The sequence below is a fragment of the Streptomyces sp. NPDC050315 genome, assembly GCF_040655775.1.
GTDB lineage: Bacteria > Actinomycetota > Actinomycetes > Streptomycetales > Streptomycetaceae > Streptomyces.
The window spans coordinates 115343-346028 of sequence record NZ_JBFAKN010000008.1 but is presented as its reverse complement, the minus strand read 5'-3'; the positions used below and the strand labels follow the sequence as shown (position 1 = coordinate 346028).

General features: G+C 71.5%; 195 protein-coding genes and 4 pseudogenes (2 of these 199 cut by a window edge). 82 read left to right on the top strand and 117 right to left on the bottom strand.

Annotated features, from left to right (window positions below; translation table 11 throughout):
• Together AB0I82_RS28910 and AB0I82_RS28905 are read right to left on the bottom strand one after the other, a co-directional pair.
• Positions 1 to 508: the 5' portion of an NADP-dependent oxidoreductase gene (locus AB0I82_RS28910; RefSeq protein WP_363260313.1), read on the bottom strand. It extends 416 nt beyond the left edge of the window; 508 of the gene's 924 nt are visible here — the first part of the coding sequence; the start codon lies at positions 506 to 508; its stop codon lies beyond the left edge, outside the window.
• 71 nt (positions 509 to 579) lie between these two features.
• Positions 580 to 2589 carry a DUF5107 domain-containing protein gene (locus AB0I82_RS28905; protein ID WP_363260312.1) on the bottom strand — a complete coding sequence of 670 codons (2010 nt, stop codon included), beginning with the start codon at positions 2587 to 2589 and terminating at the stop codon, positions 580 to 582.
• Between the two features lie 208 nt (positions 2590 to 2797).
• Between AB0I82_RS28905 and AB0I82_RS28900 the strand changes: the two genes are divergently transcribed.
• Entirely contained in the window at positions 2798 to 3133 is a 336-nt protein-coding gene (locus AB0I82_RS28900) for a DUF6204 family protein (protein ID WP_363260311.1), read from the top strand.
• A gap of 24 nt (positions 3134 to 3157) precedes the next feature.
• On the opposite strand, the gene AB0I82_RS28895 is transcribed toward AB0I82_RS28900, so the two are convergent.
• On the bottom strand, positions 3158 to 3751 hold the full coding sequence (locus AB0I82_RS28895; RefSeq protein WP_363260310.1) for a GNAT family protein: 594 nt from the start codon (positions 3749 to 3751) through the stop codon (positions 3158 to 3160).
• A gap of 84 nt (positions 3752 to 3835) precedes the next feature.
• Positions 3836 to 5326, bottom strand: a complete 1491-nt coding sequence (locus AB0I82_RS28890; RefSeq protein WP_363260309.1) for a CoA transferase — start codon at positions 5324 to 5326, stop codon at positions 3836 to 3838.
• Between the two features lie 377 nt (positions 5327 to 5703).
• Between AB0I82_RS28890 and AB0I82_RS28885 the strand changes: the two genes are divergently transcribed.
• Positions 5704 to 6927 (top strand): cytochrome P450, encoded by a 1224-nt coding sequence (locus AB0I82_RS28885; protein WP_363260308.1) that lies wholly within the window; start codon positions 5704 to 5706, stop codon positions 6925 to 6927.
• Between the two features lie 172 nt (positions 6928 to 7099).
• Positions 7100 to 7306 carry a ferredoxin gene (locus AB0I82_RS28880; RefSeq protein ID WP_363260307.1) on the top strand — a complete coding sequence of 69 codons (207 nt, stop codon included), beginning with the start codon at positions 7100 to 7102 and terminating at the stop codon, positions 7304 to 7306.
• 22 nt (positions 7307 to 7328) lie between these two features.
• Here the strand turns inward: AB0I82_RS28880 and AB0I82_RS28875 are convergent, their stop codons facing one another.
• Together AB0I82_RS28875 and AB0I82_RS28870 are read right to left on the bottom strand one after the other, a co-directional pair.
• Positions 7329 to 9215 (bottom strand): CocE/NonD family hydrolase, encoded by a 1887-nt coding sequence (locus tag AB0I82_RS28875; RefSeq protein ID WP_363260306.1) that lies wholly within the window; start codon positions 9213 to 9215, stop codon positions 7329 to 7331.
• Between the two features lie 109 nt (positions 9216 to 9324).
• Positions 9325 to 10155, bottom strand: a complete 831-nt coding sequence (locus AB0I82_RS28870; protein WP_363260305.1) for an alpha/beta fold hydrolase — start codon at positions 10153 to 10155, stop codon at positions 9325 to 9327.
• 65 nt (positions 10156 to 10220) lie between these two features.
• On the opposite strand from AB0I82_RS28870, the gene AB0I82_RS28865 reads away from it, so the two are divergent.
• The gene (locus tag AB0I82_RS28865; protein ID WP_363260384.1) at positions 10221 to 10574 is read left to right on the top strand and encodes a MerR family transcriptional regulator; all 354 of its coding nucleotides are present in this window, start codon (positions 10221 to 10223) and stop codon (positions 10572 to 10574) included.
• 10 nt (positions 10575 to 10584) lie between these two features.
• On the opposite strand, the gene AB0I82_RS28860 is transcribed toward AB0I82_RS28865, so the two are convergent.
• The 4 genes from AB0I82_RS28860 to AB0I82_RS28845 all read right to left on the bottom strand — a co-directional run bounded on the left by AB0I82_RS28860 (position 10585) and on the right by AB0I82_RS28845 (position 15894).
• On the bottom strand, positions 10585 to 11523 hold the full coding sequence (locus AB0I82_RS28860; protein WP_363260304.1) for an LD-carboxypeptidase: 939 nt from the start codon (positions 11521 to 11523) through the stop codon (positions 10585 to 10587).
• Positions 11524 to 11575: 52 nt separating this feature from the next.
• Positions 11576 to 13591, bottom strand: coding sequence for a prolyl oligopeptidase family serine peptidase (locus AB0I82_RS28855; protein ID WP_363260303.1), 2016 nt, complete (start codon positions 13589 to 13591; stop codon positions 11576 to 11578).
• A 64-nt stretch (positions 13592 to 13655) separates the two neighbouring features.
• Entirely contained in the window at positions 13656 to 15056 is a 1401-nt protein-coding gene (locus tag AB0I82_RS28850) for a M20/M25/M40 family metallo-hydrolase (RefSeq protein ID WP_363260383.1), read from the bottom strand.
• A gap of 4 nt (positions 15057 to 15060) precedes the next feature.
• Complete coding sequence (locus AB0I82_RS28845) at positions 15061 to 15894, bottom strand: M55 family metallopeptidase (protein ID WP_363260302.1); 834 nt, start codon at positions 15892 to 15894, stop codon at positions 15061 to 15063.
• A gap of 143 nt (positions 15895 to 16037) precedes the next feature.
• Here AB0I82_RS28845 and AB0I82_RS28840 point away from each other — a divergent pair, with 143 nt between their 5' ends.
• Complete coding sequence (locus AB0I82_RS28840; protein ID WP_363260301.1) at positions 16038 to 16469, top strand: protein phosphatase; 432 nt, start codon at positions 16038 to 16040, stop codon at positions 16467 to 16469.
• A 34-nt stretch (positions 16470 to 16503) separates the two neighbouring features.
• Here the strand turns inward: AB0I82_RS28840 and AB0I82_RS28835 are convergent, their stop codons facing one another.
• Complete coding sequence (locus AB0I82_RS28835; RefSeq protein ID WP_363260300.1) at positions 16504 to 17136, bottom strand: LysE family translocator; 633 nt, start codon at positions 17134 to 17136, stop codon at positions 16504 to 16506.
• Positions 17137 to 17256: 120 nt separating this feature from the next.
• Here AB0I82_RS28835 and AB0I82_RS28830 point away from each other — a divergent pair, with 120 nt between their 5' ends.
• Positions 17257 to 17709, top strand: coding sequence for an Lrp/AsnC family transcriptional regulator (locus tag AB0I82_RS28830; RefSeq protein ID WP_363260299.1), 453 nt, complete (start codon positions 17257 to 17259; stop codon positions 17707 to 17709).
• A gap of 66 nt (positions 17710 to 17775) precedes the next feature.
• On the opposite strand, the gene AB0I82_RS28825 is transcribed toward AB0I82_RS28830, so the two are convergent.
• From AB0I82_RS28825 to AB0I82_RS28795, 7 genes are all read right to left on the bottom strand, one after another.
• Positions 17776 to 18183 carry a DUF779 domain-containing protein gene (locus AB0I82_RS28825; protein WP_363260298.1) on the bottom strand — a complete coding sequence of 136 codons (408 nt, stop codon included), beginning with the start codon at positions 18181 to 18183 and terminating at the stop codon, positions 17776 to 17778.
• Entirely contained in the window at positions 18183 to 19700 is a 1518-nt protein-coding gene (gene adh, locus AB0I82_RS28820; protein ID WP_363260297.1) for an aldehyde dehydrogenase, read from the bottom strand. Before adh ends, AB0I82_RS28825 begins: the two co-directional genes overlap by 1 nt.
• Positions 19701 to 19872: 172 nt before the next feature.
• On the bottom strand, positions 19873 to 21141 hold the full coding sequence (locus AB0I82_RS28815) for a GAF domain-containing protein (protein ID WP_363260296.1): 1269 nt from the start codon (positions 21139 to 21141) through the stop codon (positions 19873 to 19875).
• A 169-nt stretch (positions 21142 to 21310) separates the two neighbouring features.
• Positions 21311 to 22036: a class I SAM-dependent methyltransferase gene (locus AB0I82_RS28810; protein ID WP_363260295.1), complete on the bottom strand. Its 726-nt coding sequence runs from the start codon at positions 22034 to 22036 to the stop codon at positions 21311 to 21313.
• 134 nt (positions 22037 to 22170) lie between these two features.
• On the bottom strand, positions 22171 to 24633 hold the full coding sequence (locus tag AB0I82_RS28805) for a SpoIIE family protein phosphatase (RefSeq protein ID WP_363260382.1): 2463 nt from the start codon (positions 24631 to 24633) through the stop codon (positions 22171 to 22173).
• A 417-nt stretch (positions 24634 to 25050) separates the two neighbouring features.
• Positions 25051 to 27450 (bottom strand): MFS transporter, encoded by a 2400-nt coding sequence (locus tag AB0I82_RS28800; RefSeq protein ID WP_363260294.1) that lies wholly within the window; start codon positions 27448 to 27450, stop codon positions 25051 to 25053.
• Between the two features lie 258 nt (positions 27451 to 27708).
• On the bottom strand, positions 27709 to 28152 hold the full coding sequence (locus AB0I82_RS28795; RefSeq protein WP_363260293.1) for an SRPBCC family protein: 444 nt from the start codon (positions 28150 to 28152) through the stop codon (positions 27709 to 27711).
• A 158-nt stretch (positions 28153 to 28310) separates the two neighbouring features.
• Between AB0I82_RS28795 and AB0I82_RS28790 the strand changes: the two genes are divergently transcribed.
• Together AB0I82_RS28790 and AB0I82_RS28785 are read left to right on the top strand one after the other, a co-directional pair.
• Complete coding sequence (locus AB0I82_RS28790) at positions 28311 to 29351, top strand: Rv2578c family radical SAM protein (protein WP_363260292.1); 1041 nt, start codon at positions 28311 to 28313, stop codon at positions 29349 to 29351.
• 42 nt (positions 29352 to 29393) lie between these two features.
• Positions 29394 to 29921 carry a GNAT family N-acetyltransferase gene (locus AB0I82_RS28785; protein WP_363260291.1) on the top strand — a complete coding sequence of 176 codons (528 nt, stop codon included), beginning with the start codon at positions 29394 to 29396 and terminating at the stop codon, positions 29919 to 29921.
• 8 nt (positions 29922 to 29929) lie between these two features.
• Here AB0I82_RS28785 and AB0I82_RS28780 read toward each other — a convergent pair whose 3' ends face one another.
• Positions 29930 to 30535, bottom strand: coding sequence for a HEAT repeat domain-containing protein (locus tag AB0I82_RS28780; RefSeq protein WP_363260290.1), 606 nt, complete (start codon positions 30533 to 30535; stop codon positions 29930 to 29932).
• 361 nt (positions 30536 to 30896) lie between these two features.
• Between AB0I82_RS28780 and AB0I82_RS28775 the strand changes: the two genes are divergently transcribed.
• The 9 genes from AB0I82_RS28775 to pssA all read left to right on the top strand — a co-directional run bounded on the left by AB0I82_RS28775 (position 30897) and on the right by pssA (position 41910).
• Positions 30897 to 32723 (top strand): 3-hydroxyacyl-CoA dehydrogenase family protein, encoded by a 1827-nt coding sequence (locus tag AB0I82_RS28775; protein ID WP_363260289.1) that lies wholly within the window; start codon positions 30897 to 30899, stop codon positions 32721 to 32723.
• Positions 32724 to 32838: 115 nt separating this feature from the next.
• Positions 32839 to 33642, top strand: coding sequence for a TetR family transcriptional regulator (locus AB0I82_RS28770; protein WP_363260287.1), 804 nt, complete (start codon positions 32839 to 32841; stop codon positions 33640 to 33642).
• Positions 33643 to 34063: 421 nt separating this feature from the next.
• A complete protein-coding gene (gene ccrA / locus AB0I82_RS28765; RefSeq protein WP_363260286.1) occupies positions 34064 to 35401 on the top strand; it encodes a crotonyl-CoA carboxylase/reductase in 1338 nt (445 codons plus the stop codon).
• A gap of 106 nt (positions 35402 to 35507) precedes the next feature.
• A complete protein-coding gene (locus AB0I82_RS28760) occupies positions 35508 to 37559 on the top strand; it encodes a protein meaA (RefSeq protein WP_363260381.1) in 2052 nt (683 codons plus the stop codon).
• Positions 37556 to 38530, top strand: coding sequence for a CoA ester lyase (locus AB0I82_RS28755; protein WP_363260285.1), 975 nt, complete (start codon positions 37556 to 37558; stop codon positions 38528 to 38530). The genes AB0I82_RS28760 and AB0I82_RS28755 overlap by 4 nt, the downstream gene beginning before the upstream one ends.
• A gap of 5 nt (positions 38531 to 38535) precedes the next feature.
• On the top strand, positions 38536 to 39057 hold the full coding sequence (locus AB0I82_RS28750) for a MaoC family dehydratase (protein ID WP_103834584.1): 522 nt from the start codon (positions 38536 to 38538) through the stop codon (positions 39055 to 39057).
• Positions 39058 to 39059: 2 nt separating this feature from the next.
• On the top strand, positions 39060 to 40265 hold the full coding sequence (locus tag AB0I82_RS28745; RefSeq protein ID WP_363260284.1) for an acyl-CoA dehydrogenase family protein: 1206 nt from the start codon (positions 39060 to 39062) through the stop codon (positions 40263 to 40265).
• Positions 40266 to 40433: 168 nt separating this feature from the next.
• Positions 40434 to 41081: a phosphatidylserine decarboxylase gene (locus tag AB0I82_RS28740; protein WP_031060608.1), complete on the top strand. Its 648-nt coding sequence runs from the start codon at positions 40434 to 40436 to the stop codon at positions 41079 to 41081.
• Positions 41068 to 41910, top strand: a complete 843-nt coding sequence (pssA, locus tag AB0I82_RS28735; RefSeq protein WP_363260282.1) for a CDP-diacylglycerol--serine O-phosphatidyltransferase — start codon at positions 41068 to 41070, stop codon at positions 41908 to 41910. Before AB0I82_RS28740 ends, pssA begins: the two co-directional genes overlap by 14 nt.
• A 293-nt stretch (positions 41911 to 42203) precedes the next feature.
• On the opposite strand, the gene AB0I82_RS28730 is transcribed toward pssA, so the two are convergent.
• Positions 42204 to 43328 carry a glycerate kinase gene (locus tag AB0I82_RS28730; RefSeq protein ID WP_363260380.1) on the bottom strand — a complete coding sequence of 375 codons (1125 nt, stop codon included), beginning with the start codon at positions 43326 to 43328 and terminating at the stop codon, positions 42204 to 42206.
• Positions 43329 to 43551: 223 nt separating this feature from the next.
• On the opposite strand from AB0I82_RS28730, the gene AB0I82_RS28725 reads away from it, so the two are divergent.
• A complete protein-coding gene (locus tag AB0I82_RS28725) occupies positions 43552 to 44658 on the top strand; it encodes an ADP-ribosylglycohydrolase family protein (RefSeq protein WP_363260281.1) in 1107 nt (368 codons plus the stop codon).
• A 12-nt stretch (positions 44659 to 44670) separates the two neighbouring features.
• Here AB0I82_RS28725 and AB0I82_RS28720 read toward each other — a convergent pair whose 3' ends face one another.
• A complete protein-coding gene (locus AB0I82_RS28720) occupies positions 44671 to 44883 on the bottom strand; it encodes a hypothetical protein (protein WP_363260280.1) in 213 nt (70 codons plus the stop codon).
• 77 nt (positions 44884 to 44960) lie between these two features.
• Here AB0I82_RS28720 and AB0I82_RS28715 point away from each other — a divergent pair, with 77 nt between their 5' ends.
• Positions 44961 to 45458 carry an NUDIX hydrolase gene (locus tag AB0I82_RS28715; RefSeq protein ID WP_363260279.1) on the top strand — a complete coding sequence of 166 codons (498 nt, stop codon included), beginning with the start codon at positions 44961 to 44963 and terminating at the stop codon, positions 45456 to 45458.
• A 42-nt stretch (positions 45459 to 45500) separates the two neighbouring features.
• Here the strand turns inward: AB0I82_RS28715 and AB0I82_RS28710 are convergent, their stop codons facing one another.
• Together AB0I82_RS28710 and AB0I82_RS28705 are read right to left on the bottom strand one after the other, a co-directional pair.
• The gene (locus tag AB0I82_RS28710) at positions 45501 to 46004 is read right to left on the bottom strand and encodes a methylated-DNA--[protein]-cysteine S-methyltransferase (RefSeq protein ID WP_363260278.1); all 504 of its coding nucleotides are present in this window, start codon (positions 46002 to 46004) and stop codon (positions 45501 to 45503) included.
• A 26-nt stretch (positions 46005 to 46030) separates the two neighbouring features.
• Positions 46031 to 47536, bottom strand: coding sequence for an AlkA N-terminal domain-containing protein (locus tag AB0I82_RS28705; protein WP_363260277.1), 1506 nt, complete (start codon positions 47534 to 47536; stop codon positions 46031 to 46033).
• 168 nt (positions 47537 to 47704) lie between these two features.
• On the opposite strand from AB0I82_RS28705, the gene AB0I82_RS28700 reads away from it, so the two are divergent.
• On the top strand, positions 47705 to 50224 hold the full coding sequence (locus AB0I82_RS28700) for a SpoIIE family protein phosphatase (RefSeq protein WP_363260276.1): 2520 nt from the start codon (positions 47705 to 47707) through the stop codon (positions 50222 to 50224).
• Positions 50225 to 50351: 127 nt separating this feature from the next.
• The gene (locus AB0I82_RS28695) at positions 50352 to 51785 is read left to right on the top strand and encodes a sugar porter family MFS transporter (protein ID WP_363260275.1); all 1434 of its coding nucleotides are present in this window, start codon (positions 50352 to 50354) and stop codon (positions 51783 to 51785) included.
• A 47-nt stretch (positions 51786 to 51832) separates the two neighbouring features.
• On the opposite strand, the gene AB0I82_RS28690 is transcribed toward AB0I82_RS28695, so the two are convergent.
• From AB0I82_RS28690 to AB0I82_RS28650, 9 genes are all read right to left on the bottom strand, one after another.
• A complete protein-coding gene (locus tag AB0I82_RS28690) occupies positions 51833 to 52354 on the bottom strand; it encodes an O-acetyl-ADP-ribose deacetylase (RefSeq protein ID WP_363260274.1) in 522 nt (173 codons plus the stop codon).
• Positions 52351 to 53760, bottom strand: coding sequence for an NAD(P)/FAD-dependent oxidoreductase (locus AB0I82_RS28685; protein ID WP_363260379.1), 1410 nt, complete (start codon positions 53758 to 53760; stop codon positions 52351 to 52353). Before AB0I82_RS28685 ends, AB0I82_RS28690 begins: the two co-directional genes overlap by 4 nt.
• Positions 53761 to 53817: 57 nt before the next feature.
• Complete coding sequence (locus tag AB0I82_RS28680) at positions 53818 to 54702, bottom strand: inositol monophosphatase family protein (protein WP_363260273.1); 885 nt, start codon at positions 54700 to 54702, stop codon at positions 53818 to 53820.
• 187 nt (positions 54703 to 54889) lie between these two features.
• Positions 54890 to 56755: a gamma-glutamyltransferase gene (locus AB0I82_RS28675; RefSeq protein WP_363260272.1), complete on the bottom strand. Its 1866-nt coding sequence runs from the start codon at positions 56753 to 56755 to the stop codon at positions 54890 to 54892.
• 68 nt (positions 56756 to 56823) lie between these two features.
• Entirely contained in the window at positions 56824 to 57855 is a 1032-nt protein-coding gene (locus AB0I82_RS28670) for an oligopeptide/dipeptide ABC transporter ATP-binding protein (protein WP_363260271.1), read from the bottom strand.
• Positions 57852 to 58910, bottom strand: coding sequence for an ABC transporter ATP-binding protein (locus AB0I82_RS28665; protein WP_363260270.1), 1059 nt, complete (start codon positions 58908 to 58910; stop codon positions 57852 to 57854). Before AB0I82_RS28665 ends, AB0I82_RS28670 begins: the two co-directional genes overlap by 4 nt.
• Complete coding sequence (locus tag AB0I82_RS28660; protein WP_363260268.1) at positions 58907 to 59836, bottom strand: ABC transporter permease; 930 nt, start codon at positions 59834 to 59836, stop codon at positions 58907 to 58909. Before AB0I82_RS28660 ends, AB0I82_RS28665 begins: the two co-directional genes overlap by 4 nt.
• Positions 59833 to 60789, bottom strand: coding sequence for an ABC transporter permease (locus tag AB0I82_RS28655; protein ID WP_363260267.1), 957 nt, complete (start codon positions 60787 to 60789; stop codon positions 59833 to 59835). Before AB0I82_RS28655 ends, AB0I82_RS28660 begins: the two co-directional genes overlap by 4 nt.
• Positions 60786 to 62285, bottom strand: a complete 1500-nt coding sequence (locus AB0I82_RS28650) for an ABC transporter substrate-binding protein (RefSeq protein ID WP_363260266.1) — start codon at positions 62283 to 62285, stop codon at positions 60786 to 60788. Before AB0I82_RS28650 ends, AB0I82_RS28655 begins: the two co-directional genes overlap by 4 nt.
• Before the next feature lie 446 nt (positions 62286 to 62731).
• Between AB0I82_RS28650 and AB0I82_RS28645 the strand changes: the two genes are divergently transcribed.
• The 9 genes from AB0I82_RS28645 to AB0I82_RS28605 all read left to right on the top strand — a co-directional run bounded on the left by AB0I82_RS28645 (position 62732) and on the right by AB0I82_RS28605 (position 76434).
• Entirely contained in the window at positions 62732 to 63853 is a 1122-nt protein-coding gene (locus AB0I82_RS28645; RefSeq protein ID WP_363260378.1) for an amidinotransferase, read from the top strand.
• A 127-nt stretch (positions 63854 to 63980) separates the two neighbouring features.
• A complete protein-coding gene (locus AB0I82_RS28640) occupies positions 63981 to 65048 on the top strand; it encodes a biotin/lipoate A/B protein ligase family protein (RefSeq protein WP_363260264.1) in 1068 nt (355 codons plus the stop codon).
• A gap of 413 nt (positions 65049 to 65461) precedes the next feature.
• A complete protein-coding gene (locus AB0I82_RS28635; RefSeq protein ID WP_363260263.1) occupies positions 65462 to 66931 on the top strand; it encodes an FAD binding domain-containing protein in 1470 nt (489 codons plus the stop codon).
• The gene (gene xdhB / locus AB0I82_RS28630) at positions 66928 to 69318 is read left to right on the top strand and encodes a xanthine dehydrogenase molybdopterin binding subunit (RefSeq protein WP_363260262.1); all 2391 of its coding nucleotides are present in this window, start codon (positions 66928 to 66930) and stop codon (positions 69316 to 69318) included. Before AB0I82_RS28635 ends, xdhB begins: the two co-directional genes overlap by 4 nt.
• A gap of 1 nt (position 69319) precedes the next feature.
• The gene (xdhC, locus tag AB0I82_RS28625; RefSeq protein WP_363260377.1) at positions 69320 to 70132 is read left to right on the top strand and encodes a xanthine dehydrogenase accessory protein XdhC; all 813 of its coding nucleotides are present in this window, start codon (positions 69320 to 69322) and stop codon (positions 70130 to 70132) included.
• A 275-nt stretch (positions 70133 to 70407) separates the two neighbouring features.
• Positions 70408 to 70911, top strand: coding sequence for a nucleoside deaminase (locus tag AB0I82_RS28620; RefSeq protein WP_363260261.1), 504 nt, complete (start codon positions 70408 to 70410; stop codon positions 70909 to 70911).
• A 285-nt stretch (positions 70912 to 71196) separates the two neighbouring features.
• Positions 71197 to 73365 (top strand): hypothetical protein, encoded by a 2169-nt coding sequence (locus AB0I82_RS28615; protein ID WP_363260260.1) that lies wholly within the window; start codon positions 71197 to 71199, stop codon positions 73363 to 73365.
• A gap of 5 nt (positions 73366 to 73370) precedes the next feature.
• Positions 73371 to 74990 carry an ABC transporter substrate-binding protein gene (locus AB0I82_RS28610; protein WP_363260259.1) on the top strand — a complete coding sequence of 540 codons (1620 nt, stop codon included), beginning with the start codon at positions 73371 to 73373 and terminating at the stop codon, positions 74988 to 74990.
• A gap of 964 nt (positions 74991 to 75954) precedes the next feature.
• On the top strand, positions 75955 to 76434 hold the full coding sequence (locus AB0I82_RS28605) for a hypothetical protein (protein WP_363260258.1): 480 nt from the start codon (positions 75955 to 75957) through the stop codon (positions 76432 to 76434).
• Between the two features lie 16 nt (positions 76435 to 76450).
• Here the strand turns inward: AB0I82_RS28605 and AB0I82_RS28600 are convergent, their stop codons facing one another.
• From AB0I82_RS28600 to AB0I82_RS28590, 3 genes are all read right to left on the bottom strand, one after another.
• Positions 76451 to 78061, bottom strand: a complete 1611-nt coding sequence (locus AB0I82_RS28600; RefSeq protein ID WP_363260257.1) for an aldehyde dehydrogenase (NADP(+)) — start codon at positions 78059 to 78061, stop codon at positions 76451 to 76453.
• A gap of 63 nt (positions 78062 to 78124) precedes the next feature.
• Complete coding sequence (gene kdgD / locus AB0I82_RS28595; RefSeq protein ID WP_363260256.1) at positions 78125 to 79066, bottom strand: 5-dehydro-4-deoxyglucarate dehydratase; 942 nt, start codon at positions 79064 to 79066, stop codon at positions 78125 to 78127.
• 64 nt (positions 79067 to 79130) lie between these two features.
• On the bottom strand, positions 79131 to 80303 hold the full coding sequence (locus tag AB0I82_RS28590; protein WP_363260255.1) for a mandelate racemase/muconate lactonizing enzyme family protein: 1173 nt from the start codon (positions 80301 to 80303) through the stop codon (positions 79131 to 79133).
• A gap of 123 nt (positions 80304 to 80426) precedes the next feature.
• On the opposite strand from AB0I82_RS28590, the gene AB0I82_RS28585 reads away from it, so the two are divergent.
• From AB0I82_RS28585 to AB0I82_RS28570, 4 genes are all read left to right on the top strand, one after another.
• Positions 80427 to 81302, top strand: a complete 876-nt coding sequence (locus AB0I82_RS28585; protein WP_363260254.1) for a LysR substrate-binding domain-containing protein — start codon at positions 80427 to 80429, stop codon at positions 81300 to 81302.
• 255 nt (positions 81303 to 81557) lie between these two features.
• A complete protein-coding gene (kdgD, locus tag AB0I82_RS28580; protein ID WP_363260253.1) occupies positions 81558 to 82481 on the top strand; it encodes a 5-dehydro-4-deoxyglucarate dehydratase in 924 nt (307 codons plus the stop codon).
• Positions 82482 to 82680: 199 nt separating this feature from the next.
• Positions 82681 to 84027 carry a glucarate dehydratase gene (gene gudD / locus AB0I82_RS28575; RefSeq protein WP_363260252.1) on the top strand — a complete coding sequence of 449 codons (1347 nt, stop codon included), beginning with the start codon at positions 82681 to 82683 and terminating at the stop codon, positions 84025 to 84027.
• Between the two features lie 42 nt (positions 84028 to 84069).
• Positions 84070 to 85407: a gluconate:H+ symporter gene (locus AB0I82_RS28570; RefSeq protein ID WP_363260251.1), complete on the top strand. Its 1338-nt coding sequence runs from the start codon at positions 84070 to 84072 to the stop codon at positions 85405 to 85407.
• A gap of 79 nt (positions 85408 to 85486) precedes the next feature.
• On the opposite strand, the gene AB0I82_RS28565 is transcribed toward AB0I82_RS28570, so the two are convergent.
• Positions 85487 to 86491: a TIGR03842 family LLM class F420-dependent oxidoreductase gene (locus AB0I82_RS28565; RefSeq protein ID WP_363260250.1), complete on the bottom strand. Its 1005-nt coding sequence runs from the start codon at positions 86489 to 86491 to the stop codon at positions 85487 to 85489.
• Positions 86492 to 86565: 74 nt separating this feature from the next.
• Positions 86566 to 87972 (bottom strand): dihydropyrimidinase, encoded by a 1407-nt coding sequence (hydA, locus tag AB0I82_RS28560; RefSeq protein ID WP_363260249.1) that lies wholly within the window; start codon positions 87970 to 87972, stop codon positions 86566 to 86568.
• Between the two features lie 271 nt (positions 87973 to 88243).
• On the opposite strand from hydA, the gene AB0I82_RS28555 reads away from it, so the two are divergent.
• Positions 88244 to 88438 (top strand): hypothetical protein, encoded by a 195-nt coding sequence (locus tag AB0I82_RS28555; RefSeq protein WP_363260248.1) that lies wholly within the window; start codon positions 88244 to 88246, stop codon positions 88436 to 88438.
• 76 nt (positions 88439 to 88514) lie between these two features.
• Here AB0I82_RS28555 and AB0I82_RS28550 read toward each other — a convergent pair whose 3' ends face one another.
• The 3 genes from AB0I82_RS28550 to AB0I82_RS28540 form a co-directional block, all read right to left on the bottom strand.
• Entirely contained in the window at positions 88515 to 90788 is a 2274-nt protein-coding gene (locus AB0I82_RS28550; protein ID WP_363260246.1) for a terpene synthase family protein, read from the bottom strand.
• A gap of 170 nt (positions 90789 to 90958) precedes the next feature.
• The gene (locus AB0I82_RS28545) at positions 90959 to 92569 is read right to left on the bottom strand and encodes a M4 family metallopeptidase (RefSeq protein WP_363260245.1); all 1611 of its coding nucleotides are present in this window, start codon (positions 92567 to 92569) and stop codon (positions 90959 to 90961) included.
• 271 nt (positions 92570 to 92840) lie between these two features.
• On the bottom strand, positions 92841 to 95093 hold the full coding sequence (locus AB0I82_RS28540) for an excinuclease ABC subunit UvrA (RefSeq protein ID WP_363260244.1): 2253 nt from the start codon (positions 95091 to 95093) through the stop codon (positions 92841 to 92843).
• Between the two features lie 63 nt (positions 95094 to 95156).
• Here AB0I82_RS28540 and AB0I82_RS28535 point away from each other — a divergent pair, with 63 nt between their 5' ends.
• The gene (locus AB0I82_RS28535) at positions 95157 to 96158 is read left to right on the top strand and encodes a WYL domain-containing protein (protein WP_363260243.1); all 1002 of its coding nucleotides are present in this window, start codon (positions 95157 to 95159) and stop codon (positions 96156 to 96158) included.
• 17 nt (positions 96159 to 96175) lie between these two features.
• Here AB0I82_RS28535 and AB0I82_RS28530 read toward each other — a convergent pair whose 3' ends face one another.
• From AB0I82_RS28530 to lpdA, 3 genes are all read right to left on the bottom strand, one after another.
• Positions 96176 to 97006: an endonuclease gene (locus AB0I82_RS28530; protein ID WP_363260241.1), complete on the bottom strand. Its 831-nt coding sequence runs from the start codon at positions 97004 to 97006 to the stop codon at positions 96176 to 96178.
• A gap of 128 nt (positions 97007 to 97134) precedes the next feature.
• Positions 97135 to 97359: a hypothetical protein gene (locus AB0I82_RS28525; RefSeq protein ID WP_363260240.1), complete on the bottom strand. Its 225-nt coding sequence runs from the start codon at positions 97357 to 97359 to the stop codon at positions 97135 to 97137.
• A 97-nt stretch (positions 97360 to 97456) separates the two neighbouring features.
• Positions 97457 to 98860, bottom strand: coding sequence for a dihydrolipoyl dehydrogenase (gene lpdA / locus AB0I82_RS28520; protein ID WP_363260239.1), 1404 nt, complete (start codon positions 98858 to 98860; stop codon positions 97457 to 97459).
• Between the two features lie 604 nt (positions 98861 to 99464).
• Here lpdA and AB0I82_RS28515 point away from each other — a divergent pair.
• Complete coding sequence (locus tag AB0I82_RS28515) at positions 99465 to 99872, top strand: ATP-binding protein (protein ID WP_363260238.1); 408 nt, start codon at positions 99465 to 99467, stop codon at positions 99870 to 99872.
• 132 nt (positions 99873 to 100004) lie between these two features.
• On the opposite strand, the gene AB0I82_RS28510 is transcribed toward AB0I82_RS28515, so the two are convergent.
• Positions 100005 to 101051, bottom strand: coding sequence for a Ku protein (locus tag AB0I82_RS28510; RefSeq protein WP_363260237.1), 1047 nt, complete (start codon positions 101049 to 101051; stop codon positions 100005 to 100007).
• A 71-nt stretch (positions 101052 to 101122) separates the two neighbouring features.
• Here AB0I82_RS28510 and ligD (AB0I82_RS28505) point away from each other — a divergent pair, with 71 nt between their 5' ends.
• A complete protein-coding gene (gene ligD / locus AB0I82_RS28505; RefSeq protein ID WP_363260235.1) occupies positions 101123 to 102016 on the top strand; it encodes a non-homologous end-joining DNA ligase in 894 nt (297 codons plus the stop codon).
• 71 nt (positions 102017 to 102087) lie between these two features.
• Here the strand turns inward: ligD (AB0I82_RS28505) and ligD (AB0I82_RS28500) are convergent, their stop codons facing one another.
• The 4 genes from ligD (AB0I82_RS28500) to AB0I82_RS28485 form a co-directional block, all read right to left on the bottom strand.
• Positions 102088 to 103047, bottom strand: a complete 960-nt coding sequence (ligD, locus tag AB0I82_RS28500; protein WP_363260234.1) for a non-homologous end-joining DNA ligase — start codon at positions 103045 to 103047, stop codon at positions 102088 to 102090.
• 209 nt (positions 103048 to 103256) lie between these two features.
• Positions 103257 to 104564 carry an aspartate aminotransferase family protein gene (locus tag AB0I82_RS28495; RefSeq protein WP_363260233.1) on the bottom strand — a complete coding sequence of 436 codons (1308 nt, stop codon included), beginning with the start codon at positions 104562 to 104564 and terminating at the stop codon, positions 103257 to 103259.
• The gene (locus AB0I82_RS28490) at positions 104561 to 105403 is read right to left on the bottom strand and encodes a nitrilase-related carbon-nitrogen hydrolase (protein ID WP_363260232.1); all 843 of its coding nucleotides are present in this window, start codon (positions 105401 to 105403) and stop codon (positions 104561 to 104563) included. The genes AB0I82_RS28495 and AB0I82_RS28490 overlap by 4 nt, the downstream gene beginning before the upstream one ends.
• A 176-nt stretch (positions 105404 to 105579) precedes the next feature.
• Positions 105580 to 106842 (bottom strand): hypothetical protein, encoded by a 1263-nt coding sequence (locus tag AB0I82_RS28485; protein ID WP_363260231.1) that lies wholly within the window; start codon positions 106840 to 106842, stop codon positions 105580 to 105582.
• A 211-nt stretch (positions 106843 to 107053) separates the two neighbouring features.
• Here AB0I82_RS28485 and AB0I82_RS28480 point away from each other — a divergent pair, with 211 nt between their 5' ends.
• Together AB0I82_RS28480 and AB0I82_RS28475 are read left to right on the top strand one after the other, a co-directional pair.
• Positions 107054 to 107491, top strand: a complete 438-nt coding sequence (locus AB0I82_RS28480; RefSeq protein WP_363260230.1) for a MarR family transcriptional regulator — start codon at positions 107054 to 107056, stop codon at positions 107489 to 107491.
• A 3-nt stretch (positions 107492 to 107494) separates the two neighbouring features.
• Positions 107495 to 108049 (top strand): isochorismatase family protein, encoded by a 555-nt coding sequence (locus AB0I82_RS28475; protein ID WP_363260229.1) that lies wholly within the window; start codon positions 107495 to 107497, stop codon positions 108047 to 108049.
• Between the two features lie 18 nt (positions 108050 to 108067).
• On the opposite strand, the gene AB0I82_RS28470 is transcribed toward AB0I82_RS28475, so the two are convergent.
• Together AB0I82_RS28470 and ggt are read right to left on the bottom strand one after the other, a co-directional pair.
• On the bottom strand, positions 108068 to 109534 hold the full coding sequence (locus tag AB0I82_RS28470) for an amidase (protein ID WP_363260228.1): 1467 nt from the start codon (positions 109532 to 109534) through the stop codon (positions 108068 to 108070).
• A gap of 68 nt (positions 109535 to 109602) precedes the next feature.
• Positions 109603 to 111423: a gamma-glutamyltransferase gene (gene ggt, locus AB0I82_RS28465; protein ID WP_363260227.1), complete on the bottom strand. Its 1821-nt coding sequence runs from the start codon at positions 111421 to 111423 to the stop codon at positions 109603 to 109605.
• A 219-nt stretch (positions 111424 to 111642) separates the two neighbouring features.
• Here ggt and AB0I82_RS28460 point away from each other — a divergent pair, with 219 nt between their 5' ends.
• On the top strand, positions 111643 to 113223 hold the full coding sequence (locus AB0I82_RS28460; RefSeq protein WP_363260226.1) for a CocE/NonD family hydrolase: 1581 nt from the start codon (positions 111643 to 111645) through the stop codon (positions 113221 to 113223).
• A 23-nt stretch (positions 113224 to 113246) separates the two neighbouring features.
• Here AB0I82_RS28460 and AB0I82_RS28455 read toward each other — a convergent pair whose 3' ends face one another.
• From AB0I82_RS28455 to AB0I82_RS28440, 4 genes are read right to left on the bottom strand one after another with little or no spacing between them, the layout of a single operon-like run.
• On the bottom strand, positions 113247 to 114104 hold the full coding sequence (locus AB0I82_RS28455; protein ID WP_363260225.1) for an amino acid ABC transporter permease: 858 nt from the start codon (positions 114102 to 114104) through the stop codon (positions 113247 to 113249).
• Complete coding sequence (locus AB0I82_RS28450; RefSeq protein ID WP_363260224.1) at positions 114101 to 114745, bottom strand: amino acid ABC transporter permease; 645 nt, start codon at positions 114743 to 114745, stop codon at positions 114101 to 114103. The genes AB0I82_RS28455 and AB0I82_RS28450 overlap by 4 nt, the downstream gene beginning before the upstream one ends.
• A 40-nt stretch (positions 114746 to 114785) precedes the next feature.
• Entirely contained in the window at positions 114786 to 115685 is a 900-nt protein-coding gene (locus AB0I82_RS28445; RefSeq protein ID WP_363260223.1) for a glutamate ABC transporter substrate-binding protein, read from the bottom strand.
• Positions 115686 to 115700: 15 nt separating this feature from the next.
• Complete coding sequence (locus AB0I82_RS28440) at positions 115701 to 116444, bottom strand: amino acid ABC transporter ATP-binding protein (RefSeq protein WP_363260222.1); 744 nt, start codon at positions 116442 to 116444, stop codon at positions 115701 to 115703.
• Between the two features lie 153 nt (positions 116445 to 116597).
• Between AB0I82_RS28440 and AB0I82_RS28435 the strand changes: the two genes are divergently transcribed.
• Positions 116598 to 117353, top strand: coding sequence for a GntR family transcriptional regulator (locus tag AB0I82_RS28435; protein WP_363260221.1), 756 nt, complete (start codon positions 116598 to 116600; stop codon positions 117351 to 117353).
• A gap of 22 nt (positions 117354 to 117375) precedes the next feature.
• On the opposite strand, the gene AB0I82_RS28430 is transcribed toward AB0I82_RS28435, so the two are convergent.
• Positions 117376 to 117816: a DUF6278 family protein gene (locus AB0I82_RS28430; RefSeq protein WP_363260220.1), complete on the bottom strand. Its 441-nt coding sequence runs from the start codon at positions 117814 to 117816 to the stop codon at positions 117376 to 117378.
• A 178-nt stretch (positions 117817 to 117994) separates the two neighbouring features.
• Here AB0I82_RS28430 and AB0I82_RS28425 point away from each other — a divergent pair, with 178 nt between their 5' ends.
• Positions 117995 to 119782 carry an SGNH/GDSL hydrolase family protein gene (locus tag AB0I82_RS28425; RefSeq protein ID WP_363260219.1) on the top strand — a complete coding sequence of 596 codons (1788 nt, stop codon included), beginning with the start codon at positions 117995 to 117997 and terminating at the stop codon, positions 119780 to 119782.
• 42 nt (positions 119783 to 119824) lie between these two features.
• Here AB0I82_RS28425 and AB0I82_RS28420 read toward each other — a convergent pair whose 3' ends face one another.
• The 6 genes from AB0I82_RS28420 to AB0I82_RS28395 all read right to left on the bottom strand — a co-directional run bounded on the left by AB0I82_RS28420 (position 119825) and on the right by AB0I82_RS28395 (position 125109).
• The gene (locus AB0I82_RS28420; RefSeq protein ID WP_363260218.1) at positions 119825 to 120604 is read right to left on the bottom strand and encodes an exodeoxyribonuclease III; all 780 of its coding nucleotides are present in this window, start codon (positions 120602 to 120604) and stop codon (positions 119825 to 119827) included.
• Between the two features lie 61 nt (positions 120605 to 120665).
• Positions 120666 to 121301, bottom strand: a complete 636-nt coding sequence (locus AB0I82_RS28415) for an MBL fold metallo-hydrolase (protein ID WP_363260376.1) — start codon at positions 121299 to 121301, stop codon at positions 120666 to 120668.
• Between the two features lie 77 nt (positions 121302 to 121378).
• A complete protein-coding gene (locus AB0I82_RS28410; RefSeq protein ID WP_363260216.1) occupies positions 121379 to 121717 on the bottom strand; it encodes a rodlin in 339 nt (112 codons plus the stop codon).
• Positions 121718 to 121874: 157 nt separating this feature from the next.
• Complete coding sequence (locus tag AB0I82_RS28405; protein ID WP_363260215.1) at positions 121875 to 123164, bottom strand: alpha/beta fold hydrolase; 1290 nt, start codon at positions 123162 to 123164, stop codon at positions 121875 to 121877.
• A gap of 209 nt (positions 123165 to 123373) precedes the next feature.
• Entirely contained in the window at positions 123374 to 123991 is a 618-nt protein-coding gene (locus AB0I82_RS28400; protein ID WP_363260214.1) for a hypothetical protein, read from the bottom strand.
• Entirely contained in the window at positions 123988 to 125109 is a 1122-nt protein-coding gene (locus AB0I82_RS28395; protein ID WP_363260213.1) for an ROK family glucokinase, read from the bottom strand. The genes AB0I82_RS28400 and AB0I82_RS28395 overlap by 4 nt, the downstream gene beginning before the upstream one ends.
• A gap of 344 nt (positions 125110 to 125453) precedes the next feature.
• Here AB0I82_RS28395 and AB0I82_RS28390 point away from each other — a divergent pair, with 344 nt between their 5' ends.
• Entirely contained in the window at positions 125454 to 125687 is a 234-nt protein-coding gene (locus tag AB0I82_RS28390) for a chaplin (protein WP_363260212.1), read from the top strand.
• Positions 125688 to 125772: 85 nt separating this feature from the next.
• On the opposite strand, the gene AB0I82_RS28385 is transcribed toward AB0I82_RS28390, so the two are convergent.
• The gene (locus tag AB0I82_RS28385) at positions 125773 to 126435 is read right to left on the bottom strand and encodes a hypothetical protein (protein WP_363260210.1); all 663 of its coding nucleotides are present in this window, start codon (positions 126433 to 126435) and stop codon (positions 125773 to 125775) included.
• 132 nt (positions 126436 to 126567) lie between these two features.
• Between AB0I82_RS28385 and AB0I82_RS28380 the strand changes: the two genes are divergently transcribed.
• Entirely contained in the window at positions 126568 to 127542 is a 975-nt protein-coding gene (locus AB0I82_RS28380) for an NAD(P)/FAD-dependent oxidoreductase (protein WP_363260209.1), read from the top strand.
• Between the two features lie 20 nt (positions 127543 to 127562).
• Here AB0I82_RS28380 and AB0I82_RS28375 read toward each other — a convergent pair whose 3' ends face one another.
• Entirely contained in the window at positions 127563 to 128279 is a 717-nt protein-coding gene (locus tag AB0I82_RS28375; RefSeq protein ID WP_363260208.1) for a TetR/AcrR family transcriptional regulator C-terminal domain-containing protein, read from the bottom strand.
• A gap of 74 nt (positions 128280 to 128353) precedes the next feature.
• On the opposite strand from AB0I82_RS28375, the gene AB0I82_RS28370 reads away from it, so the two are divergent.
• Entirely contained in the window at positions 128354 to 129997 is a 1644-nt protein-coding gene (locus AB0I82_RS28370; protein WP_363260207.1) for a CocE/NonD family hydrolase, read from the top strand.
• Positions 129998 to 130000: 3 nt separating this feature from the next.
• On the opposite strand, the gene AB0I82_RS28365 is transcribed toward AB0I82_RS28370, so the two are convergent.
• From AB0I82_RS28365 to AB0I82_RS28340, 6 genes are all read right to left on the bottom strand, one after another.
• The gene (locus AB0I82_RS28365; protein ID WP_363260206.1) at positions 130001 to 130981 is read right to left on the bottom strand and encodes an NADP-dependent oxidoreductase; all 981 of its coding nucleotides are present in this window, start codon (positions 130979 to 130981) and stop codon (positions 130001 to 130003) included.
• 170 nt (positions 130982 to 131151) lie between these two features.
• On the bottom strand, positions 131152 to 132000 hold the full coding sequence (locus AB0I82_RS28360; protein ID WP_363260205.1) for an ATP-binding cassette domain-containing protein: 849 nt from the start codon (positions 131998 to 132000) through the stop codon (positions 131152 to 131154).
• Positions 131997 to 133067, bottom strand: a complete 1071-nt coding sequence (locus tag AB0I82_RS28355; RefSeq protein WP_363260204.1) for an ABC transporter permease — start codon at positions 133065 to 133067, stop codon at positions 131997 to 131999. The genes AB0I82_RS28360 and AB0I82_RS28355 overlap by 4 nt, the downstream gene beginning before the upstream one ends.
• Positions 133064 to 134077, bottom strand: a complete 1014-nt coding sequence (locus tag AB0I82_RS28350; RefSeq protein ID WP_363260203.1) for a sugar ABC transporter substrate-binding protein — start codon at positions 134075 to 134077, stop codon at positions 133064 to 133066. The genes AB0I82_RS28355 and AB0I82_RS28350 overlap by 4 nt, the downstream gene beginning before the upstream one ends.
• A 107-nt stretch (positions 134078 to 134184) precedes the next feature.
• Positions 134185 to 135183, bottom strand: a complete 999-nt coding sequence (locus AB0I82_RS28345; protein WP_363260202.1) for a sugar ABC transporter substrate-binding protein — start codon at positions 135181 to 135183, stop codon at positions 134185 to 134187.
• Between the two features lie 88 nt (positions 135184 to 135271).
• The gene (locus AB0I82_RS28340) at positions 135272 to 136045 is read right to left on the bottom strand and encodes a GntR family transcriptional regulator (RefSeq protein ID WP_363260201.1); all 774 of its coding nucleotides are present in this window, start codon (positions 136043 to 136045) and stop codon (positions 135272 to 135274) included.
• Positions 136046 to 136256: 211 nt separating this feature from the next.
• On the opposite strand from AB0I82_RS28340, the gene AB0I82_RS28335 reads away from it, so the two are divergent.
• The 4 genes from AB0I82_RS28335 to AB0I82_RS28320 all read left to right on the top strand — a co-directional run bounded on the left by AB0I82_RS28335 (position 136257) and on the right by AB0I82_RS28320 (position 143791).
• The gene (locus tag AB0I82_RS28335) at positions 136257 to 136649 is read left to right on the top strand and encodes a CU044_2847 family protein (protein ID WP_363260200.1); all 393 of its coding nucleotides are present in this window, start codon (positions 136257 to 136259) and stop codon (positions 136647 to 136649) included.
• Positions 136650 to 138908: a trypsin-like peptidase domain-containing protein gene (locus AB0I82_RS28330; protein WP_363260198.1), complete on the top strand. Its 2259-nt coding sequence runs from the start codon at positions 136650 to 136652 to the stop codon at positions 138906 to 138908.
• A 162-nt stretch (positions 138909 to 139070) separates the two neighbouring features.
• Entirely contained in the window at positions 139071 to 139970 is a 900-nt protein-coding gene (locus AB0I82_RS28325) for an AAA family ATPase (RefSeq protein WP_363260375.1), read from the top strand.
• Positions 139971 to 139975: 5 nt separating this feature from the next.
• On the top strand, positions 139976 to 143791 hold the full coding sequence (locus AB0I82_RS28320; protein ID WP_363260197.1) for an SAV_2336 N-terminal domain-related protein: 3816 nt from the start codon (positions 139976 to 139978) through the stop codon (positions 143789 to 143791).
• Positions 143792 to 143827: 36 nt separating this feature from the next.
• On the opposite strand, the gene AB0I82_RS28315 is transcribed toward AB0I82_RS28320, so the two are convergent.
• The 5 genes and pseudogenes from AB0I82_RS28315 to AB0I82_RS28295 all read right to left on the bottom strand — a co-directional run bounded on the left by AB0I82_RS28315 (position 143828) and on the right by AB0I82_RS28295 (position 149025).
• Positions 143828 to 144703 carry a transporter substrate-binding domain-containing protein gene (locus tag AB0I82_RS28315; protein WP_363260196.1) on the bottom strand — a complete coding sequence of 292 codons (876 nt, stop codon included), beginning with the start codon at positions 144701 to 144703 and terminating at the stop codon, positions 143828 to 143830.
• A gap of 107 nt (positions 144704 to 144810) precedes the next feature.
• A pseudogene (locus AB0I82_RS28310) lies at positions 144811 to 146012 on the bottom strand (cytochrome P450).
• Positions 146013 to 146168: 156 nt separating this feature from the next.
• Positions 146169 to 147200, bottom strand: coding sequence for a 4-hydroxy-2-oxovalerate aldolase (dmpG, locus tag AB0I82_RS28305; RefSeq protein ID WP_363260195.1), 1032 nt, complete (start codon positions 147198 to 147200; stop codon positions 146169 to 146171).
• The gene (locus AB0I82_RS28300; RefSeq protein WP_363260194.1) at positions 147197 to 148165 is read right to left on the bottom strand and encodes an acetaldehyde dehydrogenase (acetylating); all 969 of its coding nucleotides are present in this window, start codon (positions 148163 to 148165) and stop codon (positions 147197 to 147199) included. Before AB0I82_RS28300 ends, dmpG begins: the two co-directional genes overlap by 4 nt.
• A complete protein-coding gene (locus AB0I82_RS28295; RefSeq protein ID WP_363260193.1) occupies positions 148162 to 149025 on the bottom strand; it encodes a fumarylacetoacetate hydrolase family protein in 864 nt (287 codons plus the stop codon). The genes AB0I82_RS28300 and AB0I82_RS28295 overlap by 4 nt, the downstream gene beginning before the upstream one ends.
• A gap of 169 nt (positions 149026 to 149194) precedes the next feature.
• Here AB0I82_RS28295 and AB0I82_RS28290 point away from each other — a divergent pair, with 169 nt between their 5' ends.
• Complete coding sequence (locus AB0I82_RS28290) at positions 149195 to 149920, top strand: IclR family transcriptional regulator (RefSeq protein WP_363260192.1); 726 nt, start codon at positions 149195 to 149197, stop codon at positions 149918 to 149920.
• A 134-nt stretch (positions 149921 to 150054) separates the two neighbouring features.
• Here the strand turns inward: AB0I82_RS28290 and AB0I82_RS28285 are convergent, their stop codons facing one another.
• Together AB0I82_RS28285 and AB0I82_RS28280 are read right to left on the bottom strand one after the other, a co-directional pair.
• On the bottom strand, positions 150055 to 150726 hold the full coding sequence (locus AB0I82_RS28285) for a bifunctional 4-hydroxy-2-oxoglutarate aldolase/2-dehydro-3-deoxy-phosphogluconate aldolase (protein ID WP_363260374.1): 672 nt from the start codon (positions 150724 to 150726) through the stop codon (positions 150055 to 150057).
• 298 nt (positions 150727 to 151024) lie between these two features.
• Positions 151025 to 151450 carry a ribonuclease domain-containing protein gene (locus AB0I82_RS28280; protein ID WP_363260191.1) on the bottom strand — a complete coding sequence of 142 codons (426 nt, stop codon included), beginning with the start codon at positions 151448 to 151450 and terminating at the stop codon, positions 151025 to 151027.
• A 161-nt stretch (positions 151451 to 151611) separates the two neighbouring features.
• Between AB0I82_RS28280 and AB0I82_RS28275 the strand changes: the two genes are divergently transcribed.
• The 3 genes from AB0I82_RS28275 to AB0I82_RS28265 all read left to right on the top strand — a co-directional run bounded on the left by AB0I82_RS28275 (position 151612) and on the right by AB0I82_RS28265 (position 153234).
• Complete coding sequence (locus tag AB0I82_RS28275; RefSeq protein ID WP_363260190.1) at positions 151612 to 152238, top strand: XRE family transcriptional regulator; 627 nt, start codon at positions 151612 to 151614, stop codon at positions 152236 to 152238.
• Positions 152239 to 152267: 29 nt separating this feature from the next.
• Entirely contained in the window at positions 152268 to 152438 is a 171-nt protein-coding gene (locus AB0I82_RS28270; protein WP_363260188.1) for a DUF6126 family protein, read from the top strand.
• A 142-nt stretch (positions 152439 to 152580) separates the two neighbouring features.
• Complete coding sequence (locus AB0I82_RS28265; RefSeq protein WP_363260187.1) at positions 152581 to 153234, top strand: transcriptional regulator; 654 nt, start codon at positions 152581 to 152583, stop codon at positions 153232 to 153234.
• A gap of 88 nt (positions 153235 to 153322) precedes the next feature.
• On the opposite strand, the gene allB is transcribed toward AB0I82_RS28265, so the two are convergent.
• Together allB and AB0I82_RS28255 are read right to left on the bottom strand one after the other, a co-directional pair.
• Positions 153323 to 154657 (bottom strand): allantoinase AllB, encoded by a 1335-nt coding sequence (gene allB, locus AB0I82_RS28260; RefSeq protein WP_363260186.1) that lies wholly within the window; start codon positions 154655 to 154657, stop codon positions 153323 to 153325.
• A gap of 277 nt (positions 154658 to 154934) precedes the next feature.
• The gene (locus AB0I82_RS28255; protein ID WP_363260185.1) at positions 154935 to 155687 is read right to left on the bottom strand and encodes an aspartate/glutamate racemase family protein; all 753 of its coding nucleotides are present in this window, start codon (positions 155685 to 155687) and stop codon (positions 154935 to 154937) included.
• 377 nt (positions 155688 to 156064) lie between these two features.
• Between AB0I82_RS28255 and AB0I82_RS28250 the strand changes: the two genes are divergently transcribed.
• On the top strand, positions 156065 to 156865 hold the full coding sequence (locus AB0I82_RS28250; protein ID WP_363260184.1) for an IclR family transcriptional regulator: 801 nt from the start codon (positions 156065 to 156067) through the stop codon (positions 156863 to 156865).
• A gap of 92 nt (positions 156866 to 156957) precedes the next feature.
• Here the strand turns inward: AB0I82_RS28250 and AB0I82_RS28245 are convergent, their stop codons facing one another.
• Complete coding sequence (locus AB0I82_RS28245) at positions 156958 to 157278, bottom strand: DUF5955 family protein (protein WP_363260182.1); 321 nt, start codon at positions 157276 to 157278, stop codon at positions 156958 to 156960.
• 510 nt (positions 157279 to 157788) lie between these two features.
• On the opposite strand from AB0I82_RS28245, the gene AB0I82_RS28240 reads away from it, so the two are divergent.
• Together AB0I82_RS28240 and aceB are read left to right on the top strand one after the other, a co-directional pair.
• Positions 157789 to 158382 (top strand): nucleotidyltransferase family protein, encoded by a 594-nt coding sequence (locus AB0I82_RS28240; RefSeq protein WP_363260373.1) that lies wholly within the window; start codon positions 157789 to 157791, stop codon positions 158380 to 158382.
• A 236-nt stretch (positions 158383 to 158618) separates the two neighbouring features.
• Positions 158619 to 160250, top strand: a complete 1632-nt coding sequence (gene aceB, locus AB0I82_RS28235) for a malate synthase A (protein WP_363260181.1) — start codon at positions 158619 to 158621, stop codon at positions 160248 to 160250.
• Positions 160251 to 160512: 262 nt separating this feature from the next.
• Here the strand turns inward: aceB and AB0I82_RS28230 are convergent, their stop codons facing one another.
• The 9 genes from AB0I82_RS28230 to AB0I82_RS28190 all read right to left on the bottom strand — a co-directional run bounded on the left by AB0I82_RS28230 (position 160513) and on the right by AB0I82_RS28190 (position 169435).
• Entirely contained in the window at positions 160513 to 161904 is a 1392-nt protein-coding gene (locus AB0I82_RS28230; protein WP_363260179.1) for a nucleobase:cation symporter-2 family protein, read from the bottom strand.
• A gap of 138 nt (positions 161905 to 162042) precedes the next feature.
• Complete coding sequence (locus tag AB0I82_RS28225; RefSeq protein WP_363260372.1) at positions 162043 to 163449, bottom strand: nucleobase:cation symporter-2 family protein; 1407 nt, start codon at positions 163447 to 163449, stop codon at positions 162043 to 162045.
• 343 nt (positions 163450 to 163792) lie between these two features.
• Positions 163793 to 165193 (bottom strand): 8-oxoguanine deaminase, encoded by a 1401-nt coding sequence (locus tag AB0I82_RS28220; RefSeq protein WP_363260178.1) that lies wholly within the window; start codon positions 165191 to 165193, stop codon positions 163793 to 163795.
• A 44-nt stretch (positions 165194 to 165237) separates the two neighbouring features.
• Positions 165238 to 166641, bottom strand: a complete 1404-nt coding sequence (locus AB0I82_RS28215; protein ID WP_363260177.1) for a nucleobase:cation symporter-2 family protein — start codon at positions 166639 to 166641, stop codon at positions 165238 to 165240.
• 90 nt (positions 166642 to 166731) lie between these two features.
• Positions 166732 to 167664 carry a factor-independent urate hydroxylase gene (gene pucL / locus AB0I82_RS28210; RefSeq protein WP_363260176.1) on the bottom strand — a complete coding sequence of 311 codons (933 nt, stop codon included), beginning with the start codon at positions 167662 to 167664 and terminating at the stop codon, positions 166732 to 166734.
• 5 nt (positions 167665 to 167669) lie between these two features.
• Positions 167670 to 168095, bottom strand: a complete 426-nt coding sequence (gene uraH / locus AB0I82_RS28205) for a hydroxyisourate hydrolase (protein ID WP_363260175.1) — start codon at positions 168093 to 168095, stop codon at positions 167670 to 167672.
• Positions 168092 to 168604: a 2-oxo-4-hydroxy-4-carboxy-5-ureidoimidazoline decarboxylase gene (gene uraD / locus AB0I82_RS28200; protein WP_030252595.1), complete on the bottom strand. Its 513-nt coding sequence runs from the start codon at positions 168602 to 168604 to the stop codon at positions 168092 to 168094. The genes uraH and uraD overlap by 4 nt, the downstream gene beginning before the upstream one ends.
• Positions 168605 to 168779: 175 nt before the next feature.
• Positions 168780 to 169160 (bottom strand): helix-turn-helix domain-containing protein, encoded by a 381-nt coding sequence (locus tag AB0I82_RS28195; protein WP_363260174.1) that lies wholly within the window; start codon positions 169158 to 169160, stop codon positions 168780 to 168782.
• Positions 169157 to 169435: a hypothetical protein gene (locus AB0I82_RS28190; protein WP_363260173.1), complete on the bottom strand. Its 279-nt coding sequence runs from the start codon at positions 169433 to 169435 to the stop codon at positions 169157 to 169159. The genes AB0I82_RS28195 and AB0I82_RS28190 overlap by 4 nt, the downstream gene beginning before the upstream one ends.
• 136 nt (positions 169436 to 169571) lie before the next feature.
• On the opposite strand from AB0I82_RS28190, the gene AB0I82_RS28185 reads away from it, so the two are divergent.
• From AB0I82_RS28185 to AB0I82_RS28170, 4 genes are all read left to right on the top strand, one after another.
• The gene (locus AB0I82_RS28185) at positions 169572 to 170417 is read left to right on the top strand and encodes a TIM barrel protein (RefSeq protein WP_363260172.1); all 846 of its coding nucleotides are present in this window, start codon (positions 169572 to 169574) and stop codon (positions 170415 to 170417) included.
• Positions 170418 to 170457: 40 nt separating this feature from the next.
• A complete protein-coding gene (locus tag AB0I82_RS28180) occupies positions 170458 to 171987 on the top strand; it encodes a thiamine pyrophosphate-binding protein (protein WP_363260171.1) in 1530 nt (509 codons plus the stop codon).
• Positions 171988 to 172192: 205 nt separating this feature from the next.
• Entirely contained in the window at positions 172193 to 173665 is a 1473-nt protein-coding gene (locus AB0I82_RS28175) for a catalase (RefSeq protein ID WP_363260371.1), read from the top strand.
• Positions 173666 to 174122: 457 nt separating this feature from the next.
• Positions 174123 to 174839: a hypothetical protein gene (locus AB0I82_RS28170; protein WP_363260370.1), complete on the top strand. Its 717-nt coding sequence runs from the start codon at positions 174123 to 174125 to the stop codon at positions 174837 to 174839.
• Here AB0I82_RS28170 and AB0I82_RS28165 read toward each other — a convergent pair.
• From AB0I82_RS28165 to AB0I82_RS28125, 9 genes and pseudogenes are all read right to left on the bottom strand, one after another.
• Positions 174823 to 175206, bottom strand: a pseudogene (locus AB0I82_RS28165) (amino acid permease); the annotation flags it as partial. The gene AB0I82_RS28170 and the pseudogene AB0I82_RS28165 sit on opposite strands and share 17 nt — an antisense overlap.
• Positions 175207 to 175563: 357 nt before the next feature.
• Positions 175564 to 175746, bottom strand: a pseudogene (locus AB0I82_RS28160) (amino acid permease); the annotation flags it as partial.
• A 335-nt stretch (positions 175747 to 176081) separates the two neighbouring features.
• Complete coding sequence (locus AB0I82_RS28155; RefSeq protein WP_363260170.1) at positions 176082 to 177083, bottom strand: proline racemase family protein; 1002 nt, start codon at positions 177081 to 177083, stop codon at positions 176082 to 176084.
• Positions 177083 to 178021, bottom strand: a complete 939-nt coding sequence (locus AB0I82_RS28150) for a dihydrodipicolinate synthase family protein (RefSeq protein WP_363260169.1) — start codon at positions 178019 to 178021, stop codon at positions 177083 to 177085. Before AB0I82_RS28150 ends, AB0I82_RS28155 begins: the two co-directional genes overlap by 1 nt.
• Complete coding sequence (locus AB0I82_RS28145; protein WP_363260168.1) at positions 178018 to 179556, bottom strand: FAD-dependent oxidoreductase; 1539 nt, start codon at positions 179554 to 179556, stop codon at positions 178018 to 178020. Before AB0I82_RS28145 ends, AB0I82_RS28150 begins: the two co-directional genes overlap by 4 nt.
• Complete coding sequence (locus tag AB0I82_RS28140) at positions 179553 to 179933, bottom strand: (2Fe-2S)-binding protein (RefSeq protein ID WP_363260167.1); 381 nt, start codon at positions 179931 to 179933, stop codon at positions 179553 to 179555. Before AB0I82_RS28140 ends, AB0I82_RS28145 begins: the two co-directional genes overlap by 4 nt.
• Complete coding sequence (locus AB0I82_RS28135) at positions 179930 to 181162, bottom strand: FAD-binding oxidoreductase (protein ID WP_363260369.1); 1233 nt, start codon at positions 181160 to 181162, stop codon at positions 179930 to 179932. Before AB0I82_RS28135 ends, AB0I82_RS28140 begins: the two co-directional genes overlap by 4 nt.
• A gap of 128 nt (positions 181163 to 181290) precedes the next feature.
• Positions 181291 to 181899, bottom strand: coding sequence for an XRE family transcriptional regulator (locus tag AB0I82_RS28130; RefSeq protein ID WP_363260166.1), 609 nt, complete (start codon positions 181897 to 181899; stop codon positions 181291 to 181293).
• 229 nt (positions 181900 to 182128) lie between these two features.
• Entirely contained in the window at positions 182129 to 182932 is an 804-nt protein-coding gene (locus AB0I82_RS28125; RefSeq protein WP_363260165.1) for a glucose 1-dehydrogenase, read from the bottom strand.
• 90 nt (positions 182933 to 183022) lie between these two features.
• On the opposite strand from AB0I82_RS28125, the gene AB0I82_RS28120 reads away from it, so the two are divergent.
• From AB0I82_RS28120 to AB0I82_RS28110, 3 genes are read left to right on the top strand one after another with little or no spacing between them, the layout of a single operon-like run.
• Entirely contained in the window at positions 183023 to 183391 is a 369-nt protein-coding gene (locus AB0I82_RS28120) for an MmcQ/YjbR family DNA-binding protein (RefSeq protein ID WP_363260164.1), read from the top strand.
• Between the two features lie 48 nt (positions 183392 to 183439).
• The gene (locus AB0I82_RS28115; RefSeq protein WP_363260163.1) at positions 183440 to 184048 is read left to right on the top strand and encodes a TetR/AcrR family transcriptional regulator; all 609 of its coding nucleotides are present in this window, start codon (positions 183440 to 183442) and stop codon (positions 184046 to 184048) included.
• Entirely contained in the window at positions 184045 to 184845 is an 801-nt protein-coding gene (locus AB0I82_RS28110; protein WP_363260162.1) for an MBL fold metallo-hydrolase, read from the top strand. Before AB0I82_RS28115 ends, AB0I82_RS28110 begins: the two co-directional genes overlap by 4 nt.
• Here the strand turns inward: AB0I82_RS28110 and AB0I82_RS28105 are convergent.
• A complete protein-coding gene (locus AB0I82_RS28105; protein ID WP_363260161.1) occupies positions 184828 to 186534 on the bottom strand; it encodes an AMP-binding protein in 1707 nt (568 codons plus the stop codon). The genes AB0I82_RS28110 and AB0I82_RS28105 overlap by 18 nt on opposite strands.
• 396 nt (positions 186535 to 186930) lie before the next feature.
• Here AB0I82_RS28105 and AB0I82_RS28100 point away from each other — a divergent pair, with 396 nt between their 5' ends.
• From AB0I82_RS28100 to carB, 11 genes are all read left to right on the top strand, one after another.
• The gene (locus tag AB0I82_RS28100; protein WP_363260160.1) at positions 186931 to 187680 is read left to right on the top strand and encodes an SDR family NAD(P)-dependent oxidoreductase; all 750 of its coding nucleotides are present in this window, start codon (positions 186931 to 186933) and stop codon (positions 187678 to 187680) included.
• Positions 187681 to 187762: 82 nt separating this feature from the next.
• Entirely contained in the window at positions 187763 to 188797 is a 1035-nt protein-coding gene (locus tag AB0I82_RS28095; RefSeq protein ID WP_363260159.1) for an Inducer of phenazine A, read from the top strand.
• A gap of 196 nt (positions 188798 to 188993) precedes the next feature.
• Positions 188994 to 191216 carry an iron-containing redox enzyme family protein gene (locus AB0I82_RS28090; RefSeq protein ID WP_363260158.1) on the top strand — a complete coding sequence of 741 codons (2223 nt, stop codon included), beginning with the start codon at positions 188994 to 188996 and terminating at the stop codon, positions 191214 to 191216.
• Between the two features lie 128 nt (positions 191217 to 191344).
• Positions 191345 to 193183, top strand: a complete 1839-nt coding sequence (locus AB0I82_RS28085) for a carbamoyltransferase (protein WP_363260157.1) — start codon at positions 191345 to 191347, stop codon at positions 193181 to 193183.
• 78 nt (positions 193184 to 193261) lie between these two features.
• Positions 193262 to 193411 carry a hypothetical protein gene (locus AB0I82_RS28080; protein WP_363260156.1) on the top strand — a complete coding sequence of 50 codons (150 nt, stop codon included), beginning with the start codon at positions 193262 to 193264 and terminating at the stop codon, positions 193409 to 193411.
• A gap of 53 nt (positions 193412 to 193464) precedes the next feature.
• Complete coding sequence (locus AB0I82_RS28075) at positions 193465 to 194418, top strand: TauD/TfdA family dioxygenase (RefSeq protein ID WP_363260155.1); 954 nt, start codon at positions 193465 to 193467, stop codon at positions 194416 to 194418.
• A 100-nt stretch (positions 194419 to 194518) separates the two neighbouring features.
• A complete protein-coding gene (locus AB0I82_RS28070; RefSeq protein ID WP_363260154.1) occupies positions 194519 to 195772 on the top strand; it encodes an ATP-grasp domain-containing protein in 1254 nt (417 codons plus the stop codon).
• 156 nt (positions 195773 to 195928) lie between these two features.
• A complete protein-coding gene (locus tag AB0I82_RS28065) occupies positions 195929 to 196219 on the top strand; it encodes a hypothetical protein (protein WP_363260153.1) in 291 nt (96 codons plus the stop codon).
• Positions 196216 to 197481, top strand: coding sequence for a biotin carboxylase (locus AB0I82_RS28060; RefSeq protein ID WP_363260152.1), 1266 nt, complete (start codon positions 196216 to 196218; stop codon positions 197479 to 197481). The genes AB0I82_RS28065 and AB0I82_RS28060 overlap by 4 nt, the downstream gene beginning before the upstream one ends.
• Positions 197463 to 198635, top strand: a complete 1173-nt coding sequence (carA, locus tag AB0I82_RS28055) for a glutamine-hydrolyzing carbamoyl-phosphate synthase small subunit (RefSeq protein ID WP_363260151.1) — start codon at positions 197463 to 197465, stop codon at positions 198633 to 198635. The genes AB0I82_RS28060 and carA overlap by 19 nt, the downstream gene beginning before the upstream one ends.
• Positions 198628 to 201933, top strand: a complete 3306-nt coding sequence (gene carB, locus AB0I82_RS28050; RefSeq protein WP_363260150.1) for a carbamoyl-phosphate synthase large subunit — start codon at positions 198628 to 198630, stop codon at positions 201931 to 201933. Before carA ends, carB begins: the two co-directional genes overlap by 8 nt.
• Before the next feature lie 106 nt (positions 201934 to 202039).
• On the opposite strand, the gene AB0I82_RS28045 is transcribed toward carB, so the two are convergent.
• Both AB0I82_RS28045 and AB0I82_RS28040 read right to left on the bottom strand, forming a co-directional pair.
• Positions 202040 to 202687 carry a LysE family translocator gene (locus tag AB0I82_RS28045; protein WP_363260149.1) on the bottom strand — a complete coding sequence of 216 codons (648 nt, stop codon included), beginning with the start codon at positions 202685 to 202687 and terminating at the stop codon, positions 202040 to 202042.
• Between the two features lie 9 nt (positions 202688 to 202696).
• A complete protein-coding gene (locus tag AB0I82_RS28040) occupies positions 202697 to 203248 on the bottom strand; it encodes a hypothetical protein (protein ID WP_363260148.1) in 552 nt (183 codons plus the stop codon).
• 161 nt (positions 203249 to 203409) lie between these two features.
• Here AB0I82_RS28040 and AB0I82_RS28035 point away from each other — a divergent pair, with 161 nt between their 5' ends.
• Positions 203410 to 204747, top strand: a complete 1338-nt coding sequence (locus tag AB0I82_RS28035; protein ID WP_363260147.1) for a PLP-dependent aminotransferase family protein — start codon at positions 203410 to 203412, stop codon at positions 204745 to 204747.
• 42 nt (positions 204748 to 204789) lie between these two features.
• Here AB0I82_RS28035 and AB0I82_RS28030 read toward each other — a convergent pair whose 3' ends face one another.
• Positions 204790 to 205833 carry an FAD-dependent oxidoreductase gene (locus tag AB0I82_RS28030; protein WP_363260146.1) on the bottom strand — a complete coding sequence of 348 codons (1044 nt, stop codon included), beginning with the start codon at positions 205831 to 205833 and terminating at the stop codon, positions 204790 to 204792.
• Positions 205834 to 206605: 772 nt separating this feature from the next.
• Between AB0I82_RS28030 and AB0I82_RS28025 the strand changes: the two genes are divergently transcribed.
• Entirely contained in the window at positions 206606 to 207424 is an 819-nt protein-coding gene (locus AB0I82_RS28025) for a LuxR C-terminal-related transcriptional regulator (protein ID WP_363260144.1), read from the top strand.
• A gap of 15 nt (positions 207425 to 207439) precedes the next feature.
• On the opposite strand, the gene AB0I82_RS28020 is transcribed toward AB0I82_RS28025, so the two are convergent.
• The 7 genes from AB0I82_RS28020 to AB0I82_RS27990 all read right to left on the bottom strand — a co-directional run bounded on the left by AB0I82_RS28020 (position 207440) and on the right by AB0I82_RS27990 (position 214028).
• Positions 207440 to 208396 (bottom strand): hypothetical protein, encoded by a 957-nt coding sequence (locus tag AB0I82_RS28020; RefSeq protein WP_363260143.1) that lies wholly within the window; start codon positions 208394 to 208396, stop codon positions 207440 to 207442.
• A gap of 1 nt (position 208397) precedes the next feature.
• The gene (locus AB0I82_RS28015; protein WP_363260142.1) at positions 208398 to 209639 is read right to left on the bottom strand and encodes an ATP-grasp domain-containing protein; all 1242 of its coding nucleotides are present in this window, start codon (positions 209637 to 209639) and stop codon (positions 208398 to 208400) included.
• Positions 209636 to 211165 carry an FAD/NAD(P)-binding protein gene (locus tag AB0I82_RS28010; RefSeq protein ID WP_363260140.1) on the bottom strand — a complete coding sequence of 510 codons (1530 nt, stop codon included), beginning with the start codon at positions 211163 to 211165 and terminating at the stop codon, positions 209636 to 209638. The genes AB0I82_RS28015 and AB0I82_RS28010 overlap by 4 nt, the downstream gene beginning before the upstream one ends.
• A gap of 11 nt (positions 211166 to 211176) precedes the next feature.
• A complete protein-coding gene (locus AB0I82_RS28005; protein WP_363260139.1) occupies positions 211177 to 211500 on the bottom strand; it encodes an AzlD domain-containing protein in 324 nt (107 codons plus the stop codon).
• Positions 211493 to 212212: an AzlC family ABC transporter permease gene (locus AB0I82_RS28000; protein ID WP_363260138.1), complete on the bottom strand. Its 720-nt coding sequence runs from the start codon at positions 212210 to 212212 to the stop codon at positions 211493 to 211495. Before AB0I82_RS28000 ends, AB0I82_RS28005 begins: the two co-directional genes overlap by 8 nt.
• A gap of 80 nt (positions 212213 to 212292) precedes the next feature.
• Positions 212293 to 213390: a pyridoxal phosphate-dependent aminotransferase gene (locus tag AB0I82_RS27995; RefSeq protein ID WP_363260137.1), complete on the bottom strand. Its 1098-nt coding sequence runs from the start codon at positions 213388 to 213390 to the stop codon at positions 212293 to 212295.
• Entirely contained in the window at positions 213387 to 214028 is a 642-nt protein-coding gene (locus AB0I82_RS27990) for a 2OG-Fe dioxygenase family protein (RefSeq protein ID WP_363260136.1), read from the bottom strand. The genes AB0I82_RS27995 and AB0I82_RS27990 overlap by 4 nt, the downstream gene beginning before the upstream one ends.
• A gap of 497 nt (positions 214029 to 214525) precedes the next feature.
• On the opposite strand from AB0I82_RS27990, the pseudogene AB0I82_RS27985 reads away from it, so the two are divergent.
• Positions 214526 to 215805: pseudogene (locus tag AB0I82_RS27985) on the top strand (glycosyltransferase family 2 protein); the annotation flags it as partial.
• Positions 215806 to 215807: 2 nt separating this feature from the next.
• Complete coding sequence (locus AB0I82_RS27980; protein WP_363260135.1) at positions 215808 to 216398, top strand: hypothetical protein; 591 nt, start codon at positions 215808 to 215810, stop codon at positions 216396 to 216398.
• Positions 216399 to 216597: 199 nt separating this feature from the next.
• On the opposite strand, the gene AB0I82_RS27975 is transcribed toward AB0I82_RS27980, so the two are convergent.
• The 3 genes from AB0I82_RS27975 to AB0I82_RS27965 all read right to left on the bottom strand — a co-directional run bounded on the left by AB0I82_RS27975 (position 216598) and on the right by AB0I82_RS27965 (position 219660).
• The gene (locus tag AB0I82_RS27975) at positions 216598 to 217074 is read right to left on the bottom strand and encodes an SUKH-3 domain-containing protein (protein WP_363260134.1); all 477 of its coding nucleotides are present in this window, start codon (positions 217072 to 217074) and stop codon (positions 216598 to 216600) included.
• A gap of 121 nt (positions 217075 to 217195) precedes the next feature.
• On the bottom strand, positions 217196 to 217990 hold the full coding sequence (locus AB0I82_RS27970) for a hypothetical protein (RefSeq protein ID WP_363260133.1): 795 nt from the start codon (positions 217988 to 217990) through the stop codon (positions 217196 to 217198).
• 128 nt (positions 217991 to 218118) lie between these two features.
• The gene (locus AB0I82_RS27965) at positions 218119 to 219660 is read right to left on the bottom strand and encodes an AMP-binding protein (protein ID WP_363260132.1); all 1542 of its coding nucleotides are present in this window, start codon (positions 219658 to 219660) and stop codon (positions 218119 to 218121) included.
• A 246-nt stretch (positions 219661 to 219906) separates the two neighbouring features.
• Between AB0I82_RS27965 and AB0I82_RS27960 the strand changes: the two genes are divergently transcribed.
• Together AB0I82_RS27960 and AB0I82_RS27955 are read left to right on the top strand one after the other, a co-directional pair.
• Positions 219907 to 220791: a LuxR C-terminal-related transcriptional regulator gene (locus AB0I82_RS27960; protein WP_363260131.1), complete on the top strand. Its 885-nt coding sequence runs from the start codon at positions 219907 to 219909 to the stop codon at positions 220789 to 220791.
• A gap of 102 nt (positions 220792 to 220893) precedes the next feature.
• Complete coding sequence (locus AB0I82_RS27955) at positions 220894 to 222591, top strand: SpoIIE family protein phosphatase (protein WP_363260130.1); 1698 nt, start codon at positions 220894 to 220896, stop codon at positions 222589 to 222591.
• Between the two features lie 33 nt (positions 222592 to 222624).
• On the opposite strand, the gene AB0I82_RS27950 is transcribed toward AB0I82_RS27955, so the two are convergent.
• The 6 genes from AB0I82_RS27950 to AB0I82_RS27925 all read right to left on the bottom strand — a co-directional run bounded on the left by AB0I82_RS27950 (position 222625) and on the right by AB0I82_RS27925 (position 229738).
• Complete coding sequence (locus AB0I82_RS27950; protein WP_363260129.1) at positions 222625 to 222786, bottom strand: hypothetical protein; 162 nt, start codon at positions 222784 to 222786, stop codon at positions 222625 to 222627.
• Between the two features lie 107 nt (positions 222787 to 222893).
• Positions 222894 to 224087: an XdhC/CoxI family protein gene (locus tag AB0I82_RS27945; RefSeq protein WP_363260128.1), complete on the bottom strand. Its 1194-nt coding sequence runs from the start codon at positions 224085 to 224087 to the stop codon at positions 222894 to 222896.
• Between the two features lie 64 nt (positions 224088 to 224151).
• Positions 224152 to 225594, bottom strand: a complete 1443-nt coding sequence (locus tag AB0I82_RS27940) for an NCS2 family permease (RefSeq protein WP_363260127.1) — start codon at positions 225592 to 225594, stop codon at positions 224152 to 224154.
• Positions 225595 to 225825: 231 nt separating this feature from the next.
• A complete protein-coding gene (locus AB0I82_RS27935) occupies positions 225826 to 228210 on the bottom strand; it encodes a molybdopterin cofactor-binding domain-containing protein (protein ID WP_363260126.1) in 2385 nt (794 codons plus the stop codon).
• A 2-nt stretch (positions 228211 to 228212) separates the two neighbouring features.
• Positions 228213 to 228845, bottom strand: coding sequence for a (2Fe-2S)-binding protein (locus AB0I82_RS27930; protein WP_363260125.1), 633 nt, complete (start codon positions 228843 to 228845; stop codon positions 228213 to 228215).
• Positions 228836 to 229738 carry a xanthine dehydrogenase family protein subunit M gene (locus tag AB0I82_RS27925; RefSeq protein ID WP_363260124.1) on the bottom strand — a complete coding sequence of 301 codons (903 nt, stop codon included), beginning with the start codon at positions 229736 to 229738 and terminating at the stop codon, positions 228836 to 228838. Before AB0I82_RS27925 ends, AB0I82_RS27930 begins: the two co-directional genes overlap by 10 nt.
• A gap of 221 nt (positions 229739 to 229959) precedes the next feature.
• On the opposite strand from AB0I82_RS27925, the gene AB0I82_RS27920 reads away from it, so the two are divergent.
• Positions 229960 to 230686, top strand: the start of a protein-coding gene (locus AB0I82_RS27920) for a PucR family transcriptional regulator ligand-binding domain-containing protein (protein ID WP_363260123.1). 941 nt of this gene lie beyond the right edge of the window; the window shows 727 of its 1668 coding nt (coding positions 1-727); its start codon is at positions 229960 to 229962; the stop codon falls past the right edge of the window.

The window sequence follows — 230686 nt, the reverse complement described above, 5'->3', positions numbered from 1 at the left end:
CCTGCGCGACCGCGATCTGCACGGCGAACGCGCCGACGCCGCCCGCCGCGGCGTGCACCAGCACGGTGTCGCCGCTGCCCACGCCCAGCCGCTTCAGCGCCTGATACGCCGTGAGCCCGGCCAGCGGCACGCCCGCCGCCTGCTGCCAGTCCAGCGCCGCGGGCTTTCGCGCGAGGGTGCGCACCGGGGCCGCGACCAGCTCGGCGAAGGTGCCGTGCTGGACCTCGTCCTTGCGTACGTATCCGAACACCTCGTCCCCGACGGCGTACTCCGTCGCGTCCGCGCCGACCGCCTCGACGACGCCGGACACGTCCCACCCGGGGATCAGCGGGAAGTGCACATGCATGATCGGGTCGAGGTAACCGGCGAGGATCTTCCAGTCGACCGGATTGACACCGGCCGCCTTCACCCGGATCAGGACGGAGTCGGGCGCGACCTTCGGGTCGGGCTGGTCGGTGAGTTCGAGGACGTCGGGGTCGCCGTAGCTGTTCGCGGTGATTGCCTTCATATCGCGGTGAACGAATGTCCCCGCCTGATCATTCCGTTCGTCGCTCGGGTGGGTGAAACGCACACGCCCTTTCAGGCCGGGCGCATCCGGTACTCGTACCGCTCCGGGAGCGGATGGGCGGCGCGGGCCCGGGCGCATACCTCGTCCGTGACCGGGCCGTCGCCGGCAGACAGTCGTTCGGCGATTGCATACCAAGTGTCGCTGAGAGTCTCGTCGCCCTCGCGGAGGTCCGCGACCTCGAAGCCTTCGTCGAAGACCGCGCGGGCGCCGGTCGCGTCGCCCTGTGCGAGCAGGACCTGTGCAGTCAGCAGGCGGAAGCGGCCGCGTGCGCGGTCCGCCGGGCTCAGCCGGGCAAGGACGGCGGCCGCTTCATCGGCGCGGTCCGCCGCGATCAGCGCGGGCACCGCCTCGCGAGCGAGCGCGGGCAGTACGGTGCGCCGCACCTCCGCGGTGCCCTCGGCCGCGCACGCGACGGACTCGGCGTACCGCTGTGCCGCCCGGGCCGTCTCCCCCGCCGTGGCCTCCGCGACCGCCAGGCAGTACAGCGGCCAGCAGCTCCGGCCGCGGGAGAGCGCGCGTTCCCAGCTGCGGACGGCCTGGGCGCGGTCGCCCGCGTGCCACTGGGCGATGCCGAGGTGCAGGTCGGCCGTGGCGCCCGGCCGCGCGGACTCCAGCAGGTCGCGCCAGGCCGGGGCGACCAGTGACGGGCCCGGTACGCCCGGCTCGTCGGGGAGATCGCCGGTGCGCAGCAGCTCCAGCCAGGGCCGCTGTTCCTCGCCCAGGGTGTCCTCGCTGAACGGCGTGCCCGGCAGGTCGTACCCGGCGCGGGCCACCTCCAGCGCGCCCCAGCCGGAGCCGGTGGCGAGCCGCTCCTTCGGTTCGAGGTCAGCGTACGGCCGCCAGGCGGCGTACGCGGCGGCTACCTCGGCGCGCGGCAGTACCGCTTCGAGCCGTTCCGCGACCTCACCACGGGCCGCGCTCCAGTCCGCCCCGTGCACCGTTCCCGGGTCCGTGGCCAGCGGCCCGTACGCCTCCAGCCACGCGAACTCCGCGCCGCCTTCGAGCGGTACGTGCTCCAGTTGGGTGCGCGCCAGCCCGGCCTGGATCTCGGCGTACCCGGGCGTGCCCGGCTCGGTCAGCCACTCCTGCCAGTGCCGCCCGGCCCGGCCGGCGCCCCACAGGAAGAGCTTGCGGCCGCACAGCGTGTCGGTGGAGGTGTGCACGAGGCCGTGGCCCTCGGCGTCGAGGGCGGCGATCCAGGGGCGGTCGCCGGGCGCGATCTCGTAGAAGTAGTCGGCGGGGTACTCGCTGCGCAGCGGGTACGTGCGGTCGGCGCCGCCGGACTCGGGGACCGGGACGCGGCGCAGCGTGCGCTCGTACCCGAAGTGCCACGCCTCGTCGGCGGGGGCGAGGACGCGGGTGCGCTCGTCCTCGGGGACGGCGATGTTGGACCACCAGTAGACGGGCGCGGTGTGGTGGTGGGGATTCTGTATGCGAACGCCCACATACAGAAAATCGGATCCGTCCGGGAGCCAGAGATCGACCTGGAACGGCAGATCGCGCAGCCGCTCCCACTCCCACAGGCGCAGCATCTCCCCGCCGTCCGGCGCGGGCACCCGCGCGGCGTGCACGGGAGCGCAGGAGAGCGTGGTGTGTCCGGTAGCGCCGATGTTCCATTCGATGCCGCCGGAGAACCACGCGCCGTTGAGCGCAAAGTCGGCGGGCTGGAACACGGGGTTGCGGTAGAGCAGTTCGCGTCCGGTGGGCTTGTGGTGCAGCGAGTGGACGCGGCCGCCGAGGCCCGGCAGGACAGTGGCGCGCAGCCGGTCGTTCTCGATCACGAGCGCGTCGAGGTCGGTGGGGGTACGGCCGCGGCCGTAACCGTCCCTGCGGCGTACGGGCAGCAGGGAGTCCAGTGGCCGGTAGGCGAGCTGCCGGGCCATGTCGGCGGGCACGCCCGCGTCCTCGGGGACGGTGATGCGGTGCACGTCACGGGGGCCGGCCAGCGCGGGCAGCGGGTTGTCGGGGCCGACGGCCGCCGCGGGCAGGGAGAGGGTGGTGCGTCGCACACTCGTGGCCACAGCGCCTCGCAGTCGGACCGGGCCGCCCCGTTCACGGCGGCCGTCTGGTGACCATGGAACCTTCTCCCAGCCGTGCTGAACAGGGCGTCCTCCGGTCAGGGTTGCGCAAAAACAATTCGGACGACAGGACGAAGGAGGATGGTGAATGCTGACCCCGTACACCGTATGACGCAACGCTGCGGTTCCGACGAAGGCGAGGACGGACGAGATGGCCACCGAGCACACCTACCGCGTGATCGTGCGCGGCAAGTGGGACGGGCTGACCGAGGAGGCCAGGGCGCGGCTGCGGGCCGAGGCCGATGAACAGGGCCTGACGCAGCTGCAGTTCACGCCCGAAGGGTCACTCGCGTGCGACCCCTCGATGACGTCCTTCGCATACCGGTACGTCGTCGTCTCGGACGCGGCGGACGGCGAGGAGATGGCGGCCGCGCTCGCCGAGGAGAAGGCCGAGCACGCGCTGCGCGCCGCCGGGTACGGCTACCGCGACCTGCGCTCCTCGGCCACGGACATGGACACGATGAAGGTCAACCGGAAACGGCGCTGAGGGGGCGGGCCGACGGTGCGGGGATCACGGGCCTTCCGGGGCCATCATCTCGCTGGTGATGGCCCAGCGTTCGTGGTCCCGCCAGGCCCCGTCGATGAAGAGGAAGTCGGGCGAATAGCCCTCTTTGCGGAAGCCGTTGCGGTGGGCGAGCGCGATCGAGGCGGTGTTCTCCGGCTGCACGTTGACCTCGATGCGGTGCAGGCCGAGCGGCCCGAAGGCGTACCGCAGGATCAGCTGGAGCCCCTCGCTCATCAGCCCGCGGCCCGCGGCGTGCGCGAAGGCACCGTAGCCGGCGGCGCCGCAGCGGAAGCCGCCGTGCACGATGTTGTTGATCGTGAGGTAGCCCGCGATCCGGCCGCCGTCCTGGAGGGCGCAGATCAGGAAGCCCGCGCGCGAGGGGTCCTGCAACCGGTCGTAGTACGCGTCGTAGGACGACTCGTCGGCGGGCGGGAAGAGCCAGGGCCGGTGCAGCTCCACGCTCTCCCGCGCCCGCGCGGTGAACTCCGCGCGGTCCGTCGGCCGGAACGGCCGGATGCCCACGCGGTGGCCGCGCGCGAGGTACGGGTCGGGCTCCTCCGCGGCGACGGACGCGGGCGCGGGGTGTCGATCGTCGGCCATCGTCGGATGATATCGGTCAGGTGTGCGAGGTGCGGCGCTGTGCGTTCAGGGGGCGCGTCACTGGAGTCGCGCGTTCGCGTCCCCTCACCACCACTCAGGCGCGTCGCTGCCCCAATTGCTCGGCGGGCGCGACCAGTTGACCGGCCCGTCGGCGAAGGAGACGGGCGGCAGGGCGTGCCGCAGACGGCCCATGGGGCTGTCGACGTCGGCGAGCCGGACCTCCGGGTCGTACGCGTCGGAGAGCCGGGCCTCCGGGTCGTACGCGTCGGAGAGCCCGGCCTCCTGGTCGTACGCGTCGGCGGCGCCCTCCGTACCGGGGGCGCGCCGCGGCAGTACGTCGGTGAGCAGCGCGGCAGTCTGTGTGAGGGCGAGCGTCGCCAGCCGGGAACCGCCCGTACGGGACCGCTCGGTGAGCGCCCGCAGTACGGCGGCGGCCAGCAGGTAGCCGGTGGCGTGATCCAGCGCCTGGGCGGGCAGGACGCCGGGCGCGCCGTCGGCCGCCGCCTCGGTCACGGCGATGCCGGTGGCTGCCTGGACGAGGCTGTCGAAGCCGCGGCGGTCGCCCCACGGGCCGTAGTCGCCCCAGGCGGACAGCCGCGCGACAACGATGCCGGGGCGGCGTTCGGCGAGCGCTTCGGGGGCCAGCCCGAAACGGTCCAGGGCGCCCGGCCGGTAGCCGGTGACGACCACATCGGCGAGCGCCAGCAGCTCCTCGAAGGACGCCCGCCCGGCCCGCGCGCCGAGATCCAGTACGGCGGAACGTTTCCCGAAGCCGGTGTCGCCGTGCGTGTCCCGGCTCTCCGGCAGGCCGGGTGCGTCGATGCGCAGCACGTCGGCGCCGAGCAGCGCGAGCGTACGGGTGGCGACCGGCCCGGCGAGCACCCGCGTCAGGTCCAGTACGCGCAGCCCGGCGGCGGGCAGCAGCGGGTCGCCGGCCAGGCCCGGCGGCCGGACCGGCGGCGTGGCGGTGCCGAGCGGCGCGAGGGTGAGCAGCGGGCGGCGGGCCACGGCGGCACCCTGGGGATGGGCGGCCCACTCCTTCGCGTCCCGTACGGCGACGGCCAGGCCGCCCGCCGCGTACACCGTCTCCTCGACGTCCTTGGCGCTCCGGCCCGCGAGCTCGGCCGCGAGCGCCTCGGGCCCGGCATCACCGGGCAGCCCGAGGGCGGCGAGCAGGCGGTCGCGGTGGTGCGGGTAATTGGCGTGCGTACGCAGTCGACCGTCGGCGGTGTGCCAGAAACCGGAGAGCGGCGCGAAGGCCGTGGGTGCCCGGCCGTCGATGCGCAGATGGCGCTCGCTGAGGAAGGCGGTGGCCACGGCGCCGTTGTCGACGGTCACGGCGGGGACGGGGCCGCCGGTACGGGTTGCGGCGAGTTCCGCGCCGGCCAGCGCGCAGACCGCGACGGCCGTCCTGGCCAGGTCCATGACCGGCAGCCGAGCGGGCAGCAGCCCGCGCGCACCGCCGTACCGCACCCGCCCGGTCAACCCGGCCGGCCCGCCGAGCGCCGCCCAGACCAGGGCCGCCGTGTCACCCCTATACCCCGCGCCACCTCGATACCCCGCGTCGTCGTTCATGCCGCCAGTGTGGCACTGAGTGCCACCCGCGAGAAGAGCACCGCTCGGAGCGACGCGCGCCGCCCCCGGCCGCGCGTGCCCCTCTACGGCCCTCGGTACCGGATCGGCGCGAACCGCACGCCGCGCCCGGCACTTCTCGGCCACCCCGGGCCCGGCCGGGCAGCGCCGCGGAGGAGCGGCGGCCTCCGCCGGGCCGCCCTCCGGGCATCCCGGCCGCCCACCCCGCTGCAGTACGCCCAGCTCAGCCGCCCCCTAGCAGACGCGCCGGCCAACTTGTGTCAGTAACCGCCACTTGGCCGAACTTCGCATAGTGGTTTCCCCTGAAATGACATGAAATGAGAAGTGGCACACCCGAGTTAGCGCACCGGAGGTACGCCGTGTCGGAAGCCATAACGCAAGCGGTCGCGGAAACCGTCCAGTTTCCGCAGGACCGTGCCTGTCCCTACCACCCGCCCACCGCCTACGCACCCCTGCGCGACCAGGGGCCGCTCTCCCGTGTCCAGCTCTACGACGGCCGGGAGGTGTGGATGGTGACAGGGCACGCCGAGGCGCGCGCCCTGCTCACCGACCAGCGCCTGTCGTCCGACCGGCTGAACCCCGACTTCCCGATCCCCAGCGCCCGCTTCGAGGGGTTTCGCGACGAGGAGCGCAAGAGCCGTACCACGCTCCTCGGGGTGGACGATCCCGAGCACAACGTTCAGCGGCGGATGCTGATCCCCAGCTTCGGCCTGAAGCGGATCGCGGGGATGCGCCCGCGTATCCAGCAGATCGTCGACCGGCTACTGGATGACATGGTGGCCGCCGGGCAGCCGGCCGAGCTGGTCTCGGCGTTCGCCCTGCCCGTACCGTCCATGGTCATCTGCGAGCTGCTCGGCGTGCCGTACGCCGACCACGAGTTCTTCGAGGACGCGTCGCGCCGTCTGCTGCGCGGCCCGACCGCGGACGACTCCCGGAAGGCCCTGGACGACCTGGAGGAGTACTTCGGCGAACTGATCACCCGGAAGGAGGACGAGCCGGGCGACGGGCTGCTGGACGAGCTGATCGCCGACCGGCTGCGCACCGGCGACCTGCCGCGCGACGAGCTGGTCAGCATGGCGATGATCCTGCTGGTGGCCGGGCACGAGACGACCGCCAACATGATCTCGCTGGGCGTGTTCACACTGTTGCAGCAGCCGGAGAAGCTGGCGGCGCTGCGCGCGGATCCGTCGCTGATGCCCACCGCGGTAGAGGAGCTGCTGCGGTACCTCTCCATCGCGGACGGGATGATGCGGGTGGCGACCGCGGACATCGAGGTCGGCGGCGTGACGATCGAGAAGGGCGACGGCGTGGTGTTCTCCACCTCGCTCGTCAACCGTGACGCCGCGGCGTACGAGTCGCCGGACGAGCTGGACTGGCACCGCTCCGCGCGGCACCACGTCGCCTTCGGCTTCGGCATCCACCAGTGCCTGGGTCAGAACCTGGCCCGCGCCGAGCTGGAGATCGCGCTGCAGTCGCTCCTCGACCGCTTCCCCGGCCTCCGCCTCGCGGCGCCCGCCGAGGAGATCCCGTTCAAGCCCGGCGACACCCTCCAGGGCATGGTGGAACTCCCCGTCGCCTGGTAGCAGTCGACCGACAATTGCCGACCGACAGTTGCCGACCGGCAATTGCATACCGCTCACCGCACCACCGCACCACCGGAGCCGGCCCCGTCCCCGACACGGCAGCACCACCTCCGCGCCGGGCCGGCCCCTCCCCTCCTCCCCCACAAGCCACTCACGGACTCAGGGACAGACCATGCCGACCACCCAGCACATCAGCATCGACACGGACCGCTGCATCGGCTCGGGGCAGTGTGCCCTCACCGCGCCCAAGACCTTCACGCAGGACGACGACGGCTTCAGCGCGCTGCTCCCGCACGCCGAGGACGCCCCCGCCGACCCCCTCGCGCGCGAGGCAGCCCGCGCCTGCCCGGTACAGGCGATCACGGTCGCGGAGGACTGAGAGTCCGGCCCGGTCCGCCCGACTACCGCTCCGCCAGCGGGAGTTCAAGCGTGCCCGTGTCCTCGGGCGCGCTGGTCACCGTCACCGGCTTGATGCCGCGATTGCCGTAGTACGCCGTGTCGCTCGCCGCGATGACGAACCGCAGGCGATGGCCGGGCTGGTAGCGGTGCACGATGGCCGGCAGCTCGACGGTGAACGGGCGGGTCACGTCCGGCACCCGCGCGGGCGCCACGAGCCGGTGCACGAGCGTCTTGGAGCCGTCGGGCGCGATGTCGTACAGCTTGGCGAAGAGCACGAGCTTGTCGGCCGCGTCGCCGGAGTTCTGCACCCGTTCGGTGCGCGGCGAGACGACCTTCAGGGTCGCCTTCGGGGCACCCACCACATCGACGGGCGCGCCCTCGACCGGCTCGGAGGTCCAGCCCAGGTGGGTCCCCTTGAGGTCGTACGGCTCGGGATCCTTCAGCCCGATGAGCCCGGCCAGCGAGCTCTCCGAGTGGCTGGTGGGCAGCAGCGCGTTGCGGTACTCGCGGCTGCCGCGCGCCACCTTCGACCGGTTGTCGACGAGCTTGCCGTCGCCGGAGAGGTACAGCTTCCAGGCGTCGCCGCTCGCGGGGAACGTGGCCGATGTGCCGTACGTCTGCCCGGCCGGCATCCAGTCCCGGTAGTAGGCGAACGCGGGGCCGGTGTCGGTGCCCTTCTTGTGCTGGAGGTAGCGGTCGAACCAGGCCAGGATGCGCTGGCCGACGTAACTGGTCTCCAAGTTCCCCTCGGCGAGGTTGAGTTCGCCGGAGGCCGGGTCGGTCATGCCGCCACTGTGGCCCCAGGACTGCCAGATCATCTTGGCCTCGGTGCCCTGCTCGGTGAGCGTCCGGTACGTGGCCGCCGCCTCGTTGAGGTTGAACAGCGTGTCCGCCTGACCCTGGACCAGCAGGGTCGGCGCCTTCACGGACTTCAGGTACGAGACGGGGCTGACGCTGCGCGCGTAGTCGAGGATCGACTGCTTACTGTCGTCCGTATACCGGCCCGAGTCCAGCCAGCGCTTGGTCTCGCACGCCTTGGCGACGAAGTGCAGACAGCCGGCGCCGCCGAGCCGGGACGGATCCAGGCTCGGGTTGAGCAGCCCCTGGGCCTCGCCTATGAGGAAGAATCCGTTGGTCCACTGGTGTTTGTATGCACCAGGGACATCGTTGCTGACGCTGCCCGACGGCTGGTCGGCGTTGTTGGGGTCCAGGGCGTACGCCAGGTCGTTCCAGGTGATCAAGGGGACGAGGGCGTCCACGCGGTGATCGACGGAGGCAGTGGCCATCTGTATCGCACCGCCGTACGAGCCACCGATCATGCCGACGCGCGGATCGGCGCCCTTCGCACCGGCCGCCCCTGCGGCCCTCCCGCCGGTCCCCGCGGCCTTCTCGCCGATCCCCGCAGCCTTCCCGTCCCCGCCGTCCTTCGTCACGTAGTCGACGCGGGTGCCGTCATCCGCCGTGCGCGCACCGGCGAGGAAGTCGATCAGCTGACTGGCCGCCTGACCGTCGATCCGCGGGTCGTCGAGCGAGATCGGGCAGCCGGACTTGCCGAAGCCCAGACCGGAGTAGGCCAGACCGACGTAGCCGCGCTCGGCGAAGGCGCGGGCGGTGGCGGCGGTCGAGCCGTCCGCCTTGCTGCCGCCGAAGCCGTTGGTGGTCAGGACGGCGGGGGCGGGGTGTGCCGCGTCGACGCCGGCCGGGCGGTAGAGATCGGCGTCCACCGTGCAGTCGCGGTCACCGGCCCGCACGGTCAGCTTCACGGCGGTGACCTCATACGGATCGGCGGCCGCCGCCGGCGCCGCGAGCGCGAGGGGGCTTGCCAGGGAGACGGCCGCCAACAGGGCGAGGGACGTGCGCAGAACGGGGCGGGACACTGCTGGGTACACGCTGACCTCCACAGAGACACGCCATACCTACCAGTCAGTACGGCGCGCTCATGGTCCGGCATGCATTTCGGACATGTCAACGGAGTTGACAAGAGTTATTACCGGCGAGTCAGTTACCGCTGGTCACAGGAGAGTTGGCCATCGCGGAAACAGCGGGGAGAGCGCCGAGAAACGCCCGGACGTGCCGCAGCCACGTCGCACGGTCGACCGCATTCAGAATGTGGGCGGCACCCGGCAGTTCGATCAGTTCGGCACCCGCGATGCCGGCCGCCAAGCGGTACGAGCTGTCGGGGAGGACCAGCCTGTCGCCCATCGGGGCCACCACCAGCGTGGGCGCGGCCACCTTTGCGAGGTCTGCCCGGACGTCCACCCGGGACACCAGATCGAAGTGGTCCACCATCCCGGGCGGCATCCCGTCCAGGGTGCGTTCCACCAGCGCGTCGAGGTCGGAGGGCGCCAGCTCCGCCAGGTCCGCCCGTGACAGGCACGAAACGCAGGCGAGCCGGGCCACGTCTTCCCAACGGCCCGCAGCAGCAAGGGACTTGATGAGCTGCGCCGCCAGCGCCAGGACCGGGTCCGCGACGGGGAACCCGGCGGTGAGGACGAGCGCCCTGACCCGCGCGGGATGCCGGGTGGCGACCCGTACGGCCACGGCGCTGCCGAGCGACTCGCCGAGTACGGCGAACGACTCCTGCCCGGCCGCGACGGCGGTGGCGACCAGTTGGTCGGCGAGTTCGTCCAGTTCCAGGGGTTCGGCGGCCACTGGGGAGTCGCCCGCGCCCGGGTAGTGCGGGCCGATGAGGGTGTAGTCGCGGGCGAGGTCGTCGAGGACCAGGCCGAAGTTGCCGGCGATGCTGCCGCCGGCGCCGTGCGCGAGCAGCAGTGCGGGACGCTCAGCGTTCACGCCGATGTTCATGTCGGTGTTCACGTCGGTATTCATGTCGATGACGCTAAACTCTGACATCCATGTCAGAGTCAAGTCGCGGCACCGGGGGGCCGAACCACGTGCGGATGAAGGAGATGGTCCGACGCACGGGCGTCCACGAGCGGCTGCTGCGCTACTACGAACAGCAGGGGCTGCTGGCACCGCAGCGGCTGCCGAGCGGCTACCGGGTGTACGACGAGTCGGACGTGGAAACGGTGCACCGTATCCGCTCCCTGCTGGCGGCGGGCCTCACGACCTCGCTGATCGCAGAGGTACTGCCCTGCGTCCGTACGGACGACGGCCGCCTCCTTCCCACCTGCCCGGATCTCGTCGCCCGACTGGAGGAGGAAAGGGAGCGGATCAGCCGGGCCATCGGCGAGCTGCAGGCGTCCCGCGCGATGCTCGACACGGTCATCGCCGCGAAGCCCAGTTGAGGCGGCTGCGTCAGGTCAGCGGCGGTGCGTCCAACGTCAGCGTGCCGGCGTCCGCGTCCAGCCACGCCCGTACACCCAGGGGTACTGTCAGCGCCGAGTCCCCGTGGCCGAAGCCGAAATCCTCGACCACGGGCACGCCGAGACCGCTCAGCCGGTCCATGAGCACCGCACGCACCCGCTCGTACGGGCCGCAGCGTGCCCAGGAGCCGAGCAGGACGCCGGTCGCGCCGGTCAGCGTGCCGGAGCGGAGCAGTTGGGTGAGCGCGCGGTCGATGGCGTACGGCGACTCGCCCACGTCCTCCAGCAGCAGGAGACCGCCGGCCGCGTCCGGGCGCGCGTCCGGTGTGCCCGCCTCGCTCGCCAGCAGTGCGAGGCAGCCGCCGAAGGTGACGCCGTGCGCCCGGCCCGGCACCAGCGTGCGCGCCGAGTGGGGAGCCAGGGTCGTGACGGCCGGATCCTCGGGGGTGAAGAGCGTGCGCCGCAGGTGGTCGCGGGTCGGCTCGTCCTTGAGGAAGATCTCGCCGGCCACCGCGGGGCCGTGCAGCGTCGCCAGCCCGGCCCGCAGCGCGAACGCCTCGTGCAGGACGGTCACATCGCTGAAGCCGATCAGCGGCTTGGGCGGCGCCGCCCGTATCGCTTCCCAGTCCAGCAGGTCGACCATGCGCTGGGCGCCGTACCCGCCGCGTGCGGCGAACACCGCGGCCACCGCCGGGTCGCACCAGGCGTCCTGAAGGTCGCGGGCGCGGCAGTCGTCCGGCGCCGCCAAGTACGCCAACTCCCCGTGTCCGGCGCGGACATGAGGCGCCAGTACCGGGTCGAGGTCCCAGCCGCGCAGGATGTCCAGGCCGGCGTCCAGCCGCTCGGGGGCGACCGGGCCGCTGGGCGCGACGACGGCCACCCGGTCGCCGGGCCGCAGCCGGGGCGGCCGGGTCCCCTGCCGTACGGTCACCGGCGTACCCCCGTCGCCTCGCGCCCTGTCGCCGGCCTGCCCGGCCCACCCCTCATTTGCCCAGTTCCAGCGTCGGTACGTCCGTCCGCGCGATGCCGAAGGTCTGCGCGTACAGGGACAGTTCGGCCTCGACGGCGCGCACGATCGTGTCCTCGCGGCGAAAGCCGTGGCCCTCGCCCTCGAAGGACAGGTACGCATGCGGTATGCCGCAGCGGGCGACCTCGGCGAGGAACCGCTCGGCCTGCGCGGGCGGGCAGATCACATCGTCCAGGCCCTGGAGCAGCAGGAACGGCGCGGAGATCCGGTCCGCCTGGTGCAGCGGCGAGCGGTCACGGTACCGGTCGGGGACCTCGGCGAGCGGGCCGACCAGGGACTCCAGGTACTGCGACTCGAAGTCGTGGGTCTCGCCGCCGGCCCAGGCCGTCAGGTCCAGGACCGGATAGCTGATCGTGCCGCAGGCGTAGAGATCGGTGCCGGTCAGCGAGGCCGCGGTGGTCCAGCCGCCGGCACTGCCGCCCCGGATGGCGAGCCGGGAGCGGTCGGCCGTGCCCTCGTCGGCCAGCGCCCGGGCGACCGCGGCGCAGTCCTCGACGTCCACCACGCCCCACTGCTCGCGCAGCCGCTCGCGGTACTCCCTGCCGTACCCCGTCGAGCCGCCGTAGTTGACCTCAGCGACGCCGAAGCCGCGTGAGGTGAAGTAGGCGATCTCCAGGTCGAGGACGAGCGGGGCGTGGCCGGTGGGGCCGCCGTGCGCCCACACCACGAAGGGGGCGGGCTCGCCGTCCGGCGGGGCGTGGGTGGGGCTGTGCGGCGGGTAGACGTGGGCGTGAATGTCCCGGCCGTCCGGGCCGGTGAATGTGCGGATCTGCGGCTCGGGGTAGTACGCCGGGTCGAGCGCGTCGACGTGCCGGGCGGCGATCACCCGGGAGCGGCCGGTCAGCGTGTCCAGCTCGACGATCTCGTACGAGCTGCGCGGACTGGCGGCGATGCCGATGACGCGGGTGCCGTGCACGGCGAGCGAGGGGGCCCACTCCGTCCATGGTCCGGCCGCGTCGACCAGCTCGCCGGCGACCGGATCCAGTATGCCGAGACGGTTCGTGCCGTGGCCGTGGAGCGTGGCGATCGTGCCGCCCTCCAGCGGCAGGAACCAGCGCAGGCCCACCTTCCACAGCGGCCCGCCGAACTCCTCCTGCCGGGCGGGATACAGGCGTCGGCCGGGTGTCGTACTGCCGTCCGCTCCCGCGCCCGCAGCCAGGTCCGGGTCCGCGCTCCGCAGCTCCCACCAGCCGTCGGCGTCCGAGACGTACAGCAGCGAGCCGTCCGCCGCCCACTCGATCTGCGCGACGGCCTCCTCGGCGCCGCCGACCAGGGCGCGGGCGCCGGTGAACGCGCCGTCCCCGGTCACCTCGGCGACCATGACGACCGTGCCGTCCCAGGGCATACGGGGGTGGTCCCAGGCGATCCAGGCGGCCCGGCCGCCGTCCGGGGAGAGCCGCGGACCGGTGACGAAGCGGTGCCGGTCGTCGCTCAACTCCCTTATCGCACCCCGGTTTTCGGCGGCCGAGCCGTCCAGGGGTACGGCGGCGAGCACCCGGCGCACGTCCGTGGGCCCTTCGCCCGTGAACTCCTCCAGTACGCACCACACTTCGCCCCGGTCGGGCAGCACGACCGGGTCCACCCACCGCAGGCCGCCGCCGACGGCGGAGACCGGGGTGAGCGGGCGCGGCTCGCCGCCGCCGTCCGGCGCGTACGCGTACAGCCGCTGGTCGGCGAAGTGGACGAAGACGACGAGGGGCGCGCCGTCCGCGTCCAGGGCGCCGGCCCAGGGCTGGCCGCCGTACTCGATGACCCGGCTGCGGACGTTCCACGGCGGGGGCAGCACCGACTGCTCCGCGCCCTCCGGCGTGCGCCGGACGAGCGCCCGGCGGCCGCCCTCCTCGGGGCGCGGCTCGGTCCACCACACCTCGTCGCCCACCACGCCGAGGTACTCGGGGCGGCCGTCGTGGGCGGCGACCAGCCGGGCGTCGATGGGCGACGGCCAGGCTCCGTAGGGCGCCGTGGTCACCATGGCGGTGTCCTCTCAGTCCGTTCGGTCCGTTCGGTCCGTGTCAGCGGGGCCCGGCCCGGGGCGGTCACCCCGTGCTGTGCACCAGGAAGTCGTCCAGTACCCGCACTCCGAAGTGCAGTGCCTCCACCGGCACCCGTTCGTCGACGCCGTGGAAGAGCGCCTGGTAGTCGAAGCCCTCGGGCAGCTTGAGCGGCGAGAAGCCGTACCCCTGGATGCCCAGCCGGGAGAACTGCTTGGCGTCCGTGCCGCCCGACATGCAGTACGGCACGACCTTGGCCTGCGGGTCGAAGCGCTCGATCGAGGCGCGCATCGCGGCGTACGTGGGCCCGTCCACCGGGGCCTGCAGCGCCACCTCGCCGTGGTGGAACTCCCACTCCACATGGGGTCCCGTGAGCCGGTCGAGGGTGGTGCGGAACTCCTCCTCGCCGCCGGGCAGCACCCGCCCGTCCACGAAGGCGGTGGCGCTCCCCGGGATCACATTGACCTTGTAACCGGCGTCCAGCATCGTCGGGTTGGCGCTGTTGCGCACGGTCGGCGCCACCAGGTCGGCGGCCGGGCCGAGCGCGGCGAGCAGCGCGTCGACGTCGTGCGCGAGAACGTACGGGTCGGTGGCGTCCAGCCGGGCCTCGACGCCGTGCAGCGCGGCCAGCTCGCGCAGCGCGGCGCGGACGGTGGGGGTGAGCCGCACCGGCCACACGTGCTCGCCGATGCGGGCGATGGCGGCGGCGAGCCGGCTGACCGCATTCGCGCCGTTCACCTTCGAGCCGTGACCCGCCGTGCCCGTCGCCGTCAGCTTCAGCCAGGCCGTGCCCCGCTCCCCCGCCGCGATGGGGTACAGCTGCATGCCGTCCCCGGCGTGGAAGGTGAAGGCGCCCGACTCGCTGATGCCTTCCGTGCACCCCTCGAAGAGGCCCGGGTGCTCGTCGGCGAGGAAGCCGGAGCCGTCCTCGGCGCTGGCCTCCTCGTCCGCGGTGAAGGCGAGCACGATGTCGCGCCGGGGGCGGACGCCGGCCCGCGCCCAGGCGCGTACGGCGGCCAGCACCATCGCGTCCATGTTCTTCATGTCGATCGCGCCGCGGCCCCAGACCACGCCGTCCTGAATCTCGCCGGAGAACGGGTGCACGCTCCAGTCGTGCGGCGCGGCGGGCACCACGTCCAGATGGCCGTGCACCAGCAGCGCGTCGGCGCCCGGGTCGCTGCCCTCGATACGGGCAACGACGTTCGTCCGGCCCGGGCTGCGCTCCAGGAGGGTCGGCTCGATGCCCGCCTCCGCCAGCCGTTCCGCGACGTACTCGGCGGCCGGGCGCTCCAGGCAGTCGCCGTTTCCTCGGTTCGTGGTGTCGATGCGGATCAGCTCGGAGGTGAAGCGGACCACCTCGTCCAGCGCCTGGGCATCCACCGCGCTGTCCTGCCGGATGCCCGGCGCGGGTCTTTCGCCCGCGAGCGCGTCCTCCACATCGATCATCTGCTCAGCCATACTGCTCCTCCACATGGGACGAGACGAGGGTGGTGACCGCTTTGAAGCAGCGGATACCTTCGTACATGTTCGCGCTCTCGTAGCTGACGCGGCGGGTGCCGCTGCGCTCCACACCCGGGACGCAGGTCGCGGCGCCCACCAAGTGCTCGGCGTCGAACTCCACTTCCACGGTGAACGGGCCGCGCCGTATGGGCTCGTGCCGCCGCGCCAGCGCCGCGGCTTCCCGGGCCGCGGCCCGGATGTCGGCGGCCGTGCGCGCGGGCGGCCGGCAGACCGCCGCATACCGTGACACATAGTCCTTCACTGCGATGCCCCGCGCCCCGGGCGCGTACCCCTTGGCGTCCTCGCACGTCCGGTCGTCGCCGGTCACCAGGACCACCGGCACGCCGTACTCCGCGACCACCAGCGAGTTCAGATAGCCCTCGCTCGCCGGGGTCCCGTCGACCCAGACGCCGGTGATCGAATTGGCGAGGTAGGTGTGCGCCAGCACGCCTTCCGTACCGGCGCCCGTGTGATAGCCGACGAAGGCTATGCCGTCCACATCGCCGTGCTGCACGCCCTCGACCATGCTCAGCGACTTGTGCCGCCCCGTCAGCATCTGCGCCCGCTCGTCCAGCTGCTCCAGCAGCAGATTGCGCATCGTCCAATGCGCCTCGTTCACGAGCACGTCATCGGCACCGCCGTCGAAGAATCCGGCGATCGCCGCATTGACGTCGGAGGTGAACATGTGACGGCAGCGCTCCCACTGACTCGTCCCCGGCAGCACATCCGCAGGCCAGGTCACGCCGGTGGCGCCTTCCATGTCCGCGGAAATGAGGATCTTCATGAGCCGCACGTTACGCGACCGCGCAGGCTCCGACCATGCCTGTGGATAACTCCGGAGGTCCAGACCGATGGCGGTGCCCGGAGCCGTGCGGCGAAGGCGGTGAGCACCGCCTGCGGGGCGACTCGCGCCAGTACGGTGAGTGGGTGAACGAGACGTGGAACGAGGGCGGTACGGGGGTGCTTCGGCTGCCGTCCGGGCGGCTGGTGCGGGGGCGCGGACTGCGGCGGCCGCTGCCGACCGGGCCGCTGCCGTCGTACGCCGTGTACCTGCTCGGCAAGGAGCCGCCCGAGGTGCCGTGGGAGGCGCGGTGGCTGCGCTGGCCGGACTTCTGGCTGCCCCGCGACGGGCGGCAGCTCCGGGCGGCGCTCGGCGAGGCATGGGACCGGGCCGGCGCCGAACGGGTCGAGCTCGCGTGCGACGGCGGCCGGGGGCGCACGGGGACGGCGCTGGCATGCCTCGCCGTACTGGACGGCGTACCGCCGGAGCGTGCGGTGGAGTTCGTGCGCCGGAACTATGACCGCCATGCGGTCGAGACGCCGTGGCAGAAACGGTACGTCCGGCGCTTCGCCCCGTGAGCCGGCTGAGTCGTCCGAGCCTTCCGAGCCGTCGTCAGGCCAGGCGCTCCACGAGCAGGAAGGCCCCGATCACGATCATGGCGGCGCCCGAGACGCGGGTGACGGCGCGGGCGACGACCGGCCGGGCGCGCAGCACGGTACGGGCCAGCACGCCGACGCCCGTGTAGACCGCTCCGCAGTTTGCCATGTGCACCAGGCCCAGTACGGCGATCTGCGCTGCCAGGGGCCAGCCGTTCCCGCTGTCGTGAGCGGCGGCGAACTGCGGGAGCAGGGCGATGTACAGCAGCAGCGCCTTGGGGTTGAGGCCGCTGATGCCGGCGCCCTTGAGGAGCCGGGCGCCGGGAGCCGCGCCGGCGGGGACCTCGGACGGGTCGGCCGACGCGGGCGCCGCGGGCCGTATCAGAGTCATGATGCCGAGCCACATCAGGTACAGGGAGCCGAGCACCGTCAGGGCGGTGAGCACCGACGGGTTGCTCGCGACCACGGCCGCCAGGCCGGCGACGACCACCAGGGTGAGTCCCGCATAGCCGAGCATCAGGCCGCCGACCGCCGGCAGGACGGACCGGTCACGCAGGCCGGCGGTGATCGCGTACGCCCAGTCCGCGCCCGGTACGAGGACGAGGAGGACGGACACGGCCCAGAAGGCGGCTATGGAGCTGGCGGCCATGAAGTGGTTCTCGCTGGTTCTCTCTGTTCGGACGGGCCGAAAGGGAGAATAGACGCGAGGGCGCGGAAAGTGTTTCCCGATAGTGTCGCTACACGAGGTGACACTGGAAGGATTTTCCCCATGGACGACTTGGACCGGATAATTCTTGCCGAGCTGCAGGAGGACGGGCGGCTGACCGTCACGGAGCTGGCGGGCCGGGTGGGGCTCAGCCTCTCGCCGTGCCACCGCCGGCTGCGCGAGCTGGAGCGCAGCGGCGCGATCCGGGGCTACCGCGCGGTCGTGGACGCCGAGGCGGTCGGGCTGAAGTTCGAGGCGCTCGTCTTCGTGACCATGCGTCAGGAGGACCGCAGCACCGTCTCCGCCTTCGAGGAGGCGGTCGCGGACATCCCTCAGGTGCTGCAGGCGCAGCGCCTCTTCGGCGACCCGGACTACCTGCTGCGCATCGTCAGCGCCGACCTGCCGGCCTTCCAGCGGCTGTACGACGAGAAGCTGGCGACGCTCCCGGGGGTGCAGCGGCTCAGCTCCACGCTCGTGATGAAGCATGTTGTATACGAACGACCGCTGCCTGCATAACGTACGCGCGCAACGTATGCGGCCGCGCAGCCCGAAGGCCGCGCGGCCGCATACGAAGGCGGGCCCTCAACCGGACGTGTCGGCCCCCGTGGGGAGCGGCGGCTCGGCCTCGATGTCCGCCAGCTCCTCGTCGGTCAGCAGCCGGGAGCGGACCAGGAACCGTACGCCCTCGGGTGCCTCCAGCGAGAAGCCGCTGCCCCTGCCCGGCACCACGTCAATGGTGAGGTAGGTGTGCTGCCAGTAGGCGAACTGGTCGGCGCTCATCCAGATGGGCACGTCGTCGTGGAAGACGTGGCCCAGGAGGACATCGGCTCCACCGACCTTGAACTCACCGCGCGGGTAGCACATCGGCGCGCTGCCGTCGCAGCAGCCGCCCGACTGATGGAACATCACCGGACCGTGCGTCTCCGTCAGCCGCCGCACGAGATCCTCGGCGGCCGGCGTCAGGTCGACGCGCCTGGTGAGGCCGCCCATCAGAAGAACCCGAGCTTCTTCGCCGAGTAGCTGACCAGCAGGTTCTTGGTCTGCTGGTAGTGGTCGAGCATCATCTTGTGGTTCTCCCGGCCGATGCCGGAGTTCTTGTACCCGCCGAACGCCGCGTGCGCGGGGTAGGCGTGGTAGCAGTTGGTCCACACCCGGCCCGCCTTGATCTCGCGGCCGAGGCGGTACGCGGTGTTGCCGTCCCGGGTCCACACGCCGGCGCCCAGCCCGTACAGCGTGTCGTTGGCAATCTTCAGGGCCTCGTCGACCGAGTCGTACGTGGTCACCGAGACGACCGGACCGAAGATCTCCTCCTGGAAGATCCGCATGTCGTTGGTGCCGCGGAAGATCGTCGGCTCGATGTAGTAACCGCCCTCGTGGCCGGGGACGGTGCGCGAGGAGCCGCCGGTGACCAGCTCGGCGCCCTCCTTCTTGCCGATGTCGATGTAGGAGAGGATCTTCTCGAACTGGTCGTTGCTGGCCTGCGCGCCGATCATCGTCGCCGGGTCCAGCGGGCTGCCACTGACGATCGCCTTGGTCCGCTCGACACAGCGCGCCATGAACTCGTCGTAGATCGACGCGTGGATCAGCGCGCGGGAAGGACAGGTGCAGACCTCGCCCTGGTTGAGCGCGAACATCACGAAGCCCTCGACGGCCTTGTCCAGGAAGTCGTCGTCGGCGGCCGTGACGTCGGGCAGGAAGATGTTCGGGCTCTTGCCGCCCAGCTCCAGGGTGACCGGAATGATGTTCTCGCTGGCGTACTGCATGATCAGGCGCCCGGTCGTGGTCTCGCCGGTGAACGCCACCTTGGCGATCCGCGGGCTGGAGGCCAGCGGCTTGCCCGCCTCCACGCCGAAGCCGTTGACGATGTTGACCACGCCCGGCGGGAGCAGATCGGCGATCAGGTCGATGAGGACCAGGATGCTGGCGGGGGTCTGCTCGGCGGGCTTGATGACCACGCAGTTACCGGCCGCGAGCGCGGGCGCCAGCTTCCAGGTGGCCATCAGGAGCGGGAAGTTCCACGGGATGATCTGGCCGACGACGCCGAGCGGCTCGTGGAAGTGGTACGCGACGGTGTCGGCGTCGATCTCGGAGATCGAGCCTTCCTGGCCGCGTACGGCGCCGGCGAAGTAGCGGAAGTGGTCCACGGCCAGCGGCAGGTCGGCGGCCAGGGTCTCGCGGACCGGCTTGCCGTTCTCCCAGGTCTCGGCGACCGCGAGCTTTTCGAGGTGCTCCTCGATGCGGTCGGCGATCTTGTTGAGGATGTTGGCGCGCTCCGTGGTGGAGGTGCGGCTCCACTTCTCGGCCGCCGCGTGCGCGGCATCCAACGCGAGGTCGACATCGGCCGCCGTGGACCGCGCGACCTGGGTGAACGTACGGCCGTCCACCGGTGAGGGGTTGTCGAAGTACTGGCCGTTCACCGGCGCGACCCAGTCGCCGCCGATGAAATTGTCGTAGCGCTGCTTGAAGCTGACGATGCTGCCTTCTGTGCCGGGCTGCGCGTACACCATTGTCGGCGCTCCTAGGGGAGTACGGATGAAGTGCGGGTGCGGCACACCTTCACGCGGGGAGGTTGGCGAAAGGTTGGCGTCGGCGTCACCTCGTGTTGTCCGTATGCGATATGGGGTCTGCGGTCTGCGGTCTGCGGTTGTCGTCCAGTCGTCGTCGGTCGCCGGTCGTCGTTCAGTCGCGGAGGGCGGTGCTCAGGCGGCCCGCCGCGAGGGCTCGGCGGGGGTCGTGCGGGGGCAGGACGTGCAGCGCGTGCTGGTGGATCTCGGCGTCGTGCGGGGCGCGGGTGCCGTAGGCCAGGGCATGTTCCGGTACTGCGCTGGTCAGGACGGCCTCGCGGACCGCGACCTCCAGGTGCTCGCGCCAGGCGAGGATGCCCGGCGCCTCGGACTGCGGCAGCAGCGGACCGCTGTACCGGGTGAGCGCGCCCTCCGTATCGCCCGCCGCCAGCGCCCGCAGTACCTCGACGGCGTCGCAGTGCACCGAGGTGGTGAGGGCGTACTTGCGGGTGGTGATCGCGCCGCCGAGGGCGCGGCGCAGGTGGGAGACCTCGGCCTTGAAGGTGGAGGCGGTGACCGGGCGTTCTCCGTACAGCGCGTCACGGAGGCGTTCGGGGGTGTAGCCCGCCGGTTCCAGTGCGAGCAGGGTGAGGATCTCCAGCTGGCGGGGACGCAGCCGCAGCCGGGCACCGGCGCGCACGGCCTGCCCGGCGCCCAGGCAGGTCAGCCGCACACCGTCCGCGGCGGCCGCGCCGGCCCCGCCGCCCGCGGTACGGGAGCGACCCGCGCCCAGATCCGCCCGCAGCCGCGTCTCGATCGTCGACACCAGACTGCGTACGGTCGACATCGCCAGCGGATGCGAGCGGTCCCAGGTGGTGGAGAGGTCCAGTACGCCGAGGATGCGGCCATCGGGGGCGTGGATCGGGGCGCAGTAACAGGCCCAGCCGTGCAGCGCGGCGACCAGGTGTTCGGCGGAGAAGACGGCGCTGGGGCGGCCGGTGCGCAGCGCGAGGGAGAGGGCGTTGGTGCCCATGGCGGGCTCGTCCCAGCGGCCGCCTGGCGCGAAGTTGACCTGCTCGGCGCGGCGTCGCATGACGCGGCCGCCGCAGGTCCACAGGAGGGTGCCGGACTCGTCGGTGACCCCGGCGACGAAGCCGGCGTCGTCCGCGATGCTGTTCAGCTCGGCCGCGAGATCGCTGACCGGGCGGCGCAGCGGCGAGTCGGCCCAGCGGGGGCGTACCTCGCCGCCGTCGGTGACCGGGGCGCTGACGGCGCCGGGGTCGACGGTATGCAGTGAACGGACCCAGGAGTCGGTCACCTCGGGGCGCAGCGGCGCCGTCCCGGCCGGCGCCCGCCGGGCCGCGCGCAGCTCCGGTACCCAGCGGGACCATTCGCTCTCCAGCGCGGCCCTGCGCCGCCGGAGGTCACTGCGCACTGCTGGCATCGGCGTCCCGCACCTCGTCGTCTCCAGTTGGACCACCGGTCAGCACCGCCCGCCCGTACCACCGCCCAGTACCACCGGCCCACCGTAAGAAGCCCTGCCAAAAATAGTGCGTACCGTGCGCGCGGCACAGACCCCGTGACCTGCCCGCCCCACGCCGCCGCACGCCGCCTCACGCCACCCGTGGTCTCGCCACCAGCCAGTTGGTGGGGATCTCGACCGGGGTGCCATCGGGGCGGGTCTCGGTGGTGATCAGCGGGAGGCGGCCGGAGCCGGTCGTCTCCAGGCCGTGGCCGGCCAGCAGGTCCGGTATGACGCCGTCGGCCATCTCGGCGGGCGCTATGCCGTGCGAGAAGATCGCGCGCACCTTGGCCGGCGGGCCCTCCGGGCGTTGCGCCAGGGACATCAGGACGCCCTTGGCGTCCTCGGACAGCTCGACGAGGAAGAGCCGGCCGCGCTTGCCGAGGAGGTGGGCGATGTTCGCGACGATGCGGGGCCGTTCCTCGGGGGCGCATTGGTGCAGTACGCCGCGCACGTAGACATTGGCATCACCTACGTCGTCGTGCAGCGCCCGTATCTGGTCGGCGTCCGCCGCGTCCGCCTGGCGGAATTCGGCCACCCCCTCCGGGTCCTCGCGACGAGCCCGGTCAATCGCGGACGCCGATACGTCGATACCGATCGCGCGGGGGAAGTGTTCAGCCAGAAAGCGTGTCTGGGTGCCGTTCCCGCAGCCGAGGTCGACGACCGGGAGGGCAGGGTCGAAGTGCTCGGCGAAGAACGGGAGATGGCGGGCGACCGCCAGTGCCGGTGCCGCGTCCCAGAAGACCTCGCCCTCGCCCGCCGGCGCGTCGCGCCAGAAGCCTTCCCACGCCGTCGAATTGTGGCTCGTTGCGCTCATGGCCAATTGCTACTGCCGGGGCTCGGCCAGGCGCAAGAGTGGTAACCGTTCTTTCAGGAGCGATGACCGCTCCGTCACCTGATGTTCGAACGTGTTGCGCGCCGCACGCACCAACGGGATGCGTGCCGCAGTGGCTACCGGGATCCGCGCCGCGTCCGCGGCAACGACTGCTCGAACCACACCGTCTTGCCCGTCGACGTCCGGCTCGTACCCCACTCACGGGCCAGCCGGCTCACCACCCGCAGACCGCGCCCGAACTCGTCCTCGTCCCCCACGCTCAGCAGCTGCGGCAGGCTGTGATCGTCGTCCGACACCTCGCACAGCAGCGCGTCCGTACGCACCAGGCGCAGCACGACATGCTCGGTGTGGGCGTGCCGTACGGCGTTGGTGACGATCTCGCTGACCAGCAGCTCGGCGGTGTCCGCCGCCGATTCGAGGCCCCAACGGGAGAGTTGGGCGCGTACCAGCAGCCGGGCCCGGGAGACCTCGCGGGCCTCGATGGGCAGCCGCCACTCCGCGACGTCCGCGCGCTCGATGCCGTTCAGCCGGGCCATCAGCAGCGCCACGTCGTCCTTGCGGCCGCCGCGCCCCTTGTTCAACGTCGTGGCGAGCGCGCGGATGATCGTGTCGCAGGCCTCGTCCATGGAGGCGGCCGGGTGCGCGGCGGACTCCGCGAGCGCCGCGAGCCCGACGCCGATGTCCTCGCCGCGCACTTCGACCAGCCCATCCGTGCAGAGCACCAGCCGGTCACCGGGCGCGACGGGCACGGTCACCGCGTCGAACGGCACGCCGCCGACGCCGATCGGCGCGCCCGTCGGCAGGTCGAGCAGCTCGCTGCGGCCGTCGGCGGCGCGCACGATCACCGGCGGGATGTGTCCGGCGTTGGCGAGGGTCAGTTGGGACTCGATCGGGTTGTAGACGACGTACAGACACGTCGCGAGGTAGTTGTCGCCGAGGCGCTGGGCGAGGTCGTCCAGGCTGCGCAGCAGCTGCGCCGGCGGCATGTCGATGGCGGCCATCGTCTGCACGGCCGTCCGCAACTGGCCCATCATCGCCGCGGAGTTCAGCCCGTGGCCCATGACGTCGCCGACCACCAGTGCCGTACGGGAACCGGGCAGCTTGATCGTGTCGAACCAGTCGCCGCCGACCCGGCCGAGGCGGGTGCCGGGCAGATAGCGGGTGGCCGTGTCGCAGCCCGCCATCCGGGGCTCGATGTGCGGGAGCATGCTGTCCTGCAGCGTCTCCGCGACGTTCTCCTGATACGTGTACATGCGGGCGTTGTCGAGCACGAGGCCCGCACGCGCGGCCAGTTCGGCGCCCGTGACCCGGTCCATGTCGTTGAATTCCGTACGCTCCGGGTGGCGCAGCAGGATCATGAAGCCCAGTACGACGTTCCGCGCCTTCAGGGGGACGACCAGCATCGAGCGGAGGTTGATCAGCGGGCTGATGTCGCGCTTCTCGAACTGCGCGGCGATGGCGTTGCCCATCTCCTCGCTGATGCGCGGGATGAGCACCGGCTCGCCCGTGGTCATGCACTGGAAGAACGGCGTGTGGGCGGGGAACGGCATGGACTCGCCGACCGGCACCACGTCGTCCCAGCGGCCCGGCTCGTCGTTGTGCTCCACCGCGACGCGGTGCCACATCGTCGTCGTGTCCGGCGGGCCGTCGGGGAAGCCCTCACCGGCGATGACCTGCTCGCGCAGATACGTGCCCGCGACATCGGTGAAGCGCGGTACGACCGCCTCGCTGACCTCCTGGATCGTGCGGGCCAGGTCGAGGGAGGAGCCGATGCGGCCGCTGACCTCGTTCAAGAACTCCAGGCGCTCGCGGACCGCGGCGTATTCGAGGTCCGACTCCAGTTCGGCGGCGGCCGCCGCCGCGGTCTGCGGGTCGGTGGCCGCGGAGGCGGTACGCAGCAGCCGCGCACGCCGCTCGACGCGCCGCGGCACGCCCCAGTCCGGCGTGACCGGAAAGCGCTCCTGCTGGCTGATCTCCAGGACGGGATAGCCCAGTTCGAGTACCTGGGAGACGATGCGGGCGCTCTCCTGCGGGCTCATGCTCGGCAGGATCTCGGGCAGCCGCCGGGCGAGGTCGTGGGATTCGGGGAAGTCCGTGTGCAGGGCGAAACCCGGCGCGAATCGCTCGCGCTCCCGCTCGCCCGCGCCCTCATCCGCGCTCTCGCCGTGCAGCTGCCCGGCGTCGGCCGCCAGCACCAGCAGCCGCTCCTCACCCGGTCCGACCAGGGGATACGCCCACCACAGTATGTCGACGCGGCCGCGCTCCGGGTCCGTCGTACGGGCCCGACCGGCCCGCGGGAACGACGTCTCGCCGCCGAGCGAGGACTCCAGGTCGGGGCCGTGCGGGTCCTCGGCGCCGACCGCGCTGTGCCATTCGTCGGAGCCGAGCGCACCCGAGACGGGCATCAGGTCCACGGCGGGCGCGCCCACCGCCTCCTCGCGCGCGGGCCCGAAGAGCCGGCGTGCGCCCCGGCTCCAGTGGGAGACCAGACCACGGGCGTCGACCACGACGACGGCCAGCGGGATCCGGCCGGGCTCAGGGTCCCGCGGCGCAGGCACCCCTGGTGCCGCGCTCACCATGTCGTCGCCGTGCGACGGGCCACGCTCCATGGGCGGTTGCTCCTTCGTACGCGTACGCATGATCTGCGTCCCGCTACCACGGTACGGCCACGCGCTGCCGGACGGGGCGCATTCCGCGAACTGCGGCACCCGGGGCGCAGGCCGTACGGCCTCGCATTACTCCCGGGCGACCGTGCTTGCTCGGCACTCCGCACCCCTCCCTGTGGCCCCATGGACGACGGTCGCCCATGGGCACGGGACCGTAGCGGAAAGGAGCGCCGCGCGGTGGCCGCGGACGCAGGAGGGTGCATATTTCCGCCTTGTGCGCGCCGCGGATGCGCGTGCACTCGGGGAGCACGCGCGCCCGCGAGCGCACCCGGCCGCGCCCTCGGGAGCCATCGCTGAAAAACCCTCAGAAGCGGCCTTCCGGCCCAGGAGTCAGTCCTCGTGGCCCAGTTGGAGGTCGCGCTCCGTGCGGCCGCCGCCCGCGACCTGGAGGACCGTGGCGACCGGCGGATAGCCCGCGGCGATGACGGTGTACTCGCCGGCCGCCAGGTCCACGAACCGGAACAGACCGTCGGGCCCCGTGGTCGCGGTGTCCACGACGTTGCCGCCCGCGTCCAGGAGCGTGACCCGGGCGTCCTCAACGGGGCGTCCGCCACCGGCCCTTACGGTGCCGCGCAGCACGGCGCCGCCCGCCAGTTCGACGTCCTGCCGGGTCTCGCGGGACGCCTGGACGGTCACCGGGAGCGCGGCGGGCCGGAAGGCGGGGGCGCTGGAGGCGAGCGTGTACTCGCCCGCCACCAGCTCGCCGATCACGTACCCGCCCTCACGCCCGCTGCGGGTCGTCGCCACGACCTCGCCGCGTACGTCCGTCAGCGTCACCATGGCGTCGCGTACGGGTGTGCCGTCGGCCGTGGTGACCGTGCCCGCGAGCCGTCCCGCGCCGCCGAGGACCACGTCCAGGTCGACCGGCCGGTCCCCGACCGTGACGCTGACGGCCTGCGGCTGGTGGCCGCCTGCGGAGGCGATCAGTACGTACGCGCCGGTGCCCGGGGTGCTCAGCGCGTACCGGCCGTCCTCGCCGGTCGCGCCGCGGCCGATCTGGCGGCCGGAGACGTCGATGAGGGTGAGCGCGGCGCGTGGGACGACGGACCCGTCGTGGTGCTGCACGGTGCCGCAGACGGGCACGCCGGCCGGGGCATACGGCGCAGCGGCGGGCGCGGTGCGGGCGGCGGGGACGGTCGCGACGGCCTCCGCGCTCCCCTCGCCGAGTGTGCTGTGCGGGCCGTGCGGGGAGTGGGGGGCGTGGGTCACCAGGGGGTTCTCCTTGAGGAAGAAGGCGAGCAGTAGCCCGAGGAGGAGCACGGGCACGAGGTAGGGGAAGGGGCCGGGCACGGCCTGTACGTATGCGGCGACGGGGCCGTCGTGCAGCGGTCCGGGCAGGGTGAGGCGGCGGGCCGCCCGCTCGGCCGGGACGGCGGCCAGGAGGGCGGCGAGGACGGCCACGCCGGCGCTGCCGCCGAGCTGCCGGATGTACGCGCCGGGGGCGGTGGCGCGGCCGGTGCGCCGGGCGGCGCGCCGTACGGCGTGCGCGAGTACCGGGAGGACGAAGCCGAGTCCGAGGCCGAGGATGGCCGTCCAGAGGCCGTATGTGGCGCGGCCAGTGTCGGCGCGGAGGTGGGCCAGGAGCCACATGCCCTCGGCGGCGAGGGCGCAGCCCAGTACGGCGAAGATCCGGTGGTGTCCGGTACGGCCGATGAGGCGCGCCGCGACGGCGGCGGCGAGCGCGGCGCCGCCCGTGAGGGGCAGCATGAGCAGCCCGGCCTCGGTGGCCGGGGCACCACCGGGCGCGTGCGGGAAGGCCGGGAGGTGGGCCGCGGCCCCGTACAGCGCGATACCGAGGGCGGCGCCGACCGGGCCGGTGATGCGGAAGGCCGGGTCGCGGAGGAGGCCGGGCGGCAGGATCGGTTCGGCGGCGAAGTGTTCGACGGCCACGAAGAGCAGGGCGCTGCCGAGCGCGCCGCAGCCGAGCCCGAGGACGATCCGCGAGTCCCAGGCGTACTCCGTACCGGCCCAACTGGCCAGCAGGGACAGGCAGGTGGCGAGGACGGCGAGCAGCAGGACGCCGAGGACGTCCGGCTGCGGGCGGCGGTCCGTCCGGGGCAGCCGCAGCGCGACGGCCAGGACGAGGAAGACGGCGAGCCCTACTGGGACGTTGAGTGTGAAGCACAAGCGCCAGGAGGCGTGGTCGGCGAGGAGGCCGCCGAGCACCGGGCCCGCGGCGGCGGCGAGCCCGAAGACGGCGGCGGCCAGCCCGAGGGCGCGTCCGCGCGCACGCGCCGGTACGAGAGCGGCGAGGGCGGCCTGTACGCCGGCCACGACCCCGCCGGCGCCGAAGCCCTGGACCGCGCGGAAGGCGGTCAGTTCGCCCATCGTGTGCGCCTGTCCGGCCGAGGCAGCACCGGCGACGAAGACCAGGAGCGCGAGGAGGAGGGCCGGCTTGCGGCCCAGGTGGTCGCCGAGCCTGCCGAGGAGCGGCAGGCCGAGGGCGGCGGCGAGGAGGTACGACGTCACCGGCCAGGACATCCGGCCCGGCGCGCGCAGTTCGCCGGCGATCTCCGGGAGCGGGGCGGCGACGATCGTCAGGCCGAGCGCCGCGAGCAGCAGCGCGGGCAGCAGGCCGAGGAGCAGTACGGGACGGAAGCGGCGGGGTCCGGGCCGCTCCTGCGCGTGACCGGGCTCGGGTGGGCCGCCGGTGTCCAGTACGGCCGTCACCGCTCCGGTCGCCGGCGGTCCGGACCTCTCGTCCGGCTCCGCCAGGGTGGTCCCGCCCACGTGCTGCTCCCCTCGTCACGCCTGTGCCGCGCCCTGTTCTCGCATCGGGCGACAACTGCGATCAAGCGTGAGGAAACGGCGCGTTCGTGGCGGGATCACCCGTCAACGGCCGTACGGGGGCGCCCTATCGGGCCCTCATCAGGGCTTTAACCTCCGGAGCACGGGTGGTCCGCGTCATGCGGGCACGACGGGAAACCACCCGATCCGGTGAGCGCTCAAGCCTCTTTCAGCGGCTCACTTCTCCGTGTGCGCCGCGGCTCACTTCTCCGCGTGCGCCGCGAGGTTGGTGAGGATCGCGTCGTAGATCCGGCCGAGGCCCTTGGGCGCGAAGGTCCGCTCGAAGAAGCCGCCGACGCCGCCCGCGCCCTGCCAGGTGGTGGTGACGGTGACCCGGGCGCGGTTCTCGCCCGCCGGGGTGACGGTCCAGGTGGTCACCATCGAGGAGTTGCGGTCCTTCTCGACGAGCTGCCCGTCGGCCGGCTCATCGACCTCCAGCAGGCAGTCGCGGACGCGCTTGCTGGTCGCCTGGAGCTTCCAGTGCACCAGGGTGCCCTTGCCGTCGCCGCCCTCGCGGACCTCGTACTCGCTGAAGTGCTCGGGCAGCAGCTTCGGGCGGGTACCGGAGTAGTCCGCGAGCGCGTCGAAGACGTCCTCCGGCTTCGCCGCGATCTCCCGCTGCGTGGTGGCTTCGACCTGGCCCATGTGTGCTGCCCTCCGGTGCTCGCTCGCTGGTCGTGCGCTGTGCGGGGCAAGCCAACCACTCCGGCGCGGCGCGCCCAAATCCGGGTTGACAGCATTGACGGGAACACCTGTTCTATTATCTCGAGCGGGGGCCCCGGCACCACCCAGGAGGAGGCGCGATGCGCTGGAACAACTTGAGCGAGCAGACGGCGGACCCCTCGGGCCCGGCGCGCACCGCCGCGCTCTTCGGTACCGACGTAGTGAGCCGGATCATCGACACCCCCGAGTTCGCCGGGGTGACCTTCCACGAAGTACGCGCCCGTTCGATCGTGAACCGGGTCCCGGGCGCCTCCCGTATGCCGTTCGAATGGACGGTAAACCCATACAGAGGGTGCACTCATGCCTGTGTGTACTGCTTCGCCCGGCGCACCCACAGCTATCTCGACCTGGACACCGGCCTCGGCTTCGACAGCCAGATCGTGGTGAAGGTGAACGCGCCGGACCTGCTGAGACGCGAGCTGTCCGGCAGACGCTGGCGCGGCGACCACATCGCCATGGGCACGAACGTCGACTGCTACCAGCGGGCCGAGGGCCGGTACCGGCTGATGCCCGGCATCATCGAGGCTCTCCGCGAGCACGCGAACCCCTTCTCCATCCTCACCAAGGGCACGCTCATCCTCCGCGACCTGGACCTGCTGCGCGCGGCCGCCGAGGTCACCGATGTCGGCATCTCGATGTCCGTCGGCTTCCTGGACCGCGAGCTGTGGCGCACGGTCGAGCCCGGCACACCGTCCCCGGAGCGCCGCCTGGACACGGTCCGCACCCTGACCGAGCACGGCATCGGCTGCGGCGTCCTGATGGCCCCGGTCATCCCCTTCCTGGGCGACCACCCCGACCAGCTGCGCGCCACCGTGCGGGCCATCGCGGCGGCCGGCGCGTCCTCCGTGACACCCCTGGTGCTGCATCTCCGCCCGGGCGCCCGCGAGTGGTTCATGACCTGGCTGACGGAACACCACCCCCACCTGGTGCCGCGCTACGAGCGCCTGTACGCGGGCGGCGCCTACGCCCCCAAGTGGTACCAACGCCGCATCACTCGCCAGGTCCACGACCTGGCCACCGAATACGGCATCGGCCCGTCCCGCCCCGCAACGCACCGGCGCATCCCGCCCCAACGCACCCCCGCCGCCCCCGAGGTGCCCACTCAGCTCACTCTCCTGTAAAAGCGCGACTTTGCGGCCGGGGCAGTGACCTAGCCTGCCCGCATGGAGGGACTGCGGATACGTGAGATGACCGAGGACGACATCGGCGCGGTCTGTGCCGTCCGGGTCCGCGGCTGGCAGTGGGCTTACGCGGGCCTGGTGCCGCAGGCGTACCTCGACGGGCTGGACATCGCCGAAGAGACCGAGCGGCGCCGGGAGTTCTTCGCCCGTGCCCCCGCCGGGGTGGTCAACCTCGTCGCCGAGCACGCCGGCTCGGTGACCGGCTGGGCCGCTCTGGGGCCGTACCGCGACGAGACGACCGGCCACCGGGACCCCGCGCACGCGGAGCTGTACGCCCTCTACGTGCGCCCCGAGCACATCGGTACCGGGGTCGGCCGCGCCCTGATGGCCGCCTGCCTCGACCGCACCCGTGAGGACGGCTGTACCGACGTGCGCCTGTGGGTGCTCCGCTACAACGCTCACGCGCGCCGCTTCTACGAGCGGGCCGGCTTCGCCCCCGATGGGGCCGAGGAGTCCTTCGAGCTCGCCGGCGCCCTCGTACCGGAGGTGCGCTACGCGCGCACCCTGTAGCGCCGCGCTCAGCCGGTCCCCGGGGCCAGTCTCGCCAGGGACGCTGCCGCCGCGGCTGCCAGGCGGGGGTGGTCCAGGGCCGTGGTGAGGGCCGGGACGGCTCGGCGGTCGCCGAGGGCGCCCAGGCCCTCTACGCAGGCCAGGGCGACGCGCCAGTAGGGGGTGTGCGGGGTGAGGAGGCGTTCGAGGGTGGAGATCAGGGCGGGGACGGATTCGGGGGCGCGGAGGTCGGCGAGGAGGCGTACGGGGTGGAGCGCGTAGGCCGTGCGGAGGGGGTTGGTGGCGAGGGCCGCGGCGGCGCGGGCCGTGCGCGGGTCGCCGAGGCGGGCCAGGGCGTGCGCGGCGGTGGCGCAGCGGACCGGGTCGCGGTAGTTGAGGAGCAGGACGAGGGTCTCGAAGGCGCGGCGGTCGCCGGCGCAGCCGAGGGAGAAGGCGGCGATCTCGCGGGTCCACAGGGGCCGCTCGACGGCGGTGAGCATGCGCGCGAGCTCCTCGCGGCCCGCGGGGGTGTTCTTACGGGCGAGCGCGAGCAGGCGTTCGTAGGTGACGAGATCGGCAGGTGACTGCAGCTCTCCTCGTACCCGGTCGGTCAACTCGTGGAATCGGTCTTCCATTTGCGATGCTCCTCCCCCGCCGCCTCGGCGTGGCCCGCGCCACAGATTAATTCCCCCATTCCCCCCTGGCGCTCGCCATTACCCGGCGGTTAATCTGCCGGTACGAGCAGCACCCCTGCTCCGGCGGCCTGGTGACGCAGCCGCCATGAGTGAAGTCGGTTCGGCACCGCACAGCACGACATCAGCGGAGTGACCGGCAGTGGCCCCGGGACAGGGCCCGCCGCGCAGCTCCTTCCGTACACGCCCCTCGACCGTGGCCCTAGATGGCGTCGACCGCATCGACCGCGGCGACCACGTGTGCGCTCACCCTCAGTCGTCACTTCTCCCCTGCCCGCAGGGGAACACCCTCAGGAGTCTCGCGATGGGCCTCTCGTCCACCCCTGATTCGCCCCTGTCCCCCGCCACCGCCGCCTCCGGTATCGCCACCGTCGCCGTCGTCGGCCTCGGCACGATGGGTACCGGCATCGCCGAGGTGCTCGCCCGCGCCGGCCGCGAGGTCATCGGCATCGACATCGACGACGCCGCGGTCCGCCGCTCGGTCACCGCCCTGGAGGCGTCCACCGCCCGCGCCGTGCACCGCGAGCGGATCACCGAGCGCGAGCGGGCCGATGTGCTGGCCCGGTTCCGTACCTTCTGCGATCTGCAGGCCGCCGCCGAGGCGGATCTGGTGATCGAAGTGGTGCCGGAGGACTACGAGCTGAAGCGGCAGATCATCAACGCCCTGGACGGCATCGTCCGCCCGGACGCCGTGCTGGCCACCGGCACCAACTCCCTCTCCGTGACCCGGCTGGCCGCCGACTCGCAGTACCCCGAGCGCGTGCTCGGTCTGCACTTCTTCAACCCCGCGCCGGCCATGAAGCTGGTCGAGGTGGCCTCCTCCGTGCTGACCGCGCCCACGGCCGTGGCCGCCGTCACCGAGCTCGCCCGCGAGCTGGGCAAGGACCCGATCGCGGTGGGCGACCGCCCCGGCTTCGTCGCCGACGGCCTGCTCTTCGGGTACCTGAACCAGGCCGCCGCGATGTACGAGTCGAGGTACGCGACCCGTGAGGACATCGACGCGGCGATGCGCATGGGCTGCGGGCTGCCCATGGGGCCGCTCGCGCTGCTGGACCTCATCGGCATCGACACCGCCCGTACGGTGCTGCAGGCGATGTACGCGGCCTCGCACGACCGGCTGCACGCGCCGGCGCCCATCCTCGGCCACCTCGCCGAGGCGGGGCTGACGGGCCGCAAGGCGGGCCGCGGCTTCTACACGTACGAGGCGCCGGGCTCCGCGACCGTCGTGGCGGACGCGGCCACTCCGGCCGCGGCCGGGGAGCAGGCCGGGGCCCGTACGGTCCGCAGCGTCGGCGTGGCCGGTTCCGGGACGATGGCGAGCGGCATCGCCGAGGTCTTCGCGAAGGCCGGTTACGAGGTCGTGCTCGCCGCGCGCAGCCAGGAGAAGGCGGAGAAGGCCAAGGCACGGATCGAGAAGTCGCTGGGCCGGTCGGTGGCCAAGGGCCGGATGACCGAGGAGGCGCGGGACGCGGCGCTCGCCGCGATCACCCCGGCGGGCTCGCTGGACGCCTTCGCCGAGGTGGATCTGGCCGTCGAGGCGGTGGCCGAGGACCTGGAGATCAAGCAGCAGCTGTTCGGGACGCTGGACAAGGTCTGCAAGCCGGGCGCGGTGCTGGCCACCACGACCTCCTCGCTGCCGGTCGTGGCCTGCGCGCGGGCGACCTCGCGGCCGCAGGACGTCATCGGTATGCACTTCTTCAACCCGGCGCCGGCCATGAAGCTGGTGGAGGTCGTCCGTACGGTGCTGACTGCAGACGATGTGCAGTCGACCGTCCGCGCCGTGTGCGCCAAGGTCCGCAAGCACCCGGTGGACTGCGGCGACCGGGCGGGCTTCATCGTGAACGCGCTGCTCTTCCCGTACCTGAACAACGCGATCAAGATGGTCCAGGAGCACTACGCCTCGCCGGACGACATCGACGCCGCGATGAAGCTGGGCGGCGGCTACCCGATGGGCCCGTTCGAACTGCTCGACGTGGTGGGCCTGGACGTCTCGCTGGCCATCGAGAAGGTGCTGCACGCGGAGTTCCGCGACCCGGGCCTGGCCCCGGCGCCGCTGCTGGAGCACCTCGTCGCCGCGGGCTGCCTCGGGCGCAAGACCGGCCGCGGCTTCCGTGAGTACGCCAAGCGCTGACGGGGGTGGCTGGGGCGGGCTGCTGGAGCCGGGAGGCGGCCCTCCCGCGGCCTCCTGGCCGCCCGTCCCCCGGGCGAATGGCGCAGGCCGCGGGATTATGAAGTACCGTCCCCACATGTCCCAGCCCGCTCGTACGCAGCCTTCAGACGGTCCCGACACCACGACGCCCGGCTCGCGCCGCGCGGCCGCCCAGCGGCTCAAGATGCGCCGCGAATTGGCGGCGGCGGCGATGGAGCTGTTCGCGACCAAGGGCTACGAAGCGACGACCGTCGACGAGATCGCCGCGGCGGCCGGCGTCGCGCGGCGGACGTTCTTCCGCCACTTCCGCTCCAAGGAAGAGGCGATCTTCCCCGACCACGACGACACCCTCGTACGGGCCGAGGCCGTGCTGGACGCGGCGCCCGCGCACGAGAACCCGCTGGACACGGTGTGCCGCGGCATCAAAGAGGTCATGCGGATGTACGCGGCCTCGCCGGCCGTGGCCGTGGCCCGTTACCGCCTGACCCGCGAAGTACCCACGCTGCGCGAGGCGGAGATCGCCTCGGTGGCCCGGTACGAACGGCTCTTCACGCGCTATCTGCTGGGGCACTTCGACGAGGGCGCGCACCGCGAGGGCAACGACGATCCGCTGCTCGCGGAGGTCGCCGCGTCCGCGGTGGTCACCGCGCACAATCACGTACTGCGGCGCTGGCTGCGGGCGGGCGCGCAGGGGGACGTGGAGACGCAGCTGGACCACGCCTTCGCGATCGTCCGCGAGACGTTCGGCACGGGCATCGGGGCCGGCCGTACGCCCGCGGGGCGGCCGCCCGCCGCGACGGCGGCCCGGGAGGGCGAGGTACTGGTGACGGTGGCCCGTACGGACGCCCCGCTCAGCGAGGTCATGCGCACGATCCAGAAGGCGCTGCGCGAGCACAAGTGACGAACGACCGGAGCGCCGTCACGTCCTGGACGTGACGGCGCTCCGCTATGCGACCCATCAGTAACAAACATCACGCAGGACCGCCCCGCGGTACCGGATCGTCCGGTTTTGCGGGGCTTTTTGTTGCTCATGCGTGCCGCACGGATGACATCTGAGAGAAATTGTTGGCACCGAGTGCCTTGCCGGCTGGCACGCGGTGTCATACGTTGATGTTGTCCGGGCGGCCGGTGCACCCGATCTTCGGCGTACCGGTTGTCCCCGCGAACCACTGGTCCGCGCGCCCGGATGCCTGCGTCACAGGCAACCTCCCGCGCACACCCGCGCCTGCCGAGCACCACACAGCCGAACCGACGGCACCGCCTTCGCACCACCCCCGACGTTCCCTCAAGCCGTTCCAAGCGCGCTTCGCCGGAGGCACACCGTGAACCACATTCTTGACGCGATCACCGCACCGGACAGCACCCGCGAGGACTTCGCGAATCTGTCCATCCCCGAGTCGTACCGCGCGGTCACCGTGCACAAGGACGAGGCCGACATGTTCGCCGGCCTCCCCAGCCACGAAAAGGACCCGCGCAAGTCGCTGCACGTCGAAGACGTGCCGGTGCCGGAGCTGGGCCCGGGCGAGGCCCTGGTCGCCGTCATGGCGTCCTCGGTCAACTACAACTCCGTCTGGACCTCGATCTTCGAGCCGCTCTCGACCTTCGGCTTCCTGGAGCGCTACGGCAAGCTCTCGCCGCTCGCCAAGCGCCATGACCTGCCGTACCACGTCATCGGCTCCGACCTGGCCGGCGTCGTGCTGCGCACCGGCCCCGGCGTGAACTCCTGGCACCCCGGCGACGAGGTCGTCGCGCACTGCCTCTCCGTCGAGCTGGAGTCCTCCGACGGCCACAACGACACGATGCTCGACCCCGAGCAGCGCATCTGGGGCTTCGAGACCAACTTCGGCGGCCTCGCCGAGATCGCGCTCGTGAAGTCGAACCAGCTGATGCCCAAGCCGGACCACCTGAGCTGGGAGGAGGCCGCGGCCCCGGGCCTGGTGAACTCCACCGCCTACCGCCAGCTGGTCTCCCGCAACGGCGCCGGCATGAAGCAGGGCGACAACGTCCTGATCTGGGGCGCAAGCGGCGGCCTGGGCTCGTACGCCACCCAGTTCGCGCTGGCCGGCGGCGCCAACCCGATCTGCGTCGTCTCCAGCGAGGACAAGGCGGAGATCTGCCGGAAGATGGGCGCCGAGGCGATCATCGACCGCAAGGCCGAGGGCTACAAGTTCTGGAAGGACGAGCAGACCCAGGACCCGCGCGAGTGGAAGCGCTTCGGCAAGCGCATCCGCGAACTCACCGGCGGCGAGGACATCGACATCGTCTTCGAGCACCCCGGCCGCGAGACCTTCGGCGCGAGCGTCTACGTCACCCGCAAGGGCGGCACCATCACCACCTGCGCCTCCACCTCCGGCTACATGCACGAGTACGACAACCGCTACCTGTGGATGTCCCTGAAGCGCATCATCGGCTCCCACTTCGCCAACTACCGCGAGGCATGGGAGGCCAACCGACTGATCGCCAAGGGCAAGATCCACCCCACGCTGTCCAAGACGTACTCCCTGGAGGAGACCGGCCAGGCCGCGTACGACGTGCACCGCAACCTCCACCAGGGCAAGGTCGGCGTCCTCGCGCTGGCCCCCGAGGAGGGCATGGGCGTGCGCGACCACGAGAAGCGCGCGAAGCACCTCGACGCGATCAACCGCTTCCGCAACGTCTGAAATCCCCAGGGGCTGACCAGACATGACTGAGCGTCAGAACGCGGCTACGCCGGAGGGCGCGCCGGTGCCGAAAGAGACGAAGACAAGGGAGCGGAGCGACCGCGGGCTGAGGAACGTCGGCACCGGCTCCCAGCGCCCTCCGGCGGAGCCGCAAAAGGGCAGGGACCGTCCGTGGCTGATGCGGACATACGCGGGACACTCGACCGCCGAGGCGTCCAACGAGCTGTACCGGCGTAACCTCGCCAAGGGCCAGACCGGCCTGTCGGTCGCGTTCGACCTCCCGACGCAGACCGGTTACGACCCCGACCACGTGCTCGCCCGCGGCGAGGTCGGGCGGGTCGGGGTCCCGGTCTCCCACCTCGGCGACATGCGCCGGCTGTTCCAGGACATCCCGCTGGAGCAGATGAACACCTCGATGACCATCAACGCCACCGCCATGTGGCTGCTGGCGCTGTACGAGGTGGTCGCCGAGGAGCAGGGCGCGGACATCTCCAAGCTGTCGGGGACGACGCAGAACGACATCGTGAAGGAGTACCTGTCCCGGGGGACGCACGTCTTCCCGCCGGGGCCGAGCCTCCGGCTGACGACCGACATGATCACGTATACGGTCGCCCATATCCCGAAGTGGAACCCGATCAACATCTGCAGCTACCACCTGCAGGAGGCCGGGGCCACGCCGGTGCAGGAGATCGCGTACGCGATGTCCACCGCCGTCGCGGTGCTGGACGCCGTACGGGACTCCGGGCAGGTGCCGGCGGAGAAGTTCGGCGACGTCGTCGCGCGGATCTCCTTCTTCGTGAACGCGGGCGTCCGCTTCGTCGAGGAGATGTGCAAGATGCGCGCCTTCGGCCGCATCTGGGACAAGATCACGCGTGAGCGGTACGGCATCGAGAACCCCAAGCAGCGCCGCTTCCGGTACGGCGTCCAGGTCAACTCCCTGGGCCTGACCGAGGCGCAGCCCGAGAACAACGTCCAGCGCATCGTCCTCGAAATGCTGGCCGTGACGCTCTCCAAGGACGCGCGGGCACGTGCCGTCCAGCTCCCGGCCTGGAACGAGGCGCTGGGCCTGCCCCGCCCCTGGGACCAGCAGTGGTCGCTCCGTATCCAGCAGGTCCTCGCGCACGAGTCGGACCTGCTGGAGTACGAGGACATCTTCGTCGGCTCGCACGTCATCGAGGCCAAGGTGGACGCGCTGGTCGAGGAGTGCCTGGCCGAGATCGACCGGATCCAGGAGATGGGCGGCGCGATGGCCGCCGTCGAGTCCGGCTACCTGAAGTCCCAGCTGGTCGCCTCGCACGCGGAGCGGCGCGGCCGGATCGAGGCCGGCGAGGAGAAGATCGTCGGCGTCAACTGCTACGAGTCCACCGAACCCAACCCGCTCACCGCCGACCTGGACACCGCCATCATGACGGTGGACCCGGAGAACGAGGCGCGGGTCGTGCAGGCGCTGCACGAGTGGCGGGACTCCCGGGACGAGCACCGGGCGCAGGAGGCCCTCTCCGCGCTCAAGAAGGCGGCGGCCGGGGACACCAACCTCTTCGCGGCCACTCTGGAGTGCGCCAGGGCCGGTGTGACGACCGGGGAGTGGGCCTGGGCCCTCCGGGACGTCTTCGGCGAGTTCCGGGCGCCCACGGGCGTCTCCAGCGCTCCGCTGGCGGTCGCGGCCGAGCAGGGCACCCCGCTCGCCGCCGTCCGCGAGAAGGTCGCCCGTACCGCCGCGGAGCTCGGCAGCGGAAAGCTGCGCCTCCTGGTGGGCAAGCCGGGCCTGGACGGGCACAGCAACGGGGCCGAGCAGATCGCCGTACGGGCCCGTGACGCGGGCTTCGAAGTGGTCTACCAGGGCATCCGGCTGACCCCCGAGCAGATCGTCTCGGCGGCCGTCGCCGAGGACGTGCACTGCGTCGGCCTGTCCATCCTCTCCGGCTCGCACGCCGAGCTGGTGCCGGACGTGCTGGCCCGGCTGCGCCGGACCGGTGTCGACGACATCCCCGTCATCGTCGGCGGCATCATCCCCTCGGCGGACGCGGCAGCGCTGCGCGAGGCCGGTGTCGCCGCCGTTTTCACCCCGAAGGACTTCGGTATCACGGAGATCATCGGCCGTATCGTCGACGAGATCCGTACCGCGAACAAGCTCGATCCCCTGGAGGTCCCCGCATGACCAGCCCTGCCACCCCGGTCAACCGGCTTCGCCCCCGCCGCTCCTGCCTCGCGGTCCCGGGCTCCAACCCGCGCTTCCTGGAGAAGGCCCAGGGCCTCCCCGCCGACCAGGTCTTCCTGGACCTGGAGGACGCCTGCGCGCCGCTCGCCAAGCCGGACGCCCGGCACAACATCGTGAAGGCGCTGAACGAGGGCGACTGGACCGGCAAGACGCGCGTGGTGCGGGTCAACGACTGGACCACCCACTGGACGTACCGGGACGTCATCACGGTCGTCGAGGGCGCGGGCCCGAACCTGGACTGCATCATGCTGCCCAAGGTGCAGGACGCCCAGCAGATCGTCGCGCTGGACCTGCTGCTGACCCAGATCGAGAAGACGATGGGCTTCGAGGTCGGCCGGATCGGCATCGAGGCGCAGATCGAGAACGCGCAGGGCCTCAACAACGTCAACGAGATCGCGCAGGCGTCGCAGCGCACCGAGACGATCATCTTCGGCCCGGCCGACTTCATGGCGTCCATCAACATGAAGTCCCTGGTCGTCGGCGAGCAGCCGCCCGGCTACCCGGCGGACGCCTACCACTTCATCCTGATGAAGATCCTGATGGCGGCCCGCGCCAACGACCTCCAGGCGATCGACGGTCCCTACCTGCAGATCAAGAACGTGGACGGCTACCGCGAGGTCGCGGGCCGCGCCGCCGCGCTGGGCTTCGACGGCAAGTGGGTGCTGCACCCCGGCCAGGTCGAGGCCGCCAACGAGGTCTTCTCGCCCTCCCAGGAGGACTACGACCACGCCGAGCTGATCCTCGACGCGTACGAGTGGTGCACCTCCGAGGCGGGCGGCAAGAAGGGCTCCGCGATGCTCGGCGACGAGATGATCGACGAGGCCAGCCGCAAGATGGCGCTGGTCATCGCGGGTAAGGGACGCGCCGCCGGCATGCAGCGCACTAGCAAGTTCGAGGCTCCGGAGGCGTAAGCGCGATGCAGTTCGGCCGCACCTACGAAGAGTTCACCGTCGGCGACGTGTACAAGCACTGGCCCGGCAAGACGGTCACCGAGTACGACGACCACCTCTTCTGTCTGCTCACCATGAACCACCACCCGCTCCACATGGATACGAACTACGCGGAGCAGACGACCGACTTCGGCAAGAACGTGGTGGTCGGGAATTACATCTACTCGCTGCTGCTGGGCATGTCCGTCCCGGACGTCTCGGGCAAGGCGATCGCCAATCTCGAAATCGAATCGCTGAAGCACGTGGCGCCGACCTTCCACGGCGACACGATCTACGGCGAGACGACCGTGCTGGACAAGACGCCGTCGAAGTCGAAGAACGACCGCGGCATCGTGTACGTCGAGACCAAGGGCTACAAGCAGGACGGCACGCTCGTCTGCGTCTTCCGGCGCAAGGTGATGGTGCCGACGGCCACGTACATCAAGGAGCGCGGCGGCGAGCAGCCCGGCCGCCCCGAGCTCCGGACCCCTGCCGCGAAGGAGAAGTAGCCATGGCGCGTCTCGCACAGACCGAGGGTCTGACGGACATCCAGCGGGAAATCCTCTCCACGGTCCGCGATTTCGTGGACAAGGAGATCCTTCCGGTCGCGACCGAGCTGGAGCACAAGGACGAGTACCCGACGCAGATCGTCGAGGGCCTCAAGGAACTGGGCGTCTTCGGGCTGATGATTCCCGAGGAGTACGGCGGCCTCGGCGAATCGCTGCTGACGTACGCGCTGACGGTCGAGGAAATCGCCCGCGGCTGGATGTCGGTGTCCGGCATCATCAACACCCACTTCATCGTGGCGTACATGCTCAAGCAGCACGGCACGCAGGAGCAGAAGGACTACTTCCTGCCGAAGATGGCGGCCGGTGAAATACGGGGCGCCTTCTCGATGTCGGAGCCGGCGCTGGGGTCCGACGTGTCGGCCATCAGCTCCAAGGGCGTGCGGGACGGCGACGAGTACGTCCTCAACGGCCAGAAGATGTGGCTGACGAACGGCGGTTCGTCCACGCTGGTCGCCGTCCTCTGCAAGACGGACGAGGGCCACCCGGAGGGCACGGCCCCGCACAAGTCGATGACGACCTTCCTCGTGGAGAAGGAGGCCGGCTTCGGCGAGGTCCGCCCGGGACTCACCATTCCGGGCAAGATCGAGAAGATGGGCTACAAGGGCGTCGACACGACCGAGCTCATCATGCAGGACCTCCGGATCCCGGCGAATCGCGTGCTCGGCGGCGAGACCGGACGTGGTTTCTATCACATGATGGACGGCGTCGAGGTGGGCCGAGTGAACGTCGCGGCGCGTGGCTGCGGCGTCGCACAGCGTGCGTTCGAGCTGGGTGTGGACTATGCCCAGCAGCGGCATACCTTCGGCAAACCGATCGCAAAGCATCAGGCCATCCAGTTCAAATTGGCCGAAATGGCGACAAAGGTCGAGGCGGCCCATGCGATGATGGTCAACGCCGCCCGCAAGAAGGACTCCGGTCAGCGGAACGACCTGGAGGCGGGCATGGCGAAGTACCTCGCCTCCGAGTACTGCAAGGAGGTCGTGGAGGACGCCTTCCGCATCCACGGCGGCTACGGCTTCTCCAAGGAATATGAAATCGAACGCCTGTACCGTGAGGCGCCCATGTTGCTCATCGGTGAAGGTACCGCTGAGATCCAGAAAATGATCATCGGGCGCCGGCTACTCGAGGAGTACCGCATCCAGGGGTGAATGTCCGTTTCGGGGTGTTTTCTTCGAGAAGAAGATCACACCCCGTCACCGGACTTCGGCCACGGATTGGCGTTGGCTCTTGGCCAGTTGCCGCTCGCACCCGATAGCATCCCCGGAAAGCCGCCGTCCCCCATCCCTACGCGGCATCCTCCGCTACGAAGGTCATCCATGCCCCACAGCCAATCCTCTGCACACCGCGGTCGCGTCCGCCTCGCGCGCGGAGCGTCGCCGTGGCTCCTGCCGACCGTCGCAACGGCAGCGGTCAGCCTGGCCCGCTCCCGGCGCTCGGGACGCTGGGCCGCCGTCGCCGTGCCCGCCACCGCCCTGGCGGCGGGCATGCTGTGGTTCTTCCGCGACCCCGAGCGCGACATCGCTCAGGGCCGCGTCATTTCCCCGGCCGACGGCGTGGTGCAGAGCATCATGCCGTGGAAGGACGGGCGCACCCGCGTCGCGATCTTCATGAGCCCGCTGAACGTCCACGTGAACCGCGCGCCGCTGGCCGGCACGGTCACGTCCGTCGAGCACATCCCCGGCGGCTTCGTTCCGGCGTTCAACAAGGAGAGCGAGAACAACGAGCGGGTGGTCTGGCACTTCGACACCGAGATCGGTGACGTCGAGATGGTGCAGATCGCCGGTGCGGTGGCCCGCCGCATCGTTCCGTACGTCCCGGAGGGCACCAAGGTCGAGCAGGGCGAGCGCATCGGTCTGATCCGCTTCGGCTCGCGCGTCGACGTGTACCTGCCCGAGGGCGTCGAGGCCGCCGTCGAGGTCGGCCAGGCCACCACAGCGGGGGTGACTCGTCTTGACCGTGATTGATCCCGATACCCAGGCGGGCTGGGCGGCCGAGGAGGAGGACGACGACATGCCGCTGTCGACGCGGCTGTCGATAGCGGACACGCTCACCCTCGGCAACGCGATCTGCGGCTTCATGGCGGTGTACTTCACCACCACCGGCGTCCTGATCCCGCACCTGACGGGCACCGAGGACGGCGGCATGGCGCGGCACAGCGCCGCCATGGCGGTCATCCTCATGCTGCTCGCCTCGGTCTTCGACCTGTTCGACGGCCTGGTCGCGCGCAAGCTGCGGGCCTCGGCGATGGGGGCCGAGCTCGACAACCTCTCCGACCTGATCAGCTTCGGCCTGGCACCCGCGTACTTCGTGGTGACCTGGGGCATGGTCGCCTCCGACGCGAACCAGCGGGTCTCGGTGGTCGCGGCGGTGGTGGTGCTGCTGGCGGTGATCCTCCGCCTCGCCCGCTTCTCCTGCGTGACGGTGCCGAACGGCATGTTCCAGGGCATGCCGAGTCCCTTCGGGGCGCTGACGGTCGTGGCGATCGTCCTGCTGGAGCTGCCGTTCCTGCCGACGCTCCTCGCCATCATCGGCGTGGCGTGGCTGATGGTGAGCCGGGTGGAGTACCCGAAGCCGCGGGGTCGCCTCGCGGTCGCGATGCTCTCCTGGATCGTGGCGAGCATGGCCATGCTCGCGGCGTGGGCGCTGGACGCGCCGGCGGGCCAGCTGCTCCTGCAGACGGGGTGCGCGCTGCAGGTCGTGACGGGCGCGATGATCCCGCTCTTCGCTACGGCTCGGCGGGTGAACACGTTCCGGGACAACCGCCGCGAGGCCAGGGCAGCGCAGCTGCCGTAGTTCCGGCGGCGGGTGGCCGACGTACGGAAGGCCCGGTACGAACCTTGGGTTCGTACCGGGCCTTCCGCATACCCAGCCCGTCCGGCGTTTGAGGACGAGCCCGGAGGGCGATCCGGGGGTCCAGGGGCGCAGCCCTGGTTTCGGGAAGGGGCGGGTCCGGGGCATCGTTCCCAGTCCCGGGCCGCCCGCACGGGGCTCCGCCCCGGACCCCGCTCCTCAATCGCCGGAGGGGCTTGATTTCCGCTGCGGCGCCGCTGTGGTTGCTCGCGCAGTTCCCCGCGCCCCTGATGGGGCTAGGCCAGGAAGTCCCGTGCCAGCGACTCCGCCGCCTGCTCAAGGAGCGGGCCCGCCTCGGCCATACAGCGGGCCGGGTCCGGCTCCAGGGCCGTCAGCGGGTACGCCCGCTCGATCCCGGCCTGGAGAAGCGCCGACGGCGGCAGGAGGAGGCGGCCGCAGACCGCCACCACGGTCAGCCCCTTCGCGCGGGCCGCCGCCGCGACGCCCGCCGGCGCCTTGCCGTGGAGCGTCTGCTCGTCCAGCGAGCCCTCGCCCGTGATCACGAACGTGGCCCGCTCCAGCGCGGGCCCGAAGCCCAGCACGTCGAGCATGACGTCGATGCCGGGCCGGAACGTCGCACCGAGGCCGACCAGCGCCCCGTACCCGATGCCGCCCGCCGCGCCCGCGCCCGGCGCCAGCGCGTACTCGGCGGCCTTCGGCCCCACCGCCGCCTCCAGCACCTTCGCGTAGTGCGCCAGCGCCGCGTCCAGCGTGGCGACGTCCGCCTCGCTCGCGCCCTTCTGCGGGCCGTAGACCGCGGGCGCGCCCTTCGGGCCGGTCAGCGGGTTGTCCACGTCGCTGGCCAGCACGATCTCCGTGGTGGCCAGGCGCGGGTCGAGGCCGCTGAGGTCGGCGGTGGCGAGGCCGGCGAGCGGCCCGCCGCCGGGCGCGACCGGCTCCCCCGCGCGGTCCAGGAAGCGCGCCCCGAGCGCCGCGAGCATCCCCGCGCCGCCGTCGTTCGTGGCGCTGCCGCCGACGCCGAAGACGATGGAGCGGGCGCCCGCGTCCAGCGCGGCGAGCAGCAGCTCCCCGGTGCCGTACGTGGTGGCCGTCAGCGGCGCGAAGACGCCCTCCGGGAGGTGCTGGAGGCCCGATGCCTCGGCCATCTCCACCACGGCCGTACCGTCGGCGCTCAGCGCGAACGTGGCCGTGACGGGCTCCCCTATGGGCCCGGTGACCCGCGCCTCGTGCCGGGTGAATCCGGCGGCCAGCGCCGCCGCGACCGTGCCGTCCCCGCCGTCCGCGACCGGGACGGCCGCCACGGAGAGGTCCGGTACGGCGCGCCGCAGCCCGGCCGTGACGTGCTCGGCGACCTGGACGGCCGTCAGCGAGCCCTTGAACTTGTCCGCGGCGATCAGCACGTGTGCCTGTGCTGTGTCTGTCCTTGCTGCGTCCGCCACCCTGTTTCCCCTTGCTTCCGAACTGGCAGTCGCGCCGCTGTGACCCTATCCGGCGCGGGACCCGGAGAACAGAGCATAGTTTTCCGAGAAGCGGATTTACGATACCGCGAAGCGGATATTCGTATCCGCAGGTCGGCGTGTTGTCACCGCACGCGCCGCCGCGCGCTTCGGTACACCTGTACGCATGACGCCGCCGCAGAGCAGTACGCCCACCGACGCCGCCCGGCCGCCCGGCCTCGCCGACCGGATCCACGGCGGCTGGCTCGGCCGGATCGCCGGGAACATGCTGGGGAAGCCCGTCGAGCACGGCGACCTGTGGACCCGCGAGCGCATCGACCAGTACCTGCGCCGGACGGGCGCGCTGCCGCTCACCGACTACCTCCCCCCGCCGCCGACCGCCGAGGACGCCGAACAGCTGCGGCCGGAGTGGCGGAGCTGCGTACGCGGCCGGGTCGATGGCAGCTGCCGCGACGACGACATCGACTACTCCGTGCTGGTACTGGACCTGCTGGAGACCCACGGCACGGACTTCAGCACCGAACAGCTCGGCACCCTATGGCTGAGCCGACTGCCGTACCTGCAGACCTTCACCGCCGAGCGGGCCGCGTACCGCAACCTCGCCACCGGCATCCGGCCCCCGCTCGCCGCCACCACCGACAATCCGTACCAGGAGTGGATCGGCGCGCTGATCAGGGCGGACGTGTACGGCTGGGTGTCGCCGGGACAGCCGCGCAGGGCGGCCTCGCTGGCCCGCCGGGACGCGGTCCTCTCGCACACCGGCAACGGCGTGTACGGCGCGATGTGGGCGGCCGCGCTGATCGCGGCGGCCTTCGAGGCGAGCGGGCCGCGCGAGGCCGTGGAGGCGGCGCTGGCCCGTATCCCCGCGGGCAGCAGGCTGGCGCGTACGGTCCGGCACACCGTGGCGCTGTACGAATCGGGCGTCGCCTGGGCGGACACGCTCGCCGAGATCGAGCGCGAGGTCGGCCATCTGCACTGGATCCACGTGGTCCCGAACGCCGCCGTCCTCACCGCCGGACTCCTCTACGGCGAGGGCGACTTCACCTCCACGATCGCGCTGACCGTACGCGGTGGACTGGATACAGACTCCAACGGCGCGACGGCCGGGTCGGTGGCGGGCGTGCTGTGCGGCGCGGCGGCGATCCCGCCCCAGTGGACGGAGCCGCTCCACGACCGCCTGCGCACCGCCGTCTTCGGCTTCGACGGCATACGGATCAGCGAACTGGCGGCGCGGACGTACCGGTTCGCCGCCGGGAGTGGGGCGCCGGAGTGACCCGGCCGGACCTCAACTCGCCGGTTCCGTCTGGTGGTACGTCTGGTGGGCGGTCCGGCCGTCCGACGTGGTGCTGACGTGCTCCAGCACGTCCTCCAGCAGATCCACGTCGCCGATGCGCACCAGCGATCCGGTGTTCGGGCCGGTGACGACGTGGGGTGCGGCGCCGCCCGTCACGGCGAACGCCGCCACCAGGCCGAACACTGCATACACCGGGCGTCTCATCGTGGTGCTCCGTCCGTCGGTACGGGTAGGACCCATGGTGCCAACAGCGCCTGCCGCGAAGAGGTTACGCTCGCGGGGTGACCTTGGATTACGCCGCTTACATCGCAAGCCTGCCCCGGGTGCTCGCGGGCGCCGGCACCGTCTTCCGCGACGCCGCCGGGCGCGTCCTGATCGTCGAGCCCAACTACAAGGACACCTGGATGCTGCCCGGCGGGACGGTGGAGTCCGACCAGGGCGAGTCGCCGCGGCAGGCGGCCCGCCGGGAGACCGCCGAGGAGATCGGGCTGGACATCGAGCCGGGCCGGCTACTGGCCGTGGACTGGGTGCGCGGCCCGGGGCGGCCGCCGCTGGTGTCGTACCTCTTCGACGGCGGCGTACTGGACGAGGAACGGCTCGCCGCGATCACCCTCCAAGAAGAAGAGCTGCTCTCCTGGCGCCTGGTGGACCCGGCGGAGCTGGGCGGCTATGTGGACGGGCCGCTGGGGCTGCGGCTGGGCGCCGCGCTGGACGCGCTGGCGGACGGCCGCGGACCGGCCGAGCTGGAGGACGGCGTACCGCCGGGTCGCCCGGCGTAGGACGCGTCTTCCGGATCAGCCCGGATCGGCCCGCGGCCGTCGTCACGCGGCCGTCGCCACCTCCCTCTCGAAGTCGAGCAGCCGGCGCTTGCGGTCCAGGCCGCCGCCGTAGCCGGTCAGGCCGCCGCCCGCGCCGACGACGCGGTGGCACGGCACGATGATCCCGACCGGGTTCTTGCCGTTGGCCAGCCCCACCGCGCGGGCGGCCGACGGCTTGCCGAGCCGGCCGGCCAGCTCCCCGTACGAGAGCGTCTCGCCGTACGGGATGTCGCACAGCGCCGCCCACACGCGCTGCTGGAACGGCGTGCCGTCGAGGCGGAGCGGCAGGTCGAAGGCGGTCAACTCGCCGGCGAAGTACGCCCGCAGCTGCCGGATCGCGGTGCCGAAGGGCTCGGCCGCCGGCTCCTCCGGGTGCCCGAAGGTCTCCTGCGGCGGCCGGTGCCGCTGGTCGGTCATGTACAGGCCGGTGAGTGCGCCGTCGCGGGCGACGAGCGTGAGCGGCCCGACCGGCGTCCCGGTCATGACGGTGTACGTGCGAACGGACATGAGTGATCCCCCAGTTGTCATGGGTCTCAGTGGGTGGGGAGGTGGTTGATCGGGTGGTCGTCGGTGGCCCAGAGGTACTGGACCGCGTACGCGCGCCAGGGGCGCCAGGCGGCGGCCCGGGCGAGCAGCGCGGCCGGGGTGCCGGGCAGCCCCAGGCCCTGCGCCGCGCGGCGCATGCCGAGGTCGGTGGCGGTGAACGCGTCGGGGTCGCCGAGCGCCCGCATCGCGATGCACTCGACCGTCCAGGGCCCGAAGCCGGGCAGCGCGGCGAGGCGCGCGCGGGCCTCCTCGCGGTCGCTGCCGGGGCCGAGCTGCAGATCGCCGTCGGCCAGCGCGGCGACCAGGCCGGTGAGGGTGGCGCGCCGGGTGCGCGGCATCGCGAGGGTCTCCGGATCCAGCTCGGCCAGCGCGGCCACGCTCGGGAAAAGGTGGGTGAGGCCGCCTTCGGGGTCCTCGATCGGCTCCCCGTACGCGGCGGCCAGCCGACCCGCGTGCGTACGCGCCGCCGCCGTCGACACCTGCTGCCCGATCACCGCCCGTACGGCGAACTCGTCCGCGTCCACGGTGCGCGGCACCCGCCGCCCCGGCGCCTTGGCGATCAGCGGCGCCAGTACCGGGTCGTCCGCCAGCAACGCGTCGACCGCCTCGGGGTCGGCGTCCAGGTCGAGCATCCGGCGGCAGCGGGCGATGGCCCCGGCCAGGTCGCGCAGATCGGTCAGGGAGAGCCGGCAGTCGATGTGTTCGGGGCGCGGGGTGAGCGCCACGATGCCGTGTCCGTACGGGAGGCGCAGGGTGCGGCGGTACGCGCCGTCCCGCCACTCCTCCACGCCGGGGACGGCGGTGGCCGCGAGATGCCCGAAGAGGTTGTCCGGGCAGAGCGGCTTACGGAAGGGGAGGCGGAGGGCGAGGGTGGTGAGCGCCGGTGCGTCGCCGGTGCCGCCGGTGCCGCCGTCAACGGGCCGTGCTGCCGGCCGGGCGCGCTGCCGCAGCTCGCTCGGTGACAGTGCGAAGACCTCCCGCACGGTGTCGTTGAAGGTCCGGATGGAGGCGAATCCGGCGGCGAATGCGATCTCCGCCATCGGCAGCGCGCTGGTCTCGATGAGCAGCCGCGCGGTCTGGGCGCGCTGGGCCCGGGCGAGGGCGAGCGGCCCGGCGCCCAGCTCGGCCAGCAGCTGGCGTTCGACCTGCCGCGGGCTGTACCCGAGGCGCGCGGCCAGCCCCGGTACCCCGTCCCGGTCCACCACCCCGTCGCCGATCAGCCGCATCGCCCGCGCGACCGCGTCGGCCCGCTCGTTCCACTGCGGGGAGCCGGGGCTGGCGTCGGGCCGGCACCGCTTGCAGGCCCGGAAACCGGCCTGCTGCGCGGCGGCGGCGCTGGGGTAGAAGCGCATGTTCGCGGGCTTGGGAGGGACCACCGGGCAGCTGGGCCGGCAGTAGATCTTCGTCGTGGTGACGGCGGTGAAGAACCACCCGTCGAAACGGGCGTCCTTGGACTGCACGGCGCGTACGCACCGCTCGGTGTCGGTGTGCATGCCTCAAGGATTTCGCAGGCGACGCCCGGTGGCTGGCGAAAATCCGACATGGACGTACGAGGGCCGGGCCCGCTCCGGGTTCGGCCGTGCGCAGTACGTCGAGGGAGACCCGGGCGACCCCGCTGCCGCATGATGGAAAGGTGTCATAACGGGACAGGACGGCTGAACATGGCAGCGGACAGCACAGTGGACAGGCCGGGAGCCCGGAAGGCCGGCTCCGGCGAGTGGTCGGCGTCGCTCGACATCGCGTCGGCCGCTGCCCTGCTCCTGGACGCCCGGGGACGGGTGGAGAGCTGGTCGGAGACGGCCCGGCGGCTGCTGGGCCGGGCCGCCGCCGAGGCCGTCGGGCGGCCCGCCGCCGAGCTGCTCGCCCCGGACGACGCGGCGCGGCTGCCCGCGCTCGCCGCGGAGTGCCGGGCGCACGGCAGCTGGTCGGGGCTGCTGTCGGCGCGCCGCGCGGACGGCGGCCGGGTCGGTGTCCAAGTACAGGCGTCCCCGGTGACCGACCGTACGGGGCAGGAGCACTGGCTGGTCCTCGCGGCCGAGGCGCCGCCCCTGCACGGCTGGGAGATGAGCCGGGGCGTGCTGGAGCGGATGGTGGACCAGTCGCCCATCGGCATGGCCATCGTGGACACCGATCTGCGGTTCGTGTGGTCCAACACGGCGCTGGAGCAGTACGGCGGCGGGCCCGCGGCCGAGCGCATCGGGCGGCGGCTGGGCGACGTCCAGCCGGGCCTGGACACCGAGGCGCTGGAGGCGCAGATGCGGCGGGTGCTGCACAGCGGCGTACCGATCACCGGTTATGAGCATGTCGGACGGATACTGGCCGACCCGCAGCACGAACGCGCCCAGTCGATGTCTTTTGTGCGTCTGGACGACCACGAAGGCCGCGCGATCGGCGTCTGCTACACCGTCATCGACGTCACCGAGCGCTACCGCTCCCGGCACCAGCTCGCCCTGCTGGACCGGGCGAGCGAGTACATCGGCCGCACCCTCGACGTCATGCAGACCGCCCAGGACCTCGCGGACATCGCGGTCCCCGAGCTCGCCGACTTCGTCACCGTCGACCTGCTGGACTCGGTGGTCAGGGGCGAGGAGCCGCAGCCGGGCCCGGTCGCGGACGCGGACACCGTGCCGCTGCGCCGCGGCGGCCAGCGGTCGCTGCGCGAAGGCGTACCGGAGGCGGTGGTACGGATCGGCGACCTGGCCACGTACCACGCGTGGTCGCCGCCCATCCGCTGCCTGGCCGGCGGGCAGTCGTGGCGGGCCGCACGCCTGGACCCGCTCGCGCCGGAATGGGCGGCCGACATTCCCGGTGGGCGGCACGAGCACTTCATGGAGCTGGGGCTGCACACGGCACTGGTGGTACCGGTCCGGGCGCGCGGCACCACGATGGGCGTGGCCACCTTCTTCCGTACGCAGCACGACGAGCCGTTCAGCGCGGACGATCTGCGCCTGGCGGAGGAATTCGTCGCCAGGGCCGCGGTCTGCATGGACAACGCCCGCCGCTACACCCGCGAGCGCGAGGCGGCCCTCACCCTGCAGCGCAGCCTGCTGCCGCACAGCGTCCCCGAGCAGAACGCCGTCGACGTGGCCTCCGCGTACCGCCCGGCCAACGAGCTGGGCGACGTCGGCGGCAACTGGTTCGACGTACTCCCGCTGTCCGGGGCGCGGGTGGCGCTGGTGGTGGGCGATGTGCCGGGCCACGGCATCGATGCCGCCGCCACGATGGGCAGGCTGCGTACGGCAGTACAGACCCTGGCGGCACTCGACCTGCGGCCCGAGGAACTGCTGGCCCACCTCGACGACCTGGTGGGCCGGGTGACGCGGGAGGCGACGAACGGCGGGCCGGACGCGAAGGCCCCGGCGCTGGGCAGCAGTTGTCTGTATGCGGTGTACGACCCGATCGCGCTGACCTGCACCATGGCCGGTGCGGGCCATCCCGCGCCCGCCCTGGTCGCGCCCGATGGCACGGTCACCCTCGCGGAGCTGCCGGCGGGTCCGGCCCTCGGTGTCGGCGGCCTGCCGTTCGAGTCCGTGGAGCACCGGGTCACCGAGGGCACCGGGCTGGCGCTGTACACCGCCGGACTGACGTCCGGTGCCGCGCCGGGGCCCGGCGGGGGTACCGGTACCGAGCGGCTGCTGTCCGCCCTCGCGGCACCCGAGCGGTCGGCCGAGCGGTCGCCCGAGCAGTCGCTCGACGCACTGTGCACGCAGGTCATCGAGGAGCTCGTACCGGCGCGGCCGCAGGACGACGTCACGCTGCTGCTGGCCAGGACGCGCGCGCTGGACCCCGCCCGGCACGCCTCGTGGGACCTGCCCACCGACCCGGCGACCGTCGCCGAGGCGCGGGCCACCACCACCCGGCAGCTGGCGCGCTGGGGCCTGGACGAGCTCGCCTTCACCACGGAGCTGCTGGTCAGCGAGCTGGTCACCAACGCGATCCGGTACGGGGACGGACCCATCCGGCTGCGGCTGATCCTGGACCGGGTGCTGACCTGCGAAGTCTCCGACGGCAGCAGCACCTCGCCGTATCTGAGGCACCCGAACACGACGGATGAAGGCGGTCGCGGGCTCTTCCTGATCTCCCAGTTCACCGAGCGCTGGGGCACCCGCTACACCACCGAAGGCAAGGTCATCTGGACGGAACAGACCCTCACCGAGGGTGAGGACGGGCTTACGCCCTGACAGCAACAGCGACCGGCACAAGCAGTGTCTTCTTTTACAGCATGTCTTTGCAACATTCTATTGACAGGACATTTGGACAACGACCATCTTACTGCCCACGGAAGTCGACCCACGGCAGGAGACGGCCATGAACGTGACGGACGGTGCCTCGGCACGCCCCGCACCACCGCCCGCCCTCGGCGGCGACGCACCACGGCCCGTACGCCGTCGGCTGCGCGTCATCACCCTCATCGCGACCTTCGGCGGACTGCTCTTCGGATACGACACGGGCGTCATCAACGGCGCCCTGCCGTACATGAAGGACGACCTCGGGCTCACCCCCTTCACGGAGGGCCTGGTCACCAGCTCGCTGCTGCTCGGCGCCGCACTCGGCGCCGTGGCCGGCGGCAAGCTGTCCGACGCACGGGGACGCCGTCGCAACATCCTCGTCCTCGCCGTGCTGTTCTTCGTCGGCGCCCTGGGCGCGACGCTCGCGCCGAACACCGAGGTCATGATCCTGGCCCGCTTCGTGCTCGGCCTCGCGGTCGGCGGCGCGTCCGTGACCGTGCCCGTCTACCTGGCGGAGATCTCGCCCGCCGAGCGGCGCGGCGGCCTGGTCACCCGTAACGAACTCATGATCGTCAGCGGCCAGCTGCTCGCCTTCACCTCCAACGCGGTCATCGCCCGCCTGGGCGGCGAATCCGGCGGCGTCTGGCGCTGGATGCTCGTCCTCGCGACCATCCCCGCCGTCGTCCTGTGGTTCGGCATGCTGGTCATGCCGGAGAGCCCGCGCTGGCTGGCCGCGCAGGGCCGATTCAACGACGCCTTCGAGGTGCTGAAGCAGGTCAGGTCCCAGCAGCGGGCCGAGGCCGAGCTGAGCGAGGTCTCGGCGCTCGCCGTCAAGGACGAGCAGGAGAAGATCGGCGGCTGGAAGGACCTGCGGGCAACGCCCTGGATCCGCCGACTGATGTGGGTGGGCTTCGGCATCGCCGTCGTCCAGCAGATCACCGGCGTCAACACGATCATGTACTACGGCACCCAGATCCTCACCGACGCCGGGTTCGCCGCGGACAGCGCGCTCACCGCGAACATCGCCAACGGCGTGATCTCGGTGCTCGCCACCTTCGTCGGCATCTGGCTGCTGGGCCGCACGAACCGCCGCCCGATGCTGATGGCCGGTCAGCTCGGCACGACCAGCGCGCTCCTGCTGATCGGCATCTTCTCCATGACGCTGCCCGCGGGCGACGGCCGCGCGTACGCCGTCCTCGCCATGACCGTCACCTTCCTCGCCTTCCAGCAGGGCGCGATCTCCCCGGTCACCTGGCTGATGCTCTCCGAGCTCTTCCCGATGCGGATGCGCGCCTTCGGCATGGGTGTCGCGGCCGTGGTCCTGTGGCTGACCAACTTCGCGATCGGCCTGGTCTTCCCCTCCATGGTCGCCGGCCTCGGAGTCTCCGGCACGTTCTTCCTCTTCGTCGCCCTCGGCGTCCTCGCCCTCGCCTTCGTCAAGCGCTACGTGCCCGAGACGAAGGGTCGCACCCTGGAGGCCCTGGAGCGGGAGCTGCAGGAGCGGTACTCGTAGTCGGTCCAGCCGGGCGGCGTTCGTAGTCAGTCCAGTTGGGCGGTTAGTCAGCCCAGTCGGGCGGCGAAGGCCTCGTACGCCCGCTCGTCGAAGAGGACGAACCGCACCTCGTCCACGGTGGTGTCCGTGTTCAGGACCGCCTCGACGGCGATCCGCGCCGCGTCCTCCAGCGGCCAGCGGTACACGCCCGTCGAGATGGCCGGAAAGGCGACCGTACGGGCCCCCAGATTGGCCGCTACGGCAAGCGACTCCCGGTAGCAGGAGGCGAGCAGGGCGGAACGGTCCTCCTCGCGGGAGTACACCGGCCCCACCGTGTGCACGACCCAGCGGGCCGGCAACTCGCCCGCCGTGGTGGCCACCGCCTGACCGGTGGGCAGCCCCCGCCCATACCGGGACGCCCGCAACGCCCGGCACTCCTCCAGAATCCGCGGCCCACCCCGCCGGTGGATCGCCCCGTCCACTCCCCCGCCGCCCAGCAGCGAGGAGTTGGCGGCGTTGACGACGACGTCCACGTCCTGCTCGGTGATGTCACCGAGGACGAGCGTCAGCCGCGGGGCACCGGTGCTCACCGTGTCTCCCTGATGCGCCGCCAGGCCGCCTTGGCGGCGTTGTGGCCGCACATGCCGTGGACGCCGCCGCCCGGTGGGGTGGCCGAGGAGCAGAGGAAGACGGCGGGGTGGGAGGTGGTGTACGGGATGCGGCGGGGCTTGGGGCGGAGCAGGGTCTGCAGGCCGGAGAAGGCGCCGACACCGATGTCGCCGCCGACGTAGTTGGCGTTGCGCGCGGCCAGTTCGGGCGGGCCCGCGGTCGCTCGGGCGAGGACGAGGTCGCGGAAGCCGGGCGCGAAGCGCTCCAGCTGGCGCTCGATGGCGTCGGTGAGGTCGCCCGTCCAGCCGTTGGGGGCGTGGCCGTACGCCCAGAACGTGTGCTTGCCCTCGGGGGCGCGGCTGGGGTCGATCAGGCTGGGCTGGGAGGTGATGAGGAACGGGCGCTCGGGGGCGCGGCCCTCATGGGCGTCGCGCAGCGCGCGGCCGATGTCGCCCTCGGTGGGGCCGACATGGACCGTACCGGCGCGGCGGGCCGCCTCGCTCGTCCACGGGACGGGGCCGGACAGCGCGTAGTCGATCTTGAAGGCGGAGGGGCCGTAGCGGTACGAGCTGAAGGCGTTGCCGAGCCCCGCGATACGGGCCAGCGCCGTCGGCGAGGTGTCGAAGATGTACGCGCGGGCGGGCGGCAGGTCGTCCAGGCGCTTGACTTCGTAGTCCGTGTGGATCACGCCGCCCTGGTCACGGAGGTACCCGGCGAGCGCGTCCGGGATGGCCTGCGAGCCGCCGCGGGCGATGGGCCAGCCGTACGCGTGCGCCGCGAGCATGAAGGTCAGGGCGATGGCGCCGGTGGCGATGCCGGTGAGCGGGTGGATGACGTGCGCCGCGCAGCCGGCGAAGACGGCGCGCGCCTTCTCGTCGTGGAAGCGGCGGTTCAGCACGGCCACCGGCGGGATGCCGGCCAGGCCGAAGCGGGCGAGGGTCACCGGGTCGCGCGGGAAGCCCTCGAAGACGCCGCGCATCATGTCGCGCGCGAGCGTGTCCCACTTGCCGCGGAAAGGCTCGACCAGGCGGCGGTACGGTCCGGCGTCACGGACGCCGAAGGACCGCGCGGTCTCGCCCACGGAGCGGGACAGCACGGCGGCGCTGCCGTCCGGGAAGGGGTGCGCCATGGGGAGCTCGGGGTGCAGCCACTCCAGGCCGTAACGCTCCAGGGGGAGGTCGCGGAAGGCGGGCGAGCCGATCCCGGTGGGGTGCACGGCCGAGCAGGGGTCGTGCCGGAAGCCGGGGAGCGTCAGCTCCTCCGTACGCGCGCCGCCGCCGATCGTGTCGCGGGCTTCGAAGACCTCGACGGACATGCCCCGGCGGGCCAGTTCGACCGCTGCCGTCAGGCCGTTCGGTCCGGCTCCGATCACCACGGCATCGAGCATCGTCGGCACCTGCGCCACTCCCCTCGTATCGATCCTCCGCGTCCTCCGCGTCGAGGATCAGTCGGCGGCTGAGCCCGTGTCACCTGCAACTGAGCCGGTGTCACCTGCCAGCACGTCGAGGATACGCCGGGCGGTGGCCGCGTCCCGCGCCGCGGTGAACGGCAGAGTGTTGCCCCCGGATATCCGGAACGGGGCGCCGGAGAGGGTCATGCTCACACCGCCCGCCTCCCGGACGAGCAGCAGGCCCGCCGCGTGATCCCACGCGTTCTCCCACGTGAACGCCGTGGCCTCCAGCGTGCCGCGGGCGACGGCCAAGTACTCCAGGCCCGCCGAGCCGCAGGGGCGGGGCGCGATGCCCTCGCAGACCAGGCCGGACAGCGCGCGCTTCTCGGCGACGGTGGTGAAGTCGTGGTGCGACATGGCGACTTCGAGGGTCTTGCCCTCGTGCGGCGAGCCGGCGCGGAGCCGGCGGCCGTTCAGCCGGGCGCCGCCGCCGCGCACCGCGACGGCCATCTCCTCCAGCGCCGGGGCGTACGTCCAGGAGGCCAGCAGCTCGCCGCGGTGGGCGAGCGCGACCAGGGTCGCGAAACCGGGGTCGCCGTGCACGAACTGCCGCGTGCCGTCGACCGGGTCCACGATCCACACGGGCGCGTCGCCCTTCAGCGCGTCCAGCACCGCGGGGTCGGCGTGCACCGCTTCCTCGCCGACCACGGCCGAGCCGGGCAGCAGGGCCGTGAGGGAGGCCGTGAGGTGCTCCTCGGCGCGCTGGTCGGCGATGGTGACCAGGTCGTGCGGGCCGTTCTTCTCCACCACCTCGTGGGCGGCGAGCTGCCGGAAGCGTGGCAGGACCTCGGCCGCCGCGGCCTCACGGACGGCCTTCTCGACGGCGTCCAGGTCGACGGCCGCGAGCACGGCCTCCGCGGTCGCAGCCGGGCCCGTCATGTCCGCGGTGTCCGCCCTGTCCGTCCTGTCGTCGTTGTTTGCAGGAATCGCAGGAATTGCTTCGATCATGTCTCCATGGAAGCACGGACCACTGACACGGCACCTGGCGTCCAGATGAACCCCAGGTGCACGCGGTCGGCCGTGAACGGTAAGTGTGACGGTCCGTGATCAGTCGTGCCGGGGCGGGTCAGCGCCCCACGGCGTATCCCTGCATTCCCCGCGGGTTCGCGGCGCCGGACAGTACGCCGGTCTCCGGGTCACGCGCGACCGCGCACAGCCGGCCCTCGGACCAGGCGTCACCCACGGTCACGTCATGGCCGCGCTCCCGCAGCCCCTCGATGACCTCCTCGCCGACACGGGACTCCACCGTCACGCTCCCCGGACGCATCGCGCGCGGGAAGAAGGAGCCGGGGAAGGAGTCGGTGTGCCAGTTCGGGGCGTCGATCGCGCCCTGGAGGTCGAGGCCGCCGCGTACGGGCTCGCGCAGCGTCGCTGCCAGGAAGAAGTGCAGCTGCCACTGGTCCTGCTGGTCACCGCCCGGCGTGCCGAAGGCCATCACCGGCACCCCGTCGCGCAGCGCCAGGGAGGGGGTGAGGGTCGTGCGCGGGCGGCGGCCCGGGGTGAGGGAGTTGGGCAGCCCCTCCTCCAGCCAGGCCATCTGCAGCCGCGTACCGAGCGGGAAGCCGAGGCCCGGGATCACCGGGTTGGACTGGAGCCAGCCCCCGGAGGGCGTGGCCGAGACCAGGTTGCCCCAGCGGTCGACGATGTCGATGTGACAGGTGTCGCCACGGGTGGCTCCGCTGCGGTCGACCTCCGGGGCGACGGCGGCCTTGCCCGCGCCCCCCGTACCGGTCGCGACGGTCGGCTCGCCCGCGCCGCTTCCGGACACACCGAGCGCATCGAAGCCCTGCTCTCCGGAGGCCACGGCGACGGCGTGCTTACTGAGGCGCGGGGCGCGGCCCCCGGGGCGGCCGGGGCGCAGCTCGTACGAAGCGGTGCCGTCGATCAGCGCCCTGCGCTCCGCGTTGTAGCTGGCCGAGAGCAGGGTCCCCACCGGTACGTCGGCCGCGCCCGCGCCGTCCGCGTCGCCGTACCACGCCTCGCGGTCGGCCATCGCGAGCTTGGTGCCCTCGACGAGGGTGTGGACGTACTCGGCGCTCCCGTAGGCGGGCAGCTCTTCGGGGAGCAGCGCGAGCTGCTGGAGGAGGGCCGGGCCCTGCGACCAGGCGCCCGCCTTGGCGACGGTCCAGCCGTTCCAGTCGTACGTGACCGGCTCCTCGTACGTGGCCCGGAAGGCGGCGAGGTCGTCGCCCGTGAGCGTGCCGGCGTGCCGCTCTCCGGAGGTGTCCATGGCGGGGCGCGCGGCGAAGGCGGCCATCGCCTCGCCGATGAAGCCCTCGCGCCAGATGCGGCGGGCCGCGTCGATCTGCGCCTCGCGGCCGGGGCCCGCCGCCTCGGCCTCGCGGACCAGCCGCTCCCAGGTGGCGGCGAGCGGCTCGTTCCGGAGGAGGCCGCCGGGGGCCACGGAGCGGCCGCCGGGCAGGTAGATCTCGGCCGAGCTCGGCCACTCGCCCTCGAAGAGCTCGCGGACGGTCTCCACGGTTTCGCCGACGCGTTCGACGGCCGGGTGGCCGTTGCGTGCGTACCCGATGGCGTACGAGAGGACCTCGGCGAGCGTCTTCGTACCGTGGTCCCGGAGCAGCACCATCCAGGCGTCGAACGCGCCCGGTACGGCGGCGGCGAGCGGGCCCGTACCGGGGACGAGGTCCAGGCCGAGCGAGGTGTAGTGCGCGACGGTGGCGCCGGCCGGGGCCGGGCCCTGGCCGCACAGCACCTGAACGGGGCCGCCGGCCGGGGCAAGGATGATCGGGACCTCGCCGGCCGGGCCGTTCAGGTGCGGCTCGACGACGTGCAGGACGAAGCCGGCGGTGACCGCGGCGTCGTAGGCGTTGCCGCCGCGCTCCAGGACCGCCATGGCGGACTGGGAGGCCAGCCAGTGGGTGGAGGAGGCCATCCCGAAGGTTCCCTGGAGGGTGGGGCGGGTCGTAAACAAGGTTGCTCCTGTTCGTGGCTCGGTGCGGGTGCGGTGTGGCGCGCCGGGATCGCCCTGCGGGCTCGTCCTCAAACGCCGGACGGGCTTGATTTGGCCGGGCCTGGCGTCGCCAAGTGGCAGGAAACCCTGCGGCCCCCCGGTAGCCCCCGTAGCTCCGGTACTTCCGTACGGCAGCGGTCCACCGCCACCGGGCAGCGCGTATGGAAGTGGCAGCCCGGGGGTGGGGACAGCGGGCTCGGGAGGTCGCCGTGCAGGACGATGCGTTCGCGGGTGCGCTGGAGGGTGGGGTCCGGCACCGGGGCCGCCGACAGCAGGGCCTGCGTATACGGGTGCAGCGGGTCGGCGAAGAGTTGAGACGTCGGGGCCTCCTCGACGATCCGGCCCAGGTACATCACGGCAATGCGGTCGGCCAGGAATTCCACGGCCGCCAGGTCATGCGTGATGAACAGGCAGCCGAAGCCGCGGTTCCGCTGCAGGTCGGCGAGGAGGTTGAGGACGGACGCCTGTACGGAGACGTCCAGGGCGGAGGTCGGCTCGTCGGCGATCAGCAGGTCCGGGGCGACGGAGAGCGCGCGGGCGAGGGAGATGCGCTGGCGCTGGCCGCCGGAGAGCTCGTGCGGGTGCCGGTCCGCGTGTTCGGGGCGCAGCCCCACCTGGCCGAGCAGCTCCTCGACGCGGCCCCGGAGGCCGGACCTCGGTACCAGGCGGTGCAGCCGCAGCGGCTCGGCGACGATCTGCCCGATCGTCATGCGCGGGTCCAGCGAGGAGGACGGGTCCTGGAAGACCAGGTGCATGTCGGTACGGAGCGGGCGCAGGGCGCGGCGCGAGAGGTGGGTGATGTCAGTGCCCTTGAGGGCGACGCGGCCGCCGGTCGGCTCGTCGAGGCGGACCACGCAGCGCCCGACCGTGGACTTGCCGCTGCCCGACTCCCCCACCAGGCCGAGTACTTCGCCGCGCTCGATAGTCAGGCTGACGCCGTCGACGGCGCGTACGGTGCCGCCGGAGGCGGTGAAGTGCCGCTCCAGGTCGCGCACTTCGAGTACGGGGGCGGTGTCGTTCCCGGCTCCACGTGGGGCCGGGACCTGCTGTGCGGCGCTCATCGGGCGGCCTCCTCGTGCCCGGCGGAGGGCGTGGCTGCGGGCGCGGTGACGGGGTGCCAGCACGCCACCCGGTGGCCGGACTCCGGTGTCAGCGGCGGCCGAGCCGCCCTGCACCGTTCGTCGGCGTGCGTGCAGCGGTCGGCGAAGGTGCAGGCGTCCGGCTGGGCGGTCAGGCTCGGTACCAGCCCGGGGATCTCCGGCAGCTGGCGCTTCCCTTCCTGGCCCGGCCGCAGCACGGCGCCCAGTAGGCCGCGCGTGTACGGGTGCCGGGGCGCGGCGAACAGCTCGTCCACCGGGGCCTGTTCAACGGCCCGGCCCGCGTACATCACCAGCACCCGGTCCGCCGCGTCGGCGACCACGCCCAGGTCGTGGGTGATGAGGACGAGGGCGGTACCGAGGCGTTCGCGCAGCGACTGGAGTACTTCGAGGATGCCGGCCTGGACGGTGACGTCCAGCGCGGTGGTCGGCTCGTCGGCGATGAGGACGGCCGGGTTGCAGGCCACCGCGATGGCGATCATGACGCGCTGCCGCATACCGCCGCTGAGCTGGTGCGGGTACTCCGCCACGCGGCGCTCCGGCGCGGGGATGCCGACCAGGCCGAGCAGTTCGACAGCCTTCTCCTTCGCCTCCTTACGGGTCAGGCCCTGGTGGCGGCGGAGTACCTCGCCGATCTGGCGGCCGACGGTGAGGACCGGGTTCAGCGAGGTCATCGGCTCCTGGAAGATCATCGCGAGGTCCTTGCCGCGGACCTTCGCCAGCTCCTTCTCGTCCGCCCCGGCCAGCTCCCGGCCGCCGAGCCGGACGGACCCGGTGACGGTCGCGGTCGGCGGCAGCAGGCCCATGACGGCCATGGAGGTGACGGATTTGCCGCAGCCGGACTCGCCGACGATGGCGAGGACCTCACCGGGCGCCACGTCGTACGAGAGGGAGTCGACGGCGTGCACGGTACGGCTGTCGGAGCGGAAGGAGACGGACAGGTCGCGGACGCTCAGTACGGGCGTGCGGGGCGCGTCGGGCGTGCCGGGCGCCTCGGATGCCTGGTGCGGGGTGCTCATCGGGTGCCTCCGCGGGGGTCGAGGACGTCGCGCAGTCCGTCGCCGAGCAGGTTGAAGGCCAGCGTCGCGGCGACGATGGCGAGGCCGGGGAAGACCGCCATCCAGGGCGCGGGGCCGAGGAAGGGCTGGGCGCCGGCGAGCATCACGCCGAGCGAGGGGGCCGGGGGCTGGACGCCGAGGCCGAGGAAGCTGAGCAGCGCCTCGCCGATGATCGCGGCGGGGATGCCGACGGTGGCCTGGACGATCAGTGCGGAGGTGGCGTTCGGGAGGATGTGCCGCGCGAGTACGGTGCCGTCGCCACCGCCGTTGACGATCGCGGCGCCCACGTAGTCCAGGTGTTTCAGGCGCAGCGTCTCGGCGCGCGCGATGCGGATGACGGCCGGTACCTGAGAGATCCCGATGGCGAGCGTGGCGTTGAGCAGCGACGGGCCGAGGACGGCCGCCAGGCCCACCGCGAGGACGAGGAAGGGGAAGGCGAGCAGGGTGTCGGTGAGCCGGGAGACCGCGGAGTCGGCGTACTTGCCGTAGTACCCGGCGGCCAGGCCCAGCGGTACGCCGATGAGGAAGGCCAGTACTACGGCGAGCAGGCCCACCTGCATGGACGCGCGGGCGCCGTAGATCACCCGGGAGAGCTGGTCGCGGCCGAGGTCGTCGGTGCCGAGCCAGTGCGCCCAGGAGGGCGGCGCCAGTGCGGCGTCGAAGTCCGGCCCTGCGGGGTCGTACGGCGCGAGCAGCGGGGCGCAGAGCGCGGCCAGTACGAAGACGGCGGCGATCACTGCGCCGGTGAGGGCGAGCCGGTTCCTGCGCAGGGCGCGCAGCCGGGTGCGCAGGGTGCCGGGGCGCGGTGCGGCGGCGGCCGGGGCGAGCGGCGCGGCGGGCACGGCCGGGGTGTCCGCGGTGGCCGGGGTGTCCGGGGTGGCGGTCATCGGGCGGCGCCTCCGAGCCGGATGCGCGGGTCGATGACCGAATACAGCACATCGACCGCGAGGTTGACGAGGATGTAGGCGGCGGAGGTGCACAGCACCACGCCCTGGAGCATCGTGTAGTCGCGGGTGAAGACCGCGTCGATGGTGAGCTTGCCGAAGCCGGGCAGAACGAAGATCTGCTCGGTGACCACGGCGCCGGAGATGAGATGGCCGAGCTGGAGGCCGAGCACGGTCACGACCGTCACCAGGCTGTTGCGCAGCGCGTGCCCGCCGATGACCTGACGGCGCGACAGCCCCTTGGCCCGGGCGGTACGCACGTAATCCGCGGAGAGGTTGTCGAGCATCGCGCCGCGGGTCTGCCGCATCACGACGGCCGCGAGCCCGGAGCCGAGGACGACGGCCGGCAATACCATCCGCCGTAGATTGTCGACCGGATCCGTGCCGAAGGGTACGTATCCGGAGGCCGCGAAGACCGGTACGGCGATCGCGAAGGCGAGCACGAGGACGATGCCGAGCCAGAAGGTGGGGACGGAGAGCCCCAGCAGGGCGATGGCGTTGGCCAGCCACTCCGTCGCCTTCCCGCGCCGCACGGCCGCCAATACGCCCGTCCCGATACCGAGGACGACCGCCAACAGGAGGGACAGCGCGGCCAGTTCGAGCGTGACAGGGAGGGCGCTCAGGATCGAGTCCAGTACGGGCAGGCCGGTGCGGGCCGAGGTGCCGAGGTCGCCGGTGAGGGCGTGGCCGACGAACCGCCCGTACTGGATCACGATGTTGTCGTTCAGCCCGTACGCCTCGCGGATCGCTGCCAGCGCCTCGGGGCTGCGCTCCTCCCCGGCCAGCGCGAGGGCCGGGTCGCCGGGCAGCGCACGGATCCCGGCGAAGACGACGACGCTGACGAGGAAGAGCGTGATGACCGATTGCCGGAGCCGGGTGAGAAGGTATCTGCTCATCGGGCGTACCCCGCATCCTTGACGCGCACCAGGCCGTCGCCGTAGACCCGCACGCCCGCCACGTCCTTCCGTGCCACGACGTAGTTCTTCTGCCGGTAGAGGTAGATCAGCGCGTACTGGTCGCGTATACGGTCGGCGAGTTGCGTGTATACGCGGGCGCGGCCCGCCCGGTCGGCGGTGGTGCGGCCCTCGGCGATCAGCCGGTCGATCGCCGGGTCGGAGATGCCGTACGTGTTCATGGCCCCGGCCGTGCCGACGAAGGAGGCGATATTGCCGTCCGGGTCGAGCCGCCCGGACCAGCCGCTGACGTACGCGTCGAACTGCCCGGCGTCGGTCTCCTCCAGGAGCGTCGCGTACTCCATGGGCCGCAGCCGTACATCGAAGCCGGCCTCGCGCGCCATCGCCTGGATCACCTGGCCGAGGCGACTGTCCTCGGGCGAGGTGGAGACCTTCAGCTCGATCGGCACGGGCAGCGTGACGCCCGCCTCCTTGAGCAGCTTCTTCGCGCGCGGCAGGTCGCGCTCCGGGCAGTCGGCGGCCCCCGGCGCGATGGCCGACTCCGGCGAGACGGGGCCGCAGGCCGGCTCGTACATGCCCTGGAAGACCACCTTGTTGATCAGCCTGCGGTCCAGCGCGAGCGCGAAGGCTTCACGGACGCGCGGCTCGCGGGCGAGCACCGTGCGCAGCTTCCCGGGCTTCTCCCCCGTCCCGTGCACATTGCCGATGTTGAAGCCGAGGCCCTGGTAGCCGAGCGAGGGCGAGTTGAAGAGCTGGAGCTGCGGCTCGGTGAGCGAGCTCCGCACCTCCACGGGGCCCATCTGGTCGCCGACCTGGACGTCGCCGGAGCGCAGGTTCGCCAGCCGGACGCTGCCGTCGGTGATGGTCTTGTAGACGACGCGGTCCAGGTGGACCTTGTCCGCGTCGTAGTACCGGGGGTCCTTGGCGAGCACGATCCGGTCGCCCGCGACGCGTTCGACGTACTTGAACGGGCCCACGCAGGAAGGGTGGTTGGTGAAATTCTTGCCGTACTTCGCGAGCGCGCGCGGGGACATGACCATCCCGGCGCGGTCGGCGAGGACGCCGGTGAGCGGGACGTATGGCGTCTTCAGTCGGATGCGGACGGTATACGGTCCGCTGGCCTCGGCCTTGACCAGTGGGCCGAGTTCGGTGGCGCGGGCCGAGCCGGGGAGGGTGCGGTGGCGCTCCAGGGAGCGGGCGACGGCGGCCGCGTCGAGGTGGGTGCCGTCGCTGAACGTCACGCCGCGGCGGACCGGGACGGTCACGGTCCGGCCGTCGTCGGAGGTCTTCGGCAGGGCCGTCGCCAGCTGCGGCACGACCTTGCCCGCGCGGTCGGTGTCGTACAGCTTCTCGCACATGCCGGCGAAGACGGTGCGGCCGACGAGGGTCTGCGCGAGGGTCGGATCGAGCTTGTCGGGGTCGGACTTGAGGGCGACGGTGAGCGTGCCACCGTCCCGTACGGGGCGCGAATCGGTCATCCGGACCCCGCCCACTTCGGTGGCGGCGGAGCTGAGCGATCCGCACCCCGCGGCGCTGATCATCAGCCCAACTGCCAGGGGAACAGCAGCTCTTCGGCGCACGTGGCCCTACCTCCCGAACGATCAGCAAGTACGCATCCGCATCGCGAACGATCACCAGGAACGAATGCAGCAGACCGTATTTCGCATACAGACGACCGGCAAGAGGCCGTCCCGGATCTTGGGGAAGTTTCTGGTTCTCGGCTCCGGCTGCCCGTGACCAACATGCGGGTTGTCTTGGCCTGACGATCCCCTCCATAGTGGCCGGAAGCCAGGCAGACAGGTCAGCAAGCGGTTCGACTCGTGTACTGCGAAAGGCGGTTGAGCATGGCGGTACCGCAGAAGCCCAGCATGTCGGCGGCACCAACCGACGACGAACTCGCCCGCACCTCGACTGCGGACCACGCGTGATACCGGCGCCCTCGCCCGAGAGCGAGAACACGACACCTCTCGTTTCGCCGGTCAACTCACACAACGAATGGGATCCGCTGGAGGAGATCATCGTCGGCCGCCTCGACGGCGCGACGATCCCCTCCCACCACCCGGTGGTGACATGCAACGTCCCACCCTGGGCGGCGCGGCTGCAAAGGCTTGCCGCCGGCTTCAAGTACCCGCGCATACTGATCGAGTCGGCACAGCACGAACTCGATCAATTCGTCGCCCTCCTGCAGTCCCTCGGCGTGACGGTCAGGCGCCCGGACGCGGTCGACCACAGAAGGCGCTTCAGCACCCCCGACTGGTCGTCGCGCGGCTTTTGCAACACCTGTCCGCGTGACAGCATGCTCGTGATCGGCGACGAGATCATCGAGACCCCGATGGCGTGGCCGTGCCGCTATTACGAAACCCACTCCTATCGCGGGGTCCTCAAGGATTACTTCCAGCGCGGCGCGCGCTGGACGGCGGCGCCGAAGCCGCAGCTCACCGACGAACTCTTCGAGGCGGATTTCCGTGTCCCCGGGTCCGGTGATCCCATGCGCTACATCCTCACCGAGTTCGAGCCGGTGTTTGATGCCGCGGATTTTGTACGCGCGGGACGCGACCTGTTCGTCACGCGAAGCAACGTCACCAACCGCATGGGCGTCGACTGGTTGCGCCGTCATCTCGGACCTGGCTATCGCATCCACGAGATCGAGAGCCGCTGCCGCACGCCCATGCACATCGATACAACATTCATCCCCTTGTCGCCGGGCAAGGCGCTGGTCAATCCCGAGTACATCGACATCGACCGGCTGCCCGACATCCTGAGTTCATGGGACATCCTGGTCGCCCCCGAACCCAATCCGCTCGACGAGCGCTTGCTGAAGATCACCTCGCTGTGCGGCAAGTGGCTCAGCATGAACGTCCTCATGATCGACGAGAAACGGGTGATCGCGGAGCGGCATCACACCGACATGCTGCGCGCCCTCGAAAAATGGGGCTTCGAGCCCATCCCCTGCGACCTGCTGCACTACGCCCCATTCGGCGGCTCATTCCACTGCGCAACCCTCGATATCCGCCGCCGCGGCACGCTGGAATCGTATTTCCCCTGACCGACGACCCACGCCACCTCCCCACTCCTCCGCATCGCCCCCTTTGCCGGGAATGACGGCCTCGGCGATACGGTTGACCGGGCGGTCGGCCGGTCGGACGGCCGCGGAGACGTGGAGGGTGAGCGCCGTGCAGAGCAGGCATCACGGTGAGTACAAGGTGCCCGGCGGCAAGCTGGTCGTCGTCGATCTGGAGGTCGCGGACGGCGTGCTGCGCCACGTCCGGGTCGCCGGCGACTTCTTCCTAGAGCCGGACGACGCGCTGCCCGCGATCAACGCGGCCCTGGAGGGCGCGCCCGCCGACACCGGCACCCGGGGCCTGGCCGACCGCATCGAGGCCGCGCTGCCGGAAGGCGTCGCCATGATCGGCTTCACTGCGGAGTCGGTCGGCGTCGCGGTCCGCCGGGCCGTCGCCCAGGCCACCGACTGGACCGACTACGACTGGCAGATCATCCACGAGCCGCCGCAGGAGCCCGCGCTGCACATGGCGCTGGACGAGGTACTGACCACCGAGGTCGCCGAGGGCCGGCGCCCGCCGACGCTCCGCGTCTGGGAGTGGGACCGCCCCGCCGTGATCATCGGCAGCTTCCAGTCGCTGCGCAACGAGGTGGACCCCGCGGGCGCGGAAAAGCACGGCATCACGGTCGTCCGCCGGATCAGCGGCGGCGGCGCGATGTTCGTCGAGCCCGGCAACACCATCACGTACTCCCTCTGCGTCCCCGAGTCCCTGGTCCACGGCCTGACCTTCGCGGAGAGCTACGCGTACCTCGACGACTGGGTGCTCGGGGCGCTCGGCGACATGGGGATCAACGCCTGGTACAAGCCGCTCAACGACATCGCGACGAACGCCGGCAAGATCGCCGGCGCGGCCCAGAAGCGCATCGTGGCGGGCTCCGGCGCCGTCCTGCACCACGTGACCATGTCGTACGACATCGACGCGGACAAGATGGTCGAGGTGCTCCGTATCGGCAAGGAGAAGCTCTCCGACAAGGGCACCACCAGCGCCAAGAAGCGCGTCGACCCCCTCCGCCGCCAGACCGGCCTCCCCCGCTCCGAGGTGATCACCCGCATGATCACCTCCTTCCGCACCCGCTACGGCGGCACGGACGGCACGGTCACGGCGGAGGAGTTCACCCGGGCCCGCGCACTGGCGACCACCAAGTTCAGCTCCCCGGAGTGGACGACCCGGGTGCCGTAGGACGCGGGGGCCGTAGCGCCAAACCTGTAAACGCGCTCGGGTCTTGACCGATGGTTCTGCGGCAACGTAGCGTCAAGTGCACCGACTCGTGACTCGTGGGCTGCTGGAAGGAGGCGAAGTCGAATGTCGTCCATCTTCGACCTGAATCGCCTCGTTCGCCGGGCCGCCTGGGTTCCGGGTCGTGTTGCACACGGCTGCTGAGCAGCCGCTTTTCCGGTAGTGCCCCTTTTGCGGCCCCGGCATCTTCTTTCTGTCACCGCCTGCGGTACGTCGCGCGCTGATCAGCGCTGCGGGTTCTTGCGCTGCGCGATTTTACGCTGCGGTTTTTTGAGCTGTGCCATCTCGAAATAGAAAGCTCCTGAAATGGCGACTAGGACAACCATATCGACCGCGTGCCGAAATGAGGATGTGCCATGGTAGCGGCGCGGATCACGGTCAACGGGAAAGAAACCCCCATTTCACCGGCTGCACCCCACACCACGGTGCTGGATTTCCTGCGCGAGCGTGGACTCACCGGCACCAAGGAGGGCTGCGCCGAGGGTGAGTGCGGCGCCTGTTCGGTCCTGGTGGCCCGTCCCGGGGTGAACAAGCCCACTGACTGGGTGGCGGTCAACGCCTGCCTGGTCCCGGCCGCGGCGCTGGACGGCCAGGAGGTCATCACCTCCGAGGGTCTCGCCACCGCCGGCGAGCCCGGCACGCCGCCCACGCTGCACCCGGTGCAGGAGGAGATGGCGGTCCGTGGTGGATCCCAATGCGGTTACTGCACACCGGGGTTCATCTGCAGCATGGCCTCCGAGTACTACCGGCCCGACCGCTGCGCCCACGCGGAGTCGGACGGGGCCCACGAGGTCGACGGCGAGCACGGGCCGAACGGCTTCGATCTGCACTCGCTGAGCGGAAACCTGTGCCGCTGCACCGGTTACCGTCCGATTCGCGATGCCGCGTTCGCCGTGGGGGAGCCCGCCGAGGACGATCCGCTGGCGCAACGTCGCGAGCAGTCCCCGCCGGAGCCGGTCGCCACTGAGTACGCCCAGGACGACCGGGTGTTCGTACGGAAGAACACCCTCGCCGAGACGCTGCAGTTGCTGCGCGAGCGGCCCGACGCGGTCGTCGTCGCCGGTTCCACCGACTTCGGCGTCGAGGTGAATATCCGGTCCCGGCGGGAGGATTGCGTCGTCGCCATCGACCGGCTGCCCGAATTGCGGGAGCTGCGCGTCGAAGACGACTTCATCGAGGTCGGCGCCGCGCTGTCGCTCACCGAGATCGAGCGCAAGCTCGACGGTGAAGTACCGCTTCTCGCCGAGCTGTTCCCGCAGTTCGCCTCCCGGCTCATCCGTAACGGTGCGACCCTCGGCGGCAACCTGGGGACCGGCTCCCCCATCGGTGACAGCCCGCCGGTGCTGCTCGCGCTGGAGGCGTCGTTGGTACTCGCCGACGCCGACGGTGAGCGGGTGGTCCCGCTGGCCGACTACTTCACCGGTTACCGGCAGAGCGTGCGCCGCCCCGACGAGCTGATCCGCGCGGTGCGCATCCCGCTGCCGCTGTCGCCGGTCACGGCCTTCCACAAGATCGCCAAGCGGCGCTTCGACGACATCTCCAGCGTCGCGGTCGGCTTCGCGCTCGACATCGAGGGCGGGATCGTCCGCAAGGCACGCATCGGCCTGGGCGGCGTCGCCGCGACGCCGATCCGGGCACTCGCCACCGAGGCGGCCCTGGAGGGCAAGCCGTGGTCGGCGGAGACCGTCGAGGCCGCGGCCCGGGTGCTGCGCGGCGAAGGCACGCCGATGAGCGACCACCGCGCCAGCGACCTCTACCGTTCCGCGATGCTCGGCCAGAGCCTGTTGAAGCTGCACGCCCAGACCACCGAGGCGGTGTCGTCATGAGCCATCTGTCCGAGCGTCCCGAGAAGCCCGTCGTCGGTGTCCCGATGCCGCACGAGAGCGCCGGCCTGCATGTCACCGGTACCGCGCTCTACACCGACGACCTGATTTACCGCACCAAGGACGTACTGCACGCCTACCCGGTCCAGGTCATGAAGGCGCACGGCCGGATCACCGCGTTGCGTACCGAGCCCGCGCTCGCCGTGCCCGGTGTGGTCCGTGTGCTGACCGGCGCGGACGTGCCCGGTGTCAACGATGCCGGAATGAAGCACGACGAGCCGCTCTTCCCCGACGAGGTCATGTTCCACGGCCACGCGGTCGCCTGGGTGCTCGGTGAGACCCTGGAGGCGGCCCGGCTCGGTGCGGCGGCCGTCGAGGTGGAGCTCGACGAGCAGCCCGCCCTGATCACACTGCAGGACGCGATCGAGGCCGGCAGCTATCACGGCGCCCAGCCCCTGATGGAGACCGGTGACATCGACGCCGGCTTCGCCGACTCCGCGCACGTCTTCACCGGTGAGTTCCAGTTCGCCGGCCAGGAGCACTTCTACCTCGAGACGCACGCGGCGCTCGCCCAGGTCGACGAGAACGGGCAGGTGTTCATCCAGAGCAGCACCCAGCACCCCTCGGAGACCCAGGAAATCGTCTCGCATGTGCTCGGTGTGCCCAGCCACGAGGTGACGGTGCAGTGCCTGCGGATGGGCGGTGGCTTCGGCGGCAAGGAGATGCAGCCGCACGGCTTTGCCGCCGTCGCCGCGCTCGGCGCCAAGCTGACCGGCCGCCCGGTCCGGTTCCGGCTCAACCGGACCCAGGACCTGACCATGTCCGGCAAGCGGCACGGCTTCCACTCCACGTGGAAGATCGGCTTCGACGCCGAAGGCCGCATTCAGGCCCTCGACGCCACGCTGACCGCGGACGGCGGCTGGAGCCTGGACCTGTCCGAGCCGGTCCTCGCCCGCGCGTTGTGCCACATCGACAACACGTACTGGATTCCCAACGCGCGCGTCGCCGGCCGCATCGCCAAGACCAACACCGTCTCCAACACCGCCTTCCGCGGCTTCGGCGGACCGCAGGGCATGCTGGTGATCGAGGACATGCTCGGCCGCGTCGCACCACAGCTCGGCCTGGACCCGATGGAGCTGCGCAAGCGTAACTTCTACCGGCCGGGCCAGGGCCAGGAGACCCCGTACGGCCAGCCGGTCAATCACCCCGAGCGGATCGCCGTCACCTGGCAGCAGGTGGAGGAGAACGCGAACATCGCCGAGCGCAAGCGCGAGATCGCGGCCTTCAACGCCGCGCACCCGCACACCAAGCGGGCGCTCGCCATCACCGGCATCAAGTTCGGCATCTCCTTCAACCTCACCGCCTTCAACCAGGGCGGCGCCCTGGTGCTGATCTACAAGGACGGCTCCGTCCTGATCAACCACGGCGGTACGGAGATGGGCCAGGGCCTGCACACCAAGATGCTGCAGGTGGCCGCGACCACGCTGGGTATCCCACTGCACAAGGTGCGCCTCGCCCCGACCCGTACGGACAAGGTGCCCAACACCTCGGCGACCGCGGCCAGTTCGGGTGCGGACCTCAACGGTGGTGCGATCAAGAATGCCTGTGAGCAGCTGCGCGAGCGCCTGCTGCAGGTGGCCGGGTCGCAGCTGGGTGCCAACGCCTCGGACGTACGCATTGTCGAGGGTGTCGCCCGCGCCCTGGGCAGCGACAAGGAGCTGGCCTGGGACGACCTGGTGCGCACCGCGTACTTCCAGCGCGTCCAGCTCTCCGCGGCGGGCTACTACCGCACCGAGGGCCTGCACTGGGACGCCAAGACATTCCGCGGCTCGCCGTTCAAGTACTTCGCGTACGGCTCCGCCGCGACCGAGGTGGAGGTGGACGGCTTCACCGGTGCGTACCGCATCCGGCGCGTGGACATCGTGCACGATGTCGGCGACAGCCTCTCCCCGATGATCGACATCGGTCAGGTCGAGGGTGGCTTCGTACAGGGCGCGGGCTGGCTGACGCTGGAGGACCTGCGTTGGGACACCAGTGACGGTCCGAACCGCGGTCGGCTGCAGACGCAGGCGGCGAGTACGTACAAGCTGCCGAGCTTCTCGGAGATGCCCGAGGAGTTCAACGTCACGCTCCTGGAGAACGCCACCGAGGAGGGTGCGGTCTTCGGGTCCAAGGCGGTGGGTGAGCCGCCGCTGATGCTGGCGTTCTCGGTGCGCGAGGCGTTGCGGCAGGCCGCCGCGGCGTTCGGACCCGCCGGAGTCAGTGTGGAGCTCGCCTCCCCGGCGACTCCGGAGGCGGTGTACTGGGCCATCGAAGCAGCCCGCAGCGGGGACACGGGGAGCAGTGGCACCGAGGCCCCCGTCACTGCGAGCGCCTTGAGCAATGCCTGACATGACCTGGGTGGCCGCGGTCGCGCGGTTGCGGGCCCGCCAGGAGACCGGCGTGCTCGTGACCGTCGCGACCGTGCGCGGCCACGCTCCCCGCAAGGCCGGTGCCAAACTCGTCGTGGGCCGGACCGAGACGTGGGGCTCGATCGGCGGTGGCAACATCGAGGCCGTCGCGATCGACCGGGCCCGCGAGCTGATCGATTCGGCCGGTCCGGAGCCGGAGCTGATGGACTTCGCCCTCAACGACAAGGTCACCAGTAAGCACGGTGTGCAGTGCTGCGGCGGAGCCGTCAGTGTGCTGCTCGAACCGCTGCCGGTGGTCCCGGCGGTGGCGATCTTCGGCGTCGGACACGTCGGCTACGAGCTGGCGCGCATTCTGGCCCGCCATGACATCGATCTGCACCTGATCGACTCCCGTCCCGACATGCTCACGGACGAGCGGCTCGACGTGTTGCATACGGACGCGGTGGCACAGGTACACGTGCACCACACGCCGCTGCTGCCCGAAGAGGTGCTCGCGGAGCTGGCACCCGGCACCCACGTCCTGATCATGACGCATGATCACGCCGAGGATGCCGCGCTGTGCGATGCGGCCCTGCGCACCCCCGAGCTCGGTTCGATCGGGCTGATCGGGTCGGCTGCCAAGTGGGCGCGGTTCCGCAAGCGTCTGTCCACCGAGGGCGGCCACGACGACGCCACCATCGACCGGATCAAGACCCCGATCGGCTTGCCCGAGATCACCGGCAAGGAACCGGCCACGATCGCGGTGAGCGTCGCGGCGGACCTGCTCCTGACCTTCGCACAGGACCGCGCCTGATCGACTCCTGACCGGTCACTGATCAGTTCCTGATCGTCTCCTGGCCGGTTCCCGACTGGCTCCTGTAGGAATCAACGAAGATCGAGTTTCCGTCGGCCTGTGCTTTCATGCCTTCCCACCCTGGCTGGATCTGGTCACTGCCGGTGTACTTGTCGTCAAGTCGCGAAGCTTCAGGGCGCGTTGCGACGCGGCACCACATGCCGTCCCGCCTGCACCTTTTCCGCAGGCGGGACAGCACGCCACATCCACCCTCTCGCTTCGCGAAGGAGCACACCATGACCGCTCAGGCCCAGGAATCCAACGGCCAGGACGTCGAGCAGACCTGGATGCAGCAGGCAATCCTGCTGGCCACCAACAGCGTGGCCAACGGCGGCGGCCCCTTCGGCGCCCTGGTCGCCAAGGACGGCGAGGTCGTCGCCACCGGAAACAACCAGGTCACCGCGACCCTGGACCCCGTGGCGCACGCCGAGGTCACCGCACTGCGCAACGCCTGCAAGGAGCTGAACACCTTCTCGCTCGAAGGCTGCACCCTGGTCACCTCGTGCGAGCCGTGCCCGATGTGTCTGTCCTCCTCGCTGTGGGCGCGCGTCGACCGGATCATCTACTCCGCCGACCGGCACGACGCCGCGGTGGCCGGCTTCGACGACCGCAAGTTCTACGACCTCTTCGAGAAGAAGCCCTCTTCGATGTGGCCCATGGCGATCCAGCACCTGGACCTGCCCAACCGCACGGCGCCGTTCGACGCGTGGCTGGCCAAGGCCGACCGCATCGACTACTGACGAGCAATCCCAGCACGCCGGGCTCCCGGATCTCGATCGGGGGACGGTGGCCGGGAAGGCCGCTCCGGACGACCCGGGGCGGCCGTTTCCGTGTCGCCTGTGCCGACACCCAACGACACTCCCTCGGCCGACGCACTGCGACTGTTGGCCTCCGCTCTCTTCCCCCTGGGCCTCATTACCCCGAAGAATGGGTGCGCGTTCCACGCGTTCCACTAGCCTCTCTCCGACACACCGGTCTCGGTCACCCGTTCGCGGGCGGGAGAGCACTCCATGGGGGAGGAGTCCGTGCGTGATGATCTGGGGTTCGAGAAGCTGCTCAGTGAGGAGGGCTTCTTCGCGCGCCTCTTCGGGCGGTCGCCGTCGGGCGGCGGGCGGGAGCCGCTGTACGGCCCCGACCTTCCGGTGGTACTGCTCACCGGCGGCCCCGGCATGGGCAAGGGGCGGCTGCTGCGTGCGGTGCGGGATCGGTTCGCCACCAAGGTGCCGGTGATCTATCTCGACACCGGCTCGCCGGTGTACGCGGACCGGGCGGAGCCGGAGCCGGGCGCCCGCTCCGATGCGACCGAGGCCCTGGCCGAGGTCGCCCGGCGGCTGTGCACCTGGCAGGGTACGGGCGGCTCGTTCGCGTTCCCCCGGCTCTTCGCGGGCCTCGCGGTGATCGCGACCGGCGCCGCGGAGGGCACCCCCGAGGCGGTCGCGACCGAGGTCGAACGGTACGAGGAGCTCCCCCAGAGGGGGCGCCTCCGCGGCCTGGGCGGCGGCGACTTCTGGCGGGGAGTGATCCGCGGAAGCATCCGTAACCTGCTCACAACCCTGTCCGGGCAGGGGCTCGACCCGTACTCAGCGGCGGTGAGCAACGCACTGCTCGACGCCCTCTTCGAGCGCCTCGCGCCCCGCGGCAGGGTGGAACTGGAGCGCATTTACGGCGCGTATCCCGGCGCGGCCGGCCAGCCCAAGCACGGGCTGAGCAATCTCGCCGCCGACTTCCAGGCCGGCGGCGAGGCACGGGAACTGGCCGAGGGCTTCCTCTTCCGGGCGCTGCGCGAGGACCTCGAAGCGGCGTACGCCTCGGTGGTCGGCCGGCTGAGCAGGGTCGGCCGACCGGGGCTGCTGCTGGATCACGCGGTATCGCCACTGGGCGAGCGGCTGCTGCGGGCCGTGCTCAGCGACCGCCGGGGCGGGCAGCGCGACCGCGTGGTGATCGTGGGCACCGCGCTCCGGGCGGACGGCGGCGCCTTCCTGCACGGCGGCCTGCCGCCGGAGGAGGTGGTACCGCCCGCGGAGTTCCGGCCCGCCAACGGTGGCCCGCCCGCCTGGGCCCGGCGCACGGACACAGGCCCTGACCGGGCGCCGCTGGCCGACGGAGTACTGCTGCTGCGGATGCCGTTCCTCACCGGTGACCAGCTGCGCCAGGAGACCGAGCGCCGGCAGACGCGCGCGGAGCCGGAGGGCGGCGCGAACCGCCGCCGCATCGACGCCGCCGTGGCGCGGCTGAGCGGCGGGCGGCCGCACACGGTGATCCGGCTCGCCACCGCTGCCGCGTCTTTCCGGATGCCCGAGGACGCCAACGACCGGGACCTGCTGGCCGCCCCGCTGCTGCTCCCCGGCGACGGCACCACCGAGCGGCCGGTGACGGAAGTACTGCTCCAGGAGCTGATCCTGGACCAGCTGCCGGTCGGACTGCCGAGCGAGCACCGCGACCAGTGGCTGGACCTGCTCACACACCTGTCGGTGGCACACGACGAGGAGTGCGCCGACGTCCTGCTGAGACACCATCAAGCAGGCCGCGTGCACCACTTGACGGTGCATCACGTCTCCCAGCTGCTCACCGACACCGGATGGCCCAGCTGCGAAAGACACTTCATCGGGGACTTCGGGCTGCGTCAGATGCTGGTGCACCGGCTGTACGGGCTGCGCCCCGGCGCAGCCGCCTGGTACGCCGACCACCACCTGCTGCGGGACCATTACGCACTGCGCGCGGCGGCGGGCGAGGAGACGCGCGGCGGCGCGTTCCGCTCGGTGACGGCACACCGCATGAACCACCATCTCGTCTCCGGCGGTGCGGACGACGTGGCCCGCCATCTGGCCGCCACGCTGCCCGGGCGCCCCGAGGAGTGGTGCGCGGAGCTGCTGGAGATCGCCCAGGCGCCGTATCCCGGCAGTGCGGACGGCCGGCGGGAGCGCGCCCAGGGCCTGGTGGCGGTGGAGGGACCGGCGCTGCGCCGCACCGTCGATCAACTGCTGCACGCGGTGTGGCTGTGCGAGGAGCGGACCAGGCCGACCGGAAAGGAGACGGCCCGCACGCTGGCCAAGCTGCTGGAACTCCTCTCGATCATGGAGTTCGACGGCGCGGGACAGCTCAGCAGGACGGCGACCTATTGGAGCGGCCTGGCGGCGAACGAGCAACCGTTGCTGCGCTGCACCTGCACGGAGCAGCTGGGGCGAAGGAGATAACGGGGATGCCCATCTGGAAGAAGATCCTCTACGCGCTGCTGGGCGTGGGTGCGCTGGCCGGGTGCGTGTGGCTCGCGGTACTCATCACCCACAAGCTGGACACCTGCACCGAAGGAATCGAGCGGGTCGGTGACGAGTGCATCGGCGTCAACGGTGAAGGCTACGACTTCGGCACACCGGAGATCCGCGATGTGGCCCGGGCCATCGCGGCCCAGAACAAGAAGATCGACGGCCAGCCGCACGTCACGGTGGCGGTGATGCTGCCGCTCCAGTCGGACAGGCCGGCGCTGCGCCGACAGATGCGCAGCGACCTGCAGGGCGCTTACCTGGGGCAGCGGCAGGCCAACGAGGGCGAGGGCGAGCCGCCGAAGATCCGGCTGGTGCTGGCCAACCCCGGCCGGGACTACAAGCAGCAGGAGCAGGTCGTGGACACCCTGCTGCGCATGGCCGACTCACCCGAGGACCGGCTGCGCGCCGTCACGGGCTTCAACCTCAGCCTCGGCGACACCGAGAAAGCCGTCGCGCGCCTGACGAAGCACAAGATCCCGGTGCTCGCCTCCCGGATCAGCGGCGACCGGATCGCCAACGAGGACCGTACTGACGGGACGGCGAAACTACGCTTCCCCGGCCTCGCCCGGATCATCCCGACCAACCACGACGCGGCCCAGGCGCTGGCCAACTTCAACGGCGAACGGGGCCGGGAGAACCGCCGGACGGTACTGGTCTACGACCAGCGCAAGGACGGCTACAGCGAATCGCTGGCGAAGGCGTTCAGCGGCATCAAGGAGAAGGGCCCGGCCGGGCCCGCCGCGATGCCCTTCGAGTCACCGGCCATCGACGAGGCGGGCTCGACCGGCAACCAGTTCGCGCAGACGGCCAACAACATCTGCGACTCCGGCGCCGACACCGTGTACTTCGCGGGCCGCACACTGCACCTGCGGATCTTCGCACTCAAGCTCGCCCAGGTGGACTGCAAGAACCGGCACTACACCATCGTCAGCGGCTCCGACGCCGCCTCGCTGCGACAGGCCATGACGGAGCAGAACTGGGCACAACTGCGCGGCGCCGACGGAAGGCCGAAGGTGACGGTGCAGTACGCGGCGCCCGCGCATCCGGACGCCTGGCGCACCGAGCTGGCCAAATGGAACCGGAAGTGGGAGGCGGACCACGACCGCAAGCCCACCGATGCGGACCTCCCCCAGTACCTCACCGAGCCACTGGCGGCCCTGGACACCCTGAAGAAGCGGATCGAAGCCACGCGCAGCGAGGGCGTACGACTCGGCTCCGACCCGAACCTCCAGGACTCCCGCACGATGCTGGTGTACGACGGCCTCCTCACCATCGGCAAGGCGCTGCACCAGGCCCAGAAGGGCGGCGCCGAGGCGGTCCCGAGCCGCGAGGACGTCGGCAGGCAGTGGTCCCTGCTCCAGTCCCGCCACCGGGTCCGCGGCACAAGCGGCCTGATCTGCCTGACCAGCGGCGGCAACGCCTACGACAAACCGGCCGCCGTAGTCCAACTGGACCCGGGCCAAAAGGGCCTGGGCCAACTGAAGTTCGTCGGCCTCGGCTGGCCCACGGGCCACGAACAGCCGAAGAACTGCGTGATTCCCAGCAGTGCTCCCTAGCACTCCTCAGCCCTCTGGCATCACTACCCTGCATGGGTGCTTTCCTACGACGAGTTGACGCCACCGGAACGTGAGTTGTGGGACGCGTTCCCCGAGGGGCGCCGAGTGGATCTGCGCACGGGTACGCCCGAGCGGGACAGTGTTGCCGGGGGTGGGCAGTGGGGGCCTGAGCGTACGGTACGAGCCACCGTGCTCGCGGCACTGCTGCTCGGCGCCAACTCCGCGCAGCCCGGTGCGGTTGCCTCGTTGACACTTGTCGGCGCGCGGATCTCCGGCCGGCTCAACCTGGCCGGCGCGGAGATCGGCCACCCGGTCTGGTTCGAGGACTGCTGGTTCGAGGAGCGCGTGAACCTCTACGGGGCTGCCGCACGGACGATCGCGATCATGAGCAGCCACGTGCCCGGTCTCGAACTCGGGTCGGCGCGCATCGAGGGACGCCTCGCCCTGAACCGCTCGACGGTAGAGTCCGGCCCCGCCTCCCCCTATCACCGGGACATCACCGCCCTGTCCCTCACCAACACACATGTCACGGGCGGCGTCATCCTCAACAACACCGAGTTGAGAGCCCCTGGTGGGTGGGCTCTGGCGGCCGGTGGCCTGGTCAGCGAAGGGGGCATGTTCTGCAGGGACGACTTCGTCGCGCACGGTGAAGTACGGCTGCTGGGCGCGCAGTTGACGGGCGGACTGTTCATGCAGGGCGCCCGGCTGGAACGCCCGGGCCCGCGCGGAGTCACTCTCGTCCTCGACAACGCCGTGACCTCGACGCTCAATTGCTCCGGAGGCTTCACCGCCAACGGCACCGTACGCCTCCGCGGCGCCCAGATCTCGGACAACCTGACATTCGAAGGAGCGGTCCCGAACGGGCCGCCCAACGGCGAAGGGTCGGCCCTGGTCGCCATGCTGATGCAGGCCGTGGACTTCGACCTCAATCTCGCCCGGCCGCCGTCCGGCCCGGACCCACCGTGTGGCGTGGATACAACGCAGCCCCGGCTACAGCCCGCGACCGTACGAGCAGCTGGCGAGCTGGTATCGCAACGCCGGCCACGACGACGACGCCCGCCGAGTACTCCTGGCCAAACAACGCCACCGCCGCCGCACCCTGTCCCCAGCCACCCGTGCCTGGGGACACCTACTGGACGTGACCGTCGGCTATGGCTACCGCCCCTGGCTGGCCGGTATCTGGCTCCTCATGCTCACCCTGCTCGGCACACTGACCTTCGCCACCCACTCCCCCACCCCCGTAAAGCCCGGCGAAAGCGCACCGTTCCAACCTCTCGTCTACACCCTCGACCTCCTGATCCCCATCGGCGGCCTGGGCCAACGCACAGCCTGGTACTGGCCGGACGACACCATCCAATGGCTCGCCTACCTACTGATCGCCTTCGGCTGGGTACTGACCACGGCCGTCATCGCGGGCGTCACTCGCGCCCTGCAGAAGAACTAGCAGGCCGAGGGACCTGTCAGCTCAACGCAAGCGTGCCGTCGATGCGGCGGGGGATGGTGTACGGGTTGTCGTCCTGGAGGGGCGGAGGGAGGAGGGGGGCGGGGAGGTTCTGGTAGGCGACGGGCCGGAGGAAGCGGTCGATGGCGAGGGAGCCGACGGAGGTGGTGCGGGGGTCGGAGGTAGCAGGGTGGGGGCCTCCGTGGACCATGGCGTGGCCTACTTCGACGCCGGTGGGCCAGTTGTTGAACAGGACGCGGCCGGCCCGGCGTTCGAGGAGCGGGAGTAGGGCGCGGGCGTCTTCGAGGTCCGTGTCGGCGGTGTGCACGGTGGCGGTGAGCTGGCCCTCCAGGGCGCGGATGACGTCGGTGACGTGCTTCAGGTCGCGGCAGCGGATCAGCAGTGCGGCGGCGCCGAACATCTCGTGCTGCAGCTCGGGATCGGCGCAGAAGTCGTCGCCGTCGACCGACATGAGTACCGCTTGACCGGCGCTGGCGGTGGCGGGCAGGCCGCCGCGGGCCAGGACGCGGACGCGGGGGTGGTTGCCGACTGCCTCGGTGCCCTGCCGGTAGGACTCCGCGATGTGCGGGGTGAGCATGGTGGCACCGGCGTTGGTTTCGACGTTGTTGGCCGCCTGCGTCGCGAAGGCATCGAAGTCGTCGCCGTCGATGGCGATGACCAGTCCTGGGTTGGTGCAGAACTGGCCTGCGCCCAGCGCGAGCGACTCCGTGAACGCGTCGGCGAGTTCGTTGGGACGTGCGGCGAGCGCGCCGGGCATGAGGACGACGGGGTTGATGCTGCTCATCTCGGCGTACACCGGGATGGGGTGGCGGCGCTCGGCGGCGGCCCGTACCAGGGCGCGGCCCGCCGTACGGGAGCCGGTGAAACCAACGGCCTGGATGTGGGGGTCGGTCACCAGCCGGGTGCCGGTGTCGTGTCCCGCCCCGACGAGGAGGGAGAAGACCCCTTCGGGCATACCGGTGTCGGTGATGGCGGCGCGGATGGCGCGGGCGGCCAGTTCGGAGGTACCGAGGTGGGCCTCGTGGGCCTTGACGACGACGGGGCAGCCGGCTGCCAGCGCAGAGGCCGTGTCGCCACCGAGTACGGAGAAGGCGAGCGGGAAGTTGCTGGCGCCGAACACGGCGACGGGGCCGAGCGGGATGCGGCGCTGCCGGATGTCGGGGCGGGGTTGGGGGCTGCGGTCCGGCTGGGCGGGGTCGATGCGGGCACCGTGCCAGCTGCCCTCGCAGAGGACGTCGGCGAACATGCGGAGTTGGTTGGTGGTGCGGACCACCTCGCCTGCGAGACGGGCGGCGGAGAGTCCCGTTTCGAGCTGGGCGCGTTCGACGAGGGCATCGCCGGCCAGGGTCAGGTGGTGTGCGATGCGCTCCAGGAACCGGGCGCGCTGCCGGGGGTCCGTGGCGCGGTAGGCGTCGAAAGCCTCGTCGGCGAGTCGGCAGGCCCGGGCGATGTCTTCGGGGGAGGCCGTGGGGTAGGCGGGGTCGAGCTCGTCGCCGGTGTTGGGGTTGCGCGAGCGGATGCCAGTACCGGTGGCGGTGATGGGCTCGGCGCCGATGAACATCATGCCCTGCGGCTGGCCATCGGGGGCGTGGGCGGGTGTTGCGGTCACTGGGAGTGCGTCTTTCTGTACGTGTACGGGGGGGGCGGCGCGGGAGGGTGAGGGTGCGTCAGATCAGGCGGCTGCGGTCGGCAACTTGCCGATCAGAGCAGTCAGTTCGGCGAGTTCGCTCTGCGTGAGGTCGGTGAGCGGGGGCCGTACGGGCCCTGCGCTGTGGCCCGTCGCGGTCATGCCGGCCTTGACGATGCTGACCGCGTAGCCGGGCTGCCGGTTGCGGATTTCGGTGTAGGGCAGGACGAAGTCCGTGAGCAGGGTGCGCACGGTGTCGTGCCGGCGCGCGCGGACGGCGTCGTAGAACTTCAGGGCGAAGTCGGGGAGGAAGTTGAAGATGGCCGATGAGTACGTGGTGACGCCGAGTTCGAGGTACGGCAGGGCGTAGGTCTCCGCGGTGGGCAGGCCGCCGACGTAGGTGAGGCGATCGCCGAGTTGGGTGTGGATGCGGGTCATGGCGTCGATGTCGCCCGTGCCGTCCTTGTAACCGATGAGGTTGGGGCAGGTGTCGGCGAGGCGGGCGAGCATGTCGGCGGTGTAGGTGGCGTTGGCGCGGCCGTAGACGATGACGCCGAGGGAGGTCGCACGGCATACGGCTGCCACGTGCTGGGCGAGCCCTTCCTGCCCGGCCTCGGTCAGGTAGGGCGGGAAGAGCAGGATGCCGTCGGCTCCCGCGCGCTCGGCGGCCTCGGCGTACTCGATCGCCGTACGGGTGCCGTAGCCGGCCGGGGCGAGGATGGGCGTACCCTCGGGCGCCGCCTGGACCGCCGCGGTCACCACCTGCTCGGTCTCGGCGGCGGTCAGGGAGAAGAACTCGCCGGTGCCGCCCGCGGCGAACAGGCCGCCGACCTCGTACTTCGCCAGGCGCTCGATGTTGGCGCGGTAGGCGCCCTCGTCGAAGGAGAGGTCGTCGGCCGTGAAGTGGGTGACGGGGAAGGAGAGCAGGCCCGAGCCGATGCGCCGGCCGAGCTCTGCAGGGCTGAAGGACGGGCTGAAGGACGTCATCCGTGAACTCCGCTGTGGGTGTGAGGTGGGAGGTGTCGCTGTCGTGGGGTCGCCCGGCGGGCGATCAGGGCCGCTTGCCCGCCTCATGCGTCGCCTGCGTCCAAGCGCGGGCCTGATCGCTGAGGGTGATGCCCAGGCCGGGGCGCGCGGGCACGTGCATCCGTCCGTCGCTGATCGTCAGGCGCTCGTTGAACAGCGGCTCCAGCCAGTCGAAGTGCTCCACCCACGGCTCGATGGGATACGCGGCGGCGAGGTGGAGGTGGATCTCCATGGCGAAGTGCGGGGCCAGCTGGAGGTGGTGGTGCTCGGCGAGCGCGGCGAGCTTGAGGAACTGGGTGATGCCGCCGATGCGCGGCGCGTCGGGCTGGATGATGTCGGCGGCGTTCAGGCGGATCAGCTCGTAGTGTTCGGCAACGCTGGCCAGCATCTCGCCGGTGGCGACCGGGGTGTCCAGCGAGGCCGCGAGGGCGGCGTGCCCCTGCGCGTCGTAGGCGTCCAGCGGCTCCTCGATCCAGACCAGGCCGAACTCCTCCATGGCGCGCCCCATGCGCTGGGCGGTGGGCCGGTCCCACTGCTGATTGGCGTCGACCATGAGCGACACATCGTCTCCAATGTGCTCGCGTACGACGGTCAGGCGGCGCAGGTCCTGCTTGCCGTCCGGGTGGCCGACCTTGATCTTGATGCCGCCGATCCCACTGGCCAGCGATGCAGTGGCGTTGTCGAGGACCTGCTCGGTGGGAGTGTGCAGGAACCCGCCGGAGGTGTTGTAACAACGCACCGAGTCACGGTGCGCGCCCAGCAGCTTGGCCAGCGGCAGCCCGGCGCGCTTGGCCTTCAGGTCCCAGAGGGCGACATCGATGGCAGCGATGGCCTGCGTGGCGACACCACTGCGTCCGACCGACGCACCGGCCCACACCAGCTTGGTCCACAGCTTGCCGATGTCGCTCGGGTCCTCGCCGATCAGCTCGTCGGCGATCTCCTTGGCGTGGGCGTACTGGGCCGGGCCGCCGGCGCGCTTGGAGTAGCTGAAGCCGATGCCGTGGTGCCCCTGCTCGGTCTCGATCTCCACGAACAGGAAGGCCACTTCGGTCATCGGCTTCTGCCGCCCGGTCAGCACCTTTGCATCGCTGATGGGCGTGGCCAGCGGCAGGGTGACCGACGAGAGTTTGATCCAGGCGATGGTGTCGAGCGTTGCCTCGCCGTGCCGGCCGGCTGCGGAGGTGGCTGTGTGCGTCATGGTCACCACTTCTGTCCCTGGGGGTCGTGGGGCGGCTCCCCGTTGGTTTTTCCTGACGCTAAGGTCGGCGATTGATCCACGTCCAACTTACTTTTTGGATGATTCAATACCTGGAGGGTATCGGTGTTCACACTCGTGCAGTTGGTGAGCTTTGTCGCGGTCGCCGAGGAGCTGCACTTCACCCGGGCCGCCGAACGCCTCCGTATGACCCAGCCCCCGCTCAGCCGCCAGATACAACTGCTGGAGCACGAATTGGGCGTACAGCTGCTGGACCGCACCAACCGCGCCGTACGCCTCACGCCCGCAGGGCGCGCCTTCCTCAACGAGGCCCGCAACATCCTGCGTCAGGCGGAAGCGGCCTCGCTCTCCGCGAAGCAGGTCTCCGCCGGGCAGGCCGGGGCCATCGCCATTGGTTTCACCGCGGCCAGTGCCTACTCCGCGCTCGGCACACTGCTCGATGTGGCCCGCTCCACCATGCCGGGCACGGAGATCGTGCTGCGGGAGAAGGTGACCCGCGACCAACTCGAAGCGATCACCGAGGGCTCGCTCGACCTCGGCATGATCCGCCCCTCCAGTACGAGCCCCGACCTGGCGACCCGTCCCGCCATACGGGAGGGCCTGCTGGCCGCCGTACCGCGCGACCATCCGCTCAGTGCGGGGGAAGGACCGCTCCGCGTCAGCGAGTTCGACGCGCAGGACGTGCTCATGTACTCGCCGGTGGAGGCCCGTTACTTCCACGAGCTGCTGGTCAGCATCTTCCGGGAAGCCCGGGTCACCCCCCGGTTCACCCAGTACCTCAGTCAGGTCCACAGCCTGCTGGCGATGGTCAACGCGGGCTGGGGCACCGCCCTCGTACCGGAGGCGGCCGCGCAGATGCGCTTCTCGGGCATCACCTTCAGGCCCCTCGACCTGCCGGACCCCACCCCGGTCGAACTGCACCTGGTATGGCGGAAGGCCAACGACAACCCGGCCCTGCACGCGCTGCTCCGGCACCTGTGAGACACCGCCTCGGAGCACCGTCTCACCAGGCGTTCCCCACGATGCGCCACGGGTATCACAGCATGCCGAATTGGTGTTGGACCCGCATCGCAACCGGCTCTTAACGTTCCGGCCAGCAATCCAAGCGGCTTCCGACCAGGGCACGGGCCACCGCCCCCGCCCGCCCGGAAGTTCCGGAAGTCGTGGGCAGGCCACGCCCGGAACCGGGAAGCCGCGTGAGCCGCACGTCTCCGCGCAACCCAGGAGCCTCCTGCCATGACCGACCACACCCCTGCCGAACTGGGCCGCCGCCTCGGTTCCGGCCTGCTGTCCTTCCCGGTGACACACTTCAGTGCCGAGGACCGTGCGTTCGACGAGGACGCGTACCGCACGAACATCGCCCGGCTCGGGAAGTACGACGTGGCGGGGCTCTTCGCCGCCGGCGGCACCGGTGAATTCTTCTCGCTCACCCCGGCAGAGGTGGAACGCGTTGTCACCGCCGCCGTCGAGAGCGCGCCGGCGGGAACGCCGATCATCGCCCCCGCCGGATACGGCACGGCGACCGCGATCGAGTACGCCCAGGCCGCCGAGCGCGCCGGCGCCGACGGGCTGCTCCTCTTCCCTCCGTACCTCACCGAAGCCTCGCAGGACGGGCTTGCCGCACACGTCGAGGCGGTGTGCCGGGCCACCGGGCTCGGCGTGATCGTATACAGCCGGTCGAATGCCGTATACGCCCCGGAGACCGTCGCCCGCCTCGCCGAGCGCTGCCCGAACCTGATCGGTTTCAAGGACGGCGTCGGCGACATCGACCCGCTCACCCGCCTCTACGCCCACGTGGGCGAGCGCCTCACCTACATCGGCGGCCTGCCGACGGCCGAGACGTACGCCCTGCCGCTCCTGGAAGTGGGCGTGACGACCTACTCCTCGGCACTCTTCAATTTCCTCCCGGAATTCGCGCTCGACTTCTACGCCGCCGTACGGGAACGCCGCCGGACCGATGTCCAGCGCATGCTCCACGACTTCGTACTCCCCTACACCCGGATCCGCGACCGCAAGCCGGGCTACGCGGTGAGCATCGTCAAGGCGGGCATGCAGATCACCGGCCACCCGGCCGGGCCCGTCCGGCCGCCGCTGACCGACCTGGAGCCCGCGGAGCTGGAGCAGCTCACCGCCCTGATCCGGGGCCTAGGGGGCTTCTGATGGATCTCCGCGGCGTCGCGACGCCTGGCACCAACGCTCGCGGCGTTGTCGTCGGTTGCCGACGCTCCGCGTCGCCGCCCTCCTCCGCCTTGCGATCGCAGGCACCAGACGCCGCTCCTTCCTCCACGGAGATCCATCAGAAACCCCCTAGACGCCTGAGTCACGCCCGCCGCACTCCGCTCGTGAAAGGCACCGCATCATGAACACCAGCACCCCTCCCACCCGTACGCCCGTCGTCGCCGCGATGCGCGTCATACCGGTCGCCGGACAGGACAGCATGCTGCTGAACCTCAGTGGCGCGCACGCCCCCTACTTCACCCGCAATCTGGTGCTGCTCACCGACTCCGAGGGCCGTACCGGCGTCGGTGAGGTGCCCGGCGGCGAGGGCATCCGCACCACCCTGGAGGAGGCGCGCGACCTGGTCGTCGGCCGGTCCGTGGGCGATCCGCACGCCGTACTGCGGGCGATACGCGAGCGGTTCGCCGACCGCGACGCGGGCGGCCGCGGCGCCCAGACCTTCGACCTGCGCGTCACCGTGCACGCGGTGACCGCCGTCGAGTCCGCACTGCTCGACCTGCTCGGCCAGCACCTCGGTGTGCCGACCGCCGCACTGCTCGGCGAAGGTGTGCAGCGCACCAGCGTGCCCGTTCTCGGCTACCTCTTCTACGTCGGCGACCGCACGCGCACCGACCTCCCGTACCGCAGCGATCCGGACGCCAAGGACGCCTGGCTGCGGCTGCGCGACGAGGAGGCGCTCACGCCCGAGGCCGTCGTCCGGCTCGCCGAGGCCGCCCAGGAGCGGTACGGATTCCAGGACTTCAAGCTCAAGGGCGGCGTACTGGCCGGGCCCGAGGAGGCCGCGGCCGTCACCGCCCTCGCCGAGCGCTTCCCCGAGGCACGCATCACCCTCGACCCCAACGGTGCCTGGCTACTGCGGGACGCCATCGAGATCGGACGCGGGCTGCGCGACGTCCTCGCGTACGCCGAGGACCCCTGCGGCGGCGAGGGCGGCTACTCCGGGCGCGAGACGATGGCCGAGTTCCGGCGCGCCACCGGGCTGCCCACCGCGACCAACATGATCGCGACGGACTGGCGGCAGCTCGGGCACGCGGTCAAGGCCGACGCCGTCGACATCCCGCTCGCCGACCCGCACTTCTGGACCATGAACGGCTCGGTGCGCGTCGCCCAGCTCTGCGATGCCTGGGGCCTGACCTGGGGTTCGCACTCCAACAACCACTTCGATGTGTCCCTGGCGATGTTCACCCACGTCGCCGCCGCCGCGCCCGGGAACATCACCGCGATCGACACGCACTGGATCTGGCAGGACGGCCAGCATCTGACCCGCGAGCCGCTCGCCATCCGCGACGGTGCCATCGCACTGCCCGACCGCCCCGGCCTCGGCGTCGACCTCGACATGGCACGTGTCGAGGCGGCCGAGGAGCTCTACCACGGCCTCGGCCTCGGCGGTCGCGACGACGCCGCGGGCATGCAGTACCTCCTGCCCGGCTGGAAGTTCGACCCGAAGAAGCCGGCGCTCGTCCGCTGACGCCCTCGGGCATTGGTCCGCACACTTCAAAGGAGAAGTGATATGCCCCTGCTCGTCGTGGCGCTCAGCGTGGTGGCGCTGCTCTTCCTGATGACCCGGCTCAAGCTCAACGGGTTCATCGCTCTGCTGCTGGTCGCGGTGGCCGTGGCCGTCATCCGGGGAATCGATCTGGAGAAGATCCCCGACGTACTCAGTGAAGGTGTCGGCGGCCAGATAGGCGACACCATGCTCGTCATCGGGCTCGGTGCAATGGTCGGCCGGGTGATGGGCGACTCCGGTGCGGCGCAGCGGATCGCGAGAACGATGGCCGACCGGTTCGGCGACCGTTGGGTGCAGGTCGCGATGGTGGTCACGGCCATGCTCATCGGCGTCACCATGTTCTACGAAGTGGCCTTCGTGATCATTGTGCCGGTGGCGTTCACGCTGGTCCGGGTGACCGGCAAGAACCTGCTGTGGATCGGTCTGCCGATGTCGATCGCGCTGTCCACGATGCACAGCTTCCTGCCGCCGCACCCCGGCCCGACCGCCGTCGCGGCCATGTTCGACGCCTCCATCGGCAAGACCCTCTTCTTCGGCCTGTTCATCGCGGTCCCGGCCGGTGCGCTCATCGCGCTGGTATGGCCCCGGCTGGCCTTCGTCCGCCGGATGAACCCGTCCATCCCGAAGGGACTCGTCAGCGACCGCGCCTTCACCGACGAGGAGATGCCCGGCATGGGCTGGGCCCTGTCGGTCGCGCTCTTCCCGGTGGTACTCATCGCGGGCGCCTCGGTGGCCGAGATGGCGATCGGCGAACACCACGCCGGTATGCCGCTGGTCGCCTTCCTCGGCTCGGCCCCGGTCGCCCTGCTGCTCACCCTGATCCTGGCGGCCTGGGCGTTCGGGCCGCGCGTCGGCCGCTCGCTGGCGGACGTGGCGGCCTCCTGCGCCGACGCGGCCAAGGCCATGGCGATGATCCTGCTGGTCATCGGCGCCGGCGGCGCCTTCAAGAACGTCCTGGTGGAAGGCGGTATCGCCGACTACATCAAGGAGCTCACGCACGGCTGGACCATCTCGCCGATCCTGCTGGCCTGGCTGATCGCCGCGATCCTGCGTATCGCACTCGGCTCGGCGACGGTCGCGGTGACCACCGCGGCGGGCATCGCGGCACCGCTCGTCGCCGGCAGTGGCATCCAGCCGGAGCTGATGGTCCTCGCGGTGTCCTGCGGCTCCATCGCCTTCTCACACGTCAACGACCCCGGCTTCTGGATGTTCAAGGAGTACTTCAACCTGTCCGTCCTGGACGCCATCAAGGCCCGGACCACCTACACAACGGTCCTCGCCGTACTCGGCCTCGGCGGCGTCTTCGCCATGGAGGCGGCGCTCAGCGCGCTCGGGACGTAAGAGCCTGCGTCCCACACCGGTACGGACGGCCGGGGCGGTCACCCATCGCCCCGGCCGTCCGCCGTCCTCGTGGGCCCGTTCACTCCCCCGCGAGCATCGGGATGATGCGCTCGCCGTACGCGTCGATCGTGGTTTCCTTCGCGTCGTGCATCGCGTACAGGGCGAACTGGTCGACGCCCAGGTCGCGCAGGGTGCGGAGCTTTTCGAGGTGGGCGTCGGGCGGGCCGAGCAGGCAAAAGCGGTCGACGATCTCGTCGGGAACGAAGGCGGTGTCGGGATTGTCGGCGCGGCCGTGGTGCGCGTAGTCGTAGCCCTCGCGGGTCTTGATGTACGCGGTCAGCTCCTCGGGGACCATGCCGGAGTGCTCGCCGTACCGGCTCACCAGGTCCGCGACGTGGTTGCCGACCATGCCGCCGAACCAGCGGCACTGCTCGCGGGCGTGCGCGAGGTCGTCGCCGATGTACGCGGGCGCCGCCACGCAGATCGTCAGCGCGTCCGGATCGCGCCCGGCCTCGGTGGCCGCCTGTCGTACCGCCCTGACCATCCACTCGGTCAGGAACGGGTCGGCGAGCTGGAGGATGAAGCCGTCGGCGAGCCGGCCGGCCATGGCCAGCGCCTTGGGACCGTACGCCGCCATCCAGACGGGCAGCTTCCCGTCGCGGACCCACGGCAGGCGCAACGGCTTGCCGTCCACCAGGGCCTCGCGGCCCTCGGCGAGGTCGCGGATGACGGGGATGGCCTGGCCGAGGCGGGCGAGGGTGTTCGGGCGGCGCCCGGCGACCCGCATCGCCGAGTCGCCGCGCCCGATGCCGCAGACCGTGCGGTTGCCGTACATCTCGTTGAGGGTGGCAAAGGTGGAGGCGGTCACCTCCCAGGTGCGGGTGCCGGGGTTGGTGACCATGGGGCCCACGATCAGCCGCTCGGTGTGTTCGAGGATGCGGCCGTGGATGACGAAGGGCTCCTGCCAGAGCACGGCGGAGTCGAAGGTCCAGCCGTAGCGGAAGCCCTGCCGTTCGGCGCGGCGCATGAGTCCGACCACGGCGGAGCCGGGCGGGTCGGTCTGCAGGACGACTCCGAAGTCCATCGCTTCAACTCCCTGGTGTAGAGCCGGTGATGACTGACGTCCCGGGTGAGGTTTTCGCCCGAGCCCGCGCGAGGTCAGGAGAGGTACTGGGAGGTGGCCCGCGGCACGTACTGGCCGTGGCCCGCCCGGCCGGTGAACTCCCGGCGGTCGATGACCAATTCGCCGCGGGAGAGCAGAGTCTCCACCCGACCGGTCACCCGCCGCCCCTCGTACGCGGAGTAGTCGACGTTCATGTGGTGGGTTTCGGCCGACATGATCTGCTCGGCGTGCGGGTCGTAAACGACGATGTCGGCGTCGGCGCCGGGCGTGATCGTGCCCTTCTTCGGATACAGCCCGAACATCCGGGCGGGCGCGGCGCAGGCGATCTCGATCCAGCGACGTCGGCTGATGTGGCCGTCCAGTACGGCCTGGTGGAGCAGGTCCATGCGGTTCTCGACACCCGGCATGCCGTTCGGGATTTTCGAGAAGTCGCCGCGGCCGAGCTCTTTCTGGCCGCGGAAACAGAAGGGGCAGTGGTCGGTGGAGACGACCTGGAGGTCATTGGTGCGCAGGCCGCGCCAGAGCGCCGCTTGATGTTCGCGCGGTCGCAGCGGCGTGCTGCAGACGTATTTCGCGCCCTCGAAATCGGGCTCGGCGAGATTGTCGGTGGAGAGGAAGAGGTACTGCGGGCAGGTCTCGCCGAATACGGGGAGTCCTTTGTCGCGGGCCTGCGTCAGTTCCGCGACGGCCTCCTCGGCGGACACGTGGACGACGTAGAGCGGCGCGCCGGCGACCCTGGCGAGCTGGATCGTACGGTGGGTCGCCTCGGCCTCCAGCAGCGTGCGCCGCACCTCGCCGTGGTAGCGGGGATCGGTCCGGCCCTCGGCCAGCGCCTGTTCGACGAGTACGTCGATGGCGATGCCGTTCTCCGCGTGCATCATCACCAGGCCGCCGTTCCCGGCCGCCCGCTGCATGGCGCGCAGAATTTGCCCGTCGTCGCTGTAGAACACCCCGGGATAGGCCGTGAACAATTTGAAGGAGGTCACGCCCTCCCCCACCAGCAGGTCCATTTCCTTGAGGGTGTGTTCGTTGACGTCGGAGAGAATCATGTGGAACGCGTAGTCGACGGCGCATTGCGCGTCGGATTTCGCGTGCCAGGTGTCCAGGCCGTCGCGGAGCGATTTTCCGCGGGTCTGGACGGCGAAGTCGATGATGGTGGTGGTGCCGCCCCAGGCCGCCGCCTGGGTGCCGGTCGCGAAGGTGTCGCAGGAGGCCGTCCCGCCGAACGGGAAGTCCATGTGCGTATGGGCGTCGACGCCGCCCGGGATGACGTACTTGCCGGTGGCGTCGATGACCCGGTCGGCCGATTCCGACCAGCCGAGCGCGTATTCCGGTCCGTGTGCGGCCAGTGCGACCACCCGGCCGCCCTCGACCAGGACATCGGCATGGATCTCGTCGGCGGCGGTGATGACCAGCCCGCCGCGGATGACCGTACGACTCACAGTCCTGCTCCTTCCGCCGACCCTGACACCGTGTCACGGCCGTCTACACACGTAGAGTGCAGCTGGATTCACAGACGGTAGAAGCATGACACCCGGGCGGGCAATACCGGCGCCACGTCCCGCCGGAACGAGTGCGCCGCTCCGCCGTCTCCCTTTCGACCGTTACGCGCGGTGAGCAATGGGCGCACAGCGTCACAATCCCGGCCTCGGAGTGCATACCGGCAAATATGCGGCAAAGATAGAGGGACATCGTGAGGCGCGAGGAGGCGGCATGGACAAGCAATCGCGGCCCGATCCCGAGGATCTCACCACTCCGGATCGCAGCCTGCACAGCGGTCCGGCGGACGTGAGCCCCGAGGATCTGGTGCAGGCCACCGGGCGTGACCTCACGCCCAAGAATCTGGAATGGGCGCGGCGCAAACTGGCCGACGAAGGGCGCGCGGCCGTGGAGAAGATCCTGCCCTGAGCGGAGGGAGCGGGGCGGCCCGCCGGTGTGGTGCCGGCGGGCCGTCCTGCGCGTCAGCCGAAGCCGTCCGCGTGCGTCAGCCGACGGGCTCGGGGCGCGGGACCCGGAAGGCCGAGGTGCCGAGGCCGGTGGGGACCGGCGGGCGCCAGCCGCCGGCCGCGCCTGCGCCGCCGGGCCGCTCCGGCGTGTGGTGCCGGACGAGGTCCGCCTCCTTGTAGCGCCGGCACTCGCGGTGCCACTTGAGGATGCCGGACATCCAGTCGCGCAGCTCGGCGATGTACGTGCCCAGGCCCTTTCTGGCCTCGTCGTCCAGGCCGAAGTCTTCGTAGAGCACCGGCAGTTCGTTCGCCACGATGTGCTCGAACTGGTCCAGCCTGCTGTTCATGAGGTCGTCGACGATGCGCAGCCCGGTCGGATAGTCGACGTCGAAGAAGTTCTGCACGACGAGGATCGCGTTGTGCACCTCGCCCTCGTACTCGATCTCCTTCTGGTACGAGAAGACGTCGTTCAGCAGGCAGGCGTAGTCGATGACGGCGTTCTCCAGGGCCCGCCACGGCCCGCTCTCGTAGATCTCGGCGGGCACTGAATTGCCGTGGCTGATGCGGGAGAGGCTCATCGTCATGTCGGAGCCGAAGGTATGGCGCCGCATCTCGATGTAGTCGACCGGGTCGGGGATGCGATTCTGCATCATGTTGTCCAGCTCCCAGAGCCAGCTCTTGGTCATCACCCGCACCGAGTCGTAGAAGCGGCGGCGGTTCTCCGCGCTCATCGGGCCCGCCGTGCGCTGCCACAGGTCGGCGAGGGCGCGCTCCAGGGCGTGCGTGGCCGGCGGGGGCGGGGTGAGGTCCAGCGGCATGCAGGCCGCCAGCCGCTCGTCCATCGCCTTGGCCCCGGCCAGGTCGCCGCGGCGCCCGAAGACCACGGGGTAGTAGTCGTCGCCGTACGTCCCCCAGGCGAGCCACGCGGAGCTGAGGTCGAGCTCCTCCAGGGTGGCGTCGGGGTCCAGGCCCGCCGAGCAGAGCGGCAGGTCGTAGTCGAGGATCTTTTCCTCGGTCCACACCTGGGAGCCGGGGATGCCGGGCTGCTCGTCCAGGATGCCCATCCGGTGGGCCCACTCGACCAGGTTCTTCCGGGAGGTGTCCAGGTGCGGGCAGAGCTTGCCGGGCATGGGCTGTTTGAAGTCCGGCAGCCGGGAGGGGCCGACCTTCTGGAACGGTACGTGCGTGAAGGTGCGGGCGCGCGCTGCCTCGGCGCGCGCCGTGGTCGGCGCCGTCGGTGTGATGTCCAGCGCGGCGAGGCCCAGGGCGCCCAGCGGCAGCGAGAAGAAGCGCCGCGGGGCCTCGGAGGCCGTGCCCTCCCCCGCGCCGTTCATGTACCGGCTGGAGACCATGTGCCATTCCTGGCCGCCGGACTGCCAGTCCTGCAGGCCCTTGACGTACGCGAGGACCCTGGCCTGCTCGTCCGGCGCGAGCGCGAACTCGGTGAAGAGCGGCTCCAGTTCGGTGAGCGTGGTGTGCTCGAACTGCTGGAGTCGCGAGGTCAGCAGGTCGTTGACCGCCTCGGCGGCCTCCTGGGTCGAGCAGTCCAGGAACCGCTCCAGGACGAGGATGCCGTTGCTCAGCTCGCCCTCGTCCTCGACCTCGCGCTGGTAGGAGAAGATGTCGTTGCGCAGATGCACGGCGTCGGAGAAGGCGTCGCGCAGCACCCGCAACGGCCGGGAGGCGGCGACCCGGTCGGGGACCTCGGCCCTGGCCGCGTACTCGATGAGCCCGGCCGACCAGGGCGCGCCGCCGACCTTGCGGCGCATCTCGATGTACTCCACCGGATTCGACACCCGGTGGGCGTTGATGTTCGACAGCTCCCAGAGGGATTCGTTGAGCAGATTGACCGTGCTCTCCGAGAAGCGCTCGCGCCAGCCGCGGGACATCGCGGGGACCGTGCGGGTCCACAGGTCGGCGAGGCCGGCCTCGACCGGGTTGGTCGGCTCGGGCATCCCCTCCGCGAGGTCCATCGGCATGAAGGCGGGCAGCCGGTCGAGGTACGCCTTGCCGCCCTCGCGGTCGCCGGAGCGCTTGAAGATCTCCAGGAAGTGGTCGTCGAAGAAGAAGACCCAGACGTACCAGTCGGTGACCAGGGCGAGGTCTTCGGCGGAGCAGTCGGGGTGGGTATAGGCGCAGAGCAGTGCGTAATCGTGCGCGTCGAGGTCCCGCTGCTCCCAGATCCCGGACCCCTCGAGCATGTTCATCTCGCGCGCCCATTGCCTGCTGTGCGTGCGGGCCGCTTCGACGTGTGGGTTCAGGCGCGCCGGATACGGCGTGTAGAAATCCGGCAGTTGGAAGGGCTGTGTCACGGTCCCCGGCCTTTCTCGACGGTGCCGGGGGGCGGGCATGGCGGGCACCCTCGCGGATGCCCGCGCCCCCCGGCGTGCGTCCGGGAACTACCCAGCCGGCGGACCGAAAAGCGGGATAGCTCAAGAGTCACCCGGACGAGTGATCGAGAAGTGGCCGTACCGGGGCCGACTCAGCGCACGTTGATCGCGGCCCAGGCGGCGTTCACGGCCTGGTACTCGGCGCTGGAGGCACCGTAGAGGTCGCCGGCCGCCGAGAGGGTGGCGGTGCGGGCGGCCGCGTAGTTGGTCGTGGAGGTCATGTACGTGGTGAGCGCCCGGTACCAGATCTTCTCGACCTTGGCGCGGCCGATCCCGCTGACCGCCTTGCCGTCGTACGTCGGGCTGTTGTAGTTCACGCCGTTGATGGTCTTGGCGCCGCTGCCCTCGGAGAGCAGGTAGTACCAGTGGTTGGCCGGGCCCGAGGAGTAGTGGACGTCGATCCGGCCCAGGTCCTTGGACCAGTAGTCGCGCGAGACGCCGTCCCTGCTGGGCTTGTCCATGTAGCGCAGCGGGGTGCCGTCGCCGTTGATGTCGATCTTCTCGCCGATGAGGTAGTCGCCCGGGTCCTTGGTGTTGTTGGCGTACCACTCGACGGAGGTGCCGAAGATGTCGGAGGTGGCCTCGTTGAGGCCGCCGGACTCACCGCTGTAGCGCAGGTTCGCGGTGTTCGAGGTGACGCCGTGGCTCATTTCGTGCGCCGCCACGTCGAGGGACGTGAGCGGGTGGGTGTTGCCCGCGCCGTCGCCGTAGGTCATGCAGAAGCAGCTGTCGGACCAGAAGGCATTGACGTACGCGTTGCCGTAGTGGACCCGGCTGTACGCGCCGACGCCGTCGCCCTTGATGCCGCTGCGGCCCAGCACGTTCTTGTAGAAGTCCCAGGTGGTGGCCGCGCCGTAGTGGGCGTCGACGGCGGCGGACTGGCGGCCGCCGCCCCAGATGTCGTCGGCGTCGTGGAAGAGGGTGCCGGTGCCGGAGGTGCCCTGGTTCAGGTCGTAGGTGCGGTGGCCGCCGCGGGCGCCGTCCTTGAGGTCGTAGCCGGAGCCGGTGTTCGTGGTGCCGAGGGTGACCGTGCCGTTGTAGTCACCGGTGCCGGTGCCGGTCTCGATGCGCTCGTCGGCGAAGAGCTGCTTGCCGGTGGCCGCGTCGGTGACGACGTGCAGTTCGCTGGGGGTGCCGTCCTTCTGGACGCCCTTGACGACCGTCTCGTAGGCGAGGACGGGCTTGCCGGTGGCCGCCCAGATCACCTTGCGCGGTGCCTGCGGCGCGTCGGTCTTCGTGTTCTTCTCGGCCGCGGAGGTCTTCAGCGCGCTCTTCTCGGCGCTCGCGGCGGGGAGTTCGGCCTTGGTGGTCGGCACGGCTATTCGGGCCTTCACCGCCTTGGTGACCTTGCGGTCGCCGTTCTTCTTCTCGTGCACGACGAGGTCGCCGCCGAGGACCGGCAGGCCGTCGTAGGTCCGCTCGTAACGGGTGTGCACCGTGCCGTCGGCGTCCTTGATGACGTCCCGGGCGACCAGCTTCTCCTTGCCGCCGAGGCCGATGGCGGGGGCGGTGGCGGCGGCGCCGGACTGGGCGTCCTGTACGGCAGCGGCGCGCTGGCCCGGCGACAGGGCGACGGCACCGGCCTCCCGGTCGCTCTGCGCGCCGGCCGGGGCGCTCTGGACGCCGAGCACGACCGTGGCCGCCGAAGCGACCAGGGCGGCGGCACGAAGCGCGTACTTACGTCTGTGGGCAGAGCCTCTCACGCGGTCTCCTTGGTACGGGGCCGCGGGGTGGCGGCCCGTCGAGGGGGGTGGGCGGCCATGGGTAGCGGCCGCCCGCTCATACGAGTCGTACGGAGTGGTGGTGCGGGTGGTACGAGGCAGTGCATGGTCCGCGCGCACACACGGAACCAGACCCTTTTGTTGTGAAACAGCAGTTGGGCCGGAGAGAGCGTGCCACTTCCTGACCGTTTCCGACAGATCAGCAACGAGAATTTGACCGCCCGTTATCCGTACGGCGATCACCGCTTCCCGATCACCTGCTCCGCAGACGCTGCCCCGTGGGCGAGTCCGGACGGTCCAGGAGGCCCCGCGGCGCGCCGCTGAACAGGACCTCGCCGCCGCGCCTGCCGCCCTCCGGGCCGAGGTCGATCACCCAGTCCGCGTGCCGGACGACGTCCATGTCGTGCTCGATGACCAGCACGGTGTTCCCGGCGTCGACCAGCCGGTCCAGCAGCGCCAGCAGCCCGTCCACATCGGCCATGTGCAGCCCGGTCGTCGGCTCGTCCAGGACGTACACCCCGCCGGTGTCGTCCAGGTGCGTGGCGAGCTTGAGGCGTTGCCGCTCGCCGCCCGAGAGCGAGGACACCGCCCGGCCGAGCGGCAGGTACCCGAGGCCCACGTCGTTCATCGCGGCCAGCGGGGGACGCATCGCCGGCTCCCCGGCCAGGAAGTCCCGGGCCTGCTCGGTCGTCAGGTCCAGCACGTCCGCGACCGACCTGCCCCGCACGGTCATCGCCAGTACGTCCTCGTGGAAGCGGCGCCCGCGGCACGCCTCGCAGGTCCGGGTGACCGGGTCCATGAACGCCAGGTCGGTACGGATCTCGCCGCGGCCGCCGCAGGTCCCGCACGCGCCCGCCGAGTTGAAGCTGAACAGGCCGGGCGCGACGCCGTGCGTACGGGCGAAGAGCCTGCGCAGCGGGTCCATGAGGCCGAGGTACGTGGCCGGGGTGGAGCGCGACGACGCCCCGATGGGCCCCTGCCCGACCACGATCGCCTCCGGATACCGCGCCGGCAGCACCTCGGTGGCCAGCGTGCTCTTGCCCGAGCCCGCCACCCCCGTGACGGCCGTGAGCACCCCCATAGGCACGGCGACGGACACGTTCTTCAGGTTGTGCAGCGTCGCGTCTTCCAGGGGCAGCCACCCCGCGGGCTCCCGTACGGCGGCCTTGAAGCCTGCCGTACGGCGCAGCGCGCGGCCGGTCGGGGTGTCCGCCTCCTTGAGCCCTGCGACCGTGCCCTCGTACACCACCCGCCCGCCGTGCGTGCCCGCTCCGGGGCCCATGTCGACGACGTGGTCGGCGATCGCGATGACGTCCGGGTCGTGCTCGACGACCAGCACTGTGTTGCCGTGGTCCCGCAGCCGCAGCAGGAGGGAGTTGAGCCGGGCGACGTCCCTCGGGTGCAGCCCGATGCTCGGCTCGTCGAAGATGTACGTCATGCCGGTCAGGCTGGAGCCGAGATGGCGGACGGTCTTCAGGCGCTGGCCCTCGCCGCCCGAGAGGGTGGCGGTCTCCCGGTCCAGGCTCAGATAGCCGAGGCCGATACCGACGACGCGCTCCAGGGAGGCCACGGCCTGCGCGGCGACCGGCCCGCCCACCGGGTCGTCGATGCCCTTCAGTACGGCGATCAGCTCGTCCGCCTCCAGGGCCGTCATGTCCGCCAGGGTCAGCCCCGCCACCTGTGTCTTGCGGGCCGCCGCGGCCAGCCGCGCGCCCCCGCACTCGGGGCACACGTCCTCGCGTACGAAGCGCCGCACGGCGTCCCGCAGCCGCTCGCTCAGCCCCGAGACATCGCGGTTCACGTACTGCCGCTGGAAGCCGACCACCAGCCCCCCGTACGAGTTGTCGTTACGGGCGCGGGCCCGCCGCACCTTGCGCCCGGTGTCGTCGTACAGCAGCAACTCGCGCTCCGCTTCGGTGTACTCGGCCAGCGGCTTGTCCGGGTCGAACAGCCCGGTCTCGGCGAACATCTGCCACCAGGCGCTGCCGATGCCCACCATCGGGAGCCGGATCGCCCCTTCGTTCAACGACTTCGTGAGATCCAGGGCCCGTTCGAGATCGAGGCGCACCACCTTGCCGAGCCCGTCGCACTCCGGGCACATCCCGGCCGGATCGTTGAACGAGTACGCGGATGCCTCCCCCGCGCTCGGCTCACCGCAGCGCGAGTACAGCACCCGCAGCATCGGGTGGATGTCGGTCATGGTGCCGACCGTGGAGCGGGCATTGCCGCCGACCGGGCGCTGGTCCACCACGATCGCCGGGGAGAGCCGCTCGATGGTGTCCGCCTTCGGGCGCTCGTGTTTCGGCAGGCGGTTGCGCACGTACCAGCCGAAGGTCTGGCCGAGCTGCCGCTGCGACTCCACGGCGATCGTGCCGAAGACCACCGAGGACTTGCCGGAGCCGGAGACCCCGGTGAAGACGGTGAGCCGGCCCCGGGGGATCTCCAGCGTCACGTCCTTCAGGTTGTGCTCGCGGGCCCCGGTGATGCGGATGCTGTCTGTCGCCATGCTCCGCACGGTAGGAAGTAAGCAGGACATTACATGTCCGCCTTCCGTGGGAGCCTGGACGGTGTGAGTGACACCCCGGCCCGGCTGCTGCAACTGCTCTCCCTGCTGCAGACCGGACGCGAGCACACCGGGCCCGAGCTGGCCCGCCGGCTCGGCGTGTCCGAGCGGACCGTCCGCCGGGACGTCGGTCGGCTGCGCGACCTGGGCTACCCGGTCGACGCGACGATCGGCGCCGTCGGGGGCTACCGGCTCGCGGCAGGCACGGCCATGCCGCCGCTGCTCCTGGAGGACGACGAGGCGGTGGCCATCGCCATCGGGCTGCACACGGCGGCGGGCGGCGCGGTGACCGGCGTGGCGGAGACCTCGGTCCGCGCCCTGGCCAAGCTGGAGCAGGTACTGCCCGACCGGCTGCGCCGCCGCGTCGCCGCCCTCCAGGAGGCCACCGACCCGCTGTACGGGCTGCTCACCGCCGGCGGCACCGCGCCCACCACGGACCCCGCCGTACTGGGCGTACTGGCCGCCGCGTGCCGCCGCCGGGAACGGCTGCGCTTCACGTACGCGGGCCGCGGCGGCACGCCCTCGAGCGGCGGCACGCCCTCGAAGCGGCACACCGAGCCGTACCGCCTGGTGAGCGCCGACCACCGCTGGTACCTGGTCGCGTACGACCTGGACCGGGACGACTGGCGGACCTTCCGCGCCGACCGGGTGCGCGAGCCGCTGGCCACCGGGGCGCGGTCCGCCGAGCGCGCGCTGCCCACGGAGGACGCGGCGGCCTACGTGGCCGAGTCGGTCACCGGCCACCGCGCCCGGCACCGCGCGGTGGTCGTCCTGCACACCTCGGCCGAGGACGCCGCGCGGCACGTGCCCCCGGGCACCGGGGTACTGGAGCCGCTCTCCGCCGACCGCTGCCGCCTGCTGACCGGCGGCGACGCGCTGGACTGGCTCGCTCTCCGACTGGCCCTGCTGGACGTGGAGTTCGAGGTGCAGGAGCCGCCCGAGCTGATCGCGTACCTGCGGAAGCTGGGCGGCAGGATGGTGGCCGCGGCGGGCGGCCACCATCCCTGAGAGCCTGGTGCGGCCGGTTACCAGATCGCGTCGACCCACTCCGGGTGGTCGATGAACGGGTTCCGGTTGTGCTGGTACTTGTCGAAGATGACCTCGTTGCGGTTCTTCTCGAAGTCGTCCGGCGGGTCCTGCTGGCTCCAGGTCTTCAGGACGCTGAGCCGGCCGATGGCGGGCGCCGAGCCGTTGTCGACCTTGTCGTTGGGCTCCAGGTCGGCGAAGCCGTCGTCGCCGTCGTAACGGACCGCCATGTAGAGGATCATGCGGGCCACGTCGCCCTTGACCGCGTCGCGGGGCTCGAAGGAGTCGCCGTCGGTGTAGTTGCCGGGCGCCTCGCCGACCTCGCTGCCGCCGTTGTCGAAGTCCTTGTTGCCGCGCGTGCTGTTGACCGAGACGTCGGTCGGGCGGAGGTGGTGGATGTCGGTGCCGGGCCCCGTCGAGGTGCCGAAGTCGCCGTGCGACTTGGCCCAGACGTGCTCGCGGTTCCACTGGTCGGGGTCGCCGCCGTTGTCGTCCTTGCTCTGCGAACGGCCGGTGTAGAGCAGGATGACGTTCGAGGAGTTCTTCGGGTCCTGGTCGGTGGCCTTCAGGGCGTTCCAGACCTGGTCGTAGCTGAGCTTGCTGACGCCGGAGCTGATGATCGTGTGCAGCGCGGACTTGAGCTCGGGGCCGGTCTTGCCGAGGGCGTCCTTGTAGTACGTGTCGTCGTACGCCGTGGCCGAGGCCGCCGGGGTACGCGGGGCCGGTTCGGGCGCGGCTGTGGCCGGGACCTGGAAGGCCAGGGCGATCAGCGCGGTACCGGCGACTGCCGTGACGATTCTGCTGCGAACGGTGGTACGGGATATGTCCACGAGTGGAGTCCTCTCCCCCATGCGCGTGGGCCGGCCCGCGAGGTGCGTGTGGGGGCGCGGGCCAGTACCGGCCGGCGGGCCGCCGGCCGCAGGCAGCCTGCCATCCGGGCCCGCCCGCGGTCCAGCAATCACCGTGATATCTCTGCGAGTTGCGGGAACTCCTGCGACAGCAGCACGCACACCAGCGAGACCAGTACCGCCGCCACAATCACCCCGAGGCAGCCCAGCACGTCCCGCAGCGTGCTCGCGAGCGGGCCGAGGCGGGCGCGGAGTGGATGGTCGCCGAGCGGACGGTCGCGGAGCGGATGGTCGGGCAGCCGGTGCGGGCGGCTGCCCGGGGACACAATGGACATGCCTCAGTGTCGCCGGACCCCGCCGGGCCGCCGCTCGTTTTCGGCTCGGCCACGACGGGGCACGGAGTGCCGCGACCAGGGGGTATGGCCCGGCTTCTCACATGTTGATCATGTGCCCTGCGAGCCCGTGCACGGCCTCCTTGACCGCCTCGCCCAGCGTCGGGTGCGCGTGCACATTGCGGGCCACCTCGTGGACGGTCAGGTCCCACTGCTGAGCCAGCGTCAACTCCGGGAGCAGCTCGGTGACTTCGGGCCCGATGAGGTGGGCGCCGAGGAGTTCGCCGTACCTGCCGTCGCTGAGGATCTTCACGAAGCCGACGCTGTCACCGAGGCCGTGCGCCTTGCCGTTCGCGGTGAACGGGAACTTCGCGACCTGCACGTCGAAGCCCTGCTCGCGGGCCTGCGCCTCGGTCCACCCGAAGCTGGCGATCTGCGGCTGGCAGTACGTCGCGCGCGGGATCATCACATAGTCCAGCTCCATGGTCTCCGCGTCCGCGAGCGTCTCCGCGGCAACGATGCCCATGGACTCGGCGGCGTGCGCGAGCATCAGCTTCGCGGTGACGTCACCGATCGCGAAGATGTGCGGCACGCTCGTACGGCAGCGGCCGTCCACGTCGATGGCGCCGCGCTCGGTGAGCCGTACGCCGGTGTTCTCCAGGCCGTAGCCCTCGACGCGCGGCTGGAAGCCGATCGCCTGGAGGACCTTGTCGGCCTCCAGGGTCTGCCGCTGCTCTCCGGTGCTGACGTGCACCTTCACCGTGCCGCTGCCGTCGTCGTCGATGCCTTCGACGCGGGTGCCGGTGAGCACCTTGACGCCCAGGCGCTTGTACCGCTTGGCCAGTTCGGCGGAGACCTCGGCGTCCTCCAGCGGCACCAGCCGGTCCAGGAACTCCACGATCGTGACGTCCACGCCGTAGTTGCGCAGTACGTACGCGAACTCCACGCCGATCGCGCCGGCGCCCGCGATGATGATGCTGCGGGGCAGCTCGTCGCTGAGGATCTGCTCCTCGTACGTCACCACCCGCTCGCTCAGCGAGGTGCCCGGCAGCAGCTTGGTGGTGGCGCCGGCGGCGATGATGCAGTGGTCGAAGGTGACGGTCTCCGAGCCGCCGTCGGAGAGCGCGACCTGCAAGGTGTTCGGGTCGGCGAAGGTGCCGCGGCCCTCGTACTGCGTGATCTTGTTCTTCTTCATGAGGTAGTGCACGCCCTTGACGCGCCCGTCCGCGACCTTGCGGCTGCGGGTGAAGGCCGCGCCGTAGTCGAAGGTCACCTCGCCGCTGGACTGGATGCCGAAGGTCTTGGCCTCCTGCGTGAACAGGTGCGCCAGCTCGGCGTTGCGCAGCAGGGCCTTGGAGGGGATGCAGCCCACGTTCAGGCAGACCCCGCCCCAGTACTTCTCCTCGATGATCGCGACACTGCGGCCGAGCTGGGCCGCGCGGATCGCGGCGACGTAGCCACCGGGGCCCGCGCCGAGGACGACGACGTCAAAGTGTGCACTCATACCGGCAGCGTAGGTCGGCACCGGTCGCGTGCGCAGGGCGTTGACGGGACGCCGCGTAGGCCGTTCGGCGCACCGCGTCCGGAAAGGGGGAAGCCCCGGCCAGACGGGGGAAGCCGGCCGGGGCTGGTGTGTGGGGCGCGGCCGCGGATGCCGCGGGGGCGCCGGAGAGCGAGGTCAGCGGCGGTGCGTCGCCGTCTCTCACTTCTTTTGAATAGTAAACCATCGTTCGCGGTGGCCGCGAACCGGGCCCCGGAGGTGGCACCGGGGGACGGGCGGCGGGCTGTGCTGGGCCGCACGAGACCGACGTGCGGCGCCGCGGGGCCGCCATGATCGGCTGGATCCGTCCGCCGTGGGGCGTGCGCCGGTGGCCCTCCGAGTGCCCGCTCCCAGAGCACGTACGCCCGTGAGCGCCGGTCGCCCCCTGAGGTGCGGGTGTTCACTCCGTCACAGCGGGTCGGCAAACGGGTTCTCGATGGTTGGGGCGTGGACGAGCGGGAATGACCGCTCCCGTCGGCAGGCCGGGTGGATCGCACCCGGCCACGGTGGAGGGGTCGACGCGCTGACCGTACGCCCTCCGCCACCGTCAGAGGAGGGAGTGAGACCCATGCACGCGAGCAGGAACCGCGCGGCGCGCGTCGAGTACGCGCTGCCTCGGGAGGTCGCGTCGGCCCGCTGGGCCAGGAGGTTGACCAGCGGCTTCCTCGGCCACCCGGAGATGCCCGACGGCGTGTCCGGCCGGGTGGACGAAGCAGTACTCATCGTGTCCGAGCTGGTCACGAACGCGGTGCGGCACGGCAACAGCCGCTGCCGGCTCCGCCTCAGTGCCGCGGCGAGCGGCGTCACCATCGAGGTGCACGACGACAGCCCGCGCACCCCCACGGTCCAGCCGCTCACCGAAGAGGCGACCAGCGGCCGGGGCATGGCCATCGTGGGACTGCTGTCCCGGCAGTTCGACATCACCGCGGACCGCGGCGGCGGCAAGACCGTACGGGCGGTACTCGCGGGGACGTGAAGAGCCGTGGTCAAGGCATCGACCGACGCGCCGCAGGGCGCACCACCGGGGCCCGGACCCCGCCCCACCACCTCGGCCGGCACCCGTACCGGCACCATCCCGAGCCGTACCACTACCGTCCCGAGCCGCCGTTCAGCCGGCCTTCCGGCGTGACGCGGTCTTCTTCGCCGGGGTCTTCTTCGCCGTCGCGGTCTTCTTCGCGGCGGTGCTCTTCTTCGCGGGAGCGGCCTTCTTGGCGGTGCTCTTCTTCGCCGGGGCGGACTTCTCGGCCGCGGCCTTCTTCGCCGCGGATCCGGCCGATCCCGTACTCTTCGCCGCCGTCCCCGCAGTCTTCGCCGAGGCCTTCCCGCGCAGCCGTGTGACGGACGCGCCGGTACCTTCCTCGTCCTCCGCGCCGCCGCGCCCCTCCTGCGCCGCCCGGACGCTGTCCTCCAGGGCCGCCATCAGGTCGATGACCTTGCCGCCGCGCCGGGGGCCCTCCGAGGGCACGGCCGGCTCGCCGCCCTCCAGTTTCGCGGTGACCAGCTCCTCGACCGCATCCCGGTAGTCGTCGTGCAGCTCGCCCTGGTCCAGCTCGCCGAGCGAGTCCATCAGGGTCTCGGCGAGGGTGAGTTCGTTGTCCCTGATCTGGACGTTCTCCTTGGGCGCGAGGCCGGCCGGGGAGCGGATCTGGTCCGGCCACAGCAGCGCGTGCATCACGATCGCGTCGTCGTGCACCCGCAGCATGGCCAGCGTCTCGCGGTTGCGCAGCGCGACCTTGCCGATGGCCACCTTCTGGTGGTGCACCAGCGCGTCCCGCAGCAGGACGTACGGCTTGGCGGCGGACGGGCCGTTCGCGCCGAGGTAGTACGCCTTGTCCATCTGCAGCGGGTCGATGTCGGAGGCGTCGACGAACGCGAGGATGGTCAGCGTCTTGGCGGTGGGCAGCGGCAGCTGGGCGAGGTCGGCATCGCTGAGCGGGACGATCATGTCGGAGGCGGCCTGGTACCCCTTGCCGATCTCGTCCTGGCTCACCTCCTCGCCGTCCAGCTCGCACACCTTGCGGTAGCGGATGCGGCCGCCGTCCTTCTCGTGGATCTGGACGAAGGAGACCGCGGCGGCGCTGTCCGTCGCGCTGTACATCTTCACCGGGATGCTGACCAGGCCGAAGGAGATCGACCCGTTCCAGATGGATCTCATGCGTGCGTCCCTTAGCGTTCGTACGTTCGTGCGTGCGTCCGTTTTATCGCGATTCGTGGGACTCTCAGGGTATGCCGATCACCGAGATCGAGGGACGCCGGCTGACGGTCACCCGGCTGGACAAGGTGCTCTACCCGGCCACCGGGACCACGAAGGGCGAGGTGCTGCACTACTACGCGCAGACCGCCGGCGCGCTGCTCGCCCACCTCTGCGACCGCCCGGTCTCCTTCCTGCGGTATCCGGACGGCCCGGACGGCGAGACGTTCTTCACCAAGAACGTGCCCCCCGGTACGCCCGCCTGGGTGAAGACCGTCGATCTGACCCGCCGGAGCGGCAAGACCGGCCGCCAGGTGGTGCTGCAGGACACCGCGTCCCTGATGTGGGCGGCCAACCTCGTCGTCGAGCTGCACACCCCGCAGTGGCGCAAGGACGAGCCGGGCGTGGCCGACCGGCTGGTGCTGGACCTGGACCCCGGCGCGCCGGCCACCATCGTCGACTGCTGCGCGGTCGCCGGGTGGCTGCGCGAGCGGCTGTCGGCGGACGGCCTGCACGTGTACGCCAAGACCTCCGGGTCCAAGGGGCTGCATCTGCTCGTGCCGATCGAGCCCACGCCGTCGGACGACGTCACCGCGTACGCCAAGGGCATCGCGGTGGAGGCGGAGCACGCGCTGCCCGAGCAGGTGGTGCACCGGATGACCAAGGCGCTGCGGCCCGGCAAGGTCTTCATCGACTTCAGCCAGAACAGCGCGGCGAAGACCACGGCCACGCCGTACACGGTGCGCGCCCGCGCCGAGCCGACCGTCTCCACGCCGGTGACCTGGGACGAGATCGACGGCTGTACGGACCCCGCCGACCTGCACTTCCTCATCGGTGACATTGCGGAGCGCCGCGAGCGGTACGGGGATCTGCTCGGCCCGCTGATCAATCTGAACCGGGCGAAGCGGCTGCCGCGCGCGAAGCGGTGACGCGGTCGTCGGCTGCCGACCGCTGACTGCCGACCGGCGACCGCCGACCGCCGACGGCCACCGCCGACCGCTCAGTCCAGCCGCGTCAGGTCCGGCCGCAGCCGGTGCCACGTCGGGTGGCGCAGCCGGCCCGCCGCCGTCCAGCCGGAGTAGCCGACCTCGGCCACCAGCCGCGGCTCCACCCAGCGCGCGCCCGGCACCTCGACCGGCCCGGTGAACGGCGAGGTGTCGCGCGCGAGGACCTCGAAGTACCGGGCCAGCTCCCGCCGTTCGTGGTCGGAGAGGCCGGAGCCGACGGAACCGGCGTACCGCAGCGCTCCGTCCGCCTCCTCGATCCCCGCGAGGACTGATCCCGGCAGCCCGGCGATCCCGCCGCGCCCCTCCCACCAGCCGCCGATGACGATGTCGAGGGTGCGTACGTGCTTGGTCTTGCGCCAGTCGGCGGACCGGATGCCCGGGGTGTAGGGGGAGCCGAGCCGCTTGGCGAGTACGCCTTCCAGGCCGTTGCGCAGCGTCGTCTCCCACACCTCGGCGCCCTTCCCCACGACGTACCCCGGCGTCGACCACTCCGGCGCCGCCAGCTCCAGCCCCGCCAGCGCCTCCCGGCGCTCCTCGTACGGGGCGTCCAGCAGCGGCCGCCCGTCCAGGTACAGCACGTCGAAGAGGACGAGGTGGACGGGGTGGTCGGTCAGCAGCCGGGCGGTGCGGCGGGCGTCCGCGACGTTCATCCGGCGCTGGAGCCGGCCGAAGTCGGGCCGCCCTTCCTCGTCGAGCACGACGACCTCGCCGTCCAGGACGGCGGACCGGCCGCGCAATGCGGCGCCGAGCGCCGCGAGCTCCGGGTAGGTGCGGGTGGCGTCGTTGCCTGCGCGGGTGACGAGCCGCACGGATCCGTCCCCCGGCACGTGCGCGAGGCAGCGCACGCCGTCCCACTTCACCTCGTACGCCCAGGCGGGGTCGGCGCCGTCGGCGGGGAGCGGGCCCGGTGTTGCGAGCATGGGCCGCCAACCGGGCATCGGAGGTGTGGCCATACCTCCGATGATCAGCGGTCGGGGCGGCCGACGCGACCTCTGCCGGCGCAGGGGCGGGGCCCACCGCCGTAGGGGTTCGCACCGTCCCCCGACTGCCCCACCGCGTGGGTTGCTCGCGCAGTTCCCCGCGCCCCTTCAGGGGCGCGGGGAACTGCGCGCTCAGCCACAGCGCAGCTGAGCCCGGCCTCCGGCGCGAACCCCTACGGCGATCAGTCGGCCGCCACCCGCAACGCCTCCGCGAGGAGCTTCGCGCCCTCCTCCGCCTCCGCGACGGTCAGGGAGAGCGGGGGTGCGATGCGCAGAGCCGCACCGTTCAGGCCGCCCTTGCCGATGAGCAAGCCGCGTTCCCGGGCCGCCTCCGTGACGGCGGCGGCCGCGCGCGGCGACGGCTCGTCCGTGCCCGGTTCGACCAGCTCGATGCCGATCATCAGGCCGCGTCCGCGGACCTCGCGCACGATGTCCAGCCCGGCGGCCACCGCGCGCAGCCGCTCGATGAGCAGGCCGCCGACGCGCCGGGCGTTGCCCTGGAGGTCGTGTTCGAGGAGGTAATTGAGGTTGGCGATGCCCGCCGCCATGGTGACCGGGCTGCCGCCGAAGGTGGAGAGGGAGTTGGCGTTCAGGCAGTTCATCACCTCCGCGCGGGCGACCACGCCGCCGATGGACATGCCGTTGCCGATGCCCTTGGCGAAGGTCAGCAGGTCGGGCGGGCCGCTCGTGCCGTGCGCCTGCCAGCCCCAGAAGTGCTCACCCGTACGGCCCCAGCCGGTCTGCACCTCGTCGCTGATCCAGAGGATGCCGCGCTCGGCCAGTACCTCGCGGAACGCCGCGTACAGCCCGTCGGGCGGCGACGTGAAGCCGCCGACGCCCTGGATGGGCTCGGCGATCAGCGCGGCCACCCCGCCCGCCGTCTGCTGCAGCATGTCCTTCAGGTCCGCGACGCACGCCTCGATGTACTGGGCGTCCGTGAGGTGCGCGTACGGGCCGCGGCTGCGCACCCCGCCGTGCACCCACAGCGTCTGCAGCGGCGAGAGGCTGGTCGGCGACCAGCTCTGGTTACCGGTGATGCCGACGGCCGAGAAGGACCGGCCGTGGTAGCTGTTGCGCATCGCCAGGATCTGGTTCGAGCGGCGGTACGTGGTCGCCAGCAGCAGCGCCGCGTCGTTGGCCTCCGTACCGGAGGTGGTGAAGAAGACCCGCGCGTCGGGGATGCCGGACAGCGCCGCGATCCGCTCCGCCAGGTCCACCATCGGGCGGGAGAGGTAGAGCGTCGAGGTGTGGATGATGCGGCCGGCCTGCTCGGCGACCGCCTTGGTGACCTCGGGCAGCGCGTGCGCGGTCATCGTGGTGAGGATGCCGCCGAAGAAGTCGAGGTAGCGATTGCCCTCGGAGTCCCAGACGTGCCGGCCCTCACCGTGCGTCAGCTCGATGGGGCGGTCGTAGAGCAGCGTCAGCCACTCGGGGAGGACGGAGCGGTGCCGGGCGTGCAGATGGGCGGCGTCGTCGGCGTAGTGGGTCACGGCTGCACCAACCCTTCGTACGCGTCGGGGCGGCGGTCCCGGTAGAACGCCCACTGCTGCCGGACCTCGTCGATCAGCCCGAAGTCCAGGTCGCGGACGATCAGTTCCTCCTTGCTGTCGCTGGCCACGTCGCCGACGAACTGCCCACGCGGGTCGACGAAGTAGCTGGTGCCGTAGAAGTCGTTGTCGCCGTACTCCTCGACGCCGACGCGGTTGATCGCCGCGACGAAGTACTCGTTGGCGACCGCGGCGGCCGGCTGCTCCAGCTGCCACAGGTAGGCGGAGAGGCCGCGGGAGGTCGCGGAGGGGTTGTAGACGAGCTGGGCGCCGTTCAGGCCGAGCTGGCGCCAGCCCTCGGGGAAGTGCCGGTCGTAACAGATGTAGACGCCGACCTTGCCGACCGCGGTGTCGAACACCGGCCAGCCCTTGTTGCCCGGTTTGAAGTAGTACTTCTCCCAGAAGCCCTTGACCTGCGGGATGTGGTGCTTGCGGTACGTGCCGAGGACCGTGCCGTCGGCGTCGATGACGGCCGCGGTGTTGTAGTAGAAGCCGGACTGCTCGACCTCGAAGACCGGGACGACGATGACCATGCCGGTCTCGCGGGCCAGCTCCTGCATCCGGCGGACGGTCGGGCCGTCGGGCACCGGCTCGGCCCAGCGGTAGTGCTCCGGCTCCTGGACCTGGCAGAAGTACGGGGCGTTGAAGACTTCCTGGAAGCCGATCACCTTCGCGCCCTGGGCGGCCGCCGCGCGGGCGTGCTCCTCATGCTTGGCGATCATCGACTCGGTATCGCCCGTCCAGGTCGCCTGCACCAGTGCGGCACGTACAACATCGGCCATGAGCTGCTCCTTTGCCAGGGCGTCAGACAACCGGTCCATGTGTGCTCTACGCGTGTGGAGGTGACCGTAGGCCGGGATGTGCACCCTGGCAAGACCATCTCTGCCGCGCCGCGCGGCCGATTCCGCGCCGCCGGGAACTGCTGTACGAAGCGGCTGTGAGCAGTGGTGCGGACGGGTCAGCGGACACCGGTGAGGCGGTCGGGGACGCCGGCCATCCGCAGCGCGTGGACCAGATCGCGGTAGCGGTGCGGGACACTCTCCTCGGCCGCCTCCAGAAGCAGCGGCAGCAGGACCTCGGGCACGTCCGTGGCGTCCGCCAGGCCGGCCGCCTCCTGCGCCGTACGGGTACGGACCAGCGCGGCCAGCAGGTCCCGCGCCTCGGCCCGGCACCCGTCGTCCAGCAGCGCCCGCGCGGCGCTCGCCACCTCGCCGACCGGCCGGGCCACGCCCTGCCGGAGCAGGCTCGCACAGTCCCGGGCCCGCCCCGCGGCGGCCAGCGCGGCGGCCGCGGCGGCGAGCGGGACCGGCGGCAGGCAGGCCACCTCCCACAGCAGGGTGGGCACATCGGCGTCGAGCCCGCAGCGCTCCAACTCCTGGGCGATGAACGGCAGTTCCTCGGCGGGGCGGCGGGCCGCGGCACACAGGACGGCGTGCGCCTCACCGCCGCGCCCGGCGGCCCGCAACTCCGCGAGGTGGGTCACGGCGGTGGCCACGGCCTGCTGCGCGTGGGGCGGGAGGGGCAGCGGGGGCACCTGACCGGTACCGGTACCAGACTCGGGTGCCTCAGCTGCCCGCTCCTTGGCGGGTTTCCGCCCCTGGTCACCCTCCGCCGCCGCGGCCCCCTTCGCCGCGGCCTCCTCCATCACCGGACCCGCCACCGGACCCGCCGCCGGCTCATGCGGCGCAAGATGCCCCACCACGAGCGGCGGCCCCTCCGTCCACTCGCTGCCCTCGATGCGCAACCGGAGCTCCTGCACGCGGGCCTGCGCACGGGCCATGTCGTCGGCGGCCCAGGCAAGTTCCTGGCCCAGCGCGTCCGCCTCCGTACCGGGCTCCGCGCCTTCGAGATCGGCGCGCAGGTCGCTCTCGCGGCGGGTGGCGTCGCGGAGTTCGCCGAGCGCCGCGTCGAGGCGTGCACGGAGCTCCGCCGGGCCGGTCAGCTCGTCGTACGCGGCGACCGCCGCACCGTACAGCTGCCGGGCGCACGCCCCGGCCTCCGCCGCCACCTGTGTGCCGTACCGCCCGGACAGGTCCTGGAGCAGCGACTCGACCACGTCCCAGGGCGGCACCTCGCGCCCCTCCAGGCAGGCCCGCAGCCCCTCGGGGTCGCGCTGCAGAAAGACCCCGTACCAGCCCCCGGCCTCGTCCAGCGCGCCCGTCAGACCGCGCAGGAAGTACGCGAACTCGCCTAATGAATCCCGCAGTTGCTCCTCTGCCATGCCGCCCTCTCCCCCCAGGGTCACCGTGCGCTGCCGCACCGGCCCCTCGGTTGCCCATCCGTCATGCGGCGTCCCGTCTGTCACGGAACGACTACAGGGAGTTTTGCACTGCTGCCGGGGCGAAGGTTCCGCGATCGCGGAACAACGGCGTGATCGGCACGGAAGACAGCAAAACTTGCAAGTTTGCCTGTCGAGTTTTTACGGTGTCGGCATGCCGACCAAAGGGACAGCGCACGAGCAGCTCGTCACGGACCTCAGCGCGGCCGTCGGCCTGCTGATGCGCCGGCTGCGCGCCGAGTCGCCGAGCGGCGGGCTCACGCCCACGCAGCGCGCGGTCTGCGCCCGGCTGGACAGCGACGGGCCCGCCACCACCGCGGCGCTGGCCCGGGCCGAGCTGGTGCGCCCGCAGTCGATGCGGGTGACGCTGGCCGCCCTGGAGGAGCGCGGCATCGTCGCGCGGAGCCCGCACCCCACCGACGGCCGGCAGGCCGTCCTCGCGCTCACCGACGAGGGCCGACGCGTACTGGCCGATGTCCGGCGGGCCAAGCAGAACTGGCTCACCGCGGCCCTCGCCGAGCAGACCACCCCCGAGGAACGGCGCGTACTGGCCGAGGCCGCCGCGCTGCTGAAACGACTGACGGAGAACTGAACCATGACCGCCACCACGCTCGACCCGAACACCGCGCTGGTCCTGATCGACCTGCAGAAGGGCATCGCCGCGCTGCCCACCGCGCACCCCGCCGCCGAGGTCATCGCGCGGGGCGCGCGGCTGGCCGCCGCGTTCCGCGAGCGCGGCCTGCCCGTCGTGCTGGTGAACGTCACCGGCGGCGCACCCGGCCGCACCGAGGGCCCGGCCCGCGCCGACAACCCGCCCGCCGACTGGGCCGACCTGGTCCCCGAGCTGGGCCGGCAGCCGTCGGACCTGCTCGTCACCAAGAAGACCTGGGGCGCCTTCCACGGCACCGCGCTGGACATGGAGCTGCGCCGCCTCGGTGTCACGCAGATCGTACTGGGCGGCATCGCGACCAGCATCGGCGTGGAGTCAACGGCGCGCAGTGCCTACGAGCACGGCTACCACGTGACGGTCGCGACGGACGCCGTGACGGACATGGACGCCGCCGCGCACGACAACAGCGTCGAGAAGATCTTCCCGCGGCTGGGCGAGACCGACACCACGGACGCGATCCTCAAGCTCCTGGCGTCATAAGGGAGTTGATACGGGAGTTCACGCCCCGGCGCGCAGCCGCGGCCACTTCTCGTACCACCGCAGGTCGTCCTCCAGCTGGGAGGCGAGCGAGACGAGCCGGGGCTCGCCGCCCTCGGGGCCCAGCAGTTGGGCGCCGAGCGGCAGTCCGGCCGAGCTGAAGCCCGCGGGCACGCTGACGCCCGGCCAGCCGAGCACGTTCCACGGCCAGGCGTACGGGCAGGCCGCGATCATCGCGCGGTCGGTGCGCCAGCCGTTCATCGCGGCGAGGGTGCCGATCCGCGGCGGGGGCGTGGCGGTGGTCGGGGTCAGTACGACGTCGTACCGCCCGAAGATCGCGCCCACCCGCTTCTGCTGCCGCGCCTCGGTGGCCCGCGCGAGCTTCAGCGCGCGCCCGCTCAGCAGCCGCCCCAGCCGCGCGGCGTCCCGGGTCCTGCGGTCCAGCAGCGAGCGGTCCGGCACCCGTTCGGTCCACTCCCGTACGCCCGTGGTCGCGCGCGGCACGAAGGCGAGCCCGATGAGTCCGTAGTCCGGCTCGGCCTCCTCGACGAAGTGGCCGAGGCGGGCGAGGGTGCGGGCGAGGTCCGTGACGGCGGCGCGTACTTCGGGGTGGAGCGGGCGCGGCGTACCGGTCCAGGCGGCCTTCCAGGACAGCGCGATGCGCAGCCGTCCCGGGTCCCGGCCGACCGCGTCGCGGACCGCGACCGGCGCCGGGCGGTGCAGATCGTGCCGGTGGCTGCCGCTGGAGACCTCCAGGAGCAGCGCCGCGTCCTCGACCGTGCGGGCCAGCGGCCCTATGCCGGTGATGCCCTGGAAGGCCTCCGGCTCCGGCCAGGTGGAAATGCGGCCGCGCTGCGGCTTGATGCCGACCAGGTGGGTCCAGGCCGCGGGGATGCGGACCGAGCCCGCGCCGTCCGTGCCGAGCGCGGCGGGCACCAGCCCGGCGGCGACCGCGGCGGCCGAGCCGCCGGAGGAGCCGCCGGGGGTGTGCGCCGGGCTCCACGGGTTGCGGGTGTCGCCGAAGGCGGGGCCCTCGGTGAACGGCCACTGGCCCAGCTCGCAGGCGTTGGTCTTGCCGACGACGATGGCTCCGGCGGCGCGCAGCCGCCGTACCACTTCGGAGTCCTCGGCCTTGGGCGGGAAGGTGCCCGCGCAGCCGAACGCGGTGGGCTCGCCCGCCACATCGGTGTCGTCCTTGACCGCGACCGGCACGCCGAGCAGCGGCAGCCGCTCGCCCGCCGCGAGCCTGCGGTCGGCGGCCTCCGCCTCGGCGAGCGCCGCCTCGGTGCGCACCAGCCGGAAGGCGTTGACGGTGCCCCTGGTCGCCTCGATGCGCTCCAGCGACCGCCCGACCAGTTCGGCCGATGTGGTGTCGCCGTCGCGCAATGCTCTGGCCTGTTCGGCCAGTCCCTCGAACCTGTCCCCCACTGCCTCACGCCGCCTCTCGTACTGACGTTCCGTTCCGACGGAGAAGCGCAGCGTAACCATGTGCGCGCGACGGCATCAACCGTCTCCGGGCCCGTGCGGGGCACCGGAGACGGTTGTTCCGTATACGGTCAGCGGGAGTTCGTGTGGCCTTCAGGGTGGACGACCATGGCCGCACCGCCGCCGCGGCGTACCTTCTCCGCGGCCGCGATCCAGCGCCCGTCGGGCAGCCGCTGGACGCCGGTGGCCGCGCCGATCTCGGGGTTTTCCTTGAACGAGTGGCCGAGCGCCTCCAGTTCCGTGCGCAGCTTGCTGTCGTACAGGCCCGGCTCCAGCTCGGTCTGTGCGGCGTTGCGCTGGCTGGCGCGCGGTGCGGCGATGGCGTCGACGAGCGGCAGGCCGCGGTCGAGGTGGCCGAGAAGCGTCTGCAGAACTGTCGTGATGATGGTGGCCCCGCCGGGCGAGCCGACGGCCAGTACGGGCTTGCCGTGGTCGAGGACGATGGTCGGCGACATGGAGGAGCGGGGGCGCTTGGCGGGGCCCGGGAGGTTGGGGTCGGGGACGCCGGGGGCCGCCGGGGCGAAGGAGAAGTCGGTCAGTTCGTTGTTGAGGAGGAAGCCGCGGCCGGGGACGGTGATGCCGCTGCCGCCGGTCTGCTCGATGGTGAGGGTGTAGGCGACGACGTTGCCCCACTTGTCGGAGGCGGTGAGGTGGGTGGTGCTCTCGCCCTCGTACGTCGTCGGCGCCGCCTTGTCACCGGCCGCGCAGGGCTTCGGGTGGCGCGGATCGCCGGGCGCGACCGGGCTCTTGAGCACCGCGTCGTCCTTGATCAGGCAGGCCCGGGAGTCGGCGAACTTCTGCGAGGTCAGTTCCTTGGTGGGCACCTCCTGCGCGGCCGGGTCGCCGACCCAGCGGCCGCGGTCGGCGAACGCGATCCGGCTCGCCTCGATGTAGCGGTGCAGATACTGCTTCTCGCTCAGCTTGGCTACGTCGTCGTTCTCCAGGATGTTGAGCGCCTCGGCGACGCTGGTGCCGCCGGAGGAGGACGGTGCCATGCCGTACACGTCCAGGCCGCGGTACTTCGTCTTCGTCGGCGCCTGGTCCTTGGTCTCGTACGCGTCCAGGTCGGCCGCGGTCAGGTCGCCGGGCCGCACCTTGCGGGTGGCGCCCTCCCGTACGGGCGGCTGCTCGACGGTACGGACGATGTCCTCGCCCAGCCGTCCGCGGTACAGCGCGTCCACGCCCTTCGTCGCCAACTCGTCGTAGGTACGGGCGAGATCGGGGTTCTTCAGCGTGGAGCCGACGGCCGGGGGCTGTCCGCCGGGCAGGAACAGCTTCGCGCTGGCGGGGAAGTCGCGGAACCGATCGGCGTTGTCGGCGGTCTGCTTGCGGAAGGTCTCATCGACGGTGAAGCCGTCGCGGGCGAGGCGGGTGGCGGGCGCGAGGGCCTGGCCGAGGGAGCGGCTGCCCCACTTGTCCAGCGCCTTGTCCCAGGTGGCGGGGGTGCCGGGGGTGCCGACGCTGAGGCCGCTGGTGACGGCCTCGTTGAACGGGATCGGCTTGCCGTTCTCCAGGAAGAGGTCCTTGTCCGCGGTCAGCGGCGCGGTCTCGCGGCCGTCGATCGTCTGCACGGAGCGCTTCTTGGCGTTGTAGTAGACGAAGTAGCCGCCGCCTCCGACGCCGGCGGAGTACGGCTCGGTGACGCCCAGCGCCGCCGCGGTGGCGACCGCGGCGTCCACCGCGTTGCCGCCCTTCTTCAGCACCTCGATGCCGGCCGCCGAGGCGTCGGGGTCGACGCTGGAGACCGCGCCGCCGGAGCCCACCGCGACCGGGGACTTGGGCGGGGGCTCGGTCGCGGGGGCCGCGGGCCGGGCGCTGGCCGGTACAGAGGCCAGCGAGCCGGCCAGTACGGCCGTCACGGCCAGCACCGACAGGCGTCGGACATGCGTCATCTGTGCCTTCCCTCCATCGAGTTCGCGCCAGAAGCCGGAGCCTACCTGCGGCTCTTCAGGGGCGACAGGGCGCCGAGGACCCGCTGCCACGAGATCTTTACCCTTGCGTAACCTACCGACGGGTTACCTTCGGTAACTCGCTCGACTTACTCTCCAGTCACTTCGGTACCGGTGCCACCGGTCACTCCCCCTCCCCCACACCGCGACCTGGAGCAGTAGATGACGCCCTCCCGTACGACGCTGCGCGCCGCGATCGGTACCGTCTCCGCGGCCGTCCTCGCCACCACCCTCACGGCCACGACCCCCGCCGCCCAGGCGGCCCCGGCCGCCGCCACAGCGCCCGCGTCCGTGAAGTTCGTGGACATCGAGGGCGAGGGCGGCATCACCCTCAAGGCGAACGTTTTCACCCCAGGCGACACCGACGGCAGCAAGAAGTACCCGGTGATCGTGCTGCCGACCAGCTGGGGCATGCCGCAGATCGAGTACGTCGCACAGGCCAAGAAGCTGGCGGACTCCGGGTACATCGTCGTCGGGTACAACTCGCGCGGCTTCTGGCAGTCCGGCGGGAACATCGAGACGGCGGGCCCGCAGGACGTCGCCGACGCGCGCAAGGTCGTCGACTGGGCGCTGGCCCACACCCCCGCCGACCCGGCCAAGGTCGGCATGGGCGGGGTCAGTTACGGCGCCGGGATCAGCCTGCTGGCGTCCGCTTTCGACCCGCGTATCAAGGCGGTCGCGGCGCTCAGCGGCTGGGCCGACCTGATCGACTCCATCTACAGCGGCCGCACCCAGCACGCGCAGGCCGCCGGGCTGCTGGCCGGCGCGGGCGAGATCACCGGCCGCCCCAGCGCCGAACTGCGCACCATCATGAAGGACTTCCTCGGCTCGAACCTCGACAAGGAGGACGAGATGATCGCGTGGGGGAAGAAGCGCTCCCCCGCGACCCACCTCGACCGGATCAACAAGAACGGCGCGGCCATCATGCTGGGCAACGCCTGGGGCGACTCGATCTTCCCGCCGAACCAGTACGCCGACTTCTTCGAGCAGCTCAAGGGCCCCAAGCGGCTGGAGTTCCGGCCCGGCGACCACGCCACCGCCGAGGCCACGGGCCTGCTCGGGCTGCCCAACGACACCTGGACGAACACCAAGCGCTGGTTCGACCACTACCTCAAGGGCGCCGACAACGGCGTCGACCGCGAGTCCCCCGTGCAGCTCAAGTCCCGCTCCACCGGCGCGTACGAGGGGTACGCCAGCTGGAAGGACGTGCCCTCGGACCACCGCCGCATCCCGCTGAACGGCACGCACGGAATAGCCACCAACCGCGACTCGGGCGCGAACGGCGGCACGATCTTCCTCTCCAGCATGCTGGACCAGTTCTTCAAGGTCCCGCCGATGGCATCGATACCGCTGCTGCCCCGTTCGGCCTCGGCCGTCTGGCAGTCCGAGCGGTACGAGACCCAGCAGCGGGTCCGCGGCACCGCGAAGCTGCACACCACGCTCACCAGCACCGCCGAGAGCGGCACCGCCGTCGCCTACCTCTACGACGTCGGCCCGCTCGGCACCGGGAAGCTGGTCACGCACGCGCCGTTCACCTTCCACGGCAAGCAGCCGGGCCAGCCGTTCGCGCTGGACCTGGACCTCTTCTCCACCGCGTACGACGTGCCCGCCGGGCACAAGCTGGCGCTCGTCGTGGACTCCGTCGACCCGCTCTACATCGAGCACAACCCGGACGGCGCGAAGCTCACCTTCACCTCGCCGGCCGACGACCCGTCGTGGGTGTCGGTACCGGTACGGGACTGACCCGCGCGTCCGCGCCGGGCGCGTCACCGCGGTGCCGCGCCCGGCAGCAGCGGGCCCTGTTCGGCGGGGCCGACCTCGCCCTCGACCTTCGGGTTGCGCTTCTGCCGCTTGCCGACCCAGTTGGCCAGCCAGGACAGCAGCATGCACATTCCGATGTAGATCGGCGAGATGACCAGCACGACGGGGATGAACGGCAGGTCGTAGTCGAGGTTGGAGGCGATCAGCCGGCCCGCGTGCAGGAACTCCTCGTAGGTGATCAGGAAGCCGAGCGAGGTGTCCTTCAGCGCGACGACCAGCTGACTGATGATCGTGGGCAGCATCGCGCGGACCGCCTGCGGGACCAGTACGTGCGTCATGACCTGCGTCTTGCGCATGCCGAGCGCGTACGCCGCCTCGTGCTGGCCGCGTTCGACGGAGATCACGCCGGTGCGGAAGACCTCGGCGAGCACCGAGCCGTTGTAGAGCGTCAGGCCGACGACCAACGCGGTCAGCGGCTCGGCCTTCAGCGCCACATAGATGAAGAAGATCATCACCAGTACGGGCATGGCCCGGAAGAACTCCACGAACAGGGTCGCGAGCCAGCGGACCGGCCGGTGCCAGGAGAGCCGCCCGGCGGCCAGTACGGCACCCAGCGCCAGCGCGAGCACCGCCGCGATCGCGAACGCCTTGAGCGTATTGCCCAGCCCCCGTAGCAGCAGCTCCTGGATGCCCTGGTACTCGAAGGGCGTCCACTTCCGCCCCTCGAACTGCCCGGTGTCGACCAGGAGGTAGCAGGCCCAGGCGAGGACGCCGAGGATGACGAGCGTCGCCACGACACCGTAAAGCCGGTGCCGGCTGCGGGTCCTGGGTCCCGGAACGTCGTAAAGGGCCGTCGTGGTCATCGGGCGACTCCCCAGCGCTTCTCCAGCACGTTGAACAGCGCGCTGATGGTCAGGGTCACGATCAGATAGCCGACGGCGATCCAGATGAAGGACCAGATGATGCTGTAGCCCAGCTCATTGAGCGTTTTGTACGAGCCGAGCAGCTCGACGACGCTGAAGGAGCCGGCGATCGCGGAGTTCTTGGCCAGCGCGATCAGCGTGGAGCCGACGGGCGGGATGACCGTACGGAACGCCTGCGGCAGCACCACCGTGCCCAGCGTCTGCGCGAACGTCATCCCCAGGCTGCGGGCCGCCTCGCCCTGGCCCACCGGCACGGTGTTGATGCCCGAGCGCACCGCCTCGCAGATGAAGGCGGAGGTGTAGCAGCCGAGCGCCAGGATCGCGAAGACGTCGAAGGGCAGCACCAGGCCGAACCGCGGCAGGCCGAGCAGGACCGCGAAGAACAGCAGGGTGAGCGGGGTGTTGCGGAGCACCGTCACCCACACCGTGCCGAAGGCGCGCAGCGAGCCGACCGGGGCGACCCGGAAGCCCGCCATGATCACGCCCAGTCCGAGGGCGAGCAGCGAGGCGAAGACGGTGAGCTCGACGGTGCCGAGCAGGCCCTTGCCGTAGAGGGACCAGTTGTGGGTCAGTACGTCCATGGGTGTCGGGGGCTCCCTCAGCTCACCTGTAGCGGTCGATTCACCTGTAGCGGTCGATCCTGGGCGGCTTCGGCGCGGGCACTCCGGACAGCCCGAGGGTGGCGTCGTACGCCTTCTTCCAGTTGCCGTTCTTCTCGGCGGCGGCGAGCGCGTCGTCCAGCGCGAAGCGCAGGTCAGGGTCCTCGAGCGGCACGCCGACCCCGTACGGCTCCTCGGAGAAGGGCTTGCCGACCAGCTTCAGCTCGTCGGGCGCCTTGGCGGCGTAGCCGAGCAGGATCGCGTCGTCGGTGGTGACCGCGTCGACCTGGAACGTGAGCAGGTTGTCGACGCAGACGGAGTAGGTGTCGTACGCGACGAGCACGGCCTTCGGGTAGTCAGCCTTGATCCGCTGGTACGGGGTGGAGCCCGCGGCGGAGCAGACCCGCTTGCCCGCCAGGTCCTTGGGGCCCTTGATGTTCTGCTCGTCCTTGCGCACCAGGAGGCTCTGGCCCGCCATGTAGTACGGGCCCGCGAAGCCGACCTGCTTCTTGCGCAGGTCGTTGATGGTGTAGGTGCCGACGTAGTAGTCGATCTGGCCGTTCTGCAGGGCCGTCTCGCGGTTGGCCGAGGCGATCGTCTTGTAGGCGATCGTCTTCGGGTCGAAACCGAGCGCGGCGGAGAGCATCTTGGCGATCTCGATGTCGAAGCCGCGGTACGCGCCGGAGGACGGGTCGCGTTCGCCCAGGTACGGCTGGTCCTCCTTGACGCCGACGACCAGGTGGCCGCGGCGCTTCGCCTGCTGCCAGGTGGGCGAGTCGGTGAGCTGGAAGCGGGTCAGCACCTGGTACTTGGGGAGCTCGTCGCCGCGCGGGCCCTTGGCGGGCGGGCTGCCGGGCTTGCCGCAGGCGGCGGTGAGGACGGCCAGGAGGAGGACCGCGGCGGCCCGTAGTGTCTTCTTCACTGCACACTCCCCCACTCAGTGCTTGAGGATCTTGGAGAGGAAGTCCTTGGCGCGGTCGCTCTCCGGGTGGGTGAAGAAGTCCTCGGGGGTGCGGTCCTCGACGATCGCCCCGTCCGCCATGAAGACCACGCGGTTGGCGGCGGAGCGGGCGAAGCCCATCTCGTGGGTGACCACGACCATCGTCATGCCCTCCTGGGCGAGCTGCCGCATGACCTCCAGCACCTCGTTGATCATCTCCGGGTCGAGCGCCGAGGTGGGCTCGTCGAAGAGGAGCACCTTGGGTTCCATGGCCAGCGCGCGGGCGATGGCCACGCGCTGCTGCTGGCCGCCGGAGAGCTGGGCCGGGTACTTGTCGGCCTGCGAGGCGAGCCCGACCCGGTCCAGGAGTTCGCGCGCCCGCTGCTCGGCCGCCTCCTTCCGCCGCTTGCGGACCTTGATCGGCGCGAGCATCACGTTGTCCAGCACGGTCTTGTGCGCGAAGAGGTTGAAGGACTGGAAGACCATCCCGACGTCGGCGCGCAGCCGGGCCAGCTCGCGGCCCTCCTCGGGGAGCGGGTGGCCGTCCAGCGTGATGGTGCCGGAGTGGATCGGTTCGAGGCGGTTGATCGTTCGGCAGAGGGTCGACTTGCCGGAGCCGGAGGGGCCGATGACGACGACCACCTCGCCGCGGCCGACGGTGAGGTCGATGTCCTGGAGGACGTGCAGCTTCCCGTAGAACTTGTTGACCCGGCGCATCTCGATCAGCGCGTCACCGGCCATATGCAGCCCTGCTCACTCTCGTCCGGCCCGTCCGTACAGCGGAGAGTTCGCAAACTACCCCAAATGCCCCCGCTTCGGCCCCCGGGGACACGCGGGGCGCGGCACCGCACCCCCTAGGTACACACGAGGCGCCTGCGTACCTAGCCTGTCGGCATGGGTGAGCACCGGCCGGTTTTTCAGCGCATCGCCGATGATCTGCGGCGGCAGATCGATGAGGGCGTTCTTGCCGTCGGCGCGCGGATTCCCTCGCGGGCCGAGTTGAAGCGGGCGTACGAGGCCAGTGACCAGACCGTGGACCGGGCGGTGCGGGTGCTGAAGGCGGCGGGGTATGCGGAAGGGCAGTTCGGGCGCGGGGTGTTCGTCGCGGACCGGGCGCCGCTGGGCGTACTGCTGCGCTCCACGGGCGCCGTCGACTCGCCCTTCGCCGCGAGTATCACCCATGCGAATTCCTCGGAGGGCGCGCCGTTGACGTGGGAGGCGTCCTCCACGACCGAGGCGGCGACGGAGCCGGTGGCCCGGCGGCTGCGTATCGCGCCCGGCGACAGCGTGGTCCGCTCGCAGTACGAGTACCTCGCCGGCCGCCGGCCCGTGCAGCTCGCGACGAGCTGGGAGCCGCTGGCGATCACCGAGGGCACGGACGTGGTGTTCCCGGAGCACGGGCCCTACGCGCGGCGTGGCGTGCGCGGGCGGATGGCGGCGATCGGGATCCGGGTGGTGCGCGCCGAGGAGCGGGTGGGCTCCCGGCCCGCCGCCAGCGCCGAGGCGGAGGCGCTGGGCTGCGCGCCGGGCAGCTGCGTCACGACCGTGGAGCGCACGCACTTCGACGCGGACGGACGCGCCGTGGAGACCTCGGACATCGTCGTACGGGCCGACCGCTGGCAGCTGGCGTACGACATCGCGTTCGTGTGAGGCACGCCCCCGGCTGCGGCCCTCAGCTCTCCGCGACCTCCGCGTACAGCTGGGAGAGCTCGGGCGCGCCGCTGTCCGCCCACTCGTGACCGGCCGTCACCACATCGATCTCGCGGCCCGAGGACAGCCGTACGACCGGCTCGCCGCCGGGCCAGATCTTCCAGCGGGCGCCCGGGACCGTACGCACCAGGACCGTACCGAGGTAGAGGCCCACGTCGTTGCCCAGCCACGGCACGATCTCCGGGTCCGACCGCCAGGCCGGCAGCAGCTGGTCCAGCGCCTCCAACGAGCCCACGGAATCGTCCAGTTCCACCCCGGCCCCCGCGGCCTGCCCGCGCAGCAGCTCGCACTCCGACAGCAGATCGGCGATGCCCTCCGCATCCTCGTCCCCCGGTGCCGGCGCCGCGGCGGAACGGACCGCTTCCGGATGCTTGCGCCACTTGTCCAGGAAAGACATGTTCATTGGTGCAGCGTCCCACTCCCGACCGGGCGGCGGCCACAGGCGCGCGGCGCCCCGCGTCATCCGGCCGCCACGGCTCCCTTGACGCCCCCTTGCCGTCTCCTTACGTTCATGGCGCTTGTGTCTGATGGACCGGATCATGCTCACCCCGTGGCGCACCCGCCACCGAAGGAGCCGTCTGATGCGCGTACGACAATGGGGCACAACCGTTCCGCTCGCTCTCGCTCTCACGGTCGCGGGGACCGCCGTCCCGGCCGCCGCCGACCAGCAACGCGCCACGGAACCACAGCCGTTGGCGAGACTCTTCGACAACAAGGCGGTGAGCGACGACGCCAGATCCGGCGCGGCCGACTTCGACGGCGCCGGCAGCTCGCTGTCGGCCCAGGACCTCGCCGCGGCCGGCTGGACGCCCGGCCGGGCGCTGGACATCGACGCGACCCGGCTGACCTGGCCGCGCACCACCCCCGGCGCGCCCGACAACGTACGGGCCAACGGCCAGGCCGTCCGGCTGAGCGGCGCCGGCACCGCGCTGTCCTTCCTGGTCGCCGGGACCGGCGGGGACGCCACCGGCATCGGCACGGTCGAGTACAAGGACGGCTCGCGCAGCACGTACGAGCTGACCGCGCCGGACTGGCGGACCGGCCCGCTCAGCACCAAGGCGGTGGCGCTGCCGCATGTGAACTCCGCGGCCGGGCAGCGCGCGGAAACGGTACGGCTGTACGCGGTGACGGTGCCGGTGCGCCCCGGCCGCCCGGTCCACTCGGTCACCCTCCCCAAGGACCCGGGCCCCGATCGTGACCTGCATGTCTTCGCCGCGGCGCTGCGCCGGGCCACGCCCGGCTGGACCGGCAGCTGGGCGGCGAGCAGCGCCGGGTACACCAAGGTCGGGCCGTGGCGGGACCAGACGCTGCGGCTGGTGGTGCACGCCGGGGCGGGTGGCCCACGGGCGCGTATCCGGCTGGAGAACACCTTCGCCGCGACGCCGGTGGACATCGGCGCGGCCACTGTCGCGGTGCAGGGGTCGGGCGCCGCGACGAAGGGCAAGCCGGTGGCGCTGACGTTCGGCGGGCGGGCCGGCACCCGTATACCGGCCGGTGCTCAGGTATTCAGCGATCCGGTGGACTTCACCGTTCCGGCGGACACCAATCTGCTGGTGAGCTTCCATCTGTCGGGGTCGGTGGGCGCGGCGCCGATCCACAAGGAGGCCATCCAGCGGTCGTACGCCAGCGCGGCGGACAGCGGTGACCGTACAGCCGACACGGGCGGCGCGGCCTACACCGGGTCGCTGACCACCTGGCCGTTCCTCTCCGGCGTCGATGTCACCGGCGGACCGGGCTCGATCGTGGCGCTGGGCGACTCGATCACCGACGGGGTGAAGTCGACGCAGGGCGCCAACCGGCGCTGGCCGGACACCCTGGCGCGGCGCTTCCAGAACCAGACCGCGCTGCCCAAGTACGGCGTGATCAACCACGGCATCTCGGCGAACCGCATCGTCACCGACCGGTACAAGGGCGACGGGATCAGCACCGACACCGGCGGCGTGAGCGCTCAGCACCGGCTGGAGCGCGACGTACTGGCCCAGACGTCGGCCCGTACGGTCGTGGTCTTCGAGGGCATCAACGACGTGCGCTGGGGCACCTCGGCGGCCGAGGTGATCACCGGGCTGCGGAACATCGCGGCGCGGGCGCACGCGCGGGGCCTGCGCGTGGTGGTCGCGACGGTCGCGCCCTGCGAGGGCTACCCCGACTGCTCCCCGGAGGTCGACCAGCGGCGGCAGGAGGTCAATGCCTTCATCCGCAACAGCGGCGGGGTCGTGGACGCCGTACTGGACTTCGACGCGGTGATCCGCGACCCGGAGCGGCCGCAGCGGATGCTGCCGGCGTACGACAGCGGCGACCATCTGCACCCCGGCGACGAGGGGCTGAAGGCGCTCGCGGAGTCGGTGGAGCTGCGCAAGCTCGTGCCGTGACGGGACGGGCGGGACGTCCGCGGAGACGTCCCGCCCGGCGCGTCACACGTCCAGGTCGACGACCACCGGCGCGTGGTCCGAGGCGCCCTTGCCCTTGCGCTGCTCCCGGTCGACGTAGGCGTCGGAGACCGCCTTGGCGAACGGCTCGTTGCCGTAGACCAGGTCGATGCGCATCCCGCGGTTCTTCGGGAAGCAGAGCTGGCGGTAGTCCCAGTACGTGAAGGGGTGGTCGTACTTCAGGGGACGCGGCACGACGTCCGTCAGGCCCGCACCGCGCAGGTCGGCGAGGGCCGCGCGCTCGGCCGGGGTGACGTGCGTGGCGCCCTCGAAGGCGGCGGTGTCGTAGACGTCGTCGTCCGTCGGCGCGACGTTGTAATCCCCCAGCACCGCGAACGGGCGGTCGCCCGCCGCGTCGCCCGCGACCGCGGCCTTCAGCGCCTCGAACCACTGGAGCTTGTAGGCATAGTGCGGGTGCTCGACCTCGCGGCCGTTCGGCACGTACACCGACCAGACGCGGACCGGGCCGCAGGTCGCCGAGATGGCGCGCGGCTCGGCCACGCCGTCGTACGTCGGGTCACCGGGCAGGCCCTCGACCACGTCCGCAAGGCCCACCTTGGACAGCACGGCCACGCCGTTCCACCGGCCCGTGGCGTGCACCGCCGCTTCGTACCCCAGCTCGCGCAGCTCGTCGAAGGGGAACTGCTCCTTGGAGCACTTGGCCTCCTGGATGCACAGCACGTCCGTGCCGGTGTTCTCCAGCCAGGCCAGCAGCCGGGGCAGGCGGGCGGTGATCGAATTGACGTTCCAGGTCGCGATGCGCATGAGTGCCAACCTACCGCCCGCCTGTGACAGTCGCCGTCCGCGGCCGACGGCGGCCGCCTGCTCAGCCCAGCGCGGCCGCCTGACCAGGGGCGAGGCGGCCGTGGTCGGTGCCGCCGAGCTGGCCGATCATGCGGTCGTAGATCGGCCGGGCGTGCTCCTGGAGGAGGCTGTCGTGGATGTCGATGGCGTGCCGCGGCTTGACCTCGCGTACGTAGTCGATGACCTCCGCCACCTTGTTCCAGGGGGCGTGCACGGGCAGCAGGAGGGTGTCGACCGGGCGGCCGGGGACGGTGAGCGCGTCACCGGGGTGGAAGACCGCGCCGTCGATGAAGTAACCGACGTTGGTGATCCGCGGGATGTCGGGGTGGATCACGGCGTGCAGCTGCCCGTGCACCTCCACCTCGAAGCCGGCCGCCGTGAAGGTGTCGCCCTCGCCGACGGTGTGCACCCGGCCCGGGAACGCCGCCGAGATCTGCTCGGCGACCGAGGCCAGCGTCCAGATCTCGGCGGCCGGGTTGGCCTCCATGGCGGCCCGCAGCCGGTCCTCGGCGAAGTGGTCGGGGTGCTCGTGGGTGATCAGGATCGCGTCCGCGCCCACGGCCGCGTCCTGCTCGCTGAAGCCACCGGGATCGATGACCAGCGTCCGCCCGTCCTTGGCCAGCCGGACGCAGGCGTGCGTCTTCTTGGTGAGTTCCAGTTCCATGACCCCATCTTGCCGCGCGGAACGCCCCGGACCGGAGCTCATCCGGGGCTCAACCGTCGCTCAACCGGGGCTCACTCGCTGCCGGAGGACTGGCTGCTGTTGTCGGCGCACTGCTGGTTCTGCGGGGAGGCGAGGACGTTGACGTCCTGCACCGTGATCGGCACGATGAGGAGCAGCGATCCGACATTGGCCTTCGCCGGCAACCCGACGCACAGCTTGTTCAGCGTGCCCTGGACGGCCCCGAACTGCGCGCTCAGGTGGCCGTGGGTCGTCGAATTGCCGAACGCGGACGCCGCGCCGTTGCCGCTCAGGCCGGCCGGGCCGTCACCGGCCGCGACGGCGCTGCCGACTCCCCCGGCGATCGCGGCGATGGCGAGACCGCAAGCGGTCATGGTGCTACGGATGTACATGGCTCTCTCCACAGGATGACGCTGTGCCAAAGCCAGGAGTACATCGTGCGGCGCAGTGCGTTCCCACCCATTCACCGGATCGTCGGCGTGCCCAGTACAAGCTGTCACCAGGACAACCCGTCAATCACCTTGTCGGCCAGGGCTGTGCCACCGGCTCTCAGTCCTCCGGCGTGGTCTCCTCGCGGATGACGCGCTGGGCGATGGTGAAGGCCGCACCGGCGGCCGGGACGCCGCCGTAGACCGCGGTGTGGATCAGCGTTTCCTTGATCTCCGCGGGGGTGAGGCCGTTGCGGAGCGCGGCGCGGACGTGGACGGCCAGGTCGTCGAGGTGGCCGCTGGTGATCAGCGCGGTGAGCGTGATGACGCTGCGGGTGCGGCGGTCCAGGCCCGAGCGGGTCCACACCTCGCCCCAGACGTTGCGGGTCAGGAAGTCCTGGAAGTCGCTGGTGAACTCGTCGGCGGATGCCTCGGCGCGGTCCACGTGCGCATCGCCGAGCACCTCGCGGCGGACCTTCATGCCCGCCTCGTAGGAGTCGGTGCCGACCATCTCCGGCTGCTCGGCGGCCGGTTCGATGGCGACGACCGGCGGCTGGGGCTGCGACGGCTGCGCCGGCGTCGTGGTGAGGACGGGCTTGGGCGGGGTGGCACCGAGCGCGGCCTGTCCGGCCGGCTTGTCCTGCCAGGAGGTGGAGAAGTGCCGGATGAGCAGCTCGGTGACGGCGGCGGGCTGCTCGACCGGGGCCAGGTGCGAGGTACCGGGCACCAGGGCGAGACCCGCGTCCGGTATCCCGGCGACCAGGGTGCGCGCGTCGGAGGTCGGGGTGATCAGGTCCTCGGAGCCGACGACCACGAGGGTGGGCGCGGAGATCCGGCCGAGCTCGTTGCGGATGTCGAAGGCGGCCAGCGCCTCGCAGGCGGCGATGTAGCAGCCGGGGTCGGTGGTGCGCACCATCTGCACGGCCCACTCGACGATGGCGGGCTGGGCGGCGGCGAAGCCGGGCGTGAACCACCGCTCGGGCGCGGTGCGCGCGATCGGGTCCAGGCCGTTCGTACGGATCACCACACCGCGCTGCCGCCAGGCGTCGGCGGTGCCGAACCGGGGCGAGGCCGAGACCAGCGCGAGCGAGGTGAGGCGCTGGGGGTGGGCGAGCGCGAGCTGAGCGCCGATGGCGGCGCCCATGGCGCAGCCGGCGTAGCCGAAGCGGTCGATGCCGAGGCCGTCGAGGGTGGCGACCACCCGCTCGGCGAGCTCGGCGACCGAGGCGGCCGGGTAGGCGGGCGATCCGCCGTGGCCGGGGAGGTCGAAGCGGACAACGCGCCACTGACGGGTCAGCTCGGGGATCTGCCGGTCCCACATGTGCCAGGTGGTGCCCAGCGAGGCGCCGAGGACAAGTACGGGCGCGTCGTCGGGGCCGTCGATCCGGTGCTGCAGGGTCTTCTCGCTCACCCGGCCACGCTACCCAATCAAACCGCCCACTCCTGACACCCGGGTCAGCAAACGGACACCGCGGTGACCGGAAGAGTCGGTCATGGCGGCGGATTCGGCTCATAACCGGCTGGCCGGGATCGCCCGCATGTGATCAGGGCGGCATTCTTCATCAGAGTTTCGCCACCGGAACCCGGCCGTCCGTGCCGGGTCGGACCCGGCACGCCCCCTCAGAACCGCGTCGTGGAGACGATGTACACCACGGGGTGGCCGTCCTCGGCGAAGTCGACCGTGATCCGCTGCGAGGGCCGCGGCGCCTTCTCCTTGTTCACCAGGCCCGCGTAACCGTCCCCGATCGTGAAGTCCCACTTGACCCGCTTCGCCTGCTCCGGCGGGATCGTGACGACGTCCTTGCGCAGGTCGGCGCGGGTCTTCCCGTAGTTCGCCAGGAACTGGTCCAGGCCGTCCTGGGAGGTGCGGAACGTCACGTACAGCGAGCTGGTCTTGAAGGAGTTCGTCTCGAAGAAGGCGACCGGGTACGAGTAGGCCGGTATCCGCACGTCGTAGATGCGGCGCTGCACCTTGGAGGGCCAGTGCCAGGTGAGGCCCTGCATGGCGGCCCGCTCCTCCTTCTCCTGGCCGCTGTCGCGGCTCTGCGCGGCGGAGAGCGCGAGGTAGCCGGCCGGAATGGCGATCAGGAGGAAGACGACGACGGCGGTGAGCCAGCGGCGCCGGCGGCTCGGGGGCGCGTGCGCCCCGCCGTCGCCCGGCGCGGGGGCCTCGTCACGCGCGGGCTGGTCGGGACGCTCGGGCTGCTCGGTCACGGGTGGCTGTTCCAGGTCGGTCATCGGCGGCCGGTCCGCTCATAGCGTTCGTAGCGCTCGACTCGGCGGCGGTTGGCGCGGCGGAAGCGGCGGGCCACCAGCCGGGCCAGGTCGGCGGCGCCGACCATGCCGGCCTCGGGGCCGAGCTGGGCGCGCGCGATGCGGGCCTCGGGGCGGTAGCCGCGCCCGGTGAGGGTGCGCCTGAAGGCGTCCCGGGCCGGGCCGATGAGCAGGTCGTCGGCGGCGCTGACGCCACCGCCGATCACGAAGCACGACGGGTCCAGGGCCGCGGCGAGGTTGGCGATGCCCACGCCCAGCCACTGGCCGATCTCCCCGAACAGCTCGACGCACATCGCGTCGCCCTCGCGGGCCAGCTCGGTGATCAGCGGCCCGGTGATGTCCGGGATGTGCCCGCCGACCCGCTCGATGATGTTGTACGCGACCGGGGAGTCGGCGGCCGCCAGCTCGCGCGCCTCGCGCACCAGCGCGTTGCCGGAGCTGTACTGCTCCCAGCAGCCGCGGTTGCCGCACGGGCAGCGGTGGCCGCCGGGCACGACCTGCATGTGCCCGAACTCACCGGCCACGCCGTACTTGCCGCGCTTGACCTGGCCGTCCTCCAGGATCGCGCCGCCGATGCCGGTACCGAGCGTGATCATCACGAGGTGGTCCTCGTTGCGCCCGGCGCCGAAGCGCCACTCGGCCCAGGCCGCGGTGTTCGCGTCGTTGTCGACCATGACGGGGACCGCGAGACGTTCCGCGAGGCGGTCGCGCAGCGGCTCGTTCCGCCAGTTCAGATGGGGGGCGAAGAGGACGCGGCTGCGGTCGGCGTCGACCCAGCCGGCCGCGCCGATGCCCACGGCGTGCACGTCGTGCCGGTCGGAGAGGTCCAGCACCAGCTCGGTAATGGTGTCCTCGACGACCTTGGGGCTCTTGGACTTGTCCGGCGTCTCGGTACGGACCTTCTCCAGGATGTTGCCGTCGGCGTCCACGACGCCCGCCATGACCTTCGTGCCGCCGATGTCGATGCCGACGGTGGGCACACGAGGCGCGCTGAGGTGCGAGCGCCGCTCGCGGGTGCCGACCGTGCGCAGCACGGTGGCCCGCGCCGATCCACGGTGCACCCTGTCCCGGTACGTACTCATGCTCGGCTCGTCTCGTCCCTGTGCGGTCTCGGGAGGCCATGGCCTCGGCTGGCGTCGGGGCGGGCACAGCCCACCCGCCGTGCGATTGTGCATCAAAGCCGCCCCGCGGCGCACCGCAACCCTCTGACCTGTGGCCTTTCTCAAAGTACGGCGATCTCGGGAACCTTTTCCGCTGCGCTCGGGCGGCGTTGCCGCGGCCGGGCATCAGGGCGGCGGAGGAGGCCCTGGTCACAGGCGTTTTTCCCGGGCCGTGTGCCCCTGACGGCCGAACCCGACGGGCCCCGTGGAGCGCTCTGGGTTGTGATGGGAACCGTTGATGTTCCGCCCTCTGTGAGGAGAACGCTATGCGCATCCGTACCGCCGCAGCCGCGGCCATTCTGGCCACCGCCGCTCTTGTCGGCAGCGCCGGCGCCGCCGTTGCCGACTCGGGCGCCCAGGGCAGCAGCAGCCACTCGCCGGGTCTGGTGTCCGGTAACACCATCCAGGTCCCGCTCCACGTCCCGATCAACGCCTGCGGCCTCTCGGTCGACGTGATCGGGCTGCTGAACCCCGCACACGGGCAGTGCGCCAACAAGTAACGTCGCGGTCCACACCGGTGCCGGCCTCCTTCGGGGGGCCGGCACCCTTCTGTTGACAGCAGGTCAGCCTGCTGTTGACAACAGGTCAGCGTCCGGCGGGCTCCCTGACCGTGCCGTCCCAGCGCCAGGACGTGCGGCGCGGGTGGCCGGGGAGCGCCATGCGGCCCGCGCACCACAGGAGTACGGACCAGCGGTCGGGCGCGGGCGGCGCGTCGGGGAAGAGCCGGGCCAGCACCCGGTCGCACAGGTCGGCGGGCGGCGAGAACGGCAGGCCGAGGCCCTCGGCGATGTCGTGCACATGCACCAGCGTCTCGACGATGCCCATGGCCGCGAAGCCCTCGGCGTCGGACGTGCCGTAGACGTGGAAGGCGCGCTTGTCGGGCGGCGCGGTGCGGACGACGGCCGCCAGCAGGCCGCCGGTCGCCTCCAGTACGTACAGCAGTCCCGCCGGGCCCGCCGCGCGGTCGGCGCAGACGATGTTCACCGGGCCGTCCGGCCGCTGCCCGCTCCTCGCGAACGGTACGTACGTGTCCGCCACCGGGTGCGCCGGGCCCAGCTGGGCGGCGTAGCCCAAGAAGTCGGTGGCGAGGTGCTCGGCGGTGTCCCAGCAGTCCCACTTCAGGGAGCCGGCCCGCACGCTCCAGTCCGCCCCCTCCGCGCCGCGCAGAGCACTGACCGCGAGCTGTACGGCTTGTTCGACATCGGCTGCGGTGACGGGCCCGGCGGGTGTTCCCTGTATGGAAGACATGGCGCGGAAGGTAGCAACGGCCACCCGGCCGGAGCACCCGATTTACCGGCCGTCCGGTGACACCGGGCGCGGGCCCGCCGCCCACCGGCGCGCCGACCCGTGCGGGCGGCGGCGCGGGAGGAGAGTCGGACCATGGTGGCGCACGCGCAGGAGGAACGACTGTACGACGTCGTGGTCGTCGGCGGTGGTGCCGCCGGGCTGAGCGGGGCGCTGGCCCTGGTACGGGCGCGCCGTTCGGTGCTGGTGATCGACGACGGCCGGCCGCGCAACGTCATGGCGGGCCGCACCCACAACTTCCTCACCCGCGACGGCATGCCGCCCGAGGAGCTGCTCGCGGCCGGCCGGGCCGAGGTGGCCGAGTACGGCGGCGAGTTCGTGGCGGGCGAGGCGGTGGCGGCCGAGCCGCGGGAGGGCGGCTTCCGCGTCCTCCTCGAAGCGGGCCCGCCGGTCGCGGCCCGCCGGCTGCTGGTGGCGACCGGTCTGGTCGACGAGCTGCCCGAGGTCCCCGGGGTGGCGGAGCGGTGGGGGCGGGACGTGCTGCACTGTCCGTACTGTCACGGCTGGGAGGCCCGCGACCGGGCCATCGCGGTGCTGGCCACGGGGCCGCTCGCCTGCCGGCAGGCCCTGATGTGGCGGCAGTGGAGCGCGGACGTGACGCTGCTGCTGCACGCCTCGCCGGAGCCGGACCCCGAGGAGTACGAGCGGCTGGCCGCCCGCGGCGTCGCCGTGGTGCCGGGGCGGGTGGCGGGTCTGGAGGTGGCGGACGGCGGGCTGTCCGGCGTGCGGCTGGCGGACGGCCGGCGGGTGCCTTGTCAGGCGCTGGTCGTGGAGCCGCGGTTCACCGCGCGGGCCGGGCTCCTCGCGTCCCTCGGACTGTCCGCCGAGCTGGAGCGGTCGGAGGGGGAGGTGGTGGGCAGCTCGGTACAGGCGGCCGGATCGGGGGCAACGGACGTGCCGGGGGTGTGGGTCGCCGGGAACGTCACGTCTCTGTCCGACCAGGTCATCGGCGCCGCGGCGGCCGGGGTGCAGGCCGCCCAGGCGATCAACTCGGACCTGGTCGACGAGGACACCCGGCTGGCGGTCGCGGCCCGCCGCGGGTCCGGCTGACGCGTACCTCGTAGGAGTGGTCAGCCGGTGTCGAGGCCGTCGATCAGCCGGTCGAGGAACCGGGTGAAGGTGGCTTCCGGGGTGAGGGGGCGGCCGGGAGCCGCGAGGGCCGCGGCGAGTTCCGGATGGTGGCCGTCGGCGGCGACGGCGGCGAGGTAGCGGGCCTCGGCCGCGGCCCGGCCGGGCGCTTCCGCGGCCGCTGACTGCGCGATCTCGTACCCGACGTGCCCGGCGACGAAGCCGGTGAGCTGGCTGAAGACCTCCAGCTTCGCGGCGCCGTCCAGCCGGGTGGGCCGCAGGGCCGCCAGCGCGCGTTCCAGGAAGGCCAGCGCGTGCGGGCCGAGCGAGCGGCGGGCGGTCAGCGCGGCGGGCAGCCAGGGGTGACGGAGCATCAGACCGCGCTGGAGATGGCCGATGGCCTTCAGGTCGGCACGCCAGTCGCCGCTCAGCGGCTCGTCCGTCGGGAGCTCGCCGCTGACGTGGTCGACCATCAGCTCCAGCAGCGTCTCCTTGTCGGGCGCGTAGCTGTAGAGCGACATGACGCCGGCGCCGACCTCGGCGGCCACGCGCCGCATGGTGACCGCGTCCAGCCCCTCGGCGTCCGCGAGGGCGACGGCCGCCGCCGTGATCGCCGCACGGCTGAACGCGGGCTTCCGGCCCCGGCCGGTGCGGACGGTGCCCAGCCAGAGCTGCTGGGGGTCGAAGCCCGCGGCCCCGGCTCCCTCACGAGGGCTCATGCTCTTCGCCTTCCATTGCCTCGGATCATTCTCGTACAGTGTACGGAAATAACGCTGGGGAACGAGGGGGAACGATGAGAACGAAACCGCCACTGTCCGCGCGGATGATGCGGGCGACCTGGCGCGGCCTTCCGGCCAAGCGGTACGAAGCCGGCTGGGAACCGGGGCTCGTGGTGCCAGCGGCCGACGGCAGCCCCTTGCTGACGGACCACTATTTCCCCCGCGCGGCGGGCGACTTCCCCACCCTTCTCGTGCGCTCGCCCTACGGGAGGGGCCTGCCCTGGTCACCCCTGTACGGCATGCTCTTCGCCGAACAGGGCTTCCACGTGGTCCTGCAGAGCTGCCGCGGCACGGGCGGCTCGGGCGGCCGGTTCGACCCCTGGCGCCAGGAGGCCGCCGACGGCCGGGCCACGGTGGCCTGGCTGCGGCGGCAGCCCTGGTTCACCGGGACCCTCGGCACGGTCGGCCCCAGCTACCTGGGGTACGTGCAGTGGGCGCTCGCGCTCGATCCGCCGCCGGAGCTGAAGGCGATGGTGATACAGGCCGGACTGCACGATCCGCACGCCTTCTTCCACGCGGGCGGCGCCTTCCACCTGGAGAACGCGCTCGCCGTGGGCGCGGGCATGACGTACCAGCACCAGGGGACCCTGCCCCTCGTCCGCGCGATGCTGCGCCTGAAGCGCCGGCTGCGCGAGATCACCACCGCGCTGCCGCTGCGCAAGGCGTACGTCGCCGCGCTCGGGGAAGTGCCCTGGCTGGACGGTGCGATGACACACCCGGAGGCCGACGACCCGCACTGGCAGGGCACATCCGTGGCGGCGGCCGCCGAGCGGCCGGGCGTGCCCACCGCGCTGATCGCCGGGTGGCACGACGCGCTGGCCGACCAGACCTTCGCGCAGTACCACCGGCTGCGCCGGGCGGGCCGCGCGACCACCCTGCTCGTCGGCCCCTGGACGCACACCTCCGCGATGCAGCAGGGCTGGCCCGAGGTCTTCGCCGAGAGCCTCGGCTGGCTGCGCGCGCACCTGTGCGGCGACCCCGCCGGGCTGCGCCCCACCCCCGTACGCGTGCACATCGGCGGCGAGGGCGCCTGGCGGGATCTCGACGACTGGCCGCACGCGCCCGCCACGACCGACTGGTTCCCCGCCGCGCACGGGGCCCTCACCCGGCAGCCCCCGGCGGACGCCGTGCCGCTGGCGTCGATGCGTTACGACCCGGCCGACCCCACCCCTTCCGTGGGCGGCCCGCTGCTCTCCCCCGGAGCCGGGCCGCGCGACAACGGTGCCCTGGAGGCGCGGGAGGACGTCCTGACGTTCACGAGCGCGCCGCTGACCGAGCCCGTCGAGGTGCTCGGCCCGGTCGCGGCGCGGCTGCGGATCTCCACGGACACCGGCCACGCGGATGTCTTCGCCCGGCTGTGCGACGTGGACGCGGCGAACCGTTCCACCAATGTCTGCGACGGGCTGGTCCGGCTGACAACCGACGAGCCGGACCCCTCGACGGTCACCGTGCCGATGAGCTCCACCGCCCACCGCTTCGCCGCGGGCCACCGCATCCGCCTCCAGCTCAGCGGCGGCGCGCACCCCCGTTACGCCCGCAACCCCGGCAACGGGGAGTCCCCGGCCGACGCCACCGCCCTCGTACCGGCACGGATCACGCTGCACGCGGGCTCGGCGCTGTCGCTTCCCGTGTCACTGCCCGCGCGGGCCCGGGAATGAGCGTCAGTCCCGTACCTTCAGGACCAGCTTGCCGCTGGTGCGGCCCTCTTCTCCGCGGCGGTGCGCCTCCGCGGCGTGTTCCAGCGGGAGGACGTCCTCCACCTCGACCTTGACCATGCCCTTGTCGATCAGCTCGGCGAGCTTCGTGAGGGCCGGGCCGTCCGGCTCCACGAGGAAGCCGCACGCGCGCAGTCCCAGCTGGCGGGCGGTGTCCGCGAGCTCGGGCGCGACGCCGGAGGGCACGGCGATCAGCAGACCGCCGGAGCGGAGCGTGGCCAACGACCGGGTGCTGGTGTCGTCCTTCTCGTCGCCGACCAGGTCGATGACCACGTCGACGTCCCGGATCTCGTCCTCGAACCGTACGGCGGTGTAGTCGACCAGCTCGTCGGCGCCCAGGCTCCGCAGCCAGTCGTGCTTGGCGGCGCTCGCGGTGCCGATGACGTGGGCGCCGAGGTGCTTGGCGAGCTGTACGGCGAAGTGGCCGACGCCGCCGGCCGCCGCGTGGATCAGCACCCGCTGGCCGGCGGTCACATGGGCCGCGTCGACCAGCGTCTGCCAGGCGGTGAGCGCGGCCAGCGGCACGGCGGCGGCGTGCTCGTGGTTGAGCAGGGCCGGCTTGCGGGCGAAGTGCCGGGAGGGGGCGGTGACGTACTCGGCGTACGCGGCGGCCTCCCGGGGGAACCAGGGCATCCCGTACACCTCGTCGCCCACCGCGAGGGTGTGCACGCCGAAGCCCACCTCTTCCACCACGCCGGAGACGTCCCAGCCGACGGTGAACGGCGGATCGCCGAGGACGCCCAGGCCGCCGCTCTGCCGGGTCTTGTAGTCGATCGGGTTCACGCCCGCGGCGTGCACCCGCACCAGCACCTCGGTCGGCAGCGGCGCCGGCCGCGGCACCTCGGACATCCGCAGGACGTCCGGGCCGCCGAGCGCGTCCTGGGTGATCGCGCGCATGGTGGTCTCGCCGCTCGGGGCGCTGGTCATGTCGTGCCTCCTGTGCGTGTGCGGTACTCGGCGCGGGTGCGCCGCGGGGTGTGCTGACCCCCGTACCGGCGAAGCTACCGCCGGGGACCGGCGCCCCCGCGGAAGCCGTCCCGCGCGCCGCATCCGTACCCGACCGTCGGCACCCGTACGCCCGTGGCCGCAGCGCCTCCTCAGTGCCTGGGGTGGCCGCCGAGGTGCTCCGGGCCCTGCGCGCGCTCCAGTTCGTGGCTGAGCTGCTCCAGTTCGCTGCCGCCGGCCATCTGGCGGGTCAGCTCCTCCAGCGCGATCTCCGACTTGAGGTGGCTGCCGGCCATGGTGCCGCGCTTGAGGAGGACGAAGCGGTCCCCGACGAGGTAGGCGTGGTGCGGGTTGTGGGTGATCAGGACGACGCCGAGGCCCGCGTCCCGGGCGGCGGCGACGTACTTGAGGACCACGCCGGACTGCTTCACGCCGAGCGCCGCGGTCGGCTCGTCCAGGACGAGGACCTTGGCGCCGAAGTAGACCGCGCGGGCGATGGCCACGCACTGCCGCTCGCCGCCGGAGAGAGTGCCGATCGGCTGGTCCACGTCGCGCAGGTCGATGCCCATCCGCAGCAGCTCGGAGCGGGTGGTCTCGCGCATCGCGCGGGCGTCGAGGTGCTTGAAGGGGCCGAAGCCCTTCGTCGGCTCGGAGCCGAGGAAGAAGTTCCGCCAGACCGGCATCAGGGGGACGACGGCGAGGTCCTGGTAGACGGTGGCGATGCCGCGGTCCAGGGCCTCGCGCGGGGAGGAGAGCCTGGCCTCCTCGCCCTCGATGGTGAAGGTACCGGCGTCGTGCTGGTGCAGCCCCGCGATGATCTTGATGAGGGTGGACTTGCCGGCGCCGTTGTCACCGAGCACGCAGGAGATCTCCCCCGCGTGCACCTCCAGCGAGACCCCTTCGAGGGCCTTGACGTTGCCGTAGTACTTGCTGACGTCGCTCAGCTCGACGAGCGGCGTCCCGGCTTCGGTACGGGGCTCACGGTCGGTCGCGGTACTCATTTGTTCGCCTCCGCGCGCTTGCGTACCCAGGCGTTCAGCAGCGTGGCGAGCAGCAGCATCGCGCCGAGGAAGAACTTGTACCAGTCCGGGTTCCACTGGGCGTACACGATGCCCTTGCTGGTCATGCCGAAGATGAAGGCGCCGACCGCGGCGCCGATCGCCGAGCCGTAGCCGCCGGTCATCAGGCAGCCGCCGACGGCCGCCGCGATGATGTAGAGGAACTCGTTGCCGACGCCGTCGCCGGACTGGATCGCGTCGTACGAGAACAGCAGGTGCTGGCCGGAGATCCAGGCGGCGAAGGCCACGCCCATGTACAGGCCGATCTTGGTCTTGGTGACCGGGACGCCGACCGCGCGGGCCGCGTCCGCGTTGCCGCCCACCGCGAAGATCCAGTTGCCGACGCGGGTGCGCAGCAGGATCCAGGTGGCGAGGGCGATCAGCGCGATCCACCACAGGATCGTGACCTGGATGTCCACGCCGCCGATCGTGAGGTGCGAGGCGAAGAGCACCCGGGCCGACTCGAAGCCCTCCATGTCGGCGATGGACTTCGTGGAGACCGTGCCGCTGATCAGCTTGGTGAAGCCGAGGTTCAGGCCGGTCAGCATGAAGAACGTGCCGAGCGTGATGATGAAGCTGGGCAGCTTCGTCCGGGTGAGCAGGAAGCCGTTGAAGACCCCGATGGCGAGGGTGACCAGCAAGGACACCCCGACGCCGACCCAGGTGTTGGCGGTCATCTGGTAGCTGAACATCGACGAGATCAGCGCCGAGCTGACGACCATCACACCGGCCGACAGGTCGAACTCGCCGCCGATCATCAGCAGCGCGACCGGTACGGCCATGATGCCGATCGTCGAGGACGCGTACAGCACCGTCGAGAGGCTGTCCGCCTGCAGGAAGGTGTCGGCCGCGAACGAGAAGAACAGGAAGACGGCGATCGCGCCGACCACCGCGCCCAGCTCGGGGCGGCCCATCAGACGGCGGGCGAGCGAACGGTGCACGAGGCGCTCGTCCGGCCCCTCGGTCGGCTTGGTCGGCTGCGGTTCCGCGGGTGGTGCGGCGGTGCTCATCGGGTCCCCCGCTTCGTGTATTCGGCCAGCGCGCCGGCGTCCTTCTTGGTGACCACCTGGGGTCCGGTGAGGACGGGACGGCCGCCGCCGAGGACGTCGGAGTTGTACTTGTACAGCCAGAGCAGGTCGACCGCCTGGTAGCCCTGGAGGTAGGGCTGCTGGTCGACGGCGAAGCCGAGCGAGCCGTCCTGCAGCCCGTCGGCGACCTGCGCGTTCAGGTCGAAGGTGTCGATCTCTGCCTTGCTGTTCGCCTGGTCCTTGGCCTTCACGGCGGTGGCGGCGAACGGCGCGCCCAGCGTGACCACGGAGTCGATCTTCGAGTCGGCCTGCAGCTGGGACTCGATGGAGGACTGCACGTCGGGCATGTTGGTGCCCTCGACGTACAGCTTCTTCATCGTGCCGTCGAAGGTCTTCTGCGCGCCGTCGCAGCGCTGCTCGTGGCCGACGTTGCCCTGCTCGTGCAGGACGCACAGCGCCTTCTTCTTGTGCCGCTTGTTCAGCTCCTCGCCGACCGCCTCGCCCGCGATGGACTCGTCCTGGCCGACGTGGGTGAGCGCGCCGTACTTCTCGGAGACCTCGGAGCCGGAGTTCACGGTGATCACCGGGATGCCGGCCTTCTCGGCCCTGGCCAGTACGCCCTTCATGGCGTCCGGCTTGGCGAGCGTGACGATCAGCCCGTCGACCTTCTGGTCGATGTAGGACTGCACGAGCTGCGCCTGCCGGCTGCCCTCCTTGTCGTGCCCGTAGACGAACTTGATGTTGTCCTTGGCGGCGGCCTGCTTGGCGCCGTTCTGCACGATGTCCCAGAAGGTGTCGCCGTCGCCGGAGTGGCTGACCATGGCGAAGGTCCACTTCGGGGTGTTCACCGCGGCCTTGCCGCCGGCCACCTGCGCCTCGCGGGCCTCCTCGGCCCGCTTGCCGCCGGTGGCGCTGCAGCCCGCCAGGGCCAGGCCGAGCACCCCTGCCAGCACGGCGCCCAGCGCGCGTGCCCCTGTCCGAACCCTTGCCACGAGGTCGTGCCCTTCTCGATGGTTGTTCTCACTCTGTGTAGTCATTCCGTGGGCCCGACGGATCGGGCCCAACCGCCAAGTATCCGTTATGCCTGCTGGTCCCGGGGTCAGCGGGTCCCGCGGGCTGTGTACTTCTCCAGCGGCGGTACGTCCTTGCCGGTCACGATGGCCGGGCCGGTGAGCACCGGGCGGCCGCCGCCCAGTACGTTGGCATTGGTCCGGTTCAGCCAGAGCAGATCGACCGCTTCGTACCCCTGGAGGTAGGGCTGCTGGTCGACGGCGAAGGTGATGTCCTTCGCCTTCAGGCTCTTCACCACGGCGGCGTTCAGGTCGAAGGTCGCGATCTGCGCGGCGCTGCCGGCCTGCTCCCGGGCCTTGACCGAGATGGCCGCGATGGGTGCGCCGAGCGTGACGATCGCGTCGATGTCCTTGTCCGACTGGAGCTTCGCCTCGATGGAGGACTGGGAGGACGGTGCGTTCGTCCCGTCGACGTTGAGGTTCTCGACCGTGCCGCGGAAGGACTCCTTCACTCCGGCGCAGCGGTCCTCCAGCGAGACGTTGCCCTGCTCATGGATGACGCACAGCGCCTTCTTGCGGTCCCGCGCGTTCAGCTCGTCACCGACCGCCCGGCCTGCCACGCTCTCGTCCTGGCCGATGTGGGTGAGCGCGCCGTACGCCTTCGAGAACTCGCCGCCGGAGTTGATGGTGATCACCGGGATACCGGCTTTCCCGGCGGCCCGGACCGCCGACTTCACGGCCCGCGGCTTGGCGAGCGTCACGATCAGCCCGTCGACCTTCTGGTCGACCATGCTGCGGACCAGCTCGGCCTGGCGCGACCCCTCCTTGTCATTGGCGTAGAGGAATTTCACGTTGTCCTTCTTCGCCGCCTGCTCGGCGCCGGTCTGGACGATGTCCCAGAAGGTGTCGCCCTCGCCGGAGTGGCTGACCATGCCGATGGTCATGCGGGGCGTACCGGCGACCTTGCCCGAGGCGCCGGACGCGGCATCCTCCTCGGACTGCTTGCCGCCGGAGCCGCTGCAGCCGGCGGCGAGGGCGAGCGCCGCGAGGGCTGCCGCGAGCGCGCGGACGCTTCGTACGGTACGCATCGTGAACCGCCTCCCTTGCCGCGAGAGTGCGGCTGGAGGAGTTCTAGCGGCGTACGACGAACGGCGTCAATGGTTTGTCAGAACATTCTTACGGCCGCACGAGGAGCTGGAACTCGAAGGCGTACCGCGAAGCGCGGTAGACGTGCGAGCCGAATTCGACGGCGCGGCCCGTGTCGTCGAACGTCGTGCGCTGCATCGTGAGCAGCGGGGCGCCCGCCTCCTCCGCCAGCCGCTCGGCCTCCGCCGCGTCGGCGACCCTCGCGCCGACCGCCTGCCGGGCGCTGTGCAGGGTGATCCCGGCATTGCGCATCAGGCGGTACAGGCCGGTGCTCTCCAGCTGAGCGGTCTCCAGCTCGATCAGCCCGAGCGGGAGGTGGTTGCGCAGGTGGGCCATGGGCTCGCCGTGCGTGAGCCGGAGCCGCTCGACGAGCGCGACCTCCTCGCCCTCCGCGACGCCGAGCGCCGCGGCGACCTCGGCGGTGGCCTCGGTGGTGGTGTTGAGCAGTACCTTCGTGGCGGGCTTCTGGCCGGCCGCCTCCAGGTCGTCGTAGAGGCTGCTCAGCTCCAGCGGGCGCTTGACCTGGCTGTGCACGACCTGGGTGCCGATGCCGCGGCGGCGGACGAGCAGCCCCTTGTCGACCAGCGACTGGATGGCCTGCCGGACGGTCGGCCGGGACAGGCCCAGCCGCCCCGCGAGCTCGATCTCATTGCCGAGCAGGCTGCCCGGGGCCAGCTTGCCGGTCTCGATCGCGGCCTCCAGCTGCTGGGACAGCTGGAAGTACAGCGGGACCGGGCTGCTCCGGTCGACGCTGAACTGGACAGGGCCCTCGGCGCCCTCGGTGACTGCTTCGTGTTTCCCCACGCGGCCGAGCGTATCCGCCCCTGCGCATGACGGGAAGTCCGGAGGTCACATTGTCCGGACATTACGCACTGCAGTACTTGTGACGTTGGTACGTTTCTGCACCGGCGTACGGCAGCCCGTCCGCGCCCGGCCGCTGGTCAGCGCAGCATTTCGACGCCCCCGATCGGGAGAAACGGGTGGCCACAGGGGGCACAGGCGGCACAATGGGCGGATGCCGGAGTACGCCGAACTGCATCTGTCCGACCGCACGTTGGTCCGCCTCGCCCTCGCCCCCGTCGGGACGCCCGCGCCCGCCGTGCCGGCAGCCCGCGCGGATCTGCCCGACGGGGCCGGCACCGTCGAGCCGGTGGGGCGCGGTGCCGACCGGGTGGCCGCGCTCGCCGGGGACGGGCTGCGTGCGGTGCTCAGCCCGCTCGGTCCGCTGCTCCAGGAGGTGCACGACTCCGTCGTGCGCACGGAGAACCCTCCGCAGGAGCTGTCCGTGGAGTTCGGCGTGCAGATCGGGCAGGACCTCAAGCTCGGCATCGCCGGAGGCAGCGCCCAGGCCGCCATGACGATCACCGCCAGCTGGCAGCTGCCGGACACCGCATCCCAGGAGGGCTGAGTGCGGTGGTTCGGCGCCGGCGCGGAGGGCGCCGGTGAGGACGCGACGCCGGACGAGCGGGCCGGGCTGGTCACGGTGTACGACGCCGATCCCCGTACGGCGGCGACCGGCAGTGGCGTCCGTACGGTCGGCGCCGGAGTCTGCCTCACCTCCCGGCACGTCCTCACCTGCGCCCACGTCGTCAATCTCGCGGCCGGCCGGGACCGGCTGGAGCACTCCCACCCCGGCGCGGTGGAGCTGACGTTGGGCTTTCCGGGCGCCGCGCACGAAGCGCGCGGCACCGCCCGGCTCACCCACTGGATACCGCCGCGGGACGAGCAGTTCCCCGAGCGGCACTGCCCCGTGCCGCCCGGCGCCCGGCGCTGGCGCGGCGACCTCGCCGTACTGGAGCTGACCGGCGACCCGCCGCCCGGCGTCACCCCGCCCCGCTGGACGGCGATGACCGGCGACCGTACCGTCCGCGCCCGGTACGGCACCGGCGACCCCGAGCACACCGCGTACGGCCGGATCGTCTCCTGCGAGGGCGGCATCGGCTATGTGCACGGGCGGCCCACCGGCGCGGCGATCCGCGGCGGTTACAGCGGCGGCCCGGTCTGGTCGGTGGGCGACCACCGCGCGGTCGGGCTGGTCGCCGCCATGGTCACGCACGGCACCGGCCCCTACGATCCCACCATGACCACCCGGCTGAGCTGGTCGTTCTCCTGGCAGGTCATCAAGGAGGAGCTGATCGCCGCGGGCGCCCGCGCGCTGCTCGCGGACTGCACGGACCCGGTGCCGCAGCAGCGCACCCCCGACCGGCTCCGCGAGGATCTGCGCGTACTGCTGGACCGCGCGCTGCCCGACGAGGCACACATCCGCAAGCACGCCGCGCGCTTCGCCGAGCGGTGCCGGCTGCCGCACCCCGAGGACGGCTCGCTGCCCACCCTGGAGGAGTGGACGGAGGTCCTGCTGACCGTCGACCGGGCGGTGCCCGCGCTCGCCGAGGTGCTCGCGCCGTACGACCCGGTGAACGCCCGCGCGCTGCGCGACCTGGCCCGGCTCACCCCGCGCCTGACGGACCGCTGGATGTCCCCGTGGGAGGAGCAGGCGCTGCTGCAGCTGCTCGGCACGCTCCCCGACGACGTGCGGCGGCGGGTCCCCGAGGCCACCCGCAGCGCGTTCCCGTATCCGCTGCCGGACGAGGTGGTGGACGGTACGGGGCTCAGCGACCCGAAGGTCTTCGCCGCGTACGCGCGGCACTGGGTGACCGCGCTGGAGAGCCGCGCGGGCGACGGGCGGCAGGTGCCGGCCGGGACGCCGGGCGTGCCGGCGCTGCTGCGCGCGGTGGAGTTCGTCGCGGCGCTCGGCAGCCCGCTCGCCCAGCGCACCGAACTGCGGCTGTGGAACGAGCGGATGGCGGGCCACCTCGGCATCGACGCGGGCACCCTCGCCGACCGGCGCGCCGACGCCGACCAGTGGGCGCAGTCCGCGGTGAGCGCGCCGCCGCGGCTGGTCGTGGAGCTGACCGGCGGCACGGGCCACGGCCGCACCCGCCGGTACGACGTGGGGTTCTGGACGGATGTGGGCGACGGGCGGCTGCAGCCCGCGGCCGGTGCGGGCGCCGACCCGCTGACCCCGGCCGAGATCGTCAAGGTCCTGCACAAGCACCTGGACCGGCTGGCCGGTGCCTCGGTGGGGCAGGCGTGGCCGGCCGTCGAACTGATCGTGGAACACGGCGATCTGGAGATCGACCTGGATTCGCTGGACGCCGCGGGCGAGGGCCCGCTGCCGCCCAAGGTCGTCGGCACCCGCTATCCGATGGTGCTGCGCTGCCCGAGCATCCGGCGGCTGGCCGACAGCGACGGGGTGTGGCGGCGCCGGTGGCGGGCGCTGGGCAAGAAGGGCGCGGTACGGCTGGACGCGGCGCACGACGACCCGGGCCGGGTGGCCGGGCTCCTCGACGAGGACCTGGACGCGTCCGTGGTGGTGATCGGCACCCCGCACGGCACCCGCGCCAGGACCGCGACATGGTGCCTGGCCTGCGGGGTGCCGGTGCTGCTGTGGGACCGTGGGGAGCACCCGGCGGACAGCCGGCTCTTCGCGCTCGACCCGCCCTCGCGGGTGCACCAACTGCCCGACGCTGTAAGGGAGTACCGCGCCAAGGCCCGCCGCTCCCCCGACGAGTACCGGGCCCGCCCGGTCTTGGTGTGGGACGATCCGGGCCGCCCGCTGCCGCTGACCGCGCAGCTGACCGACCCTTCCGAGCGAGCGGAACTGTAGGAAGTCCAGGGAGCCATGAGCACCGAGAACGCACCCGCCGACCGCCACGAGGCCCCGGACGCCGCCGTGCCCGGTCCCGCCCGGCCCGCCGACGACCGCGGCACCGGCGCCGCGGACGGCTGGCGGCTCTTCCGCGGCGACGGCCGGGCCCGCCGGCCCGCGATGCCCGAGGCGCCGCCCTGGCGCCGCTTCGGACCCGCGCGTCCGGACACGTCCGCCCCCGGGCCGGGCGGCGGCCCGTATCTGATCGGCCCGGAGCAGGCCGACGTGGTGAGCGCCGCGCTGCACCTGCGCCGCCCGCTGCTGGTCACCGGCCACCCCGGCACGGGCAAGTCCTCGCTCGCGCAGGCCATCGCGCACGAGCTGTCGCTGGGCCGGGTGCTGCACTGGCCGGTCAACAGCCGCGCCACGCTGCAGGACGCGCTGTACCGGTACGACGCGGTGGGCCGGCTGCGCGAGGCGTCGCTCCGCCGCGACCGCGACGAACCGGAGCCGCACATCGGTACGTTCGTCAGGCTCGGCCCCCTCGGCACCGCCCTCGCGCCCCGCGACCGGCCGCGGGTGCTGCTGGTCGACGAGCTGGACAAGGGCGATGTGGACCTGCCCAACGACCTGCTCGCGGTCTTCGAGAGCGGCGAGTTCGAGATCCCGGAGCTGGCCCGGCTGCCCGAGGACCAGGCCGATGTGGACGTGCTCACCGCCGATCCGGGTGCCACCGAGCCCGTCCACCGCGGCCGTGTCCGCTGCCGCGAATTCCCCGTCGTGGTGATCACCAGCAACGGCGAGCGCGACTTCCCGCCCGCCTTCCTGCGCCGCTGCGTCCGCCTGGACCTGCCCGACCCGGACGAGACCCGGCTCCGCGAGATCATCGCGGCCCACCTCGGCCCGGACATCCTGCCCGAGGTCGACGACCTGCTCACCGCGTTCCTGAACCGCCGCGCGCTCGGCGAACTGGCCACCGACCAGCTGCTGAACGCCGTCTTCCTGCGCGCGGGCGGCGTGGACATCGACGCCGAGGCGGTACGCAAGGCCGTGCTGCACCGGCTCGGCGGGACGGTGTAACCACGATGCCGGAGCGGGCCCGCCGCATCCTGGGCGACAGCGGAGTGGAGCTGTCGCCGCAGGAGTTGCTGGACGCGCTCTGGCTGGCGACCCGGCTGCCCGCGCCGGAGGAGGCGGCCGCGGCGCCTGATCCGGAGCCGGGGGACGGGGCGGCGCCGCCGGAGCCGGACGATCCATCGGCGCCCGAGGCGCCGGACGGGGAGCCGGTGCTGCCCTCCCGCTCCCCCGGCCGCGAGGCCCGTCCCCCGGCACCCGCCCGCGCGCCCCGCCGCCCGGACGCCGGGCACGGCCTGCACGGCGGCCCGCTCCGCACGCCCGCGCCGGACCGGGACGGCGGCCGCCCGGCCGTGCCCGTACGCGCCCCCGAAGGCAAGGCCGTCACCGACGCGCTCGCCCTCTCCCGCGCGCTGCGCCCGCTCCAGCAGCAGCGCCCCAGCCCGGTCCGTACCGAGGTCGACGAGGCCGCGACGGTCGACGCGATGGCCGAGACCGGGCTCCCGGACGTGGCGATCCTGCCCGCCCGCGAACGCTGGCTGGACCTGGCTCTGGTCATCGACGACGGCACGTCGATGCTGCTGTGGCAGCGGCTCTGCGGCGAGCTGCGCGGGGTACTGGAACGGCTCGGCGCGTTCCGGGACGTGCGGGTGTACGGGCTGCACACCCGCGGCGGCGGACGGCCCGGCCTGCGCAGCAGCCCGTTCGGCGAGGGCCCGGCCAACGGCGACCCGGCGGTCCTCGCCGACCCGTCCGGCGCCACGATGGTGCTGGTCGTCACGGACGGCATCGGGTCGGCGTGGCGCGGCGGCGCGATGGCGGACGTACTCGCGGGGTGGGGCCGCTGCGGCCCGACGGCGGTGCTCCAGGTACTGCCGCCGCAGATGTGGAAGGGCTCCGGAGTGCGCGCCGACCGCTGGGAGGTGACCTCGCGCGGCCGGGCCTCGGCCAACGCGACCTGGCAGGTCACCGCCTCCGGCCTGCCACCCGAGCTGGCGTCCTTCCGGGGCGTGCCGATCCCCGTCCTGGCGCCGCGTCCCGCCTCCGTCGCCGAGTGGGCGCGGCTGGTCGCCTCGCCCGGCGGCACGGCCGTACTCCCGCTGCTGCGCACCGCGCCCGCGGCCGCCGGCGACCTCGGCGCGGACGTCGCCGCGACACCCGCGCCGCCGCCGGGAACCGACGCGGCGACCACCTCCGTACTGCGGTTCCGCGACACCGTGTCCCCCGAGGCGTACCGCCTCGCCGCCCATCTCGCGGCGCTCGCGCCGGTGTCCGTACCGGCCATGCGGCTGGTGCAGGAGTCGGTGTCCTGGCCCGCCGAGACCGCGCATCTCGCCGAGGTGTTCTCCGGCGGGCTGCTGCGCGCCGTGCCGCCACCGGACGCGCACGACGTGCCCGAGCGGCTGCGGCAGTTCGACTTCCCCGCGGCGACGAAGGCCATACTGTTCGACACCGTGCCCACCGCCGAACTGCTGGAGACCGGGCTGACGGTGGGCCGCCGGATGGACGAACTGGTCGGCCGCTCCCCGGACTTCCCCGCCTGGATCGCGCACCCGACGGGCCCGGACCGGCTGCCGGACCACGCCAGGGCGTTCGCCTGGGTGAACGACGCACTGCTCGTACGGCTGGGGATCGGGCGTGCGGACGCACCGGCGCCGCGCCGGGCGGCGACGACCGCCGAGTCTCCCGTGGCCGCGCGGAACGCGCCTTCCAAGGCAGCGGCGGCGGCCCGGGCCCCGGTGCCCGGCGTCCTCCCCGGCCCCCGCGTCCCCGACGGCGGCTCCCCCGCGCCCTGGCCCGCTGCCGCCGCCCGGGACGGGGCGCGCGGCCAGAAACTGCTGAAGACGGCGGTACTGGACGCGCTGCACCGCGACCCGCACGCCCACAGCGAGCTGCCCGCCTACCTCTTCCTCGGGCCGCCGGGCGGCGGCAAGACCACGCTGCTGCGGCAGCTGTCGGCCCGCGCCCAGGAGCTGGACGCGCCGCTGGCCTGGCTGGACCTGGACCGCGGCTACACCTCGATCACGGAAGTGGCCCTGGAGGCGGCCGGGCAGTTCCACCGGGACGCCGCCCGGCACCCGCCGCTCGCCTTCCCGGCCTTCGCCGGGCTGCTCATCGCGCTCGCCCTCGCGCCCACGCCGCGTGCCGTGCGGGAGCTGGCGGAGTCGGTGCGCGGTGTGCTGGGCCGCTTCCCGCTCGGCGATGTCCCCGCTGCCGTACGGGCCGGGCTGCAGAGCAGTCTGGACGCGCTCGGGGACGCGGCCCCGCCGCCCGGCGTCGGCGCCGTGCTGCGGCTGGCCGGTGAACCGCGGCTGCGGCTGCGGCACCTGGAGCGGGCGCTGGCGGGCGTCGCACGGCGCAGCGGCGGCAGCGCCCGTGACCTGCTGCGGTACCTGCGGCGGCAGCTCGCGGGCCTGCCCGCGTACAGCGGAACCGTGGACGAAGTACTGCTGCGGGCGCTGCTCTCGGACCTGCGGACGGCCTACGGCGCCGGCTCCGTCCGCCGGCGCACCACGCACTGCCTGCTCCTGCTGGACAACGCGGACTGCCCGGTGGGCGAGGAGTTCCTGCAGGGGCTGGCCCATGCCCGGGCGCTGGACAGCGGTGTCACCCCGGCCTGGGACCCGCTGCTGGCCGTGGCCACCGCCGGGACCGTGCCCCGGCAGGTCGATCCGGAGCAACTGGCCGGGCCCGACCTGCGCTTCCAGCTCACCAACTGGCGGCTGACGCATCGTCAGGAGAACCGGACGGCGGACGACCTGGTCGTCGCCCAGCTCGGCGGGCTGTCCCTGGCCGAGGTCACCGAGCTCGCCGCGGAGACGCTCGGCGGCACCCGTGGCCTGCCCCGGCCGCCCGTCGCACGCCCGGCCGCCTGGCTCGGCCGCCTCGTGCACGATGTGACGCGCGGCCACCCCGGCGCGGTCGCGGCGCTCCTGGACGCGCTGCCCCGCTTCCCCGCGGACACCGACTGGGCGTACCGGCTGCGCCGGCTGCTCACCCCGGCCGGGCCGCTGCCGGACCACACGGGCTGGGACTTCGCGGGCGACCTGCTGCACACGCTGCTGCGGGACGTGCCCGAGGAAGTACGGGAGCTGCTGCCCCGGGCCGCCGCGGCGGCCGACCTGGACCACGCGTTCACGGCCTGGGGCCTGTGGGGCGACGCGGACGACCGCGCGCGGGGCGCCCTGTCCCACTTCCGTACGCACGGCCTGCTCACCCCGCCCCTGCAGGACGGCACGGCCGATCAGCTGCATCCGCTGCTGCGCCACCTGCTCCTGCGCGAACTGGCCATGCGGCCGGAGACCGACGCGTTCACCTGGCGGCACGCGCACGACGCGCTGCGGCTGCGCGCCCGCGACCACAGCCAGGGCACGGTCGCCGCGTACCACGCACTGGCGCTGGGCGACCTGCCCGTGGCGGCGGAGCACCTCAGCCGGGTGTTCGAGCGGACGACGGGCCGGGCGGCCCGGAGCGCGGCGTTCGACCTGGTGCGGCGCGCACCGGTGCGCGACTACGTCCTCTTCCCCGACGACTCACCGGTCCGCCGCTACCACCGCCTCGTCCGGCCGCTCACACAGGACGACCCGCCGTCGGCGATGGCGCGGGCCCTGGCCGCCGCCTGGCTCGGCCCGGAACCGGCCCGGCGCGCGGACGACCGGACCGTCATCCGCCCCGGGGCCCAGCCCGGCCACCCCTACTTCGACCCGCTCACCGACCCGTACGCCATCCTGACCCCGACCCTCACCGAGGCCCTCACCGCCCTCGACCGCCACTACCCCGGCGGCTGGGGCGCGGCGACCGCAGCGCTGTACGGCACGGACGACTGACGCCCCGCCGGGCCGACACCAGGCCCGCGCCGGACGTCACTTCATCCACTCGTCCTCGTACTTCTCGTACGTGCCGTCGTGCTTCGCCAGGTGCACGAACTGGTCGACGTACTCCTTGAACTGGAAGTCCTTGCGCGGCAGCGCGTATGCCTTCTCGGCGAAGGTGAAGGGCTCGTCCGGGTGGACGGAGCAGAGCTCGGGGTGGAGCTTGGCCTGGTAGAGCGTCTCGCTGGCGTCCGTCATCATGACGTCGGCCCGGCCCTCGATGATCTCGTCGAAGATCGTGTTGTTGTCGTTGTGGACCTTGATCTTCGCTTCCTTGATGTTCGCCCTGGCGAACTCCTCGTTCGTGCCGCCGGGATTGACGACGACGGTCGTCTCCGGCTTGTCGATGTCCTTCAGCGTGCGGTACTTGTCCTTGTCCTCGCAGCGCACGATCGGCGTCTTGCCGTCCGTACGGGTCGGCTCGCTGAAGGCGAGCTTGCGGGCGCGCGGCAGGGTGATGGAGACGCCGCCGACGGCTATGTCGCAGCGCCCGCCGTCGAGGTCGGCGACCAGGCTCGCCCAGGTGGTGGGGACGAAGCTGGCCTTGGCGTCCAGGCTCTTCGCCAGGTCCTTGGCCATGTCGATGTCGATGCCGCTGTACGTCTCGGTCTTCCGGTCCCAGGAGGTGAAGGGGCGGTAGTCGCCGGTGGTGCACACCCGCAGGGTGCCGCGGCGCGGCACGGTGTCCAGGAGGCTGGGCGCGAGCTTGTGGACGATCTTCTTCTTGGCGGCCTTTGCGGTCTTGGTGGCCTTTGCGTCCGGCGTGGCGGACGCCTCCGGCTTGCCGTCCCCGGCGAACGCGGTGGGCGCTGCGGCGGTGGCGGCGAGAAGGCAGGCGAGGGCGGACAGCGTGACGGCACGCTTCATGGCGACTCCTGAACGCGGCGGGGCTGGCGGCGGTACCGAGAGGAACGGCAAGATCAGAGCTTAGAGCCTGCCTCCGGACCGCGGCCGGGCGCCCGCCGCCAGGCAGTTCACCGCACCCGTACCGGCAGCCGGACCGGGCCGCGCATGAGGAGGCCGGGGCGCCACTCCAGGGTGCCGGGGTCGGCGTCCAGGGCGAGGTCCGGGCAGCGTTCGAGGAGCGAACGGACGGCGATACGGCCCTCCATGCGGGCCAGTGGGGCGCCCAGGCAGTAGTGGATGCCGTGCCCGAAGGCCAGGTGGCCGCGGGTCTCGCGGGTGATGTCGAAGCGGTCGGGGTGGTCGAACCGGCCGGGCTCCCGGGCGGCCGAGGCCAGCGCCACGACGACGATGTCACCGGCCGGCAGCACCGTGCCGCCGATCTCCATCTGCTCCCCGGCGAAGCGCCAGGTGCTGGTCTCCACCGGCCCGTCGTACCGCAGCATCTCCTCGACGGCGTTGTCCAGCAGCCCGAAGTCGGCCCGCAGCGCGGCGAGTTGATCCGGGTGGCGCAGCAGGGCCAGTACACCGTTGGCGATCAGGCCGACCGTTGTCTCGTGGCCCGCGACGAGCAACAGGAAGGCCATACCGACCAGTTCGGGGCCGGAGAGCCGGTCGCCGTCCTCGTCGGTGGTCCGGATGAGCGCGCTGAACAGGTCGGAGCCCGGCGCGTGCCGCTTGTCCCGGATGAGCTGTTCCACGTAGTCCGCGAGCTCGGCTACTTCCGTGCCGTCCCTGCCGCCCGGCCCGTCGGCGGTGACGAACGCGTCCGACCAGCGCCGGAACCGCTCCCGGTCCAGGTCCGGCACGCCCAGCAGCTCGCAGATCACCGTCATGGGCAGCGGGTAGGCCAGCGCCTCGACGAGGTCGGCGCGGCCGTCCGCGGCCGCCTTCGCGAGCATGTCGTCGATCAGGCCGTCGGTGATGCGCTGGACGGCCGGGCGCAGCGCCTCGACGGCGCCGCCGGTGAAGGCCCTGGCGACCAGCTTCCGCAGCCGGGTGTGGGTCGGCGGGTCGCTCTGCAGCATGTTGTTGAGCAGCCGGCCGCTGCCCCCTTCCGGCTGCCACTCGGGGTGGGCCGCCCAGCCTTCTTCAGCCGGGGGTCGGCGAGCGCGGCCCGCGCCTCGTCGTGCCCGACGACCAGCCAGACCTCGCGGCCGTCGGGCAGCCGCACCCGGTGCACCGGCCCCCGGGCCCGCAGCTCGGCGTAGTGCGGATACGGGTCCCTGGTGAAGTCCGGCGCTAACGCGGCGAGTTCAACGATGTCGGTCATGTGCTCCCCCTGACCACTGGGCCACCAATAATTCGGTTGGTCGCCTCCAGCAACAGAGATTACGTCGCGGGCACGCCTCTCTACCAGATCTACGGCTGACACGGCCCAGGCGGCGAAAGGGCCGGTGTACGAAGCACCGGCCCTTTCCCGTGGGCCTCAGCCCCGCGCCGCCGCCAGGTCCAGGGCGACGTCCGTGATCATGTCTTCCTGGCCGCCGACCAGGCCCCGGCGGCCCACCTCGACGAGGATGGTGCGGGTGTCCAGGCCGTACCGGTCGGCGGCCGCCTCGGCGTGCCGGAGGAAGCTGGAGTAGACGCCCGCGTACCCCAGGCTCAGGGTCTCCCGGTCCACCCGCACCTCGCGGTCCTGGAGCGGGCGTACGAGGTCGTCGGCCGCGTCCATCAGCGGGAAGAGGTCGCAGCCGTGCTCCCAGCCCATCAGGTCGGCGACGGCCACGAACGCCTCCAGCGGGCAGTTCCCGGCGCCCGCGCCCTGGCCGGCCAGCGAGGCGTCGACGCGGGTGGCGCCGTTCTCCACGGCGACGACGGTGTTGGCGACGCCGAGCGCGAGGTTGTGGTGGGCGTGGATGCCGAGCCCGGTGTCCGGGTCGAGGACATCGCGGTAGGCGCGGAAGCGGTCGCGTACCCCGTCCATGGTCAGCCGGCCGCCGGAGTCGGTGACGTACACGCACTGCGCGCCGTAGGACTCCATCAGCTTGGCCTGGCGGGCCAGTTCGGCGGGCTCCGCCATGTGGGACATCATCAGGAACCCGGCCACGTCCATGCCGAGCTCGCGGGCGACCGCGATGTGCTGCGCCGAGACGTCGGCCTCGGTGCAGTGGGTCGCGATGCGTACGGAGCGGATGCCGAGCGCGTGCGCCTGCTTGAGGTCCCGGACGGTGCCGATGCCCGGGAGCAGGAGGGTGGTCGGTACGGCGGTCTTCGCCGCGTCGGTGACGGCCTCGATCCACTCCCAGTCGGTGTGCGCGCCGACGCCGTAGGTGATGCTGGAGCCCGACAGACCGTCGCCGTGGGCGATTTCGATGGCGCCGACGCCCGCCGCGTCCAGGGCAGCGGCGATGGCGCGGGCCTGCTCGACGGTGTAGCGGTGCCGGATGGCGTGCATGCCGTCCCGGAGGGTGACGTCCTGGACGTACAGGGCCGGGGTGCCGGTCTCGTTCGCGGTCATCGTGCTGCCACCTCGCTGGTGCGGTGTGCGGCGATGCGCTCCGCGGTGCGCAGCGCGGCCGAGGTCATGATGTCGAGGTTCCCGGCGTAGGCCGGGAGGTAGTGCGCGGCGCCCTCCACTTCGAGGAAGACGGAGACCTTCAGGGCGTCGCCGGACGCGGCGGCCGCGGGCAGCAGCGCGTGCAGCGGATCGCCCGCGACGACCTTCTCGAACTGCACCTCCTGCTTGAGCCGGTAGCCGGGGACGTACGCCTGGACGCGCGCGACCATGTCCGCGACGGCCGTGGCGAGGGCGTCGCGGTCGCCGTCCGACACCAGGCAGTGCACGGTGTCCCGCATGATCAGCGGCGGCTCGGCGGGGTTGAGGACGATCACCGCCTTGCCGCGCGCCGCGCCGCCCACCTGCTCGATGGCGGCGGCGGTGGTCTCGGTGAACTCGTCGATGTTGGCGCGGGTGCCGGGACCGGCGGAGCGCGAGGAGATGGAGGCGACGATCTCGCCGTAGTGGACGGGCGTGACGGCCGAGACCGCGGCGACGATCGGGATGGTGGCCTGGCCGCCGCAGGTGACCATGTTGACGTTGGGCGCGTCCAGCTGGGCATCGAGGTTGACCGGCGGCACGGCGTACGGGCCGACCGCCGCCGGGGTCAGGTCGATCACCGTACGGCCGAGGGCGCGCAGCACCTCGTCGTGGTGGCGGTGCGCCCCGGCGGAGGTGGCGTCGAAGACGATCGACACGTCCTCGAACTCGGGCAGTTTTACGAGTCCTTCGACGCCTTCGTGGGTGGTGGCGATCTTCAGGCGGCGGGCCCGGGCGAGGCCGTCGGAGTCGGGGTCGATACCGGCCAGCGCGACGACCTCCAGGCTCTCGGAGAGCCGCAGTACCTTGATCATCAGGTCGGTGCCGATGTTTCCGGAGCCGATGATCGCGACCTTGGTGCGCCCCTCGGACACGTGCTTGCTCACCGCTGCTCTCCTTCCGTCTCCGCGGCCTTCTCTGCGGCCGTCTCTGCTGCGAACCGGGCCGTGACCGTGCCCAGGCCCGAGATGTGTGCCTCGAACACGTCACCCGGCGCCGCGGCCGCCATCGGGCCGAGCGCGCCGGTCAGTACGACATCGCCGGCCCGCAGCGGGTCGCCCGTCGCGGCGAGCGCGGAGGCCAGCCAGGCGGCGGCGTTGAGCGGGCTGCCCAGGCAGTCGGCGCCGGTGCCCGTGGAGACCCGCTCGCCGTTGCGGGTCATGGTCATCCGTACCGCGCGCAGGTCCAGCTTCGTCACCGGCACGGGGGCGCTGCCGAGCACGAAGAGGCCGGAGGAGGCGTTGTCGGCGATGGTGTCGACGATCGAGATGTCCCAGCCGGCCACCCGGCTGTCGACGATCTCCAGCGCGGCCAGCGCGAAGTCCGTCGCGCGCAGCACGTCCGCGACGGTGCAGTCCCGGTGCGGCAGGTCGGCCCCCAGGACGAGCGCGACCTCCGCCTCCACCTTGGGCTGCAGCAGCCGCCCGGCCGCCACCGGCTCGCCCTCGGGCACCGCCATGCCGGCGAGCAGCGCGCCGAAGTCCGGGCGGTCCACGCCGAGCTGGGCCTGTACGGCGGGCGAGGTGAGGCCGGTCTTGCGGCCGACGATCCGGCCGCCGGCGGCGAGCTCGCGCTCGATGGTGAGCCGCTGGACGGCGTACGCGGTGTCCAGGTCGCCTTCGGGCAGCAGGCCGCGCACGGGGGCGCAGGGCACGCCGGTACGGGCGGCCTCCGCCAGGATGTCGGCGGCCTTGACGACGGCGGGCGGCGGGCCGTCCGCGCGGGCGGGCTCGGGTGGGGTCGGCATGGAGCGCTCTCCTGATCGGCGGAGGGGGCGGGTGTGTGCTCCGGTATAGACGTGGCGCCGCTGACGGGACAATCTTTGTTCCGTGACACGGAACGAAGCACAGAATGCAGCAGCGAACGAAGCACCGAACGAAGCGCAGAACAAAGCGCTCAACGAAGCAGCGTCGAGCATGCTCGACAAGGCCGCCCTGATCGTGGAGTCCTTCCGCCCGACCGGCGGTCCGTACCGCCTGGCGGAACTGGCGCAGCGTACGGGCCTGCCCAAGCCGACCGTCCACCGGCTCGCCGCCGACCTCGTACGGCTGGGCTGGCTGGAGCGCACGGACGACGCCCGCTACCGCCTCGGCCACCGGCTGTTCGAGCTGGGCGCGCTGGTGCCGCGGCGGCGGGACCTGCGCGAGGCGGCACTGCCCTTCCTCCAGGACCTCTTCGAGGCCACTCGCGAGACCGTGCACCTCGGGGTGCGGGAGGGGATGGAGGTGGTCTACCTGGAGCGCATCCACGGCCACGACGCGCTCCAGCTGCCCTCGCACATCGGCCACAGCCTGCCGCTGAGCTGCACGGGCGTGGGCAAGGCGCTGCTGGCGTTCGGCGGCACGGAACTGACCGAGGAGGTGCTGTCGCAGCCGCTGCCGAGCCTGACGGCGTACTCGATCACCGATCCGGCCCGCATGCGGATGGCGCTGGAGAAGACGCAGGTGTCCGGGCTGGCCTACGAGGAGCAGGAGGCGGTGACCGGGGTCAGCTGCATCGCGGCCCCGGTCTTCGCGGGCGGCGACGCCGTGGCCGCGATCTCCGTCGCCGTCCCCCGCGCCCGCTTCCGCCCGGCCCAGCTCGCCCCGGCCGTCCGCACGGCGGCCCTGGGGCTGTCGCGGATGCTGCGCGGGGGAATCTGAGACGGACGGCGGACGGGGCGGCGGACGGGGACACCGGGTAACGGCCGGGAAGCGCCGCCTTCGTACGTACTCAGGCGCGTTCGTACGTCCTCAGCCGCGTCCGTACGTAGTCAGCCGCCTTCCTTCGTACGTACTCAGGCGTCGTACAGGTCCAGCGAACCCAGGCCCGGGGTCTTGGCCGGCGGGGCGGCAGCGGCGAGGAGCGGGAGGAGGGACGCGGCGCGCTTGGTGACCGTGTCCCGGTCGCCGGCGGAGAGCGCGGAGCCCATGCCGACCGCGACCGCGCCCGCGGCGATCCACTCCGGGGCGCTCTCGACGGTCACGCCACCCGTCGGCAGCAGCGGCGCCTGCGGCAGCGCCGCACGGACGTCCTTGAGCCAGCCGGGGCCGTATCCGGAGGCCGGGAAGAGCTTCAGCGCGTCGGCGCCCAGCTCCAGGGCGCGCACCATCTCGGTGGGCGTGGCGACGCCGGCGAAGACCGGGAGGCCGTACCGATGGCCCGTGCCGATCACCTCGGCGTCCAGATGGGGGCAGACCAGGAAGCGGGCGCCCGCGTCCACGGCCATCCGTGCGGAAGCCGCGTCCAGGACCGTGCCCGCGCCTATGATCGCGTCGTCGCCCAGCTCGCGGGTGAGCGTGGTGACCGCCTCCAGCGCGAACGGCGTGGTCAGCGAGATCTCCAGGCTGGTGATACCGGCCGACAGCAGCGTGTCGGCAGTGGCGCTGGCCTCGTCGTACGTCTCACTGCGGACGATGGCGAAAACGCGCTGAGCCAGTGCGGCCCGGGTGATCTCCCAGCGGTACACGACAGCTCGCCGCCCTTTCATGGTCACTCCCGCACACGGCGTCGCGCGCCGTGCCCCCCGGGAATTGTTCCGATGCGCCGGTGGTCGGGCTCCGCCGCAGGTCGCCGCCTTGAGGCCGCTTTGCCGCCGATGCCCGCCCGGTCGCTGTTTCCACCGAAACGCTACCGGCAACCGCTGACAATCCCTCAGCGGGGGGTGCGACTTGATTCCCGGGCGCCGCCCGCGGGACCCGGCACGCCGGGGAAAACACGGCGGCGGCCGGGGCACCGCCCCGGCCGCCGCACTGGTCCCGAGCTGCTCAGCAGCCGCGGTCCACCAGGTCGAAGGTCTCGTAGTGGTCGGCGGTGTAGTAGTCCTCGTCGGTCTGCTCGCCGGTGACGATGCGGCGGGCGCCGCGGTCCGGGGAGCCGGGGGTCTCGACGGTGTACTCGTGGTAGTACCCGCTGGGCTGCTGCGGCAGGACGCCCTCCCGGTTGGAGAAGACGCCGCCGTCCTGCGGATAGGGGTAGGGGCCGCCCTTGTCGATGAGGTCCAGGGTCTCGTGGGCCTCGCCGGGGAGCTTCGAGTAGCAGATGTCGCCGACGGCGGCCGCGTGTACGGATGCGGTGTACGCCACCGGGGCGGGGGCGGGCGCGGCGGCGACGGCGGTGGGGCCCGCGAGGAACAGGGCCGAGGCGAGGGCGCCGAGGGCGCCGATCCGGGTGATCCGTGGGGGGATTCTCATGGCGTACAGCATGACGCGCGTAGACATGGACCTGTCAATCCAAGTGCGGGAAATTTCCCGGGAGTTCACAGGAGCAGAGAGGGGCGGAGGGGACCGCCCAGCGCTTTTGCCTCTCAGGCAAAACTTTTGCCCGCCAGGCCGGGGCTGGCTATACCAGAGACATGACCGAACCCCTGGACAACGGGGCCGGCGGCGCGGCCGAAGAGCTGCCCGTCGTCGCCCCCCGCCTGCGTGACCTGCGGCGTCGCGCGGGGCTCACGCTGGAGACCGCGGCCCGGCGGGTCGGTCTGTCGCCCGCGCACCTCTCGCGCCTGGAGACCGGGCGCCGCCAGCCCTCGCTGCCGATGCTGCTCTCCCTGGCACGGACGTACGCCACCACGGTATCCGACCTGCTCGGCGAGACCGCGCCGGAGCTGCAGCCGGTATTCCGCGGCGGCGACGCCGAGCCCTCGGAGGCGGGCGGCTGGACGTACTGGCCGATGGGCGGCCCCGGCCGGGCCATGCAGGCGCTGCGGGTATTCGTCCCGCCGCACGACGGCCAGGCCGGGCTGGTGCGGGTGCACCCCGGCGAGGAGTGGCTGTACGTGCTCAAGGGCCGGCTGCGGCTCACGCTCGGCGAGACGCAGCAGCTCCTGGACCCGGGCGACGCGGCGCACTTCGACTCGCTCACGCCGCACCGCATCGCCGACGCCGCCGGCAGCGGCACCGAGATCCTCTTCGTCCACACCCTCATGCAGAGCGGCGTCGCCGAACTGTGTCTGGGCGGCGGCACCCGCCGCGGCCTGTGACGCCGCCCGTCGTGGAAAGGACCAGCACCGTGTCCGAGCAGCCCGCGTCCCCGCCGGCGTCCGCCGGAGCCCGTAAGAACGATGTCGAGGACCGGGCTCCGCTCGGACTGTCCGTACGGGTCGGCCTCTATGTCGTCGGCTCGCACGTCCTCCTGGCGTTCCTCAGCTTCATCGTGGTCATGCTGAAGTCCGCCTCCTGAGTCCGCGTGCGGCGGGCGCCCGGCCGGGGTTCCGACACAGGCTCTTACGCAATGATTAAGGCCCCGGGCGGCCGCTCTCTCGCCAAACTGGAGGGGACCACGCGGGGCACCGCCCCGCCGTTGCCCGCCGAGGAGGCCGCCCATGGCCCGTTCCGCGACCGATGTCCTCGACTCCGCCGTGCGGGAGCTGACCCCCGCACCCGACGCCAATCCCCTCGTCCCGGCCATCGCCACAGGTGAGGCCCCGCGCGAGGTCTTCGCCACGCTCGCCCTGGAACAGCACCACATCATCGCCTCGGACCGGCGCAGCTTCCGCCACCTCGCCGGCCGGGCGGCCGCCGAGCCACCGCTCGCGGCGTTCTTCACCTTCCTCGCCGACGGGGAGGGCATCGCGCTGGAACACCTCCGCACCCTCGCCGCCGCCTGCGGCCTGACGGAGAAGGAGATCGCGGCGTACGAACCGCGGCCGGGCTGCCAGGCGTACCCGGCCTACGCGGCCTGGCTCGCGCTCGGCGCCGAGCCGGCCGATGCCGTACTGGCCCTCGCCGCCAACTTCACCGCCTGGGGCGACTACTGCCGCGCCGTCGGCCAGGCCATGCGCCACCGCTACGGCTTCACCGACGAGGCCTGCGCCTTCTTCGACTTCTTCGCCACCCCGCCCCCGGCCCTGACCGACCGCACCCTGACCGCCCTCCAACACGCCCTGGACTCCCACACCCTGGACCTCCCCCTGTCCCACCGCTACGGCAGGCACCTCCAGGCGTACGAGCTGATGTTCTGGACGACGCTGGCATGAACGCCGGCATCGGCGCCGGCACGAGTGCGGGGCGCGGCAAGGCCGGTGGCCCGCCGCGCCCCGCATATCAGGCGCGTATCAGCATGTGTCAGTCGCGTACGAGCAGCTCGCCCGCCGGGTCGCTCAGGTCTCCCGCATCGTTGATCTTCTGGCCGCGGAGCCAGGTGGAGCGGACCACGCCGTGCAGGGTCTTGCCCGCGTAGGCCGTGATCTTGTTGCGGTGCTGGAGGGCTGCCGGGTCGACCGTGAAGGTCTCGTCCGGGGCGAGGACCGCGAAGTCGGCGTCGCGGCCCGGGGCGATGGCGCCCTTCTGGTCGAGGCCGACCAGGGCGGCGGGAGCCGCCGCCATCCAGCGGACCACGTCCTCCAGGGAGTGGCCTCGGGAGCGGGCCGCCGTCCAGATCGCGGGCAGGCCGAGCTGGAGGGAGGAGATGCCGCCCCAGGCGTTGCCGAAGTCCGGGGTCTTCAGGTCGGTGGTGGAGGGCGAGTGGTCGGAGACGATGCAGTCGATCGTGCCGTCGGCCAGGCCCTGCCACAGCGCGTCCTGGTTCGCGGACTCGCGGATCGGCGGGCAGCACTTGAACTCCGTGGCGCCGTCCGGGATCTCCTCGGCGGTGAGCGTGAGGAAGTGCGGGCAGGTCTCGACCGTGAGCTTGACGCCCTCCGCCTTGGCGGCCGCGATCAGCGGCAGCGCGTCGGAGGAGGAGAGGTGCAGTACGTGGACGCGCGCGTCCAGGCGCTTAGCGAGGGTGATGAGACCCGCGATCGCGTCGTTCTCGGAGACGCGCGGGCGGGAGGCCAGGAAGTCGGCGTACTTGGGGCCGCTGACGGGCGGCGCGCTCTCCAGGTGGCCCGGGTCCTCCGCGTGCACGATGAGCAGGCCGTCGAAGCCGGCGATCTCGCCCAGCGCCGCGGCCAGTTGCTCCTGGTCGAGCTGCGGGAACTCGTCCACGCCGGAGGGCGAGAGGAAGCACTTGAAGCCGAAGACGCCGGCGTCGTACAGCGGCCGCAGGTCCTTGACGTTGCCGGGGATGGCGCCGCCCCAGAAGCCGACGTCGATGTGCGCCTTGGGGCGGGCGACGTCGCGCTTGATGTCGAGGTTCTCGGCCGTGGTGGTCGGCGGGAGGCTGTTGAGCGGCATGTCCACGAGAGTGGTGATGCCGCCGGCCGCAGCCGCGCGGGTGGCGGTCCAGAAGCCCTCCCACTCCGTACGGCCCGGGTCGTTCACGTGGACGTGGGTGTCGACGAGCCCGGGGAGGAGGACATCGTCACCGAAGTCCTCGACCCGCGCCCCGGCCGGCACCGAGGCCTCGTACGGCAGCACCGCGACAATCTTCCCGTCCTTGACGGTGACGGACGCCGCGCGCGTCCCCTCCGGAGTGATGACCCGCGTGGAGCGGAGCACCAGCTGTACGTCGGACACCCGGTCCCCTTTCTTCTTGCTCGGCGCGAGTGCGGAATTTCCGCACTGCGAAATTCAACTTTCTGTTGAAGAGTCTTCACTTCGGGCGGCGGCCCGTCAAGACCCTTCGGGGGCGGTCGACGGCCGTCACCCGTACCGCTCCGCCGCCCGCTACGGGGCCGCCATCGCCGCCCTGACCTGCGGCGGGATGATCGCGTTCGGTGTCGTACGCACCGGATGCGTCGGCCCTGCAGACATCAGATGCCTGATGTCTGGGGACAGCGAAACGGCTCAGACGTCAGATGCCTGATGTCTCCGCGGAAAAATTCGCCTGCCCGCTGATCGGCCAGCCGCCGATCGCCTTCGGGCGCGGTGCGGCGAAGCTCCGTACGGTGCTCGTGGTGAGCCCCAGGCCGACCACGGCCTCGGCGAACTTCACGGCCGCCGCGACGCCGTCGACGACCGGCACGCCCAGCTCGGCCGCGACCTTCTCCTGCAGCCCGGCCATCCCACCGCAGCCCAGGCAGATCACCTCGGCGCCCTCGCGGACGAGTTCGCGAGCCGTCTCGACGATGATCCGCTCGGTCCGCTGCGCGTCCTCCTCCAGCTCCAGCACGCCGAGGCCGGTGCCGCGGATGCCGGCGCAGCGCTGCAGCAGGCCCGCGGTCAGCAGTCGGTCGCTGATCTGCGGCACGGCGCGGTCGAGGGTGGTGACGACGCCGTAGGAGTGGCCGAGCATCATCGCCATCTGGGCGGCGCTCTCGGTGATGTCCAGGACGGGTACGTCCAGGAGCTCCTGCGCGCCCTCCCGGCCCGGCTCGCCGAACCCGGCCATGACCAGGGCGTCGAAGGGCGTGTCCAGCGTGGCGAGGCGGTCCAGTACGGCGGCGGCGCTGAGGTATCCCTCGAAGTGGCCCTCGATGGACTCCGGGCCCCAGAGCGGTTCGGTGGCGATGATCTCGGTGCCGGGGGCCGCCACGGCGGTGGCGGTGGCGCGGATCGATGCGGTCATGGAGGCCGTGGTGTTCGGGTTCATGACGAGAATGCGCATGAGACTCCAGGAAGCCGGAGGCTTCGGCCGGGAAGCGCGGCGGGGCGGCCCGGGAGTGGACGGGCCCGGCAGCGGAGGTCCCGAGAGGGGGCGGCCCGGCGCTTCGGTGAATTGGAGGATTCCACAGAATGGGCAGTAGCTTTCGCGTTGCAGAACGTAGCTTCGCCCACTAGGGCCGTCAAGAGATTCTCGCGAGTAACCCCGGTCGACCCTGGTAGTCCCCCGAGTTCGCCGCCAAACCGGGGCTGACCGGCGGGAACGACTGTGCGATAGACAGTGTGTCGACAGGAGGAGACCGGTAGGCTGCTCCGGTCGGACGCGGAATTCCCCTCTGCACGCGCCGGGCCCGACACCACCTGATCCGAAAGGAACGCGACGTGCCGTCGTCCAGCGCCAGCACTTCCGACGCAGCCAAGCCCGCAGCCGCGAGCGGCGGCGTCCAGTCTCTCGAGCGCGCCTTCGACCTGCTGGAACGGATGGCAGATGCCGGCGGCGAAGTGGGTCTCAGCGAGCTGTCGGCCAGCAGCGGACTGCCGCTGCCGACCATCCACCGCCTGATGCGCACGCTGGTGGCCTGCGGATACGTACGCCAGCAGCCCAACCGCCGGTACGCACTCGGCCCCCGCCTGATCCGCCTCGGCGAGAGCGCCTCGCGCCTGCTCGGCACCTGGGCCCGCCCCTACCTCGCCCGCCTGGTCGAGGAGACCGGTGAGACGGCGAACATGGCGCTGCTGGACGGCGACGAGATCGTGTACGTGGCGCAGGTGCCGTCCCGGCACGCGGTGCGCATGTTCACCGAGGTCGGCCGGCGGGTGCTGCCGCACACCACGGGTGTGGGCAAGGCGCTGCTGGCGAACCACGCCCCGGAGGAGGTCCGCGCGCTGCTGGGCCGTACGGGCATGCCGGCCGCGACCGAGAAGACGATCACCGAGCCGGACGCGTTCCTGGACGCGCTCACGGAGGTCCGCGGGCAGGGCTTCGCGGTGGACGACAACGAGCAGGAGATCGGCGTGCGCTGCATCGCCGTGCCGGTCCCGGACTCGCCGACCGCCGCGGCCATCTCGATCTCCGGCCCGACCGGCCGGGTCACCGAGGCCGCCACGGACAAGATCGTGCCGGTCCTCCAGGAGGTCGCCCGCGAACTGTCGGTGGCACTGGCGAACCAGAACCCGGCGTAACGCGGCACAGACCGTCGCAAAGGTACGAGGCGGGGCGCGGGGCTTCTTGCCCCGCGCCCCGCCTCGTATGTCTCGTGGCCCGGCCTGCTGGATCAGCCGCGCGGCATGTCACCGAAGAGGTCGATGACCTTGCGTACCTCGGTGAGCGTCGGCGACAGCGCGCTGACCGAGCCCACCGCTCCCGCGATCAGCAGCAGGGAGCGGCGCAGCCGCGGCACTTCCGGGGTGCCGCCGCTCACCATGGCGTCCAGCGCGGCCAGTTCCTCCTCGGCGACGCCCCGGTCGGGCAGCTCCGCCGGGTACCCGGCCAGCTCGCGGCGGAGCCTGGCGACGGCCACGCGCAGCGCTTCGACCCGCGGGTCGTCCTCGACCCCGGTCTCCTGCCTCGCACTTTGCCTCTGCCACTGCTCCACAACGACGGCACCCTCCACGGCCGTTGGTTCGCACCGCACCTCTCATCGCCCCCTCACCCGGCCCCGCTCCATCGGGAAGCCGCGGATCAGTTAACGCCACGGTGCGCTATTCGCGCCATACGGAGAGCGAAATTCAGTTGGACTCTTCACCAGCCGGCACATGACGCCCGACCGGCCCGTCCGGCGCCACACCGGGGCCCCGCGCCCCCGCGGCCGGGAGCGTCACGACCGTGACCGGCGCCGTTCACCTCGTGCCCGCCGGCAAATCTGTCGCAGAATCGCCGTCGCTCCGCTTGCCGCTTGACTTCCGGCCCGCGCCCGTGGTGCGCCGGGCGCACCATCCGGTACACACAACGACGGGTGCCGCAATGCGCCGTAATGGGCAGCGATGGACCGCGTTGCGCCGCGATGCGGTATGCAGGCCCCATGACGACCTCCGGCGCGGACGCGCACCCCAGCACTCCCCCGTCCTCCCCGCCCGCGGCGGCCGGGCGGCCGCCCGTCGCCGGGCTGCTGCTCGCGGCCGGCGGCGGGCGGCGGCTGGGCGGGCGCCCCAAGGCGCTGCTGGACTTCCGCGGCCGGCCGCTGATCGAGAACGCCGCGCGAGTGCTGCGCGAGGGCGGCTGCGGTCCGGTGCACATCGTGCTGGGCGCGGCGGCGGACACGGTACGGGCGCGGGCCGAGCTGTTTGAGTACGCGGTCACCGAGAACCCGGACTGGGCGGAGGGCATGGGCAGCTCGCTCCGGGCGGGCCTCGCCTCGCTGGCCGGTACGGGCGCGGGCGCCGTGCTGGTCTCCCTCGTCGACCAGCCGGGCATCGGGTCCGCGGCGGTGGCCCGGCTGGTGGCCGCGTACGAGGCGGGCGCGGACCTGGCGGCGGCGGTGTACGAGGGGCGGCGCGGGCACCCGGTCCTGTTCGGGGCCGCACGCTGGGCCGCGGTCGCGGCGAGCGCGGCGGGCGACCGGGGCGCCCGGGACTATCTCGCGGCGCACGCCGACGCCCTCACGCTCGTCGAGTGCGGGGACGTGGCCGAGCCGTACGACATCGACACACCGGCCGACCTGCCCCGGCTCGGCACCGCCGGCCGGGGGTCCGGGCGGTGATGGAGCGTGACCGCGATGGCACTCAGCGCCATTCGATCACCTCATCTGTCGATCAAAAGAATCTCGACGTCAACAAACCATTGAACTTCCGCTATAAGGAAACTACTCTCCACTGGTCAGAAGCGCCCTGAACCCCAGACGGCGCCCGCGACCGTATCTCGGAGCCCTCGGCACCCAGTGCCGCCAGGGCGCCCCGGCGGCCGTCAAGGCACCGCTGCTGAATGGAGTGACAGCCCATGTCCGCACCAGCGCCGTCCCCGCTGGCCATCGTCGAAGCCGAGCCCCTGGAGCGTCAGGGCGAGGTCCTCACCGAGGCCGCTCTGGCCTTTGTGGCTGAGCTGCACCGCCGGTTCACCCCCCGCCGCGACGAACTCCTCGCCCGCCGCGACGAGCGCCGCGCGGAGATCGCCCGCACCAGCACCCTGGACTTCCTCCCCGAGACCGCGCACATCCGCGCGGACGACTCCTGGAAGGTCGCCGAGGCCCCCGCGGCCCTCAACGACCGCCGGGTGGAGATCACCGGTCCCACCGACCGGAAGATGACCATCAACGCGCTCAACTCGGGCGCCAAGGTCTGGCTCGCCGACTTCGAGGACGCCTCCGCTCCCACCTGGGAGAACGTCGTCCTCGGCCAGCTCAATCTGATAGACGCGTACGAGCGTCGGATCGACTTCACCGACGAGCGCAGCGGTAAGTCGTACGCGCTGAAGCCCGCCGAGGAGCTCGCGACCGTCGTGATGCGCCCCCGCGGCTGGCACCTCGACGAGCGCCACCTCCAGCTCGACGGCAAGCCCGTCCCCGGCGCGCTCGTCGACTTCGGCCTCTACTTCTTCCACAACGCGAAGCGCCTGCTCGACCTCGGCAAGGGCCCGTACTTCTACCTCCCGAAGACGGAGTCGCACCTGGAGGCCCGCCTCTGGAACGAGATCTTCGTCTTCGCGCAGGACTACGTCGGCGTGCCCCAGGGCACCATCCGCGCCACGGTCCTCATCGAGACGATCACCGCGGCGTACGAGATGGAGGAGATCCTCTACGAGCTGCGCGACCACGCCTCCGGCCTGAACGCCGGCCGCTGGGACTATCTCTTCTCGATCGTGAAGAACTTCCGCGACGGCGGCGCCAAGTTCGTCCTCCCGGACCGCAACGCGGTCACGATGACGGCCCCGTTCATGCGCGCGTACACCGAACTCCTCGTCCGTACGTGCCACAAGCGCGGCGCGCACGCCATCGGCGGCATGGCGGCCTTCATCCCGAACCGCCGGGACCCCGAGGCCAACGAGAAGGCGCTCGCCAAGGTCAAGAACGACAAGGACCGCGAGGCCGGTGACGGTTTCGACGGCTCCTGGGTCGCCCACCCCGACCTGGTCCCGATCGCCCGCGCCTCCTTCGACGCGGTCCTCGGCGACAAGCCGAACCAGAAGGACCGGCTCCGCGAGGACGTCTCGGTCGCGGCCGCGGACCTGATCGCCATCGACTCGCTCGACGCCAAGCCCACGTACCAGGGCCTGGTCGACGCGGTCCAGGTCGGCACCCGCTACATCGAGGCGTGGCTGCGCGGCCTCGGCGCCGTCGCCATCTTCGGCCTGATGGAGGACGCGGCCACCGCCGAGATCTCCCGCTCCCAGATCTGGCAGTGGGTCGACGCGGGCGTCGTCTTCGAGGAGCCGGGCCACGAGGGCGAGAAGGTCACCGCCGACCTCGTCCGCCGCATCGCCGACGAGGAACTGACCGCCCTCCGCAAGGAGCTCGGCGAGGAAGCCTTCGCCGCCGGCAAGTGGCAGCAGGCCCACGACCTCCTCCTCCAGGTCTCCCTCGACACCGACTACGCCGCCTTCCTGACCCTCCCGGCGTACGAACTCCTGGACTGACGTCCCGCACGTCACAACGTGCCTCGCCCCCGCCGCACACCATGCGACGGGGGCGAGGCGCGTTCGTCTCACCGGGCTCCGCTACTTGAAGAGAAAATCCGCGCAGGCGACCAACGCCGAGATCGAATCCAGGACGCGCGACGAATCCCCGGCAGGGCGAAGAGGGGCGAGCACCGACCGGTCCCGCGCGGCACAAGCCGGCGGGCGGGGACACCCCACGCGTCCCCGCCCGCCGGTGACCGGGTGGCCGGTCGAGGGGTGGTCAGTGTGCCGGTGCCGGTTCCTCCGGCGTCGTGGCTCGCTTGCCCAGGTGGTTGAAGACCAGGTTCAGGGTGACGGCCAGGAGGCAGCCGGTGGAGATGCCGGAGCCGAGGACGATCTGGGCCCAGGAGGGGAAGGCGTCGTAGAAGCCGTCCGAGAGGGCGGGGGCGAGGCCCGCGCCGAGGGTGACGACGACGATCAGGGCGTTGTCGCCGCGGTGCAGGTCGGCCTGGAGCAGGGTCTGGATGCCGCTGACGGCGATGGAGCCGAAGAGGAAGAGGCTGACGGCCGCCAGTACTGGCATGGGGACGACGGAGATCAGGGCCGCGGCGGCCGGGCTGAGGCCGATGAGGACCAACAGGCCGCCGCTCAGGGCGACGACGAAGCGGCTGCGGACGTTGGAGATGACGACCAGGCCGATGTTCTGGGCGAACGCGCTGGCGTGGAAGGCGTTGAAGAGCGGGCTGAGCGCGGAGCCGAGGCTGTCGGCGCGCAGGCCGCGGGCGATGGTCTTCTCGTCGACGTCCTTATCGACGATCTTGCCGAGGGCGATCATGTCGGCGGTCGACTCGGTGAGGATCACCAGCATGACCACGCACATGGAGATGATCGCGGGGAGGGAGAACTGCGGGGCGCCGAAGTGCAGCGGGGAGGGGATGCCGAACAGGGCCGCGTCGTCGAGCTTGGAGAAGTCGGCGAGGCCCATCGGGATCGCCAGCAGCGTGCCGAAGACCATCGCGAAGAGCATGCTGATCTGCTTCAGGAAGCCGCGGGTGAAGCGCTGGAGGAGCAGCATCACCAGGACCGTGGCGGCGGCCAGGGCGATGTTCTCCGGATGCGGGGCACCGGTCGAGGAGCCGTCCACGATCCAGTCGTAGGCGACGGGGATGAGGGAGACACCTATGAGAAGGATGACGGAGCCCGTCACTACCGGCGGGAAGAAACGTACGAGGCGGGAGAAGTAGGAGCTGACGAGGAAGCCGAAGAGGCTGGAGACGATGATGGCGCCGAAGACGACGGGCATGCCCGCCTGCACGCCGCCCTGAGTGGTGAGGATCGTCAGCATCACGCCGACGCCCGCGAAGGACACACCGTTGACGAACGGCAGCTTGGAGCCGATGAAGTTGCCGAGGCCGAGGGTCTGCAGAAGCGTCGCGATGCCGGCCATCAGGAGGCTGCCGCCCATCAGGACGGCGGTGTCGGCGGCGGACATCTTGGCCGCGACCGCGACGACGAGCGGTACGGAGACCGCACCGGCGTACATCGAGGCGACATGCTGCAGGCTCGCGACGAGCATGCGGCCCGCCGGCAGCACCTCGTCGACGGGGTGAACGGCGGCGGTGCCGCTCGCGGGTGGTGCGGGAGCGTCGGACGGGACGCGGGCAGAACTCATGGGTGGCGCTTCTTCCGTCTCGTAATGGACGCGGCCGGCCCCGCCCTGGGCTCCGTACGGGTACGGAGCGGCCACGGCAGGACCGGCCTCAAGACTGGAAAGTAACTTCCGTCATGCGCTGGGCGGCACGACGTTACGTCAGTGCACCCCGGCTGCGGAAGACCCTTCTGCCGGTCGTTGCGACGGAATGCCATCTTCCAGAAGCCCCGCGGAAGCCTCCTGTTCACCTTCAGGGCCTGCGCGAAGGTGGTTGAAAAGGAGGTTGAGGATGATGGCGACGAGACAGCCGGTGGAGATGCCCGAGTCCAGGACGACCAGCAGGTCCTTGGGGAAATTGTGGTAGAACTCGGGCGCCGCGATCGGTATCAGGCCGATGCCGACGGCCGCCGCGACGATCAGCGCGTTCTCACCCTTCTCCAGGGCCGCGGTCGACAGGGTCTGGATGCCGCTGGCGGCGACCGAGCCGAAGAGCACGATGCCCGCGCCGCCCAGTACCGGCAGCGGTACGAGCGAGATGACGGACGCGGCGATCGGGCAGAGGCCGAGCACGATGAGGATCAGGCCACCGGCCGCCACGACGAAGCGGCTGCGTACCTTGGTCATCGCGACCAGGCCGATGTTCTGCGCGAACGCGCTGCACGCGAAGCCGTTGAAGAGCGGGCTGATGGCGGTACCGAGCGTGTCGGCGTACAGACCGCCCTTGATGGTGCGCTCATCGGCGGGCCGGCCGACGATCTTGCCGAGCGCCAGCATGTCCGCGGTCGACTCCGTCATGCAGACCAGCATCACGATGCACATCGAGATGATCGCGGCGATGTCGAACTGCGGAGCGCCGAAGTGGAAGGGCGTCGGGAAGCCGACGATGTCGGCCTTGGCGATGACGCTGAAGTCGGTGATGCCGACCGGTATCGCGATGAGCGTGCCGACGATCAGGCCGAGCAGGATGGAGATCTGCTGAAGGAAGCCGCGCAGGGTGCGCCGTAGTACCAGCACGATGACGAACGTCAGGGCCGCCATGCCGATATTGGTCAGCGAACCGTAGTCCGGTGCCGCCGCGTTGCCGCCCTGGGACCAGTTGAAGGCCACCGGGAGCAGCGAGACGCCGATCAGGGTGATCACGGTGCCGGTGACGACCGGCGGGAAGAAGCGGACCAGTTTGGAGAAGTACGGGGCGAGGACGAAGCCCAGTACACCGGCGACGATCACCGCGCCGAAGATGATCGGCAGCGCGTTCTCGGGGCTCTGCGCCTTGCCGATGGCGACCATCGGGGTGACGCCCGCGAACGAGACGCCGTTGACGAACGGCAGCTTCGCGCCGACCTTCCAAAAGCCGAGGGTCTGCAGCAGGGTGGCGATGCCGGCGGTGAAGAGGCTGGCGCCCATCAGGAACGCCGTCTCGGTCGCGCTCAGCCCGCAGGCCGGCCCGACGATCATCGGCGGGGCCACCACGCCCGCGTACATCGCGGCCACGTGCTGCAGGCCGCTGGTGAACATTTTGAAAGGCGGAAGGGTCTCGTCGACCGGATGCTTCCGGTCCCCCTCCATGTGCTGCCCGGGTGTTGCGGCCACTGCGGGCCTCCTTCGATTTCTGTGCCACCGGGCCGGTGGCACGAGCCTGTCACGGAGGGCTTGCCATGTGTTGCGCGTGCGGGCGCAAGTGCGGGTGCGGATGTGCGCTTATGGCGCGTGTGGAGGGGTCGGTGCGTGGTGACGCGGTGAGCGGGTGGGGTACCGGCCCGGGGACGCGGGTGCGAGCCCGCGTCCCCGGGTTACGGCGCTTGTGGATCCCGCTCGGATCCACAAGCTCAGCCGGGGGCCGTCCCCCCCGACCGAGTCTTGAGGTGTGCCGTACGGGCGGTGCCGTACGGGATGTGCGTACCGCTGGGGGTCAGCCCCCGGCGGCGATGCGGGCGAGCCGCTGGGACTCGGCGCGTGCGGTACGTGCGATGGCGTCCTCGTCGACGGTGACGAGGCGGTTGTCCTCGACCACCGGCGCGCCGTTGACCAGCGAGAGGGTCACCGGGGCCGGCGCGCCGAAGATCAGCGCGTTGACCGGGTCGGCGATGGTGGAGTGGCCGAGGCCGTCCAGCTTCCACAGCACCAGGTCGGCGAGCTTGCCGGCCTCCACCGAGCCGATCTGGTCGGCCCGGCCGAGCACCTGCGCGCCGCCGTAGGTGCCCAGGCGCAGCGCCTGACGGGCAGTCAGTGCTGCCTCACGGTGCGGGCCGAGGCGGTTGATGAGCAGCGCGTTGCGCAGTTCGGTGTGCAGCTCGCCGGACTCGTTCGAGGCGGTGCCGTCCACGCCGAGGCCGACCGGGATGCCGGCCGCGAGCATGTCCGGTACCCGGGCGATGCCCGCCGCGAGGCGCGCGTTGGACGACGGGCAGTGGGCGACACCCGTACGGGTACGGGCGAAGGCCGCGATGTCCGAGTCGTTCATGTGGACGCAGTGCGCCATCCACACGTCCGCACCGAGCCAGCCGGTGGACTCGAAGTACTCCGTCGGGCCCATGCCGAACAGCTCGTGGCAGAACTTCTCCTCCTCCACCGTCTCGCTGCCGTGGGTGTGCAGCCGCACGCCCTTGCGGCGGGCCAGCTCGGCGCCCTGCTTGAGGAGGTCGGTGGTGACCGAGAACGGCGAGCACGGCGCGACAGCGATCTGCGTCATCGCGTCGAAGGAGACGTCGTGGTACCGGTCGATGGTCTCCTCGGTGGCCGCGAGCGCGCCCTCCAGGGACTCCACCGCGAAGTCCGGCGGCAGCCCGCCGTCCGACTCGCCGCGGTCCATCGAACCGCGGGCGAGCGTGAAGCGTACGCCCATGTCGGACGCGGCCTTGATGATGGCGCCGGAGAGGTCGCCGGAGCCGCGCGGGTAGACGTAGTGGTGGTCCATGGCGGTGGTGACGCCGCCACGGGCCATCATCGCCAGCGAACCCTGCGCGGCCACCGCCGCCATCGACTCGTCGATGCGCGCCCAGGTGGGGTAGAGCGCGACCAGCCAGTTGAAGAGGTTGTGGTCGGTCGCCAGGCCGCGGGTGAGCCACTGGTAGAAGTGGTGGTGCGTGTTGACCAGGCCGGGGGTGAGCAGGTGGCCGGTGCCGTCGATGCGGCGTACGACACCGTCCAGGCCCGCGGGCGCGGGTCCCGCGCCCACCGACTCGATCCGGTTGCCGGCGACGACGACATGGCCGGAGGCGTACTCGGTGTCGTTGCCGTCGACGGTCGCGATCGCGCAGTTCTCGATGACGATGCGCGCGACCGCGCTGTCAGGGGTTGCCGGTGCTGCCATGGGATCTTCCTTCACTCTCTCGCTGTTCTGGGCACGGCAGGACCCTAGGGAATTTGAGTGCCGGAGCCGGGCGAAGCAGCTGACAGTACTGCCGCCCGTGGCGTGCTCCGGGTGCCGAGATGATGGAAGAAGAGGTTGAGCAGGACCGCGACCAGCGCACCGGCGCTGATGCCGGAGCCGAGGACGGTCTGTGCCCAGGCGGGGAAGTCCGCGTAGAAGGTCGGCGCGGCGAGCGGGATGATCCCGGCGCCGAGCGACACGGCCACGAGGATGATGTTGGAGCTGTCGTCCAGGCCGGCCTCGGAGAGCGTGCGGATGCCGCTGACCGCGATGGAGCCGAAGAGGACGATGCCGGCGCCGCCGAGCACAGGCATCGGGACCAGCGAGACGACCGCGCCGAGCACGGGGAAGGCGCCGAGCACGATGAGGGCACCGCCCGCGACGGCGACGACGTAGCGGCTGCGTACCTTCGTGAGCGAGACGACGCCGACGTTCTGCGCGAAGGCGCTGGTGGGGAAGCCGCCGAAGATCGGTCCGATGAGCGTCGCGATGCCGTCCGTACGGAGACCGCGGGTGATGGTCTTGCCGGTGCACTCGCGGTCGCAGATCTCGCCGAGCGCCAGCATGCCCGCCGAGGACTCGGTCATCAGGACGAGCATGACGATGCACAGCGACAGGATCGCGGCGGGCTGGAACTCCGGCGGGCCGAAGGCGAAGGGCGTGGGCAGCGCGGCGATCGGCGCCTCGCGCAGCGAGGAGAAGTCCGCCAGGCCGAACGGGATCGCGGCGAGAGTGCCGATGACCAGACCGAGGAGGAGCGCGATCTGCTTGATGAAGCCCTGGAAGAAGCGCTGGATGAGCAGGATGACGACGAGCGTGAAGCCGGCCAGGGCCAGGTACTTCATGTCGCCGTGGTCGGCGGCGTTGGCGTCGCCGCCCTGCGCCCAGCCGACCGGTACGGGCATCAGCGTCACCCCGATGAGGGTGATCACCACGCCGGTGACCAGCGGCGGGAAGAATCTCAGGAGCTTGCCGAAGAAGGGGCCGACGGCGAGGCAGAAGACGCCGGCGACCATGACCGCGCCGTAGATCGCGGGCAGTTGGTGCCCTTTGGAGGTGGTCTCGGCGATGGCCAGCATGGGCGTGATGCCGGCCGAGGAGGCGGCGTTCACGAACGGCAGCCGGTTTCCGGCGAACTTCCGGATGCCCAGGGTCTGCAGAAGGGTCGCGAGCCCGGCGATGAGGAGGCTCGCGGCGATCAGCCGGGTCTGGCCGGCCGAGTCCAGGTGGGCGGCCTGGCCGATGATGAGCGGAGGGGTGACCACGCCGGCGTACATGGCGGCGATGTGCTGGAGGGCGGCGGGGACGAGCCGCTTGGGACCCAGCTTTTCGTCCACCGGGTGGACGTCGGTTTCGGGGTGGTGCTCAACGTGCGATTGCTGTGCCATGGGTCGTTCCCCTCAGGATTCGCGGCCCCCTCCCGCCGTGCGGGAGAACGGGAGGGGGAAACGAGGCACTTTCGCGGCGTGGGAGAGCCGTCAGAGGTTGGTCATGTCCACCGGGATGCGTGCGTCGACACCGTCGCGCAGGATGGTGGCCTCGATGAGCCCGTACGGGCGGTCCGCCGCGTAGTAGACGGCCCCGTCCTTGGCCTCGTTGTCGAGGCCGAAGGGGGAGAGGTCCTGGCGGAAGTGGTGCTTGTTCGGCGCGGAGAAGCGGATCTCGTCCACCTCGCTGCGGTTGTTGATGACCCGCGAACCCATTTGGTACAGGGTCTGCTGCAGCGAGAGGGAGTAGGTCTCGACGAAGGCGTTGAGAATGTGCTTCTTGACCTGGTCGTAGGACCGCTCCCAGCTGGGCATCCGCTGGTCGTCGGCCGTCCAGTTGTGGCGCCACCAGGTGGACAGCGACGTCGCGAGGATACGGTCGTAGTCCTCCTGCAGCGTCGTGTACTTGTCCTTGATGTAGCCCCAGAACTCGGAGTTCGTGGAGTTCATCACGGTCAGGTCCTTGAGGCCCGAGAGGATCTCGAACTTCTCGCCGTCGTAGGTGATCTGCGCGAGGCGGGTCTCCTGGCCCTTGCGGACGAAGGAGTGCTTGACCTCGTCGGCGCCGATGAACTTGGAGTTGGCGTCGGAGCCGGCGATGCGCTCCCAGGCGTACTCCTCGATGCGGATGCGCGCCCGGTGGATGGACGGCTGGCTGTCGACGAAGTGCCGGGCGAGGTGGATGCCGTACTGCTCGGCGGACTCGATGCCGTATTCCTTGGCGAACGCGAAGCAGGTGTTCTTCGTCGTGTCCGTGGGCAGGCAGTTGGCGTTGGAGCCGGAGAGGTGGACCTCCTCCAGGTCGCCGGAGAGGGCGACCGAGACGTTGAGGTCCTTGATGTGATGGGTGTCGCCGTCCCGCGTGATCTTTACGACCCGGTTCTCAGCCTTGCCGTACTGGTTCTGTCCCAGAATGGTGGGCATGTCTGCTAGCTCCCTCGGTAAACGGAGTAGCCGAACGGGTTGAGCAGCAGCGGTACGTGGTAGTGCTCGCCCGGCTCGACGGCGAACGTGATCGCCACCTCCGGGAAGAACGCTCCGGTCGCACCGCTGTCCCGATTCGCGGGGGCGTCCTGCTGCGCCTCGGCTTGCTTGGTGGTGCTCTGCTGGTTGGAAACGAAGTACGCCTCGGTCTCGAAGTCGAGACGTACGTGCGTCGTCCCCGCCGGCAGGGCCGGCAGGTCCTTGCAGCGCCCGTCCGCGTCCGTCTTGGACGCGCCGTGCGCGGCCCATGCGCCGTCGCTGCCGGAGCGCACCGAGAGCGTGAGGGCCACGCCCTCTGCGGGGCGGCCGACGCTGGTGTCCAGGATGTGCGTGGACACCGACGTCTGATCGGCAGCCGTGTCGCTGCTCATGCTGCGTCTCCTTCTGCGAGGCGGGTCAGGCGGATGCGGTTGATCTTGACGAGCTCCCCACGCACGATCTCTCGTTCGTGTTCCGGCGCGTTGTCGATCCGGTTACGGACCGCGTCCCTCATCTGCTCGGCGGTCAGGCCGGTGGCGCAGATGAGGAAGACGTGCCCGAAGCGTTCCTGGTAGGCCAGGTTCAGTTCGAGCATCTCGGCCTTGAGCTCGTCGGAGGCCCCCGCCATCCCCCGCTGCTCGCGGGAGGAGGTGGGGTCGCCCGGCTTGGGGCGGCCGATCGGCGGGTGTCCCGCCATCGCCTCGGCCAGATCGTCCGCCGTCAGCTCTGCCATGGCGGCGTCGCTGGCGGCGAAGAGGGCCTCGGTGTCGGCGTACGGGCGCTGCGCGAGGATCTTGCTCCCCCACGCCTCGCTGGCACACACCTCGTGCAGCGCGGCCTGGGCCTCGCTGACGTCGGCCGCATTGAACCGGGTGAGCCCCGGAGTCGTACTCGAAGACACGGGAAGCCTCCGTGGCTGCGTCGTGCTGTGCGTTGGACGGGCTGGGCATAGCTAAGTCTGCGGACAACACCACGTCAACACTTTGTTGAAAACTCGGCAACACGAAAGCCGCCGTTCCGGAAACCCGGAACGGCGGCTTGTGGCGGTTTGCCGCGAGGTAAGGAACGGGGGCCGGTCAGCGCTCGGCCTTCGCGCCGTTCTCCCTGTTCAGGTAGTTGTAGACGGTGAACCTGGAGACCCCGAGCGCGCCCGCGACGGTCTCCACGCCATGCCGTACGGAGAAGGCGCCGCGGGTCTCCAGGATGCGCACGACCGACTGTTTGGTCCTGCGGTCCAGCTCCGCGAGCGGGCGGCCGTGCCGGCGTTCCAGGTCCGCCAGCAGATGATCCAGGGAGTCGGAGAGGTGCGGCAGCCGTACGGCCACCCGGTCCTCACCCTCCCAGGTCAATATGACGTCGTCCCCCTGCGCCAGATCCGGCGCCACCATCTCCCCGCCCATCGCGTCCACCAGCGGCTTCACCGCTTGGACGAACGGGTGGTCGGCAGGCTCGGTCACCGCTCGGCCTCCTTGGCGTCCTGGCCGTCCCGGCCGTCCGGTATCACGTTGACCTGGAGCGAGACGCGGGTGGCGCCGGCCGCCAGGGACTGCCGCAGCAGCGCGTCCACCGCGGTGAGCACCCGCTCCGCGTCCCCCTCGGCGGTATTGCCGAACGGGCCGACGTCGACCGCGTCCAGCTCGGCGCCCGTGACGACCTCACGGGCCACCACCGCGTGGTCCGGTGCCTCGTCCAGGTCGAACGGTTCCGTCGTGAACTCCACTCTCAATCGCACACCGTCAACCTACTGCCGACGTCGGCCCGGCCACCAGAATCGACCGCACGGGACCCCTTGACAGCCCTCCTACCCCGCGGGCACTCTTCCAATACGCAGAAAGAAAGTTTCGTAATACGGAAGGCGCTTACCCCGCATGGGCTTCACCGACACGCGCTTCGACGTCAACCTGTCGATCCTCTTCACCGAGCTCCCGCTGCTGGAGCGCCCCGCCGCCGCGGCCGCCGCCGGCTTCACCGCGGTCGAGCTGTGGTGGCCGTGGGTCGACGCGCCGGTGCCCGAGCAGTCCGAGCTGGACGCGCTGCGGGACGCGCTGAACGACGCCGGCACCCAGCTGGTCGGCCTGAACTTCTACGCCGGGCAGCTGCCGGGCCCGGACCGCGGCGCCCTCTCCCTGCCCGGTGAGGAGTCGGAGAAGTTCCGCGCCAACGTACCGGTCGCGGTGGAGTTCGCCCGCACGATGGGCTGCAAGTCCCTCAACGCGCTGTACGGCAACCGCATCGAGGGCGTCGACCCGGCCCTCCAGGACGAGGTGGCCCTCGCCAACCTCACCCTGGCAGCCCGCGCCGCCGACTCCATCGGCGCGACGCTGCTGATCGAGGCGCTGAACCAGCCCGAGTCGCCGCTCTGCCCGATCGTCTCCGCGCCCAAGGCCGTCGAGATCGTCGACAAGGTCAACGCGGCCACCGGGCTCGGCAACGCCAAGTTCCTGATGGACCTGTACCACCTGGCCATGAACGGCGAGGACCTCAACGAGGTCATCGAGACGTACACCGAGAAGACCGGGCACGTGCAGATCGCCGACAACCCCGGACGCGGCGCGCCCGGCACCGGCCACCTGGACTTCACCGACCTGATCAACCGCCTCAAGAAGGCCGGTTACGACGGCTGGGTCGGCCTGGAGTACAAGCCCGGCGACCGCCCCAGCGCCGGCGCCTTCGAGTGGCTGCCCGCGCCGCTGCGCGCCGCCAACGGGCACTGATACCGAACGACTGACGGACGGGCCGGGGGGGGAGCGACCGATGCCGAGGATGACCGCCGCAGCGGCGGCCGCACGGATCGTCCGGGACGAGGGCGGCGACACCGCCTTCGGCTGCCCGGACGCGCCCGGCGGCCCGCTGCACGCGGCGCTCGCATCCGGCGGCACCGCTCTCCCGACCGCACGCCACGCGCAGTCCGCGGCCCACATGGCCGACGGCTGGGCCCGCGCGAGCGGGCGCACCGGGGTGGTTGTCGCGGGCGCGGCGTCGGGGCCGGGGCTGGTGCCCGGGCTGCACGCCGCACAGGCTGACGGGGTACCGCTGGTCTGCCTCGCCGCGGGGTCCGGAGCGCCGGTACGGGCGGTGGCCAAGCAGGTCTTACCGGCCGCCTCCGCCGCCCGCCTGCCGTGGGCGCTGCGCGAGGCGTTCCGTACGGCCCGCGAGGGCCGGCCGGGGCCGGTACTGGTGGAGCTGCCCGCCGACGTGGACGCAGAGATCGCATACGATCCGGCGGTCGACGGTCCACTGCCGACACGCAGCGGCATACCGCATCCGCCGCAGGTCGCGGCCGCGCTGGAGCTGCTGCTCGCCGCGCGCCGGCCGCTGCTGCTGGCGGGCGGCGGGGTGACCGCGGCGGACGCCGGTGCCGCGCTGCGCGCGCTGGCCGGCCGGCTGCGGGTGCCGTTCGCCGACACCCCGGGCGGCCGCGGCTGCGCGGGGGACGGCCACGAGCTGTACGCCGGTACCGTCGGGTCTTCTCCGGGCGACCAGGCCCTCGGTACGGCGGACTGCGTGCTCGCGGTCGGCACCGGGCGGGCCGCCGGCCTCCTCACGGGGGTGCGCACGGTGATCCAGGTGGACGCCGAGCCGTCGGCGATCGGCGGGTACGGCACGACGACCGGCCTCGGGATCGTCGCGGATGCGCGGCTCTTCCTGGAGGCGCTGCACGACGCGGCGCTGCACGACGCGGCCGACGACGGTACGGAGCGCCGGGAGTGCGCCCGGTGGGCCCGGCCCGCGGGGGCCGGGGCCCGGACGCCCGGCCCGCGCGGCTCGGGCGGCGCCCCGGTCCCGGTCGGCCGGGTCCACGCGGAGCTCGACGCGGTCTTCGGTACGGACGCCTGCTTCGTCCTCACGGAGGAGGCGTACGGGGAATGGAGCGGCGCGCTGCTCCCGGTCGGCAGGCCACGGCGGCTGCTGCTCGGCGGCCGCGGCGGCCCGCCCGGCTGGGCGGTGCCCGCGGCGCTCGGCGCGCGGGTCGCGCTGGCCGCGGCGGCTCCGGACGCCGTACTGGTCGGCATCGCCGCCGGGCCCGGACTGCCGCCCGCGGCCGAGGAGTTGACGGTCGCGGCGGAGCACTCGGTGCCGTACGTACAGTTACTGCTCGACCGGGACGAGCGCGGTCCGGACGCCGTGCGGCTGGCCGAGGCGTACGGCTGCTCGGGGCGCCGGATCACGGCCCGGGACGGGCTGCGCTCCGCGCTGGAGTGGGCCCGCAAGGAGGCCGTCTCCACGCGGCGCCCGGTCCTGGTCGACGTACTGGCCAGGCCCGACGAACAGCAAAACGAATAGCAACACACACAGACTTCCGGCGGCGGCACTGACACCTGTCCTGTCGCGCCCAGGTGCCGCCGCCGGGACCCTTTTCCGGCCGCTGCGTGCGGTGGTAGAAGGACACCCAGCAAGTTTTCAACAAACTGTTGACGTTTGGTTGGAGCCCTCCATACGCTCCAACATGCGGAAGTCGGCTTCCGCGCTCTTCGTACGGAAGGTCACCATGACGAAGCCCTCGCTGACGGCGCGCACACTCACCACGGAGTCGGGCGCCCCCGTCGCCGACAACCAGAACTCCGCCACCGCCGGCATCGGTGGTCCGATCGTCCTGCAGGACCAGCACCTGATCGAGAAGCTCGCCCGCTTCAACCGGGAGCGCATCCCGGAGCGTGTGGTGCACGCCCGCGGTTCCGGCGCGTACGGCTACTTCGAGGTGACCGACGACGTCACCGGCTTCACCCGCGCCGACTTCCTGAACACCGTCGGCAAGCGGACCGAGCTCTTCATCCGCTTCTCGACCGTCGCCGACAGCCTCGGCGGCCCGGACGCAGCGCGTGACCCGCGCGGCTTCGCGGTGAAGTTCTACACCGAAGAGGGCAACTACGACCTCGTCGGCAACAACACCCCGGTGTTCTTCATCAAGGACCCGATCAAGTTCCCCGACTTCATCCACTCGCAGAAGCGCGACCCCTTCACGGGCAAGCAGGAGCCGGACAACGTCTGGGACTTCTGGGCGCACGCCCCCGAGGCGACCCACCAGGTCACCTGGCTGATGGGCGACCGGGGCATCCCGGCCTCCTACCGCCACATGAACGGCTACGGTTCGCACACCTACCAGTGGACCAACGCCGAGGGCGAGCAGTTCTTCGTCAAGTACCACTTCAAGACCAACCAGGGCATCCGCTGCCTGGACGCCGACCAGGGCGCCGAGCTGGCCGGCAAGGACGCCAACTCGCACCAGACCGACCTGCTGCAGTCCATCGAGCGCGGCGTGTACCCGTCCTGGACGCTGTACGTGCAGATCATGCCGGCGGCCGAGGCGGCGGACTACCGCTTCAACCCGTTCGACCTGACCAAGGTGTGGCCGCACAAGGACTACCCGCTGCAGCGCGTCGGCCGGATGGTCCTGGACCGCAACCCGGACAACGTCTTCGCCGAGGTCGAGCAGTCCGCCTTCTCGCCGAACAACTTCGTGCCCGGCATCGGCCCGTCCCCCGACAAGATGCTGCAGGGCCGGCTCTTCGCCTACGCCGACGCGCAGCGCTACCGCCTGGGCGTCAACCACACCCAGCTGCCGGTCAACGCCCCCAAGGCGACCGTGGCCAACAACTACGGCCGGGACGGTCTGATGGCGTCCAACGCGCAGGGCCGGCAGGCGAAGAACTACGAGCCGAACAGCTACGACGGCCCGGTCCAGACGAACGACGCGCTGTCCGCGCCGTTCGCCGTCACCGGCCACACCGGCACCCACGAGGCCCCGCAGCACACCAAGGACGACGACTTCTTCCAGGCCGGCGAGCTCTACCGGCTGATGTCGGAGGACGAGAAGAACCGTCTGGTGGCGAACATCGCCGGCGGCCTCTCGCAGGTCTCCCGCGACGACGTCATCGAGAAGAACCTCGCGCACTTCCACGCCGCCGACCCGGACTACGGCAAGCGCGTCGAGGCCAAGGTCCGCGAGCTGCGCGAGGACTGAGTCCCGGTCCTCGAAAGGCTGCGTGAGGACTGACGGGAGGTCAGCACCCTTGCGCGTCCGTACCGTCCGGCCCGTTGAGGGGTGGCCGGGCGGTACGGACCGGCCGGCGGCTTCGGCCGCCGGCCGACGGTGGGCTCCGCGGTGCGGCGGAGAAGCCAGTGCGGTGGTACGGACGCGTCTCATAGGGAAGGGCGCATCCTCTCCACAGCACCGCGGAGCACACCTTCCTCACCCCACCCCCTCCCCAGACTCCGTCCGGTGGCGCGTGTCCTGTCGCGCCTGTAACTCGTGTCACCGGGCGGGAACCACCCACAGGGCCCGCTCGTCCGTACGGTCACGGACGCGCGGGCCCTGTGCGCGTCTCTCCTCCCGTCTCTCCTCGCGATTCGCCCCACGAACGGCGCGTTCCGGGGGACCATGGACGGCGATGAGCCGAACGACCCGCCAGGAGCCGAACATGGCCGACAGCGTGCCGGTGCGCTGCCCTACGTGCCGCCGCGAGAACGCCTTCACGCCGCCCACCTTCCCGTGCGCGTGCGGGGCACCGCTGACGATGCCCGTGCTGCGCGGCGGGGTGCCCGTCGAGATCCAGCACCGCACTTGGCAGAGCTCCTGGGTGGAGGTGCGCTGCGAGTCCTGCGGGCGGCTGGACGAGTGGCCGGCGCCGGAGTCGGCGTGCGCGTGCGGCACGGTCGTCCGGGTACCGGTGATACCGGCCCCGGGACCGCCGGCCCCGGAGATCACCCCACTCGGCCGGGCGGGACACCGCTCCCCCGCGCACCCGGCCACGCTGCGCCCGGCCTTCCGCCCGGTGACGATCCGTACGGCACGGGACTGTGTCACCGCCGCCATGCAGTACCTGAAGTGGCTGGGCTTCACCGAGGTCGTACGCGCCCCCGAGCGCAGCTCGTCGGGGGTGGACGTGCGGGGCCGCGGACTGGTCGCCCAGGTCGACCCGACCACCCGCCCCACCCGCCTCCGCGAGATCGAAACCGTCTGGCTGAACGGCCTCAACGACTCGGCCCTCGCGGTCTTCTTCTCCCTGGCCGGGTACGCCCACGACGCCCGCGCCCGCGCCGACGCCCTCCACGTCCCGCTCTTCGTCATGGACCTCACGGGCACCCCGCAGCCGGTGAACGACCCGGCGGACGAGCTGATCAGGAAGGGCCCGTGACCCGCTCCGCCACCGGCGCGTGCCGCCGCCTCTCCGCCGAATTCCGGTAGCCGTACACCGCGTACACGACCATGCCCAGCGCCATCCACCCGGCGAACCGCAGCCAGTTCACCGGGTCGAGGTTGGCGATCAGCCAGACCGAGAAGGCCACGCCGACGGCCGGCACGAGCGGCACCAGCGGCGTACGGAAGGCCCGCGGCAGCTCGGGCCGCGTACGCCGCATGACCACCACGGCGACCGCGACGACGATGAACGCCGCCAGGATGCCGATATTGGTGAGATCGGCGGCCTCCCGGATCGGCAGGAACCCCGCGATGATCGCCGACCCGATACCGACGGGCCAGATCACCCGGGTCGGCACCCGTTTCCGCCCGTGGCGGCGCTGCGTGGATCGCCGGGTTCCCCGCCGTACGTTGTTCCGCCGCCTTCGGCGGCGGGTTGGGGTTCGGGGCGCAGTCCAAGGGCGTGGTAGGTGCGGGGCCGAGGGCTCCGGGGCGGCGTCTTGGACGCATGATTTACGGTCCGCGCAAGCTCTCGCGTAAACGCAACCTCCCCTCCGGACCACAAATCACGCTTGACTGTCCAAGACACCACCCCTCCACCCCCGTCCCCTCCCGTCGGTGCAAAGGCTGCGCCCCGTTAGGGGAAGAGGCGCACGGGGCGTGCCCCGACGCCCGCAGGCCGACCCCCTATACCGGCTGACCGCGACCGCGCAGACCGCCCCGGCGATCACCACCAGCGCCACGATGCCCAGCTTGACCACGACCAGGATCGTCTCGAAGCGCGCCGACTCCTTCGTACCGCGCGAGAGCACGAAGGCGAGGAGGAGGCAGAGCAGCGCGGCGAGCAGATCGACGCGGTGCCCGGCGCCGGTACCGGGCGCGCCGAGCATCCAGACCGGAAGGTCGATGCGATGCCGCCCGCTGGGCGGTTGCCCGGGCCCCCGGGGTGACCTCGCCGGTGGATTCCTCGGTACCCCGGGGTCACCCCGCAGGCGGGTTCCCCCGTACCCCGGGGTCACCCCGCCGCCCTGTCTTTCCCCCACCACAACGGGAGGGGACGGGCCGGAGCGGTAGGGGGTCCGGACGTAAAGCGAAGCAGTCCGGGCCCCCTGCCGCGGAGGTCCGTCACCGCACCCGAAAGCCCCGCGCAGCGGCACCCCCCCCCCGCAGGCGCAACGGCGGGGAGGACGGGCGCGGACGCCCGCCCGAACATCGGCCCGAGCCCCGCGCAGCGGACTGCTCACAGGACGAACCCTTCAGGGAAGGGGTCGCGGGGATCCAGTAGGTAGTTGGCGGTGGCGGTGATCCAGGCGCGGCCGGAGAACTCCGGTATGACGGCGGGGAGTCCGCCGACTTCGGTGGTGCCGACGAGGCGTCCCGTGAAGCGCGTTCCGATGAAGGACTCGTTCACGAACTCGGTGTTCAGGGGGAGTTCGTTGCGTGCGTGGAGCTGGGCCATGCGGGCCGAGGTGCCCGTGCCGCACGGGGAGCGGTCGAACCAGCCCGGGTGGATGGCCATCGCGTTGCGCGAGTGGCGGGCATTGGATCCGGGCGCGAGGAACTGTACGTGCTTGCAGCCGGAGATGAGCGGGTCGGTGGGGTGCGCCGGGCGGTTCTGGTCGTTGACCGCGGCCATGATGTCCAGCCCGGCCGCCAAGATGTCGTGCTTGCGGGAGCGGTCGAACGGCAGGCCCAGTCGGTCCAGTTCCACGATCGCGTAGAAGTTGCCGCCGTAGGACATGTCGTAGCGGACCTCGCCCAGGCCGGGGACGTCCACCTTGGCGTCCAATTCGAGTGCGAAGGCGTCGACATTGCGCAGGGTGACCTGCTCGGCCGCACCGTCCCGCACCGTCACCCGCGCCTCGACCAGCCCGGCCGGGGTGTCCAGCCGGACGACGGTCTCCGGCTCGGTGACCGGCACCATGCCGGTCTCGACCAGGACGGTGGCCACGCCGATCGTGCCGTGCCCGCACATCGGCAGAAAGCCGCTGACCTCGATGTACAGGACGCCCCAGTCGGCGTCGGGGCGGGTGGGCGGCTGGAGGAGCGCGCCGCTCATGGCGGGGTGGCCGCGCGGCTCGTCGACGAGGAAGCGGCGGAGCCCGTCGAGATGGTCGACCGCATACCGGCGGCGGTCGGCCATGGTGGCGCCCGGGATCGGGCCCACCCCGCCGGTCACGACGCGGGTGGGCATGCCCTCGGTGTGCGAGTCGACGGCGCTGAGGGTGCGTACGGATCTCATCAGGCGGCCGCCAGCTTTTCGAGTGCGGTGATGGCGCGGGCCATGTCGGCCTGGACCTGGGCGCGGTGCTCCGGGACGAGCGGGCCGCGCGGCGGGCGGCAGGGCCCGCCGTACCGGCCGACCTGCTCCATGCCCGCCTTGATGGCCTGCACGAATTCGGTACGGGAGTCCCAGCGGAAGGCGGCGACCAGCGGCTCGTACAGCGCGCGTGCCTCCTCCAGTCGGCCGGCGCGCGCCAGTGCGTACAGCTTCGCGGACTCGGCGGGGAAGACGTTCGGGAAGCCGGCGAACCAGCCGACGGCGCCCATGAGCAGACTCTCCAGGACGACGTCGTCGGCGCCGCTGATGATGTCGAGGCCGGGGGCCTGCTCCTTGATCTCCAGTACTCGGCGGACGTCACCGGAGAACTCCTTGACCGCCACGACGTTGTCGATCTGGGCGATCTCGCCGAGGAGGGCGGGCGTGAGGTCGACCTTGGTGTCGATGGGGTTGTTGTAGACCATGACGGGCAGGCCGACGCCGGCCACCGCCTCGAAGTGCGCGAGCACCTCGCCGCGGTTGGCGCGGTACATGGTCGGCGGTAGACAGAGCACACCGTCCGCGCCGTCCTCGGCGGCGACCTCGGCCCAGTGCCGGGCCTGGTGGCTGCCGACGCCGTGTACGCCGACGATCACCGTGCCGTCGTCGCCGACCGCCTCGATCGCGGTACGGGCGACCGCGCGGCGCTCCTCGTCGGTGAGGGAGGAGTACTCCCCCAGCGAGCCGTTCGGGCCGACGCCGTCGCAGCCGTTGTCCACCAGCCAGCGGCAGTGCTCGGCGTAACGGTCCAGGTCGGGGGCGAGTCCGGCGGGGGCAGCGGGGTCCTCGCGGTACGGGAGCGCGGTGGCGACGACCACGCCGCCGAGGCCGGCGGGGCGGTGGGAGGCGGTGCTGTTCATGCGGTGCTCTCCTTCGGGTCGTGCGGGTCGTACGGGTCGTACGGGTCGTTCGGGTCGTGCAGGCCGTTCGGCTCGTTCGAGTCGAGGTCCGACGGTGCAGCGGCCAGCTCACTCAGGCGGATGGGCTGGGCGATGGGGCGGCGGTGCGGGGCGGCGACGGGCAGGCCGTCCGCCGGGCGCGCGGGGCCGTTCCCGCTCAGCCGGGCGGTGAGCTCGGCGACGGTGGGCCCGCAGATCCGGGCCTGGCAGGGGCCGAGGCCCGCGCGGGTGGCGAGCTTGGTGACGCGCGGCGCGGCGCCGGCCGCCTCGGTGGCGGCCCCGCAGAGCGTCCCGTAATCCGTCTCCTCGCAGCGGCAGATCACGGTCTCCCGGCGCAGCCAGCCGGGCCAGGCCGACCCGACGGGATGGGCGGCGGCCAGCCGGGCGGCGAAGGCGCGGCCCCGGTCGCGGTTGCGGCGCACCCGGCGCAGCGCGGGCGCCGCGGGGTCACCGCCACCCGCGAGCCAGCCCGCGAGCGCGCCTTCGGTACGGGCGGCCGGCGCGCCCGCGATGCCGGTGATCTCCCCGGCCGCGTACACGCCCGGGCAGCTGGTCAGCTGGTCCCCGTCGACGGCCACGAACTCGCCCGCCGGGGACCGCAGCAGCGCGCACCCCGCGGCCATCGGCAGCTCCAGCTGCGGGCTGAAGCCGTGGCTGACGCAGAGCGCGTCCACGGCGACGGTCACCTCGCTGCCGGGGATCACCGACCAGTCGGGCCGCAGTCGCGCGGTGACCGCCTCCTCGACGCGACCTTTCCCGCGCGCCTCGATGACGGTCCGGCCCGTGCGGTACGGGACGCGGTGGCGGGCCAACAGGGCGGTGTACTCGGCGAGTTCTGCTGCCTTGCCGGGCTGCTCGGCCAGTTCCCAGGGGCGGCGCGCCCAGCCGCGGGCGACGGTCGCCGCCGGGTTGGCCTCCAGGACCGCCCGTACCCCGGCACCCGCCTCCAGCAGCGCGGCGGCGACGGGGAGCAGGAACGGTCCGCTGCCCGCGAGCAGCACGTCGTCGCCGATGACCAGCCGCTCCCCCTTGGCGAGCGCCTGCGCCGCGCCGGCCGCGTACACGCCGGGCAACTCCCAGCCGGGGAACGGGAGTACGCGGTCGTGGGCGCCGGGCGCGAGGACCAGCGCGTCGGGGGCGAGGGTGCGGCGCGGCCGGCCGGTGCCGTCGGCGGGGCCGGTCAGGGTGTGAACGAGGGGCGGGCCTGGCGTGCCGGGGTCCGGCCGCTCCAGCGCCCAGACCGCCGTCTCCGCCAGCCAGGTGCAGCGCGGGTGTCCGAGGACGCGGCGGCGGAGCCGCTCGAACGCGGCCCACCCGTGGTGCAGCCGACCGGCCCGCTCGGCGCCGTACTCCTCGGGCAGCATGCGGTGGTACTGACCTCCGGGCCGCTCGGCCGCGTCGAGCAGGGTGACCGCGGCCCCGGCGGCCAGCGCGGACGCGGCCGCGGCGAGGCCGGCGGGTCCGGCGCCGATGACGACGACCTGACGGTGCGTCATGCGGCCTCCCCCGCCGCGTCGTTGGCCGCTCCGCCCGACCGGCCCTGAGTGGCCACCACGCCCCCGTCCGGCCCGTCCGACCGGTTTTGGGTAGTCACCACGTCCCCGTCCACCGCCCGGCGCCGGCACGCCCGTACGTCCGGTGCGCCGTTCACGGTCAGTACGCAGTCGAAGCACACGCCGATGCCGCAGAACACCCCGCGCGGGGCGCCCGAGCGTGCCGTACGCCAGGAGGTGCGGCCGGCCGCGAGCAGTACTCCGGCGATGCTCTGGCCCGCGATGCCGGTGACCGGCTCGCCGTCCACGGTGATACGCAGCGGCCGCTCGGGCCGCCGCCCGGTGGCGTCGGCCGCGGCACGGATCAGTCGGGGGCTCATGCGCTCTCCTCAGTCGGGGCCGGTGCGCCCAGTACGGCGGGGCGGTCCACCCGGAACGGGGCGGGGTCGATCTCCGGTTCGGCGCCGCGCACCAGGTCGCGCAGCAGGCGGGCAGTGCCGAGCGAGAGGCCGATGCCGGCGCCCTCGTGGCCGGTCGCGTGCCACAGCCCGGACAGCCGCGGGTCGGCGCCGATGACCGGGAGGTGGTCGGGTACGTACGGGCGGAAGCCGCCGTACGCGCGCGTCACGGGGACGCCCGCGAGGCCGGGGAAGAGCCGGAGCGCTTTCGCCGCGATGGCGGAGAGCACCTCGGGGCGCAGCCGGTCGTCGAAGCCGGTGCGGCGGCGGGAGGAGCCGAGCAGCACGCTGCCGCCGCGGGTGGCCTCGACGACCGCCGAGGTCTGCAGGTCCTCGGCGCTGCTGCCGACGGCGCCCACGTAGTCGGCGTCGTAGACCTTGTGGAAGACGGTGGGCGGCAGCGGCGCGGTGACGAGGATGTCGCCGCGGCGGGGGCGTACGTCGACGAGCGCGCCGAGGCGGTCGGCGAGCCGCCCGGACCAGGGGCCGGCGGCGTTGATGAAGAGGTCGGCGGCCAGGTCGCCTTCGGTGGTACGGACTGCGGTGAGGCGGCCGCCACGGGTGCGGGCGCCGAGCACTTCGCAGTGGGTGCGCAGCGTGGCGCCGTGCGCGAGGGCGTCGCCGAGCAGTGCCGCGGCCGCGGCGGCGGGCTGGACCTGGGCGTCCTCGGGGTAGTGCAGGGCCGCGGTGTGGTCGCGGGTGACGTGCGGCTCGGCGGCGGCGAGCGCGGCGGCGTCCAGAGGTTCGGCGCGTACGCCCGCCGCACGCTGGTCGGCGGCGAACCGGCGGAGTCCCTCGGCACCCGCTTCCGTCGTGGCGACGACGATGCCGCCCTTGGGGTCCCATTCGACGGCGCGTACGGCGCGTACGGCGCGTACGGCTTGGGCGCTGCCGGACGGCCCGTCGGCGATCGCGGCCAGCGCCTCGGGCCAGAGGCGGCGCGACAGCTGGGCCAGCCGCAGCTCGGGGCCCGGCCCCTTGTCGGAGACGAGGACGTTGCCCTCACCGTGTGCGGTGGTCGCCTCGGCGGCACCGCCCCGATCCACGACGGTCACCTGGAAGCCGCCCGCCAGGGCCAGTTCGCGGGCACAGGCCGCGCCGACGATCCCGGCACCGAGAACCACGACCCGCGTTCCGTACATCGACCGCATTGACCGCATTGAAGGCCCCTTCGTTCGCTTTACCGAACGCTGCGAGGCTAGGAGGGGGCCGCCGGGAGGTCAATGGGGAAACAGAAATCCGGCCTGACAGTCGGCCTGACGGCCAACCTGACAGGCCGTCAGGCATGCGGGCCCGGCACGGGCCGCGAGGCGTCGCCCTCCGGCCCCTGACCCGCCCGGTACTGGAGCAACAACACCGACCGCACCGGCCCGCCCACCGCCGTATACGCATGCGGCCTCGACGCATCGAAGCCGACGTAGTCCCCGGGGCCGAGCTCGATGTGCTCGCCGTCCACGTCCACGGCCAGCCGCCCGGCCTGCACGATCGTGTGCTCGGTGCCGACATGGCCCAGCGAGTTCTGCCGCGCGCCCTCGCGTACCTGCTGGTCGTACACCTCGAACCCGGCCTCGCCGAGCTCGAAGCGGCGCAGCGGCCGCAGGTCGACCGCGTCGCCGCTGAGCACCTCGACATCCGCGGCGCGCACCACGGTCGGGCTGTCGTCCGGGCGGGTGTCCAGCAGCCCCGAGATCGGCATCTCCAACGCGCGCGAGAGGCTGAACACCGTCTCGATGGTGGGGTTTCCGGTGCCGGACTCCAGCTGCGACAGCGTCGCCTTGCCGATCCTGGAGCGCCGGGACAGCTCGGAGAGCGAGAGCCCCCGCCGCGCCCTGGCGCGCTTCAGGTTCGCCGCCAGCATGTCCCGGATCGAGCCCTCGGGAGCGCTCACCCTTCCCGCCCTTCGCCGCGACGCGACCCCGCGTCTGTTCCGCCGACCTGTTCCGTCAACCGAACGGCACACCGCCGCACCGCCGCCGTACCGTTCATCTCACCGAACAGTCTACGGAGTACCGCAACGGCAAGAAGGGCGCACGGAACCAGCCATCAACCGACCGGCACCGTGCGCCCTTTCTGTCACCCAACGCCCCCTTCGCCCCTCACGGAACGACGGGCGAGACTTATCCCACAGCGGCCGCCTCGCCCTGCGCGGCGATCGCCTCACCCTGCGCGGCGGCCGCCGGCATGGGCCCCGCCGACGAGCCGCCGTCCACGGCGATCTCCGCGCCGGTCAGATACCCGGACGCGTCCGAGGCGAGGAAAGCCACCAGCCCCGCCACATCATTGGGCAGGCCGATGCGGCCGAGCGCGACGCCCGGGTGGGCGCCCGACTCCGGCATGGCCGCGACCTCGGCGACCATCGGGGTGTCGATGACGCCGGGGTGCACGGAGTTGACCCGTATGCCGTACTGACCCAGCTCCAGTGCGGCGATCTTCGTCAGGCCGCGCAGCCCCCACTTGGAGGCGCCGTAGCCGCCCGTACGAGGGATGCCGGTGAGCCCGCCCACGGAAGAAATGTTGACGATGGAGCCGCCGCCGGCCGCGACCATCGCCTCCCGCACCGCCTTGATCCCGAGGAACGGCCCGACAAGGTTGATCCGCAACGTCCGCTCGAAGTTCTCCACCGACTCATCGGCCAGCGGCATCGAGCGGAACACACCCGCATTGTTGATCAGTACGTCCACGCCGCCGAAGGCCGAGACCGCCGTGTCCACGACCGCCCCCCACTCCGCCTCCTCCGTGACGTCGAGGTGCACATAACGCGCCGCCTCGCCGATCTCGTCGGCGACCCGCTTCCCGGGCTCGTCCAGCACGTCGGCCAGGACCACCCGCCCGCCGAGCCGGGCGAAGAGCCGGGCCTCGGCCTCTCCCTGGCCGCGGGCCGCACCCGTGATGATCGCGGTCTTGCCTTCGAGCGTGAGCACAGAGCTTTCCTCCATCACCTCGTCAAGGGCCTATCAATCAGCCATATGACGAGAAGTCAGGTCAAGAGCTCGGCACCACATAATGACCACATGTTCGATCACCACGCCCTGCGCGCCTTCTGTCTGGAATTCAACGGCTCGACCGAGGAATTCCCCTTCCCCGGCAACCCCGACGTGGCGGTCTACAAGGTGGGCGGCAAGATCTTCGCGCTCTCCTCCCTGGACGCCGCCGACCCGCTCACCGTCAGCCTGAAGTGCGACCCCGAAGAGGCGGTCCGACTGCGCGCCACCCACCCCGAGATCATCCCCGGCTACCACCTCAACAAGCGCCACTGGAACACCGTCCAGCTGACCGGCACCCTCCCCGAAGCCCTGGTCCGCGAGCTGATCGAAGACTCCTACGACCTGGTCGTGGCGGGCCTGCCGCGCGCACAGCGCCTCCGCCTCGACCGCCCTTGAGGAACTGGATCTTGAATTATGTAGACCAGTCGGTCTACGGTCGTCGCCATGACACGTTCAGGGGAACAAGAGACGCGCGTACGGATCCTGCGTACCGCCGCCGAGCTGTTCCGGCGCCAGGGATACGGGGCCACCGGGCTCAACCAGATCCTTACGTCCAGTGGCGCGCCCAAGGGATCGCTGTACTTTCATTTCCCGGGCGGCAAAGAGCAGTTGGCGGCCGAGGCGATGGCACTGGCCGGGAGCGATCTGGGTGAGCGGATGGCTGTGGCGGTGGCCGCAGCCGACGGGCCGCGGGCCGCGGTGACCGCGCTCGGCGGCGTGCTGGCCGACGGGCTGGCGGCCTCCGGCTACCGGGACGGCTGTCCGGTCGCCACCGTCGCGCTGGAGCAGGCGGGCGAGGCGGGGCCGATCCACGACGCCTGCGCGGCGACGTACGAAGGCTGGCTGGCGGGACTGCGGGAGCAGCTGAAGGGCTGGGGAGCGCCCGAGGACACGGCCGCCGAACTGGCCGACCTCGCGTTCTCCTCCGTCCAGGGAGCCCTGCTGCTCGCCCAGGTACGCCGGGACGTCGGCGTCCTGCACACCATCGCCGACCAGGTCGGCGCACACATCGAAGCACGGCTGGCGACGGTCACCACCGGAGGGGCAGCATGAAGGTCCACCACCTCAACTGCGGCTCGATGACGACCATCGAGGCGACCTACGACGGGCCGCGGCCGCTGCCCGTCGTCTGCCACTGCCTGCTGGTCGAAACGGACACGGACGGGCTGGTACTGATCGAAAGCGGGCTGGGCACGGAGGACGTGCGACGCCCGCAGGACACCCTGGACCCGGTGTGGCGGGAACTGGCGTCGCCCGCGCTGGACCCCGCCGAGCCGGCCGTACGGCAGGTCGAACGGCTCGGCTTCCGCCCCGAGGACGTCCGGCACATCGCCGTCACCCACCTGGACGTGGACCACACCGGCGGGCTGCCCGACTTCCCCGCCGCGCGGGTCCATGTGCGGGCCGAGGAGCTGACGGCCGCCGCGGCGGAAGCCCCCAGCCGCCGCTACCGCCCCGCCCACTGGGCGCACGGCCCGCACTGGGAGACGTACGAGGGGGACGGCGGCGACACCTGGGCGGGCTTCGCGGGCGTGCGCGAACTGGCGGGGCTGGGCGGGGACTTCCTGCTCGTGCCGCTGGGCGGGCACAGCGCGGGGCACGCCGGGATCGCCGTACGCGACGGGGACCGGTGGCTGCTGCACGCCGGGGACGCCTACTTCTACCACCGGGAGATCGCCCCGGAGGATCCGTCCTCCCATCCGCTGCTGGACTTCATCCAGCTCGATGCCCAGGTGGACGCGGAGCTGCGGATCGCCAACCAGCGGCGGCTTGCCGAGGCCGCGCGCGAAGAGGAGATCACGGTGCTCAACGCACACGACCCGTGGACATTCCTACGCCTCGCCGGCTGAACCGCCGGACACCTCCCCCGCCAGCCGGTCCCGCAGTTCGATCTTGCGGACCTTGCCGCTGACCGTCATGGGGAAGGACTCCAGGATGTCGAGGTGGCGGGGGACCTTGTAGTGCGCGAGTCGGTTGCGGCAGTAGTCGGCCAGGTCGTCCAGGGTGAGGGTGTCGGCCGGGTCCTTGAGGATGACGCAGGCCGCGATCTCCTCGCCGTACTTCTCGTCCGGCACGCCGACGACCTGCACGTCCGCGATCTTCGGGTGTCCGTACAGGAACTCCTCGATCTCCCGCGGATAGACGTTCTCCCCGCCCCGGATGATCATGTCCTTGATCCGGCCGACGATCCGTACGTACCCGTCGTCGTTCATGACCGCCAGGTCCCCGGTGTGCATCCAGCCCTCGGGATCGATGACCTCCGCCGTGCGCTCCGGCTCCTCCCAGTAGCCGAGCATCACGCTGTACGCGCGGGTGCACAGCTCGCCGGGCTCGCCGCGCGGCACGGTGTCGCCGGTCGCCGGGTCGACGACCTTCACCTCGACATGCGGCAGTACCCGGCCGACCGTCTCCGTACGGTGCTCCAGGTCGTCGTCGCGGCGGGTCTGGGTGGAGACCGGGGACGTCTCGGTCATGCCGTAACAGATGGAGACCTCGGCCATGTGCATCTCTGCGACCACCCGCTTCATGACCTCCACCGGGCAGGGCGAGCCCGCCATGATGCCGGTACGCAGCGAGGAGAGGTCGTACGAGGCGAAGTCGGGCAGGTTCAGCTCGGCGATGAACATCGTCGGGACGCCGTAGAGGGAGGTGCAGCGCTCCTGCTGGACGGCGCGCAGGGTGGCGGCCGGCTCGAATGCGGGGGCGGGGATGACGGTACAGGCGCCGTGCGAGGTGGCCGCGAGGTTTCCCATGACCATGCCGAAGCAGTGGTAGAACGGCACCGGCAGGCAGATCCGGTCCGCTTCCGTGTAGCCGACCGTCTCGCCCACCCAGTAGCCGTTGTTGAGGATGTTGCGGTGCGAGAGGGTGGCGCCCTTGGGGAAGCCGGTGGTCCCTGAGGTGTACTGGATGTTGATCGGGTCGTCCGGGTCGAGCGTCGCGGCGATCTCCGCGACCCGCGCGGCCGGGACCGCCGTTCCGGCGGCCAGCAGCTCCTCCCAGCTGGGGTCGGCGATGTACACGACCTCCCGCAGTCGGGCGGCGTCCGGGCGCACCTCCTCCACCATCCGCCGGTAGTCGCTCGTCTTGTGCGCGGTCGCGGAGACCAGCAGCTCGACGCCCGACTGGTTCAGTACGTACGCCAGCTCGTGCACCCGGTAGGCCGGGTTGATGTTGACCATGACGGCGCCGATACGGGCCGTGGCGTACTGGATCAGCGTCCACTCGGGGCAGTTGGGTGCCCAGATGCCCACCCGGTCGCCCTTGCCGACGCCCTTGGCGAGCAGCCCGCGCGCGACCTCGTCGACGGCGCGCCCGAACTGTTCGTACGTCCAGCGCCGCCCGCCGGCCACGTCGACCATGACCTCGCGGTCGCCGAACCGCTCGATGGCCAGCTCCAGATCGGCGCCGATGGTGCGGTCCAGCAACGGACGGTCGCGCTCGCCGCTCTCGTAGGACAGCGGACGGCCGTCGGGCGCGGCGGGGCTCCCGGGGGTGGTGCCGGACGCGTCCTCCGGGGCGTTCTCGGTCGCGCTCATCGGTGGTCCTCCTCGCGGTACTCGGCGAACTCCAGGCCAAGCATGCCCCGAGCGTCTGCGCTCGCCTACCCTCACGCGCCGCGAAGATCCGTGCCGCCGCCGACGGCGACACCCATCGACTGCGGGGCTTCGCTCTCTTTCGCCCCTCTATGTCCGACCTACGGGATCCCGCAATGCGGGTTCCCGACCGCGGGGGACTGTTCAACGGGCGTCGCTCCCCGGGGAAACTCGTGTCGCACGGAGAAATTGACGCAGCGGAAAGCCGAGGGTTCTTCCGGGGCTTGGCGACGAAGAATTCTCGGTCCACGGGAATTGTTCGTCGAGAATGCCGGGCCACCGCGGACCCGCCGAAGTCCCGCTGCGGCGGAATACGAAATCTCGGAGAGGTGATGTCCGGTGGCCGGAACGGCCGTGGTGACGGGGGCAAGCAGCGGGATCGGCGAGGCGACCGCGCGCCGGCTGGCGAAGGAGGGCTATGACGTCGTGGCCGTCGCCCGCCGGGCGGACCGGCTGAGCCGCCTCGCCGAAGAGACCGGTGCCCGCACCTGCCGCGTCGACATCACGGACGCCGAGTCGGTCCGGCGGTTCGCCGCCGAGCTGGACTCCTGCGATGTCCTGGTCAACAACGCCGGCGGCGCCGTGGGAGCGGACACCGTGGCCGAGGCGGCCGCGGCGGACTGGGAGCGGATGTTCTCCGTGAACGTGCTCGGTACCCTCCGCGTGACCCAGGCGCTGCTGCCGCTGCTGCGGGCCGGAGGCGGTGGCACGGTCGTCACCGTCACCTCCACCGCGGCCTTCACCAACTACGCGGGCGGCGGCGGATACAGCGCCGCCAAACACGCCGAGCACGCCCTCAGCGAGACCCTGCGCGTGGAGCTGTGCGGCGAGCCCGTACGCGTCATCGAGGTGGCCCCCGGGATGGTCAGGACCGAGGAGTTCGCGCTCAACCGGCTGCGGGGCGACGCCGAACGGGCCGCCGCCGTCTACGAAGGGGTCGACCGCCCCCTCACCGCCGACGATGTCGCCGAGTGCGTCGCGCTGGCCGTCGGGCTGCCGCAGCACGTGAACATCGACCAGCTCGTGGTGCGCCCACTGGCGCAGGCCGCTCAGCACCAGTTGCACCGCGGGCCGCTGTTCAACGGCTGACCGCCGGCCGGGCACATCCCCCTTTCCCCTTTCCCCTTCCCCCTCTTTCTTTTTCCCGCTTGCCGTTGAGGAGTGCGTTCCCGTGAAACTCCATCGTGATGAATTGACCCCGCAGCTGCAGGAGTACGCGCGGTTCGACGACCGCGGCGAGGCGCGGTATCTGCCGTACCTCATGTATTTCCACCGGGCCGATTACCGGTCCGCCGTCATCAACACCGACCGGGCCGGATTCCGAATTTCGCACGGCCCGAACGGCGAAACCGCCTCCGCCGCCGGGAACATGCCCGCCGGGCCCGTACGCCTGATCTCCGGCAGTTCCACCGTGCTCGGCATCGGCGCCACCAGCGACGCCACCACCCTCGCCTCCCAGCTGTGGCGCAAGCACGCCCCGTCCGCGCCGTGGCTCAACTTCGGTGGGCGCTGCTACAACTCGACCCAGGAGCTGCTCCTCTTCACCCTCTACCGGCACCTGCTGCCCGAGATCGAGGAGATCGTCGTCTTCTCCGGGCTCAACGACCTGACCGTCGGCCGGCTGCCCGACTGGCAGCAGGGCGATCACGGCGCGTTCTGGTTCTGCGGCGAGTACTTCGAAAAGATGGAGGAGCTCCGCGAGAGCAACCGCAGGAGCGCCGGAAAGCTCCTCGGCCGCCGCACGGAGCGCCGCCGCACCGTCTCCACGCACGACGACGTGCGGCGCGACACGTCCCAGGTCATCGACTCGGCGGCGGAACTGACGCTCCGCCACCTGGACACCTGGCAGCGGCTGGCAGGCCCCCGGACCCGGGTGACGTACGTCCTCCAGCCGATGGCGCTGTGGATGCGCGACCGGCACGCCCCGCAGGAGCGCCTGCTCTTCGACGAGATCGACCGGATCTCCAAGCTGGGCACGTGGGAGGCGCTGTACGGCGACATCTCCACGCCCGAGGTGGCCCGCGCCTTCTCCGAGAAGCTGGGCGCCGGCTGCGAAAAGCTCGGCATCCGTTACGTCGACCTCAACCCGGTCGTCGCCGAGGCGGTCACCGAGCGGGACTGGGTCTACGTGGACCGCGCGCACTACACGGACCACGGCTACGACCTCGTGGCCCGGATCATGGCCGACACCCTCGGGCTCTCCTGAGCCGCCTCCGTGCCTCCGTACCTCCAAGCCTTCCGGACACCGAAAGCAGGCGACCCGTCATGTCCCTTCTCCGAAAGCTCGCGAACAAGGTCTTCCGGCGCGGCAAGCGCGCCAAGCGCAAGAACGACGCCTCCATCTACCCCATGTTCTGAGCGGCCCACGCCGTTCCGCCCCCGACGCAGCAGAAAGGAGAAGGATGCAAGGCCATGAGGCAGCCGCCACCGCGACGCTGCCCCCACAGAGCGCATCGCACCGGCCACCGCCCGCCGACGGCGGCTCCGCACGGACGGTGTACGCCTACGCCGCCGACCCGGAGGCCGCGGTGCCGGACGGCGCGTTCGTCGAGGCGGTACGCGGCGAGCTGCGCCGGGCCGCCGACGCGGACGGCTCGCTGGACGAACTGGTGCAGCGGGCGGCCGGCTGGGCCGCTGCCGAGGGCGAGCGGTTCCGCGAGCTGCTCGACGCCGACGACGCGGGCCCCGGTTCGCCCGACCGTACCGACGTGCTCGTACGCCGTGCCGTGCTCAGCTGCGCCCCGCTCGCCCTCCTGTCCGGCGCCTGGCTGCAGTGGCTGAGCGCCCCGGGCAACGCGGAGGACCCGACGGTACTGCGGATCCTCGCGCTGTACGCCGAGGACGTGGGCGCCGGGCACCCGAGCGCCTCCCGCGGCAGCGCCTTCCTGGAGCTGCTGCGCCGCCTCCGCCTCGCGGAGAACGCGGTACCGGCGGCGCGGCTCACCGGCGACCAGCGCATCACCGAGGGCGCGTTCCGCTTCCCGGCGCTGCTGCTGGCGATGAGCCGGCGGCCCGACGACTTCCGCAGCGAGCTGCTCGGCGCCGATCTGTGCCTGCGCACGGTCGGACTGCTGCCGGCCCTGACCCTGGTCCGGCAGGCGCTGCCGACCGACACGGACTGGGCCGTCGTCGACCCCGCCGCGACGCGGGACCCCGACGGCCCGCCGCCCGCCGAGCGGTGCCGAGCCGCCGTGGACGAGCTGGTCGTGCGGGAGGGCGACCGGGCGGCCGACGCGGTGCGCCGCGGCTTCCGCTGGGCGCTGGACGCGCTGGGTACGTGGTCCGCCGGGCTTCACGCGGAGCTGGTCGCGGCCGGGGATCCGGCGTTCGACATGGCGGAGCTGATGCGGCTGCGGTCCCGCGAAGGGGCCGTCTACCACCACCAGTTCCTGCTGGAGGGCCGGCCGTTGGCGGCCTGGCTCGCCGACTGCCGTACCGACGCGGGCCCGCTGCTGGACGTACTGGCGCGCAGCAAGCTGGTCAAGCCCGGCCGCTCGGAGGCCAGTTCGCTCGTACGGGGGCTGGTCGGCGAGCGGGGACCGATGTTCCGGGTCTTCTCGCCGGAGGATCTGACGGTCATCCGGCGCTGGATCGACTCCCTGCCGGCCGAGCCCCGCGAAGCGGCCGCCAGCACCTCGCCCACCGCCGGTGCCGGTACGGAAGCCACCGGCCCGCGGTCCCTCACCACCGTCGCCGCCGCGCTGAAGGCCGGCCCCCGCCACCCCGGCCGGGCCCCCTCCGGCATCCGCGAGGCGTACCACCTGCTGACGCGCCGTACCGACACCCCGGCGCTGCGCTCGTGGGCCGTGCAGTACATCCACGGCTGGCTGGCGCGCTCGCGGCACGGCATGGACGACCGTACGATGCCGTTGCCGCGGCGGTGGGGCCGGGAGGGGCTGCGGCCCTGGCTGCAGGCCCAGCACGACCGGCACGGCAGCGAGTTCGAGGAGAACGCCGCGATTCCGCTGCCCTCCCGCGAGGCCGTCGTCGACGACACGGTGCAGACGGCGCCGCTGACCCTGATCGACGGCAGCTGGCTGCAGGGGTTCACGGACTACGAGCAGGCGTCGTCGGAGATCGGCCACTCGCTCTTCGAGACGTACTGGGACGAGCTCGGCAACGGCGAGCCGCGGCTGAACCATCCGCTGATCTACCGCGACGTCCTGAAGGAGATGGGCGTCGAGGTGCCGCCCACCGATTCGCCGACATTCGCCCGGTGGTCCGGCTTCCGGGACGAGTCGTTCGAGCTGCCGGTGTACTGGCTGTGCGTGGGCCGCTTCCCGCGGACGTTCCTGCCCGAGGTGCTGGGGCTCAACCTGGCGATGGAGCTGTCGGGCGTGGGCGGCACGTACCGCAGGGCCCGGCTGGCCCTGAAGGAGTACGGCTTCAGCACCCGCTTCGTGGACATCCACAACACCATCGACAACGTCGCCACCGGGCACTCCGCGTGGGCCGCCGACGCGGTGGACACGCTGCTGGCGCAGCTCCCGGACACGCCGGGGCCCGGCGGTCTTCAGGAGACCTGGGAGCGGGTGCGGGTGGGCTACCGCTCGCTGAACCCGCCGAGCGGGGTGGGCGCCCGGCTGGCCGCCCGCCGCGGCCGGCTCACGAGCGGCCGCCGGTGAGCGCGTCCCCCGACCCGCCTCCCGCACCCCGGCACACCACACCACGGACACACACATGACCACGCACACAGACACGCCCCTCACCCGGCCGCACCACCCTGTGGCCCCGACCCCGGAGGAACACACCGGTGTCTGACCTGATTCTCGGAGTGTCGGCCTACTACCACGACAGCGCGGCAGCGCTGATCGCCGACGGCGTGCCCGTCGCCGCGGCCCAGGAGGAACGCTTCAGCAGGCGTCGGCACGACCCTGCCTTCCCCTCCTCCGCGGTCAAGTACTGCCTGGACGAGGCGGGCGCGAGCCTGGACGACGTCGCCGCGGTCGCCTACTACGAAGACCCCCGGCTGAAGTTCCGGCGGGTGCTGTCCACCTTCGCCGGCGCCGCCCCCACCGGCTTCGCCTCCTTCCGCGACACCCTGCCCGCCTGGCTCGGCCGCGGCGGCAAGCTGCGTACCGCGGACCGGGTGCGCACCGAGCTCGCCGCGCTGGGCCGGGGCCGGGTGCCCGAGCTGTCCGTGCGCCGGCACCACGAGTCGCACGCCGTGTCGGCGTTCTTCCCGAGCCCGTACGAGTCCGCGGCCGTCCTGTGCATCGACGGCGTCGGCGAATGGGCCACCACCACTCTGTGGCACGGCCGCGGCACCGAGGTGCGCCCCGTGGCGGAGCTGCGCTTCCCGCACTCGCTGGGCCTCCTGTACTCGGCGTTCACCTACTTCTGCGGCTTCAAGGTCGACTCCGGCGAGTACAAGCTGATGGGCCTCGCGCCGTACGGCAAGCCGCGGTACGCGAATCTCATCCGTGAGCAGCTCATCGACATCAAGCCCGACGGTTCCTTCCGCCTGGACATGCGGTACTTCGAGTATCTGCGCGGCCAGGTGATGACCGGGCGGGCCTTCGAGAAGCTCTTCGGCGGGCCCCGACGGACCCCGGAAAGCCCGCTCACAGAGCGGGAGTTCGACCTCGCCGCGTCCGTGCAGGCGGTCACCGAGGAAGTGGTGCTGGAGCTGGCCCGGTTCGCGCGTGAGCGCACCGGGGAGTCCCATCTGTGCCTGGCCGGCGGCGTCGCCCTCAACTGCGTCGCCAACGGCAAGATCATCGATGCCGGCATCTTCGACGAGGTGTGGATCCAGCCGGCGGCCGGCGACGCGGGCGGCGCGCTCGGCGCGGCCCAGGCCGTGGCCATGGAACGCGGGGTGCGGCGCGACCACCCGCGTACCGGCCGGGACGCGATGAGCGGCTCGCTGCTGGGCCCCGGGTACGACGACGAGGAGATCGCCGCCTACCTGGAGTCCCACGGCATCCCGCACCAGCGGCTGGACGAGGACACGCTGGCCAAGGCGGTGGCCGACGGGCTGGCCGAGGGGAAGATCGCCGGCTGGTTCCAGGGCCGCATGGAGTTCGGGCCGCGTGCCCTGGGCGCCCGGTCCATCATCGGCGACCCGCGCAATCCCGACATGCAGTCGGCCATGAACCTCAAGATCAAGTTCCGCGAGTCGTTCCGGCCCTTCGCGCCCGCGGTACTGGCCCCGGACGCCAAGGAGTACTTCGACCTGCCGCAGGAGAGCCCGTACATGCTCGTGGTCTCCCAGGTCGCGGCGGCCCAGCGGCTGGAGACCCGGGACGACGGCCTCTCCGGCCTGGACCAGCTGAAGGTGCACCGGTCGACCATCCCCGCGGTCACCCACGTCGACCATTCGGCGCGCGTGCAGACCGTCAGCGAGCACAGCAACCCGGCCTACCACCGGCTGCTGACCGCCTTCAAGGCGCGCACCGGCTGCCCGGTCCTGGTCAACACCTCGTTCAACGTGCGCGGTGAGCCCATCGTGAACTCCCCGCACGACGCCTACACCTGCTTCATGCGCACCAACATCGACATGCTCGCGCTCGGCAACTTCCTGCTGGAGAAGAGCGCCCAGCCGGCCTGGTCGGAGGAGCGCGACTGGCGTGCCGAGATCCCGCTCGACTGACCCCGAACCGCCTCTCTCCCCCTGTCTTCTCGATTCCCCGGGCGCCCGTCCGCGTCCACCGGGAGAACGGACCCTGCCATGCGTACTGTCCTGCTCCTGCTCGCCTACTGCCTGATCGTGACGCCCCTCGGTCTGCTGAGCCGCGTGGTCAAGGACCCCCTGGCCCGCCGGTGGGACCGCGGCGCGCCGACCTACTGGATTCCTTCCGCTTCGTCCCCCACCCGCTAGGGACACGACCCAGCGGCGCGCAACGGAGTGCGACCGACTGATCGGAGACATCGATGACCAGCTTGCTCCAACTCGCCCGGTATTACATCGACGACAGCGTCCGGGAACTGTTGGGCAAGGAGATCTCGGAACGCGTCTCGGAGACCCGGCTCGACTCGGATCTCGATGACGCCATACTCGCGGGCATCGGCGCGTACGCGCTGCGCCGCCATCTCCCCGGTGACGTCCTGAGAGGCATCCAGGTGTTCACCGCGGCGGCCTCGCACGCGCTCGTCCTGTCCAACCTGCCGGATCAGAAGTTCCCCGCCACCCCGGTGAGCGGCTTCGGCGACGAGGCCGAGCTCGCCGTCATCAACGCCGTCCACCTGGGCCTCGTACGGCTCCTCGGCTGCACCCCGTTCGCGGTCAGCTACGAGAACGACGGCCGGCTGATCCGCAACGTGGTGCCCAACCCGGCGGCCTGCGGCACGACCAGCTCGTGGGGCGCCGACTCGGAGTTCTTCTGGCACTCGGACAACCCGCACCAGCCGTTCGGGCGGCCCGGCTCCGACCCCCGGCTGTACACCCCGCCGTATCTGACCTTCTACACCGTGCGCAACGAGGAGAAGGTCCCCACCGAGATCGCCGCGCTCGACGACGTCGTCATCCGGCTCGACGAGGAGACCCGCAACCGGCTGCTGCTCCCCGAGTTCGAGGTCGGTGCGCCCGACTCCAACGACGCGGAGAACACCGCGCCGCTGGGCCAGGCAGCCATCCTGGAGACCGATCCCCAGGGCCGCTTCCGGGCCCGCTACGACCGGGGCACGACCTCCGGTGTCACAACGGAAGCCCGGCAGGCGCTGGACCACTGGTGCGCCGCGCTCACCGACACCCCAGCGGCCGAACTGGTCCTGGAAACCGGCGACTTCGTCATCTTCGACAACCACCGGGTGCTGCACCGGCGCAAGGCCTTCACCCCCGGCCCCGACGCCACGGCCCGCTGGCTGCGCCGCTGCTACGCGGCCTGAGCCGGCCGCCGCGCCGGCCAACCACTCCCTACGGGATCTCGCTCCCGTACGCGATCACCCCTCTACGCGATTCACCGCGCGTCTCACCGAAGGGAACACCATGAGCAAGTACCGCGTGGCCGTCGTCGGCGGCCGGCCGGCACCGATCGCCGGAGCCAAGGAGCTCGGCATCGACGTCGTCCTCGTCCACGAGGAGGGCGCCTACGACCCGGCCATCGCCGAGCACTGCGAGCGGATCGTACACACGACCATCGCCGACGGCCAGGCCGTGCTGGACGTACTGAAGCCGCTGCACGAGGAGCGCCCGTTCGACCGCGTGCTCACCACCACCGAGCCGGCGGCCGAGTCCACCGGCTTCGTCGTGGACGCGCTGGGCCTGCCCGGCGTCAGCGAGGCCACCGCCCGCGCCCTCAAGGACAAGGCGCTCACCCGCGAGCTGCTCGACAAGCACGGTCTGAGCCCCGTCCAGTACCGGATGGTGCACAGCGCCGACGAGATCGCGGCCTTCCGGGCGGAGGTCGGCTCCCGGATCGTCGTCAAGCCCGTGGACGGCGTGGCGAGCCTGCACATCCACACCGTGGACAGCCCGCAGGAAGCCGAGCGGGCCTGGCAGGCACTCCAGGAAGCGGGCATCTCCTCGGTCATCGCCGAGGAGTACCTGGACGGTCCCGTGGTGAGCGTGGACTCCTTCTCGTACCAGGGCCGTCACCTGCCCATCGGGTACTCCGAGTACCGGATGAACGACCGGTACGTCGAGTGGGAGGTCAGCACCCCCAGCCGGCACGCCCGGCCCTGGCTCGCCGAGCTCCGCGAGCTCACACCCAAGCTGCTGGACGCCGTGGGCCTCACCGAGGGGCCCTCGCACAGCGAGTTCGTCCTCACCCCCAAGGGCCCGCGGGTCCTGGAGTCGCACGCCCGGCTGGCCGGCAGCGGCGCCCCGGAGCTGGTCCGCCGCGCCTTCGGGCTGGATCTGAACCGGATGTTCCTCACCGTGGTGCTCGGCATCGACGAGCTCCCGGCGGTCTCGCCCGAGCCGCTGGGCGGCGCCGCGGTCCGGTTCTTCACCCCCGAGCCGGGCACGGTCAAGGCCGTCGAGGTGGCCGAGGACGCCGCCGACGAGGTGCGCCGGCTCCCCGCGGGCGAGGTGCCGTACGTGTTCCTGCCCTACCTGGACGAGTTCCGGGACACCGAGGTGGCCGCCGTGATCGGCAAGAGCGCCGGGGAGACCGTGCCGCCCCTGCTGACCGTCGCCGACTGCGTGTCCGGGTACGCCATCGCGTCCGGGCGCGACGCCGACGACGCCGTCGCCAAGTGCGAGGCCGTCAACGCCCGCATCCGCTTCGAGACGCACTGACGGACAGTGCGCACCGGTCCGGCCCTGCCGGACCCCCTCCCCCGGCCCGCCGCACCGGGCGGCCGGGGACCACTTCGGGGCGCACGACGGCCTGGGCTCCCCCGCCCGGGCCGTCCGGCCGCCCGGCCGCCACCGACCCTTGGGATGGAACCACCCGTGAACACGATCGCTTCCGCCGTCCCGGCGGGGAGCCGCACCCAGGACCCCGTCTTCCAGCTGCACACCGTCCGCCGGCTCGTCGAGGAGCAGTACACCGCCGAGCAGCCGCTCGCGCGGGCCGCGCTCCACCTGATCGACTGCGCCACCGAGGTCGTGGCCCAGCTGCCCGAGGGCAGCATCGACGCCTGCCGCGACGCCCTCGGCTCGGCCCGCGCCGCGGTGGTCTCGGCGACCGTCGCGGTGGGCCGCGTACGGGACCTCTCGGCCCCCGGGGCGGAGCGGGCATGAGCGGGCACATCGTCGTCATCCACCGCTGGCGCGACCGCCACGCCCACTACGAGGACTACCTCGACCACCGCACCCACCGGGTCAGCTACATCACCACCCGGCTCGCCCTGGACTCCGTGCCGGCGGGCGCGGCGGCGGCCGAGGTGGTGCACGCCACCGACAACACCGCCGCGGTCTGGCGCGCGGTGGCCGCGCTGCGGTCCCGGTTCGGCGCGCCCGAGCGCGTGGTGGCGCTGAACGAAGGCGACCTGGACACCGCGGCCGAGATCCGCGACCGGCTCGGCTGCCCCGGCCAGACCCCGGACGAACTCGCCCGGTTCCGCGACAAGTTGACGATGAACCGGATCGTCGCCGCGGCCGGTGTCCCCGCACCGGACTTCGCCGACGCCCCCGACGAGAACGCCGTACGCCGCTTCGCCGACCGGCACGGCCTGCCCGTGGTGGTCAAGCCGCGCCGGGGCACGGCCAGCCGGGGCGTGGTACGGATCGACTCCCCCGCCGATCTGCCGGCGCTGGGCGCGTTGCCCCCGGAGCCCCGGCTGGTACAGGCGTACTGCCCCGACGAGATCTTCCACATCGACGGCCTGTGGACCGGCGACAGCCTCGGCCCGTGGCGGGCCTCGCGGTACGTCAACTCCTGCGTCGGCTTCACGCAGGGCAACGCGCTCGGCTCCGTAGAGGTCGACGACCCCGAACTCCTCGCCGCCCTGGAGCAGTTCACCGCCCGGGTCGCGGGCGCGCTCAGCTCGGAGCCCTGGGTCTTCCACATGGAGGCGTTCGTCGGCACCGCCGCCGACGGCCGGCCCGCGCTCCGGTTCCTGGAGGCGGGCTACCGGGTCGGCGGCGCCGAGATCCCGTTCGTCTGGCGGGAGGTGCACGGCATCGACCTGATGCGGGCCGCCATCGACATCCAGCTCGGCCGGGTCCCCGACCTCCCTGCCCCGCCCCGACGGCACGTCGGCGGCTGGCTGCTGGTGCCGTCCCCGGTCCCGGCGCCCTGCCGGGTCACCGCCTGGGACCTGCCCGCACCGTCGAGCGCCGGGGAGGGACCGTACGCGGCGGTGATCCCCGAAGTCGGCCAGGTGATCCCGCGCGTGGGCGGCTACGAGCACGTCGGCGCCCGCTTTCGGTTCCGCGGCGACACCAGCGGAGAGGTCGAGAAGGCCGTCGTCGGCACCGCGGCGCGGTTCCGCCTCGACTGCGCCCCCGAGACGCCGGCAGCCGCCGGAGGAGGCCGCGTGGTATGCGGGCTGGACCGGTGACCGGGCGACGCAACGGGCCGGCCGTACTCGTCCTGGAGGACGGCCGGGTCTTCCACGGGCGTGCCTACGGGGCGGTCGGCGAGACCTTCGGCGAGGCAGTGTTCACGACCGGCATGACCGGTTACCAGGAGACCCTGACCGACCCCTCCTACCACCGCCAGGTCGTGGTGATGACCGCCCCGCACATCGGCAACACGGGCATCAACGACGAGGACCCGGAGTCCGGACGCATCTGGGTCTCCGGCTACGTCGTACGCGATCCGGCACGCGTCCCCTCCAACTGGCGCTCCGTCCGCACCCTGGACGACGAACTCACACGGCAGGGCGTGGTGGGCATCAGCGGCATCGACACCCGCGCCCTCACCCGCCACCTGCGCGAACGCGGCGCGATGCGCGTCGGCGTCTTCAGCGGGCACGCGATCGCGGACGAGGCGGCGCTGCTCGCGCAGGTACGGGCACAGCCGCAGATGAAGGGCGCGGACCTGTGCGCCGAGGTCGCCACCGAAGAGGCGTACGTCGTTCCGGCGATCGGCCCCGACGGCGGAGCCGTCCCGATCGGTACCGCGAGGTTCACCGTCGCCGCGATCGACCTGGGCATCAAGGGGATGACGCCGCACCGGATGGCCGAGCGTGGCATCGAGGTGCACGTGCTGCCCGCCACGGCGACCGTCGAGGACATCTACGCGGTCAAGCCGGACGGTGTGTTCTTCTCCAACGGTCCGGGTGACCCGGCCACCGCCGACCACCCGGTCTCCCTGATGCAGGCCGTACTGGAGCGGCAGACCCCGCTCTTCGGCATCTGCTTCGGCAACCAGATCCTGGGCCGCGCGCTCGGCTTCGGCACCTTCAAGCTGAAGTACGGCCACCGCGGCATCAACCAGCCGGTGCAGGACCGCACGACCGGCAAGGTCGAGGTGACGGCGCACAACCACGGTTTCGCCGTGGACGCCCCGCTCAACGGCACCTTCAGCACCCCCTTCGGCCGCGCCGAGGTCACCCACGTCTGCCTCAACGACAACGTCGTCGAGGGGCTGCAACTGCTCGACCGGCCGGCTTTCAGCGTCCAGTACCACCCCGAAGCGGCCGCGGGCCCGCACGACGCCGCGTATCTCTTCGACCGTTTTGCAGAGCTCATGGAGGGCCGGCGTGCCTAGACGCACCGATATCCAGTCCGTCCTGGTCATCGGCTCCGGCCCGATCGTCATCGGCCAGGCCGCCGAGTTCGACTACTCCGGTACCCAGGCGTGCCGCGTCCTCAAGTCCGAGGGTCTGCGGGTCATCCTGGTGAACTCCAACCCGGCGACGATCATGACCGACCCGGAGATCGCCGACGCCACCTACGTGGAGCCGATCACCCCCGAGTTCGTCGAGAAGATCATCGCGAAGGAGCGCCCGGATGCACTGCTGCCGACCCTCGGCGGCCAGACGGCCCTGAACACGGCGATCGCGCTGCACCAGGTCGGCATCCTGGACAAATACGGTGTCGAGCTGATCGGCGCCAACGTGGAGGCGATCAACAAGGGCGAGGACCGCGACCTGTTCAAGGAGGTCGTGGAGGAGGTCCGTAAGAAGATCGGCCACGGCGAGTCCGCGCGCTCCTACATCTGCCACTCGATGGACGACGTCATGAAGGGCGTCGAGGAGCTGGGCGGCTACCCCGTTGTCGTCCGTCCCTCCTTCACCATGGGCGGCGCGGGCTCCGGCTTCGCGCACAACGAAGAAGAACTGCGCCGCATCGCCGGGCAGGGGCTGACGCTCTCGCCGACCACCGAGGTGCTCCTGGAGGAGTCCATTCTCGGTTGGAAGGAGTACGAGCTGGAGCTGATGCGCGACAAGAACGACAACGTCGTGGTCGTGTGCTCCATCGAGAACTTCGACCCGATGGGCGTGCACACCGGTGACTCGATCACCGTCGCGCCGGCGATGACGCTGACCGACCGGGAGTACCAGATCCTGCGGGATGTCGGCATCGCGATCATCCGCGAGGTCGGGGTGGACACCGGCGGCTGCAACATTCAGTTCGCGGTCAACCCGGTGGACGGCCGGGTGATCGTCATCGAGATGAATCCGCGTGTCTCCCGTTCCTCGGCGCTGGCCTCGAAGGCGACCGGCTTCCCGATCGCCAAGATCGCCGCCCGGCTGGCCGTCGGCTACACCCTCGATGAGATCCCGAACGACATCACCGAGAAGACTCCGGCGTCCTTCGAGCCCACGCTCGACTATGTCGTGGTCAAGGTGCCGCGCTTCGCCTTCGAGAAGTTCCCGGCGGCCGACGCCACGCTGACGACCACGATGAAGTCGGTGGGTGAGGCGATGGCCATCGGCCGGAACTTCACCGAGGCGATGCAGAAGGCGCTGCGCTCGACCGAGAAGAAGGGCTCGCAGTTCTCCTTCACCGGGCCGGTCGGTGACAAGCAGGAGCTTCTGGAACTTTCGGCCCGCCCGACCGACGGGCGGATCAACACCGTCATGGCGGCGATCCGCGCCGGCGCGACGGCGGAGGAGGTCTTCTCGTACACGAAGATCGACCCGTGGTTCGTCGACCAGCTCTTCCTGATCAAGGAGATCGCCGACGAGCTGGCCACGGCCCCGGAGTTGACCGCGGAGCTGCTCGCCGAGGCCAAGCGGCACGGTTTCTCCGACGCCCAGATCGCGGAGATCCGTGAGCTGCGCGAGGACGTCGTCCGCGAGGTCCGGCACGCGCTGGGCGTCCGCCCGGTCTACAAGACGGTCGACACCTGCGCCGCGGAGTTCGCGGCGAAGACGCCGTACTTCTACTCCTCCTACGACGAGGAGACCGAGGTCGCGCCGCGCGAGAAGCCCGCGGTGATCATCCTGGGGTCGGGTCCGAACCGGATCGGTCAGGGCATCGAGTTCGACTACTCCTGCGTCCACGCCTCCTTCGCGCTCAGCGACGCGGGCTACGAGACCGTGATGGTCAACTGCAACCCGGAGACCGTCTCCACCGACTACGACACCTCCGACCGCCTGTACTTCGAGCCGCTCACGCTCGAAGACGTGCTGGAGATCGTGCACGCCGAGCAGGCCGCGGGCCCGGTCGCGGGCGTCATCGTGCAGCTCGGCGGCCAGACCCCGCTGGGGCTGGCGCAGGCGCTGAAGGACAACGGCGTGCCGATCGTCGGCACCTCGCCCGAGGCCATCGACCTCGCCGAGGAGCGCGGCGCCTTCGGCCGCGTGCTTGCCGAAGTCGGGCTGCCCGCGCCCAAGCACGGCACCGCGACGGCCTTCGCCGAGGCCAAGGCCATCGCCGACGAGATCGGCTACCCGGTCCTCGTACGCCCCTCCTATGTACTCGGCGGGCGCGGCATGGAGATCGTCTACGACGAGGCGCGGCTCTCGGCGTACATTGCCGAATCCACCGAGATCAGTCCCTCTCAGCCGGTGCTGATCGACCGCTTTCTCGACGACGCGATCGAGATCGATGTCGATGCGCTCTACGACGGCTCCGAGCTCTACCTCGGCGGCGTCATGGAGCACATCGAGGAGGCCGGCATCCACTCCGGCGACTCCGCCTGCGCGCTGCCCCCCATCACCCTGGGCGGCTTCGACATCAAGCGGCTGCGCGCCTCCACCGAAGCCATCGCCAAGGGCGTCGGCGTCCGCGGCCTGATCAACATCCAGTTCGCGATGGCCGGGGACATCCTCTACGTGCTGGAGGCCAACCCGCGCGCCTCGCGCACCGTGCCCTTCACCTCCAAGGCCACCGCCGTCCCGCTGGCCAAGGCCGCGGCCCGCATCTCGCTGGGCGCCACCATCGCCGAGCTGCGCGCCGAGGGCATGCTGCCCAAGACCGGTGACGGCGGCACGCTGCCGATGGACGCGCCGATCTCGGTCAAGGAGGCCGTGATGCCCTGGTCGCGGTTCCGCGACATGCAGGGCCGCGGCGTGGACACCGTGCTCGGCCCGGAGATGCGCTCCACCGGCGAGGTCATGGGCATCGACTCGGTCTTCGGCACCGCCTACGCCAAGTCGCAGGCCGGCGCCTACGGCGCGCTGCCCACCAAGGGCCGCGCGTTCGTGTCGGTGGCCAACCGGGACAAGCGCGCGATGATCTTCCCGGCCCGGGAGCTGGTCCAGCACGGCTTCGAGCTGCTGGCCACCTCCGGCACCGCCGAGGTCCTCAAGCGCAACGGCATCAACGCCACGGTGGTGCGCAAGCAGTCCGAGGGCGAGGGTCCGAACGGTGAGAAGACCATCGTCCAGCTCATTCACGACGGCCAGGTCGACCTGATCGTCAACACTCCGTACGGCACGGGTGGCCGCCTGGACGGCTACGACATCCGCACCGCGGCGGTGGCCCGCTCCGTGCCCTGCCTGACCACGGTCCAGGCCCTCGCCGCCGCCGTCCAGGGCATCGAGGCCGTCTCCCGCGGCGAGGTGGGCGTCAGGTCCCTCCAGGAACACACCGAACGGCTCGCCGCGTACCGCTGAGGGTTCGTACAAGTACAAGAGGAGCGGGCCGGTCGCGCGATGCGACCGGCCCGCTTTTCGTCTGCCGTCTGCCGTCTGCCTTATGCCTTATGCCTTATGCCGTGGGTCAGTTGGTGACCGTCGGCGTCGAGGTGTCGATCGCCAGCGACACGGCGAGGGCGCCGAGCACCGTACCCATCATGTAGCGCTGCACCTTGAGCCAGGCGGCGCGGCGGGCGAGGAAGGCGGCGATGGCCCCGGCCGCCAGCACGATGGTCAGGTTGACGGCGACGCTGACCACGATCTGTATCGAGCCGAGCAGCAGGCCCTGAAGCAGCACATGGCCCTCCTTCAGGTCGATGAACTGCGGGATGAGGGAGAGGTACATGATGGCGATCTTCGGGTTGAGCAGATTCGTCATCAGGCCCATCATGAACAGCTTGCGCGGCGAGTCGTGCGGCACGTCCTGCGGGTCGAAGACCGAGAGGCCGCCGGGCTTGAGGGCGTTCCACGCGAGGTAGGCGAGATACGCGGCGCCGGCCAGCTTCACCGCGAAGTACAGCTCGGGCACGGCGATGAAGACGACCGACAGGCCCAGGTTCGCGGCCAGCAGGTAGACCATGAATCCCAGGGCGACCCCGCCGAGCGAGGTGATGCCGGCCCGCCGGCCCTGCGTGATGCTGCGGGACACGAGATAGACCATGTTCGGGCCCGGTGTGAGCACCATTCCAAGGGACACCACGACGACGCCGAGAATCCCGCTCATTTCAATCATGAATACCCCTCATTGTTCGTTCTGTGTGCGCTGTTGCCGCTCCGGGCCGCGCAGCACCTCGGCGAGGTCGTGCGCGATGTCGTGCAGGAGATGGCGGGTGAAGAAGTCGACGGTGAGCCGCGGATCGGCCAGCCTCGGGTCGTCGCGGTCCCACTGCTCGGCGGTGAGCGCGGCCAGGCGGCGGGCCAGGGCCTCGGCGGCCCGGCCCAGCTCCTCGGCCACCTGCCGCGGCGCCTCGTCGCGGTACCGCCGGGCGGCGTCCGGTGCGTTCAATGCACTCGATGCACTCGATTGCTCCGAGGCTGTGCCGAGCATTGCATCGAGACGTACATGGAAGAGCAGACACATGTCCCGTACGTGACAGCCGTGCTCCAGCGGCGACCACGCCGGCACGCCCACGGATCGCTCGCCGAGCTCCGGGTCAATCAGGAGGCGCTGCCACTCTGCCGCGTACTCCCTTAGCAGTTCGGCGACTTTGTCCTGACCGACCAGGCGCGATACGTGCCCGCACCGGGCGCAGTCCGGCAGCGGCAGGCGGGCCGGGGTCAACGGGGATCGCATGGTGGCATGCACCGCGCACCGAACTCCTCTCAGGGACCGGCAGAAGCAATGCGCTGAGCATATTGCTCGGCGCACTTCGAGGCAATATTTCATATTGCACTCGGTGCAATTCTGTGGTTGGATGGCCCGGTCATGGGAAGGGCGCGAGTGAGGGGAGAGCCATGCAGGACTACCAGAGCGTCGCCGACGCCGTGGCCGCGGAGATCGCGGCGGGCGTCCTCCGGCCGGGCGACCGGCTGCCCCCGCAGCGTCAGTTCGCGCAGCAGCACGGCATCGCCAACTCCACCGCGGCGCGCGTCTATCAGGAGCTGGCCCGGCGCGGCCTCACGGTGGGCGAAGTGGGCCGCGGCACGTTCGTCCGCGCGGTCCCCCGCGCCGCCGCCCCGGCGCTCACCGAACCCGCGCTGAGCCGCGTCGACCTGGAGCTCAACTACCCGGTGGTGCCCGAGCAGGCCGCGCTGCTGGCCGAGGGCCTCGGCGGGATGCTCCGGCCCGACGTACTGGAGTACGCCCTGCGGCCGATCGGCGCCGCGGGCGTCCCGGCCGTACGGGAGTCCGCCGCCGATCTGCTCGCCCGCGGGGGCTGGCGCCCCGACCCGGCACACGTGCTGTTCGCGGGGAACGGGCGGCAGGCCATCTCGGCCGTCATCACCGCCCTGGTACCCCCGGGCGCCCGGCTCGGCGTCGAGCAACTGACGTACCCGGTGATCAAGGGCATCGCCACGCGCCTCAACATCACCCTGGTCCCGCTGGCCATGGACGAGCACGGACTGATCCCGGAGGCCGTGGCGGAGGCCCACCGCGCCGGCCCGCTGCACGCCGTCTACGTACAGCCGACGCTGCACAACCCACTGTCGCTCACCATGCCCGAGGAGCGGGTGGCGCAACTGGCCGAGGTGCTGCGGCGGCTGGAGATCCCCGCGGTCGAGGACGGCATCTGGGCTTTCCTCCGTGACGAGCTCCCGCCGCTCGCGGCCCTCGCCCCCGAGCTGACCGTCCTCGTCGACAGCCTGTCCAAGCGCATCGCCCCGGGGCTGACCCTGGGCTTCGTGACGGCGCCCGGCCACCTGGTCGGCACCATCGCCACCTCGCTGCGTTCCGGGGGCTGGTCCCCCACGCGCTTCGCCCTGGAGGCGGCCACCCGCTGGCAGCAGGACGGCACCGTGAAGACGCTCGTCCAGGCCAAGCAGCGGGAAGCCGCCGTACGCCAGGAGATCGCGGCCCGGTACCTGGACGGCTTCGCGGTCCGCAGCGACCCGCGCTCGTACCACTGCTGGTGGGAGCTGCCCCGGCCGTGGCGCGCCGATACCTTCGTCGCCGCCGCCGCGCGCCATGGCATCGGCGTGGCGCCGGCCGCCGCGTTCGCCGTCGGCAGCAACCACGCCCCCAACGCGATCCGGCTCGGCCTCGCCTCGCCGCGGCCCGAGGTGCTGTCCCAGGCGCTGGCCACGCTGGCCGATCTGGCCCGCTCCGCGCCGGACGATCTCGTCACGGCCTGATTTCGGCTTCGTTGGCCCCGGCACGTCCGGGGCCGTCGCCTTTCACGCGGCGCTCGCGGCGCCCACCGCGCGGGACGTACGGGAGAAGTACGCCTCGCGGTACCGCCGTTCGAACTCGGCGAAGGCCGCCTCCTCCCTCGTGCCGTGGTCCAGGCAGTCGTTGAGGGCGCGGGCCGCCAGCAGGCCGCCGTGGCAGGCCAGTTCCACTCCGGACGCGAGGGGCGGATCGGCGGCGCAGGCGGCGTCGCCGACGAGCACCATGCCGGGTTTCCAGAACCGGCTGTCGGCATACGACCAGTCCGCCCGCACCTGGACCTGCCCGTAGGGGCCGGTACGCACCCGGGTCGCCGCTGCCAGGAACTCCCGGACCGGCGGACAGTCCTCGGCGAGGCCGAGCAGCGCGCGCTCCGGGTCCCGGTGCACCCGGTCCGCCAGTTCGCGGCCGACCACGGCGCCGACGCAGGTGAGCCCGTCGCCGAGCGGTACGTGCCAGAACCGGGCGCTGCCGGCGATGAGGGGCGCGGCGGGCAACGGCCCGCCACCCTCGAAGCAAGCGTGCACGGCCAGGTCGGGGGCGCGCCCGGCGCAGGAGCGGGTGCCGCCGAGGTGGCGGCGCAGGCGGCTGCCCGCGCCCGAGGCGTCGACGACGTAGCGGGCCAGGACGGTGTGCCCGCGTCCCTCGGCCGTCCGGTAACGCAGTCCGGTCACCCGCTCGTTCTCGGTCATGACGTTGACCGCGGCACAGTTCTCGCGTACGTCGACGCCGTGCTTGCGGAGGGCGTCCAGGAGGAGCCAGTCGAAGGCGGCTCGCTCCATGTAGTGGTCGTACGCGGCGGGTCCCATCGATTCCGGGGGCGGGACGGCGCCCGCCTGCCCGAGCTCGCGGGCCAGCTCGTCGGCGACGCCCAGCTGTCCGCAGAGCTCGCGCACGGTGCCGGGCGGCAGTGAGCCGCTGATCCGCGGGTGCGGCAGCGTCTCCCGCTCCAGCAGCAGTACCCGGTGACCCGCGCGGGCCACCGCGGCCGCCACCGCCGAACCGCCCGGGCCCCCGCCCGTCACCACGACGTCGTACCGCTCACTGGACATTCCGCATTCCTCCGCGCTCCGCTGTCGGGCTTGTCAGGCATCCGGTCAGGACCGTGCCGATGCACGTGCAGGAGAAAGTGCAAATGCACTGACCAGTGCAAGTGCACAGTTTCTTTGCCTGTTCATGGTGAACCGCGTGCGGCCCGAAGGGCACAGCGCTGACCCCATTGCCGGGAAACCGGTCGCCCGTAAAGAAAGGGAAAACTATCCGGGGGCGCCCGCAGAATGGCCGGACCTCCAATTGCGGGCGCCCTTACGGAACGTCACCCCCAGGCCGAGTCCTCGATCCCGCCGAGGCCGGCTTCGGCCCTCGCCACCCGCGCCGACATTCCGGCGCCGACCACACTCAGGAACTGGAGAAACTTGACTCTCTGGGGCATATCGATCCCTCGGCAGTGTGAGTAGTTCCACATCGAGCAATATCTCGCCACGCGCACGGCAATGTTCAGTCGTGACCTGGAACCACAACTGAAAAGCAGGGTGACTGTCCGTTCGGCCGCTTTGCTTGGCGCCGCGTCAATCTTGGCCGCACGCCGGTGGGGAGGCGAGTCCGATGGGCATCGTGATCGCGCAACGCGGCAACATGAAGGGGGAGCATATGTGCCAAGAAACGGGCATAGATACATCAATTCAAGGTGTTCTCTTCTGCAATCAAGGACTGGAGCGATACCGCGAGGCCCTGAACGACGGCGCCGTCTCGGGGGAAGTCCCCGACTGTGTCCGTTCGTACGGGCTGCTGCGCCCGGTGCCGGGGGGTACCGAGGAGTCCTTCGTGCCGGTACCGCCGGGCATCGCCGAGGCGGAGCTCGCCCGGTCGGTGGAGCGTGACATCGAGCGCCGGCAGAAGGAGCTGTCGGCGCTGCGCGCGTCCTTTCTCGCGGCGGAGAGCCTGTACCGCCACGCGCAGGAGGACAGCGGCGTACCCATCGAGTCCCTCAACGGCGCGGAAGTGATCAGCCAGTCCCTGCGGCTCGCCGTCGACGGCTGCAAGGAGGAGTTACTCACGGCCCAGCCCGGCGGCGGCCGGTCACCGGACCTGCTCGCCGAGGCCCTCCCCCGCGACCTCGCGCTCCTGCAGCGCGGCGTCCGCCAGCGCACGCTGTACCAGCACAGCGTGCGCTGGCACCGCCCCACGCTCGCCTACATCGAGCGGGTGTCGGCCGAGGGCGCCCAGGTCCGCACGCTGGACGAGATCTTCGAGCGGGTCATCGTCTGCGACCGCACCCTCGCCTTCATCCCCGGCATCCCCGACCGGAGCACCTCCGCGCTGGCGATCCGCCACCCGGGCGCCATCGCGTTCCTCATCAAGATCTTCGACCACATGTGGGAACGCGCCCAGCCGATCTCCTCCGAGATGGACCAGCATGCGCCCGACCTGCTGGCCGACTCGGTACGCAGGACCATGCTCCGCATGGTCGTCACCGGCCACACCGACGAATCGGTCGCGGCCCGCCTGGGCGTGAGTTCCCGTACGGTCTCCGCGCACATCAAGAAGGTCTCGGAAGCCCTGGGCAGCCGCAGCCGGGCCGAACTCGGCTACCTCATCTCCCAACGCCGCCTGCTCGAACGCGAGGACGCCCTGATCCACTGACGCCCGATCCCCCACTCACGGTGCGGAGCCGGCACGATCGGCCGGCCGGCTCCCCCGCACGTACCTCCGTTCCGCCGGCGCGCGCCGCACCGGTACCGCCGAGACCGCTGCCAGTACGACCAGGAGCACGGTGAGCCCGAGGCCCACGAGGTCGAGCGGCCCGCCCCACGCCGCTTCCGAGAGGTAGGTGACGCCGGGCAGCGTCGTCAGGATCGTCATGGCGATCCTCGGATCGGCGCGCTGCAGGCCCACTTGGAGCACGAACAGCGGTGCCGTCACCGCGGTGGCCCCGATCAGGGGCAGCAGACCGACCGGGACACCGCTCTCCTCCGGGGTCGCCGCCTGAAGGAGGTACAGCACTCCCGCACCCAGGTAGGTCAGGTGGAAGCGGTGCGCGGTGACGGTGACGGGGTCCACGCCGAGGCGGCCGAGCGCTTTCGACGCCAACGCCAGCCCCGAGGCTCCGGCACCGGCGACCACTGCGAGCACAACGCCCGCAAGAACGGGCCAGTGCACCTGGTCCAGATCCGTCAGCCGCCAGGCGAGCACGCCGCCCACAAGGGCGAGCCCGGCGGCATGCAGCCACGTACGGCGGGTGGGCCGTGCCCCGAAGCCGCCGGGAAGCAACTGCAGCGCGGCCAGCGCCAGCGGGCCGAGGGCCGTCTCGATGCCGCTGGCGAGCGTCGCCGGAATCCACGCGAGGGCGACGTAGAAACTCAGGAAGGTGACGGCCGTGAGGAGATTGACCACCAGCAGGAGCTGCCGTACCCGGCGGCGTTCCGGTCGCGGCGCGGCCCGGGAGGCCGCGCCGCGCCACCGCCGGACCAGCAGCAGGCAGGAGAAGAAGGCCGCCGCCATGGCGAAACCGACTCCGGACAGCAGCAGGCTGCCGCTCGGCGTGAGCCGTCCCGACAGATAGCCGAAGCACCCGGCCTGCAGCAGTACGGACAGCAGGATCAGCAGCGCGGACATCTCAGTCCCCTGCGGGACGCAGCCGGAAGAAGTCGCCGCTGTCCTCGATCTCGTGCAGCGTCTCCAGCACGCTTTCGAGCAGCTGCGCGTCCTCGTGGACGAGGTAGGCGATGCCGCAGGCGCCGGTCGTCAGGTAGCGGTCGCGCACGGGCTCGCCGATCACCGGCAGCCGGGCGATGCTGTGGAAGCCGGGCATGCGGCGCAGCACGCGCAGCCCGTCGAGCGCCTCCAGGACGCCGTCGGCGTGCGGCCGCAGCAGTACCTTGGCCACCGTACGGGCCGGGGCGTACGGCAGGTCGAAGCGCCGCTGGAAGTCGTCGGGGCGCAGCACGCGTTCCGCGGTGAGGTGCTGGTGGCTGTAGCCGAACGCGGCGTGGTAGGGGTCCGGTGCGAGCGACGGGCCCATGACCCGCGAGTTGACCTCGACCAGGCGGGGGCCTTCCGGCGTCAGCATGACTTCGGTGTGGGCGGCGCCCTCGCGGATGCCCAGCGCGTCGAGGCAGCCGAGCACGTAGTCCACGAGTTCCCGTTCCGGGTCGGACAGGGAGCCGCGCGAGATGATGTGGCGCAGCATCGGTGCGTTGTCGACGCGGTCGATGCGCTCGGCGTAGAGCTCGGTCAGCAGGTGCCGGCCGCCCATGCTGACGGTGTTGACGATGTACTGGACGCCGTTGAGGCACTGCTGGACGACGACCTCGTGGTTGGTGCTGCCCATGAGGTTGGTCGCGCCCGTGACGTGGCGGAAGGCCGCGCGGGCGGTCTCCCGGTCGGGGCAGAGGGTGCAGCCGTCGCTGCCCGCGCTGTCGAGCGGCTTGACGACCAGGGGGTAGTCGTCCCAGTCGGCGAGGATCTTGTCGAGTTCGGGCTCCGAGGTGACGGTCACGGTGCGGGCGTGCGGCAGACCGGCCGCCTTCAGGGCCTGGATCATGAGGTACTTGTCCCGCCTGGCGGCGCGCCGCGCGGGGTCATGGTGCGGCGTCCCGAGCCGTTCGGCGAGCTCGTCGGCGAGGGTGACCCCGTACTCGCTGGCCGCCATGACGGTGTCGACGCCCAGCCGGGCCAGCTGCTCCGCCGCCTGTTCCACGGCGGCCGGCCCGTCGAGCAGGAGCCGGAAGGGGTGGGGGTCGGCCTCGTGGGCGGCGCGCTGGTCGGCGCTGTAGACGTGGACGCAGCTGCCTCCTTCCTCCCCGAAGGCGGCGGCCAGTTCGGCGCCGGTGGAGACGGGGTTCACCAGGGCAATCACAGTGCGTCCTTTCGGGCGGCGGAGGTCGCCGGTACGAGAGTGGGGGCGGCGTCCGCTCGGACGCCGGAAGGAAGGGGTTCATCGGCCAGGGCCGTGGCGACGAGGCCGGCGTGCTGGGCGGATGCCCGCAGGTAGTTGACGATCGGGAAGCGGGCGCCGGCCGTCGCGCCGAGGGCCCAGATCCGCTCGGGCGTGCCGGGCTGTGCCTCAACGCCGCGGGAGATGCGCAGGTCGGGCCCCACCTCGGCGGCCCGGTGGCCGGGGGCTTCGGCGGGCGCTCCGATGTACAGGCTCTCGTCGGGGCCCACCGTCAGGGCGGGCGGCCGGAATCCCGTGGCGCAGACGATCCAGTCGTAACGTTCCTGTCGCCCGTCGGGCCAGGTGACGGTCCAGCCGTCGCCCGCCGGGTCGGGGACGGCCCGGTACGGCTGCTCGTCGGCGACGGCCAGGAGACCCTCGTCCAGGTGGCGCAGCAGCTTCCGGGCGTTCGTGACCGGTATGGCGGAGATGAAGCGCGTGACCGTACGGCGGTGCGCGGCCATCACCCGTTTCCGTACCGCGACGGGCTGTTCGGACAGTACGGCGTTGAGCGCGTCGATCACTTCGGCGACGGTGTCCTGCCAGGGCAGCGGTCCGGCCTCGGCCAGCTCCGTGTCCCGCAGCAGGCGCGGGTGGGCGGCTGCGGCGTCGACGGCGGCGGGCCGCACGGCAGCCGCCGGGTGCCGGTCGCCGCCCGGCCGGCGGCGGATGCGGCGCGCCACCGGCCACAGCAGCTCCTGCGGACCGGCGCCGGCCGCCAGCAGGCTCCGGAACTCGGCCGCGAGACCGGTCCCGCGGTGCCGGCGCAACCGGGTGCGGACGGCGGGCAGTTCTCCCGAGGGCGAGGTCATGACCGTGTGCACGCCGCGGCGGCACAGCGCGAGGGCGGCGTCGATGGCCGACAGCTTGGTGCCCGCCACCAGTACGCGGGCCCCGGCCGGTATGCGGCGCAGCGCGCCGAGGGGGTAGGGCGTGGTGAACAGCCGGTCGGCCGGGTGGTGCCCGACGAGGTACTCGGGGTGCGCCGTCGTGGTTCCGTTCACGCAGACGAGGACGTCCGTCGCGGGCAGTACCCGGCCGTCCGCGAGGTGGACCCGGTAGTCCCCCGGCAGTCCGGTGACACGAAGGGCATGTCCTCGTACGTGGGAGACGCGCGTGCCGCGGCGCACGCAGTCGTCCCGCAGCCGCTGGAAGCTCTCCCTGAGGTACTGGGTGACCAGGAAGCGGGGTACGAAGTCGTCGCGGTGGACCGGCCAGCCGCGCGCGGCGAGGTAGTTCAGCAGCCCCGATTCCCCGTCCGGGGACAGCGAGGTGACGTCCACGGAGGTGTTGCACAGGGCACGCAGGTCACCCGAGCCGAACGCACCGGCGATGCCGATGGGTCCGGGGGCGACGAAGCGGACGGCGGCGATGTCCTCGGCCTCGGTGACGGCGCGGAAGGCGCACACGGCCGTGGCACCGCCGCCGATGATGACGATGCTCTTCATCGGTGGTCTCCTCACAGCACGTGCACGAGGCCCATGTTGGTGGCGGTGCCCAGGACGATGGCGAGCAGCGGGCTCTTGCGCCAGTGGTAGACGGCGCCGCAGACCGCGATGCCGGCCAGTGCGGGGACTCCGTAGGGCGGGCTGGTGAAATCGACCGATTGCACGCTGTACGCCACGAGAATGACCATGATCCCCGGCGGGAGAGCGCTGCGCAGGTACTGCAGCAGCGGCGAGCCCGTCGCGTTGCGGAAGACCACGAAGGGCGCCGCGCGGAGCGCGAGGGTCACCGCGCTCATGATGGCGATGGCCGCTACGACGTAGGACGGTTCAGGCACGCTTGGACCTCGACAGTGTGTAGTCGGCAACCAGCAGGAGAAGGAAGGCGATGACGGCCACCGTGAGGAACTGGTCGCCGCCCACGACTCCGGCCGCCAGCGAAGCCGCCAGGCCGTACAGGACGGGCCGGAGATTCGCCTTCTTGCGGCCGTGGTCCCAGGCCAGGACGACGAACAGCGCGGTGAGCGCGAACTCGATGCCGTCGATGTCCTCCGGCAGCGCCGACGAGGCCAGGGCACCGGCGAGGCTGCCCGTCACCCAATAGCCGTGGCTGAGGAGCTGGATGAGGGTGATGCGGCGCCCGTTGAGCTCCTGGTCGGGGTTGGCGGCGAGCAGCGAGTACGTCTCGTCGGTGAGGGCGAAGACGCCGTAAGCGCGCTGCAGTCGGCCCGTCAGCAGGTGGAGCGGGAACGACAGCCCGTAGAAGACGTGCCGGAAGTTCACCAGGAATGTGGTCATGGCGATGGCCGCCAGGCCGAGGCCCGAGGTCACCATCGATACGGCGAGGAACTCCAGTGACCCGGCGAAGACGACCAGCGCGGTCGTCGGCGCCCAGAACCAGGGAAGTCCCTGGCTGACGAGCAGAATGCCGAAAGCGGCCCCGAGCGGCAGGTAGCCCATCGCCACGGGCACGGTCAGCTTCGCCGCGACGGCCAGGTCCTCCCGGAAGGAGGCGCGGGCCGTCCCGGCTGTCACGCGTTCGTCCAGCACGCGTCGTCCATCCCTTGCGTCGAATTGCTCGTACGTTGCGCGGTGCGGGCGGCGCGCTCTCCGGCGCGCCGCCCGCTGCCTCACGCGGATTCGGCCAGCTGTGCCGAGAGGCGCCGCAGCCCCTCGTCGAGCACGTCGGCCGGGCGGGCGTAGCTGATGCGCAGCCCGCGCTCGGATCCGAAGACCTCGGCCGGCATGACGAGCGTGCGCCGCTTCTCCAGCAGCTCCTCGGCGAACTGCTGCGAGGAGACAGCGGTGTTGAGGTGCAGCCAGGCGAACGGCGTGTTCTCCGGCCGTACCAGTTCGAGGGTGTCCGCGTGCTCCGCGGCGAACGCCTCCAGCCGTGCGCGGCCGCCTTCCACGAGCGTGTGGTAGCGCTTCAGGTGCGGCTCCCGGTCGGCGAGGACGCGGGCCGCGGCCCGTTCCCACACCAGGGAGTTGGAGACCGTGGTGTACCGCTTGTAGTTGACCATCTGCTCGATGATGTCCGCGGGCCCCTTGGCCCAGCCCACGCGCAGCGCCGGCAGTCCGTAGACCTTGGACAGTCCGGAGACGGAGACCGAGCGCTCGTGGCGGTGCGTGACGGACTCGGCGAAGTCGAGGAGGTACTCCTCGTCGTTCACCACCAGCAGGTCGTGGGCGCGCGCCACTTCGAGTACGGCGTCCCAGTCGGCCTGGGTCAGCAGCCGTCCCGACGGATTGCACGGGCTGTTGAGGATGAGCATCCGGGTCTCGGGGCGCATGGCGCGCTCCAGGGCCGCGGCGTCGAAGGCAGCGCCGGGACGCCAGTCGAGGACCGTGACCTCGCATCCGATGTGGGCAGGCACCTCCCAGGCCTGCTGCCAGCCGGGGGCGGTGGTGATCACGTGGTCCCCGGGCCGCAGGACGGACCGGTAGAGCAGGTACAGGGCTTCCTGGGCGCCGTGCGTCACGACGACATCGCGCCGGTCCTCCTGTACGGGGGCGCCGGGGGTCTGCGTGTCGTCGTACAACGCCCCGATCCGGGCGCGCAGTTCATGCGTCCCGCGGTCGAGGCTGTAGTCCATCTCCCAGTCGGGCTCCAGCGGTACGTCCCGCAGCAGCTGGAACTGGACGCCGCTCTCCGCGAGGTCCAGGTCGAACCGGCCCTGTGCGCGGCTGAAGAGCCAGTCCTGAATGGTGTACGGCGCGATGCTCACTGGGCCTGCCCTCCGAGGGAAAAGGTAATGACGGCTACGTCGCGATAGGCGGGTGCACCCGGGATTTTCGGCGTGATGGGGCTGACGTAGTGCTTGACTTCCCGGTCCGCCAGGAAAAGGACTTCACCGGGGGCCATCACCCGCTCCAGAACGATGTCGCCGGCCTCGTCCTTTTCCCGTACCAGGGAAATTCCGCCGCTCACGTTCTCGGCCGCCACACAGGTCACGGCTATCAGGTCGTACCCGTCCTGGTGAAACCCTTCCGGGGCCGGGAATCCCGGCCGGTCGTCCGCCGCCGTGATGCGGATCTGGTGGCACCCGATCTCGAACTCCTCGGCGGCGGCCAGCTCGCGGGTGGCGGGGGCGTTCACGAGCCCCTCGGCAAACTCCTTGGCCGGGTCGCCCAGCGGCGCGAACCGCCGGTCCAGGCCGCCCGCGTACTCATTGATCGCGTCGCTCTGAAAGAAGGAGGTGTCCTCTTCCCACAGCAGCATCTCGCCCTTGACGCGAGCCTTTCCGAACGCGCGGTAACGGAAATGATGGCCGTCACGCAGATGCTCGTCGGCAGGCAGGTCTCCATAGCTGCGCATAAAGGGTTCGGTGATGTACCCCTGCGCAGCGCACAGCCGATAACGCACTGTTATCCCCCAGTGTTTCGTTACGTGCCCCGGAAGGCTAACAGGGCAAGATCATCTTCAGATGTGAAGCAGTTCACAAGGGGCACCGGGCGACCCCCCGAGGCCAACCGGCCCACATTGTTTGTTAATTTCAGGTTCAACGGAAAAATAGGACACCTGCGGGTGAATCACCCCTACCCGAGAAGCCATTCCAAGCCACGCGTCCGAATCCTTCTCCCCCTGCTCGTAGAAAAGCACGAAATTGCCAGCGTCCATTTAATGAGACCGGAAGGGGTGACAAAACATGACATGGCGGCCTTATGGAGCATTCCGAGATGGCGGGACGCCGGCGCGGAACGCACGTGCAGCAGCGGCTAGTTGACGCCGCGGTCGCGGCCGGTCCAGTACGACTCCCGGAGCCGGTCGCTCACAGAGCGGCCCGCAGGACCTACCGCCCGTAACGGCACGGGGTCCGAGTGGGCCAGTCCTAGGGAGAGGCTGATCGTGACCTCTGTCCCAAGCGCGCCCGGAGGGAGTTCTCCTGGGGGCCGTTGGTCACCGAACCGGTGTCGGTCCTGGTGCCCGCGTACAACGAGAAGGAGTGCATCGCCCATACCGTGCGCTCGCTGGTCGTCAGTACTCATCCCATCGAAGTCATCGTGATCGACGACGGGTCCACCGATGGCACAGTGGACATCGCCGAGGCCCTCGGGTTCCCGAATGTCCGCGTCCTGCGACAGCGGAACGCCGGCAAGTCCGCGGCTCTCAACAACGGAATCCGCCACGCTCGCCACGACATCATCGTGATGATGGACGGTGACACCGTCTTCGAGCCGTCCACCGTCGCCGAACTCGTCCAGCCCTTCGCCAACCCGCGCATCGGCGCGGTCTCGGGCAACGCCAAGGTCGGCAACCGCAGGTCACTCATCGGCGCCTGGCAGCACATCGAGTACGTAATGAGCTTCAACCTCGACCGCCGGATGTACGACGCGCTGGACTGCATACCGACCGTCCCCGGCGCGGTCGGCGCCTTCCGTCGCCGGGCGCTGGAGGAGGTGGGCGGCATAAGCGGGGAAACCCTCGCCGAGGACACCGACATCACCATCGCCATGCACCGCGCGGGCTGGCGTGTCGTCTATCAGGAGCACGCCGTCGCCTGGACCGAGGCGCCGGGCAGTTTCCGCCTGTTGTGGCGGCAGCGTTATCGCTGGAGTTACGGCACCATGCAGGCCCTGTGCAAGCACCGCCGCTCGGTCGTCGAGCGTGGACCCTCGGGCCGCTTCGGCAGGGTCGGCATGCCGCTCGTGGGAATCTTCCACGTCGGCACCCCCTGCTCTCGCCGGTCATCGATCTCTTCACCCTCTACGGGATGTTCTTCCTCTCCCCCTGGAAGTCACTGGCGATCTGGTGCCTGCTGCTCCTCTTCCAACTCCTGTGCGCCGCCTACGCCTTCCGCCTCGACCGTGAGCGCTACCGCTACCGCTACCGCTACCGCTACCGCTACCTGGTAATGCTCCCCCTCCAGCAGCTCGTCTACCGGCAGCTGATGTACATAGTCCTCATCAACTCCTGCATCACAACAGCACGGCAGCTCCCGCGGGGTCTCGTCGGTGAGGCCAATGGTCTTGTCGAGCCGCCCGCACTCGGCGAACACGGCGCCGAGTGGGGTGGAGTTCCATCGCGGGCCGAATGCCACGGGAGTATGACAAACCGCAGGTCACCGCGGTCGACCGCAATGCTCGCCAACCAAATCTCTGGTTATGATCATGCCAACTGGTTGTCACTAACGGGGAGATGAACATGCTGAACCGCAAGACTCTGTGGCTGCGCGCGGCCGCGCCCGTTGCTGTTCTGGCGCTGACGCTGACCGCATGCGGCGGGTCCGGCGGCGGGAACAGCAAGGGCAGCACCAGCAAGCTCCAGGAAGAGAAGCCCGAGAGCAACGAGCTGGCGACCGGCGAGAGCGCCACCAGCCAGTTCAAGGAGGACGACGGCAAGATCACGTACTCCGTCCTCGCGCAGAAGGTCGACGTGGGCACCGAGGCCGACACCAAGAAGATGGTCAGCGACCCGAAGGCGGCCAAGGGGTTCGTCCCCGTGGTGGCCCACGTGAAGTACACGAACAAGGGCGGCGGCGTCGTCAGCTCGTACCCGAGCGTCGGCGAAAACGTCGAGATCTACGCCGATGGCCAGCGCGGAACCATCCTGATCGGCGCCGCGGACGACGCGCCCGGCTGCGAGTCGGACTCCGACATCGAGAACTGGAAGAAGGGCCAGAGCCACGTGATCTGCGAGACCTACATGGTCCCGAAGGACGCGAAGGAGCTGGCCGTCCACTGGGCGGCCGAGGACGACGGCAAGCCGTACATCTGGACCTTCAAGAACGCCTGATCCGTTGGTAACGACGTTCCGAGGCAGCGGCGCTCCCCGGGCGGGATACTCGAGTACCAGATCGTGACATCTGAGCGCACCCGGGCGGACTACGCCTGATCGCAGCCCGGTGAGCGATCCTGGTGCTCGGAGTTGTGGCGATCACGTAGGCGCTGGACAGCAGTCGAGAAGAGACCTGCTTCCAGCGCCTCTCGGCTTGTCAGCCCGCGCGCATCGCCCGGCCGCGACTGCCCGTGTTGTCATCGATCCTGCGGGGCATCACGCCGAGGATCAGATTCTCGAGGGCGTGCGGCATTGGCCCGAAGCCGGCGACCCAGGTCTCGACAAGGTAGATCTCACTGCCCTCATCGATACCGAGAAAAAACCGGCCGTGATCGAGCTCGCCGAGCGGGAAGAGACGTCTCCCCAAGGCCTCGCTCCACTCGGAGAACCGGTCCTCCTCACCACAAGCCAACTCCGGTTCAAACTCGCACAGTTCCTGTGAGCTGGTGATTCCCGGTCCACCGACGCTCACGGTCAGTCCCCCGAACTCGCTGAGAAACCTCTCCGCAGCGTCGTGCATGCCGATGCCGACCGCTTCAAACATGGACCGCCAGCCGGCCGTGTCGACCCGCCTGCCTGCCGTCCACCCCGAAGCCTCCAGGACCTCAAGCACCCCCGGCGACCATTCGCTCATGACAGCCCCAGCCCCCAACTCGCAGTACGGGCGATCATCCCAGCAGGCGACCCGCGACAGAACAACGTGTGACCGCACCACAAGAAGCGGACCAGAGCCCTCCAAGGATGTCATTTCGACGCTAGGCGGAGGGCGGCGACGGCGTGTGGGCGACCGTTACCACTGCCGACGAGGCGTGGCCTGTCGTTCGCAGAGCATCGCCGGTCGCTTCGGTCAGCCACGCTGCCACCTCCGGTGACCACTCACGCGCGTGGATCACGAACTGCGCCAACGGCCTTGTTCCCTGCAGCAGTTCACGGCTCGTCCCGCGGCGCGGGAGATACGCAGTGTCGATCCTCGAAGACTCACGGGCCTCGGCCGCCACGCCCAGGCGCTTCTGCAGAGCGGTGAGTACACGCGCCGGTTCCTTCGGGGCGCCCCATGCCGCGGAGGGGGCTGCGGAGACCGTTACGTGGACCTCGACGGGCGCGGACGGAGAGGCCAGGCAGAACCACTCCCGCATGTCATACCAGTCCGCGGACGCGTCCCCGGCGGTGATCTGGAGCGGAAGGTAAGTGCACAGCTCGGTGAAGGTGACTTCCCCCACCCGCCCGAGGGCGTCGAACAGCGACCGGGTCATCGGCAGCACCGGCAGACGTGGGTGGCGGACGTCCTCGGGAATGTCGGCCCGCATCCAGGCGAGCTCGCGGACCTCATCGCCGCCGGCCCAGTCACCACCCTTGTCGCATTCCAGCCAACGCTCCGGGTCGTGGAACAGCTTCTTCCCCTTCGGCGTGCGCCAGCCGTAGGGCGCGTGCCACCCATAGGCTTCCGCACGCACCAGGGCGAGATCCATCACCGTCTCGCGGAACTCCTCCGCGTCGCCGTTCTCGAGCCAGGGATGCCGGTTGAGGATCCCGTGCGCTCCCACAGTCATTCCACAGTGCATGACAGCTCCCCAACCGGCTTCCCAGTGCTCACATCACACGCCGCAGCGCACCTTCACGGTCAGCGATCAGCCGTCCCCGCGCGCGCCGGGGTAGGCCGAAGCCGTAGGCGTAGCCGTCAGTTGACGCCGCGGTCGCGGTCCGACCAGTACGGTTCGCGGAGCTTGAACTTTTGGATTTTGCCGGTGGCTGTGCGGGGGATGGCGCCGCGGAATTCGACGGTGGTGGGGGCCTTGTAGCCCGCCATGTGTTGCTTGCAGTGGGTGATGATGTCGGACTCCGTTGCCGTTGCGCCTTCGGCGAGGACTACCAGGGCCTTGATGGTTTCGCCCCATTTTTCGTGCGGGACGCCGATGACGGCCACCTCGGCGACGGCGGGGTGGCTGAAGATGGTGTCCTCGACCTCGATGGAGGAGACGTTTTCGCCGCCGGTGATGATGACGTCCTTTTTGCGGTCGGAGATGGTGAGGTGGCCATCGGCGGGGTTTAGGGTGCCGCCGTCGCCGGTGTGGAACCAGCCGTTCTTCAGGGCCGCTTCGGTTTCGTCGGGCTTTTCCCAGTAGCCGTCCAGGACGGTGTTGGAGCGGGCCAGCACCTCGCCGGACGGGGAGATTTCCAGTTTTGTACCGAGGGCCGGGAGGCCGGCGCGGGAGAGCTTGCGGGCCCGTTCTTCGGCAGGCAGGCCTTCATCGGCGGGCAGGATGCGGTTGAAGGTGAGGACCGGGGATGTCTCGGTCAGGCCGTAGATCTGGGTGAATTCCCAGCCCAGTTCGTCGTGCATGCGCTGGATCGTGCGGCTCGGCGGCGGGGCGCCGGCGCAGACGATACGGACGCGGTCGCGGCCCGGGATCTCGCCCTGCCAGGTCGCGGCCGCGTCCAGGACCATGTTCCACACCGCGGGCGCGCCGCACATCAGCGTGACGCCGTGCTGCTCGACGCGGCGCAGGATTTCCGCGCCGTCGACCTTGCGCAGTACTACCTGCTTGGCGCCGAGGCCGGCCATCACGTACGGCATTCCCCAGCCGTTGCAGTGGAACATCGGGAGGGTGTGGAGATAGACGTCGCGTTCCCAGGCGCGGGTGTGCAGGCCGAAGGTCAGGCCGTTGACCCAGATGTTGCGGTGGGTCAGTTGGACGCCCTTGGGGCGGGCCGTGGTGCCGGAGGTGTAGTTGATCGTGGCGGTGGCGTCCTCGTCCGGGTTCGACCACGGGCGGGGGTCGACGCCGAAACGCATCAGATCGGATTCGGTCTGGTCGCCGAGGACGTACCGGTGGCGGGCCTTGACGCCGGAGAGGGCGGCGTCCAGTTCCGGGTCGATGAGCAGGACGGAGGCTCCGCTCTGCTGCACGATGTACTCGATCTCTTCCGGCTTCAGGCGGAAGTTGACGGGGACGCAGATGCGGCCGCTCATCGGGACGGCGAACAACAGCTCAAGGAGGCGGGCGGAGTTGTGGCTGACCACCGCCACGCGTTCGCCCTCGCCGACGCCGAGCGCGTCGAAGCCCGCCTGCCAGGCCCGCACCCGCTCGCCGAACCGGCCGTATGTCGCATCGGGGACGGGAGGCCCGGGCTGGTCCGGCTCGTCGACCACGCCGAGGCCGGCGGCGAAGCCCGCCTCCGCCCGGTCGAGAAAGTCCGCGATGGTCATGGGTACCCGCATGCTGCTCTCCTCGTCACCAGAATCCGGAACACATATCAGTGGCTATCAGTGGCTCTTTCTCAGCCTCTTTCTCAGCTATGCGCACATACGGAGTCCGGTACTCGTCGTTTCGCTTCCGCCGGCGGGCGGTCGAGCGGCCGGCGGCATGCGCCGTTGTTCTCCTCATTGCCCCGCGGCTTCCGGCCATCGTGTAATCAGTGACGCAGGTCTCACCACCCCCGAATGGGGGGAAGCGGAGGTTGGCGGGTGCTGAACGAGCCAGAGCAGAGCGGGTCGGCGGACGTCAGGGCGGCGCTGTTGCGGCTGCGCAGGGCGAGCGGGCTGCCGGTGGCGTTCGGCGGGCTGCTCTCCGGTACGGGCCGGTTCCGCATCACCGAGCTGACCGGCGCGGCCACCACCGCGCTGCGCGGGCTGTCCGTCCACTCGGGCAACGGCCTGGGCGGCAAGGCGGCGGCCCGCTCCCGGCCCTTCGCGGTGACCGATTACCAGTCCTCGGTGGTGATCAGCCATGAGTACGACGCGGCGGTGGCGGCGGAGGGACTGAAGTCCGTACTGGCCGTGCCGGTGGTGGTGCGGCGGCGGGTGCGCGGGGTGCTGTACGGGGCGCTGCGGCAGCCGCTGCAGCTGGGTGACCGGCCGCTGTCCGCCGCGCTGGAGGCGGCCAGGGAGCTGGAGCAGGCGCTGGTGGTGCAGGACGAGGCGGAGCGGCTGCTGTCGGTGGCGCGGCAGCCGACCGCCGCCGATCCGGTGATGTGGGAGGAGGTCAGGGAGGCGCACAGCGCGCTGCGCACCCTGGCGCAGCAGGTCGGCGATCCGCTGCTGCGGCAGGAGATGCTGGCGGCCTGCGGCCGGCTCGCGGCGGCCTCGGGCGAAGCCCGCCGGGGCCCCTCCGTCGCGCCGGCGGCCTCGGGCGGGACCCGTGAGGGCCGCCCCACCGTCGCCCTCTCGCCCCGCGAGGTGGACGTGCTCTCCTGCGTGGCCTCGGGCGCGACGAATATCGCGGTCGCCGAGCGGCTGGGGCTGCGCCCGGAGACGGTCAAGGGCTATCTGCGCTCCGCGATGCGCAAGCTGGGCGTCCACACCCGGCTGCAGGCGGTGGTCGCGGCGCGCCGCGCGGGCCTGCTGCCGTAACGCGGCCCTCGCCGCTCCCCCGCCCCGCAGGCCGCCCCCGCCATCCTGCGAGACGCTGGAAGAGGTCGTCGGTGCAGGTGGCGTCAGTGAGGAGGGCCAGGCGTGTCGGATCCCTCGACCGGGAGCGAGCCGGAGCCTGTGCTGCCCGCCGGGCTGGCGGCCGGGGTCTACATCCAGGACGGCTTCGGGCGGATTTCGTACGTCAACGACAAGGCCGAGGAGCTGCTGGGCCGCTCCGCCGCCGAGATGCTCGGCGCCGACCCCCACGAGCTGCTGCACCGCAGCCCCGACGGCTCACGGCTGCCGCGGCCGAACTGCGTACTGCTCCAGGCGTTCCTGTCCGGTCGGGCCACGCCCCTGGACGGCTGCCAGTGGTTCGCGCGCGGGGACGGCGAGCTGATCTGTGTCGGCGGGCTGTCCGTGCCGTACGAGGTGGACGGCGTCCCGGACGGTGCGGTCGTGGTGTTCTTCCAGCGGCCGCCGGAGGAGGCGTACGAGCCCCCGCCCTCGGAGAACGTCGCGGCGCTGACCGACCTCGCCGACCGGCTCACGATGGTCGCCGAGACCACCGCCGTCCTCACCTCCACCCTCGACCTGGACGAGTCGCTGAAGCGGCTCGTCCGGCTCGCGGTCCCCCGATTGGCGGACTGGGCGGTGGTCGATCTCCTGGAGGAGCAGGGCAAGCTGCGCCGGGTGGCCGTCGTGCACCACGTGGACGGCCGGCATGTGCGGGTGGAGGAGCTGACCGGCCCGATGCCGCCGCTGCTGGAAGGGTCGCGGATGCCGCTCTCCCGGGTACTGCGCGGGGCCGCGCCCCGGATCGTCTCTCCGGAGGACTACGCGGGCCCGCCGGACTCCGGCATCGCCGTCCAGCAGCGCGAGATGTTCAAGGCGATCGGCATGAAGTCCGCGGTGATCGCACCGCTGCGCGGGCCCGGCAAGGTACTGGGCGCGCTGACCCTGGTCCGTACGGAACAGCAGACGCCCTTCGACGCGGCGGAACTGGCGCTGGTCGACGACATCGCCCGCCGGGCCGGGCTCGCCGTGGACAACGCGCAGCTGTACGAGCGGCAGCGGCGGGTCGCCGAGACCATGCAGCGCCATCTGCTGCCGCCACTCCCCCGGATCGAGGGCCTGGAGATGTCGGTGCGTTACCACCCGGCGCCGCACGCCTCGCGGGTCGGCGGCGACTGGTACGACGCCTTCCGGCTGCCGGACCGTACGACGGCGCTGGTCATCGGGGATGTGGTCGGCCACGACCTGCAGGCGGCGGCCTGCATGGCGCAGGTACGCAACATGCTGCGGGCCTTCGCCTGGGAGCACACCGAGGCCCCCTCCGTCACCGTCGACCGGCTGGACCGGGCGCTCGTCCACATCAGCGATGTGCAGCTGGCCACCATGATCCTGGCCCAGGTCGAACGGGCCCAGGCCGGCGACTGGCAGCTGCGCTGGACCAACGCCGGACACCCGCCACCGCTGCTGGTGCACGACGACGGCCGGGTCTGTTTCCTGGAGCACGGCGCCGCCGACCTGGTACTCGGTACCGAGCTCTCCCCCGCCCGCACCGACTTCCGGCAGGCCCTCCCGCCGCGCAGCACGGTCGTCCTCTACACCGACGGCCTGATCGAGGCCCGCGGCCTGCCCCTGAGCGAGGGCCTGGACCAACTCGCCAGCTTCGCCTCCGCCCTCGCGGACCGCTCCCTGGACGAATTCTGCGACCAACTCCTCAGCAGGGCCCTGTACGCGGCGAACGAGGACGACGTGGCGCTGTTGGCGTTGCGGGTGCCGGGGGTGCGTTAGGAACTGACACCCCAGGAACTGACGCCTTGGGAACTACTGCGCCGGCGACGGCTGCCCCGGGAGGCGGAAGTCGAGGACATCGGTGGCCTCGCGCTCGGTCTTCTTGGCGTACTCGCGCGCCTCGGTGGCGACGTCACCCTGCTCGTTGATGAGCTGGTCGTAGATCGGAGTGAGTGGTCCGTCCGGCGAGTTCATCGTGCAGTGTTCCTTCGTTCTCGGACATGGCGACAGCCGCCCACGAATGGCGCGGACGGTCGGCCGCCGATCTTAGCTTCCGCCTACCGGGAGCGGTATTGCTGCCCTCAGGCAACCGATCCGATACGGCGTGTCGTGACCGATGTGTCGTGATGGATCGGTGTATGGGCGCCGGTGAGCGGCACGCCGGTGCCGCCGCGGCGGGTGGCGACGATCTCGGCGGCGATGGAGAGGGCCGTTTCCTCGGGGGTGCGGGCGCCGAGGTCGAGGCCGATCGGGGAGCGGAGTCGGTTGAGTTCGAGGTCGGTCAGGCCGGCCTCGCGGAGGCGGCGCAGGCGGTCCAGGTGGGTACGGCGGGAGCCCATGGCGCCTACGTAGACGACGGGGAGCCGCAGGGCGCGTTCGAGGAGGGGGACGTCGAACTTGGCGTCGTGGGTCAGGACGCAGAGGGCCGTACGGGGGTCCAGCGCCTGGGAGTCCAGGTAGCGGTGCGGCCAGTCGATGACGATTTCGTCGGCGTCGGGGAAGCGGGCCCTGGTCGCGAAGACGGGCCGGGCGTCGCAGACGGTCACGTGGTAGCCGAGGAACTTGCCGGCCCGGACCAGGGCGGCGGCGAAGTCGATGGCGCCGAAGACGAGCATTCGAGGGGCCGGGACGGAGGATTCGACGAGCAGGGTCAGCGGGACGCCGCACTGGCTGCCGTCCGCGCCGATCTCGACGGTGGCCGTGCGGCCGGCGTCCAGCAGGGCGCGGGCGTGCGCGACCGCGGTGCGGTCCAGCGCGGGTTGGCCGCCGAGGCCGCCCGTATGGCTGCCGTCGGCGCGTACGAGGAGGGCGCGGCCGAGGAGTTCGGCCGGGCCGGAGACGATGCGCGCGAGGGCCGCCGCCTCGGAGGTGACGGCGGCGGCCAACGCCGCGACGAGCGTCCCGGAGGTGCTGTCCACCGGGGCCGGGGGGTCATCCGGCCCCCGAGATGGCTCCGGGGCGCTCGTGCGTACCGGGGTGACGAGGATGTCGATGACGCCGCCGCAGGTGAGGCCGACGGCGAAGGCGTCCTCGTCGCTGTAGCCGAACTGCTCGGTGACCGGCTCGCCGGTCTCCAGGGCCTGTTGGCACAGCTCGTAGACCGCGCCCTCCACGCAACCGCCGGAGACGGACCCGATCGCCGTGCCGTCGCGGTCGACGGCGAGGGCGGCGCCCGGTTGACGGGGCGCGCTGCCGCCGACGCCCACCACGGTGGCCACGGCGAAGTCGCGTCCCTGCTCGACCCACCGGTTCAGCTCATCGGCGATGTCCAGCATGTCCTGCTCCTTGTCTTGCGATTGCGCGGAGGGCCGGTGCGGGCCTCCGCCCGGGCAGGTCCCCCTACCCGATGTCGTTGAAGGCGAAGTTGGCGATGAACACCAGCGAGAGGACCCACATCAGCGGACCCGGCTCGCGCCACTTGCCCTGCGCCAGCTTGATCGCGCAGTACGAGATGACGCCCACGGCCACGCCGTTCACGATCGAGTAGGTGAACGGCATGATCACCACGGTCAGGAAGACCGGGATCGCCACGGACCGGTCCTTCCAGTCCACGTGCCGTGCGTTCTGCATCATCATCGAACCGATGACGACCAGCGCGGCGGACGCGACCTGGGCGGGGACGATCTCGGCCAGCGGAGTGAAGAGCAGCGCCAGGCCGAAGAGCAGGCCGGTGACGGTGGCCGACAGGCCCGTACGGGCGCCCTCGCCGACGCCGCTGGCGGACTCGATGAAGACGGTCTGGCCGGAGGCGCCGGAGACGCCGCCGATCGCGCCGCCCGCGCCGTCGATGAGCAGCGCCTTGTTCAGGCCCGGCATCCGGCCGAGGTGGTCGGCGAGCTTGGCCTCCTGGCCGACGGCGATGATCGTGGCCATGGCGTCGAAGAAGCCGGCCAGGACCAGGGTGAAGACGACCATCGCCACGGTGGTGGCGCCGAGCTCCGCGAAGCCGCCGAATTCGACCTTGCCGAACAGGCTGAAGTCCGGCGAGGAGACGAAGTTGTCCGGGAGTGCCGGCGTCGCCAGGCCCCACTGCTTGTCGCCGAGCCCGAAGGCCGCGGTGACGATCAGCGAGAAGACGGTGCCGATGGCGATGCCGATCAGGATCGCGCCGGGCACGTTGCGGGCCAGCAGCATGAAGATGACGACGAGGGTGATGCAGAAGGCCAGGACGGGCCAGCCGGAGAGGTGACCGTGGACACCGAGGGTGACCGGCGCGCCGGCGTTGCCGAGGCCGACGAACCCGGCCTTGACCAGGCCGATCATGGTGACGAAGAGGCCGATGCCGATGGTGATGGCGTGCTTGAGGCCCAGCGGGATCGCGTTCATGATCTTCTCACGGAGACCGCTGATCACCAGGAGCATGATGATGACGCCGTAGATCACACACATGCCCATGGCCTGCGGCCAGGACATGTCGCTGATCACCTGGGTGCCGAGCACACCCGAGACGCTGAGGCCGGCCGCGAGCGCCAGCGGCACCTTGCCGACGATGCCCATGAGCAGCGTGGCCAGTGCCGCCGCGAAGGCCGTCGCCGTGATCACCGCGCTGGGCGAGAGGGTGCCGCCGACCGCGTCCTTGCCGCTGAGCAGGACGGGGTTGAGCAGAAGGATGTACGCCATCGCCATGAAGGTGGTGATGCCGCCGCGCAGCTCCCGGCCGAGGGTCGAGCCGCGTTCGGATATGTGGAAGTACCGGTCGAGCCACGACCGGCCGGAGGGCTGGCGCGTACCCGCGCCGGCGTCCTCCGCCGCGGTCGTGGGTTCGATGGTGGGCTGGGTCATGGTGCCTATCTCCCAAGGTTCATAGGGGCACTCACAAGGGGGGAAGTGTGAGATTTGGGATGGAGCGGGCCGCACGACCCGGGGGACGGCCCGAGACGAACGTTTTTCAGCCAGATGCGGCGCCGAGGAGGGATCCTAGGAGCCCGGGCTGACGTGGGGGAAACTCCGGGCGGTACGAACCGCAGGAGGACGGACAGGACACCCCAAATATCCGTACCACCCGGAGGCTTTTCACGTGCCGGTGAGGTGTTCTGGTCGCACCGGCGTTTTGGTGAGCGCCAGCCCGGTCGCCGCCCGGATTGCGGAGAGGACAGCCGGGGTCGACGACAGGGTCGGCGCCTCGCCGACGCCACGCAGTCCGTAAGGCGCGTGTTCATCGGCAAGTTCGAGGACATCCACCGGGATGGTCGGGGTGTCCAGGATCGTGGGGATCAGGTAGTCGGTGAACGAGGGGTTGCGTACCTTCGCGGTCTTCGGGTCGACGACGATCTCCTCCATGACCGCCACGCCCAGGCCCTGGGTGGTGCCACCCTGGATCTGGCCGACGACGGACAGCGGGTTGAGCGCCTTGCCGACGTCCTGCGCGCAGGCCAGCTCGATGACCTTGACCAGGCCGAGTTCGGTGTCGACCTCGACGACCGCGCGGTGCGCCGCGAAGGAGTACTGCACGTGGCCGTTGCCCTGGCCGGTCTCCAGGTCGAACGCCTCGGTGGGGCGGTGCCGCCACTCCAGGTCGGCCTCGACCGACTCCTCGCCGAGCACGTCCACGATGTCGGCGAGCACTTCGCCGCCGTCGGTGACGACCTTGCCGCCCTCCAGGAGCAGCTCGGCCGTCGCCCACGCGGGGTGGTACGTACCGAACTTGAGCCGGCCCATCTGCAGGACCTGCTCGCGCACCGACTCGCAGCTGTTCTTCACCGCGCCGCCGGTGACATAGGTCTGCCGGGAGGCGGAGGTGGAGCCGGCCGAGCCGACCTGGGTGTCCGCCGGTTGGATGGTGACCTGCTGGACGCCCAGCTCCGTACGGGCGATCTGCGCGTGCACGGTGACGCCGCCCTGGCCGACCTCGGCCATCGCGGTGTGCACGGTCGCGACCGGCTCGCCGTTGATGACTTCCATGCGGACGCGCGCGGTGGAGTAGTCGTCGAAGCCCTCGGAGAAGCCGACGTTCTTGATGCCGACGGCGTAGCCGATGCCACGGACGACGCCCTCACCGTGGGTGGTGTTGGACAGGCCGCCGGGCAGCGCGCGGACGTCGGCGCCCTCGGTGGTCTCCCACTGGTTCTCCGGCGGCAGCGGCATGGCCTTCACGCGGCGCAGCAGCTCGGCGACCGGGGCCGGGGAGTCGACCGGCTGGCCGGTCGGCATGAGCGTGCCCTGCTCCATGGCGTTGAGCTGCCGCAGCTCGACGGGGTCCATGTCGAGCGCCTTGGCCAGCTTGTCCATCTGCGCCTCGTACGCGAAGCACGCCTGGACCGCGCCGAAGCCGCGCATCGCGCCGCACGGCGGGTTGTTGGTGTAGAGCGCGATGGCCTCGATGTTCACGTCGTCGACGGCGTACGGGCCGACGGCGAGCGAGGAGGCGTTGCCGACCACGGCCGGGGAGGCGGACGCGTACGCGCCGCCGTCCAGCACGATCCGGCACTTCAGGTGGGTGAGCTTGCCGTCCTTGGTGGCGCCGTGCTCGTACCAGAGCTTGGCCGGGTGCCGGTGGACGTGCCCGAAGAAGGACTCGAAGCGGTTGTAGACGATCTTGACGGGCTTGCCGGTACGGAGCGCCAGCAGGCAGCCGTGGATCTGCATCGACAGGTCCTCGCGGCCGCCGAAGGCACCGCCGACGCCGGAGAGCGTCATCCGGACCTTCTCCGGCGGCAGGCCCAGGACGGGAGCGATCTGCCGCAGGTCGGAGTGGAGCCACTGGGTCGCGACGTACAGGTCGACGCCGCCGTCCTCGGCCGGCACCGCGAGGCCGGACTCCGGGCCGAGGAACGCCTGGTCCTGCATGCCGAAGTCGTACTCGCCGGTGACGATCACGTCCGCGCGCTTGGCGGCCTCGTCGGCGTCGCCGCGGATGATCGGCTGGCGGTGGACGATGTTGGGGTGCGGTACGTGGCCCGCGTGGTGGTCCTTGCGGCCCGGGTGGAGCAGCGGGGCGTCCTCGGCGGTGGCGCCGGCCTCGTCGGTGACGACCGGCAGCTCCGCGTAGTCGATCTTGATCTTGGCGGCGGCGCGGCGGGCGGTTTCCGGATGGTCGGCGGCGACCAGCGCCACCGGCTCCCCGTGGTGCCGCACCCGGCCATGGGCCAGTACCGGGGTGTCCTGGATCTCCAGGCCGTAGTTCTTCACCGCGGTCGGCAGGTCGTCGTAGGTGAGGACCGCGTAGACACCGGCCTGGGCGAGCGCCTCGGAGGTGTCGATGGAGCGGATCTCGGCGTGCGCGACGGTGGAGCGCAGGGTGTAGCCCCACAGCATGTCCTCGTGCCACATGTCCGAGGAGTACGCGAACTCGCCGGTCACCTTGAGCGTGCCGTCGGGCCGCAGCGTGGAGGCGCCGATACCGGCCGGGGTCTTGCTGCCCTGGGTGAGATCGGTGGGTGTCCGGGTGACTTCGGCCATGGTCAGGCCCCCGTTCCTGCGGTTTCGGACTCCCCGCGGGCGGCCGCGAGACGGACCGCGTCGAGGATCTTCTCGTAACCCGTGCAGCGGCACAGGTTGCCCGACAGCGCCTCGCGGATGTCGGCGTCGGAGGGCTGGGCGTTGCGCTCCAGCAACTCATCGGCGGCGACCAGCAGGCCGGGCGTGCAGAAGCCGCACTGGACGGCGCCGGCGTCGATGAACGCCTGCTGGACGGGCGAGAGAGCTGTATGCGGGGAGGTGCCCTGCTCACCGGCCTGGCTGTCGCCCGTGCCGGTGGGCCTGGCGGCCCAGCCCTTCGCCTCGTCCAGCGTCGTGCCCTTGCCGCCGCAGACCCCCGCACCGCAGCCGCCGCGCTCGGCGCGCTGCCTGGCGAAGTCGGCCAGCCCCTCGACGGTGACGACCTCGCGGCCCTCGACCTGCCCGGCAGCGACCAGACAGGAGCACACCGGCACCCCGTCCAGCCGGACCGTGCAGGAGCCGCATTCGCCCTGCTCGCAGGCGTTCTTCGAACCCGGCAGGCCCATCCGCTCGCGCAGCACGTACAGCAGGCTCTCGCCTTCCCAGACGTCGTCGGCCGTCTGCTCGCGGCCGTTGACGGTGAACTTCACGCGCATTGGGCACCTCCTCGTGCTGTGCGGCCGCCGCCGCGGTACGACTCCCAGACCCAGCCGAGCGTGCGGTGGGCCATGACGCCGACCGCGTGCCGGCGGTACGTGGCGCTGCCGCGCACGTCGTCGATCGGGTTGCAGGCGCCGCTCGCCAGCTGGGCGAACTGCTTCGCCACGGACGGCGGAATCGGCGCGCCGGACTCCCAGTGGCCGCCCTCCTCCAGCGCCGCGGCCAGGAAGGTCTCCGCCTCCTTGGCCCGTACGGGGGTGGGCGCGGCCGAGCCGATGCCGGTGCGTACGGTCTTCGTCTCCGGGTGCAGCGCGATGCCGAACGCACACACCGCGATCACCATGGCGTTGCGCGTGCCGACCTTGGAGAACTGCTGCGGCCCGGTGGCCTTCGGCAGGTGGACGGCGCGGATCAGCTCGTCCGGCTCCAAGGCGTTGCGCTTCACACCGAGGTAGAACTCGTCGATGGGGATCATGCGGGCGCCGCGGGCCGCCGACTCCACCTCGACCTCGCCGCCGGAGGCGAGCAGCGCGGGGTGCGCGTCACCGGCGGGGGACGCCGTGCCGAGGTTGCCGCCGACACCGCCGCGGTTGCGGATCTGCGGGGAGGCGACGGTGTGCGAGGCGAGCGCCAGACCGGGCAGCTCGGCGCGGAGGTGCTCCATGATGTGGGTGTACGGCACGGAGGCGCCGAGCCGTACGGTCTGCGCACCGGTCTCCCACTCCCCCAGATCACCGATGCGGTTGAGGTCCATCAGGTACTCCGGGCGGCGGTGGTCGAAGTTGATCTCGACCATCACATCGGTGCCGCCCGCGATCGGCACAGCGGTGGGGTGCTCGGCCTTCGCGGCCAGCGCCTCGTCCCAGCTGGCGGGGCGAAGGAACTCCATGAGCGGCCCTCTTCTCGCAAGTCGTCCATCGGTCGTTCATGTTGCAGTAACGCGATGTGACCCAGTACACGTGCCAGTCGCATACCCGGTGCAGTCACCGAAACCATGAAGCGGTTGGCTGGCCAAGGCAGCTGTCTTGTAGATTCGAACGAAAAGCGGGGCTCGGCAACCTCGCGGTATTCCACCGGCAACACCAGACAGAAAGATCGGCGGGCAACGTCATGCGGCTCCGCGCACTCCTGGACACCGAATCCCTGGGCCTGCGGCTGCTCGGGGGCGAGGACGAGCTGGACCGTACGGTCCGCGGCGTGATGACCACCGACCTGCGGGATCCCAGCCGCTACCTCTCCGGCGGCGAGCTGGTGCTCTCCGGGCTCGCCTGGCGGCGCACGCCGGAGGACTCCGAGCCCTTCGTACGCATTCTGGCCCAGGCCGGGGTCGCCGGTCTCGCGGCCGGCACGGCGGAGCTCGGCCCGGTCCCCGAGGACCTGATCGCGGCCTGCGCACACCACCACCTGCCGCTCTTCTCCGTCACCGAGTCGGTCTCCTTCGCCACAGTCACCGAGTACGTCGTACGGCAGGTCTCCGGCGAGCGGGCCGGCGACCTGGCCGCCGTCGTCGACCGGCACCGCCGCCTGATGACCTCGGGCCCGGCGGGCGGCGGCCCCGAGGTCGTCCTGGACCTCCTCGGCTCCGACCTCGACCTGAGGGCCTGGGTCCTCTCCCCCACCGGACGGCGGATCGCGGGTGCCGCACCGGGCGGCGACGGCACGCCCGCCGGGGACGCGGCGGTCGGCGCCCGGCTGGCGGGCGAGCACCTGGCGGCGGCGCGCAGCGGGCGGCGCAGCCCGCACCGGGTCCTGCTGGGCAACAGCACGTACTCCCTCTTCCCGATCCGCAGCGGCGGCCGCGACCTGCGCGAGACCGTGCTCTCGGACTGGCTGCTGG

Coding starts and splice junctions, on each gene's coding strand:
- AB0I82_RS28180 (WP_363260171.1), top strand. CDS start 170,458: ATGCCGAGGATGACCGCCGCAGCGGCGGCCGCACGGATCGTCCGGGAC.
- AB0I82_RS28410 (WP_363260216.1), bottom strand. CDS start 121,717: ATGTACATCCGTAGCACCATGACCGCTTGCGGTCTCGCCATCGCCGCG.
- AB0I82_RS28570 (WP_363260251.1), top strand. CDS start 84,070: ATGCCCCTGCTCGTCGTGGCGCTCAGCGTGGTGGCGCTGCTCTTCCTG.
- AB0I82_RS28700 (WP_363260276.1), top strand. CDS start 47,705: ATGGCAGCGGACAGCACAGTGGACAGGCCGGGAGCCCGGAAGGCCGGC.
- AB0I82_RS28150 (WP_363260169.1), bottom strand. CDS start 178,021: ATGAACAGCACCGCCTCCCACCGCCCCGCCGGCCTCGGCGGCGTGGTC.
- AB0I82_RS28785 (WP_363260291.1), top strand. CDS start 29,394: ATGGAGGGACTGCGGATACGTGAGATGACCGAGGACGACATCGGCGCG.
- AB0I82_RS28185 (WP_363260172.1), top strand. CDS start 169,572: ATGGGCTTCACCGACACGCGCTTCGACGTCAACCTGTCGATCCTCTTC.
- pucL (WP_363260176.1), bottom strand. CDS start 167,664: ATGCCCACCATTCTGGGACAGAACCAGTACGGCAAGGCTGAGAACCGG.
- ligD (WP_363260234.1), bottom strand. CDS start 103,047: ATGGCCACACCTCCGATGCCCGGTTGGCGGCCCATGCTCGCAACACCG.
- AB0I82_RS28655 (WP_363260267.1), bottom strand. CDS start 60,789: ATGAGCAGATACCTTCTCACCCGGCTCCGGCAATCGGTCATCACGCTC.
- AB0I82_RS28770 (WP_363260287.1), top strand. CDS start 32,839: ATGTCCCAGCCCGCTCGTACGCAGCCTTCAGACGGTCCCGACACCACG.
- AB0I82_RS28890 (WP_363260309.1), bottom strand. CDS start 5,326: ATGAACGACGACGCGGGGTATCGAGGTGGCGCGGGGTATAGGGGTGAC.
- AB0I82_RS28835 (WP_363260300.1), bottom strand. CDS start 17,136: ATGGCCGCCAGCTCCATAGCCGCCTTCTGGGCCGTGTCCGTCCTCCTC.
- AB0I82_RS28480 (WP_363260230.1), top strand. CDS start 107,054: ATGCCGACCAAAGGGACAGCGCACGAGCAGCTCGTCACGGACCTCAGC.
- AB0I82_RS28400 (WP_363260214.1), bottom strand. CDS start 123,991: ATGACCGACCTGGAACAGCCACCCGTGACCGAGCAGCCCGAGCGTCCC.
- AB0I82_RS28635 (WP_363260263.1), top strand. CDS start 65,462: ATGGTAGCGGCGCGGATCACGGTCAACGGGAAAGAAACCCCCATTTCA.
- AB0I82_RS28145 (WP_363260168.1), bottom strand. CDS start 179,556: ATGACGCACCGTCAGGTCGTCGTCATCGGCGCCGGACCCGCCGGCCTC.
- AB0I82_RS28230 (WP_363260179.1), bottom strand. CDS start 161,904: ATGAGTTCTGCCCGCGTCCCGTCCGACGCTCCCGCACCACCCGCGAGC.
- AB0I82_RS28725 (WP_363260281.1), top strand. CDS start 43,552: ATGACGCCGCCGCAGAGCAGTACGCCCACCGACGCCGCCCGGCCGCCC.
- xdhC (WP_363260377.1), top strand. CDS start 69,320: ATGACCTGGGTGGCCGCGGTCGCGCGGTTGCGGGCCCGCCAGGAGACC.
- AB0I82_RS28850 (WP_363260383.1), bottom strand. CDS start 15,056: ATGATCGATGTGGAGGACGCGCTCGCGGGCGAAAGACCCGCGCCGGGC.
- adh (WP_363260297.1), bottom strand. CDS start 19,700: ATGGTGTACGCGCAGCCCGGCACAGAAGGCAGCATCGTCAGCTTCAAG.
- AB0I82_RS28435 (WP_363260221.1), top strand. CDS start 116,598: ATGGGTGAGCACCGGCCGGTTTTTCAGCGCATCGCCGATGATCTGCGG.
- AB0I82_RS28215 (WP_363260177.1), bottom strand. CDS start 166,641: ATGGCACAGCAATCGCACGTTGAGCACCACCCCGAAACCGACGTCCAC.
- AB0I82_RS28105 (WP_363260161.1), bottom strand. CDS start 186,534: ATGAGCGCGACCGAGAACGCCCCGGAGGACGCGTCCGGCACCACCCCC.
- lpdA (WP_363260239.1), bottom strand. CDS start 98,860: ATGAGTGCACACTTTGACGTCGTCGTCCTCGGCGCGGGCCCCGGTGGC.
- AB0I82_RS28345 (WP_363260202.1), bottom strand. CDS start 135,183: ATGCGTACCGTACGAAGCGTCCGCGCGCTCGCGGCAGCCCTCGCGGCG.
- AB0I82_RS28775 (WP_363260289.1), top strand. CDS start 30,897: ATGGGCCTCTCGTCCACCCCTGATTCGCCCCTGTCCCCCGCCACCGCC.
- AB0I82_RS28565 (WP_363260250.1), bottom strand. CDS start 86,491: ATGGACTTCGGAGTCGTCCTGCAGACCGACCCGCCCGGCTCCGCCGTG.
- carA (WP_363260151.1), top strand. CDS start 197,463: ATGCGGGCTGGACCGGTGACCGGGCGACGCAACGGGCCGGCCGTACTC.
- AB0I82_RS28685 (WP_363260379.1), bottom strand. CDS start 53,760: ATGCTCGATGCCGTGGTGATCGGAGCCGGACCGAACGGCCTGACGGCA.
- AB0I82_RS28380 (WP_363260209.1), top strand. CDS start 126,568: ATGGTGGCGCACGCGCAGGAGGAACGACTGTACGACGTCGTGGTCGTC.
- AB0I82_RS28115 (WP_363260163.1), top strand. CDS start 183,440: ATGACACGTTCAGGGGAACAAGAGACGCGCGTACGGATCCTGCGTACC.
- AB0I82_RS28745 (WP_363260284.1), top strand. CDS start 39,060: ATGGCGCGTCTCGCACAGACCGAGGGTCTGACGGACATCCAGCGGGAA.
- AB0I82_RS28450 (WP_363260224.1), bottom strand. CDS start 114,745: ATGGACGTACTGACCCACAACTGGTCCCTCTACGGCAAGGGCCTGCTC.
- AB0I82_RS28280 (WP_363260191.1), bottom strand. CDS start 151,450: ATGAGAATCCCCCCACGGATCACCCGGATCGGCGCCCTCGGCGCCCTC.
- dmpG (WP_363260195.1), bottom strand. CDS start 147,200: ATGACCGCGAACGAGACCGGCACCCCGGCCCTGTACGTCCAGGACGTC.
- AB0I82_RS27935 (WP_363260126.1), bottom strand. CDS start 228,210: ATGGCCGAAGTCACCCGGACACCCACCGATCTCACCCAGGGCAGCAAG.
- AB0I82_RS28475 (WP_363260229.1), top strand. CDS start 107,495: ATGACCGCCACCACGCTCGACCCGAACACCGCGCTGGTCCTGATCGAC.
- aceB (WP_363260181.1), top strand. CDS start 158,619: ATGTCCGCACCAGCGCCGTCCCCGCTGGCCATCGTCGAAGCCGAGCCC.
- AB0I82_RS28590 (WP_363260255.1), bottom strand. CDS start 80,303: ATGACGCACACAGCCACCTCCGCAGCCGGCCGGCACGGCGAGGCAACG.
- AB0I82_RS28610 (WP_363260259.1), top strand. CDS start 73,371: ATGCCCATCTGGAAGAAGATCCTCTACGCGCTGCTGGGCGTGGGTGCG.
- AB0I82_RS28155 (WP_363260170.1), bottom strand. CDS start 177,083: ATGAGATCCGTACGCACCCTCAGCGCCGTCGACTCGCACACCGAGGGC.
- AB0I82_RS27980 (WP_363260135.1), top strand. CDS start 215,808: ATGCTGAACCGCAAGACTCTGTGGCTGCGCGCGGCCGCGCCCGTTGCT.
- ligD (WP_363260235.1), top strand. CDS start 101,123: ATGCCGATCACCGAGATCGAGGGACGCCGGCTGACGGTCACCCGGCTG.
- AB0I82_RS28120 (WP_363260164.1), top strand. CDS start 183,023: ATGTTCGATCACCACGCCCTGCGCGCCTTCTGTCTGGAATTCAACGGC.
- AB0I82_RS28880 (WP_363260307.1), top strand. CDS start 7,100: ATGCCGACCACCCAGCACATCAGCATCGACACGGACCGCTGCATCGGC.
- AB0I82_RS28895 (WP_363260310.1), bottom strand. CDS start 3,751: ATGGCCGACGATCGACACCCCGCGCCCGCGTCCGTCGCCGCGGAGGAG.
- AB0I82_RS28035 (WP_363260147.1), top strand. CDS start 203,410: ATGCAGGACTACCAGAGCGTCGCCGACGCCGTGGCCGCGGAGATCGCG.
- AB0I82_RS28440 (WP_363260222.1), bottom strand. CDS start 116,444: ATGGCCGGTGACGCGCTGATCGAGATGCGCCGGGTCAACAAGTTCTAC.
- AB0I82_RS28020 (WP_363260143.1), bottom strand. CDS start 208,396: ATGTCCGCGCTGCTGATCCTGCTGTCCGTACTGCTGCAGGCCGGGTGC.
- AB0I82_RS27970 (WP_363260133.1), bottom strand. CDS start 217,990: ATGACTGTGGGAGCGCACGGGATCCTCAACCGGCATCCCTGGCTCGAG.
- AB0I82_RS28135 (WP_363260369.1), bottom strand. CDS start 181,162: ATGCGGTCGATGTACGGAACGCGGGTCGTGGTTCTCGGTGCCGGGATC.
- AB0I82_RS28315 (WP_363260196.1), bottom strand. CDS start 144,703: ATGAAGCGTGCCGTCACGCTGTCCGCCCTCGCCTGCCTTCTCGCCGCC.
- AB0I82_RS28265 (WP_363260187.1), top strand. CDS start 152,581: ATGGCCCGTTCCGCGACCGATGTCCTCGACTCCGCCGTGCGGGAGCTG.
- AB0I82_RS28540 (WP_363260244.1), bottom strand. CDS start 95,093: ATGGCGACAGACAGCATCCGCATCACCGGGGCCCGCGAGCACAACCTG.
- AB0I82_RS28810 (WP_363260295.1), bottom strand. CDS start 22,036: ATGAGCGCAACGAGCCACAATTCGACGGCGTGGGAAGGCTTCTGGCGC.
- AB0I82_RS28855 (WP_363260303.1), bottom strand. CDS start 13,591: ATGGTGACCACGGCGCCCTACGGAGCCTGGCCGTCGCCCATCGACGCC.
- AB0I82_RS28515 (WP_363260238.1), top strand. CDS start 99,465: ATGCACGCGAGCAGGAACCGCGCGGCGCGCGTCGAGTACGCGCTGCCT.
- AB0I82_RS28385 (WP_363260210.1), bottom strand. CDS start 126,435: ATGTCTTCCATACAGGGAACACCCGCCGGGCCCGTCACCGCAGCCGAT.
- kdgD (WP_363260253.1), top strand. CDS start 81,558: ATGACCGACCACACCCCTGCCGAACTGGGCCGCCGCCTCGGTTCCGGC.
- AB0I82_RS28815 (WP_363260296.1), bottom strand. CDS start 21,141: ATGCCAGCAGTGCGCAGTGACCTCCGGCGGCGCAGGGCCGCGCTGGAG.
- AB0I82_RS28680 (WP_363260273.1), bottom strand. CDS start 54,702: ATGACGGGCCCGGCTGCGACCGCGGAGGCCGTGCTCGCGGCCGTCGAC.
- ggt (WP_363260227.1), bottom strand. CDS start 111,423: ATGACGCATGTCCGACGCCTGTCGGTGCTGGCCGTGACGGCCGTACTG.
- AB0I82_RS28720 (WP_363260280.1), bottom strand. CDS start 44,883: ATGAGACGCCCGGTGTATGCAGTGTTCGGCCTGGTGGCGGCGTTCGCC.
- AB0I82_RS27975 (WP_363260134.1), bottom strand. CDS start 217,074: ATGAGCGAATGGTCGCCGGGGGTGCTTGAGGTCCTGGAGGCTTCGGGG.
- AB0I82_RS27965 (WP_363260132.1), bottom strand. CDS start 219,660: ATGCGGGTACCCATGACCATCGCGGACTTTCTCGACCGGGCGGAGGCG.
- AB0I82_RS28275 (WP_363260190.1), top strand. CDS start 151,612: ATGACCGAACCCCTGGACAACGGGGCCGGCGGCGCGGCCGAAGAGCTG.
- AB0I82_RS28740 (WP_031060608.1), top strand. CDS start 40,434: ATGCCCCACAGCCAATCCTCTGCACACCGCGGTCGCGTCCGCCTCGCG.
- kdgD (WP_363260256.1), bottom strand. CDS start 79,066: ATGACGTCCTTCAGCCCGTCCTTCAGCCCTGCAGAGCTCGGCCGGCGC.
- AB0I82_RS28845 (WP_363260302.1), bottom strand. CDS start 15,894: ATGAAGATCCTCATTTCCGCGGACATGGAAGGCGCCACCGGCGTGACC.
- AB0I82_RS28455 (WP_363260225.1), bottom strand. CDS start 114,104: ATGACCACGACGGCCCTTTACGACGTTCCGGGACCCAGGACCCGCAGC.
- AB0I82_RS28430 (WP_363260220.1), bottom strand. CDS start 117,816: ATGAACATGTCTTTCCTGGACAAGTGGCGCAAGCATCCGGAAGCGGTC.
- AB0I82_RS28825 (WP_363260298.1), bottom strand. CDS start 18,183: ATGGGCGGCCTCACCAGGCGCGTCGACCTGACGCCGGCCGCCGAGGAT.
- xdhB (WP_363260262.1), top strand. CDS start 66,928: ATGAGCCATCTGTCCGAGCGTCCCGAGAAGCCCGTCGTCGGTGTCCCG.
- AB0I82_RS28355 (WP_363260204.1), bottom strand. CDS start 133,067: ATGAGCACCGCCGCACCACCCGCGGAACCGCAGCCGACCAAGCCGACC.
- gudD (WP_363260252.1), top strand. CDS start 82,681: ATGAACACCAGCACCCCTCCCACCCGTACGCCCGTCGTCGCCGCGATG.
- AB0I82_RS28370 (WP_363260207.1), top strand. CDS start 128,354: ATGAGAACGAAACCGCCACTGTCCGCGCGGATGATGCGGGCGACCTGG.
- AB0I82_RS28040 (WP_363260148.1), bottom strand. CDS start 203,248: ATGCGATCCCCGTTGACCCCGGCCCGCCTGCCGCTGCCGGACTGCGCC.
- AB0I82_RS28665 (WP_363260270.1), bottom strand. CDS start 58,910: ATGAGCACCCCGCACCAGGCATCCGAGGCGCCCGGCACGCCCGACGCG.
- AB0I82_RS28830 (WP_363260299.1), top strand. CDS start 17,257: ATGGACGACTTGGACCGGATAATTCTTGCCGAGCTGCAGGAGGACGGG.
- AB0I82_RS28325 (WP_363260375.1), top strand. CDS start 139,071: ATGCCCGAGGCGCCGCCCTGGCGCCGCTTCGGACCCGCGCGTCCGGAC.
- AB0I82_RS28780 (WP_363260290.1), bottom strand. CDS start 30,535: ATGGAAGACCGATTCCACGAGTTGACCGACCGGGTACGAGGAGAGCTG.
- AB0I82_RS28075 (WP_363260155.1), top strand. CDS start 193,465: ATGACCAGCTTGCTCCAACTCGCCCGGTATTACATCGACGACAGCGTC.
- AB0I82_RS28320 (WP_363260197.1), top strand. CDS start 139,976: ATGCCGGAGCGGGCCCGCCGCATCCTGGGCGACAGCGGAGTGGAGCTG.
- AB0I82_RS28870 (WP_363260305.1), bottom strand. CDS start 10,155: ATGAATACCGACGTGAACACCGACATGAACATCGGCGTGAACGCTGAG.
- AB0I82_RS28460 (WP_363260226.1), top strand. CDS start 111,643: ATGACGCCCTCCCGTACGACGCTGCGCGCCGCGATCGGTACCGTCTCC.
- AB0I82_RS28030 (WP_363260146.1), bottom strand. CDS start 205,833: ATGTCCAGTGAGCGGTACGACGTCGTGGTGACGGGCGGGGGCCCGGGC.
- AB0I82_RS28080 (WP_363260156.1), top strand. CDS start 193,262: ATGCGTACTGTCCTGCTCCTGCTCGCCTACTGCCTGATCGTGACGCCC.
- AB0I82_RS28650 (WP_363260266.1), bottom strand. CDS start 62,285: ATGACCGATTCGCGCCCCGTACGGGACGGTGGCACGCTCACCGTCGCC.
- AB0I82_RS28220 (WP_363260178.1), bottom strand. CDS start 165,193: ATGGCAGCACCGGCAACCCCTGACAGCGCGGTCGCGCGCATCGTCATC.
- AB0I82_RS28525 (WP_363260240.1), bottom strand. CDS start 97,359: ATGTCCATTGTGTCCCCGGGCAGCCGCCCGCACCGGCTGCCCGACCAT.
- AB0I82_RS28660 (WP_363260268.1), bottom strand. CDS start 59,836: ATGACCGCCACCCCGGACACCCCGGCCACCGCGGACACCCCGGCCGTG.
- AB0I82_RS28670 (WP_363260271.1), bottom strand. CDS start 57,855: ATGAGCGCCGCACAGCAGGTCCCGGCCCCACGTGGAGCCGGGAACGAC.
- AB0I82_RS28790 (WP_363260292.1), top strand. CDS start 28,311: ATGCGCTGGAACAACTTGAGCGAGCAGACGGCGGACCCCTCGGGCCCG.
- AB0I82_RS28390 (WP_363260212.1), top strand. CDS start 125,454: ATGCGCATCCGTACCGCCGCAGCCGCGGCCATTCTGGCCACCGCCGCT.
- AB0I82_RS28335 (WP_363260200.1), top strand. CDS start 136,257: ATGCCGGAGTACGCCGAACTGCATCTGTCCGACCGCACGTTGGTCCGC.
- AB0I82_RS28755 (WP_363260285.1), top strand. CDS start 37,556: ATGACCAGCCCTGCCACCCCGGTCAACCGGCTTCGCCCCCGCCGCTCC.
- AB0I82_RS28750 (WP_103834584.1), top strand. CDS start 38,536: ATGCAGTTCGGCCGCACCTACGAAGAGTTCACCGTCGGCGACGTGTAC.
- AB0I82_RS28070 (WP_363260154.1), top strand. CDS start 194,519: ATGAGCAAGTACCGCGTGGCCGTCGTCGGCGGCCGGCCGGCACCGATC.
- AB0I82_RS28175 (WP_363260371.1), top strand. CDS start 172,193: ATGACGAAGCCCTCGCTGACGGCGCGCACACTCACCACGGAGTCGGGC.
- AB0I82_RS28555 (WP_363260248.1), top strand. CDS start 88,244: ATGGACAAGCAATCGCGGCCCGATCCCGAGGATCTCACCACTCCGGAT.
- AB0I82_RS28900 (WP_363260311.1), top strand. CDS start 2,798: ATGGCCACCGAGCACACCTACCGCGTGATCGTGCGCGGCAAGTGGGAC.
- AB0I82_RS28470 (WP_363260228.1), bottom strand. CDS start 109,534: ATGGTTACGCTGCGCTTCTCCGTCGGAACGGAACGTCAGTACGAGAGG.
- AB0I82_RS28170 (WP_363260370.1), top strand. CDS start 174,123: ATGGCCGACAGCGTGCCGGTGCGCTGCCCTACGTGCCGCCGCGAGAAC.
- AB0I82_RS28010 (WP_363260140.1), bottom strand. CDS start 211,165: ATGAAGAGCATCGTCATCATCGGCGGCGGTGCCACGGCCGTGTGCGCC.
- AB0I82_RS28710 (WP_363260278.1), bottom strand. CDS start 46,004: ATGTCCGTTCGCACGTACACCGTCATGACCGGGACGCCGGTCGGGCCG.
- AB0I82_RS28090 (WP_363260158.1), top strand. CDS start 188,994: ATGCAAGGCCATGAGGCAGCCGCCACCGCGACGCTGCCCCCACAGAGC.
- AB0I82_RS28425 (WP_363260219.1), top strand. CDS start 117,995: ATGCGCGTACGACAATGGGGCACAACCGTTCCGCTCGCTCTCGCTCTC.
- AB0I82_RS27940 (WP_363260127.1), bottom strand. CDS start 225,594: ATGACCCAGCCCACCATCGAACCCACGACCGCGGCGGAGGACGCCGGC.
- AB0I82_RS28375 (WP_363260208.1), bottom strand. CDS start 128,279: ATGAGCCCTCGTGAGGGAGCCGGGGCCGCGGGCTTCGACCCCCAGCAG.
- AB0I82_RS28805 (WP_363260382.1), bottom strand. CDS start 24,633: ATGGTGAGCGCGGCACCAGGGGTGCCTGCGCCGCGGGACCCTGAGCCC.
- AB0I82_RS28140 (WP_363260167.1), bottom strand. CDS start 179,933: ATGAGCCCCCGACTGATCCGTGCCGCGGCCGACGCCACCGGGCGGCGG.
- AB0I82_RS28485 (WP_363260231.1), bottom strand. CDS start 106,842: ATGGCAGAGGAGCAACTGCGGGATTCATTAGGCGAGTTCGCGTACTTC.
- AB0I82_RS28510 (WP_363260237.1), bottom strand. CDS start 101,051: ATGAGATCCATCTGGAACGGGTCGATCTCCTTCGGCCTGGTCAGCATC.
- AB0I82_RS28360 (WP_363260205.1), bottom strand. CDS start 132,000: ATGAGTACCGCGACCGACCGTGAGCCCCGTACCGAAGCCGGGACGCCG.
- AB0I82_RS28225 (WP_363260372.1), bottom strand. CDS start 163,449: ATGGAGGGGGACCGGAAGCATCCGGTCGACGAGACCCTTCCGCCTTTC.
- AB0I82_RS28695 (WP_363260275.1), top strand. CDS start 50,352: ATGAACGTGACGGACGGTGCCTCGGCACGCCCCGCACCACCGCCCGCC.
- AB0I82_RS28395 (WP_363260213.1), bottom strand. CDS start 125,109: ATGAGTACGTACCGGGACAGGGTGCACCGTGGATCGGCGCGGGCCACC.
- AB0I82_RS28110 (WP_363260162.1), top strand. CDS start 184,045: ATGAAGGTCCACCACCTCAACTGCGGCTCGATGACGACCATCGAGGCG.
- AB0I82_RS28490 (WP_363260232.1), bottom strand. CDS start 105,403: ATGGCCGATGTTGTACGTGCCGCACTGGTGCAGGCGACCTGGACGGGC.
- AB0I82_RS28060 (WP_363260152.1), top strand. CDS start 196,216: ATGAGCGGGCACATCGTCGTCATCCACCGCTGGCGCGACCGCCACGCC.
- AB0I82_RS28365 (WP_363260206.1), bottom strand. CDS start 130,981: ATGACCAGCGCCCCGAGCGGCGAGACCACCATGCGCGCGATCACCCAG.
- AB0I82_RS28255 (WP_363260185.1), bottom strand. CDS start 155,687: ATGCGCATTCTCGTCATGAACCCGAACACCACGGCCTCCATGACCGCA.
- AB0I82_RS27925 (WP_363260124.1), bottom strand. CDS start 229,738: ATGGAGTTCCTTCGCCCCGCCAGCTGGGACGAGGCGCTGGCCGCGAAG.
- AB0I82_RS28045 (WP_363260149.1), bottom strand. CDS start 202,687: ATGATTGAAATGAGCGGGATTCTCGGCGTCGTCGTGGTGTCCCTTGGA.
- AB0I82_RS28705 (WP_363260277.1), bottom strand. CDS start 47,536: ATGCACACCGACACCGAGCGGTGCGTACGCGCCGTGCAGTCCAAGGAC.
- AB0I82_RS27945 (WP_363260128.1), bottom strand. CDS start 224,087: ATGCTGGACATCGCCGATGAGCTGAACCGGTGGGTCGAGCAGGGACGC.
- AB0I82_RS28420 (WP_363260218.1), bottom strand. CDS start 120,604: ATGCGCATCGCGACCTGGAACGTCAATTCGATCACCGCCCGCCTGCCC.
- uraH (WP_363260175.1), bottom strand. CDS start 168,095: ATGAGCAGCGACACGGCTGCCGATCAGACGTCGGTGTCCACGCACATC.
- AB0I82_RS28620 (WP_363260261.1), top strand. CDS start 70,408: ATGACCGCTCAGGCCCAGGAATCCAACGGCCAGGACGTCGAGCAGACC.
- AB0I82_RS28290 (WP_363260192.1), top strand. CDS start 149,195: ATGCTCGACAAGGCCGCCCTGATCGTGGAGTCCTTCCGCCCGACCGGC.
- AB0I82_RS28295 (WP_363260193.1), bottom strand. CDS start 149,025: ATGCCGACCCCACCCGAGCCCGCCCGCGCGGACGGCCCGCCGCCCGCC.
- AB0I82_RS27950 (WP_363260129.1), bottom strand. CDS start 222,786: ATGAACTCGCCGGACGGACCACTCACTCCGATCTACGACCAGCTCATC.
- AB0I82_RS27930 (WP_363260125.1), bottom strand. CDS start 228,845: ATGCGCGTGAAGTTCACCGTCAACGGCCGCGAGCAGACGGCCGACGAC.
- AB0I82_RS28795 (WP_363260293.1), bottom strand. CDS start 28,152: ATGGGCCAGGTCGAAGCCACCACGCAGCGGGAGATCGCGGCGAAGCCG.